This is a genomic window from Paenibacillus donghaensis (genome assembly GCF_002192415.1).
Taxonomy (GTDB): domain Bacteria; phylum Bacillota; class Bacilli; order Paenibacillales; family Paenibacillaceae; genus Paenibacillus_AQ; species Paenibacillus_AQ donghaensis.
Genome location: NZ_CP021780.1, coordinates 2,766,271 through 2,996,956, shown reverse-complemented (window position 1 = coordinate 2,996,956; position 230,686 = coordinate 2,766,271). Strand labels below are relative to the sequence as shown.

Genomic DNA, 230,686 nt, shown 5'->3' with positions numbered 1-230,686 from the left:
GGATACCGTCCCGCCGCAGGTCATCGGCGAGCTGCAGGTAATCCCCGGCAGCGACCGGGTTCAACTCCACCAGATCCGGTGATAGCCGCCGGTACTGCGCGGCAGGTTGCACCTCGATGCAGTGGTCTCCCCTTGTAATAAGCTGATCCCTGCATCGTCCAGCTGCCTGGGATTCTTCGCACAGAATGAGCCAGGTTAAGGGCTGTAAGTCTGCCACACTTGGTGTATCCGTCAGCGGTTCTTGCTTCCACGCGGGCAGATAGAGGAGCGGAAGGTCCGGCTCTATGGGTGCCGCCCGCAGGGGTCCAGGAAGCGATGGTCCCGGCAGATAGGTCTGCCGGTCGAAGCTGTACATCGGCAGGGGCAGCCGCTGGCGGGACTGCGGCGGATAGAGTGCCTCCCATTGAACGGGAACCCCTGCGAGCCAGAGCTGTGACAAGGTCTCCAGGAACACGTGCGGTTCATTTGCTGTGCCCGCAGCCCCCAGGCTGGACAGCACCAGCCGGTCCACCCCGGCCTGGGCCTTGGCTAGCCGGCATAAGGTCTGGCCCGGGCCAATCTCTAAGAAGACATGCTCCTCATTGGCCAGACAGCCGCTGATCATCGCCGAGAAATTCACCGTCCCGCGCAGCTGCGCGGCCCAATATTCGGGGTTTACTGCCATCTCGCCCGTGATTGGTTCCCCTGTCAGACAGGAATAGAAAGGCAGCTCAGGTGCGTTCAGGTTCTTGCTGCGCAGCACTTCACGGAACGGCTCCAGAATGGCATCCATCTGTGCGGAGTGGAACGCATGGGAGGTGTTCAGCCTTGCGGTGAAGATCCCCGCTTGGCTCCACTCTTCCTGCCGTTGCCGCAGCTCTTCTTCGTCGCCTGAGAATACACATAATTCCGGCTGGTTAATGGCGGCCAGCGTTACGCCGGCACTGACATACCTGCTTGCTTCCGATGCAGGAATAGCTGCGGCCAGCATCATTCCCCCTGAAGGAGCTGCCTGCATCAGCCGCCCGCGGGCCACCACAATATCGAGAGCATCCTCTAGAGTGAAAACACCGGCCAGTGCCGCCGCAACGTATTCTCCGATGCTATGTCCCACCATGTTCGAGGGGTGAATACCAAGCTTCATCCAGGCCTTAGCCAGCGCATATTCCATAACGAACAAAGCGGGTTGCGCGAGCCAGGTCTGATGCAGCTCGGCTTGACCGTCCATCCCCTCGGGAGCCGAATTGCCCCCTTCCCAGGCGCCAATGTAATGGCGGATATCCAGGCCAAGCTTGGGCATCAGCAGCTCCGACAGCCGGTCCACCTCCTGCCGATAGACCAGATGATGCTTATACAGCTCCGCGCCCATCCCGATGGATTGTGACCCTTGGCCCGTGAACATGAACACGACCGGGCGGTTGATACGCTCTTGAGCAGAACGGATAACCCCTGTTTCGCCAGTTCCGCTTAGAAGGCGGACCGCCTCGTCTGTCCCCGCTGCTACACAAGCCAGGCGGTATTTGAATTGCCCCCGTCCCATTTGCAGCGTGAAGGCCACATCGGCCAGCGGAGCGCCGGCTGGCATGTTCTTTAAATGATCAGCAAGTTCCTGCTGCATCCGTTCCAGGGCGGCGGGACTTTTGGCTGAGAGCAGCAGTGCGGCAGGAAGCCCGGACGGCTCAGTGGCTGCGCGGATTGGCGGCTCCTCCAGAATCAGATGGACATTGGTTCCGCCAACGCCAAACGAACTGATTCCTGCCCGGCGGGGAAGCTTCCCGCGAGGCCAAGCCAACGGCTCCCGGCTAAGGTAGAAGGCTGACTTCTCCATCTCCAGCAGCGGATTGGGCTCAGAATAATTAGCTGTAGGAGGAATCATCTCCCGTTCCAGAGACAATGCGGTCTTTATCAAGCCCGCAATCCCAGCGGCGGCATGGAGATGTCCGATGTTACCTTTGACCGAGCCAATCGGCCGATGCTTGCTGTCCTGTCCGAATACTTGCTGCAAGGCAGTGAATTCAATCGGGTCCCCAACTTTGGTGCCGGTGCCGTGGGTTTCGATGTATCCGATGGTTTCCGGGTCAATATCTGCCAGACTCCAGGCTGAGCGGATAACCTCTTTTTGGCCCTCCAGGCTGGGGGCAGCAAAGCCAACCTTTCGACGCCCATCATTATTACTAGACGAGCCTTTAATCACGGCGTAGATGTGATCGCCGTCATCTATTGCTTCCGGGAGGCGCTTGAGCACCACAGCTCCTGCGCCTTCTCCGAAGATCGTTCCGTCGGCCCGGCAGTCGAACGGGCGGCAGACCCCGCTTTTGGAATAAATCGTACCCTCCTGGTAGAGATAACCGGACTTGCCCGGCTGCTCCAGCGTAACGCCTCCGGCAACAGCCAGGTTGCAATCTCCAAGCAGCAGACCCTGACAAGCCAGATGGACTGCCGCCAATGAAGTTGAACAGGCCGTGTACAGGGTGTAGCTGGGTCCCGTCAGATTCAGCTTGTAGGAGATCAGCTGGCTCAGGAAATCCTTGCTGGACACGATGCCTGATTCCAGCACATCCTCTCCCTCTCCATGACGGGACAGATGGTCGCTCGTCCACTTCAGGTCAAGCGGGGCACCGGCGTACATGCCGATTTGGCCGTCATAGCGGTCAGGGTGATAGCCCGAATTCTCTAAAGCATGATAGACAATTTCGTGGAACAGCCGGATCTGGGGGTCCATGTTCTCGGCTTCCCAGGGAGCATATCCGAACAATGAGGCATCAAAATCATACACGTTGCCCAGGTAAGGCTTCGCTTTGACGTAATCGGGATGGTTCAGACGTTCGAGAGCAATTCCTTCGCTGCGCAACTCTTCAAAGCTGAATTGGGATACCGCGGATTTGCTCTGCATCAGCAGTTCCCAGTACTGCTCTATATTCTCAGCGCCCGGAAATCTGCCGCTTATGCCAATCACGGCAATCTCAAGCCCGGTTAGTGCGGTCTCTTCACTCATGACTTCACCTTCTTCCCTTGATGGACTCCAATGTTTTCAGGCGGCTTGCTTTTCTTTTGCGGTCTTCAGTATCTTTGAGCACGACGCTGTTGTCTGTTTGATCAACCGGGTCCGCAAACAAATAGGCATCCAGCAGATTAATCGTCGGGTAGGAGTACATTTTGACAATCGACGTGTCTTTGGCGGACAGAGCATTGACTTTGGCATTGATCTGAATCAGGTCAAGAGAGCTTGCTCCCGCTTCAAAAAAGTTGTCATGCAGCCCGATGGCTGTAAGCTCCAGATAGTCCATGAACAGTTCGGCCAGCTGTTTCTGCGTCTCTGTAAGCGGCGGCGCATATTCGGTGCTTCCGGCCATCCGCTTCCGCCTGCGTCCGGCATGCACCGCTGTATCCGCAGGGACAATCCCCTGTGGCGCATTAGCCTCAAGCAACGCTTGCCGGGTGTCCAAATCGGTCGTGGACAACAGCCACTGGGCCGGGTATAACTCTGTGCGCATCACTTTCGATAAAATATGCTCCAGCATTTCCATTCCTTCGGCATTGGTCATCCCTTCCCGGAGGCGTACGCTTTGCTTTTGCTGTGCTGATGCGTGTTCCTGGGTGATGACGATTTTGCCGATATGTTTAGCCGATGCCATATACCGGAAAGCCTCTTTCGTGTCGGAGAGCCGGTACGGGATTATAGGCAGAGGTGTAAAGGTGCCTTCTTCCACATGCCGGGCAATCTCACGGAACAGGTTCGTATAGCCCGGAAGGCCACTGTCGATGCTGATGGCCGACAAAGAAATGCCGTTGCCGAACATCCGCATACTTAAATTGCTGTTCTCCATAATGTCCTTGATGCCCATCTCCAGAAATCTGCCGTGCGGGGCCAATATAGATAGCCCTTTCTCTACGGCCTCTCCGGTCAGGGAATTCAGCACTACGTCCACCGTTCCCGCATACTTGCGGATTTGGTCAGCAAAATCAAGATCCCGGGAAGAGTACACATGGGAGATTCCCAGTGAACGCAGGTAGTCCCGCTTCTCTTCGGTGCCGGCCGTAGCATAAATCTCTGCTCCGATCCATTGGGCGATTTGCACCGCTGCCAAGCCCACGCCGCCCGTAGCTGTATGAATCAGCACTTTGTCACCCAAGGAGAGCTGTCCACGGACAATCAGCGCGTAGTAAGCCGTCATAAAGGCAATCGGAATGGTTGCTGCTTCGGCAAAAGAGATCCGGGATGGCTTGCGGACTACTGAGCTTACCGGCACTCTCGCGTATTTGCCCAAGCTTGCTCCGGCTATTGCCATCACTTCGTCTCCGGTCTGCCAATCGGTTACCTCTGATCCTACCCGGGTCACCGTTCCGGCGCATTCCAGGCCGAAACTGAATCCGTAGGAATCCGGCAGCTGGAGAACACCAAGTGCATACAGCACTTCCTTAAAGTTCAGACCGCTGGCCGCCACTTTAATCTCTACCTCGTCAGGTGCCGGGGGCAACCGGTATTCATGCTGGAGGTGCAGGCTGTTGAGCTCACCCGGAACAGCTATTCCCACCCGGTAATTGCCGACCTCAGGCCACTTCTCTTCATCTTCCAGCGGCAACGTGTCTGCGAGCGACGGGTCAGGGACCTTTCTCATGACATACTCTCCGATATCCATGAGTACACAACCTTCTGGATCGGTAATGCGGCAGACATACGTCCGAGCTTCCTCCCTATGTTCTCCTTCTTGCAGGATGGTGTGAATTATAGGCGGAAACGGCCGGTATATCCGGATATGCTTATACGCAAACGGCAAGTAAGCAGCACTGTCTTCCGCTTGTCCGTTCAACAGACTTGTGGCCTGGTCCATCAGCGCAGGATGGACTCCATACTCAGCCGAGTCCTGCGCCTGCTCGTCTGGGAGGGATAATTCGGCGACGGCCTCACTCTCCCCCGAAAGACCCGGCGCACATTGCTCCAATGAGGGCCGTATTGCAGGCGTACCTTCTGGCCTTCCCGGAACTGTTCGGACATGGCCGGAACCGTTGCTGCTTGCAGGCGCTGCTGAAGTTCCTCCAGCTCCGCCTCGCTGAGCATCCGGCTTGCCTGCCCTTCCATACGCTCCGCGTGTCCTGTGGCATGTTGTATCCATTCGCCCCCTGCTCCCAAGGACAACATGGAGAATTCCCAGCCGCCGTCACTAGGGGACCACACGGTTCTTAGCTCACAAGTCTCATCAACCACAAGCGGCTTCACAAAAAATAACTCTGCGATGTTCAGCCCCGGTTCTCCGGTCAAATCTTCAAATGATGCTCTGAGTATCTCCACATATCCCGTACCGGGAAAAATAGAAGTGCCCAGCATCCGGTGCTCGTCCAGCACCCAATGATGCTCTGCCGACAATCTCGAAACATAGACAGTTTGCCTGTTCCCGGCCGCCATGCTTCTGGAGGTCAGCAGCGGGTGGGCGGTGCTCAGCGGAAGGTCTGCAGGCACCTCTTTGAAGGCATCTGTATCATGTTTGGCTTCGGAACCGTTATAACGGTTCACAGCTTCAACAGCCATCCCGGTCTCGCTCCAAGCATCCCAATCCATACTGACTACCCGCATCGGGGACGAGTTCCCGGCATGCGCGCGGGCGAAGCTGTCCAGGAAGGCATTCGCCGCAGCATATCCGCTCTGGCCGAAGGCGCCGAACGAGCCGCTGATCGATGAGAACAGCAGTAGGAATGCAGGCGGCTGCTTCATTGCTGACAGTACCTCGTATAACGCCAGGGTACCTGCGATTTTGGGCCGCAGCACCGCTGAGATTTGTTCTCTAGTCGCAATATGGATCATGTTACCATCTGCCACGCCTGCGGCATGAAAGACACCGTCCAGCTGGCCAAATCGATCCATTAGTGCGAGCATGACTCGTTCCATAGATGCCTGGTCGGCGACATCGGCATATTCCACATGCACCTGCGCGCCGGCATCACGCAGCTGCTCCAGCCGATGCTGAATGGGACGCGGGTTGCGTCCCACAAGTACAAGCTTGGCCTGGTATTGAATTGCCAGATAGGTGGCGAGGGCCAGGCCAATTCCACTGAGTCCGCCGGTGATGAGGTATGCCCCACCCTTGTGCAAGGCGCGGGACGGAAGACTTCTCTTGGGCAGAGGCAACCGCTTGAAGCCGTGTTCATAGCGGCGGGAGCCCCGCAGTGCTTGCCGGATGGGAAGCAGAGAGAACTTCCGGTTCTCCCCTTCGTAAGAGGGTGCCAGCAGCAGTCCGGGACACACATCCGTGGACTCTGGATCGAGATCCAGTGTATGCACCCGGATATGCGGATACTCCAGTGGGATGACACTGGCTATTCCCAGCAGGGTAGCTTTTAGCGGGTCCACCTTGTCACCCGGCCGAACCCGTTCCATTTGGTTGGTGACCAGCGTTAGATCCAGCGGACTCCCTTGCGCGGCTATGCCTGCCGCGCGGACCAGTTCCAGCACACTGCACAGGCAGCGGTTCAGCACCTGCAGACCGCCAAGATCCTCTCCGTTCCGGCAGGCGGCAACTTGAGTCTGGGCCAGGGATACAGCTTGGTGATCCCCCAGACTCCACAGATGAATCATCCGTTCGGGCTGCTGCGTGCCCGCTTCGGCAAGCCTCTCGAACAAATGGGTGTAATGGGCCGGGTTCCCGGGATCAAGGGTGTAAGCGGCGGCAGACTCACACTGGAAGGTTTCTTCCGGATACACCATGATACATTGGTCGCCCTGCTCTTCCAGGCGGTCTGCCAGCTGTCCGGCGAGAGCACTTCGTTCCGAGAACAATAGCACCGTCTGGCCGTTGCGGACAGTACGCTTGTCTAGGCTATTGCTGTCTGCACTGCCTGCTATCTCATTCCAGTCGGGGACATAGGCCCATTCGGAAACCGGACGCTTGCGGTTATGCAGGGCATCCGCGTGGACAATGTCCGCCGCCAGTTGCTGGTATTTCCAGTAATATTGTTTCTCGAACGGATACCCAGGCAGCGATACGCGTCGTCCCTTGCGGTTCTCATATACCTTCTCCCAGTTGATTGCCACTCCGCTCATCCATAGGCCGCCTAAGGCCTGAAGCAGATGAACATCAGCGGATTGCACCTCAGAGGCTCTGGGCATCAGACCAAGAACGGGGCAATTCATTGCGACCTCTGGATGGCGACGGATCAGCTGACCTAGCGTTCGGCCCGGGCCTACTTCCAGAAATACTGGCTCCAGCTGCTTCGCCAACGTTGACACACCTTCCATGAACTTGACGGTCTGCCGGACATGGTTCACATAGTATTCAGGGTCCACCGCTTGTTCCGAAGTGATAAATTCACCCGTAACATTGGAGATATACGGAATTGCTGGAGCCATCAGGTTGATTTCTTGGAATACTGTGCTGTAGGAGCTTAACATTGGCTCCATCATGGCAGAATGAAAGGCATGCGAAACCTGCAGTCGAACAGGCTCATGGCCGGTTCGTTGCAGCTCCGCCGACAGCGTGCGAATGGATGTTGCTGGACCTGAGATCACGGTGAGTTCCGGACTGTTGGTCGCAGCCACAGACAGATCCTGCTGTTCGTTCAGCAGCGGCAACAATGTCTCTTGCCCCAGGGCAACGCTAATCATCTCGCCGCGATCCATCTGCTGCATCAAGGAGGATCGGCGGATAACCAGCCGGATGGCCTCCTCCAGTGTCAACACGCCTGCGATGCAGGCAGCTGTGTATTCACCCAAACTATGTCCGATCATAGCCGCTTGATGAATACCCCAATGTTGCAAGAGCCGAGTAAGAGCATACTCCACCATGAACAGCAGCGGCTGGGCAATTTCGGTCTGATCGATTGCATTCAGCTTAGTTCCCGGCAGTGCGGACTCCCCTGAGTTCAGCCCTTGCCGCGTCAACCAGGTAGAGCGCAGATCGGTCTTCATAAGCGGTGAGGCCAGCTCCAGGCAACGATCCATTTCCTGCCGGAACACCAGCTGCGTGTCGTATAGGTTGCGCGCCATTCCAACATACTGGGTACCTTGGCCCGGAAATGCGAACACTACATGCACAGCATCCTTGATCCGAGCAGTGTTACCTGCTCCATGCTGCCAGTCATGCAGACCGGCAGCTAGCTCGGCAGAGTCTGCGGCAACCACTGCTACCCGGAAGCCTAACTCTTGACGGCCTGTGTTCAGCGTATAGGCGATATCTGCCAGTTGTTGGTCTTGGCCCTCTGCCGATTCGAGATAACCGAGCAAGTCTTCTGTTTTTTGCAGTAAGGCTTCTTCTGTAGCAGCAGATAACAGGAACAATTCCGGTGATCCCTCACTCCGTTTCTGCATGTTCGCAAGATCTGCAGCGGCAGCGATTGGAGCCTGCTCCAGGACGATATGCGCATTGGTTCCACCGATTCCGAAGGAACTTACACCAGCACGGAGCGGATACCCTTCCGGCGGCAGCCATGCCTGTAGCGAAGTGTTGACATACAATGAACTCCTGTCGAAGCTGATTGCAGGATTAGCCTGCTTGTAATGTAAGCTGGGAGGCAGCTGCTTATGATGCAGTGCCAGCACGGTCTTGATGAATCCCGCAATTCCCGCAGCGGCATCGAGATGTCCGATGTTGGTCTTGACCGACCCGATGGCTGTTCTGGTTCCTAGGCTTGCGGGGAACAGCCCGGACAAGGCTTCAATCTCAATGGGATCTCCCAGCGGCGTACCCGTTCCATGTGTTTCAATGTAACTGATAGAATCTGCAGAGACGGACGCGGCTTCCAGTGCAGCTGTCACCACATCTTGTTGTCCATTTACGCTGGGAGCCGTGAAACCAGCCTTGCGCGTTCCGTCGTTGTTAATTGCAGAGCCTTTGATAACAGCGTAGATCTGGTCGCCATCCCGGACAGCCTGATCCAGCCTTTTCAACACAACAAGGCCTGCACCGTCTCCACTGACTGTCCCCTTGGCATCCGCATCGAAAGCCTTGCAGTGCCCATCCGGCGATCTGATCATGCCCTCCTGGTAGGTGTAGCCCGATTTCTTGGGTACTGTAACAGACACCCCGCCTGCCAGGGCCAGATCAGATTCTCCACGCATCAGGGAACTGCAGGCCAGATGTACAGCTACCAGAGACGAAGAACAGGCAGTTTCCACGGTTATGGAAGGTCCTTTCAGGTTCAGCTTATAAGAGATAGGAGTGCTCAAAGAATGTACATTCAGATTAGCCGCCCGCCAGCGTTCCGTATCGTCCTCCAACGAATCGAACAAGCGGTTCACCCAGTTCAAATGCACTGTTGCGCCCACGAACAAACCAATTGCACCTGGATACTTCATCGGGTCGTATGCCGCATCCTCCAGGGATGCCCAAGCAAGCTCGTGCAGGATGCGCAGCTGCGGGTCCATAAGCTCGGCCTCTTGCGGACTGTAATTAAATAACCCCGCATCGAAGTATTCGATGTCCTCAAGCACTCCCTTTGCCTTTACATACCTGGAGTCCCGCAGCAGCGTCTCGGTTACTCCCGCAGCCCGTAATTCTTCATCTGAAAAAAACGAAATACTCTCCTTACCATCCCGCAGATTGTGCCAGTAACTCACAGGATCGGCAGCTCCGGGGAACCTTGAAGCAAGGCCGATGACGGCAATATCACTAGTCGTTGCAGGAGCAGCTTCCTGTGGCTGATGTACGGCTTGGGGCGTGACATCCGCGTGGTCTGTGCCGTTCGGTGCGTCGTCTGCGGTATGCTTCGCAGAAATGTATGCCGCGAGTTCTCTGACTGTTGGATAGCGGAATATATCGGTTACCGACACCTCCTTACCGGTGGAGGCCCGCAGCTTTTCGCTGATCCGGATCGTCAGGAGCGAGTTGCCGCCAATATCAAAAAAGGGGTCATCCAGGCCGATCCGCTCTACCCCGAGCGCTTCCTTCCAGGCTTCAAGCACAGTGATTTCCATGAAAGCCAATGATCGTACAGGTGTACTTCCGATGTCGGAGGAAGGAAACGGCAGGTTCCGCAGTGCCTTTTTGTCAACCTTGCCGTTGATCGTCAGCGGCAGTGCAGACAGCTGCATATACCGTGTAGGAACTGCGTAAGCAGGCAGCCGTTCAAGCAGTGCTTTTCGGACAGAACCCGCTTCTAGATGGTCATTGGCTACAAAATATGCGGCCAGCTCCTTCTCTCGGTCCGATGTCTGAATCACAATAACCGTACAGGCATCAATTCCCGCCATTCGGCTTAGTTCATGTTCAATCTCTTGCAGTTCTATCCGGTATCCGCGTACCTTCACCTGATTGTCGACCCTGCCGAGAAAATCAATCGTTCCATCGGGAAGCCAACGGGCCAAATCCCCCGTTCTGTACATCTTATATTCCGGATAAAGCGGGTCGGGAATAAATTTGGCCTCTGTCAGTTCTGGGTTGTTCAGATAACCCCGAGCGACTCCTTCGAGCCCGACGCATAATTCGCCTATCGCTCCCACAGGCAAAAACTGCTGGTCACGGTCCATGATATACGCACTAGAGCTTGTGACCGGCTTGCCAATGGGGATTCGAGCCTCATAGTCCCGTTCAATCTCAAAAGTGGTTGACAGCACCGAATTCTCGGAAGGACCGTATCCGTTGATGAGTCTCAAGGCAGGGGAGGCTTGTCTAACCTTACTGATCTGCGGCGGGGATAACGTATCTCCACCAACAATCAGACAACGCAGGGACCCGAACAACGAAGCATCCACACTGGCCATTTGATTGAACAGTGCTGTAGTCATCCACATCAGGCTTACTTTTTGCTGGAGCAGCGTTTCTTTTAGCAACCGTGGCATTAGTAGCTTATCCTGGACCATCAGGTACAAAGAGGCTCCATTCAGCAGCGCTCCCCAGATCTCAAAGTTAGAGGCATCGAATTCAAACGGACTGGTTGGCAAAATCACATCCTGGGGCCCGATTTGAACAAACTCTGTATGTTTGACCAGCCGTACGATCCCCCGGTGTTCGATCATTACGCCTTTGGGCTGTCCGGTAGAGCCGGATGTGTAGATAACACAGGCCAGCCGGTGTCCGTCGGCATGCTGAGAATGGATGCTGTCCAGCGTTACCTGGTCTTCATTCGCAAGGATATCCTGGTAGCATAGTGTCTCTACACCCATTGATTTCAGAAAAGAGGTTCTGTTAAGCGTATCAGACAGCATCAGGCGCATTCCTGAATCTTGGATCATGAATCGGATGCGTTCCTCGGGATAATCCGGATGCAATGCGACATAAGCCGCTCCCGATTTCAGAATGGCAAGCAGACCCATTATCGTTTCCGGGCACCGCGGGGACTGGATACCAATGCATTGCTCAGGTCCAGCTCCACGGCGAATCAGTGCGGCTGCCACTCGGTCGGACATCTGATCCAGCTCAGCGTAAGTCCACTGCACTTCCTCATGAGTGATGGCAATCTGCTGTGGATGGCTGCGCGCCATTATACCAAACCACTGAGGAATCGACTGTTCCCGGAACAGCTCTTGTGGTCTGGTTGGAGACAGCAGGCCATTGAGTTTCAAGGCGTCAGGCTCCGCCATCCTGATGTTTGCCAGCTTCGCCTCCGGCTGCGCGGCAAGATTCTGCAGCAGCTGCACAAAGCACTGCGACATTTGATTCACTACAAAATACTCATAGATTTCCTGGTCATAGATGAATTCCAGTTCAAATCCGCCGCTCTCTCGAATAAGCAGAGTAAGCGGATAATGAGTGTGCTCATTCATTTCAAAAGAACTGAACGACAAGGGAGTCTTATCGGGTAATCCGTTCGTCGTCAACTCTGCGGAGGGCCGTTCCAGCAGCACCTTATCCAGCGGATAGTTCTCCATGACTACAAGGGTATCAAACAACTCCTCCGTACCTTGAATCCCTGCGTAGCCCCGGATTTCGGTCAGACCGGCCATTTCATGCGGACGTCTGGCTGCGATTGAAGCTTGGACATTGGCGAAATACTCCTGCACACTCACACTTGTGCCGCTGGAAACGCGGAATGGCACCGTGTTGATCAGCAGTCCGACTAGACTCTCAATGCCGGTAAGATTAACGCCCCTGCCAGATACCGTAGTTCCAAATACAATATCATCGACGTGTTTGAACCGCTGGAGCAATAAACCCCAAGCACCGTTCATCAAGGTGGCTACCGACATGCCACTGTTTTGGCAAAATTGCCGCAGCAGCAACGCTGCGGTCTTCGGTATGTTCAGAGATATCCGCTTGAAGCCCAATCGCCGTGGTTTATAGAAAGGCTGTATGGTTTGCTTAATCTCGTAATCGCGCAGGTAATCAGCCCAATACTCTGCTTCGCGCTCTGGTACGCGAGAGCTTTTGACTGCAGCCAAGTAGACTTTCATTCCCGGCTTGGCTGGATGGGCCGGTGTATGCCCTTCGGCGAGCGCCCGGTAGGCATGTAGCCATTCTTCCAGCATAATTCCCAGACTCCACCCATCCAGCAAAATGTGATGGTATGTCAGGAACAATCTACATTCTCCGTCGAACTTGCATAATACGATTCTAAGAGTCTCCCGAGTGAGGTCGAAACGCATTGCCCGATCCCGTTTACCAATGATCTCCGCAGTTCGCTCCATCAATTCTTCCGCGTTTGCCTTCTGCTGCAGAATCTGTGGATAAGCGCTGGTCATAGCGGATCTTAATTCTTCAGGGATAACTCCGCCTGTGAAATCGTATATTGTCGGCAGCGGTTCACTGTTCCGCAGCACCACTTGTACAGGTGTGCGCAGACCTTCCCATTTGAATACGGACCTTAGAGCGTCATTTGTACGGAAGACAGCCAGCCAGGCTTCATTGAACAGCCGGTTGTCCACCTGCCCTTGCAGGGTAAGGACAAGTTGCTCCAGATATTCACCTTTGTGTTCACCCTGCAAATAATGAAACAGCATCCCTTGCTGTATCGGACGCAGCGGCCAAATATCTTGAACATTGTTTTTCTCAAATTTCATCTCGGGCCTCCTCACTTATGCACTACAAGCGTATCCTGAATAGTGGCGATCACATCCTCCTGCTGGTCATGAAGGAAAAAGTGCCCGCCGGGCAGCTTATGAATCTGCATGCTCCCGCTGATATGCCGCGCCCATTCTGGCCCGTTCTCTGCAGGCATTAATGGATCGTCTATGCCGAGCATAACCGTGCAGTCCACCGGCAGCTTCACACACTGGTCGTTGCCCGCATACAGTTCGTAAATTCGGTAATCCGATTTGATAATCGGGAGAAAAATTCTCATCAACTCCGCATTGTTAACCAGTTCCTGAGCGGTACCTCCCAGCTTGATGATTTCTTGAAGGAACTGGTCGTCTGGAAGTTTATGCAGCTGCTCCTCCCCGTAGCGCAGATGCGGAGGATTACAGCCGGAAAGGAAGAGATGCACGGGAAGCGCCTGTCCACTCTCCATCAGCCGTACACTCAGCTCATAAGCGGCCAGCCCTCCCAGGCTGTGACCGAACAGTGCATAAGGACTACCTTCGAGCTGGCTGCCAATGTGCAGAGCAAGATCGTCGATCAATTCCTTCATATTGTCACAAAGCTTGGACCCGAATCGTTTGCCCCTGCCTGGGAATTCAAGTGGGAGCACTTCAATATCTTTCGGCAGGAGAGTTCGCCATTTCAGATAGATAGCCGCTGAGCTGCCGGAATACGGAATTGTAAAAAGCTTGATGGTCATAATGAAACCTCCTCCTGAATCACACGTGGCTGCTTCTGTTGATCTGTCTGCCCCTCAAGACTCAGCGGATACCACAATTTCAACAGCCTTAGAGCGGGGAACAGCACTCCTGTGATTGCAATCAAAATCATGGCCGGGGCGATCGTAAACGGTGCCCAGACGGCAATAAATCTCCACGGATAACCCCAAAATAGCAGCTTGGGCAAATACCACGCCATGCCTGCGATTAATGCGGCAAGTATTATCAAACAGGCTGACTTGACATAGAGAGTCGAATAAGCTCTTCTGAGCATCCGAACGCGGTTACGGATCAAGCGCAGATCTTTGATCCATACGTAGATCATCCAGAGACACAGCACCGAACAAACGGCGAGAATGACCCGCCCCGTAAGATTCACCGTATCGATAGTATCCAGGGGTGCAGCCGTAGGCGTGAGACCCTGCTGTAAGGCATACAGTCCCTGACAGATAGCGTAAGTCGCCGTTGTATTCCGGTTTCCCAGCACAGCGACTCCGACTTGTTGTTCAGGATTAAACAAGACGTAAGAAGAGTAATTGGGATTGTTACCCCCATGTGAGAAGTGCTTATGATCGCCATTGGTGAAAATTAGCCATCCTCCCCCATACTGGAAAGGGACCGTGTAAGGTGGGCTCACGGTTGCCTTTACCGTTTCATCGGGAATCTGTGCAAGGGCAATGGCCGATCTAAGCTCTGGAGGTGCTGCTGACGGATTCATCTGAAGACTTAACCAGCGGGCCATGTCATTTGCGCTTGACAAAATATAACCTGCAGGTGTATTTCCGCGGTAGATAGGTGCGTTATAGTTACGGTTACCGATAAGTCCAGGCTTGTAGCCTTGAGAGATCGCTTTGCCCTCAGGCAAAGCCTTTCTCCCGGCGAAAGTCTGATTTAAACCTAAGGGCTGTAGAACTTCAGCGGACATAAAAGACTCATAAGACATTCCGCTAACGGTTTCGATAATTGCGCCTAACACATCATAATTCCCGGTGGAATAGAGAAATTGCGTTCCCGGTTGATACCAGAGCGGGTTCTCGCTTAGCCTATGAACGGTGTCTTGGAGTGCATTATCTCGGATCGACGGATTAATCAGCGTGACAGAATCACTGCCCAGTCCACTGGTCTGATGCAGGAAATGGCTGACCGTTGGTTCAGCAGTCCCTCCTTCCCATTGCAGTTCTAACCGGGGAAGGTATTGTTTAATTGGCGCTTCTAGGTCCACAAGCCCTCGTTCAACTAATAGCAGCAGACCGACGGCGGTGAATGCCTTGCTGTTAGAGCCAATTTCGAACAAGGTGTCCGGAGTTACGGGTATCTTCCGGCCAGTGTCCGCCTCTCCATATCCCTTAGTGTAAGTCTCGTCGCCCTTAAGCAGAACTATGGAGGCACCGGGTAGATCAACCGAATCCATCAGCTGAAGTACATATTTGTCCACGGCTTCTTTTGAAATTCCACTCCCAGCGGCATTAGCCGAATCTGACGGCAATATGGCCGTGCCAAGCAGCATGCAGATACAGAATATTTTGATCAGCAAGCGGTTCATTCCATCCCCCCTGTTACTTGAATAACGAATCCAGTTCAGCCTGGGTTATGTCCACAGCATCGAAATCGGCGGGTGTCCATACAGGCTCCTTCTGAATGAGCGGTTGACTCAGCAGATCCGTAAGGAGTTCTTTATACCGCTGTTTCCACTGCTCCATACTCCTGTCCGGCATACTGGAGGGATACCGCAAATTCAGGTACAACCGGCGTTTTAGAATATAAGCGTTGATCTCCAGTGCAAAGGGTGTTGTATTGTCTTCGGCTATATCGGGCCCTGTGGGTTCATTCAGAACATGCAGCAGCCCGTTCTCATAATTCTCCTGAAACTCCCCCATATAATTGAACAAAATCCGGGGGACTGCCGGTGTAATCAGTCTTAAGCCATAAGCCAGAATGCCATATCCCAGACCTTTTCGGGGCACAGCCCTAAACTGTTGTAGGATATGATCCCGCTTCTCGATAAGACTGGTTCCCGCATTTATCGAAATTCTGACGGGATAGAGACTGGTGAACCACCCAGTGGTGCGCGAAAGGTCGATATCCGGAAACAATGGCTCTCGTCCATGCCCTTCCAGCCACATGACCTGCGACTGCCAGCCCCAAGTATCATGAAGTGTCAACGCAAGCGCAGTCTGCAGTAGTTCATGAGGCTGCAGACCCTTGTTCTCCCTGCACTGTGCAAGAAGCAGCTCAGTGTCAGTTATTCCGAATGCTAGAGTATGAAAGGCTGTGTTCTTATGGCTACCCGGTTGCCATAATAACAGCTTCTCATCCCTGGGGAGATTGTAATTCTGGCTCCAATATTCCAGCTCTGGACGGATCAGCGGTTCAGTGCGTTCGCTTAGCGCCAGTGACCAGCGCATGAACGATGATGTCTTGGGCGGCAGTTGCTTATCTCCTCCAAGCAAGCGTCCCAAATCCTCCAGCAGAATCCGCCACGAGACAGCGTCGATGCAGATATGGTGAGCTGCCAGCAGCAGATAACAAGCCCTTCCCGGGTTCACAATTAGGGAAGCACGGAAGGGAAATTCATCCTTCGCAGTAAGACATATGCCTGCCTTAAATGCGGTGGTATATGACTGTAGTTCCTGTTCCCGCTGTTCAATGGCAAAGTCCGTCAAATCGAGTATATGCAGCTGGAATTCGTCTACAGAAAGAGTGTTGTTATACACCAGCTGCTGCCGGGTTGGATCAAAATACAAGCGCAGCGAGTCATGCTGCCGGAGTACTTCCCGCAAACAATTTGTAAGGGTTTGCATTGTTACATCTTCCCTGATCTCCAACAGCATCGATTGCAAGTAATGGTCTTGATTCTTAAGTTTCCGGGAGAAAAACCACGATAATATCGGTGTCAAAGGCACATTCCCCTCTGTGGGGCCTTGGGGCTCTGTACTTCTATCGTCCGTAACCAGCAGCAGCATCTCACTAATAAGGGGATGATCCAGAATATCTGCTGCACTGAGTTGAAGCCCTTGTTTTTTGAGCAGGCTTGAGATCTGAATCGCTTTAATGGAATCTCCGCCGAGATTAAAGAAGCGGTCCTCCCGGCTAATTTCACTACGCCCCAGAACAGTCCGGAATGCAGATAAAAGATGTTCAATATGGTTCCTATGGTTCACTGCTCCGTACTCCTGAACAACGGTTACAGCTTCATTAATATCTTGTTCAAGCTGCTTCCGATCAGTTTTCCCGTTGGCAGTGACCGGAATTTCATTCCTGAAGATGATGCGTTCAGGAACCATGTATGCAGGCAAGCGCTTAGCCAGACAGCTGCGGATTTCTATGGCCGTAAGGGATTCTCCGACAATGAAGGCAACCAGTTCCATACTGGAACCGTTACCCGTAGTCATGACAACTGTATTGTGAATCCCCTCCATCTCAAGCAGGCAATGTTCAATCTCCTCTGTTTCGATTCGGTAGCCTCTAATCTTGAGCTGGGTATCTATGCGGCCCATATATTCCATCACTCCGTCTTCACCCAGCCTAACAAGATCACCGGTGCGGTACATCCTGCTGCCCTTATTCAGCAGATCAGGCACAAATCGTTCCTCAGTGAGCCCGGGCTGATTGACGTAGCCAGCGGCCACACCGGGTCCGGAGATATAAAGTTCTCCCCTCGCTCCCGGAGGCAGCGGTCTCCATTGGCTGTCCAGAATGTAGAGCTTGGCATTTGCGGCAGGCACCCCGATCGGCACTGCAACTCCTTGGTCGGCAATAGGATCAAAGCGGTGTATCATGCAACCAACAGTTGCTTCGGTTGGCCCGTATTCATTATAAATAGCTAGCTTGGGCCCGTAAGTTCGCTGAATGGCGTTCGCAAGGCTCGTCTTTAGACTCTCTCCTCCAACAATCAGTGTCCGCAGGACACTGTCCGCCCTGCGTTCTTTATTCACAAGTGCAAGATGGGATGGAGTTAGCTTGATTATCGTTGCTCTGTTCTCGTTAAGAACCCGGTTTAAGGTATAGTCTTCGCTGCTGGAAGGGTATATTCTCAGTTCCGTTCCGCTGACCAGCGGTACGAACAAGGAGGTTAACGTCAGATCAAAGGCAATAGAGGAATAAAAGGCGAACACGTCCTCCTTCGAAGTCAAGTACGTTGCGGCTGCCCAACTGATATAGTTGGCCAGATTGGAATGGAGAACTTTCACCCCTTTTGGTGTTCCGGTTGAGCCTGAAGTATATAGGACATAAGCCAGGCTGTCCGGCCCCGGCTCCTGCTGATCGCCCGTGAAGCACAGCTCCTGCCGGATCAGTTCTTTAGGATTGTGCGAAGGAAGGTGCCAGCCGGAAGCCGGCTCCTCTTCCAGGTCGGTCAGCAGACAGACCGCCTCCGAGTCCCGAAGCATAAATTCCGCTCTGGCAGCTGGGATACTGGTATCCAGTGGGAGGAACGCTGCACCGGACTGCAGAATCGCAAGAATAGCGATGACCAGTTCGGGAGAATGATGCATCCGCACACCTATGACGCTGGATACTTGCGGGAATCCGGTGGACAGGGCTGCGGCAAGATTGTTGACCCGCTCTGCCAATTCCGCATAAGTCAGCTGTTCGTCTGCACAACTCAGGGCAATTCGCTCCGGATGAAGCCTAACTTGCTCCGCGTATAGACTCATGACTGTCTGTTCATAGGGATATTCATGTATGGAACGCCGGTTATAAGGCAGCATAACTACTTCCCACTGCTGCTTAGTAGATAGAGTTAGCTCCTTCAATGTTATGTCGGGAGTATCTACTATTTGGTTCAACACAGACAAGAAGCATTCCATCAGCGTCGCAGCTTCTTGTCTGCCAATCATCCCGGTCTGATAATCCAGAGTGAACAATAACGTTCCATCCTCGGACCAGTCTTTGATCATCAATTGCACCGGATAAGCCTGTTCACCGGAATAGAATTCCTCATTACTGATGGCCATACCGTCCAAGGTGGTCAGCAGATGGGTGTTATAGTAATTGACTGCGGCCTGGTATAAGCTGTCATAACCGTTCTTTCGCAGTTGAAGATGTTGGGCAAGCAGATCAAACGGATACTTGTGATTGGCGAGATTACGCGAATATTCGCGGCGTATACGCTGCAAGAATGCTCGAATGGACAAGTTCTCCTTAATGTGCAACGAGAGTGGGAGATTGCCTGTGAACATACCAACTGTTGTCTTGGTATTTGCATTACGGTTGGATACGGGTAAGGAGAGAATCAAATTATCACGCTGGTAATATCTGCTCAGCACCAAGCCGAATGCTGCAGCCAGAAATAACGGTAAGGACACATTAAGTTCCGGCAGAATACGTGTGATTCGCTCTGTAGCCTGCTTGTCCAGCAAGCGGGAATAGCGGCGGCCAGCCGGATTAGCAGCCGTCTTGTCAAACAGCGGCTCGGGTAGGACATCAAATTTGTTCTCCCAGAATTGTCTGTTGTTCTGACAACGCGGGGAATGCAGATATTGCGACTCAAGGTCAAGGTAAGCTAAATAGGAAGGTTCAGAGACAGTATGGGCAGAGAGTTCTCCTCTGCAGAGAGATGTATACGTCCAGAGAATTTGTCTGGTCAGCAGATCCATGGACCAGCCGTCGCAGATGATGTGGTGGGCTTTCAACAGGAAACCGTTATCCTGCTCCCCCACCTTGAAGATAGCGATGTGGTATAGAGGGGAATCGAAGAGAACAAATCGTTTGGCTGCCTCCGCCTCTACCCATCCCTCATAATCCGCCTGTGGATTGGAAGAAGTACTGAAGTCGAAACGGGGCAACGGTTTGAGCGGAGCATCGGCAACATATTGTTGCGGTTCGTCGTCTTGTTTCCGCAACTGCAGACGCAAGCCTTCATGAGCCTGAATCACCCTATGGATGGATGTTTCGAGGCGGTTGAAGTCAACCGTTCCGCGAATACGGACACAGCCGCCAATATGATGAACAGCTGTCTTGGGATGCAGGCATTCGGTATACCAAATTCGCTTTTGGGGATGACTTAAACGATGCAATGTCTTATTTACAACATCCATCTTAATGTCCGCCTTTCACAGGTGTGGAATCAAATCTCCAGGATTCAATGGATTCGGCTAATCGGGCTACGGTCTGCTGCTCCAAAAAAACTTCAAGTCCAAGAGTTACGCCAAACCGTTCACAGATATGTGCATTCAAGGAAGCTGCCAGCAGCGAGTTGCCACCCAGTTCGTAATAGTTGTCATCGATGCCGATGGGAGTAACTCCAAGATACAGCTCCCAAGCTGCAACCAGCTCCCGTTGAGTTTCTGTACGTGGTGCAATATACCCGATCAATTGCTCTGGACGTAAGTTGACGGATTCCGAGATGGGCAGAAACGGTAGGTCTGCCGCAATGTCAGAATCTTCACACTCCACCCAGCAACGCGTTTTATTGAATGGATACGCAGGTAGTGCAATGCGATGGCGCCGCTCCCCTTGGTAATAGGTCTTCCAATTCACAGGATAGCCGTCCATCCATACTTGGCCGAGAAGACGATATACATTCCTCCAGACTGTGGCTCCATCCCCTTCTACCAGTAGATCGGAGGATTCATGGAGATTCATTTCCAGCACGAGCTGATCTCTGAGGTTATTAACACTGCTTTGCAATGAAGCCTTGTCTTCCAGAGCATCATTCAGATACTTTATCCAAAAATCGCTGCTGCTCCAATCCTCATAGGACTGTGGTTGCCTTCCCTGCGGGACAGCAAGCGGAATCTTCATGGGTTCTGTTTTCATTCTGCATACCCGTTGTTGGTAGTTAAGAACCCATATACTTCGCTCCTGACCTGTAGTAGCGAGTGCGGCTGTGAAGCAGTTGCCGAGATACATGGCATCTGCCACTGTAAGCAGGCCGCAGGCAGAGGCGGCGGCAAATAGTCCGACGCCTGTACCTTGGCAGCCGGAAGGTTGAATTCCCCAGCTGTCCCAGAGTCCAAACAAGGAAACCTGTACAGCGATAGCGTAAGTAGCGCGATCCTGTAATGCTGAATCTCCTCTGCCTGACTTTTGCGGAGCGTGCTTCATACACTGTATGAAGCTTGTGTGAAAGGCCGGTTCCTCAGAGATCCAATCCCCCGGGTCAAGTGCGGTGAAACCGGATAAATCCGGGAAATGGAACAAGGGCTGCATAGCAAGATTAGAGTGAGCCTTCCTGCCCATCTCCCGATCCATCCATTCCGGTTCCATCCCACGCCTGTACAACCATACTGCCCGGTGCTCGAACAGCCTGCGTCCGGTTTGAAGTGTATAGGCAGCATCCGCGAGCTGTTCTCCGGAAGCAGATTTTAGAAACTGCTGTAAGGACTGCTTTTGCATGTAGAGTGACTCTGCACTTTTGGCTGAGAGGACAAACAATTTAATACGCTTGGAGGAAGGCGCTGGCGGCTGTACCGGTGCTTCTTGAAGGATGACATGGACATTTGTACCTCCCAGTCCAAAGGAGCTGACTCCTGCAAGCCTTCGCTGATTCGGGCTGCTCCAGTCTAGCTGTATCGGATTCAGATAAAATGGGCTGAGGCCTGTCATTAATCTGTCATGTGGTGTGTCTGTGTGAATAGAGGGGGGTAGCGTCTTCTCTCGCAAGGCTATAACGGTTTTGATCAACCCCACAATACCTGCGGCCGGCCCCGTATGGCCAACGTTTGATTTGACCGAACCTAAGGCGCAGAAGGCACTTTTTCCAGTATGTGGGGCAAATACCTCATGCAGTGCCTCTAACTCAATCGCATCACCAAGGGGAGTGCCGGTACCATGAGCTTCTATGTAACTAATGTCCTCAGCATTAACACCTGCGGCCATCTGTGCACGTTCAATTACTTGAATCTGTCCTTTGACTGCAGGCGCTGTATACCCTGCTCTCAAGGCTCCATCATTATTGAGCGCCGAACCTTTGATTACGGCATGAATGGTATCGCCATCCTTAAGGGCGTCGTTAAAGCGCTTCAGCACCACGCACCCGGCACCGTCACTGTACAGGGTTCCGGTGGCCTTAGCATCAAATGCCCTAAGATGCCCGTCAGTGGACAACAATCCATTATCTTGGTAGTAATATCCATGGGTTTGCGGAATCCCAAGTGTTGCTCCACCACATACCATCATGTCGCTGGAGTATGTGAGCAGACTCTCACAGGCCAGATGTACTGCGGCCAGCGAACTGGAGCAGGCGGATTGAACATTAAGCACAGGCCCGGTAAGACCTAACTTGTAGGCAGCCATCGTCGCTGCATGATCTTTCTCACTTGCAATCTGCATTTGGAGTTCGGAGGCTGCCCCATTGCCCTTTATACAGGGCAACAGGTTAAACATTTGATAATAATTTGCGTACACGCCTGCATACATGCCGATAAGACCGTCATAGCTCTCCGGATTATATCCTGCGGCCTCCAGTGCTTCCCAAGCCGTCTCCAGAAGCAGACGGTGTTGGGGATCCATCATGGATGCCTCTCTTGTACTGAAATTAAAAAAAGCGGCATCAAAATTCTCGATTTCCCCAATATTGTTGTTCGTTCGAATAAAGTCAGACCTTGCTTCCATCGCATTTTCCTTTACTTCTTGTGAGGATAGGTCGGCTACTACCTCTTCTCCATTCAAGATCGTTTCCCAGAACTTTGAAACCGTATCAATACCCGGTAGGCGGATTGAAAGGGCAATAATTGCAATATCCGCCTTATTATCTTCATATTCATTCTCGAATGACATAATATCACTCCTGATATATTGCTTTTATTCAATATATTTGTATTATCTATAGTTATTATGCGAGTATTTGTGACTCAACTATACTATGTGAATATCTAAAAAAATACCAATCATTAGGACTATATATCAATAAAAATAATAATTTAAAAATTAAGTTATTTATGAAAAAAATGTAGATAAACACGGCATCCGACATACTAATATGTCGTAATGTGACAGTGCGCAAACAATATGCAAATTCAATGATGAACTATTAGAACTATTTTCATATGAAGTGAGACTAAAATTATATGGGCAAAGCGTATAGGTATCCTATTCTAGATAACCATCTTAATATTTCATAACCTTCACAATGACGAAAGTGTAATAAGCCTGAAGGCGATGTTTATCACAGTAATAGAAAATGTCCCATTCCGATTGGAATGGGACATCTCTTGAAATGGCTGAACCCAGACTGAAGCAGGGAGTTAAGTCCACCGCGTGGGGAGCTTGAACTGCTTACTTTTTGTGAGCGATTACGGTGCTAACTTAATATTGGGTTTGGAAGGTTTGGATACCTTTTAACTGAGGTATGACCAATCCGATATAACTCTGGCGACATTTAAAGTTGGGTTGTTGGTAAAAATCGCAGACAGCTATAACAAGCTGATTTATGCTTTCTTGGTCGTATTTATAGACTCCTGATGTACATTTTTCTATAGCCGCGGTAGCTGAATCTCCCATGATGTAATCCAATAAGTCATACTTGTCATTGAAATGAATGGATTTATGATATTAAAACAACACGTGTTGATATATATATCATAGATAAGGAGTAAATAAAAGATGAAAACAATTGTAATTATTGGTGCAGGTCCCGGATTAGGGTTGTCTCTTGCTAAAAAATTTGGGGGAAATGGATTTAATGTTGCAGCGATTTCGCGGAACAGTACGAAACTCGAAATAATTGTCTCTGAACTTCAAAAATTAAAGATTGAAGCGAAATCATATGCAACGAACCTGCATAGTGAACTGAAAGAGAAAGGGATATATGTTGGTCATCTGTCCATAGGTAATTTAATACAAGCTGGTACAGATGGTGATCCTGACCTTATCGCCAAAGCATGGTGCGATCTTTATGAGAAGAAAGATCGGTTTGAAGAGACATTTCCTATGGGATGATTTCATAGATAAGATGCTTGGCCGACTAATTACCAAGGCTATTTGCATACAAGCGAATCGGAGCCGGTTAATGACTCCTCCTCGGCTGATTGTTCCCGACAGGGTCCAGAATACTTGCCGAGCTGCTATTGTCAGCGGTGTTGGCTCTACCTGAGATTTTTCTCGAAGTACTTAAATATTTGCAGACCTTTATAGTTTGATAAATTCTTATGTTGATTTCTATGATTACAATTCCAATAACTTATCATTCTAGCTTTTGTCTTCTGATAATATGCTGGGTTCGCCGTTATGAAGTTTAAATAATTGTCTATGTTTAGATAGTTTAAATGTTCATAGATTATTTCTACAATCTCATAGACATATTCACCTGCTAATTGAATAACAAATGGTATGACAGTAGGTTTATCTACTAAAATGATTTCTTTAAGATTCCTTTCTCTGATATAGCCATTGTGATGTCGAGTGAATAAACAATTCAATATGACTACTTGCTCAGAACTCAACTGACTCATTTGTTTGGTAGTAGGCTCCTTAAAATAAATTCTGTACGGTATGCTTAACAATTCATTATTCAAAGTAACCTCAAAGCAATCTGAATGAGGTAATGAACCTTGAAATTCTATATTATTAATAATTGTAGAAATATTACTTTCTTGATAAGACGGAAAGGAAGCATGTGCCACCTGAAACAGAAGCTTCTCTCTTTCATCCGCGTTATGACTCAATGCCAATCATCTCCTTACCTTACATCTAAGTCTTGCTGATCGATTCCACCGCAGCCTGCAGATCCTCCACGCCCGGCGTGGTGAAGATCAAAGGCAATTCATTTTCGGCTCATCCTTTAGGGGCTCGCCCAGCACGCTTCAGCGCACCTTTGTTCAGCCGAAGGATTTTTCTTCGTCAGTGGTTCTACCGGATAATTTAATCTCCGATTCTCTGTCTGTGCCGGTATACCGTCGGAGAGATCCCGTTAAGCAGTTTAAAAATTTTGCTGAAATGATATTCTTCATAGTACCCGCATAACATAGCGATTTCCTTAACGGGGTAATCGGTAAATACGAGATAACGGCAGGCCTGCTGGTTCTGTATGTGCATATGGTATTCCTTCGGCCCCATGCCTGTATATTTCAGGAACAGCTTACGCAAGTAAGAAGCCGAAATGCCGTGTTTCTCAGCCAGCTTTCCGATCCGGTGATGATCCTTATAGTCGTTCTCAAGCGTATTCTTGATCTGTTCGAAGGCGGCGAAAGCTCCAGACTCCATCAGATTCCAGTCCGATTGCACGGTCAGGTGCAGCCTATGCAGCAGAATCTGCGATTTAGCCTGGGAAACGGCTGTTCCGGCGTTCAGTCCGGGTAGCCATTCCTGGTGAATTCCCCAGAATAACCGGCCAATTTCCTCAGCTTGCTGGTTGCAGTACTGGCTTAAGAAAGGAAGCCTCAGTGTTCCGATTGGCTTGACGTCCTGCCAACCTGCATCATAGCCGAGCTCTGTACAATCAAAGAGCAGCATCGTCATGCGAAGCGGGGCATCCATCTGCGAACGCATGGACATCTTAAGACCTGGTTTTAAATAGATCAGCATGCCAGCCTGTACTTTGTGCTCGACATTGGTCAGAAAAATCCCCTCTCCCTCATGAATCCAGTACAAGCTATGCACATTGACCATGTTGCGGATATCTTCCCAGCCTGGATACGTAACTTTGTCGAGTACAAAATGGATATGCACTATGAGGTCATTCAGGTTATAGCCGGTTGCTGCTTCCAATCAATATCTCCCCCTGCTGCTAAAAGAGCGATTTATACAATATTCTAACGTTTTTTTCTATTCAATGCTTAAACTCCAGATGCTACTATCTATATTATCAAGATGTCTGAAATTTGCAATGTATTACATAATAATAAGGAGGAACACACTTGTTAAGGACTTTTCCCGAGCATCAAATTCGGAGAAATCAGCTGTTGGACGGGCCATGGGACTTCATGAAAGATCCGTTAAATATGGGTGTTCAAGAAAAATGGTTTGAGCGTTTTCCACATTCTCCACTATCTCTTTATGTACCGTCGTGCTGGAATAATGAACTGGGCATGTACGAATATGAAGGAGTCGGCTGGTATCGTAAAAAAATACGGATTGAGAATCCTCAGCATGTCAGACTCATCTTTCATGCCGTGATGGGACATGCCGAGGTTTATTTGGACGGCCAGCACCTGGGCTATCACTATGGCGGATTTACACCCTTTGAATTCATTGTCCCTTCCTTGGCGGCCGGAGAACATGAGATTGTCGTCCGGACGGACAGCACCCTGGACCGTCTTACGATTCCGACTGAACAAGTGGACTGGTTCCATTACGGCGGCATTATCCGCTCGGTCGAGCTGCAATATTTGCCTGATCTGTATATCGAACGGGTGAAGATTGATTATGAGCTGCAGGGCGCAGACGCGGATGTATCTGTTCAGGTACAGATCCGTTCCTTCCTGCAATCCGTGCAGACGACTAGACTGGCACTCAGCGAAGGCGGACATGAATTGCATTCGGAAGAAGTGCAGATTGAGGCTGGCCAGACCTTCAGCCATACGTTCAAGAAGCTCCTGCCTGAGGTGCGACTGTGGAACGTCGGCAGCCCTGAGCTGTATACCTTTCGTGTACGGACGGCGGAAGACGACAAGTTTGAACGGATCGGCTTCCGCCGCATTGAGACCAAAGACCATCGCATTCTGATTAACGGTTCCCCTATTTATCTGAAGGGTGTGAACCGTCATGAAGAGCATCCCGAGTGGGGGTTTGCCTTCCCTCCGAAACTGATGCATAAAGAGCTCGATATTATTCTGGAGCTTGGCTGTAATTCCGTCCGGGGCTCGCATTATCCCCAGAGCCCGTATTGGCTGGATCTGCTTGATGAGCACGGCATGGTGTACTGGAGCGAAATTCCGATCTGGGGAGCCTTTCTGCCGAATGAAACGGTAAGTGAGCCGCTCTTCCAGGAGCGCGCGCTCACCATGATTGAAGAAATGATCGGCTTGCATATTCATCACCCGAGCGTAATCTTCTGGTCTGTTCATAATGAGATTGATACCCGCACGCAGGAAGCCTTCGCGTTCACACAGGCTCTAATCGGGTTGGTGAAGAAGCTTGACACCTCCAGGCTGGTTACCTACGCCACAATGCATCCGCTTGAAGATATTCTGCTTCCGCTGTTCGATGTCATCGGCATTAACAAATACTTTGGCTGGTATGAAGGCGACGTAAGCGGCTTCAAAGACATGCTGGAACAGTTCCATAAGCGGGCGGAGCAGTTGGGAGCCGGAAACAAGGTGGTGCTGATGACTGAGTTCGGCGGCGCAGGGCTGTTCGGGGATGTAGGCTGGGAGCCAAGATTGTTCAGCGAGGATTACCAGGCCCACATCGTTACCGAGGCACTGGCGATCTTCAAAAATGATCCTAAGATCGGCGGAACCTTCATCTGGCAGTTTGCAGACATCCGGGGCGATCTGAAGAGCAGCAGCAAGAACTTCCGCGACCGTGCCCGCGGGTTCAACAACAAGGGTCTGGTTAATGAATACCGCAAGCCCAAGCAGTCGTTCCGCGAGGTACGCCGGATCTACCGTTCCTGGACGGAATAATCATTCAAGCCCATACCGGTGGTATGGGCTTTTTAGCGTCCGCATGCCAATCTAATCACTGCCCCATACAGCCTGATGTCTGGCTGTTGCTTAAACCTTTAACACCCCTCCTTAATTTTGAGGAGGGGTGGCTGCATTTTTGTTCAATCCACTCTTCAGCGCACGCTGAAATGCTCAATCTGCAGACGGTCAATATTTACAAATTCCGTGCTCTTGTTGACGGTTGCCAGCACATCGAAATTCTTCAGGACAATGTTTTCAACGTCACTGCAGATCATGGCGTTGTCCGCACTAAGACTTATATTTTCAAGGCTGATATTTTTTAAGCGGTGCTCCGGCAGCCCCTTGATTTCCACGGCGATTCCGGCGCCCTCTCCGGTAATATCCTTCATATAAATATTGCTGAAATCGGAAGGTATACTGGTTTTGGGAACCACGGTACTGTACCCGTAGTACATATTGATTTGTACAGCCTCTTCTCTGACATTATTGATCTTGATATGCTCAAACCGGATATTCTCCACGAAGCCACCTCTGCCACGCATGGATTTCAGCCGAATTCCACGGTCTCCCCCGGTAATGGTGCAGTCATGGGCGTAGACATTCCTTACTCCGCCCGACATCCCACTACCAATGACGAGTCCCCCGTGCCCCTCCTTCATTACACAATTTCTAATGACAATGTTCTCGCAAGGCTTATTGACCCGCCAGCCATCCTCATTCATGCCGGAATTGATGGCAATGCAGTCATCCCCGGTCTCGAAGCTGCAATCCTCAATCAGTACATTTCTGCAGGAGTCGGGGTTCAGCCCATCGGTATTGGGGCCGCAGCTGATGATATCAATCCTGCGGATAATTACATTCTCACAATATACAGGATGTACGGTCCACTGGGGACCATTATGGATGGAAAGCCCTTCAATCAGCACATTCCGGCAGTTCATAGGTTGAATGAAAGAGGGTCTTAAGGCAGCCTCCTCCGTACCGAAAACTCTCTCCTGTACAGGGATTCTGTCCCTTTCGGCATAACATAGCTTATCGGCCGCTGTCTGCTGAAGCTGCTTCCAATGCCACCATGCTTCTCCGTTTCCGTTCAGTGTGCCTTCACCTGTAACAGCTATGTTCTCACAGTCTCTGGCGTAGATCAGCGGAGAATAATTATAGCATTCCATCCCCTCCCATCTCGTAAACACCGGGGGAAGATAATGAGCGAAGGTATCGCTGAAATGAATGACAGCTCCCTTCTTAACTGACAGATGGATATTGCTTCTTAAATGGATGGGTCCTGAGCTCCACTCCCCCCGGGACACAATCACGGTACCGCCTCCTTGAGCAGAGCAGGCATCAACCGCTCTTTGAATGACTTGATAATCAACAGCCTGGTCCAAATCAAGCATCCTATAATCCTCAGCATAGAAATATTGTCCCTGAAAAGGTGGTTCTAGTATTTCATCCATCTCAAAAGAGGTTCCATAGAAATTTGTGTTCAACATTAATTTAGTATTCTCCCTTCTAATTTCGCCAGCTTCATCATTCGTACTAACGCAGTTACGCAATCCGCCCGATTGACCTTCTTACCGCGTCCGTAGCCCTCCCATAACAGTCCCAGGCTCTGCGCCTGCCGCTCACAGGCTGCCAGGCTGTAATTCCGGCCACTTGCTTCATAAAGGTGAAGGATGATAACGCTTATGCATTCTCCTCCGGTCAGTGCATCGTCAGGTCTGAACCTTTCATCCGGAGTAGTGGACTGATCAATGAGTCCTCCGTCAATCATGGCCTGGATGTTCGCGGCATCAAATTCGTATTTATACACATCACAATACCGGCCCTGATAAGGCCGCTTAGGGTAAGGCGCCGCTTTAAGAAACACAAAGGCGAATTGTCCCCGTGGCATCTCGGCATATGGATGAAAGTATTTCAACGTTGGATCAAGCAAACCGTCGACCATTGCTTCCTTTAACCCATCCAGCTCCTTGATGCCTACACAGTCAGCATAAGGCAACTCCGGCAAGTCCATAGGAAGAATAGGTACTTCGGGCAGATCAAGCGGCGATAGCTGTGCAGGAGGTCTCAATGACTCATCGGGTACCCAAGGCGCCGGGCCAAGCTCATTCATAAGCCGGCAAAGTGGTTCAATGCTCTGGCGCTTGATCTCTGAGGCAATGAATTCCGCCATCAGCACGGCACCATAATCATTCGTATGGGCTTCATCTTTAAAGTAACCCTTAAGTGAATCCCTCCCCATCTGACAGAACAGCTGGAAGCTGTACTCATGCAGATCAATAACCGGAACCTGCCACTCCCGTCCGACTCTACGGCAGGCTTCTGCATGATCCTCAAGCAGATCATACCAGCCTTGTTCATCTTTGCCTGGAATCCGACTAAGAGACGTAACGATAACGGGGATTGCCCCCTTGCTTCTTACTTGATGGACATACCAGCGCAAATTCGCAGAATATCCCGTGAAGGCGGCGAGGCTTCTTCGCTTCTGATCATTGTGGCCGAACTGGAACATGAAGACATCACCTGGCCTGATCCGCCGGTTGATAATCTCCCAATGTCCGTCTTCCCGGAAGCAGTTCGTCGTCATCCCGCCATGCGCCTGATTGTCGACTGCAGTGCCATTGAAGTATTGGAGCAAGTGTTGCCCCCATGATCCTCCTGAAATCAGTGGATTATACGGGTACTGGACAGCGTAATCCGCGACTATGGAATCTCCTCCCAGAAATAAAGTCGGAGCCTCAGACTGTTCGATGCTTACTTCACTTAACCGTGCTAAAGTTCCTGAAACTGTGATATAGACAGACAGGTCACTTCGCGGCGGCTGTCCGACAACCGGTATATAATCGCATATATGCACCTTGTATTGATAAGTAAACACTTCTCCCGGAGCAATACAGATATCCCGCCTTGCCAGATTGCGGCGGCCAGAGTACAGATTCAGCCGCGATATTCCCTCTTCTCCCCCAGCAATTTGGATTTTCACTGCATATACGCCCGGCTCCGGAACAACCGCTCTGAAACGCAGAGGCCAGCCCTCCTCATGCAGTTCTACTCCATATTCTGTATGAAGCAGTTCAATTCTTTCCCTCGCTTGTTCTGCTTTCGGGTAAGGGTACCAGCCTGCATAATCCTTAAATCTGTCCATCCCTTTACCAAACGGCTCGGTGTAGGGGATGAACCCGCCACCTGCTTCTTCCTGAAACATATATTCAGCTGGTAAATGAATCACTTTATCGCTGAGATGTCCAGAGAATGTATACGTCCTTGAATACATGTTCCTGCCTCCTCATAAATCTTTTGCGCTAACTGTTATAAATGACGCCTGCTTCCTTTAAGAGAGCGGCATCATCTATAACAGACTAATCATATGTTCGGTGATTTCATTGTTATTGTTATCTACCTTTTCAGGTTAGTATTTTCAATGACAGCGGATAGCAAGGCAAGCGCCAGCCCCTGCCCCCATCCCTGAGCCCACTTCCTGTCGATACCCAAATAGCCTGCAAGATTGTTCATAACAGCGGTGCCGCCCGATACATTCAGCACACGCCCGTTATCGGAAATATTATTCAGTAATCCTTGCAGCGCCTGCTTGACATATTGGTTATGCAGCGGATTTCCCTGCATGACCATGGCAGCGGCAATTCCCGCCGTGGCCGACACTTCACCGTAAGCTTCCGGATGGTCGAGCACTGTGCCCCACAGGCCGTCCGGCTTCTGCAGCTTTTTAATGGCTGCGAGCTGGTCCCGTAGTGAACTGGAAATATGCATGTAAGGCGGATACAGGTAGGATTCCGGCAGAACCTTCCCTACTCTGGACATGGTATAAGCCGCCCAGGCATTGGCGCGCGCCCAGTAAATGCCTGACATATGATTCTGGTGAATGTGATTGTATCCGTGATACCACAGGCTGGTGCTTTCATTCTGCAAATAATTAATATGCCAGAAAAATTGATGAAGCGCGTCCTCAACCAGCGGTTTCTCACCAAGCAGTACTCCTGCACGCAATTGAAAGTAGCCTGCCATGAAAAGGGTGTCCGCCCAAGCCTGCTCCGGAAAATCATTCTTATCCGATACGGTATGCTGAAGCACATGGTCTCCGAAACGAAAGGCTCTGTTCTCCAAAAAATCCAGCTTGCTTACGATAAGATCAAGATATTTCTGTTCCTTGGTCTGCTCATACAGAGTTAGCAGCATGTGGCCCATGGCACAGGTGTTGACCGTCCACTCCGCCGGAAGTCCCGCCTCAATGTATTCCTCGCACCAGTCAGCCATCCGTTCAAGATAGCTTTGCTCTCCCGTCACTTCGTATGCCCGGCTGACTCCGTAATAGGCGACACCGCAAGGCCAGTTCCAGGTCATATCCATGCCAAGCGTGTAATCAACCACGCTGTCTACAACCTTCTTAAGATCCACATTTTCAATTTCCAGTTTCAAAACTGTAAAGCCTCCTCTGGCAAAACCCCACCTGAAAGGTGAGGTTTTGCCGGTCCTCATTGTAGTTAAAATCTAATTGAATTGCCCTGCATCGATCGCTTTTTGCTTCTCATCCAGAATTTCCTGATATCCGGCATCGAGATACGCCTTCTTGGCAGCCTCGTAGGTGGCATCGAACTGATCTGACGGAGCAAGCGCGCATTTGATATACAGCTCCTGAAAGAGTACGTTCAGGTCTGTCTTGTACTCATTCACTTTCTCCAGCACTACACTGAACAGTGCATCCGGTGTGCGGTATTCGGCATTCTTCTCATAATTCTCGAGCATATCTTCAGCCAGATACTCGTAGCCTGCAGGTGCCCACAGACGGATATAGGCTTTGCGCGTCGTTTCAGGATCGTCATACTGAACCATCTCGGTAATAAGGGACCAGTAGTCTTTATTGTTATTTTGAGACAGTACGGAATCTCCCTTGAATTCCGTATTGATGACAGGAATCCCGTCGTCATCCAGCGTATAATTCTGACCTTCAACGCCGTTCTGCAGTAAGAACAGGTTCTCCGGCTGGCTCAGCCAGTCCAGATACATCCATACTGCAATACGCTCCAGATCAGTGGAATCATAATTAATTCCCATGATTAAGCCGAACGGCCAATACGCCCGTTCCTGCGCTTTGAATCCTTCCGGGGTCACAGCTGAGCGGGGCAGTACAGCAAACTCTGCGCTTGGATTGTTTTTTAATGTTGCATCCATTACATCTGTATTGTTGGTCAGATATTGACCAAAGGTGCCGGTTTTTCCCGCTACAAACTGAGCCTTAATCTTATTCTCATCATCGCGCAGATAGAACTCTCTATCGATCAATCCGTTATTATACTGGTAGTTCAGATTCCGCAGATATCCTTCTGTTGCAGAGGTCGTCAAATCTGCCACTCCAAGATCGGAGTATAGTGCGCGCTCTTCCTTATTAACAGGCCATTGCCGGAAGTTATAGTTGAAGTTGTAATTGTTTTTCTTCAAACTCTCAGCGCCTATGCCGATACCAGCATCCTTCCATTTCTTCAGCAATTCGTTGTATTTCTCCATGGAGGTGATATCCTCCACTTTCATCCCGACCTTCTCCACCCAGTCTTTTCGGATCAGCTGCACAGAGTTATCTGCAGCCGGACGAGCTGCGAAGAAGAACGTATTTTTGTCGTCCACTTTACTGTATTGATTCATTGTATCCTGCATATTGTTCCAATAAGTCGGTGCATAGTAAGCGATTTCATTAAGGTCCAGCTCTTGCATCACTTCTTCACTGTAATAAGCCAAGGCTTGCGGCATGTCATAATGAAAAATGATATCCGGGGCATTATGGGAAGCCAGCAGCTGCTCGTAATCCGTTACTTCACCTTTACGTGTAATCGGAACGAATTTTACATCGATGTTATATTTATCGCCAAACTCTTTTTGAATCCAGCGTGTGTAGTAGTTATCCGACACATTCCAGCCCTCGAATGCCCGCTCATAAACAGGAAGTTCAAGGGTAACCCTCTTGTCAAAACCTTTGGAATAATCGGTATATTCCCCTTCTGTGGTATTATTTGTTTTGCTTTCTGTATTTGCAGGGGCCGATTCTTTAATGCTTGAGTTGCTGCCTCCTGAGCTATTGTTTGAACAGGCCGTAAGAAGACTGCTTACGATCATTAATGCACTTACCACAAGAGATGCTTTTTGTAGCTTCATTTAATTTCCCCCATTTGAATAGTCTGCTTTTATTATTCTTTAATCGCACCGAGCATGACACCTTGTACAAAATATTTTTGAATAAACGGATATATTAACAAGATAGGCACCGTGGCGAACACCACGCATGAAGCCTTCAGGATTTCGGGGTTGCTCAGCGACACTTGTGTAGCCTCCAATTGAAAGCTCTCGCTGCCCTGGATAATCAGGTAATACAGCTTAAGCTGCAGGGGCCGCAAATCCGTATTCTGCTTAATATAAAACAAAGCGTCTTGATACGAATTCCACCGACCTACCGCATAAAAAAGGGATAGCGTCGCAATAATCGGTTTGGACAACGGGAGCACAATGCTCCACAGAATCCGGAAGTGTCCGGCACCGTCGATTCGGGCTGACTCCTCCAGGCTGACAGGAATGCTGCTGCTGAGCGCGCTCTTCATTACAATCAGATTGAATGAGCTGAAAGCCAGTGGTAGAATCAGCGACCATATCGTATCCAGCATCCCCAGATTATTAATCATCATATATTCGGGGATAATCCCGCCGTGGAAAAATAACGGAAAGGTAAAGATCATAGTAAGCGCGGTGCGCCATCTAAGCTGCTGGCGGGACAAGGCATAGGCAGCCAAAATTGTAATGACCATCCCAATAAAGGTAAACAGTACGGTTACGATGACCGAGATATAGAAGGATCTTAGAATGCTTTGGTCAGCAAAAATTTTCTTATATGCCTCTACACTGAAGCCCTTTGGCCACAGGAACACCTTATTGGCGATAACAAAGGCATCTTCACTGAACGACTTTGCAACTACATGTACAAACGGCAGCAAACAGACTAGAGAGATAATAATCAATACGAGTCCAATCAGCAACCCCCATATATCAACCCGCTTTTTTGGTTGTACGGCCAATGTGCCGTCAAATGATTTCATGTTGCCCCCCTAAAATATTCCGTCTTCACCGAGCTTTTTGGCAACACGATCAGCCAGTAGTACCATTGTCAGCCCAATGATTGCCTGAAATAATCCCAGTGCCGTTGCACGGCTGAAATTACCGCTTTCAATCCCCCAACGGTATACCAGTACCGGTATCGTTGTGGTAAACTCTGTCGTCGCTTTATTCTGCAGGGCAAAGATGCGCTCGAACGAGCCCTCCATTACTTTACCAAGGTTCATAATAAGCAGCGTTATAATAGTAAACCGGATCGAAGGGAGCGTTATATTCCATATTTTCCGCCAGCGTCCTGCCCCGTCGACAATTGCCGCTTCGTACATCTCCGGGTTGATCCCGCTGATTGCGGCAAGATAAAGGATAGTCCCCCACCCCATACTCTGCCAGACACCTATAAACAGATAGCTGATCAGCCAATGAGTATCCTCCTGCAGAAACGGCACTCGATTGCCGCCTAAGCTTGCAATCGCATTATTAATTGCACCGCTGCCCTCACCCAGAAGCTGGTAGGCTATGGCGCCGATAATAATCCAAGAGAGAAAGTGCGGCAGATACAGCAACGTCTGGTTCATACGTTTAAATTTGACACTCTTGATCTCGTTTAGAAGCAGTGCAAGAACAATAGGCATCGTAAAACTGAAAACGAGATCAAGCAGATTAAGCATTACCGTATTGCGGAGGGCAAGGGCAAAATCAGGCTTCGAGAAAATTTCTCGGAAAACATCAAAGCCGACCCATTCGCTGCCCCAGAAGCCTTTGGCGATCTTATAATCCTTAAAGGCAAGCACCAGACCCGTCATTGGAGCATATTTAAAAAGAATAACAAAGCACAATGGAATTACCAGGATCAGATATAGCTGCCAATCCTGCCGCAAACTATTAGAAATAGAAATGGTGTGTTGCTGTTTTAATGCCGGGCCTTTCCCTTTTGTAGCGCTTTCAACTTTCACCTTTTTGCCTCCTTAACTTTAGACGCTCAGTTTGCCCCGCCGTCTTTGATACGTCCTCACCTCCTGTTGATGGCACTTTAGTCTCTTTACTACCAGCCACCCAGCCGCTGTTCCAGATTCGGCCAATGGCTTGTTGCAAATATCATATCCCTGCCTTTTCCCGCCCGTAAATCCTGAGTATTCGTTTAGACGTTCATTTTTGAGCATTTTGAAGGTTCTAACCACTTAACAAATAGAAGAGAAGCAATTCTGAGCTAAAAAATCAAAAGTGAATGTGCTCATTCCTCCTTCTCTTGGCTCAGATCTGTACTTTTCGCATGCTTGAACGCTTTATAGCTGCCTGGAGACATTCCCTCATATTTGCGGAAAAAGCGGTTTAGGCTCTGCACATTATAGTAGCCTACCTGCTCTGCAACCTGGGTCATGGTGAGATTGGGCTCCTCCCCCAGAATCTTCTTGGCCTTTTCGATTCGCAGATGATTGGTGTAGTCAATCAGCGTTTTACCTGTAAGTTCATATACAATTTTGCGCATGTAGGAGTAACTGATTCCAATCTCCCTGGCTAAATCCTGAAACGCAATGTCTTCACAGAAATGCTCTTGAAGATAACCGATAATCCTTTCACCATAGCTGTCTTGCACACAAAAATGCGATAGATGACGGCCGATATCTGTAAAGAAACCGTTCAGATAGTCCTCCATCTCGTCAAGGGTATCAATGGAAGCTATGGCACTGTATATATCCCTCCGCCCCGTAAATATACGTGCCGTATTGATATTGTTTTCTCTGAGATATTTGATCGTTAATCCTATTAACTGGTTATAGATGAATAAAATATTGTCGTAGGAAATATACTCTGCGGATTGAATCTCCTGCCTGATTACCTGCAGCTCATTCAAAATACTTGGAATATCCCCCGTTGTGAGATAATTTACGATTCGTCTTTCGCTGTTGGTGGGATACATGTATTTAATATCCTCATCAGCTTCCTTTTCCCAGAAAAAGATGCAACCGCTGCCTTCAGTCATCCGCTTTTTAATGATTTCCATCGCTTCAGCGACCTGGTTGGAGACCTCGGAACCAGATTCTCCACGACTGCTGACCCCAAGGGTCACTGTATGTCCAAAAAACTCCAAGGCACTGTTTTGGATTGCGGTGAGGGAGGCTTTGAACATCCCCAGCCAGCTGTTGATATCATCACTGCTATCATTCATTACAATGGCAAAGCAGCCTTCGCCTTGATACACTGTCCGTGCATGCACTGTATCCGGGAACAGGGTGTCACACTTTGAAATGAAAATGTAGCGATGGTAGTTCCTTGCCTCCAGATTCGTGAAATTGACGTACTCTCTGTAACGGTCAATAGAGACAATAGCGACACTGTAACAGGCCAGCGGAAACAGCTCGTGAACCTGTTTGTTCACTTCTCCACGCAACAAATTGTGGACCGCAAGACTGCGAGCATCAAGCTCCCGCTCCTTCAGCAGGTTAAAGAGTTCCTCCTCTTCCTTTTGCATTCTTTTAAAAGCCGCATCCAGAAAGACCAGCTCATTTCTATTCGACACTCCGAGATCACTGCGGGTACGTACTGTTCGGGCCAGTTCACGAACCGGTCTCGAGAACCAATTTGCGATCAAGAAAGTTAACACGGCACCTATAAAAATAATCATTATAGTAAGTACAATAATATTTCGCTGCAGCGTGTGCGCCTTGGTCATCAATTCATCCATTGAATATACATTTACATTCCACCAACCCAACTGCTCGGATCGGGACCACGTGTAAATTAAACGTTCATTCCCGGCATTATGAAAGGCATAGCCCTCCTTTGAGCCGTTCTGCACAATTCCCCCTATAAATGGCAACTGGCCCCCGTCAGTCAGCAGCAGGCTTTTATCATTGTGGGAAATGATTGTACCGTCAGCTTCCATCAAAAAATACCCCTGCTTATCTCCCCCTGAAGAACGGAAGTAATCCGCAATACGGGATTCTTGCAAGTTAAGCACAATTATTCCACGTGTGGGTGTTGAAAGCCGGTTAAGCGGAAGCACATATGAGACTACGTTGATTCCGGAGTTCAATTTCCGTGGATACCATACTCCCCCAATACCCGTTCTTTTGGAGAGAGCCTCCTTCATCCAGCCGATGGACTCATAGTGGTCAAGCGTCGTGATACCCTGGTCTGTAGAAATAACATAATCTGAATCACTAAGATAGAAGTAAGAAGAATACACTCCAGCCATTTTTTGTTTCAAGTTCACAAGCTCATGCTGCACAACAAGTGCATTGCTTACGTTGTCGTAATTGGCATTCAGCTCATCATAGGTTTCGAAATAACGGATCAGATCAAATACTTTGGTTACTTTAAGACCCGCTACAGCTTGAGAGATATTTTTCAGTGCATTCTCATTCAGCCTCCGGTTTGCATTTAGTTCGGCGAGCGAAGATTCCGCAATTACGTTCTCTGAATTGTGCAGAATCTCTTTATCGCTATACCATGTAAGTATGGTGATTGGGATTGCCATCACACAGAACAAAATCAGGGACATCTGAAGGATGATTGGCACTCGTTTCATTTGATACACTCCATTCTTTTAAGATTAGCAGTGAAGGCTGTTTCTTCGGATTACTATATCAAAAAAAACGCTTACAAAATATATTCAATAGTATTAAGGAAAATAGTAACATTTTAATTTTCGGCTCGGAATGGAGAAAAAAGAGGATCACTTGTAAGATTCGAGCTTATATACCACCGGATTCCCATAAAAAAACAGCCTGTCAAAGACAAGCTGCCTGATTGATGTTCACTGCTTCACAACTGCAAAACCAACGAAAGACCCAAGATATAAATTTCATTCCAATTTCCCGGAAGATGGAAAACCACCAATAACACTATTTGCAGACATACTCAAACCTTTTGTTGTAGTTGCCTTGATTGCTACGTTTTACACCTGATTTCCTAGCCTTTTAGTTCGGTAACCGCTAACACATGACCACCGTTATCATATCCCTCGTCCGTAGTGAAATCGACATCCAGCGATCGGGACTCTTCTAGGAGTATTCTCAACTTCTCCGGTGGGATGGTAGAGGTTGGATTGAACGCATTGGACTCCATATAGTTCAGCATTTTGTAGTACAGGTACCGCGCTGCGCAATCGGCTTCATCAAAACGAAGTGTGCATACTAGAAGTCGTCCTTCTCCCACACGCAATTCGAATAAGCTCGACTGTTTACGGATCATCTTATAACTGCTTACGACTTCCACGATTGGGTCAAAAGGAATTTCCAGGTCATTAAACACAACCGTCTCGGCACCCTCTAACATCGAATAGAACTGCCAATCACAGAAGCCCTCATGAGGGAATTCCATCATTAACGGGTGCTCGCGAACGACAGTAGCATTATTCCCTTGCACACGACCGCCTGACATGATTTGAAACGTGGTCGGCAGTGTCGGAAATGGTTTTTCCCCCAACAACAATGCTTTGCCTCCGTTTGCGATGTATGAAATACTTTCAGCATCCAATGACGACAACACTCGCGTCGCGGGCTGCTTTTCAGCAGGGAGCTGTTCGATCGTCGGAAACACCCAGTAATCCCAACTGTTTTTTACTTGATACTCTCCTCCGTTCAGGTATACTTCCAGCAGCATTTTACGCGGAAGAGGCAAATCAGGAATGGTTAGTTGAATTTCGCCTAAAGCCTCAACTTTGCCCAATGCAATATTCGGAATAGTTTGCTCACCTCTTACGTATACAGTCCTTTCTTCATCGAGCAGAGTCCACCACATTTTCCCATGTTCCAGTGGAGTTTGACCAAATAAAGATGCCCAAATTGAAAGATTCAATTGTTGTCCACTCGTAAGGTTCCGATGCTTTCCGCAGTCAGCCAGTAGAACACTTTCCCCATTGTATTGTCGCACCGACTCTACTGAAACTCCGGCTTTTAATTCGTAAAATTCATTTAATAAACCAACGGCATAACCAGTACGATGCCAATGGCAATCAATTGCACCTAAAAAATCGTAGCCTGATACATACTGGCTTCTCCTGATATTCTCGATGCTATATTTCACGATTTGCAGCATCCATTTACAAGAATTTTGGTAGTATAATGGCGCGTTTTGAATAAGGCCCATCTTCTCTACATAAGTACGGGCCGCGGCATACATTTCTGTTCCAATGCGAGTCCCTTTGTATCGATGCTCCAAGTCCAGATTCAAGTAACTATCATTGATACCGGCCTCATGAATGAGGCAAGGACGTTTATACATTTGGAGCCGTTGCTCCATTTTAAAGTCATCGGTGTCTAAGGAATGATAACTGAATAATACACCATGTGGTGCGAAAACATCGGAATAGGACCTCAATTCCGCCATTCGTTTGGCGTTGTGCGGATATGGCTCGGACACGTACCCCTCATCTTCTTCATTGACTAAATACTCAACTGAATGCAATCCTTCCATCGGATTAAAAAGCGCATCGGGAGCTAGCGCCTGCATGTGCAGCGCCATCTGCTTTACATAAGCAATCATCTCTTCGTTCAGCGGCACTTCATTACCACAGCAATAGATGATAACCGAAGGGTGCCTCCGGCAGGTATATAAAATGTCTAGCCAATCGCTTTCTGCAAATCCATTCGGCGACTCCACTTGCAGCATCATCCCTAATTCATCGGCAGCTTGCAAACACTCTACCGGTGGTGTCCACGTATGAAAACGAACCCAGTTAAATCCAAGCTGGCGAAGTTTCTTTAAGGTCATCCGATAATATTCCAGATCACTTGGAGGCGTACATGTTTCCGGAAAATAGGCATGGTCGGTCAACCCTCTAAGTATGACCGGAATACCGTTCAATTGAAGACTAATGCCTTTTGCTTCAATCGTTCTCAGTCCGAACATCTGTTCACTACAATCGGAAACGGTCTGTCCATCACGCAAGCAAAGTCGAATCCGATACAAATTCGGATGATGGTCGGACCACGTTTTCATACCGAAAGTACTCGAGGTCCATTTGACAACACCTAAATCGACCGACTGCGAACCAGAAGCCAGAATGTGTTCAGAATTGGGATCTTGGATTTCCCAATCCAACGTTTGTGCTCTTTCCGATTGCTTGCCTTCTATGGTGATCTCCCACATCAGCTGTTTCAAGTTACGATCGGCGTGAATATAACAATCTTTAATACGCTTATGGCCTGCGACTTTTAATTCTACCGAGCGATAAATTCCTGCGCTCTTCCCTGTGAATCCACGGATACTGCAGCCGATCCGATCTGTCCTCGTATTTGCCACGGCTATGATTAACTGATTGCTTTTCCCCGGCTTTATATACTCCTCTAGATTCATCTCGAATGGGGTTAAATGACCGACATGGTGGCCAATGAAATGTCCATTTAACCAAACCCATGCTTCCAAAGTAACGCCACCAACGCATAACGTAACCGTCCCGTTCGTCCAATCTGCTCCAGCAACGAATGACTTTTTGTACCACCCTGTCCCGAGAAGAAACGGGAGTGACGCATCGGCTGGTTTCCCAGCGCCCATAGGAAATGAAATGCGTCTGTACTCCGGATTAAAGCGAGACACTCTGGACCAGAAATCGGTATATTGTAGTCGCTCTGTATAATCGTCCCAATATCCAGGAACAGGAATCATCGCTTCAAACGCTTCCGAAGCAGGGGGATCTTGGTTACTCACTTTCGGCTCCGACCGTGTATAGGCGAATTGCCAATCTCCATCTAGCGAAATAATCTCAGGATAACTAGTCATTTCATTCTCTCCTTTGTGTCGGCTCTCTACAGCCGTTTTCTGACGAACTGAACGAGGAATTCTCGAACAGTTATAAACTATTATAGATAAACCATTCGGCAGCTGAATATGAGATGGTTTGAAAATGATGTCAAATAGTACGATTATTATATATCGATAAACTCAATGTTATAATGGGTTTAAATATAGTCATATCAAATAGTAAAGGAGATCTTCACGAATGAAAACAGATATGGATATTTTCAACGAATTATCCGAACAGATCGAGATTCGAATGAATTCATGCAATCAGCTAACACACGTTGGAGATTGGAGCGAGCACAAAACTCACTCTGATTATGATCTCTGGCTTTTACTAGACGGAAGTCTTACCATCCATATCAAAGGAATCAAACATTCGGCAAAACCTGGTGATGTTATCTTCTTTTATCCGGACGTTCCCTATCATGCAACTTCTGCCGATTGGGGTTGCCGATTTATTTATGTTCATTTTGATTTTGCATTAGGCAATCAGCAACGTATACTCAGTGATTTCCAACTTTCGGGCATCATTGACCGGGAGCTTATTCATGAGGAAGTTGAGCGGTTCAGCAAAACCTATTCACAATCGAAACAGCAGAGCATTATACCAGGAATCCGTCTGGGTATGAAGGCTAATCTAACGGCCATTGTAGCTAAAATCATGGAGCTCCACGGTACCGGTCAGTACACTGGCAGATTCCTGAATGGTTCGATGACAAATAAATTAGGAAGAGGTCTAAACCTATTGCGGCCGGTTTTCAAGTATATAGATGATCATCTGAACCAATCCATAAAAATGAAAGAGCTCGCAGCACTTGTGGGTATCTCCGAAAAATACTTTATTTCGTATTTCAAGAATGCACTGGGGGTCACACCTGGACAATATATCTATCAGGTGAAAATGAACCGGGCGAGAGAATATCTCTACGAAAAAAAGTATTCCGTTCAACAGATCGCTAACTTTCTCGGCTACCCGGATCCGTTCACATTCTCGAAGGCGTTCAAGAAATACTACAACATCTCTCCATCGAAATTCGTATGATACGTAGCAATTCATTCCCATAAAATAGGGTGCATAAAAGAAGCGAATGACTGAAATGATCCATAAATCCAATCAGTGGGTCAAGCGATTTAGGAATAGAAAATTCGGAGCTTTGCATCCGTCATAAATTCCGGTACGGGTATAGAAAAATCACATTACTTCTTGGACAACGCATGAATCACAAACGAGTCCAGCGGAATATGCAGCGTAAGGAGCTCCAGTACCGCGTGTGGATGAAAAAACGAAAGGGCACAGGGCAACAACCTATGCACCAAAGAGAAAATCTGCTCAAGTGACAATTCCATGTAGAAGTCCTCAGCAAAAGCTCGTCAAGTTTGGATACGTTAAACCAACTTCCAGAGCAGGAGGAATTGTTACTACATAGCGACCAGTGCAGTGTATACAGGTCCTTGGCATACCAGGAAGCTGTAAAAGGAAAAAGCATTACCATGAGCAAGTCCCGTAAAAGAACGCCCGCTGATAATGCCCCCATTGAATCGTTTCATTCCAATTCTAAAACGTCCTACCTCGAAGATCTTAGGTGTACAACGACTGCAATCGATGAACAGATTATTCGAGACTACCTCTGATACTATAACTCAATTCGAATTCATGCGAAATTAAATACGCAGTCCCCGGTAGATTTCTAATAACTAGCTGCTTAAACTTGCAAGGTGTTTCGATCCCTGTCTCAAAAACGGGGGGGCAGTCCTGCCGATACCTGAGGTCTTTTCTATTCATATTTCTACTTGTTTTCTGCGCTAAATCGTATTATGTTATTTTACTGTTACGTTCATTACAGCACTTTCAGTTGTACCTGCACTGTTCACCAGTTCCACCCGGTATTCATATATGCCGGCTGTCCGGTTCGTAATTACGGTTACGGCTGACAGCGCGTTGGGCGAATTAGCGGTTAACGTCTGTGTATCGATCAACACGCTATTTTCATACAGCCGGTAGGTTGTGCCATTCGTCCCCCACCACATATTCATCGTTACCTTATAATTCCCGTCGCCGTCCCAATTGTCATTCGATAAGACCGGCTTGGCGGGAGACGCATCCTTGACCGTCACTACAAGCGGACGGGAGACTGTCGTACCAAAAGAATTGCTCAACTCAGCTGTATAGGTATATGTGCCATTAGCTTTTCCTGCAACGTTGGTCAGCAGTGTCTGTGCCGCTGGTGAATCATCTGTGATAGCGCTGCTGTCGATAAGCTTGCCGTTCTCGTACAGCTTATAGCTGGTACCGTTGTTGCCCCACCACATATTCATTGTAATCTGATAGTCGCCGTCCAGCAGTCCGGTAACATGTCCATTGTTGCTGGACAGAACCGGCTGTCCGGGTGCCCCCGTCGCTTTCGACACGCCGCCAACAATCTGAATAGCCGGTGCTTGAGGCGTTTCCATTCCGGTACCCAGATAGAAGCTAGGGTGCGGCGGCTGATTGTAGCCTACGTTCTGCCAGGCTACGCCCAGGCGGTAGACCGGATCATGCATGAGTGTGCGGATACGGACATCCGTCAGGTCCGTTGTGGTATAAATCCGCAGCTCGCTGCTGTCAGTGGAGCGCCACATAATTTCCTCGCGCCAGTCTCCAAACAAATCGGCCTGCAGACTCGGATTGGCTTTAGTCGAGTTGTTTGAAGCTGCCCCTGCTGTTGTCAACAGATTGACGGTAGTCTGGTTTGCATAGTCCCACTTGTCGACCCGGTTATCATCCATAAGCTCCCGCAACAGGTCGCCATCCCACCAAACGCCAAAATTCGTTGAGGACGGGAGCTTTGTTGTGATTAGCTCTCCCTTGGCACTGTAAATGCCGGTAACCGGGATCTGCTGGGCGTTTGTGATAGTTGCCGCCCAAGCCTCTTCACCTAGATAATTCGGATCAATGTCAGCCGACATTCCACGTCCGGTATCAATACCTGTAAAGATTCCCCAAATTGCCTCACCAGTCTCAGCATCCCGCATTTCTAGCCCGTATTTGGAGTTCGTATGCTCATGCACATCCACTACTTCCAGCCCTGGTCTGGATGGATCCAGATCGCCGAAATGGATGGCATCGCCATGTCCGAGTCCTGTATTGTATAGCGGTAGTCCGTCATCATCAATCGCCATCGCCCCGAAGGTTATTTCGTCCTTTCCATCCCGGTCGACATCTCCCACAGAGAGGTTATGATTGCCTTGGCCGCCATAATCCTCGTATCCCTCTTCACTGGAATCAAATCGCCATACCTTGCTTAATTTTCCGTCCTTGTAATCGTAAGCTACCAGCACCGTCCGTCTATAATAGCCGCGGCTGAAGATTGCGCTCGGATGTTCGCCGTCCAGGTAAGCCACAGCTGCCAGAAAGCGGTCGACACGGTTTCCATAGGTATCTCCCCACGATCCTACATCTCCGCGTGGAGGATCATAATCGAGAGTATCTATGGCCTTGCCTGTCAGCCCATCAAATACAGTCAAGTGCTCATCTCCCAGTAGTACATAACCTGAGCTGTTACGGTGATCCGCCTTAGCATCGCCAATTACGTTGCCTTGGCCGTCAATTGTTCCATCCGCTGTTTTTAACATGATTTCCGCTCGTCCGTCACTGTCAAAGTCATAGACCAGGAACGGTGAGTAGTGGGCACCTGCGCGGATATTCGGTCCGAGTATAATCCGCCAGAGGCGCGTTCCATCCAGCTTATAAGCATCCATATAAACAATGCCGGTATATCCGGAATGTGAGTTGTCTTTGCTGTTTGAAGGCGACCACAGCATCACTATCTCATATTTCCCGTCACCGTCCAGATCACCTACACTGGCATCTCCCGCATTATACGTGTAAGGCTGACCATCTTTAGTATAGCTGTCTGCAGGCTTCTGCAGCGGAACAGACAGGTATTGCTGCTGCCATATGCCGAATGCTTCCGATGCAAGCTGTTCTGTACCATTTAGTATAGTCTTGATTGTATATTTGGAGCTATCGGTTCCTTTAGCATCCAACAGATTAGTGCTGCCAGTCAGCGGTGACGCATTAAGCTTTATCCCGTCACGATATACATTAAATGCAATGGAATCAGGATCAAGTCCTAGCACCCGCCAGCTGATATAATTACCTGCACTTGTTTTGACAGCTACCGGCGCTCGGTCAAGATTCTCCATATTACGGAATAATGATGTAACAATAGGAGTATCCAGTATCGAGGAGAAATCGGAAATCCCACCCGCATTGACTGAAGCTACTTTGTAGAAATAAGGAATCGTACTCAGAATTGTACTGTCTGTGTAGGATGATTCTTTTGTTTTTCCAATCAGAGCGTAATTGCCGTCCGCCGATTTAGAGCGGTAAATATTAGACATTTTGGCTGAAGAATCTTTATTCCAGCTGAAGCTGACATCATTTTTATGAATGGAATCCAGCTTTAATCCACTTGGAACTGCAGCTTTGGCTACTGAAGGATCGATCATGGATACTATCAGCAGATTAGATGAAACTGACTCCAGTCCTGTACTATCCACCGCTGTTACCCAGTACTGGTAATCAATCCCGATAGCTGCCGTTAAATCCGTGTAATTTGTTGCATTTATTTCACCCAGCATTTCAGTCTTGTCGGCTACAGTAGCCTGACGGTATACCTTGTATTTTGCCGCTCCCTCAAATCCATTCCACGATAAGGAAGCGGTTACAGGTTCACTGTTCAAGTCGAGCTGATCCAGCTTCAGATTAGACGGTGCCAGCATCAGTGGTGTAATCTCTATCCCGTTCAGATGGGCGGTTGTACCGCTGAACACCATATTCACCTGTCCGTCTTTGACAGAGATCTGGCTGTATTCCTTCTCGGCAATGCTGCCCTTGCCGGAGGAGATGGTCCCGTACTCCTTACCTTCAATCGCGACATTCGTTTTGATAGCTCCCAGCCAATCTCCTGCATAGACCTTAACCGAGTAATAACCGTTCGGCAAATCCACCTTGAATTCATACGATCCGCCGAAATACATGACAAAGTCCCGGCGTAGTGCATCTGTTCCACCCCCGCGGTCACGGTCATTCATTCCCGCACTGGATACAAGCCCGAAACCTAACTCCGGTGTATAAATCACATTGCGCGTTACTTCTGTATAACCTTCGGCGACCGGAGCGCCTACAGGACCAAAGTCAAAACGGTATTGAGATTGCTTCGTTGTAATCGTTACCGGATCAGACGGCTGCGATTCTCCGCGTCCGTTAACGGCAGTTACCCGTACTGTATAACTGTTGCCTTCAGACATTCCGCTTATCGCAATTGTGGGAGTTGTTGAGGATCCAATCATGACATAGGCGGATTCATCAGCCGAATCCAGCTTGCGGTAAATTTTATAAATATCTGCTCCTTCCACTGCATCCCATTTTAGCAAAGAGCCTGAATTGCTAATGCTGCCTGCTGCAAGACCGGTTGGTTTTGTAGGAACCGCTGCAGGTGGTTCAATTTCTGTAACCTCATCAGAAAGCGGAAGATCTAATTCAGCGATGCCCCCGGCAAGCAAACGAGCCATCTGAATGGCCCCATATTCCTGGAAATGGGTGTTGTCGCTAGACCCCGTAGGAAAAGCTGCATACACTCCCGGTTCTGTATACAAGAACACCGCACGTGTAGCCTCGAAGCCAATGGAATTATAATAGGCAATACTTTTTGCGCTAAGATCGACCAGCTTCACATCCAGTTCACTGGCTACCTCTTTCATCGCCTGCACATATTCAGCAAAACTTACGTTGAAAGAATTTGTTTCCGTTTTAAAGTCCCGCCGTCCCATAGGCGTAACCAGAATCGGTGTAGCTCCTCGTTGTCTTGTGCCTAAGACATAGCTTTTCAGATAATTTTTGTAATCGGCAGGCGAAGCATAACGGGCGGGTACGCTGACTGTCGCATCGTTATGTCCAAATTGTACTAGAAAATAATCCCCAGGGTTTATTTCCCTGAGTATTTTATCCAATCTGCCTTCTACAATAAAGGATTTCGAACTACGGCCGCCGATAGCCTGATTATCGATGTGAACTGCTGAACTGAAAAATTTGTCAAGCATCTGTCCCCAGCCCGCTTGAGGCTTCCAGTACGAGTTGTAGGTCTGGACGGTTGAGTCTCCGGCAATGTAGATTGTCGGCTTGTCTCCAGCAATGCGTTCAGCCTGTTTTTTAATAACAAGTGAATTCAAGACAGGCCGTGTTCCACTGAACACAAAGTTCATTTGTCCGTCTACAAGCGCGATATCGAAATCCATTTCCAAATACTGTCCCGCAGTTTTGGATGTCTGTTGCACTTTCTGTATACTTTCCGCATGAATTGCGATATTCGTTTCGCCACTGCTGTCCCCGGCTATCAAGGATACAGTGTAGTCCCCGTTAGGCAAATCAATATTGAATCCTGTATCCGCAGGAATGACAAAATCCGATCTCAGAGCATCACCTGTCCCCCTGTCCATTCCGCTTACTGTAGCTGTATCTGTAAAGCCGTATTTGCCCTCTGCCGAATAGAGTGTTCCGGCTTCGACCTTCAGATAACCCTCAGCCGCTTCTCCTGGTCCAAAATCAAGTGCATATAAATCTCCTTCTGGCAGAGGCGCCGGCGGGGTGCTGTCTTTGACCTCTACAACCACGGGATTGCTTAAATTGGATTCTGTCTCTTCTTCGTTGATAGCGGTTACATGATAGGAATAATTAATATTTTTGGTCACTTGATTATCCGTATAATACGTAGCGGCTGTTACTCCAAGTAATAAAGTATCTTCAACTTGAGCGCTGCGATACACCTTATAGTAGACTGCATCAGTCACCGTACTCCATTTAAGCGATACGCTATTATCTTTCACGGCAGTAACAGCAATTCCTTCAGGTGCTGCCGGAGGTGCTGCTAATACCCGTTGAATAACTAATGCATTTAAAAATCCACTGGAACTTGTTCCAGAAATACCTACTGTAAGTTGACCATCACTCACCTTAGTATGGTAGGTAGCCTGATTGACCTGTTGTTTGCTGGTAATCGTTCCGGCTGCTATGCCCTCAAGTGAAACATTTGTTTTGGTTGCACTCGTTCCCGCAAGTATGTCCCCTGAATAGACAGTAATGTCATACTCTCCATTCGGCATATCTACCAGAAACTTATAGGATGAGCCCAGCACAAAATCATTAGTGAGCTCATCCCCTCCGGAACGTTTTCTGGACCCTATTGTCTGGTCTAAACCATACCCAAGCTCACTCGTATAAAGTAAGGATTCATGCACACCTGTATACCCATCCATAACGGCACTCGTAGCTGTTCCGAAATCATATTTTAGCACTAGTAGTGAAGACTGTGCCGATGTGGTTTCCACCTGCTCTGCTCCATATGCAAATGCAGGAAATAAAGTTGAAACAATGATCATCCACGACAGTATAACCATGGTGATTGGTTTGCTTGCCTTTGTAAAAATCATTTTTTGCGCTTCACCTGCTTTCATTTAGTAAAAACCTCTTGAAAATAGCCTTATCAGTAAACGCTTACAATAATATACTTACAAGATTTTTTAAATCTTCTTTTATTCCTCACCTCCTTACACAATTACTTTTAATCAGTAAGTTAGCATGGATTTAAATCCCTATTCCAAAGTCAACTCTGATAATGGAGATAGTAACACGTCGGGCATTGGTTTAAAATGGAAAAAACCGAGAGGTGCTTGTAAGTTTCGACTCTTTTTAAATATTCAATTGCTAAAATTGCTGCCTAAAAGTGATAAAAAGAGCCTGTACTTTGTGCTCAAGATTGATCAGAAAAATCCCCTCTCTCTCATGAATCCAGTGCAATATGTGTATATTTACCATGTTGTGGATATCCTCCCAGACCGGATGCGTAACTTTGTCGAGTACAAAATGAATTCCGTACTCACCAAATAGTCGGTCTCGGCAACGGGAACGACTTTTGGTATGATATGGTCATGAGAAATAATAATATAGTCAACAAAATAACAATAATTCTACTCTTTATCACCGTTCTATCCGGCCTTCGCTGGACTTGGCAAAACATATTTACCGTAGAAAGCCCTATCCCTGCGGTTAACGGTGTAATGGATTTGCGCGGCCGCAATCTGGAGGATTCAGGATTATTCAGAGTAGACGGCGAATGGAGCTTCTATCCTTCTCGATTCGTCTCGTACAAGGATCTGTCATCCTTACCGAGCGCCTCCTTGCCGCTTAAGGTGCCCGGCGATTGGAAGCGTGCGATGGGAAATGATCAGACTTCTTCGTATGGCTATGGAACGTACCGGCTGCGAATATTGGTGGACCCGCTCCAGCAGCCTGTCTCCCTATGGATCAAACAGATCCACTCTGCTTCTAGCGTAGAGATCAACGGCGAACTCCTGGGCGCTAAGGGTAGAGTTGCACTTGATGCGAAGACGTATAAGCCAAAAACGACTTCGTATTTATCTCCCTATTTTTCAGATGAGACGACAGTAATTGAGGTGCTGATTCAAGCAGCCAACTTTGATCATCCTTACAAGGGGGGTATTGGAGGTTCTGTATTTTTTGGTTCCCAGCAAGAGGTCAACCGCATATACTTTTATGCAGTCGGCTTTCAAATGCTTACAGTGGTTATCCTGCTGCTGCATGGACTGTATGCCTGTATCCTCTACTTATTTAATTCCAAAGAGCGTGCTTTGTTCCTGGTAGGGTTAATGACCTTATCCGTCGCCATAATCCTTATGGCTCGCAATGACAACTTAATTCTTACGTTTCTTGCGATTAATTACACCTGGTCTATGAAGATTCGGCTTACTGCTTTCTTGTGGCAAAACCTTTTGATTCTGCTTGTTTTCAGGAGGTTCACCTCGGGCGCCGGAATCAACAAATGGTTACGCGCATACATACAGATTCTTTGTCTTTATTCCGCCTTTATACTAATCGTTCCCGCTTCTCTGATCAGTACATCCATTCACTGGGGAATCGTTCAAGTGTTTCAGTACGTCCCCTTCATCTGGCTGATATATAGCCTGGGGCGCTTATTGTTCAAAAAACAGGCCGATAAAGATGTTGTATATTTGCTGTTATCAGGGGCGGCAATCATTTCTAATCTGCTGTGGAGTTTATGGGATTATAACGGACAGTTTTCGATCGTCTATTATCCCTTGGATATTATAGCCGCCATCGTGGGCTTCTCCGCGTATTGGTTCAAACAGTATTTTCACAATGCCAAAGAGAACATGGAGCTAAACGAGCAGCTGAAAAAAGCAGACAAACTCAAGGATCAGTTTCTCGCCAATACCTCTCACGAGCTGCGGACGCCGCTTCACGGGATCATGCATATCGCGGAGAATATAGTGACGAAGGAAAAAGGCAGACTGTACGAGAGCAGCCGCAAAGATATGGAACTGCTGATTACCATCAGCCGCCGTATGTCACATATGCTTGGCGATCTACTGGATGTGGTCCGCCTTCAGGAGCATCGCATTATTTTGAAACAGGAGCCAGTTCCTATTCAATCGGTTGTTCCCGGAATAATCAGCATGCTTCAACATATGATTGAAGGCAAGCCGGTAACGTTATCTATGGATATCCCGGAATCAATGCCGCTTGTTCTCGCGGACGAGCAAAGGCTAGTGCAGATTGTGTTCAACCTGGTTCACAACGCGCTCAAATACACTGAAGAAGGACGGGTATGTGTCTCGGCTGAGGAGCGGAATGGACATGCCCTTATCCATGTGACAGATACCGGAGTAGGCATGACCCAAGAGACCATAGCCCGGGTGTTTCTTCCATATGAGCAAGGCCCGCATGGGATTCGTGACGGGCGTGGGATCGGACTGGGATTAAGCATATGCCGGCAGTTGGTAGAACTGCATGGAGGCAGCCTAAGCATTCAATCCGAGCCCGGCAAAGGCTCCGTCTTCAGCTGTGATCTTCCGCTGGCCGACTCATTCAGCCAACAGATGGTATTAAGTCAGACTTCCGCTACTGTGGAGAATGCGGACGCAATTCATAAGCAGTTGGCAGAGTGGCGCCTTTCCGAAGATCAACCAAGCAGCCCTGCGATACCTGAACCGATTCCACCGCTCTTTACAGACAGCAAGGTGAACATTCTGGCAGTGGATGATGATCCCGTCAATCTAAGCGTGTTGAAGGGCATGCTAGCGAGCGAGCCTTACGTCATTACTGCCGTGAACTCCGCCCAAAAAGCGCTGGATTTGCTGAATAACCAGAAGTGGGACCTGCTTATTGGCGATGTTATGATGCCGCAGATGTCGGGCTACGAATTAACGCAGAAGGTCCGGATGCGTTACTCCTTATATGAACTTCCAGTGCTGTTACTAACCGCACGCAGTCAGCCCGCGGATATCTATACTGGATTTTTGGCTGGCGCCAACGATTATGTCACCAAGCCGGTGGACGCAATGGAGCTCAAATACCGCATCCGGGCTTTAACAACGATGAAGCTCGCCTTTAATGAACGGGTGCGTATAGAAGCGGCTTATCTACAGGCGCAGATTCAACCGCATTTTCTGTTCAACACCCTGAATTCCATTTCGGCACTCAGTGATCTGGACACGAAAAAGATGCAGGAGCTCATCGCTGCATTCACTTCCTACTTGCGGATCAGCTTTGACTTTCTGAATACAGGAGAACTTGTGAGCCTCTCGCATGAACTGGAACTGGTAGAATCCTATTTATATATTGAACAGACACGATTCGCAGAACGAATATCTGTGGTCTGGAAGGTAGAGCCGGACATTGACATCCTCTTGCCCCCCCTATCCATCCAGCCGCTGGTTGAGAACGCAGTCAAGCACGGCTTGCTCAGCCGCCAACAGGGCGGCACCGTTCAAATCCGGATTACCCGTCTGCACAAATCCGTACAGATTGAAGTGCAGGATAATGGACAAGGTATGGATCATGAAACGCTCTCTTCACTGCTGAAGCCGACTATGGAAGGCAAAGGTGGCATCGGGCTGGCCAACACCAATCGGAGGCTTTGCCAATTGTATGGTCAAGGTCTGTCGATTCACAGTAAGCATGCTGAAGGCACTACAGTGTCTTTTGTTATCCCGGACCAAGAGACACTTCTGCATGAGTTACCCTAATCATTTAATCCCTTTCCACTTCAGGAATTATGACAGTATTCTTTAAAACTTCCTAATAAAACCATAATGAAAACAGATGGTTAACCGGTCTATAGATCAGCATAATCAGAAGCAGCGGGCTCGGCACTTGAATTCTATACAAGGAGCAAACGACCACACCCATGCCTGCGGTCCAGAACATGACCCAGACCAGAAGGTCGCGGCGTCTGCTTCTTCGTTGTAGCAAAGGCAAATCGATGGCCACACCGACCGCCGCAATAGCGAGAAAAAAAAGCAACATCATTTCGCTCACTCCTTGATATCGTCAATAAAAGATTTGTCCGTAACACCGATCCGGTTAATCGACACGCTGGCTTTATAATGGATGGGCAGCGACTTCAGATAATTGTCTCCTTTTTTCTGCTGCAGCCTGGCCCAAGTTTTCGGACTGGCACGGTATATCGACTGTCCAAATCCCATAATATCCACATTGTATTGCTCGTTAATCTGCTCGACGGCAGTTTTCATCCGCAAGACAATCCGCTCCTCCGATTTCCTTTCCAGCTGTGTAATCACGCGTTCGGCCTCCAAATTATCTTTGCTCTGCACCTCTTCCACATTGCACACGGCCTTTACATGAATGTAAATATGCGGTTCGCCGTCAATGATCTTCACTTTACGTTTTGTCGATGTCTGAAGCACTTCAATGACAATGGGCCGGCCGTCGTCTCCTTCTACTGGACCCGAGGTTTTGACAACCTTATTGGTGACATAATTGTAGCCGATCGTCTCGTTTTTATTTAACCACCCGACCATCCTGTCTTTCTTGAATACGGCGACGTTACTGAAATGTATTATGGCTTTGGGAGTGCTCACTTCAACATTACTCTTCTTCTCGCCTTCACTGGCACTGCCGGACAACTCCACTCCGGTCAACACCGGATTTATCCCTTCGTAGAGCAAATCATCAACAAAACTGTTTAGAGAGACAGCGACCGTTTTGGCCGTAATCTTGTAGGATTGGTCCAGGGATTCAAACAATTTATTTGCCGGCAATTTGTTCAGCGGGGTAAGAACCTTCAGGACATCTTCGGCGGTGCTGTCTTTGGCGACCATAGCATAGTAATCATTACGCGGTTCCCGGCTCCGCTTCAGTACATCAAGTGTCTCGCTTAGCCCGGACCGGGCAAGTTCTTCCCCGATAACCAGTATGCGGATATGCCCGTAATAGCATTGTCTCGAATTGACGAGATTGTAGCTGCGCTGGGCTTCATAAATTGTAGGTACATTGAAGGCAGTTACAACCACCGGTACTCCGCCCCCAGTTCCTCCAACTGTCTGAGAGGAAATTGAGGAGGGAATAACCACCTGCAGCGAAACTCTGTAACCGGACTCCGTCTTATCCAGCCCCATTCCCAGCACAAAGGCCAATTCATTTAGCTCCCGTCTTTCCCAGCATCCGCTGAGCAGCATGGGTACGGTGAGGGCAAGCAGCAGCCGGAATAAGACTTTAATGTTTTTTGGGCTCATAGGTCGATTCCTCACGCTTGGATGTGTCTTGACGTTTAAGGTCTTGAATGTTATTGTTCGCCGGCCTTGTTTTTAAGAGCGGCCAGGGAAAGCGGAAGATGGAATCCTTCAGATCATTTGAATGGTATGGAGCGATCGGACTCATATAGGGCATCCCGAAAGAGCGCAGGCTTGCCAAATGCACCACGATCAAAAAGACACCGAACAATATCCCATACAATCCGATAAAACCAGCCAGGCCAATTAGTACAAAACGAATCATTCTTGCAGCTATCGCCATTCCACTCTCCGGTATGACGAAACTGGAAATGGCCGTAATGGATACAATGATGACCATCGCCGATGAAATAAAACCCGCTGCAACCGCCGCCTGGCCGATCACCAACGTACCGACGATGGATATCGCTTGCCCTACATTCCTCGGGATCCTCACGCCCGCTTCCCGCAAAATCTCATAGGTCAATTCCATAATCAGCGCCTCAACAAAAGCCGGAAAAGGAACGCTCTCCCTCTGTGCTGCAAGGCTGATAACCAGACTGGTGGGTATCATCTCCTGGTGATAAGTGGTAACCGCCACATAAAAAGAGGGCGCAAACAACGTAATGAAAAAGGAAAGAAAACGGACAAAACGCAGCAAGGTGGCAATATCGGCCCGCTGATAATAATCTTCGGCAGACTGAAAAAAAGCAACAAAAAAGGTAGGAACCAACAGGACAAATGGCGTTCCGTCTACAAGAATCGCCACTTTACCTTCGAGGACTCCAGCTGCGATAGTGTCCGGCCGGTCGCTGTTATAAACCGTCGGGAAAGGCGTAGCAGTTGTATCCTGAATAAATTCCTCGATATATCCGCTCTCGAGAATACTGTCCGTATCTATTTTGGCCAGCCGGCGCTTTACCTCCTGCACCAGGTCAGGGCTTGCGATGTTGGTAAGATACATGATGGACACACTGGTCTGGGTCACCTTGCCGATCTGGAAGGTTTCAAGCCATAACTGGCTGTCTTTGATTTTTCTTCGAATCAGTGCCGTGTTCGTCCGCATATTCTCCGTGAACCCTTCCATCGGCCCCCGGACCACCGCTTGTGAGCTTGGTTCACTTACATTGCGGTCCTCCCACCCAGGCAGTCCAATCCGCAGGGCGCTTGATGTTCCGTCTACCAGCACCATTACATTGCCGGACAACAGCTGATGAACAAATTGCCCCAGGTCATTGATGACGGACATATCTCCCGCGATCAATATGCGTTTTCGCAGAAGCTCAAGCTTCTGCCCGGCATCAAGATCCCTCAGCAGCTCCGTGGTACATCTGTCCTGAAGCGAAAATAATATGGAGTTATGCAGCACTTGAGTATCGATAAGACCGTCAATGTAAATCAAAGCAATTTGCGTAAACTGATCCAGCTGCAGTTCTTTGATCACCAGATCGGTACTTTTCCCCAGCAGTTGAACCAACTGCATCTGATTCTCCTCCAGCCGGTGTGACAATGTGCCCATAATTGTATCGTTCATCTCGAACCTCCGATTCGTGAACATGCATACATAGTATGATGCTGAATTTGATAATTATCCTTATTATTTCCTTCTTTAGTTTTTAGTGCATAATTCAGGATAGGTAGTTACATGTTATCGGATTGAAGTGTCGCATCTGATTGCAAAAGATATTATCTTCTACATCAAGGAAGTCCCAGCCTACTGGGTAGACTGGGACTTCACCTATGCCTTCGTTTTCCCGTTATTGCTGCTCATTGTTTATCATAACGGCTTGAATTACGTCAGTCCCTTGTGCACGAATGCGTCCGATATCCTCAGTATCTGCTTCCCAATCCGTTATGACGCAATCGAAGGATTCGATTGGAGCGACAAAAGCTTTATGAATCTTGCCGAATTTACTGTGATCAGTCACTAAAATACGCTTGGTAGAGTATGTAAGCATCTTATTCTTGATACTTGCTGCTGATAAAAAGGGATCGGTAATTCCTTGCTTCATGTCAAGCCCGGAGGTACCCAGAATACACAAGCTTGCCCGGAACTGCATAATCAATTGCTCTGCCAGAGGGCCGACAATGCCCGCTTCCGCCCTAACCTCTTCAGCCGTACCTCCGCACACAAACACCTGTAAGCCGGGTCTGCGCATACATTTATAAGCGATATCGATGCTGTTGGTCACAATCGTAATATCTTTCAGCTCCGTAAGAAAATCCGCAAGGTAGCTGTTAGTCGAACCGGAATCAATGAACAGGGTATCACCCGGTTGAATCCATTTGATGGCTTCGGCGGCGATCGCCTTCTTGTGCGCTTCGAACGGATCACTCCCCAGAGCTTTCTCCGATGAATCGTCTCTTTTGCTGATTAGAAAAGCTCCCCCGTTCACCCGCCGAATATAGCCGTCTGTTTCCATCTCCTGAAGGTCTCTGCGGACAGTAGGAAGAGAAATCTCCAGCAGCTCAGCCAGTTTGTTCACACTTAAAAACGTATGCTGTTCTAAAAAGGAGATCATCAATCGTTGTCTGGGTTTCATATCTATTTCTCTTCCCTTCTCTACCAATTAATCATTGTAATTCTACTTTACTATAAATGTTGGAAGATTAGAACCCAAATATGAGAGAAAAAGAAAAAAATGATCGTTATCGATCAATATAAAAATAGTTATTGATCGATTTTTACATATATCCCTCTCCTTTTTGACATATTGTTGATAAATCAGCTTTACAATGAGAGAGGAGTTGATCGAAATCAATCATATGAACGAAAGGGTGTTGAACAATGGAAGCAAAGACAAAGGTAACGTTCTTCGGAACGGAAGCGGCTATTCCGGAATTGGGAGGTGAGACAGCCAGTTTTCTTATCAATGATCAGGTTATGGTAGACACAGGATGGAATATTGTAGAGAACCTTCGCCGCCAGGGAATCGAGCCCGGCAATATTCGCTATCTCTTGTTTACGCATATGCATCATGACCATTATATCTCGCTCCCCTCATTTCTCTATTACTTTCTGATCACTAACAAGGATTTGGCAAGCCTCAAAATACTGGGTCCCGAGGAAGATTTACAGCCCATTATGCATCATGCTCTTGAATTCCTGTTCTTGAACCGCAAGTTTTACCCTACCCGCAGCTACCCCACGATCGTGCCGCTGAGTCCGGGTGATCATTACGATGACGAGCTTTTCCACCTGGAAACCACCTCTTCACTGCATCCGGTCCAGGCGCTCTGTTACAAATATACCGACAAGGAGACCGGAAAGTCGGTCACTTTTACCGGAGATACCGCTTATCATGAGCCTATTATCGATCTGGCCCGCGGCACCTCACTGCTCATCCATGAAGCCACTTATGGAGCTACGCCTGCAAATCCGCTGAAGAACGGCGGACTGCATTCCAGTGCGATGGATGCCGCAGAAATCGCCAAAGCAGCGGAAGTGGAGCAGCTCGCCCTGATTCATGGCCTCCGGCACAATAATGAAGCCAGTGTAAATGCAGCGGCAGCCATTTATTCCGGTCCGGTGATGTGGCCGGAGAAAGATCAAACAATTTATCTCTAGGTTCATATCCTAAGAAAAGTGGTGAGCAAACAATGAATCAAACCGCTCGTGTGATGTTTCTTCCGGCTTTAACTGCCTTTGCCATCTTGGTGTCCGGCTGCACCCCATCGAATAATACAGCTTCCCCGGAAAGCTCCGCAGCTGCTGAGAGCGCTAAGCCGACTGAAGCGGCGGGAACGGAGAAAGTGAAGCTCAGAATGACAACCTGGTCAACCGCCGACAGCTATGAGATGCAAAAATCCGTACTGGACAGTTACATGAAAGAGCATCCCAGTGTGGAAATCACCTTCGAATCCGTGCCGGATAATTACGATCAGAAACTGCTTGCCCAGTTTGCAATCAGCGATGCGCCTGACATTATCATGGTAGGAGACACCCATATCCCCGTCTTTAGCGAGAATGGTGGACTTGCGGACTTATCCAGTCTGGTGGATGGAGCCAACGGGGTTGATCCCGGTGATTTCTATGAGGATATTGTAAATTACGGGAAGTACAAAGATAAACTGTACGCCATGCCTAAGGATTGGAGCAATATGGCGATCCTATACAACAAAAAACTGTTTGACGAGGCAAAAATCCCTTATCCCCAAGCTGGATGGACATGGGACGAACTGTACGAAACAGCCAAAAAACTGACTAAACGAGAAGGCGGAAAAACCACTCAATGGGGTTTTAAACTGCCGGCTACTGATCAGCGCCGGGTACAACCGCTGGTGCTTGCTTACAGCGATGGCATTGTAAGTCCCGATGGAACTACTTATAACGGATACATGAACAGCCCTGGTGTGGTTACGGCCTTGCAATGGTTAAGCGACGCCTATCATAAGGATGAAATCATGCCAAGCAGCACGGATACCGACTCATTCAAAGGGATCGATATGTTTGGTGCCGGGAAAGTGGCCATGGATTTTAATGGACGCTGGCCCATTGAAGACTATGTGAAAGATCCAAATATGGAATTCGGCACAGTATCGCTCCCTGTAGGGCCAAATGGAGCAAACAACTTCGTATTTTACGGCGGCTGGTCCATTTATGAAAAATCGGAGCATAAAGAGGCAGCCTGGGATGTCATCAAATACATGACCACCCGTGGCGGAGCAGAAGTATTCGGTGATTTCGGATTTGTGGCATACAAACCGGTAGCCGATGAAAAAGGCCAGGCAACCGACATTAATTACAAATCGTTTACGGATGACATTCCCAATACGAAAATCATGCCGGATATGATTGATGTCGACTATCCAAAAAGCGGAAAGCCTGCATTCACAGAAGCACTGGAAAAAATATTACTCTCCGAGACCGATGTGAAGCAAGTGCTGGATGAAGCTGCAGCAGCGGCGGATAAAGCAAAGAAATAGTAAAATCTTGGCATAGGCAGGCTGGACAGCCTGCCTGCCAATCTATGGAGGGCACTGCTAATGGGAATATCCACTGCTCGCAAGGCGGCAAAACCTGCGGTGCACAAATCGGTATTGAATCGAAAGGAAGCACTTATCTTTTATTTGCTGATTTCCCCGTGGTTGATTCATTTTATCTTTCTGGAGGCGGGCCCGATGCTTGCCTCCCTGTACTTCAGCTTTACAGAATGGAATATGCTGTCGTCACCGGAGTGGATCGGCCTGAGCAATTATGTTTTTGCCCTGACAGAAGATCCCTTGTTTTGGAAGTCATTGTTCATAACATTTGGGTTTGCAATCATTTCGGTGCCACTGAACCTGATCGTCGGCCTGATGCTGGCCCTGCTCCTCAATATCTCGCTTCCGGGCAACAAGCTGTTCCGTACAATCTATTATTTGCCTTCGCAGATTAGCGGCGTTGCGGTGATGGTGATGTGGATATTCGTCTTCAACCCAGAGCTTGGACTGCTTAATTCGTTCCTTGGTCTATTCGGCATAGAAGGTCCAGGCTGGATTTTTGACCCGGACTGGGCGCTTCCTTCTCTGGTCTTTATGAGCTTGTGGTCCGTTGGCGGCGGAACGATCATCTGGCTGGCCGGACTGAAGGGGATTCCGGAATCGTATTATGAATCGGCTACCCTGGACGGCGCAAACGCCTGGAAACGGTTGATTTATATCACTCTGCCTCTGCTTACGCCGACCATTTTTTTCAATCTGATCACCGGCATTATTGGAGCTCTGCAAAAGTTCGGCGAGGCTTATGTGATGACCAAAGGGGGGCCCCTAAATTCCACACGGTTTTTTAACTATCATCTATATGACTATGCCTTCGGTAAATTTGAAATGGGCTTAGCCTCTGCCCTTGCCTGGCTTCTGTTTCTCATCATTCTCGCCTTAACGCTGCTCGTATTCTCCAGTTCCGGGAAATGGGTTTATTATGGAGGGGAGAAGAAATGATGATTAGAAGAAAACCGATTCTCAGCACGCTGCTCTATATTCTGCTCTCCACTGGTTCTATCGCCATGCTGTTTCCGTTCGTATGGATGCTTTCCACCTCGTTAAAGAGTGATGTACAGTTATACGCATGGCCGCCTGTATGGCTTCCCTTTCCTTTGCAATGGGATAACTATGTCAAAGCGTTTACCCAGCTTCCGTTCGGCCTGTGGTTTGGCAATACGGCGGTGATTACAATGATCAGCGTGTTCGGTGCGGTGCTGTCTAGCCCGATCGTCGCCTACGGGTTCGCCCGCTATCGTGCACGAGGACGCAAACTGCTGTTTATGATTATGATCTCCACCATGATGATTCCATGGACCGTGGTTATGATTCCTAAGTTTTTTCTGTTTTCGAACATACACTGGGTCAATACCTTTTTGCCGTTGACGGTACCCAGTTTTTTCGGGAATGCTTTCTATATTTTTTTACTCCGGCAATTTTTCCAGACGATCCCTCCCGATACGGAAGAAGCGGCCAAAATCGACGGCGCCGGTGTGTTCGGCATTCTGTGGCATGTTCTGCTGCCGGTGACGGTACCGGTATTGGTTACCGTAGCGATTTTCCAATTTGATTCGTCCTGGAATGACTTCCTCCAGCCCCTACTTTATTTGAACAAACAGAGCCTGTTTACAGTTTCGCTGGGGATGAACTTCTTTAACGGACAATTTGATGTGCAGTGGAATTATTTAATGGCTGTCGCTTGCGTGGCTATGCTGCCCACCATCGTTCTATTCTTTATTGGACAAAAATATTTCGTACAAGGAATTGCCTTGACCGGTATGAAAGGCTGATTCATTTGTAACATGGGTTTAGGGAGGTTTCTTGCATTGAGAATTGTTGTATTGGGTGATTTTCATATCGATCAGCAACACCCGGAATTTACAGAGCAGGCGATGAAGGATGCTGCCCAGGTCTTCCCCGATCTGGTCATTCCGCTTGGCGACTTTGGCAGAAATGGACTCATTGGCAAACCAGAGGGAATTGAGGAGGCCAAGGGATATCTCGACCAAATTGGAGCACCCTTGCGGCCGATTATGGGAAATCACGATCTGGAGCGGGAATCCGGCGGCAAACAGCCGAAAGGGACGATGGAGGAGGCATATTCGCGCCTGTTCGGGCAGTCTGAGCCTTTTGGTGTACTGGAATTTGCGGAATGGAGGTTGTTCTTTGCTTCTACCGAACCCCAGCCGGAAGACTCCTGCTACGATGTGCAGGAATGCTACGTAACAGATGCTCAGTTTGAAGCGCTTGTAGTCAAAATAAAAGAGCGCCCGGGGGTCCCGGTGCTCTTCTTTACACACGCGCCCCCGATCGGAAGCGGCCTGCGGACGGTCCCCCGCGTACACGTCCGCTCTACCAATGCTTACCTCGATCAGAACCATGATCCTTACCGCTGGCTGGAGCTTGTTCGTACGTCTCCGGAAATTGTAATGTGGTTCTCCGCTCATTACCATCTCAGCCATGGGTATAGAAACTCTCATACCTTGGTACACGGAACCCACTTCTTCATGACAGGGGTCCATAGTTCTTGCACACGCGATGGCAAACGCCAATCCCGAATTCTTGAACTTGATTCCGCAGGCGTGAGCGTCCGTACTTTGGACCATTCATCCCGGCAGATTACGCAAGAGGGCGCTTTCGTATGGGAAGGAAAGCCGGCAGCGATGATGGAGATACCCGCGGAGAATTCCACCTTGCTCCATGTTGCCCCTGATGGGTTTCGGGCAGAGTCTGGGGTCCGCCTCATCAGGGAGAGTCCGGTCGGCGAAGCTCCATCCGTCCCTTATGGGGTTGTCTCGTTGCCGCGTAACCGCTATCTGGTGGCAACGGGCGATGGCTTCTCTTGGGAAGCGGAGCCGGAGATTAACGCCGTGTTAGGCACATTGCACCTGGGCCCCCCTCTTCGCAGTATCACGGCAACTGCCGGTATCTGCTGGTTTGCCTGGGACCGCAGCCTCGGTTATTCCAACTTGTCCAGTCCCTGGCGCTTCGTGCGCCTGGAGAAAGGAGCCTGGCCAGAGGCGTTTCATTCTTTCGCACAACCAGTGGAAGCCCTTGCCCCAAAGGGCGATGGCACCATTCTTGCAGCCGCTGAAGGTTGGCTGTGGGAAGCATCGCCCTCGGCGAACGGGCTGAAGATCGAGCCGGTTATACCCTTGCCTGAATCCTGCAAGCAACTGATAGCCGATGGCGGGCAAGCCTGGGTGGTCGGACAATCAGGTACGCTATATCACTGGACAGCCTCTGTCGGCAAGTTCATTGCCATCAGAGACCGGGTTACAGCCTGGGATGTATGGGAAGGAGAAACGGCCACTTTAATCGCAGCAGTGGATCATTATGAAGTAGAGATAAGCGGCGAAAGGGTCCGGAAATACCCGATGCCGGGAGTTCCCGATCAAGCAGATTCGGCTCAGATCATTGGTCTTGGACAAGGAGCCTTCGTGGTTGTCTTGAATGGCAAGGCTTATGCGAGTGGCGGCCAAATCCTTACCCCCATTCAGCTGAACGGAGATTCGGCTGGGGTTCATGCCGTTTCCCGCTGTTCTGAGGATGCCCGGCAATTTGCCGTATCCACTGTTCGGGAAGATGAGGGAATCGGGCTGCTGCAAATATGGCAGATTCAAGGTCTATGATTTGGGAGATGCCTTCTTTGTGGGCATTCTCAAGCATGCGGATAGATCCCGGATTCCGGGGAGAGGCTTCCCCTATGATTCGGTGAAGGGGTTGCTTGGCGATGTGTCGCATATTATGGCTTCTGTTTAACACCTTACATATTTGCGTTTGAAACCAAGTTTCCCTTTATATACTACTTTATGGATATTTATGGAATCGAGTAAAAACTTGCTTTTTTTCTTATCCAGATTGACTTCTACTGGGCCTGTCTCAGCTCTTCGCCGCTTGCGATCCATTTATCGGCAACTTCTTGCGCAATATCTGTTTCTGCCAAGGTTACTGCCACTACATAATCGGAAAGCATATAAAAATAAGCCGAATCTATCCAACGGTTAAAATCCGCTTCAGTCATTGCTTTTGGGTCTGCAATTACGCCGGCAAAGTACATTGCGTTGTAATTCCCCGTGGTGTAAAGCTAATCAGCCAAAGGTTGATTATTTTTGATTTTCCTGGCGATGTGCTTCATCTCGCCTGTAGCCACACCAAAAACCGGTTCGTGTGCGCCATTGGATACGTATATTTTCTTGGTTCGTTCCTTGAAATTCATTGTTTAACACATCCTTATTTTTGAAGGTTTCATCAAGTTTATTATAATTCTCCTTTATACTCTTCACTGTTACTGAGTTTAATTATTTATGTTCTGTAGAGTTTTTTCAGTTTCGCTAAGATAGTATGGCTTTTCGTTACTACTTAGGACCCTGCGAGGATATAGAAGGTTTACTGGCGAAGGTTAGGGGATCGCACTACCGTAATCCAAACCCTCTCCTACCCGAACTACAGGTAACCTACGTCCTAACGGACCGTATAGCCTCTATTTCCTCATTTCTGCGCTGGTTTGGAATGTAACGGACCACCATAGCCTCTATATCAGAAAAACAGGCCTTACCTAGTGGGTTTCGGCTTGAATAGGGGCTCCTGAGTCCGTTAGAGCTGCAAAACAGCCTTTGTACAGCAAATAGGGGCTCCTGAGTCCGTTAATAGTCTGAAAGTTAATCGCTGGTTACCGGCGACAGCCTTCCTTGTTATGCTTAGCCTCCTTGTCGCGCGGTGTGGTAGGACAGGCTCGGGCGAGTAACACAAGGGGGTTCTAAGTAGTAACGGCTTTTCTTATAAATAAGAGGGAGACCCAGCAGCCATTTCATAGCTGTTGAGACTCCCTTATTTTTTACTTTTTCACCAGTGATTTGCGCAAAAGAAACAGAAAGAACGGTGCACCAAGCAACGTGGTTACTGCCCCGACCGGGAGACTTGTCAGATGATTCTCCATACCTGGAAATGGAAGCCTGAGGGTGATGCTCTGTCCTAACCAGTCTGACGCCAGCAGCAAAAAGGCTGAGAACAATGCACTGACCGGAAACAACAATAGGGGTTTTCTTCCCACGAGCAACGAGGCAATGTGCGGCCCGATAAGTCCGATAAAACCAATTGCTCCTACTACCGAGACAGAAGCTGCCGTTAAGCCCGAGGCAATGATAAGCAGCATGAACCGTGAACGGTTGACGGCAAGGCCTAATCCGGTGGCGGTAGTATCTCCCAGCTGAAGCAGTTCAGCCTGGTACGCATAGACCATAGACAGAAACAGGCCCAGCACAGCCCACGGCCAGAGCATAGCCCAACTGCTCCAGCCCCGCCCATTTAGGGAACCGAAGGTCCACAAAAAGATGGTGGACAACCCCTGCTGTCCCTGAAGAAGGAATAGGGAGACCGCCGACTGCAAAATCGCCGTCACGATGATACCAATTAAAGCCAGCCGCGTTCCGTTGCCGGGGTGTCTGGCATTCAGTGCAATCACCAGCAGCACTGCACCAAGCCCGCCGATCAAAGCGACAAAAGTCAGCGGTACAGCCTGGACTAGAGTGTCTGACGCGAAGCTAATCCAGAGCACGGCTGCCAGTACAGCTCCGGAAGATGCCCCCACAAGTCCGGGCTCTACAAGCGGATTACGCATGACCACCTGCAGAATGGCGCCGGCTGTACCCAGCATCAGGCCAGCAGCGATGGCAACCAAGGCTCGCGGCAGCCGCAAATTCCAGACGATATGACGAAAGCCCTCCTCACCGCCATGATTGAACAATGCCCGCAGGACTTCTTCGGGCGTCAATACCGTTTTCCCAAGTCCAATATGCAAGACGAATAACAACATAATGCCCAGCAGAAGGAGAAAAAACGTCCCTGTCAATCTTTTGCCTCGAGTAGCTGCCATACTCCCCCACTTACTCATTGTTTCCGCCTCTTTGCCGCTTCACCAACAGCATCAGAAACAATCCGCCGCCCAGCAGCGTGGTCCACACCCCGACGGGAATTTCCAAGGGATAGAACAGCAAACGGGCTACCGTATCTGCCGCCACCAGCAGTACACCCCCGGCTAACACGGCTAACGGCAGGACCTGGCGTGTATCCAGTGTTCCCAGCATGGAGCGGATGAAATGGGGCGCAATTAAGGCGATATAGCCAATAGGACCGCATTGGGCAACCGTTATGGCTACCAGTCCCGTACACACGGCAAGTATAAGAATACGTGCCCGTAGCACTTTTACTCCCAGCCCCGAGGCTGTTTCATCGCCAAGCTGCAGCAAATTAAGCGTACGGGTGAACAAGAAGGCGATAGGCAGCACGACAAGGGTCCATGGCAGCATACGAATGACATGCTCCCAGCTGCGGTTGGCCAGCGAGCCGAGCAAGTAGGTGTAGAGAAGATTAACGTCATTGCTTGTCGCCAGTGCAATCAGAACAATGAGCAGTCCGTTTAGAATAGCGGATACAGACATGCCGATCAGAAGCATGCCTGCTGTACCGCGGCTGCCCCTTGCCGACAGCACGACACAAAGACCGCCGGCAAGACCGCCGAACAAGGCTATTACCGGATGTATAATGACTGCAACCGGCAAATGCAGCACGGTGACTGCAGCCATTGCAAGTGAAGCTCCCGAGGATACACCCAGCAGCTCGGGTCCTGCCAGCTTGTTGTTCATTGCAGCCTGCATAAGTGTGCCTGCAGCCCCAAGCATCATACCGACAAGCAGTCCTAGTATGATGCGGGGAATTCTCATATCCCAGATCACTGTAAGCTGCAGTTCACTGCCTGTCCGGAAAAGAATTATGCCCGCCAGTTCCTGCAAGGATATTTCCGGCGCACCTGAGCTTACATTAATTATTGCTGCCACTGCCAGCAGCGAACCGAATATAAAAATCGGAAGAAGAAAACTTCTTCTTCCGACCATAGACAACTGTTGTTCTGCTCGCATAGGGTTCACTGCCTCCTAGAACAGATCCGGGTATAAGGCTGCCAGCGATTCGTCCAAGAGAATACCGAGCGAACGGGTACCGCGACCGTCTCCCCAGATGGGAGAACGAACTTCGATCACTTGTTGTTCCTTAACGGCCGTAAGCTTGCTCCATAACGGCAACTCCCCCATTTGCTCGGATAAGGTCTTTGTGCCCGGGCTGTAGGAATAGCTTTCTACAAAAATTACATCAGGGTCCTCTTCCAACAGTTTCTCCAATGAATACTGAACACTGCCTTCCCCATAGGGATCTTCGGACGGATCATTAACCTTAAAGGGGTAATCGCTTACTTCCTTCAGTATTGAGCCGCCAAGACCGCTATCGGTTACAATAGAAAAATTGACATCAGAGCCATACATTATAAGTGCCTTTTTGTCCTTGGGCGCTTTCTGTTTCGCCTCATCAAGCTTGTCCAGAAACTTCTCTGCCGCCGCCTTAGCTTCGGCGGTTCTTCCTGTAAGCTTCCCAATCGTCTCTAGAATCGCAAGGGAATCTGTATACGTCTTGGGCCCAGCCAAATAAACGGGCGCTACACCTGTTAGTCCTTCACGCAAGGCATCGTGTACTCCAAGCAGACCAATGACGAGATCAGGCTTCACTGTTACGATGTCCTCCAGATTAGGTTCAAAAAAGCTGCCGCCAATCGATGCGAAAGCTTTACCATGCTCCCCGTAGAACTCGTCCTCAGTGGCAATGGTGCGCACACCGCTCTCTGCAATCGCAATCGGCTCAAGTCCAAGTTCCGCCAATATATCAACGCAAAGGGAGACCACGCAGGCTACCTTCTCTACTTTCTTACTGAATTCAAGCTCCTCTCCCGACGCATCAACAATTTGATGCGGTTCGAACGAATCTGCTGGTGCTTCCGCAGCCAATTGGGTTGCCGCCGGCTCCGGCTGCTGCGTAGCTGCCGTCTCTTCGTCTGCCTCATTGCTACATGCAGTTATTAACATGGAAACAGTTAACAGTATGCTGATAACAAGCCTTCTCGTACTCTTCATTGTGTTAAGTCTCCTTGTCTGCAACTTAATAGTAATCATTACGTTTAGAGTATATCAGAAACATTACGATTTGAATACTATTGCTAACAAAGTCTCCTATCCGCACGCACTTGAGGGATTTAAATGTGCATTTCATCCAAAAGTGATTTATTCAAGACCAAAATTACTTTCAAGCGCTTGATAAAAAGTTTATGGTCATCAAGTCGGCCTATGAAGAAGTTGTTCTGAAGCATGATGACATCATTGCGATCGAAGCTGCTAAAAGCTTAACCATAAAAAGCAAGCTGAATTTTATCACCCTCAATCAAATCTATGAAAGCAAAGGCATCCTTGCCGATTATGCGCTGGCACTCAAAGACAACAACTTCCTGCAAATCCACCGTTCCGTCATTATCAATCTGCTTCATGTGCGGAAGTTCGCCAGCGGAGTTGTGCTTATGTCGGGTGGGATTGAGCTGCCGATCGGCCGCTCTAAAATGAAAGAGGTTAAAGATTGTTACACCAAATTTATGATTATGAAGGTCCATTGATATGATCACGAACTACTGGATGATTGTGCTGTGTGTTGAGGTTGTGATGTGCCTTCAGATCATTTATTTCTTTAACTCGGTGTTCGGCAAATCTGCCCAAAAGCATAAGAAGTGGATGTACTTTATGGTTTTCGGAGTACTTGGTTACATTTATTTATCCGTTCCGGATTCTTTTGTGATCTCTTCGTTCCTGGCTTTAGTGGTCATTTTCAGTTTGGCATTAGTCTATAACGTGGAAATCAAAACAAAGATTATTTTCACCGTGCTTTATGGGGTGTTAATGTCTATCGTTAATATGATTTCGGTCTATTGTTTTTATCTGTTGGATATGGTTGACCTTAGCAGTCTTGATTCTATAGATGAACAGAACCAGTTCCTGTTACTCAAGGTAATCCTGCTCAGCTTCACGATTATGTTTGCCGTTATCCTGATTATTCGGCTGATCGCCAAACGCAGAAGCTTCTCCTTGCATTATCGTTACTATATATTATTAATACTTATCCCTATCATCAGCATCTACCAGCTTAATGTACTCACGTATTACAATGAGATGAACATCCATTATTTTATTTCCGCTATTGGGTTTCTTTTTACAAACGTGATGATCATCTACATTTTTGATACGATTATTGATAAATTTCAATTCAAGCATGAAAATGCCCGTCTGGAGCAGCAAATGAACTATCAGGATGCAAATTACGAAAAAACTGTGCACAGCTTTAAATCGGTCAAAAGAATAATCCACGACACGAACCAGCAGTTACTCTATATCGAAGAGTGCATCAAGCGAAATGAGCTGGCAGCAGCACTAGAGCATATCCGAACGACGTTAAACAAAGTTGAAGGCGCCTACCAACGGGTAAATACAGGCCATTTAGTGATAGATGCCCTCGTTACAAACACGCTTAATATCGGACAAGCGAATGGCATACGCATTGAAACGAAGCTGAACTTGTATTCTCCTGAGATCTCGATAGATCGTTATGACTTATGTGTCGTACTCGGAAATATGCTGGATAATGCGATAGAAGCCTCCAAACAGGTGAAAATCGCAGAGGACCGGTACGTGGAGATCACTATATTTTCCAATGACACTGCCCTGTTCATACACATTGTTAATTATATGGAACATGATGTCGCCCTTTTACGCAGCCAAAAGCCAAACCCGGAGAACCATGGTATCGGTCTCACGAATATCACCAGAATATGCGATAAATACGGCGGCCATATGACTATTGAAACCAAGCAAAAAACCTTTCACAATATGGTCATGCTGCCTTTTTGAACGAGCAATCCCTAAACATGCTGTTGTTTAGGGATTGTTTTTTGACGTTTCGGGGTGTTTTTGCATATACCTGCCTCCTCTCTTGTATGCTGAATACAGCCCATTAAATCCGGTAAATTCCGGTAAAGGATCCTAAGGAGGAAGTTAACATGAAAAAAATCATTGCTGTAGTAATGACTGCCATGCTTGTGGTCGTACCCATGAGTTCGGCTGCAGCACAAATCAGTAAGGAAACCGTACAGCAGAAGGCTCAAAAACTGGCTGCAAAAATCGTGTCCGACTATGGGGTGAGCGGCTTGCAGTACGCCATTATGGACAAGGGAGCGATTGTATTATCCGACGGCACAGGTGTCCGCGATAAAGCCACCCACGCTCCAATTACAAAGGATACGATGTTCGGCATCGGATCGGTCAGCAAAATGTATGTAACGGCTGCAGCGATGATGCTGGCTGATGCCAACAAAATTGATATCGATCAACCGCTTGTCACCTATATCAAGGATTTCAGCATGGCGGATGAAAGATATAAGGAAATTACGCCGCGGATGCTCATGAATCATTCCTCAGGTCTTTACGGCAGTCATTATGCCAATAGCATGTTGTTCGATGACAATGACACCCGGAACCGTGATGAATTATTATTGAGGCTGCAATCAGAGCACCTAAAGTCCAAACCGGGTGAATATTCAGTGTATTGCAACGATGGATTCCAGCTATTGGAGATCCTGGTTGAACGAGTAAGCGGCTTAAGCTACACGGATTTTCTGGATCAGAAGATTAACCAGCCGCTGAAATTCATCTCCACCCAAACGCCGCTTAGCGCTTTTGACAGAGAAAAACTGGCGAAAACCTATTACCCTACGATGGAACAGGCTTTGCCCGTTGAGAATGCCAACGTCATTGGTGCAGGCGGGATCTACTCCACTGCTGAAGAACTAGCCGTTTTCGGAGATTTATTGATCGGAAATCGAACAAATATTTTATCTGAGAAATCGGCTGCCGCCATGCAAAGCGCAGAATATAGAAAAGGCATTTGGGTACCAGAGGAAACAAACAGCTTTAACTATGGTCTTGGCTGGGATGCCGTCAGCTTGGCCCCGTTTGATGATTACGATATCAAAGCATTATCCAAAGGCGGGGATACCGTAATGTATCACGCTACTTTGACTACATTGCCTGAACATAATATTTCGATCGCTGTCCTGTCATCGGGCGGGAACTCGCTGTATAACAGTGTTTTTGCTTCTAACGTTCTATTGGAATATTTGCAGGACAAAGGCAAGATCCAAAAGATTTTGCCGGATCGAACCTTTGAACCTTCCGTCAAGGTCAACATGCCGGCGGAGCAGCTCGCTTATTCTGGATTATACGGCACAGTTGGCACAACGATAGATGTGGAGATTAAGAACGGAGAGATGAAGCTGCCCGCTCTAGTCGGGGGGATTATCCCGCCACAAACCTATGTGTATACGGGCAAAGGACAATTCAAAAACAACGATGGAAATGTGACGATAAGCTTTGACAAACAATCGAATGGAAAAACTTATTTCAAGCTTAACACCTATGTGGAAATTCCCGGAATTGGGCAAACGCTTATGGTCGCCTATGAATATCAGAAGCTGGATGCCAATCCTCTTCAGCCGGCAACGAAAGCTGCATGGGAAAAAAGAAACGGTAAAAATTACTATGAGTTGGGAGAAAAGATCAATTCTTTATTCTATCTCTCCCCTACCTTCTTAGTCAGGAATATAGCTGTGGATAGTGAAAACGGCTATGCATCAGGCACTAAAATTGTTGATGAGCATAGAGCCGTAAATGCCGTAGAAATTCCGGTTATGAACGGTAGAGATGCCTTCGATTTGAACTTCCATACTGTGAACAACAAAGAGTATTTGACGATAGATGGGCAATCTTACCTTAGTGAAGATGCCGTTAACCCGATCTACGGCGGAAAAACATCGATCAGCACGATTGAGAAAAGCGGTCACGCTGTATGGTTCAAGATCGATGCCAAATCGGCTACTAAAGCCATGAGCGTTGATGCTCCGGCAAGCGGAGGATTCGCCGTTTACGATGAGAATGGGATGCTTGTGTACTCCTCTATCGTCAATAAAGCTAAGTCGGTAGTCCTCCCAGAAGGCGGGATGATTGTTTTAGGCGGCGAGGCGGGGGATGTTTTTCAGATTAGTATGAAGACACGGCCCTTATTATAAAGCAATCTTTCCCACGTAGGACTTGTTTTAATTGCTTGTTACTACTTAGGACCCTGCGAGGATATAGAAGGTTACTCGAGAAGGTTAGCCTCCTTGTCGCGCGGTGTGGTAGGAGAGGATCGGACGAGTAACACATGAAAAAAAAGGGGCTCTAAGTAGTAACAATTGCTTTATCTAACAGTTCTATCGGCTGTTGGTATATGCTTTTTGGTATAGTCCATTGCATATAGCACCAATACCCATTAGGAATGTGAAGTTAATGGGAGCAAGAAATGTCTTGTCCCATCTACAAATAACGGACGAACAAACAATGTATCGTCACTCTCTGTTATGAACGCTGTATAAAGGTTCTCATTCTCGTAATCTGTTGTGAAATAAAAATGAATGATCTCTGTATCAGCAGAAACAATGCTATTTATAATAAAATCGTAATCAACTTTTTGTTTGCTGATAATATCAAAAATATGAAGATTCTTATCCTCTTGCTGAAAAATAACAATGGCATCAATAGCTTCGATGTAATAAATAGCATCATTAAATGCTAAGATAAAGTAAAACATCAATAGATGTTCATTATTCTTCACTCCCATTATTGGAGATACAGGTATTCTTTCCGCAGCAAACTGCTCCATCATTTGAAAATCGTCTGGGTTATCCGTATCTAACCTACGTATAGAATGTGTTGTTGCTGTTTGTGTTTTCAGATCTGACACGTTCAGCGAGAAACTACTTTCTTGCACTTTTCCAAACCCAAATCTAGGATAAAAGTCTAGAACCGATTCATTGGCAAATAAGTAAATAAAGTCGTATTCTTGTTCATATTTCTCAATAATATGGTTCATCAGTTTTCCCGATAATCCTTGATTACGGTAGTCGGGATGCGTCATAACTGTGCCCACTTGGATGGCATTGTACTCTTTACCACTAGATACTAATGTCATTTTGTTTATGGAAGCATTTGCTATTACTTTATCTCCATCAATGTATGAATAACATATATATTTGTCGTTCCAGTACCCCTTTTCATACCATTTTTTGAAATCAAGCCCAAATACCATTTTAGCCAATTCATTAAAGCTTTCCTTATATGTTTTAATGTCCTTGTAGTCACTTACTAATTGATAATAAGTCATATAAACCTCTCTTTTTTTCTTTGGTTTTTTGTTTAATTAAAGAATGATATTGCGATATTATCTCTTTTGTGCAGTATGTGCGTTATCCGGCGCTTTTTGGTTCATGATCGGCAGCATGACCAGTGCGCCAAGAAGAAATAATAATCCTGCTCCGCTATAGATCGTACCCAGCGAAAATGCATCCTTTAACGCGCCAGCGAAAGACATGGAAACGACCATCATGCCAACGAACATCGGATTCAGCACCCCATTCACCCGGCCGACAATGGAAGCATGTGACCATTTCAGAATCATTGTGCTGATCCCGATATGAATGCAAGGGAAAGCAAGACCATTCAGAAATTGAACCGGTCAGCGTGACCGGAACGCTCGTCGAATACCCGACAATGGCTGTGCAGACCGCGCCTGCCAGCATGCCTATCGCAAGAAGAAGCTGCGGCGGAACCCGCTTCGCGAAGACGGCTACGATCCCGCCCCCGATCAGCATGGCTGCGCCATTCACCATCAGCAGATATTGCAGGAACTCCTCACTCCTGCCCAGCCGCTCCGTTACGATAAACAGGTTGAGCGCTTGGGCTACGCCAACAGCGAGTCCCGCGAGAATAAACGCGAGTCCGAGCATACGCAGCACTTGGCTTTGCCAGACATAGCGGAAGCCCTCAATGAAATCTTTACGGAACTGCCCTTTTACAGCGACCGTCTGTGGTTCCATATTATCCTCAGGCAGGCGAATAAGGACGAGTGCAGAAAGCAGAAAAACCACGCCCATTACAGCGATCGATGTTTCAAGGCCAAAGGTGCTGTAAATGAAGGTGCCAAGCATAGGGCCAAGCACCATGAAGATGGCCATCAGCGATTGGAATAGAGCCATCCCTTGCTGCAGCTGTTCTTCTGGAACATGATGCTTAAACAATCGCATGCTAGAAGGCTGCTTCTTTTCAACCCCCAATTTGTCTATAAAAATGCCCAACTGGATTTATGTTACGACTCTCCTTTCAATTCCTAATTATACATACCTCATCATCGTTGACCTACTACTAAAGACTGAAATTACAATAGGAATCAGCAATTATCTTAGTGGATAAATCTACCAATAAAAAAAGTCCGCCATTTACGCGGACTTTCATCTGTTCGAATAACTTTCATGCCGATATTATCAAGAAATGTTTTGAGATGAGCAGCTGTTTCAGGTCCCGTCTCAACTGCAAAACAACCTTGAACCTCCGAAGCGTATTCGCAAAGCTTTATTTGGTTTTGCTACTATTATCCAGCTTGCTCTTCTGGCCCCTCAGCCCCTTTGTTGCATTAGCTGCTGCTGTAATTAGTTTGATTTGGTTGATTATTAGTTTATCAAGCTTTAGCATCTTACATATTTGCGTTTGAAACCAAGCCGTTCTTTATCTACAGCCTTCTGAATATTTTCGGAAGCGAGTAACAACTTGCTTTTTTTCTTGTCCTGCTTAACTTCTACTGGTCCTACTGCTTTTGCAGTGTCTACCGCCTTGTCATGGAGAGGCAAATAGGATATCCCCACGGTGTAAATGAAGCTATTCATAGCGTATTTGGTTCGTTCGGGAGCATCGTGAATCGTATGTTGCACAAGTTCAAGCATATTGGCCAGTTTGCTTTCGGAGAATTCATTGTCCGGCCGATTACCCAAAAGCCAGCAGTAGCAACTCCAGCCCGCTGACTGCCTCAGCTCTTCGCTGCTTGCAATCCATTGATCGGCAACATCTTGCGCAATATCTGATTCTGCCAAGGTTACTGCCACTACAAAATCAGACAGCATATAGAAATAAGCCGAATCTATCCAACGGTTAAAATCCGCTTCAGTCATTGCTGTGGGGTCTGCAATTACGCCGGCAAAGTACATTGCGTCGTAATTTCCTGTGGAGTATAGCTGATCAGCCAAAGCTTGATTTTTTTTGATTTTTCTGGCGATGGGCTTCATCTCGCCTGTAGCCACACCAAAAACCGGTTCGTGTGCGCCATTGGATACGTATATTTTCTTGGTTCGTTCCTTGCCGAGAGCTTCAAGCTCCTGCATAACCATTTCGAAATTCATTGTTTAACACATCCTTATTTTTAAAGGTTTCATCAAGTTTATCACAACTCTCCCTTTAGGCTAAATCTGAACAGTTTGTATTTTGCAAAAGAGAGGTGATATTATGGCTCTGATACCTCAAGGAGTGGAGTGAAACCATGATCAATATTCTGGTCGTAGAAGATGATAAACATGTACGAAGACTTCTTGAAGCTGTTCTGAAACGGGAAGGATATTCTGTTGTTACTGCCGAAGACGGAGTTAAGGCTCTGGAGGTCCTTGATGCGCAGCATATTGATCTAATCATTCTGGATATCATGATGCCTAATATGGATGGTTATGAATTTGCGAAGGAAGTTAGAGAGGCCAATAGCTTGATCCCCATTCTTATGGCCACAGCAAAACAGCTTCCTGAAGATAAGAAAAAGGGATTCCGGCTTGGAACCGATGATTATATGACCAAGCCCCTGGATACCGAAGAAATGCTTCTCAGAATCCATGCCCTGCTTCGCCGTTCACAAATTGCAAGTGCCCGTAAACTAACAGTGGGTAAAGTCATACTTGATTATGACACCTTGACCGTAATCCGGGAGGACGAGAAGCAGACCCTTCCTCAAAAGGAATTCTATCTGCTATATAAGCTATTATCCTACCCGGAGCGGATATTCACGCGCATCCAGCTTATGGATGAAATCTGGGGGTTGGGAAGCGAGAGTACAGACACTACTGTGAATGTACATATCAATCGATTGCGGAAACGGTTCGAAGCTTATCCGGAGTTTGAGCTAGTTTCCGTGTATGGTCTGGGCTATAAGGCGGTGAGAATGAGTTGAGTAAATTAAGCACCAGGCTATTCAACAGAATCAGTCTCCCCTTCTATTTCTCCATTTCCATATTCTTCATCTTTCTCATTACTGTAGTTATTACTGGGCTACTGTTCTATCTTGCACAGGTTTTTGGCCTTCTGAATGAAGAAATAGCCCAGGATGGAATCGTACTTCCCGTAGTGATATTAATGGCTTGCACCATTATAGGTACCACGATCTCGGCCATCACAAGCAAAAAAATGCTAAAGTCCATTCGGATGTTTATTGAAGCTACGGACCGGCTTGCCGGCGGTGACTTCTCCATGCGCCTTCTGCTTAAAAGTCCTCCGGAATTTAAAATCCTCTCAGAGAACTTTAACCGGATGGCCGAAGAGCTCGGGGGAATCGAGATTCTGCGGTCCGATTTCGTTAACAATTTCTCACATGAATTCAAAACACCCATTGTCTCGATCAAAGGTTTTGCTGAGATTCTAAAACATGATGATCTTCCCAAAGAAGAACGGGATGAGTATCTTGATATTATCATTGAGGAATCGGCCAGACTCGCTTCCCTTGCCTCGAATGTCCTGGAGCTGTCGAAGATTGAGACGCAAATGATTCTGACGAACAAACAGCGGTTTAATGTCGGGGAGCAGCTTCGCCAATGTGTACTACTGCTTGCTGCCAAATTGGAGAAGAAGAATCTGTCGATAAAGGTTAACGTTCAGGATGATCATATCTCCGGAAACAAAGAGCTGATAAATCAAGTCTGGTTGAACTTGTTGGATAACGCGATCAAGTTCACTCCGGAGAATGGCATAATTGAAGTTGGAATGAAGCGAAATGAAGATACCATTGATATTCTGTTCCGTGACAACGGAAGCGGTATTAGTGCAGAAGCTCTTCCAAGGATATTCGATAAATTCTATCAGCAGGACACTTCCCACTCGACTGCGGGCAATGGTCTAGGATTAGCGATCGTGAGCAAGATCATTCATCTGCATGCCGGAACAATTGTTTGCGATAGTAAGCCTCTCCAAGGTACCTCGTTTATTATTTCAATACCAATTGGACTATAGTTTAAGCCCTGAAAGAACTGAATGGTTCTTTCAGGGCTTTTTATTTTTTTCTGAAAAGTTAATTTTTTGTTTATCTTATTTCGTTATCCTATAAGCAACACTACATAAAGGAGTCAGATATATGGTCACTATACTCAAGTACTTGAAACCGAAGGAATGGGCCTTATTCGGTATCAGCCTGCTCTTCATTGTTACACAGGTGTGGCTGGATCTGGAATTGCCCGATTACATGAGCGACATTACCCGTCTTATCCAGACGCCGGGAAGTGAAATGAACGAAATCCTAGCAGCCGGAGGCTGGATGTTGCTCTGTGCTTTGGGCAGCTTAGCCACCTCAATTATCGTTGCGGGGATTGCTGCCAGAATTGCGGCTGATTTTTCCTCAAGATTACGCTCTAAATTGTTTGACAAGGTACAGTCCTTCTCCATGGAAGAAATCAACAACTTCTCTACGGCCAGTCTAATCACTCGTTCGACGAATGACATTACGCAAGTGCAAATGCTGATTGTCATTGGATTGCAGCTGCTTGTGAAAGCCCCTATCCTTGCGGTGTGGGCGCTACTAAAGATCACGGGCAAGAGCTGGCAGTGGTCGCTTGCTACCGGCGCCGCTGTTGGTGTGTTAATTCTTGTTGTCGGCATTTGTATCGTGCTCGTGCTTCCGAAATTCCAAAGATTGCAGCAACTGACAGACAACCTTAATCGGGTTGCAAGAGAGAACCTCACCGGACTTCGTGTCATTCGCGCGTATAATGCGGAAAGCTATCAGGAAGATAAATTTAGCGTAGCCAACAATGAGCTTACCCGAACTAATTTATTCGCCAACAATGTAATGACCATGATGATGCCAAGTATTTCTCTCATAATGAGCGGTTTAAGTCTCGCTATCTACTGGATAGGTGCTGTAATGATTCAAAATGCTGCTGGTACCGCCAAGATGGGCTTGTTTTCAGATATGATTGTGTTCTCATCCTATGCGATGCAGGTAGTAATGGCATTCATGATGTTGATCATGATCTTTATTCTAATGCCCCGTGCCCACGTATCTGCCAAAAGAATCAACGAAGTGCTGGATACTAAGGCAAGCTTAGAGGACGGATTACTTACCTCCTCCCCGATGGATCGGGTTGGCGAAGTGGAATTCAGAAACGTCAGCTTTAAATATCCGGATGCAGAGGAATGCGTCATTGAGGACATCAGCTTTACGGTGAACCAAGGAGAAACTGTGGCATTCATTGGTTCAACCGGATGCGGAAAAAGTACCCTTGTGAACCTGATCCCCCGCTTTTATGATGCTACAGCAGGTGAGGTGTTGGTTGACGGGATCAATGTTAGCCAATATGAGCAAAGTGCGCTGCGCAATAAAATGGGGTATGTCTCCCAGAAAGCGATTTTGTTTGGCGGTACGGTGAGCTCCAATGTTGCTTTTGGCGATAATGGCAGTGACCTGACATCTGATGTTGTTGATGCCGTTTATACCTCTCAAGCTTCGGATTTCGTTGAAAAGATGGAAGGAAGCTACGAGGCCCAAGTCGCCCAAGGCGGTTCGAACCTGTCCGGCGGACAAAAACAACGTCTTTCGATTGCCCGGGCCATTGCGCGCCGTCCTGAAATATTGATCTTCGATGATTCCTTCTCTGCACTTGATTATAAGACAGACCGCAAACTGCGTAGTGAGCTGAAGAAAGAATCCCGCGGTACAACGATCCTGATTGTGGCCCAACGGATCGGTACAATCAAAGACGCGGACAGAATTATTGTACTGGAAGCCGGGCGTATGGCAGGCATGGGAACACATGATGAATTAATGCAGTCCTGCAGCATTTACCAAGAGATTGCTTACTCACAACTTTCTAAGGAGGAGCTGGCCTAATGAACAAGAGCAAAGCGCAACTGAGCACCTGGAGCAAACTTCTCCGTTATTGCAGAAAGTATATTCCTGTAGTTCTTATAGCAATTATCAGTGCGGCCATCGGTACGGTACTGACTTTGCTCGGGCCGGATAAGCTTTCGGAGATGACAGATTTGATCACCGCAGGCCTTGTCACCGGTATTGATATGGAAGCCATAACTTCCATCGGCCTCTTCCTTGTATTTATCTACATCCTTAGCGCTGTATTGTCATTGGCACAAGGATTAATAATGTCCATAGTTACGCAAAAAGTCTCCAAAAGCTTACGAACGGATCTCTCCAGTAAAATGAACAGACTTCCGATCTCTTATTATAATAAGTCAACAACCGGTGACATCCTGTCCCGGGTAACAAACGATGTGGATACGATCGGGCAAGCCTTAAATCAAAGCGTTGGTTCACTGGTCACCGCCCTCGCCCTGTTTGTCGGGTCCATTATCATGATGTTCAAAACGAATGTGCTCATGACCCTTACAGCGATTGTTGCAACAGTCATTGGCTTCGGCCTCATGGCGGCCATTATGAAGAAATCTCAAAAGTACTTTCAAAGTCAGCAAGAATACTTAGGTAAAATCAATGGCCATGTGGAGGAAGTATATTCAGGACATACTGTAGTGAAAGCCTACAATGGCGAATCGCAAATGCGCAATACCTTTGAATCCCTGAATACTAATCTGAAAGATAGTGCATTTAAAGCACAGTTCCTCTCCGGTCTCATGATGCCGATTATGATGTTCATAGGAAATCTGGGGTTTGTGTCCGTCTGTGTCGTAGGTGCTGTCCTTGCTATGAATGGAACGATATCCTTCGGGGTTATTGTAGCCTTCATCCTGTATGTCCGTTACTTCACACAACCCCTGTCACAGATTGCGCAAGCCGCACAAAGTTTGCAATCGGCGTCCGCGGCAAGCAAACGAGTCTTTGAATTCATGGATGCTGATGAAATGGACAATGAGAGTCATAAGGACAGCCATCTTGAAACTGCTGTGGGCCATGTGAAATTTGAACATGTGCAATTTGCTTATGAGAATTCAGACAAGCTTATTATTAAAGATTTCTCTACAGAAGTTAAGCCTGGGCAAAAAATCGCTATAGTCGGTCCTACCGGCGCAGGTAAAACAACGCTTGTGAACCTGCTAATACGGTTTAATGAACTAAAAGGCGGGGGAATTTATATTGACGGTACCCCGATCAGCAGTTTAACCCGAGAGAATATCCATGATTTATTCTGTATAGTTCTGCAAGATACCTGGCTTTTTGAAGGCACCATCAGGGAGAATTTAGTGTATAACAAACCGGGCGTAACCGACAAAGAAATTGAAGAGGCTTGTAAGTCGGTGGGCTTGCACCATTTCATCCAAACCTTAAGTGCCGGTTACAATACCGTATTGAATGACAAGGTCAATCTATCCACCGGACAGAAGCAACAGCTAACAATCGCCCGCGCGATGCTCAAGAATGCGCCAATGCTTATCCTCGATGAAGCTACAAGCTCAGTCGATACAAGAACAGAGCTCTTGATTCAACAGGCGATGGATAAGCTTATGGAAGGAAGAACCTCCTTCGTTATTGCACATAGGCTCTCAACGATTAAGAATGCCGATGTGATTCTGGTTCTGAAAGATGGCGATATCTTGGAAAGCGGAAGCCATAATGAACTGCTTGCCAAGAATGGCTTCTATGCGGAGCTGTACAATAGCCAATTCGAACAAGCCTCTTAAGCTAATTATTTCATCATATTTCATCATTTGTAGTTCAGCGCCGTTGACGCGGTAAAGGCTGCAGCAATAGGGCCGATTTCTTGTTGTTATTCAGAACAAGAAATCGGCTCTTTAAATTAAGCTGAGCGAGATCTTGTCATTCCTCTGAAATTGCAACGGCGAAACCACCTCCCATTGCTGGGTACCGCTGAGGACATTGTAGTGAAATACATTCCCCTGAAACTGCACGTTAACAATCTCTCCAGGTATTCCTGCTCCCGGCTCTCTAGATATAGAGAACTGGTCCGGACGAACCGGATACTGGCCGCTATTCTTAAAATGTGTTCCAACCGGCAGCCCGTCCCACGCCTCATGGTCACTCCCCTTTGGAACAAAACGATTGTTGACCCATCTTCCTTCTACGAGATTGGATTTGGAGACAAATCTGGCAACAAATTCGGTCTGTGGCCGCAGATAAATATCCTGAGGCGTTCCGACCTGTTCAATCTGACCGTCTTTCATAACTACGATTCGGTCCGCCATGGCCAAGGCTTCTCCCTGATCATGTGTTACGTAAACAATGGCAGAGCGGGTACGGCGATGAACATCCTGAATTTCCCGGCGCATATCCATCCGAAGCATGGCATCCAGGCTGCTTAACGGCTCATCCATTAACAATAGCGAAGGTTCAGGTGCAATGGCCCTGGCGATGGCTACCCGCTGCTTCTGGCCGCCGGAGAGCTCATGAGGCATACGGGAGGCCAGCTTGGTAAGTCCGGTAAGCTCAAGCACCTGGTTCACCCTCTCCTGCTCATTCTGCTTGATTCGTGCGGGCGTTTCCTTGTGTGTACGAATCGGAAACCGGATGTGCTCCGTCACATTCATATGGGGCCACAAGGCGAAGGATTGGAATACCATCCCGATTCTTCGTTTCTCCGGCGGCAGAACCAAGCCATCTCCGGCTACCAGCTTGCCATTTAAGCTGATCTGCCCTGTAGTTGGCTGCTCGAAGCCGGCAAGGATTCGCAGCAGCGTTGTTTTCCCACAGCCTGAAGGTCCCAGGATAGCGACAAACTCTCCTTCTTCTATGGTTAGATCAATATAATGCAAGGCCTGGGCACTCCCAAATACTTTGCTGATTCGTTTCATTTCAATACTCATGGCCGCACTCCCTTCCGCGTTGCCCACTTCTGAACGAGCAGCACGAGGGCTCCTCCTGCCGCAATCAACACGACGATCAGGCTTGATAAGGCTGTAGAATAAAGGGTTTCCCCTGCTTGCTCAAAGCTGAATATAGTCACACCTATCGTCTGGGAACCCGAGGAATAGAGCAAGGCTGACACTGTCAGTTCAGTCAGCGCTGTCAGAAAGACCAGCAAGCCGCCAGTCAAAATACCTGGCAGGGTAAGCGGCAGCAAGACTGAGCGCCATCGTTGCCAGGGACCCGCACCCGAGATGCGAGCGGCTTCCTCCATAGAGATGTCGACCTGCATAAAGGCCGTCACACCGGAACGAATCTGCAGGATCATAAACCGGCAGATGTAAGCAATGAACAGGATGGCCATTGTTCCATATATCCCGGGATTCCATCCGGGAATAGGTTCCATCCAGACTAGAATCATCGACAAGGCGAACACGATACCGGGCAATGTATAAGGAACAGCCGTGGCCAGTTCTGCCAGCCGATTCAGCCGTGAAGGCTTGCGAACCCGAATATAAGCGAAGCAAGAGCCAATCAGAAGGCATACCAGCATGGTAATACCGGATAACACAAGACTATTCTGTATCGCTTGCCATACCCGCGGATTCTCGAACAGGATGTAACGATAATTATTAAACGTCATATTGGACGCAGTCAGGCCAAGCCCGTAGGCTTTTTTCAAGGACATCGATACCATCGAGAATAACGGAACCACCGTAACCAACAGCAGAAATGCCCATAATAGCGCAGATACCCATTTTCTTGATTTGCCCAGTGTATACCTGGGTGAATAATCCGGTTGAATCGTATCGGAGGCGTGGCTCTTGCGCAGAAGCAGCCATTGCAGCAGACTCCCCATAATCGCAGCTAAGCCAAGCAATACGGATAACGAAGCGCCACGGGCAAAAGCAGACGGGCCAAACCCGATAATTTCTTCATAAATAAGGGTACTTAGCACCGAGATGTTCACAGGCGTGCCCAGAAAGGCCGGGATACCGAAGTTATCCAGCGATGCCAGGAATACGAGCAGTCCTCCAGCCGTAAGGCCGGGCAGAGCCAGGGGCAGCGTAATCCGCCAGAACGTTTCCAATTTGCCTGCTCCTCCTGCCCGGGATGCCCATTCCAGATCGCGTGGGATTTTGCGGAAGACCTCCAACGTAAACATATACACCAGCGGGAAATGATGGATTCCCATCACGAAGATGATTCCTCCCATGCTGTACATACTCCACGGCATAAGCCCTGGACTCAACCATCCCAGCAGCTTGGCTACAATGCCCTGCGTGCCCATAAAGGAAGACCAGGACAGCGTCAATACATAAGAAGGCAGTATAAAGCACAGCAGGATCGCTATATGCAGCATCCGCTTCCGGGGAATATCCGTGTATGCAATCAGCCAAGCGGCTGCAGTTCCAAGGAATAAGGAAAGAACGGTTGAACCCCCAACAATAATGGCTGTGCTGCGCAGGGTATTCCAGAACCGGCTCTGCTGCATAAGCTCACTGTAGTTCGTTAACACAAGCCCTTGCTCCCCACGGAAACTAAGCAAAACAAGCTTAAGAACAGGCAATACAAACAACAAAAGAACGATTATAGCGCCTAGCCAGGTAACAATCTGCTTCTTCCCGAACCTTTGTTTAATAGCAGAAAAGGGCATACGCCCTTTTCCTTGGACCGCTCGTGATGGAGCGTATGGTTTTGTTTTTGGCATATCAATCGGCTCCATCCATTATTCGCCGAACACTTTGATGAATTGCTGCTTGTCCGTTTCACGATCCGCAGTCAGCTGATCAAGATCCGCCGAGAGGATCTTCATTTCCGAGATGCTTTTTAAGCCTACAGGTGCTGCTATCCCTTCACGGATAGGCGTGTAGCCTATTTCCGCAGACAGCTTCTGGCCTTCTTCGGAGAGAACAAAATCCACAAAAGCTTTAGAGGCGTCAGTATTCTGTGCCTCTTTCATAATTCCAATCGGCTCGGTGATGATCGGCACCCCTTCTTCCGGATAGTAGAGCTCTACCGGCGATCCTTTGGCTTTCTCACGGGCAACCAGGTAGTCCACAATCATTCCGTAAGACTTCTCACCGCTGGCCACCGCTTTCATGGCGGCTCCATTTCCTTTAATGACAGCTATCCCATTATCCTTGACCGTTTGCAGGAATTCCCATCCGTAGCCTCCGGTACGGCTGAATACGCCGATATTATAGGCTGCTGCTCCAGAGTATAAAGGACTTGGCATGATGCTGGCATTTTTACTCTCCGCGGAGCTCAATACGTTCCAGGAAGTAGGGGGTACTGTTACTTTCTGCGTATTCACAGCCAGTACAGTAGCCATAACCTTCGTGCCGGTGTACATTCCTTCCGAATCTTTCAGCTCAGCAGGGAACTTCTCCGCTTCAGGAGATTGATAAGCCTGCAATAGATCCTGCTGCTTGAGGCTCTCAAACGTTACAGCATCCGCCAGTAGCAGTACATCCGCCTGGGTCTTGCCCGCTTGTTGCTCTGCCTGGATCTTAGCAGTTACTTCTTCGGTTCCCGAGCGGAAGATGTTAACCTGGACATCTGGATATTTAGCATTAAAAGCAGCAGTCAGTTTGGTGGCATCCTCTTCCGGTTGTGAAGTGTAGAATGAGAGTGCCCCTGAGATTCCCGCCGCTTCCGCACTGCCTGGCGTTTTCCCTTCTGCAGCATTTTCTCCCTGTGCCGCACAGCCGCTGAATAAGAGCATTGCCGTTAATGCCGGTAGTACCAAGCTTTTTTTAATGGTTTTCATCTATAATCTCTCCCTTATTGGTATTTATAGAGTGAAGAGCAAATGACGCTGAATAGCCTGGGCAAGCCCATCTTCCGAGTTACTGCCTGTTACCACCTTAGCGGCCGCCTGAACATGAGTCTTGGCGTTGCCCATTGCAATGCCAAGACCAGCCCAGCGCAACATGGCGAGATCATTGTCATAATCCCCGGCTGCGGCCACTTCGGAGGAATCAATTCCATGTTCCGAGCACAGCTGCACCAGTGCACTTTGTTTGTTGACTCCAGAGGCATTCACATCAAATCTGTGACTTCCGGTCCGGGTAAGCTCGAAGGTTCCCCAGTTCTGTAGAATAAGCAGCAACTGGTCAAGCACGAGCGTATCGGTGCAGATCACCGCAGCCTTGTATACAGGCACTTCTGAATTCTGAACGAAATCAATCATCTCGCCATTAACTGCTTCAACCCGGATCATCTCCGTCTGCAGCCTGTAATTCTCTTCAGTAAGCTCTTTATCCGGGTGAACGACCACGTTGGCGAGCGGCCAGCGCTTATTCATCTCATTAAGTTCTGGGACATAAAGCGTGTTAAAGCCATAAAAATGCACATAGGCCCCACAAGCCTGTACTATGGACACCAAGCGTGCCGCATCTGCTGCGGAGAGTGGAAATCCGGAAAGAAGGCTGCCAGTTGTTGTATCCAGGGTGACGGCTCCATTTAGCGCAACGAGCGGGAAGTTCATCCCGGCCTCTCTGGCATGCAGCCATACAGAGGCAGGAAATCTCCCTGATGCGATGGTTACTGCAGTACCTGCCAATATTAACTTCTGTATAGAATGAATTGTGCCTGCCGTCATGATCTTGTCGGGGTTCAAGAGCGTCCCGTCCATATCCAGGGCCAGCAATTTATACATATTGCCGTTTCGCCACCTTCCTAATCAGACTACATACAGCCGTGAGGGCTCCGGCAAGTCTACAGGTCCGCCAAAGGCTTGGCTGGCTTCCCTGCGCATCTGCTCCAGATTGCCGTCGCCTGGCAAGTGCACCAGTACCAGTTTTTTCACACCGGCCATACCGGCGATCTTACCAGCTTCACTGGCATCCATATGCCCTTGTCCCGTGGTATGCAGGCTCCCTCTGCAAATCGTTGCCTCGCACAAAAAAATATCGGCATCCTTGGCCAGCTCAATCAGTGCCTCGCAGTAGGAGGTATCCCCGGAGTAGACGAGCACTTTGCCACGATAAGTGACCTTAATGGCATAGCAGGGAATGGTGTGCTGCACAGACATGAACTCAATTAAGGCTCCGGCCAGCCACACCTTGCAAGCAGGATCAATGACATGAATATCGGTATGTGCATCCATCAGCGGTTTGAGCTTGTCAGCCGGTTCAGCCGGTGTATAGACGGTCAGCTTATGCGGCATCCTTCCATTACGAATCGCTCCTGCCGCTGCATATTGAAGAATTCCCAGATCTGCGATGTGGTCATGATGCAGATGTGACAGAATGACACCTGAGATAGCTTCGACACTGGTTTCATAAGGAAACCGGCTCATGACCCCACTTCCGCAATCCAGCAGGATTTGACCTTCTTCAGTGGTAACCAGATAACCCGCAGTTGCACCTCCAGCTGTTGGATATCCCCCCCAGTAGCCTAATATTGTTACATTCATGTATGCCTCCCTACCCTATGCTGTTGTTTTAAAATGGCATGTTCGTTTACATATGTTCCGGACAATTACAATTGTAATAATGGTTTGTGATGCCAGTGTCATCGAAGTGTCAAATCTGGATCAAGGAAATATTCCCCATATTTTGGCAGGCTTGACGGTTGGTCAACCCCCCCTCTATAGTGTGTATGTGAGGCACTACTAGGATAAAGGCGGACTATATGTGAACATAGAAGAACGCAAAATCATTGTGAAGGTCTGCAAAATGTATTATTACGAGTCTTGGACACAGGAGAAAATCGCAGAGAAGATCGGGGTATCCCGGCCTGTCATCTCCAAGATGCTTCAACGCGCACGTGACGAAGGCATCATTGAAATTGTCATAAATGACGATGACCAGGAGATATCCATCCTTGAGAAAGAAATTGAACAGGTCTTCAAGCTGAAGCAAGTCCTGGTCGTTCCGACCAAAGACTTGAATAAGGAGCTATTGTCCCGGGCGGTTGGGAAGGCCGCTGCCCAATTTGTGCTCAAGCTGATTAAGAATGGTGACCGCATCGGTGTGTCATGGGGAAATACGCTGTATCATATGGTACGGGAATTCCCGCTTGAGAAAAAAGAAAATGTCAAAATCATTCCACTCGTCGGCGGCACCGGAAATCACAGAAATGAGATGCACTCCAACCAAATTGCCTATGAATTGTCCAAAAAACTGGGCGGAACCTGTGATACCCTCTATGCCCCCGCTGTCGTTGAAACGGCAGAGCTGAAGGACCAGATCTGCCTGCTGCCGAATATTGCCCAGGTTCTGCGGGAAGGCGAGCAGATTGATCTGGCGCTTGTCGGCATCGGCAATCCGTTCTCCTTGTCAACTATGGAAAGATCCGGGTATCTGAATGAACAACTCATGACCGAATTGAAAGAACTGGATATCGTGGCTGACATTAATTCCAGATTCATTAAGCAGGATGGAAGCGTAAGCAGGCATCCCATTAACCATAGAGTTATTGGGCTAAGCCTGGATCATTTACAGCAGATCAACACAGTAGTAGGCATGGCGTTTGGCCTGCACAAAATTGATTGCATTATGGCAGCGCTAAGCGGGCAGTTCATTAATATGCTCATCACCGATGAAGCCACCGCCAGAACGATCATCGAGTATCACAAGAAAAAGCCTTTCGGCACAGACTGATTCATGAAATCAAAAAACGGCAGCCCTCAGGCTGCCGTCTCTTCGTGTTCATTTACCTCATCATATCCCTTATTGTTGAACTGAACACTAAGCCGTCGGGGGTATCATTGGTATGTGGTCTGCTCAACAACCAGGCTGTCGCCGGCTTCAAGATCAAGCACATAGGTACCGTCCGCAGCAGACGAAGCCAAGATCCTGTGATTGCTGATATACAGCTTACTTGAGGTGGTCCATTCCGGCAGTTGAAGCCTCGTGGTGATCCGGCGGATGGCGGTCAGCTCTGCCCGAAATGTTCCTGTTGTCCGATCCCATGCGAGGGACAGGCTGCCTCCCGGTATGCACCAGCCGTGAATAGAGCCCCTGGTCCACCGCGCCGGCAGTGCCGGCAGCAGTTTGATCCATTGCGGCGATACAAAGAGCAGCATCTCCTGTACCGCATTGACCCAGCCCAGATTGGCATCCAGCTGCACGGGAGCTGCCGGCATGGACATACATACTCCCATATTGCGCCAGTCGTTATGCAGGGTGAAGCCATTATTAAGCAGACAGGAGCGTGCAAGAATATCCAGACTTTCCAAGGCCCGCTCCCCGTCGCCAAGCCGTGCATATATGGATGACATATGGGCAAGAGACCAGCCGCTCTGGGCTCCAAGCTGGCGCTGATGCACCGTTGTCTCGAAGGCCCGGAATAGTTCCGGCTGTTCCTCCCTGGTAACTTCCTGTCCAGGAAAAACAGGATACAGATGTGAAAGATGACGATGATCACACCGGTCTTCAAAAGCGGGATGCAGCCATTCTTTCACAGCCCCCTCCTCACCCAGGATATAGGAGGGCAAACGTTCCAGCATGGATTCCCAGCGCGGGATCTCGCCGGAGTGGATACCGGCGATACGGCTGGCTTCAATGACATGCTGCAGCAATTCCTTAATGATGGCAATGTCCATGGTGGCATTGATGGCTGTGGGCATAGGATGGGCCAGCTGCTGCCCATCCCTTGGCATGAAGTTCTCCGGCGTGTTCTCCGGGGAGACGGACGGGTATATGATATATTGCCCGTCTGCATCCAGCACCAGAAAATCTTCATAGAACCGCAACGCCTCCATCATAAAGGGCACAGCCTCCTTAAGCAGAAACTGCCTATCGCCCGTGTACTGGTAATGCTCATAATAATGCCTGGCCAGCCAGCCGGCTGCTCCGGTCCAGTTCATGATGACCGGGACAATCTGATTCGGGACACCCATGCCGGGTGTTGTTCCAGCTGGGATATAGATGCCGCCGCAGCCATAGAGCTTGCGTGCGTTGTCCCGGAAGTCCTCCATCAATCCGTTGTAATAACGGAACAAGGACAGGTTCAGGCGGGACAACCCTCCGACAGCGGCATGCCAATACATCATCTGCACATTCTCATTGGCCATGTTATGGCCCCAGATCAGCCGGTAATCGCCCCCCCATAAGCCGTATAGTCCAAAAGGCAAACTGCTGTGTTCAGAGGTTCCGCTGATGAACAGATAGCGGCCGTAGGCCCAGAGCTTGCGAACAAGTCCGGTGGGAGCTTCGCCTTCATAGGCTACTAGCAGCAGCTCTTCATTACAGCAGCCGTCATCAGCCGCATCATCCAAATCAAGCTCTGCGGAGCGGAACAGCGGCTGGTGCAACTCGGTATGCCTCGCCAGCAGCGTACCGTAATCGGTACCAAGCGCCGCCAGCTCTTGCTTCAGCCGCGACCATTCCTGCTTCCGCTCGCCTGCGGCAAACATTTTGACAAGGATAAGCAGCTTGCCTGACGTTTGGAAATGGAGTTTCCCGCTAAGCTCCGGTTCATGCCGTTCACTTCGCCGGGCATCACCTGAATCCATTTGGCTTCCTAAGTGGCTCAAGGTTTTGCCATCCGTAGCATCTTCCAGACCAGGCTCTTCTTCCACCCGTATCAGGCGTAGCACCGCACCAAAGTCCTGTCCGTCGTCATTTCGGCCGCCATATAATAGGTAATCGCCATCTGCTCTGACTGTTACTGACAACTTCAGCGCCGTGAACTCCTCATCTTCCCGTACGCGGTCGCCCGGGGGAAACCGGAGACCTACTGTCCCCGTAAGCAACGGCTTGCCTGCTGCTCCTGTTTCCTGCACCGTGCCTATCTCCTCCAGTTCCCGGCCCTCCAGCTCATAGACGACACAATCATCCGCACGAGAGACGAATAGGCTTCTAGAATAACTCCGTTTCCCTTCCTGCCAGCGGACCTGGACCTCGCCCGTGTCCATATCCAGTTCCCGGCGGTATTTGCGAAAAGCGCTGTCACAGGTCATTGAAACCGTCAATGCCGCCAGCGGAAAGCGGGAGGACAGCCTGGAAGCATATCCCTGTGCCTGCAGGGTTCGGGTCAGATGCCAGCTTGCCTCCAGGTATTGTTCCTCGTCCATCAGCCGCCGGGTTTCCGGCAAGGTATGACTAACATCGGGCAGCTCATCCTTCCAGCCCCAATGCCATAATTCACTGTGCAGGAGCAGCACCGTCTCCTCTTGTATGCCGCCTTGGACAGAGGCGCCAAGCTTGCCGTTGCCGGAAGGAAGCGCCTCGCGCCACATCCCCTGCCACCAGGAAGCCGGATACCTCAGCCGCAGCTTGTTCCTGTCGGGTCTTGTGTCCGTTTGCCCGCTCTTCTTTTTCACTCTTCTCCTGCTCCCAGCTTCTCCATTTCAATGCTAGCCAGCAGGAACGGGGCTACTCCCATCTGGACATCGCTGACGATCTGTTCGCTGATATAATAGCCATAGGAACCGTCGCGGTATTTCTTGCCGCCAAGTCCGGCACCGTGACAAATACGGTGCAGGTGCACTCCCTGTTCATCCTCGGTGACCAGCTGCTTCAGGATACCCGCATACGCATGTTCGACGACTTTGTGGTCCAGCTCGGCCAAATAATGCAGCCGTTGGCCTTTGGCAAGCGCGTAGGTCAGCATACAGGAAGCGGAGGCCTCCAGGTAGTTGCCTTCCCTGCCGTTGTGGTCCATCACTTGATACCACAACCCGCTGTCCTGGTCCTGTGCATGGGCGATCGCATAGGCCATCCGCTCAAAGATCCCCATGATCTGTCCACGCTGCGGATGATCGAGCGGAAAATGCTCCAGCGCATCCACCACTGCCATCGCATACCAGCCCATGGCCCGGCCCCAGACATGAAAGGATTGGCCGGTGTCCTTATCGCACCAGCGCTGTTCCCTGCTCTCATCCCAGGCGTGATGCAGCAGGCCGGTCCGGGGATTGCGGGTCTTCCGCTCGATCAGCAGAATCTGCCGCGCCGCTTCATCGAAGCTGGCTTGATGATCGAAGAGGCTGGCGTATTCCGCCAGAAACGGCGAGGACATATAAATACCGTCCAGCCACATCTGGAACGGATATATTTTCTTATGCCAGAACCCGCCTTCACTTGTGCGCGGCTGTCCTTTCAGCTGGGCAACCAGCTGCAGAATCGCTTTATAATATTTGTCTTCGCCAGTGCGTTTCCACTGGGCAAAGAGATTCTTGCCTTCATTGATCATATCCAGATTGTAATCCTCCAGCCGGTACGTCCGGATGGTACCGGCTTGTTCTATCAGTTCATCCATATGATGGTGAACAAGCTCGGCGTATTTCGGCTCCTTGTTCCATACGGCTGCGCGCTCCAGGGCCATCAGCGTCATCCCGCCCACATACCCCCATTTGCCCGCAAGCTTCGGGTGATTGCCGTCCTTGCATTCGGAGAGCAGGGTATCTGCAATTTTGACGGACATTCTGCGCTCCTGTGTAGTAGTCTCTGCCGAAGTTTCGGCCATATCGTAATCCCTCCTTTTGATTAGCCACGCCGCCTATTTACAGATTGCTTCAGCTTTCAAGCAACGGCAGCGTGGATGTATCCTGTGGAAGATCAATGAGATAGACATTGGCGTACCCCGTTCGGTCACTTGTAAAAACAATCCGCTCCCCCTGTCCGGTGAACCGTGGGTGGGCATGCACCTTCTGCGAATGAAAGCTGCAGCGCAGCTCGCACAGGACCCGGGGTACATCAAAGTTCCCCTCCCCCGTTCTGCGCCAGAGGGTCAGGGTCTTCACTTTCCCCTTGCCGTCAGCCACTGCCTGGGATAATCCGTCTGCATGGGCGTGCCAGGTATCAAAGTGAAACTCCGTCTCTTCCAGATCTGAATTATCGTAATGGATGGCTCCGAAGAAATTGGTGCCGTCAGGGCGAAAGCCATGATAGCCGATCCGCTCCCCATCCGGGAAAAAGAATTCATGTCCCACCTTCTCACCGGGAGCCAGCCGTTCACGGATTCTCCAGACCTTACCCGTCTTAAGGTTCAGGCCCCAGATGCGGTGATCCACGAGATGCCAGGGACCTTCATGACAGAAGGTCATTAACCATGGCCTGGTGGGTGATGCATTCACATGGGTAATGAAGCAATCAGACTGATATACCTCTTTAGCCTGGCCCGAGGCAAGGTCGATGGATAATATGCTGCTGGAAGGCGCAGCTTCCATCAGCTCTCGATGGCCGACATATCCGTTGCCAAGACCAAATCCAGCCTGCCGGACAGGTCTTCCTGGATACAGGTCAGAACGGATAAGCCTTCGGCTGTGCAGCTGAGATTGCCGATGTTATATCCGGCAGGGCATTCATACAGCAGTTGCTCCCGGAGTGAGCTCAGGTCAAGAGAGAGAACAGCCCTCCCCTGCCTAAGATATGCATAAGTGCCCTCTGGATGGAGACAGACCTCCAACTGGTCATTGTTCTTGTAATCGGTAAGCTGCGTGATTTCACCGTTGTCTAAATGAATCGAGAACAGATTGGTCGAATTGCCCCGGTCCGAGACGAATAGCAGCCGTCTCCAATCGTCATACCAGCCGTTTTCGGTAAAATACAAATGATGGCTGTGCGCCATGTAATCCGTCAATTGCCGGACGGGCAGTCCGGTTATCCGGTCATGATACATTTTCCATTCTGCAGGGGTTACCGTCCCTTTCGTCATGTGGCTTGCTCCTCCCTTTCCAAATTGAGTGGCATGCTGATCAGAGCAGGGGTTTAAGCCCTTCCCACTCCACCGACCAGCTTCCGTCTTGCGGAAATCCCGGATTTTGCCGTTCCTCTCCGCCGGCCCAGCCCGCAGCCATCATGGCGACAGCTGTCAGCAGACCGCCGTTCCCCGGCAAATACGCCCATAGGCCTGGTCTTTGATAGTTGTGTCCATTCGGCAAATACGTGTTCTTCGTAGCATCCATCAGTAGAAAGTCCACCGCCAGCTCCGGTTCTCCCAGCCTGGCCGCTGTCATGGCGCACATGGGGAAATCCCAGCCCCAAGCGGATTCCCAGTCCCAGCATTCTTTGACCTTGAGCAGTGTATTCCGCATAATCTCTTGATCGATCAGCGATCCGGGCAGCAGTCCAAGCGCTCCGAGCATCGAGGGATGGTCATGGTTCTTGTCGGTAAATGTGCCAAGGCAATTCTCGTGAGCGAGATAGACCCCGTTCTCCTGCCGGGGCCTCGCCATTTGCGAAGCCACCTTGACCCAGGCCGGATTAACCGGCTGATCCAGCCGCTCTGCCCACCGGACGGCAATCTCCAGCCCGAATTTCCAGTATTCCAGCTCATACGGCGGATTCAGACTGTCGTTCATGGCATGATTCTCCTGTGCGGGGATCAGCGGCGGACCCAGCACATAAGCTTCCCTCTCCCCATCCCAATGGGCATAGGAAACCATAAAGTCAGCCGCTTCAAATACAATGTCCCTATAGTGTTCCAGTACGGACCGCTCAGGCCGGGCCGAATAACACATCTCGGCTAGTGCCATCGGATGCGGCTGCTGCCAGATCAAGCCCGGAGCCACCGGTGACGGGGTCTGCCGCCCGTTATAGCCGACCATTTTGGGCCAGCGTGCCCCGGCATAACCTTGGGAACGGGCCAGCTCACGAGCTTCGGGCAAGATGGTCAGGTACCAATCCATACTCCTGCGCAGCAAGTCGGCACGGTCCCACAGCGGGAAATGGGCGGCATGCCACCAGTGCATCTCCAGATGTATTTTGCCGAACCAGCTGTTGTACATATAGCCGGTCTCCTGCGGCGGCATGGACCCTCCGCTGTGCACGGCGCACAGGAACTGGGACAGCACCACCCTGCGCTCCAGCTCGGCAGCACGGGGGTCTGCACTGCCGGCCAGGTCTATTGCGGCTCCGCTGTTCCAGAATTCCTCCCAGTGGACCGAGCTTGCGCGCAGAACAGCTTCTGCTGGCTGCGGCTCCGGCTCCCGGGCAGCAAAAGCCACACTGCAGGACCAGCTTTCGGAGTCTTCGACAGCCTCGGGAAGCAGCGTGAATTCATGGGGGCCGGTCTGCTCCAGACGGCCTGCGTCCCAGAGCCATTTCACGGCATATTTATCTTCATCCAGCACGCGTCTCAGCGAAGCGGAAGCCATACTGACCTCCGTTAGCTCGGTACAGTGTCTGCTGTCCTGCTCCCAATCGGGAAATACAGATTTGGACCAGCTCCGGTGGGTCATATCGGGTGAGGGGAACACAACGAACAGCTGCAGACGCCCCTCACGGATTAATCTTGAATGGACACGAATGGCTATGCAGTCCTGCTGCGGGTCACAAGCTGTCTCCACCCGCACCTGCGCTCCCTGCACAGTGAACTCGCTGTGCAGGACACCAGTCCAGAGGTTCAATTCCTGACGTACCGGAACCGTACCGGCAGCACCTGCTTCCTGCCCGTCTTCCCGCAGCAGCCGGAATGATATCCGCCCAAGCTGAAGCCGGTGCGGATTCTGGCGCAGCCAGTGGTAGGCCTCTTCCTTGTCTTCCGGTTTCATGGGGTACAGCACCTTGCGCCCGTAGGTTTCAAATGCCTGATAGACGATATCCTGTTCTCCGAAGACCTGATGGCCGCCGGTATAATGCCAACCCCAATTGGACTGTGTGCCGAGGGGGATTTCGTAGGCATCCGGAAAGGTCTGAAGGCCGGTAAAATCAGCGCTGAATGCAAATTCTCCATTGCCAACGGATAAAGGCGACCTGGGCTCAAGCTGTGTCAAAACCGGATGGTTCCTGTTGACGACCGATTTACGATCCATGAATGGCTCTGCCTCCTTCTCATCAAGCGGGTTTAGACAGGGGATGTTAGGAACCCAGCAGAGAATCTCTGCGGCTGCGCATCATCTCCCTGTATTTGCCCGGTGTAATGTCCTTGTATTTACGGTACACGCGAATAAAGCTGTTCTCATGCTGGTAGCCAACCATGTAAGCGATCTCTGAAATCCTGTAATCCGTATCCAGCAGCAGCTCGCAGGCACGTTCCATCCGCAGTTTCGTGAAATATCCGTGAAGGGTATCGTTCATTTCCTGCTTGAACAGCTGGCTGGCCAGACTGGTGCCGATGCCGGCGTGCCCGGCAATCTCTTGAATGCCTACAGGGTCCTGCAGATGGCTGCTCATAAATGTAATCATCTGTTGGCACAGAATGAAGTCCTTGCTGAGCAGCAGGCTGCCGAACCATTCAGCCAAGGCTTCTGCCTGCCTCCGCAGCAGAGTCCAGGCAGCTTCCAGATGCATCGTCCGCAAGCCGGACATTTCGATTCCGCAGCCTTCTGTCTCGCGGTTCAGACGGATGCGCTCCAGCGTATCTGCAACAGCCTCCAGAAAGTTCAGCGCAGAGGAAGGGTGCCACTGCTCAGTCTTAATGCGGTTGAGCATTTTATCCAGCACCTTCCGTGTCTCTTCCCCGCTGCCGGCTTCGATGGCTTCAGTCAGCTTAGCCATGACTTCATGTTCTTCGGAAGGGCTCTCCGGCAGCTGATGACCGGAAATCTCTTCGAACGGAATCACGTATTCATATCCGCGGTACAATCTGTACTCGAGTGCTTGCTCTGCTTCCTGCATCGCTTGCTGAAGCCGCATGAACCCTTCTTGATATCCACTCACACCGGCGGAGACCTGGAACTTAAGCAGCCGCGGGATCATCGCAAGTGCTTCCTGGATGGTTGCCGCTGCCCTGATGTCCCTGCCTGGCTCAAGCGGCTGCAGCATAACCAGCATCCGGTCTCTGCCCAGATCGGCCGACAGCACACGCCACTGTCCGGACAGCAGCTCGGCAATGATATTGGCAATGGCAAATTTCAGCAGGGAATGATCCGACTTCTTGAAGCGTTCGCACCAGGCGTCATAATCGTCGATGGACAGCATGGCGACTGCCAGCGGCTCATCACTCCAATCCTTGAAGTAACGACTCCACTTCTCGCCGATTTCCCGATTTCCTGTCATATTACCGGTATAAATATCTGTCAGAAATTTGGAGGAGGCTTCCGGAAGGGTCTGCCGGAGATTAATGGCCTGCTGGGCATGATCCGTAAGCAGCTGGCCCGTTATTTTCTCCAGATCGATCAGTTCCGGGCTGATCCGTTCCCGGTCATAGCCGCTGAGCAGCTGCCTCATCCGCCTCACGGGCCTGAAGGCGGCCGCATTATAGAAAGTGATCGAGGCCGCCCCTGCCACAAGAGCCAGCAGAGATACCACGAAGACGATATCGCGGATCTTCCGGGCATTGGCCAGCAGACTGTCCTGCGATATCACCGACAGGTAGCGCCATCCGGTGTAAGGCGAAATAATCTGTGAAGCCAGCAGGAGCTTGCCTTCATGCTTGAACTCACCAAGCTGTTCCCCTTCCAGCTGTGTAAGTACCTGACCTACTGCCTCCTCTCCGACGGCATAATTGCCGAGATCATACAGCGGCTGGTTGTCGGTATCAAGAATGAAGCGGTGGCTGTCAAGGTGGGAGACGGAAGAGAGCAGCATATGCTCGAACATTTGCTCCGTCTTGAAATTCACCGCGATAATCCCCTTCAGCTGCTTGGACAGCATAATCTTCCGGTAGAGTGTGATCTGTGGCACGGATTTCCCTGAACCTGCCGGGATCTCCCGCTGCTTGACCAGCATGGGCCGGTCCTTAAGCTCAGCAGCCACCCCGACCCAATCCGAATCAGGGAAATTGGCTTTGTTGGAGCTATAGCCTTGAGGAAAAGCAACCATGCTCTCTCGCTCCATATCATAAATGTAAGCGCTCTTAATAAAAGGTGTACTGCTGATTAGAGTTTCCAGAAACTGCAGTAATTCCGTGATATTGCGGTATGAGCCTTGTATTTCATTCGTGAGAAATTTATACACGTTGCCGTTCAGTGCGATTTTTACCGCGATCTGGTCGCTTTCCCGGATCGCCTCATCAATGTCATTCATGCTGATGCGCAGCATCTGGTGCTGCGGTTCACTAAGCTCCTGCTGCAATACCGACTTGGAGGAATAATACGTAGTCATCCCGACGGCGATAATAATCATAAAGACGGCAATGGTCAGGATCAGCAGCAGCCGGGTCTGGGTATTGGTGAAATTGAATTTCAGCCACTTTAAAAAGGATAGGGTCACAGTTATCTCCCGCCTTATATGCAATATACCGCCATTATACAGTGCCCGCTTGCCCAATACGACCCGGCCGTAATGCCTATTCTATCTCCTTATGGGTGTCCCGTTCCCAGGGTTGCCAACAGTTTCGACAGTTTCGACAGTTTCCGCAGACGAAGCGTGCTCCTGCCATTCCTGCATGGACATGGCTTCCAGCCCGGCCAGGAGCACAATACCGATCCCATGGATATCATTCAGGTTCCAGCTCAGCTCATGCTTGTAGTATTGATTGGAGAAAGAATAGCTTGAGCCCCTGCATACCCCGTACACATTCCCCTGTTTGTCGATCGACCGCCGGGTAAGTCCCCTCCATCCCCGCAGCACAGCTTGTGTATAGGGTTCCGGCTCCACATGCCAGCCAAGCTGTACCCCACGGGCGAACGAATAGATGAACATTGAGGTACAGGAAGTTTCTTCATAAGACTCGAGGTCCGTCAGCACCTGATGCCATAATCCATCCCTGCCCTGTAGTCCCAAATATCCTGCACACAATTCCCTATAGAACTGAAGGAGAGCCGTGGAGGAAGGATGCTCTGGAGGCAGCGCCGTCAGCAGCTCAGACAAGGAGAACAGCACCCAGCCGTTGCCTCTGCCCCATGGGGTAAGTGTGGGCTGACCCCGTTCCACATCGAACACGTGAGACATGATTTGCCGCTGCGGGATATAGAGGTATTTTTTATACAAAAGTACCTGTCTTGCCGCTTCATCCAGCGCCTTCCCGTCACTCGACCAGTGTGCATATCTGCATAGGAACGGGATGCTCATGTACAGATCATCACACCACAGGGTATTATCCATCGTTCTTGAGACACCAACCTTGCGGTATAAGGTTCCATCTTCCAGACGGTCCTGCCGATGCAAAATATAGTCCGCGATATGAGCTGCGGTCTGCGCGGCCCCTTCCAGCTTGCGTTCCTGATCGGCCAGCAGCAGGGTAGCTCCGAAAGATCCGCAGTCATCCAGGCTGTCGATATGCGACAGCTGGTTATTAAGTCCAGCGGCCCCATAACGTGCTCTGTCCCACAGGGAATAACTGAAACGGGAAGAGGCAAATTCGATGTGGTTCAGCACGTAGTCGCGGATATCCGGCCGGTCCCCCGCTTTGCCGAGCTGAAGCAGACCATACAAGGTGACTCCAAGCGGATAGTTCGCTCGGCCGAACCATTCATTCTCCAAGAATGGACGCACCTCTCCGCCCTGCAGTTCCGTCCGCCAGTATACGTCTTCTCCTGTCCCGCTGCGGACCGTTTGCTTCATGGTCTGACAGGCAGTCAGGTCTATCTCCTGCCCGGCCTGAAAGGGTCCCAGGTACAGCCATTTGCCATTGTATCCTTTTACATCCTGCGCAGGAGTTAATAGCGCAAGTGAAGCCGGATCCAGCCGGAAGCCCCAATCCTGCTGTCCGCAGAGACAGTTCGCAGTCAGGTGATGACTGGCAGGGGACAACTGCAGCTCGAAGCGGAAGGCTCCCGCCCGTTCCTGCCGGAAGACCTCCTTCCCGTCAACCGAGAATTCCACCGGACTGAAGGCTTCACCGGAGAACACCACAGGCTCATGCCCGCAGTACGAGCCGTTGATCTTCGTCCACGCATAGGCAGACATTCCGCTTGATCGGCCATACATCCGTACCAGCTGTCCGAATGGAGCTGCACCTTCAGGCTCTTCCTGCCGCGGCAGCCAACTCACCCCGGTAGCTTCCTCCCTCAGGGGACCTGCTGGAATCTCCTGCAGGGGAGCATCAAGCGGCTCGGTATAGAGCCAGCCTTCCTCTCCCTCCCGCTCCAGGGAAGACACAATGAAGTGAAGAGGTTTGTTCTTCCTGGAGCCGGTGCCGAACAGGCCGCCGCTTCCCTGCTGTCCACGGCTGAATTCAAGCACGAAATCATTCCAGCCTTGTACCAGCCGGAGTTTCAGCTTCAGCAGGGGGAGCGCAGGATATTCTTCATCTGAGGCGGAGCCGTAGACGGCCTTTCCCTGATGGTATACTCTGAGCGGGCCGAAGCAGGTCACATGAAAGATGAACTCCTGTTCATTGTCGCTCCAGAGCTTGGCCCAGGCGTACACCTTCTGCCCCTGCCGCATGCCGGGGAACAATTCTCCCAGCGGGAAGCTGTAGCGGTGGTCCTCACTCTTTCGCACCGGTCCTGGTCTGGTGACCCTGTAGACCGGAGGGTGCGGCGGATTGGCCCCGATGTATCTTGCCGCAATGGTCATCAGCGTGTGCATAACGTCCTCACCGCCCTGATAGGCAATGCTCTCTTCCGGCGCGAAATAACCTTGTCTGCTCATGTTCTCTGCTCTCTCACTTTCTGCCCCGGCACTGTACTTCCCCAACCGCCAAGCACTTCGTCTATGGCAACGGGCCGGTGTTCTTCCGCAGAACGCCATACCGCCTCCCCGGCGGCAACTGAATAAGCACCGTCTGCGGCACCCGACAGAATCCGGTACGGCCGGTTCCGGTCTTCGCCCAGAAAAATATCCTCTAGCAGCAGCGGGTCTCCCCCGCCATGACCTCCTTCCCGGTGTACGACATGAATCGTCTCCTTCGACCCAAACAGGGGAAAGTAGTCGATAGTCTGGACCGGTGTGGGGAAAGGCGTGCGTGCGGGCATATGGTATTCCAGTGTCTCCAGCCTGCCCCGTGTGCCGTTCACCGCCAGCCGGTAGCCTTCGTAAGGAAGCGAGAAATTGACCGAATAGCTCATCAGCGCTCCTCCGTTATATTTCACTGCTGCCGTATACGTATCTTCTATTGCGATTGTGGAATCAAAGATGCATTGGTCCGGACGGTAGGACGTGTATGGGAAATCCTTAGAATCTGCACCGAGCAGATTCAGGTGGTCATCCGGCACCCGGATCTGGCGGCTGCGCGGTGTCCAGCGGGAATAATAGGCACAGTCTTCGGAGACTCTGCACGTCCGGCAGTGTCTTCCATCCTCCCGCGCCGGGTTCCACTCGCCTTCAGCACCGTAATAGTTCAGTGCTCCATAGGCGAAGACCTCCACCGGCTTCTGGTTGATCCACCACTGGACCAGGTCGAAATGATGGGTGCTTTTATGGACAGACAAGCCGCCTGAGAAGGCCCGTTCACGGTTCCAGCGTTTGAAGTAGCTGGAGCCGTGATGGGTATCGATATACCAGTTAAGGTCTATGGAGGTGACACGGCCAACCTTTCCCTCCTGAATCATCTCCTTGATCCGCATGTGAATTGGCATATAGCGGTAATTGAAGGTTACGGTCACCTTGCCCCGGCTTACGGCTTCCGCTTCCAGAACGCGTCTGGCGTCAGCCCCCGTAGTGACCATAGGTTTCTCGGTGATCACATCCAGATCACGCTCCAGCGCTGCTGTGATATAGCGTACATGGGTATCATCCCTGCCAGCGACAATGATACAGTCGGGCTTCGTCTCCTCCACCATAGTCCCGAAATCAGAAGCTGCATAAACGGCAACTTCTGTGTGATCCGGGAAGCGGGAGCGATAAGCTTCAAATCGTGCAGGGTCCGTATCCAGCAGTGCCACGACCTCCGAATTATGGGAGAACAGCTCATGAATCGGTTTGGCGAATTGTCCCAAAGCTCTGCCGCTGACACCGCATATGGCATATCTTTTTCTCATTTTTTCACCTTCTCATACCATTCCTGCACGCGATGGGTCACTTCTTCGCCCCCGGAGGCATTCCATTTCTTCACGTATTCATCATAAGCCTCCAGCGGCTGCTCGCCGATGACAATCTTGGTCAATACCTCCTGGAACAGCTTGTGGGACTGGATATCGGGATAACCTTCATATACAGAAGCCGGAAGACCGTCACCGGCAATTTGCCGGGCATCGGCGGTGCTGACTGTGAACATGTCTTTGACCATTTGCTGCTGGTTCTCCGGATAAGTCTCTTCAATCCGCTTGTTCATGTCGTCTGTGGTGGTCAAATTCTTCATGCCAAGTGCAAGCGGTTTGTTGTCGGCAGGCGGGATAATTACCTTGCGCCCGTCCTTGACTTCATGCTGCTCCCCTTCAAGCCCAAAGCGGACAAATTCATCATTCTCGGGATTATAGAAGAAATCCAGCAGCTTCAGGGCATTAGAAGCATTATCTTGCTTGGCCGCAGGAATCATCCATTCCGGTTCACCCATGCTCTTCTGGGTTACGAAGGCGTCAAAGCCCTCGGCTTTGGGCAGCGGCATCGCCGCAATGTAAGCATCCGGTGCCTGGGTCAGCATGGCATTGTACCGATCACGTACATTCGCCGGCAAATGGTACCAGCTGCCCACGAGGTTATTGTTTATTTTGGCCTGCCAGACTTCCCCTTTGTTCAGGAATGTTTCGTTGTCCAGCAGTTTTTCTTCATACAGCATGCGGATGAACTTGATGGCCTCCCGCATATTGGCGGTGGTCCCTGCATACTGGATTTTTCCATCGTATTCATCCCATTCAGGATACCCTTCCCACATCGCTACCCCGTAAATAGCGAACAGATGGTCCATCCATCTGCCGAATTCCCTTCCGCTTGTAGGCAGCTCATCCGCCTTGCCGTTGCCGTTCGGGTCCTTGTCACGGAAGGCTTTGAGCAGCTCGACATATTCATCCTTGGTCTTTGGCATCTCCATACCCACCTTATCCAGCCAATCCTTGCGGATCAGGGGTGCACGTTCCGGCACCAGGAACACTTTGGGCACATAATAGATTTTGCCGTCAGGGGAAGCGGAGCGGACGATATCCCAGGCTTCCTGGGGAATACTCTCCCAGACATGCGGGGCATATTCAGGCAGCAGTTCATCCAGGGGCAGCGCTCCGCCCTGCTGGATCAGCGTCTGCTCGACGCCTCCGATCGGCCGCAGGATATCCGGCAGGTCATCCGAGGCGATCATCAGGTTCAGATATTCGGATGGCTCCGAGCCGGGAGGGGTTGTAATCAGCTCATACTGAACCCCTGTTTGGTCAGCGATGTATTTCACATGCGGATCATCGGCAGCCGGCATGCTGCCGATGCCCATATGGCTTTTGAATACTTCGACTTTTACTGCCCCGGTCCCCGAGTTCCCTTCACCCGCTGCACCTTCACTGCCTTCCGCGTTCGGGGTATTGCTGCCGCAGCCAGCCACCAGCAGCATGGACAGACTGAGCATTAGCGGTACAATCTTGTGGGTAAGTTGTGTTCTCATTGAATCATCCCCTTGGTAAAGTATTATTCTTTCAGCGATCCCAGCAGCGAACCCTTCACAAAATATTTCTGTAAATAAGGATACACCATAATGATGGGAACGCTTGCAAAAAGAATCGTCGCCGCCTTTAACGTGGTTGTGTTGAAGTTGTAGTCGCCCAGAAACATGTTCACCTGAGCCAGTTCCTCCGGGCTGGTCAAATAGGCGCGCAGCTTCATCTGCAGCGGCCACAGTCCGGGATCACGCAGGAAGAGTACCGCCCGCTGGAACGTGTTCCAGTAGCCTACGGCATAGAACAGGCTGACCGTGGCCAGCACCGGCTTGGATAGCGGCAGATAAATCTGGAACAGAATCCGGAAATCATGACAGCCGTCAATCCGGGCGGTGTCATCCAGCTCCTTCGGCAAGCTCATAAAGAAGGTGCGCAGAATAACCATATTGAAGGTGCCGATGACACCCGGAATGAGCAAGGACCATAGTGAATTCATCATGCCCAGCTCCCTTACCGTCAGGAAGAACGGGATCATCGGCGCATTGAAAATCATCGTGATGACGATGCCCAGCATCACTTGCTTGCGGAGCAGGAACTCCCGGCGTGACAGTGGAAAAGCGGTCAGCACAGAAAAGAGCATGCTCAGCGCCGTACCCGCCACCGTGATGAACACGGTTACACCAAAGGATTGCCATAAGCCGGAGCTCTGCAAGATGTGCTTCCAGGATGCCAACGTAAAGCCGACCGGCCACAGGAAGACTTCCTTGGAGTCTGCCGCAACCGGAGAACTCAGGGAAACCGCGAACAGGTGCAGCAGCGGCAGGATCATGGTAAAAGCAGCAGCCGTCAGGAAGACGTAGTTGGCTACTTGGAAACCTTTTTCTCCTAAGTTCTGCTTCACTACCACAACCCCTCTCCGGTTTTTTTGGCCAGCCGATTGAAGATCCAGAGCAGAATAAAGCCGATAATGGACTGGAACAGGCCAATGGCCGTCGTTACACTGTATTGCCCTTGCAGCACACCTGAGCGGTATACATAGGTCTCTATAATATCCCCTACCGAATAGGTCATCGGTGTCAGCAGGTTATAGACCTGATCGAAGCCCAGCTCCAGGAAGTTGCCGATATTCAGCAGGAACAGGATAAGGATGGTCGGGAACAATGCGGGCAGTGTAATATAAATCGTCTGTTTCCACCGGCCGGCCCCGTCCATAACAGCCGCTTCATATTGAGTAGGGTCAATACCGCTGATCGCAGCGAGGTAGATAATGGTTCCCCATCCGACCTCTTTCCATATGGAGGAGAGCACGATAATGGGCCGGAAAAACCGCTCCTGCTGCATATACAGTATCGGCTCGAAGCCAAGCCAACCACGGAATGCGTTTACAAATCCGCCTGAGGCTAGCACTTCAAAGACGATCCCTCCGACGACGACCCAGGAGAGGAAATGAGGCAAATAGAACAGACTCTGCAAAAAGCGTTTAGCCAGCATTTTTCTCACTTCATTAAACATCAGCGCCAGCAGAATTGGAGCAGGGAATCCGATCACCAGCTTATACAAGGCAATCAGAGCCGTGTTGCGAAGAACATGATAGAAATCCTGGTACGTAAAAATAAACTTGAAATTATCCAGGCCCACCCAAGGGCTGTTCCAAATTCCTTTCATAATTTGAAAGTTCTGAAAAGCGATCACGCTTCCTCCCAGTGGAATGTACTTGAAAATAATATAGAACAAAATACCGGGCAGGATCATGACATAAAGCATCCAGTGTTTCCTGATGTTGCGCAAATACCTGTGTTTGACGGGTTTATTGACTGTAACTCCGGGGTGTAGCATAGATGTTTCCGACAGCTCAGCCATGCGATCTTGGGCCCCCTTTAGCAAATGATAGTGTAATGAGCCGCAGGCTCCTCTGTTCACATGTTAAAGGGATGAGGGCGTAAACAACAAGCGTGCAATCAGCCAAACAATGAACCAATCGCTTGTGCAGCAAGGGGTTGCAGGATCGGTTCATTCGCTGGCGAATCGGTTGGTACTAAAGATAGAAGGGAGTTTGCAGGCTGCAGGCTCTTCCAGAAGAAACTAAACGACCGATTCCCGATAGAATACCGGGAATCGGCCGCAGCTTTAAGGCATAAGCCTTATTCTTCAATTTCAACAATGATGTTAATGATAGAAGCATCGTGGTTTTTAATGCGAAGTGGTGCTGAGAAGGCAGAAATGAGCTTTTTACCGACCAATGGGGCTGGATTAATATCTTCATAAATGAGCATTGTCGGCTCTTCATATTTTTCATGGTCTAAAAAGGCATGGTGGACAAAATAGCCGTTTCCTTTGGCTTCTGCCAAATTTTCAATGCTCAAGGTATCTATGGCCACTGCTTTGCAGTTTGGCAGCTTCGTCCGGATGTATACTGCGGCTTCCGGAGAGACAGCCGGGAAATGATTGGCGTATTTCACGAAATCTGTATCCCGGTGTTTCCAATGGCTGGTGTTGAAGATTAGAATATCCGCTTTATTCAGTTCTTCGTATTCCTCAAGCATTTCGATGGTGATGAAGCCGTCAGGGCCAACCGGGCAATCGATTAACAGCGGTTTTCTGTAGATGAAGTCTTCAATTGGAATAGCATCTATTCCCCTGCCGTTATTCAAATGATGCCACGGTGCATCGACATGTGTACCGGCATGAAGATAAATACTTAACACGCTTCCGTTCCAATCATCCCCTTTGTCTAAGCGCTCTCTAGGCTCTAATTTCACTTCCGGCAATCCTGGATAAACAGGCATTCCTTCATATATGGGGTAACCAATTTCGACGTATTTTGACATTAGTAACACGCTCCTGTAGATAATAGGTCAGCTTGGTAACCTTGACAATGATCCTCAATGTATATGTGACATATATTCAAATGCTGTGATTCCATAGACGTGTTTAAATTGTTTATTTAAATGGGTTAAATCAACAAATCCACAGGCAGCTACTGCTATATAGATGTCTCCATGTTTTTCTATTAAATGCTTAGCATGTTCTATCTTGCAGTTAAGAAAGTATTGGTAGGGTGAAATTCCGGTATGTGCCTTGAAAAATCGGATTAACTGAAATTTCGATAGATGAAGTTCCTTGCATAGATCATCCAGTTTAAGTACATGTTCTAATTTTGTATGATGAATGATATCTTTGGCTTTCTTAATCAGCGCGGTATCTCTCTTATAGTCTGTAGAAAGTTCAGTCTGCATAAGGTTTTCTGTTAGGGATATGAATAAATCACAGCACAAAGCCTCATCTTGTTCACTTAATATCGCATGAGAAAGACTAATGATTTTTCGTTCAAGCCCATAATCATACACAATAGGAGTTGAAAAACGGACCCTGTTCTTTGCCTCAATGACCTCTAACAGCAGCTGAGGCTCAATATATAGCATCGTATAATCAAGGCCTGCTTCATCATGCGCCATTCCGTCATGTGCCTGTTCCGGATTAAAGAGCATAACCCCATTCGGATAAGATAATTGCAGACTTCCATCCAGGTTATAATGTTGAATCCCACGCAAGGTTACACCTATGGCATACTCTTTGTGAGAGTGCTTTTTATACATAAAATCAGTCATACTTGCTGACAATGCAGTAATTCCTGCCGATTTTTTATAGATAAATTTGTTCATTCCATTCACCTCTGAATAAGCTTGCCTACATCCATATCATGACTGCAGCATAAGCTAAGGATAAGGCCATCATTACATTAACCGTTTTTGTATGCCTCTGTAAAAACTCCTTGAAGATTGCTCCGAAAAGCACCCACGTAATAAATGCTAAGAATCCAATAAGAGTTATAACTATAATACATATCATTAACGGAGTCATTCCCATATAATGGGGCATAACAAATCCAGGAATTACTGTCATTGTGAACAGGACAACCTTTGGATTTAAAAACTGCATAAGAAAGCCCGACATAAAGCTCGCGGTTTGGTTTCCCTTTGGATTTGAAGTATCCATTCTGTAAATTAGAACAGCGAGATACAACATGTAACAGCTTCCGATGATTTGCATAACAATCATTATTTTTGGAATTACCGTTATGAGTATAGTATTCAATATAGCAGAAATAACAAGTAATAAACCAAAACCAACAGTTGCTCCATACGTGTATTTTATCGCCTTTTTGGTCCCGAAATTATGCGTGGTGGATAAAATAACGATATTAGTAGGTCCTGGTGTAAAGGTAACAATGAAACAGTACAGCAAAAATGATGCGATATTCATAAGAAAGCTCCCCTCATGGTATTCTTATGAATATTACATCTTAAGAGTAAACGGTATGTAGTATGTTATTGCAGGAATTATAACAATAAGAGGGGCGGCCCCGAAAGCCATGAACCTGGCGGGACGCCCCTCTTACCATTTATTATGTTTTATGAATCTCCCTGAACGGTAGATAAGGAAGCGAGAACCGGAGTGGCGAAATCGGAAGCTTCTTCTCCTTTTGGATTATGAAGCCGGAACAGATAAGCGTCACCCTCTTCTGATTTCCAAACGATATAGTCGCTTACTCCATTTCCACCTGACGTTTGAAGGTAGATCTCCACGAAACCCAGAGGGTGCTCCACCAGCTCACCGCTGAATTCGGACACCGTATTGATTTTCCCCAATTCTTCTCTGCCCGCAGTCTCAAGCTCCGCCGGATCATAATCAGCAGGTAGTGGTTCAATATCCACATAATAATCCGGGTTGCTGCTCAGGGACAAGCGGCCTGTGGCAGCATCAAAAAAAAATTTCTCAAACACGTACAAGGAAAATCCTTCTCCCTGATGCAAGGTAGCCGTTAACGGCTGGTCCGCATCCCCTGCCATCAGATCAAAGGTTTCAGTTTGCGGGCGAGCCGTTTCCGATACTTGCTCGTTATCATCAGAAGGTGCTGGCTCCTTCACCTCAGGTGTTTGCTCGGCCTGAGGTGAAGGCGTTGCAACCGGTTCACTCGCTGGTGCAGATGCTACCGGGCTTGCCGCAGGCGCATTTCCTCCAGAGCAAGCGGTAAGTGCGAGAACCATGGCGAGAACCGGGATTTTGATAAAAACGGAACTCAGTTGATTCACTTTCAGCACTCCTTCCAGCTATTCAATGGGTTTCGGATCATCCGATAATATGTTATTACCCGTAGCAGAGGCTGGAAAACCATAACTAATCTGTGAATAAGTTGTTCGAAGCCTCATGAAATTAATCGAACCGGTAGGTCCAGAACTGTTCTGTACCGAACCGGTTCCGTATTTCTTCATCAGTCAGTTCGCGATTCCCAACGAGCTCAGCCGCTTGGAATTGCGAACGGTGCGACCGAATAGACGCCATTTTCTTCGCAAGGAATGATGTCACGTCTACGGTCACGTCTGCTTTTCCAATCACCTTCTCATGATTGCTGGCGAATGCAATGCAGTGCACAAGTGGCCGCTCTGCCACGGTGAGCTGACCAATCGTTCGTGCGACGGCCACTCCGGTGGCGTCGTGATCGGGATGCACGCTGTACCTTGGATAGAAGGTGATGACCAGCGACGGGGTCAATTCCTTGAGCAGCCCCAGGATCATAGAGTCTAGCCGTTGCTGGTCTTCGAATTCAATCATTTTATCATGGAAGCCGAGCATCCTTAAGTCCTGGATGCCAATTGCAAGGCAGGACGCTGCCAGCTCCTCCTTGCGGATCGCCGGCAAGGAGACACGGTTGGCGAACGGAGGGATGCCCATATTGCGCCCCATCTCTCCTAGCGTCAGACAAGCATAGGTGACTTGCGCACCACCTTCTATGTACATAGCCAACGTCCCTGCTGCAACGAACGCTTCGTCGTCAGGATGGGGAAACACAACTAAGATACGTTCATGTTGGGTTTGTTTACTATTCATGGCGACTTGATCCTCTGCTCTCATCAGAACTTCTCCCGGCTCAGTTGCAAGGCCACGATTAGCTTCCCTTGACTGTCGTGTCCAGCCATGATTAGCCGTTCGGTTTCCTTCTCATCCACGTGTGTAAGACCTTCGGCATAAACCCAGCCGTCTGCTGTCTTAAGGCCGACCCGGTATGGAGCCGTGCCGGAGATGGAGCCGTGCGTATAGTGGACGATCGCATTGGAAATGAACGCCGACCCTGAGGGTCGGGTGCTGTCCAAGTGGGTAGCGTAGGCACCTGTCGTGAGTTCAAGGTGTAGATAAAGGTCCTGACCGGCGAGGCGATCGAGCCGGAATTGGATATCTTGCGGGTGTAACGGCAGCATAGCGGCCTCCTTAAATAAAATATTGGCTGTGTCTACCCTTCAACCACATCAGCTCGCAGCTCTGTTGCAATTTCAATCATTTGGGGAACAATTGCTTCGTTTGAGACGGCTACATATAAATCTCCCATATAAAGCCGGAAAGGAATATCTGCGTCCCCATGCTTCCACATAAAAAAATCTCCATCGATGGACATGGTGCTGTCTGCTCCTTTAACAATAAGAACCGGTGAGTACGTAAAGTCGGCTTTGGCTGCAAAGTAATGTTTGCATTCTTCCACAGTGATGGATTGCTCCGCATTGTTTTCTTGCATCGATCGTGTGATTCGAAAACGCTGATTCATGTATTGGCCTCCATAATTTTGGGGATACGCTGTATCTGAACTCTGACAAATAATCATGCAACGCTCTCTCTACTACAAAATAATATTCTCTCATCTCCTGAGTCCACTGTCAAAACGGTAAGGTCCTCTATTCTATTTAACTTAGCCCATGCGACACCCTCTCCCTATTCGATCATCCGGCGCTCTTCAAGACGGTGGATAAGTCCGCCTCTCAGCAGACGGCGCAGGACCAGCCAACTGCCCAGCGGTGATGCACCCAACAGCAGCATCAGCAGCGTGATGACCTGCGGTGAATCGTTCACAGACAGCAGTGCGATGAACACGAGCAGCCCGAGCAGCCGCCCGCACAACCTCCATTCATTCCTTCGAGTCTATGAAATCATAACATGAAAGGTGTTGGAATAAATAATCGATTCCATGTACGATGACATCAATCAAAACACAGGTCTGGTTACCCTGCTCATTGGATTACTGTCAGCCAAATCCTCCGGGCATGTCTCCTTTGGGCCTATTATTCTTGGGCTGACAGGTCTCGTGTTACTTGCGGTTTTTGTACGACATGAGTTAAAAGTGACGTCACCCTTCATTCCTTTGCGCACATTCGCCAAATATCCTGCGATGACTTGGGTCAATCTCGAATTCATGCTTGTTAACGTACTTTTTTACTCGCTCTTTTTCGGTCTTCCTTCTTACTTACAAATGGTACGTAATGTCAGTGAGTTCCATACAGGGATTCTGATGTTAAGCCTAGGCTTATGCTCGCTCGTTGCGTCTCCAATAGCAGGAAGATGGTCGATAAATCAGGGCCCCGGCCAGCATTGACAGTTTCCGCATTACTGATGACATTTGGATCGCTGTGGCTCGTGACGTTGAATTCAAATTCACCGGTTATCAGTGTATGTCTGGCATTAGCAGCGTTTGGTATCAGCAACGGGTTGAACAATGTCGGCATGCAAGCTGCCTTGTTCATAAGCTCTCCAAAAGAAATAATTGGTGTAGCCTCCGGAATATTCAATACATCCAGATACCTGGGAACCATTCTCTCTTCATTATTGATAGGCATCGTAATGGGAGATAAGTTTAGTGCCGGGGGGATGCGAGTGCTTGGTATTATCCTCACGGTAATAGCATTGTCTTTGGTATTCCTGAGCCGGCGGCGCCGGGGCTGAGTTTCAGGATTCCTTTTTGGCCGGCCGCTGCTGTGTGACGTTACTGCGCGGAAATCTCGAACTTCGTGCCGGCATCTCCGGCGAAAACAATCGATCCTCCCGCGGGCAGTTCAACCTTATCCTTGCCTCCGATGACACTGAAGTAGATGCATGTTCCCTTCGCATTATAAACGGCGAAGGAGGCGTTCGAGGACATTCTCACCTTAACGGTCTTGCCCCCGTCTTTGTCGCTTATCGTATACCACCGGGCGTATCCGCTCGACGGAATCGTAACGATTGACTTCTTAGCGACGTAGATTGGCTTCACGGCGTCCTCGTTCACTAAGATGCTTCCACCAATATCCAGGTACTCAATTCCGTCCTGTGTAAAGAACGTATAACCTGACAGATCCCGCCCGCTCCTTCCCGGAATTTGCAATTCGGAGACGGCCGTATCCGGGTCGGTTATCCGCTTATCCAACACGTACCCCGGCAATTGTTTCGACACATTTAATTGGACGGGCGGCAACAGCAAATATACGAGCGACGTATACTTCTCATTCAGCAGATAATACTTCTTGCCGTCTCGCTGAATCCATGCTTCTGTGGTCTCTGCCGAAAGATCTTGGGGCTGGAGCTTCTCGGCATTGTACTCTGATATAGCCTTCTGCCCAAAACCAGGCAACGAAGCGTATTGACGAATCCATAAGTAAGTGCGACCGTTCTCCTCCTTCACGAAGCTAATCACCGTATTCCCATACGCACTCCGGAACGTGCCGTCCGCCGAATACCCGAAGATCTGGGCTGGATTACCAGGCGACTGCTCCGAAGTGATGGACATGAGGCCGGCTTTGGTAATATCGATTTTTATCGTTGCACTCGTCGCACCATAGACTCCCGAATACTGCAGCATGGACTCCGGCATATCGGCCTTTACCGGTACACCGTACGACTTTTCAGGCTTGAATTCAGCAATTGTCCCCTTCTCCTTCAGCGCCTGAAGCAGAATTTCATTCGCCAGAAGCTCGTTATACACACTGCTCCCGCCAGAAGATACGACAGCTGCCGCCATGCCTTGCCCAGGAAGGACAACGAGCGATGAGTGATAGAGAAGCGTGTCACCGCCTTTGGTTAGCGCCTTCATCCCATATTCGCTGAAGGGATACAGATTGACACTGTCCCAGCCGAGACCGTATTCCATTGAACTGTCCGCATCGTCAGGCCACAAAGGTGTCTTGTATTCGTCTTGCGCCATGGCTGAAACCGATTTACCGGATAAGACTTCTTCCGCTTCCCCCGTGAAAATTTGCGAGAATCGGACCAAATCCTCCGCCGTGGAATAAATGCCTCCCGCTCCGATCAAGTTGAATGTCTCGTTGGGAAGTTGTCCTGTGTAGGCAGGATAATAGAGTCCCGCCATCTTCGCTGTGTCTGGAGAATCGAGCGGTGTCTTCGTATTGGCCATATCCATAGGTCCTGTAATATACCGGTGGATATACGAGGTGAAATCCATGCCGCTGACCCGCTCGACCAGAATCTCGGCCAGCGTAAATCCGTCATTGCAGTAAACCGAATAAGCACCCGGGTCCGCCTTTAAGGTCTGGGCGGCGAGTTGCTTAAGCAGTGTGTCGTAGGCGTAAGTATCATTATCTTCAAATAAAACGGCGTTCGTTATCGACGATCCGTTCAGACCGGAAGAATGATTCAGCAGCATGCGCGGCGTAATCTGCTTGTAGCGTTCATCCTTCATCTTAAACTCGGGGATATACTGGACGACAGGCGTATCGAGACTGATTTTCCCTTGGTCGCCCAACTGCATGACGGCAACCGTGATAAACATTTTACTCGTCGAGCCGATCCCGTACATCGTGTCTTTCGTGAGCGGCTTCTGTCCCTGCTCATCATTCTTGCCGGATTGGCCGGCTACGACGATGTTGCCATGATCGATAATGGCGTATTGCACGCTGTTCGTGCCGTAAGTATTTGTGAGGAGATCAGCCTTCTCCTTTGCAGCTTTCCGGGTTCCTTCGTAGGTTATCTCAGCCTCGTTCGAAGGCATGTCCGTTGCTGCCGCTAGCATGGTTAACTGTATAGCGCTTGACTCGATCACCTTAGATGTATTCAGTGCCGCTTCTATCTTCTGCATCTCTGCCAGTGCTGTGTTGTCGTCCCAGGAGCTTAGCAGCAGACACATAGCTACCAGAGCTACCATTATCCATCGGCTTTTCATCATTTGAACTCTCCTTCCAGGATTGCTTTATTTATCGAAAATTGAAAATGACGACGAGTATGGCGATTACCGGAACGGCTATCGCCGCAGCTGCTATGATCTTACCGAGCGGATTAGCCATATTAATCGTCCATAAGAATCCGTATCGATCCAGAACGAACAAGGCCGGGTCTTCGGGGTTCGCGTAAATGCTGCCGAGCCACTTCCAGTGCCGCTCCTCCTGCGACGGAATGTCCCTTTGCTGATCAAGACCTCTGAACCGCAGGTACAGCAAGACGCCGAACAGCGTCAAAAAGAACACCGCCGTGAACGTGATGTTGCAGCGGATGAGCAGATTGAGCTTCCAGCCGTACAGCATGACGGCCTGCAACAGCCCCAAGTTTGCAATCCCCAGCAGCGAAATGCCCCAAGCCGCAACTGAATGGATTTTCTTGAGCTTCAGCTGTTTCCGTAACGAGCCTTCCCGGTCCTGGGAATCCAGCGATGTCCTGGCACGGCTGATCATCAGATTATAGCCGGCGAATAACGCAATCATCAGCGCTTGCACGATGTTCATCATGAACACTGTCCCTGCGGATTTGTAAATGTGATGATCCGCAACGCCGTTCGGTCCCATATGCACTGCGATCCACTGCGGAATCGCGTTCCATCTTGCAGCGGCAAAGAAGATACATAGCGCCATCACGGTGACATGCGTCGAATACCACCAAGAGCCCAGCACCGAATTATGTGTCCGGCCGACGGCGAGGCTTGCAGCGCGCTTCGTCTGCACGGTAACCTGCCAGCCTCTGGCCGCCTTCAAGCGTTGCGCGGACATCCTGCTGATCTGGATGGCGAAGACTGACACAACCATTAGAAGCAAGATGGCCGCCGCCCAATACAGGATACTCTGACCCGTCGTTTGATGACGCGTCACTATAAAGCAAGCAGCTCCGATGACGACCGCAACACCGCCGGTGAGCAAAACGTAATTCCGGCGAATGCCCCGGACGGCCGTATCCTGCAGAGCCTCCGCTGGCAGCGTGATGCCGAACAGCAGGGTCCGCAAGCCGATACAGGCCTGTATGCTGATCATCAAAGCGATAAACAAATAGAAGCTGGATATGAAGATCGTCTCCAGTACAGTCAATGCTGTTCACCTCCGCGATTTGTAATGGTATTCCGGTACACCGACCTGCTCTCCTGCGCGAATGTCTCCTCCGACATGCCTCGTACCGCAGCTGCTGCCGCAAGAGACCGCAGCTGCCGCCGGAGCATCTCCTCGAAGGCCTCAGTCACGCCGGGCATCCCGTCAGGCTGAACGATAACGCCCTTTTTCCGGTGTACTTGAAGAAAGCCCTCTTGCTTGAGCAAATTGTAGGACTTGTTGACGGTATGGAGATTGATCCCCAAGTCCTCCGCCAAGCGTCGGACTGAAGGAAGCGGGTCCCCCGGCTGCAAGGCACCGGAGGCGATCCCTTCGACGATTTGGTCAACCAGTTGTGCGTAAATCGGGGTTTCCGATTGCAGATCGAGCTCTATGAACATGAATATCTCTCCTTATGGCAGCTACGCGTCTTCGGGAAGCGAGAAAGCTGATTATGCCATGCACAAGCAAGTCGGTCGCCATATACGCGACGATCACGCATTCTAAGCCTTTGTACCTGACATGTCGAAGCTATTCCATATCGCACCATCTCCTTATCTGTTATATTACATATATAACAGATATAATAATAACACGCAAGATTCAGTTGAAAATTCTTCCATCTTGCTTTGTATGGTTAGTAATGTTCTTAAAGGTTTGATCTACTAAAGTGAGCATAAGCCTTTTTCATTTCTCTGCGGCTTGAGGCGTTCAACTTCTTGGGTAACTTCAGCTCGCGCTTCAGGATGCTGTAGTCTCGGTGAATATAGCCTCTTTTTTTGTGAACACCAATATGTCTATTACTCTTCAATTTAATTTGCATATAATACCATGTGCTTGTATTCTAAAGAATGGAGTGATATAAATGGGTTTTTATGTTCAGAACAATACACCTAACGTCATATGGGTTGCTGTTGGTCACTATGATCCTGATTGTAGCCCTACCACTTATGTTAAAGAGGGTTGGTACAGAATAGTTCCAGGCAGGCGTTCCCTTATTGTCACTGGAACAGCAGCCAATCAAAGATTTTATATCTATGGGTATGACAATTTCAATAATATATGGGGTGGAAATTTCAACACCTATGTTCCTAGTACAGTCTTCACAATGTGTTGGGTAGAACGATGCCAAGGCGCAGGCTGTAGAAGAGTTGGTTTCAATGAGGTTATTGTTGGGAATTCTCAGAATTATACATTAACTCTTACGAATAGAGCCCAAGGTACAGCGAAGTCAAGAAATACTATGGTATCGAGAAAAGGAGCTGCAAAATTTAAATTAGGTAGACTCAGCATTAAAAAGTCACCCGGTAAGTTAGGTAAGTTAGGTAGAGTTATTAGACCATTACGTAGCAAATAGTGACAATGATATAATCTTTTAACAACTGCTGGCGAATCATTAAAAAATCAGAAGCGACCCACAGGAAAAGCATCTGCGGGTCGCTTCTGATTTATTATTGTGAGATAAGTTGATAGCTACGGGGCTGAACCGTAGGCCGCCAATATATCCGGCTTCGATGTAATAAGACAGGCACTAATAGCTTAAATCTGTACCGCCCGAAGCAATGACCTTCTGGTACCAGTAGAAGCTGTTCTTGCGGATACGCTGAAGGGTTCCATTGCCCCCGTCATCCTGATCGACATAGATGTAGCCGTATCGTTTGCGCATCTCCGAAGTGGAGGCAGAGATCAGATCGATGCAGCCCCAGCTGGCGTAACCCATCAGCTCCACGCCGTCGGCAATGGCTTCAGCCATCTGCTCGATATGCTGCGCCAGGTACTCTATCCGGTATTGATCCCGGATGGTGCCATCCGGTTCGAGCACATCCGCAGCACCCAGCCCATTCTCCACCACAAACAGGGGAATCTGGTAGCGGTCATGCATCTCCTTCAGCACGACCCGCAGTCCGGTTGGATCGATCTGCCAGCCCCAGTCCGAAGTCTTCAGGAAGGGATTCTTCAGTCCCGAGGACAGATTGCCTTCCGTCTTGGCCGTGATGCTCTCATCTACACTGACTACCGAGGACATGTAGTAACTGAAGGAGAGGAAGTCTACGCGGTTATCCCGCAGCACAGCTTCGTCCCCTTGCTGCATCTCAATGGTCACCCTGTGCTGCTCCAAATGCCGGCGGATATAGGAAGGATAATAACCCCTCACCTGGACATCGGAACAGAACTGGGCCATTTGGTTCTCCGCCTGCGCTTTCAGTACATCGCCCGGATGGGACGAGTACGGATACAGCAGCTTGCGGGCCAGCATGCAGCCGATTTGGAATTGCGGATTAATCTCCCGCCCCCGCTTAACTGCGAGCGCGCTGGCAACAAACTGGTGGTGAAGGGCTTGAAATGCTACCTGCTTCTCATTGGGCTTGCCGTCCAGAATAATCCCTGCGCCCAGAAAGGGTGCCTTGAGCGTACAATTAATTTCGTTAAAGGTCAGCCAATATTTCACCTTGTCCCGGTAACGGGTGAATACGGTATCCGCATAACGGACAAACAGCTCCACCAGCTCCCTTGATTCCCAGCCGTTGTATTGGGTCACCAGATGCACAGGCATTTCATAATGGGATATCGTAACGAGCGGCTCAATATTATATTTGCGCAGCTCATCGAACACATCATCGTAGAAGCGCAGTCCTGCCTCGTTGGGCACCGTCTCATCGCCGTTCGGATAAATACGCGGCCACGAGATGGATAGACGGAATACCTTGAAGCCCATCTCGGCGAACAGGGCGATATCTTCCTTGTAGCGGTGATAGAAATCAATGCCCCTGCGTTTGGGGTATTTCCCCTGATCCCCGTCCTGTATGGCCTCCTCCAGCTGCTGGCCAGACATGGACAAGAGCTGCTCCAGGCTCTGCCGTTCTTCGGGTGGGCAATATTTAACCACATCGGCAGTGGACAAGCCCTTGCCGTCTTGGTTATATGCACCTTCGACCTGATTGGCGGCTACCGCGCCGCCCCACAGGAAGTTTTCCGGAAATCGATGAGTCATAGGTTAAACCTCCTTCATCTGGTTGTAAGCTCGCTTAGTTGGCCGCAGCGGTTGCAGCCGCTTTGATTTCAGCCTGCTGCTCCTGCTCCAGCGCTTCGGCATCGGCTTTCTTGAAGAACGGATAGTAGATCAGGAAGCTTGCACCAATCATGACCAATTGGAACGCGCTTACGCGCCAGCCGCCATTCATCCAGCCATTGACCAGCACCGGAATGCCCAGCGGTACCTGAATCCCGTGCAGCACGGGGAGGATGCCCAGTGTCGTCAGGAGAATGGCCAGACCGCTGCTGACCAGCGGCGTTACGATGAAAGGAATCATAAACCGCACATTCAGCACCAGCGGCATTCCGAAGATCACCGGCTCATTGACGCCGATCAGGCTGGGGACAATCGCCAGCTTGCCGAGCGTCTTATATCGGGTGGATTTGGCGAACAGCATCGCGATAATCAGACCCAGCGTTGCGCCTGCACCGCCGATCAGCACATAGACCGGGAAGAACGGCGAGCCGATGATATGCGTGCCTTCCACGCCTCTTTGGTAGGCGTCCAGATTCTCAAGCCCTAGAGCAACCCAGATGGGGCCAACCACGGAGTACACCACCAGGGTGCCGTGAACCCCGAAGAACCACAGCAGGTGAATCACGAAGATACAGATCAGCATGGCCCACCAGGTACCGCCCAGACTGGTCAGTGGCAGCTGGATAATCGAGAAGACGAACTCGTGCATATTTCCATATTTTGTAGCACCGAAGATCGCCGTAAGCACCAGCACCAGAACGGCTATGATGAAGCCTGGCGTAAGGGCGGCAAAAGATTTCTCCACCGTCGGCGGAACACCCTTCGGCATTTTAATATAGAACTTCTTTTCCAGGACGAAGGTATAGATCTTACCTACAATCAAGGCCAGGATAATTGCGACGAACAATCCCTTGGCTCCGAGCCAGGAGTATCCGAACGCTTTGGTCACGCCGTCTTCGAGCAGCCCCTTCGGGGTGACCAGCAGGAAGCTCATCAGAGCCAGGATCCCTGCTGAGAAGCCTTGCTGCTTATGCTGGGTAGCGAAATTGTATGCGATGGAGAACACCGCGTAGAGTGCAATTAAATCGGTGGTTATGGTTGCTGGAATTGAAGTATAAGTTTTGAGTCCCGTGCTTTCCAGGAAATTCTGGTAAGGCTCCAGCTTGAGTGCATTGATCAGGGAAAAAATAGCGCCTAGAATCAAAATGGGCATCAAAGCCATTAAACCATTGGAAATAGCGCTGATATACGTATTTTTCTGAATTTTTGTGCTGACTTTCTGGATCTTGGCTCTCCATTCTACGCCGCCTGCTGCCATGACCTAAGCCCCCTTCTCCATTAGTTCAAGCGCTGTACTCAGCACCTTGGCCCCATCCATCATGCCGTAGTCCAGCATGTCAATCGTAGTTACCGGAATGTTCGCATATTCTGCGGCTAGATCGCCTTCAGCGTGCCCCATTTGCGGTCCAAGCATAATAATGTCAAAAGGCGTCTGATCGGCAATATCACTCTCCGCCACCGCATCGATAACAACCTCAATCCCTTGCGTCCGTGCCGCTTCCTTCATCCGTTCCACCAACATGCTTGTTGAGAATCCGCCTGCACAGGCGAGCAGTATTTTTTTCATCTTAGTTCACCGTTCCTTTCAATTGTTGTTCGAGTGCTAGGCGTTCCTTGATTTCCTCGATCAGTTCCACAGCCAGCTCTCTGACCGTCAGGGCATTCATTAAATGGTCCTGCGCGTGAATCATCAGCAGCGTAATTTCCGTCTTCTCGCCCCGTCCTTCGGCCTGGATCAGTCCGGTTTGCACTTTATGCGCTTTGGTCAGGCTGACCTTGGCGTTCTTGATCAACTCGCCTGCTTCTTCCAGGTTTCCGGTGCGCGCGGTCCGTATCGCTTTTAGGCTGAGGCTTCTAGCCTCTCCACTGCTGGCAATAATTTGCATAATCGTTTGTTCATAATCCATGGTTTCTCCACTCCGTATCGTCATTTTTTATAGTAGGTTCTCTATCTCATTCATAAATTGTTCATAGCTGTTCACGTTCAGCAGCCGGCTGCGGCTGTCTTCCTTCTCCATCAGGACCAACAGCAGCTTGCTGATCTCCTTGTGCAGGAATAGTTGCCCCGGCCCCAGATTGATCAGGAAAATCAGCTGCACGGGCTTGCCCTCATAGATCAGTGGTTTCTTCAACACTGTAACGCTGATGCAATCGCGGATCGCACTCATTCGCATCGGATGGGGACCTGCTACGCCATTTTTGTAAATAGTGGTGAATTTATGTTCCCTTAGCAGTACCTGCTTGGGGAAATCCTCGGCCGCATAATGATTGTCCACGATTTCCCGGCAGCGTTGATTCAGGAGTTCTGTGTAGTCATTGGGACCGGACAGATGAAACAGCTCTCTGCGGAACAGATCCTTGAAATCCATTAGCTTGTAGGACGGCTGCGTGCGATTGATCTGCAGCGATAGAATTTCTTTGATCCGCTGGATCTCCTGATCATCCAGCAGCTGTTTGATGTGGATGACCGGTTTTTCCTTAATCTCCGTGGCCAGCGGCACGGTGGAGAGAATCAGATCCACAGGCTTGCTGCTGATCTCCTCCACCTCCGTGATAGAAGCCGTAATCACCGACGCTTTGGGAAACACAGCCTCCAGCTTCAATCGGATTAACTGTGCACTGCCCGCTCCCGTCGAGCAGATTACGGCAATCCGCTTGAACTTCTCCAGATTGCGCTGCTGCATCCGTTCCAGATGGGTGGCAAAATGCAGAGCGACATACCCCGCCTCATCCCGTGACATCCGGAAACCATACTGCTCTTCAATAATCTCCGCGAAGCGGAACGAGATCACGAACACATTGGCATATTGGCTGTACACATCCTCCACTAAGGGATTGCCCAGCTGGAGGTTGTAATACAGCCGGTTCAGCAGCGGGAACATGTGCAGCAAAAGCGCTTCGCGCAGCGCATCATCGTCGGTAAAGCCCGTCAGGAACTCGCGGTCCAGCTGCTTCAGAATAGAGGTGATCCCATCCCGCAGATGTGATTTGGTCTCGTCCGACATACGCTCCATAATGGTCTTTCCGGAAATGTGCAGCGCCAGATAATCGATCTCATCTGCAGGCAGCTTGATCTGATAGTGGGAGGCTATATAATCCGCAATTCTCCCGGCGATATCCTGGTACAGTGGCTCAGGCTTAGCCTGCATGGCTTGTCCAGACACAATGAAGTTGTGCTTGGAGACGCGATACAGGAGAATGAACAGATGGGTCAAGATATTATCCAGGAACACATCGGAAATTTTTAATTCTTTTTCCTTGAGAATTTGCAGCAAGAACCTCTTAAGCTGCTCCCCCTCAAACACCTCCCCAAAAGCATGGAAATCCTCCGTGTGCTGCAGCGTATGGCCGGATTGGAGAATAAAGTAGGAGAATGCCTTGCGGAAATCCTGTTCATCCCCCTCGATCATAATTCCATAATGGGCGCGGCGGGAGAGGGTGAGCTTGAAAGCGGCCAGCCGCTGCTCCACTTCCTTCAGATCGGAGATCATAGTGGAGCGGCTGATGCCGATCTCTTCCGACATGTTATCCATGGACTGATAGCCGTCGTTCTGCAGCAGATAGAACAGCAAATACTGCTGCCGCGACTGCTTGTTGTCGAGATCCACCTGATCCAGCTGAAGTAGCCCCTTCTCCAGGTATTTGCTGAACCGGGTCTCGTCGCTGATCTCCAGCAGATAACCCTGTCCGCGGATCATACGTACCTCGAAGCCATTCGCTTCTCCTGTCTTGTCGAGCGAACGTATCACGTCGCGGATAGTCCTCTCGGACATTCCTACTTCGGTTACGAGCTCGTTCATACGTACAGAAACTTTACGGTTATATAGAATATTTACTATGGTAAACTCTCTCACATTAAATTCCCTCATTTGTGATACTAGTATCGGGTGAAGCACTCAGCTGGTTATGGACTAATCATACCTGGAAGCGTTATCTTCTGAACAGTTTGTATTCTGCAGTTTGTAACGGCAAAACCTGAAGGATGCCCGGCGTGAGTACCCACACATCTTATTATTATCTGCTCGCTGCCGGATAGATATGTGGGTTACGAAGTCTGCGGATTCGATGCGTTGGTCTATTAATAGTAAATAAAATAAACACGGCAGCCCTTAAGGAATTGCTCCCCGGGAATGCCGTGTTCTTTAAGCCTTGGCTAAATCATGGCTAATCTACATCTTATAAATGTAATTTACCTTATTATTGATGAAGTATAAGTACACGTTGCCGTAAACGACATATGCCAAATCGTTGTTAAAGCTGTCGGGCTCTCCCCAGGAAAGCAAGACCTCCTCTGGCTTCATGCCGACTATAACTTGCTCTTCCCGGATAGCCGCCCATACTTTATCACTGATGGTAGAGATATTGCGCGGATTATCGAAATAAAAAAGTCCGGTGATGTATTCAGCTGGGTTATCGCTCGGCGCTATATTTATATTGACATCCTGGCCGTTCGCTCGGCGAATAATGATCTCTAAATTTCCGTTGTTGGGATTGGACCGGAAGTCTTTGACCGAAGCTTTCTCCATATTCTTAAAAGGGCTATTAGCAATTTCCGAGTTTATGGCCCATACAGGATGCCCGTTAAAGATATCTTTCAGTGCTTGGAGATTTTGCGCGGGATACAGGGTATGGTTCTCATAGCTAGCCAAATCCAGTGTCCATACGATTCCTGCTTCGTTCTGCATGATTAAGGTCAGGGTGGCATCATCTATATACTGGACATCCGTCACCCAATGGCTTCCTGGGTGTCCGTACATGTAGGCCTTTTTGCCGACGGCCAGACCCATTGTTCCGGGCAGCTTACTGATTGCGTAAAGCATGCTATTGCTCTTTGTCTTGCCTTCCTCCGTGCTCCAGATGAACAACGAGACCGCGCTGGAGGCGTATTTACCATCAATGGCTCCAAGCTTAAGCAGCGTTTTGAAGGCGACATAGTTGGAGTTGTTGTACAGGACTGAGTTGTCCTTGTTCAGCTTGGCGCTTCCTTTGGTCCCTGTTATGGTTACACCGGAGGCTGCAGAGGCAATGGTAATGTCCGGAATCTGATTCAAAAGCTTCACCGGCACATAAGAAGAACCGTTGACGAGCACTGACTTGGAAGACGAGATGATGAGCTTGCCGTTTACAAACGTTGAGATTTCCTTATAAGATGGTGCAGCGGCTGCGGCCGCTTGTTCGGTGCCCGCAGGATAGCCCAGTCCGATCACGAGTAGCAGGGCGGTGAGCAGTATTACAATTCTTTTCATAGGTATTCTAATTCCTTCCCCCATTGTATGTATGCTGTCCGGCTGAACGCCGGAACAGCTCAATAGTGATTTCGACGGAAGACCAATAATTCCCTCCTAAGGCAGGACTGTATGAAGCTATTTTTAAATAAAATTAGTGGTAAATCCCAGGTTCCTCCTGCTGTTCATTAAAATATGGCTGAATCGGCTGGGCTGCATGATTTTCTCTGAACTTAGGCTTGTACGCTTCAAAATTCCAGGTCTCCAGAAATTTCTCTGCTGCAGCATGGCCCGAAGACAGTAAGGTATGCTTATCCTCCTCCGTCAAATCGAACTTCGTCGTCGTTACTTTTCCTGTGGGAATAAAGACGGTTCGTTCTTCCGCATGCTCATCCACATGTCTTTGATCGTGAGCCTGCAGCATAGTTTTGAATATTCCTTTGATTAATTATGTGATTTATAAACTAAATTATACATTTCAAGGTTTTTTGGGACTGTATAATATCCTAAACAAAAAAACTCTACAACCACAAGGGTTGGAGAGCTGGAAATCATAGCCGTTGTGAATCCCAATGAGCCATATCTCGGAGATTAATCGAACCGGTAGGTCCAGAACTGTTCTGTTCCGAACCGGTTCCGGATTTCTTCATCAGTCAGATCCCGATTCCCCACGAGCTCCGCCGCTTGGAATTGCGAACGGTGTGCCCGAATCGACGCCATTTTCTTCGCAAGGAATGCGGTCACATCAACGGTCACGTCTGCTTTCCCAATCACCTGCTCATGATTGCTGGCGAATGCGATGCAGTGCACAAGTGGCCGCTCTGCTGCGGGGAGCCGGCCAACCGTTCGTGTGACGGCGGCTCCGGTGACATCGTGATCGGGATGCACACTGTACCCTGGATAGAAGGTGATGACCAGCGACGGGGTCACTTCCTTGAGCAGCGTCATGATTAGAGTGTCCAGCAGTTGCTGGTCTTCGAATTCAATCATTTTATCATGGAAACCGAGCATCCTTAAGTCTTGAATGCCAATCGCAAGGCAAGACGCTGCCAGTTCCTCCTTGCGGATCGCTGGCAAGGTGACCCGGTTGGCGAATGGCGGGATGCCCATGTTGCGGCCCATTTCCCCTAATGTCAGACAAGCATAGGTGACTTGAGCACCGCCTTCTATGTACATTGCCAACGTCCCTGCTGCAGCGAACGCTTCGTCGTCGGGATGGGGAAACACAACTAAGATGCGTTCATGTACGACTTGTTTAGTATTCATGGCTATTCGATCCTCCGCTTTCATCAGAACTGTTCCCGACTTAGTTGCAATGCCACAATTAGCTTTCCTTGATTGTCGTGCCCAGCCATGATTAGGCGTTCCGTTTCCTTCTCATCAACGTGTGTAAGGCCCTCGGCCTAAACCCAGCCGTGTGCTGTCTTTAGGCCGACTCGGTATGGACCCGTGCCGGAGATAGAGCCGTGCGTATATTGGACTACCGCATTGGTAATGAACGCCGACCCCGAGGGTCGGGTGCTGTCCAAGTGGGTGGCGTAGGCACCTGTCGTGAGTTCAAGGTGTAGGTAAAGGTCCTGACCAGCGAGGCAATCGATCCGGAATTGGATGTCTTGAGGGTGTATCGGCAGCATAGTGGCCTCCTTGGTTGATTGAGTTGTCAGAAAGCCGGGTGCATAGGGCTTTTTGACAGATTCCTAATATAACATTCTTAAGTTCACGTTCTATAGGCCATTTTAGCATATGTCCTGCAAGAATAAATATTTAGTGCCTCAGCGCAATGTTCTTTAATGAACAGAGATACTTCGCGTGGTATACGATTATTGTTATAAAAAAATCCCCATCGATGGACATGATGCTATTTGGTCCTTTAACGGTAAAAACCTGTGAGAACGTAAAGTCGGGTTTGGATGCAAAGTAATGTTTGCATTCTTCCAAAGAGATGGATTGCTCCGCATTTTGTTACTACTTAGGGTCCCTTTTTTTTCCATGTGTTACTCATCCGAGCCTGTCATACCATACCGCGCGACAAGGAGGCTAAGAATAACAAAGGAAGGCCGTCGACAGTAACCAACGCTTAACTTTCAGACTATTAACGGACTCAGGAGCCCCTATGTGCTGTAAAAAGGCTGTTTTGCAGGTTTAACGGACTCAGGAGCCCCTATTCAAGCCAAAACCCACTAGTTAGGGTCTGTTTTGCCGACATAGCGGCTATGCGGTCCGTTAGACTCCAAACCAGCACAGGAATGAGGAAATAGGAGCTATACGGTCCGCTAGGAGGTGGGTTACCTGAAGTTTGGGTGCAAGGAGTGTTTGGGTTAAGCGGGTTGTAGTCCCGTCCATTTATAATATCATTCCCCGAAATCCCCGCCCTCACCCGTTCCTGTGGACGTTGCCTGCCGCGTGGCTGGCATCCCCAATGGAAGCAGCAAGAATTGGATCCTTAAAGCCTTTGGCTTATCTGAAAGAACGTCTAACCTGCCGCCGCACGAAGGTTTCCTCCGAACGAAGTATGTATGGAATATTATTTGTAGAATTCGTAGTTCTAAGATATATAACAAAAACAGACTCTATCCTCAGACAGAGTCTCAACACCATTTACCGTTTATAGATTAGCTTTTGCTGCAGCAGCCAGCCAATCGGCTAAATCATTGATTTGATTAAGCATTGCAATGGGATCACGGTACCAGGAGCTCGATTCATTCCACAAATACACGCGTCCTTCCTTGATCGGGGGAAGAATTCCCCAGATTGGATCAGCCTGCAGCTGCTCCAATGAGGATTCGGAGGTTAGCACAAGATAATCGCCGGTATACTCCGGCAATAGCTCCAACGAAAATTCAGCAAAGGATTCCTGAAGCAGTTCTTCGGGTACTACAGCAGGAGGATTCATCCCCAACTGCTCGTACATAATCCGTCCGCCTCTGCCGGACTTACTGCCAAACAAATATACAAGACCATCAAACTCTTGCATAACGGATATGGTTTCATTCTCTGAGACAGCTTCCTGTACCTGTTGCTTCGCGCTAGCTACCTGCTTTCCGAATTGCTCCTTCCATATCCGGCTTTCTTCCTCCTTGCCAAGCACCGTTCCGAAATAGTCCATTTCAGCTTCAACGGATTCAAATGCATTGTACGGCATCACAACAGTAGGAGCAATCTGTTTATACTTATCGTAGGTTTCTTGATCCGTTATATGAGTAATAATCAGATCAGGCTCCAGCTCAAACAGCTTTTCCAGCGAGTTGCCCACTTCCACCACACCGTCAAGCATTCCTTCAAGGTAAGGGCTTGACATTAAAAACTCCTCTGCGGCAATGGGCTTGACATCAAGTGCGAGCACAGTGCCCAAATAGGAAATAGCAGCAACCCGTTGCGGCTGAGCGGGAATCTCCACTTCACCAAATGTCGTATCGACAATTTTGGTTTGCTGCGGCAATCCGTCATTCGGCTGAATGGACGGAGGCGATACCGCATTATTCTGTTGTACATTTGGCGCCTGGCTGCTCCCCGCAGCTTGTGATCCGCCTTGAGATGTTCCGCATGCGACAAGCAGCAGCATGACACATAAGCTAAGCATTGTTGTCATGTTCTTGTAATGATTACGCATATCATACTCTCCATCCTCCGTATATTGATAATGATTTTCATTATCATCAATATGATAACGTTGGATAAGTTTCATAACAAGAGACGGATTTAACCTCTTTATAGCATGATCCGAAACATCTTTTTGCCCGGCTTCTGATTGTGCCCTAAACATTCCAGGCGCAACACCCATGCTTTTTTTAAATATACGGTTGAAATATACAACGTCACTATAGCCAACATAAGCAGCGATTTCCTGCAAAGAAGCATTGGTAGCAAGCAGCAACTCCTGTGCTCTATGCATGCGCAGTTTGATGACATAGTCAAGTGGGCTGTAGCAGGTCAGCTCTTTGAATTTCCGTGAAATATATTGGGGACTGTAATTAAGCTGCTGCGCCAGGCGCTCAATGGATACCGGACCGCGATAATGCTGTGACAAATACCGCACAACCTGCTCCGCTACTGAGGGCTTGACTGCTTTCCAGTGCTGCTTGTCCTTTAAAGCGTGATGGAGGAATTGCATAAATATTCCCTTCACCTACAGTTTACCTATCGGGCTTTTGTTGGTATGCCAGCCCTCCAGCATCTGCTGGGCAAGACTGAGTAGTTCCAGCGGCTCTGCTGGAGAAATCCCCCACATTTGATCGAAGGGGCTGTCCGTTTGCATCAGTATATGAAATTCACGTAAGGAGTTTTGCGGCAAAACAGCTTTATAGAAAATGAAATACAGTTCCATACCCTTCTCCGTATTTACTTTAAGCTTCCTGCCTTTGCCTGAGTGCAGCAGATAAAAGCTGTCAGCCAGCCAGATCTCTTCATCCAGCCAAAGCTCGCCACTGCCGTGCGCACAAAATATAAAAGAGCTTGTAGGCAGGACATAAGGCAGAAGAAACTCACCTGCTTCAACCCGCCGCAGCCGTATATCCAGCACCCTCAGAAGCACCTGATCCCAAAGCTGCAGATGATGATCGCTGTTCATAGTCATTGTTATTGTTCCCCTTTATCATTCTGGGCTGGCCAGCACAGCCTTTGTCTTAAACTCTGCAGCATTTCGATTCGTACTGTCCGTGACTTCATTATAACTTATTGATCAGGATGATAATTGCCGCTTCTCAGCAGACGGCGTAGGACCAGCCAGCTGCCCAGCGGAGATGCACCCAGCAGCAGCATCAGCAGCGTGATGACCTGCGGCGAGTCGTTCACAGACAGCACGGCAATGAACATGAACATCCCGAGCAGCCGCCCGCTCATCAGGCTCAGCTCCCTCAGCACGACAAGCTCCACCCGTTTGCCGGCAGCTTCCGCAGAGAGACCCATCAAGTCAAAGCTGGTCGAGACCATGGGCAGCATGTACAGCGGAATACACAGTGAGGTCCCGATGCCCATGATCAGCAGCGTCCCGTAACTGACTTTCCAAAGGAGCGGCGTAATCACAGCCACCAGCAGCAGGCTGCCTGCCAGCATGCCCGCTGAGCGGAATTTGGGCTTGAACCACTTGCCGGCGGCAAAGTAGCTGATCAGAGATACGGCCGAGGTAAGGAGAGCAAACTGTCCCAGCTTACTCTCCTCCCGGGCCGCTATGTACACTAATAAGCCGATCAGAAAAGAAAAGACGCCCTCGCGCAGACCCTGAAACAGCAGGGCAGCCGCTGCCGGTCTCCATGGGCTCCCTGCACGCCGCAGCTCTCTCCATGGCTCCAGCCACAGGTACGTACCTTCGCTCTTACGCTTCTTCAGCAGAAAGCTGAGGACGGCTGTAATGCCATATATACAGAGTGAGATTATAAATACCACGCGGTACCCGCGTTCCCCGTGCAACAGGGAGATCAGCCATCCGGAGATCCATGGGCCGACGATGCCGGTAAGTGAACCAAGCAGCCCCATCCAGCCATTGAAGAAATCGCGGTTCTCTGCTTCGGTAATCTCGAAAAACACAATATTGAACGCCAGCCAGTAGAAGCCAATCGAAAGCCCCAGAATCAGCCCAAGCGGCCAGATATAATGCACAGCTTGTCCGCCCAGCCACAGCACCAGCAAATAAAAAAAGCCCGCAACGGCGATTCCCAGCCGTAGGGCGTTCATCTTGTTATGTTCCTTCACCCATTTGCCGCCCAGCCAGAAGCTGAGGCCAACGGCCAGCTGCTGAGCGACCGTAAACCAGCCGATCATGGCGAAATCTTGGTGGCTTTTCCACAGATAGACGTTCAGAAAAGTGCCTGCCAGCACATTCGCCAGCATAAACAACCCGCCCACGGCAAGCAGCAGAGCCGCTTGATTGCGCAATAAGCTTTTCATGATTAACCCCCTGCCTTCTAGACATTCCTTGCTTTAACATGTCCAGAAAGCAGGGAAAACATGAAGCATACATAGAGATTAAGCGCAAACGGCGCTTTCAGTTAATACCGCTGAATTCCAAAGCGGCTGCACCTTCAAGCAGCATTAAGGATCAGTTGGGATTAATTTGTCTGTTTGGATCTCACCGCAAAATATTCTACAACGACCTCACGAAATTCGAGAGCAGCCCGCGAAATGTACCGACTCCTATGCCATAATAAAGCGATCTCCCGAACCAATTCGTGATTCTCTACTTGGAGATATTTGATATGTTCCCGTGAATCCCTTGCCGTGCTAGGTATGAAGGCTATGCCAATTTCGGCTTCTACAAGAGAGCTTAGCCTTGCGGGTTCATCCCCCTCATACACATATTTAGGTACAAATCCAACCGATTTGCATACAGAGTCCGCTAGATCGCGGGTACCGTAGCCTCTCTTTACACCGACAAACCATTCATCTCTTAATTCTGTCAAGGATACGCTGCTTCGGTCTGCCAGCCGATGTCCTTTAGGAACAGCTACAAGTATTGGGTCAACGAATACAATTTGACATTCAATATCCTCCTCTTCTATAGCAGGTGAGGACAAGCAGTAATCGACTTCTCCTCTGTGAAGAAGTTTAACCATTTCCTGCGTGGTCAGCATTTGCACATGAAATTGGACATTGGGCCGCTTTTTCCGAAACTCCCGAAGGATATTTGGCAACGTGCTTGCAGCAGTCACCGCCAATTCGAGTGTGCCTTGTTCCGGGGAGGATAGATCACTTAGCTCCTGCTTTCCCTGTTCCAGTTCAAACAAAGCCCTTTCTGCCCTATGGAGGAATCTGCTTCCGAACTCATTCAACCGTAGTTTCCTCCCTATCCGATCGAATAGAGGGACTCCTAGATCCTCTTCCAGGCGTTGAATCGTTTTGCTTAGTGATGATTGGGTAACGTGCAGAATTCGTGCTGCTTCGGTCACATGCTCCAATCGAGCTACTACGAGAAAATATTGCAGTTGAAGAAGTTCCAATTTCACACCCTCCGTTCATTCCTTCAAGTCTATGAAATCATAACATAAAAGGCGTTGGAATAAATAATCAATTTCAAGTACGATGACATCATACAATTTGGAGGGATGGGATCTAATATGAATGCTCGCAGTAGGTGGTTGTTGATTTCTGTTGGACTAGGGGTACTACTAAACCCATTAAATTCTTCAATGATTTCTGTTGCAATTGCAAGGCTGCAACATGTGTATCAGCTTGACTATACAGATGTTTCCTGGGTTATTTTTTCTTTCTACATAGCGAGTGCTGTGGCTCAACCTGTCATGGGAAAGGCCAGTGATTTATTCGGTCGTAGAAAGATATTTCTTATCGGGCTTGTTGTAGCCTTCGTTACATCATTACTAGCTCCACTATCACCAAGCTTTGGGTGGCTCATCGTGTACCGTGTTGTGCAATCCATCGGAACAAGCATGATGGTTGCGGTTGGAATGGCCATTGTTCGAATTCATATTACGGAGAAACAAGCGACTGCGCTGTCAGTTATGTCCATATTCCTGTCAGGAGCGGCAGCAATCGGACCCTTTATTGGCGGGGTCTTAATTCACTGGTGGGATTGGCAAGCTATCTTTTTGGTCAATATTCCGTTTGTGGTGGCGAGCTTTCTACTTGCTTGGAGGACTATACCTAAGGACAACCCGCCAACATCCGTTGCACGGGACATGTCCATTCGTAAATGGTTTGATTTGATTGATGCCTCAGGGATCCTGCTCTTCACCGTGGGTCTGGTTGCCCTACTCATTGGATTACTGTCAGCCAAATCCTCCGGGCATGTCTCATTTGGGCATATCTTTCTAGGGATGATAGGCCTCGTGCTACTTGCGGCATTCGTACGACATGAGTTAAAAACGACGTCACCCTTCATTCCTTTGCGCACATTCGCCAAATATCCTGCGATGACTTGGGTCAATGTCGAATTCATGCTCGTTAACGTACTTTTTTACTCGCTCTTTTTCGGTCTGCCGTCCTACTTGCAAATGGTACGTAATGTCAGTGAGTTCCATACAGGGATTCTGATGCTAAGCTTAGGCTTGTGCTCGCTCGTTGCTTCTCCAATAGCAGGACGATGGATCGATAAATCAGGACCTCGACCAGCATTGATCACATCCGCAATACTGATGACATTTGGGTCCGTGTGGCTCGTGACATTGAATCAGAATTCGCCAGTTATCAGTGTGTGTTTGGCATTAGCTGCATTCGGTATTAGCAACGGGTTGAACAATGTCGGTATGCAAGCGGCCTTGTTCATAAGTTCTCCAAAAGAAATAATTGGTGTAGCATCCGGAATATTTAATACATCAAGATACCTGGGAACCATTCTCTCTTCATTGTTGATAAGCATCGTAATGGGAGATAAGTTCAGTGCCGAGGGGTTGCGAGTGCTTGGGATTATTCTCACGGTAATAGCATTGTCCTTGGTATTCATGAGTCGACGGCGCCGGGAGTGAGGGCAATTCAGGGAGTCTTGGTCCCTTGAAATAGAAAAACCGCGCGGGGCGCGGTTTCTAAAAGGACTATATTCACGTCAGCTCCTCATGAGGATAAGCTTATCTGCGGGGCATGGTGACGCCCGTTTTGCTTCTATACTTCTCCGTAGCTTCCTTGATGACATCTTTGCCGCCCTTGGAAAGCCACTCTTCCACTGCCTTCGGCCAGTCGCTGATGGACTCCTTGCCATATACCATCTTCACAATGTGCGTCAACAGCACCGGAGGAGCCGTGTCCGAGTTGGGAGCGATGTCCGGATTCTTAACTAGGGCGTCAAGACGCGGGTCGAACTGAATCCCGTCACGGCCTTCCTTAGCCAGAATCGTATCATATACTTTGACCAGGTCCCTGCCTTCTTCCGTCATGTTAAGGACCCCCTTGTTGTAAGTGGTGTCCTGCACCAGCCACAGGAACGACTGACGGTAGCGCTCCTCATCAATGGCAGCGGAATCCTTGGGAGACGTGTATACGATTTTGCCGTTCTCTTCCTTATAGGTTTCGTCTTTGATCCCGAAGGTAAAGAAGCTCTCCGCCTCATCGCTCAGCATCCAGTCAAAGAATTTCACGATATCCGCAGCATTCTTCGTACCTTCCTTGATAAAATAGGTGCGCGTAACGGTGCCGTACAAGTAGGAGCCGCCTTTTCCGTCAGGGCCAACCGGCGACGGAATAATCTCCAGCTTGGCGGATGGCGTTGTGGACTTCAATTGTTGCTCCCATTGCAGAAACTCGTTGGCATTCATCGTCCACATGCCCGCTTTGCCTGCAAGAATCGCATTCTTGTAGTTGGTCGGGTTGATGGTTGCGAATTCCTTGTTGATTAAACCTTCTTCATACATGGTTTTGTAGGTCTGCAACGCTTTCATCATATTTTCGTTATCCATAAACTTCGGCTGAACCTGGCCGTTGACTTCCTCGAACATGGTCAGGTACGGAAAAACATCATAAGCGCCAAAGAAAGCGTCGGCATACTTGAAATCCTGACGGCCCATATACGGGTTCTCAACGCCCAGCTTTTTGAAGGCCCGCAGCACATTCATGTACTGATCGACCGTTTTTGGAACCTGCAATCCGGTTTGATCCAGCAGGTCCTTGCGAATCCAAGTCGCGCGACGGGACGGATTGGACAGAAACTCCGGTATTGCGTAGATTTTCCCTTGATAGGTGACGTTTTCCCAGGCCTCCTTCGGGATTTTTTTCAACAGGTTCTGACCGTATTGCTGCAGCAGGTCATCCAAGGGCATGAACACTCCTGCTTCAACGGAACCGGCCATTTCCTTGCCGTTTACGCCGCCCGAGCCTTGAACGACATCGGGAATATCGTTAGTGGCGAACATCTGGACCATTTTCTGTTCGAACTCCTTATGGGGAACCAGAACAATGTTCAGATCGGTATTCGTCATCTCCTCCAGCTTTTTCACCCATTTATCCTTATTCAGACTGGGCGATTTCTCAACATAGTTAAAAGCCAGCGTCCGCATCGAGATGGAGAATTTAGTTTTCTGCGGTGTATTTGACGCTTCCCCGGCAGTACCTTCTTTGTCCTTGTCTGAGCAACCTGCAACGGCTGCAGCGGCCATCAAGGCAGCCAGACAGACGCCAATCCATTTTTTCATTAATATCCCTCTCCTTGTACAATGGGGTGTCATACGCAAATGAAAACGTTTTCACAGACTAGTACGCTTTGGGAATCTCAACCCGGCGGGTAACACCCTGATTGGTAAAGTAAACATGAACTCCATGGTCCTGATCGTCCATAAAGTACGATACGTAATCCCGGCTTCCTGATTCCTGTGGAAGAAGAAGAGTAACGATCCGATGGCTTAGGGCCTCTTGGGTTGAGGCGGTCAGGTGCCAGTGCTCGGGCAGCCCCTCCCATTCCTTCGGATATACATCGGTAAATTGATTGTTTTGGCTAAGGGTCATCTCTCCGGAGGAGCTGTAGACAAACCTTCCCTCCATTTGAGCTTTTTTGCCATTCACTTTGAAGGTTTGGTCCTTCAACGTCATGGGATAGAGTGTATGGAACAGCCAATCCAGTCTTCCGGGACGTTCCAGATCCACATGATCCGTGATGACAAAATAAGCGCTGTCAAAGAAGTATATTTCCCGCACATACCGCTTGATATAGGGCACATTCTCTCGGTAGGCTTCCGTTGCATCCATTTGCGTGTAGCTGATCCCGGGCGTACTATGCGCCTTCAGCACCTTGCCGTAGGCCGCCATGTTCTTCGACTTGTCCGTGCCGGCATATTGGCCCTTTCCGTCAATAAGAATCACGTTCTTGGAGCGGGTTTGCCTGCGCCACTGCCTATGCATCGTGCTGTTGAATGCGACGTAATGGCCGCTTTCGATAGCCAGAGGTTCGCCGAACGCATGCAGCAGGAAGGCGTTCTGATCCCCGTGGCTATGGCTCACGGAGCCGTAACGACTGCTCTTGGCGAGCATCATGATATGCTCCTGCGGTTCTTCCATCCGATGATGCATGGCGACCCAGCCAACCTCCTGAAACCACTTCAGAGGCTCCGCAGCCATCGGTGGCTCTGAAGCGACCTGCGGATAATCGGTGCGGTAAACCATCTCATCGAACCGGAAATCCCACCAGCCGTAATTATAGAAGATCATCTGGGTATCGGGATTCAGTTCCTTGGTTCGTTCATAATACCACTGGTACTGTCCATTTCCGATTAAACCGGCGAATTGGCGGATATTGAAGCCCGTCTTGAGACTGACCGGATCTCCCAGCGACGATTGATCCCCGAAGCTGGCTCTCAGGGTATCGGGGCTGAAGCAATAGAGCGGAAAGTCGCCGGTTTTGCGGAAGAAGGGACGCTCATAGAAGTTGATTCCCATGTATTTGCGAACCAGATTGAGCGCCTCTATAACGAAAGCCATCTGAGTGGTCCAATACATAGGGCCTTCGGCCCAGCCGCCATCCTTGCCGCCCCAGGGGGTATACATGGCGGAGAAGTACTCCAGCGTATAATCAAACCATTCCTGAACTTCCTCCTCCTCGCCCAACATGGAAATGCAGCAGGGAACGAGCACGGAGGATAATGAACGGATCGCATGGCTGTCATAAGGTACTTGATGAATTCGGGAGCGTTCGATGACGTGGAAGGCTATCTGTCCGGTTCTCCGCAGCAGAGCCTGCCGTACCTTCAGCCGCTCCTCTTCCGTCAGAGAGGCGTGTAGCCAATCATAGCCCCATGCCAACGTTCCGGCTATACGAAAGGCGCATTCGTCATTGTAATCTCGGCTGGTGGTACCCTCCGTGTTCCAGCTTGCAGCATGAAGCAGCCATTCTCTGGCTTTGGCGATGAGCGCCTCGTCCTCCAGCACAACCCCCGCTATGGCAAGATGCCGAACGGCGTAGAAAACTTCCTGGCAGTCCATATACATCTGCCGCCATAGCTTGGCGACACGCTTATTATCCGGATACGGCGCAGGCTCGGGAATAAGCGCACGCTCTGTCCAGGGAAGTACGGAATGCTTCAGGAAATCATCCCAGCCAGTTGAGGCAGGGTCTTGGCGGACGGCTTCCCGGTAGGAATGAAGTTGTTCCGCCTGGAGCCAAAGCCGCGGATGGCTGGTGGAAGCGGCTGAATACCGTTCCGCTCGGGATGGCAGGGGCGTTAACGGCAGCTTATCCGCAACCACGAAAGCTCTTACTTTGCTCCACTCGGAACGGATATCGTTCTCCCCTATTAAAGTGTAGCGCCAATAATACGTGCCGGGTTCCAGTGGCTTATCCGGAGTAAACAGATTATAGGGAATTCGACTGTAGGTCAGTGTGCATTCAGGCTCAAATTCGGTGGTTGAGGAGATCTGCAGCTCATACATTCCGTCTTCCAGACAAGCAGGCATCCATGTAAAACGCGGCGGGTTCTCTCTAATATCCGTATGTTCATCAGGCCCATAAGACACGTCGAGAACGCCGCAAGCGGGTTGAAATAAAGCTTCTGACATCATTACTCCTCCATATTCCGGAACTCTTCCTGAATCAGTCCCGTTTCGGGGTTCAGGCAATAGACCACCCGTTGCCCTGTTGTTTCTATCTGGATTCGGGCCGGTTCGCCCGCTTCACTAACAAGCTTCAGTACAGCCGGTTCATGACCGGCCCGATATACCGTAATAAAATCAACCGACGGGCCTCTATGCCGAAGCATAATGCCTCTAATGCGTCTGCTAGGGTCTTCTGCAATACCTGGTGTGCGGATTTCATGCAGAATGGAGCCGGGCGGCAGCAGAGTATTTACGGATACTTCATATTCCGGGTCATGGCCCCCTCCACCATAAAGGGTGCTCCACCCTGCTCTTAACGCATAGTCCGTCTCATTCTGCAGTAGGGACAATACCTCTACTGAGCCGTAACCTGCTTCCTGACCCAGGACTGCCGGAGAGTCCATCCGGATGGGGCGAGGCTCGACCGGGAACAGCAAATGTCCCGTTGGATGAAACCATAAGTCTACTTCCTGATCCTGCTTCTGGCCCGTCACCTGCTCAACATGAAACCAGTCCAGCAGCCAACCGTCGGTCAACCAAAGATGCCGGTCGAGAACAGCCCCTTCATATGCGCCGTCCGAGCGAATCCATAAGTACGTATCTTCGCTTTCCTGCCGGAATTGCCTGCAGCTGCCTGTATGGGGAGCTTGGGAGCGTCCTCCGATGCTGATCGTGTTATGGCTCGCAGTTTCGGCATACCATTCCTTTCGCAAAATAGAGCCGTAAGGAACCATTCCCAGCTCGGGAGCAACCTCTCCCAACCGATGCATAATCGTGATATGAAGCTTGTCATAATGCCCGTGAGAGCCGCCGTGCTCGCCGAAGTCTGCCAGAACGGACAGTGGGTTGCCTAGGTGTCGGAGGACGGCGAAGCCGGAATCCGGCAGCAGGACAGAGGCCCTCGTCCAGCAGGCGGAGTGAAACTCCTTACTCTCTCGTTGTCCGTACAGCAGCGCCTCCAGACCGGGCCGCTCTTCCTGCCCGTATAAATACCGATAAGCCTTCGCCAGTATAGGCTGGTAGGTGGGGTCTTTGTAAACCAAACATCCTATTTCGAATACTTCAGTGATTTCCCGGGCGAACGGAACACGTGCATAAGGACCATCATGCAGGGCTGGAAGCTCCCCGTTGTCCCCACTAAGCTCCACCAGCAACTGAAACATGCCACGGATGGATTGTCCTTGATCTCCCCTGGCGTCATAGAGGTCAACTCCGAAGCGCCCGGCCATCTCGGCCGTGATGAGATAAGCCCGCAGCACAAAAATATGATAGTACGTGCTGCCTTCAAATTCAAAGCCGTCCGGCTTGACGCCAATGGACAGATGATGATAGAATCCGCCTTCCCCCTTCAGCAGGGAAGCGAGCTTTTCCCTGCTACCCTTGGCGGCATATACGCAAGCCAGGCTGGCGTTCAGCCATGCAGTATAATTGCTCTCTGCATTCTGCTTCTCGTGAATCAGGATGTGGCGGTACTGCTCCATGCTCTCCTCCAGCATCAGGAAGAACACCTGCAGTTTCTTCTCTTCCTCCTCCGTGAATGTCACTCCATTGTCCACTAGAAGCAGATAGGCCCGAATAAGCGTGGTGGACCAGATAGCCTCCGTCAGCGCCTGATGAAAGGCACGGCCCCTAAGCATCCAAGGTTGACCATCAGGATGAACCGGATACAGCGGGAACTGTTCCGCATAACCGACAAGAATCGTCTGGGCCAGGCCGCTATAGAAGTCTTCCCCGTCTGCGGCGTATACCGCGGCAGCCTGCAGCGCGTACCGCGCCATCGCCTGATGCCGGTATACCAGCCATGCTCCCCGGTAGGGTTCACCTTCCAGCTTGCAGCCCTTCGGACAAGAAAAGACAAACGCATCCTGCTCCGCAGCATCGAAGATTAGCTCGGTATGATGCCGGGGACACACATATTGGTGCCACCAGCCGCCGGGTTCTGCCGGAAGCAGAATCTCTTCTTCCCGGAAAGGGTCCAGCTCCGTCTTCAATTTATCCACCACAGGGCCAACCCAGGAAAAAGTGTCTGCTTTCTCCTTAAGGTTCATCATCGCATGAACAAGCCTCCGTTAATTTCAATGATTTCGCCTGTCAGATAATCCGACAGCTCCGAAGCGAGGAATAGTGTTACGTTGCCCACATCCTGCGGAGCGCCTTCCCGGCCCATCGGAATCTTCGCAATCGTCGCCTGTCTTGCCGCATCCGCTGTAAAGGTGGCATGGAAAGCGGTCTGACCAATGAACCCGGGAGAGATAGCGTTTACATTAATCCCGTGAGGACTCAATTCCTTGGCAAGTCCCTTGGTATAAGCCCATACCGCCGCTTTGCCCGCAGCATAGATGGAAGCGCCCGGTCCGCCGCCGTCATGAGCCGCGAGGGAAGACACATTGATGATTTTACCGCTTTTCTTGGCAATCATTCCTGGTGCTACGGCTTTGCAGGCAAACACGCATGATTTAAAATTGACGTCCATCACCTTGTTGTAATGTTCTTCGTCCATTTCGGTATTGGGGACCCGCTTGACCATGCCGCCCGCATTGTTGACGAGAATATCGATGGTTCCACCGAAATGCTCCTCTATTTCCTTCACCATGTTGTCCAGTTGGGCAGGACTTGTTGCATCTGCCTGAAAAGCATAAGCTTCTCCTCCGGCCTGACGGACGGCTTCGACCGTCTCCTCTGAAGAACCGAACAAATAGTTTACGGCCACTTTGGCGCCGGAAGCAGCCAAAGTCTCCAGAATTTGTCGGCCTATCCCTGCATTGGACCCTGTAACAAGCGCGATTTTACCAGTCAAATCAATTTTCATTGCAAATTTCCTCCTATAGAACGTGAACTTAAGAATGTTACATCCAAGCTGCCAGAATGCTCTATGCAATAGTCTTTCTGGCAACTCCACTACTCCATTCTTAAGTTCATCTTATATAATCGTAGTTTTTTCTTAAAACATCTATTTCCTCACTCTGCAGGCATGGACAAGATCAGCCGTGTTCCCTCATTCTCCACGCTTTCGATGCTTAACCCGTATTGTTCACCGAACACCATTTGAATTCTGCGGTGCACGTTCATGAGGCCGATCCCACCTCTATGATAGAGAGAGTCTCCTTCCGTATCCGCCAGCTGGTTCAGATTCAGCTTCTCGCGAAGCTTGTCGAGCCGTTCCCGGGACATCCCTGAGCCGTTATCCTCTACTTGAACGAGAAACCGGTCTCCCTCTACCCTGGCGTCGATTCGAATATAGTGCCTGTCTTCAATCCCATCGGGAAACGCATGTTGAAAAATATTTTCGATCAAGGGCTGCAGCGTCAGCCTGACCGTCTTGGCCAGAAGCAGCGCCGGTGGAATCACTACGTCGATTTCGAACTCCCTGCCGATCCGGTGCTTGAGAATCGTCATGTAGCTCAGTACATGGTGAAGCTCATTGGCAATCGTAATCTCCTCCAGGTTGGTTTGGATGGAGTAGCGAAGCATGAACGCCATCGCCTCCACTATTTCCGATATCTCGTCCGAATCCTGCACAACCGCGTAGCATTTAATGGTCTCTAACGTGTTATACAGATAGTGCGGATTAATCTGCAGCTGAAGTGCCTGGAATTCAGCCTGATGACGCTCCAGAGCCTCCTTCTGGGTCGTAAGCTCCGCTTCATATACCCGCTCGATCATTTCGGACAGCCGGGTCACCATAAGATTGTAGCTGCGCATCAATCCCCCCAGTTCATCCTGACGGCCGTCCATCTCAAGCCTGCGCCAATTTCCTTTTTCCGTCTGCCTCATGCCTTCCTTGAGAATCAGGACCGGTTTCGTGATGGATCGTCCGAACCAGGTGGCAAGCAACAGTGTACCGATAAGCGTGAGAACTCCCACAACTAGCGTGGTCGTACGAATGGTAGAAATGGGCTTGCGCAGCTCGCCAACCGGTATGGATACCACAAGTTGCCATTTGGAATAATCGGATTTTCTTGACACGAACATATACTCTTTCCCATCTACCTTCTCCACGACAGAATCGTTCGGGTGTTGAAATACGTTTCGGATGTGATCAGCAGATAACCCTGGATGGTTCTTGTTCCCTTCGGGCCGGTATAGGAGTTTGCCGAATTCGTCCATGATAAAGTAGGACCCGCCCTGTCCCAGATCAAGAGGTTCCCATATGCGGGCAAGATCCTCTGCCTTGAATTCGATGGCCACAATGCCTTTGGGACGATAGGAAGAGACACCTCTGATTCGGCGGACCATCGTAATAATGTTCTGATCCCCTTCATTCATCACATTCGTGTTGAGAATGGTGATGCGTCCGCTCTCCGGCGTATGCTCGCTTAAGAAACGGTAGCGTTCCTGGGGATGAAACTGCAGGCTGTGCGCCTGATTCAAGTTATCGTCGCTGATGGCCCTACCGTGTTCGCCGATGACGTACATCAGGTTAATCTGAGGATAAAGAATGAACAGAGAGCGAAACAAATACTTCTGTATGTCATTCGTATATTGATAGTAAGAGTAGCTGTCCTCCGGGTCCATATCAAGGAACTGTTTGACTTGATTGTAGGACAGAATGGAATCGCTGGCCTTTTCATAATTTTGCAAATACAGGTCCGTTTGATAGGACGCGCTTCTGATGACTTGGGCAATGGACTTCTCCGAAGACTTATCCAGCGCTACCGAAGCCTTAAAATAAGTGATAAACCCTACCATGGACAAGGATAGAACGATGACGGTCAGAAAGGAGGCAAACAGCTTGTTCGACAGACTTTTTCTCATCAATCAATTCCCAGCCGGTTGCGGTACTCGGAGGGAGCCAGCCCCGTGAACTTCTTGAACGTCTTCGTAAAATGGGGGTGGTCCGCATACCCGACCTCATAGGAAATATCGGTTATCCGATAGCTTGAATCGGCAAGCAGCCTCTTAGCCTTCTCCATCCTGCGTTTAATGCGGTAGTGTACGAAGGTCTCTCCCGTTGAGTGCTTAAACAACTGACTGAAGTAAGAGGCATTCAGACCGAGCACCTCAGCCACCTCCTCCAGCGAAACTTCCTGGTGGAGATGCTTTTCGATGAAGGCTTTAGCTTCCTCTATCGGGTCCTTCGCCTTGCCCTTGCGCTTTCTCCGAAGTTCTTCCAGTATAGCTTCCGACGCCTCTGCGAAGCGGTGGAACAACTGTTCAGCTCCGGTTGCTGCGGACAGGTCAAGCACACTTTTACCGGGTGTGACTGAATTGAGATGGAGCTTCTTCACGAGCAAGGTGTAACCCTCTTCCAGAAGCTCTTTTTGCTGGCTTCGGCTCATCCTGCGCTGCAGAAAGTCAGTTTCCCATTCCTTCAGCACAAGGGATAGCTTCTCTTTATCCAAGGTCCAGATGGCATCATCCATCCGCACGACCCATTCATCGAGCTTGGCGACAGAGACAAAGCTCCCAAGCTTCTCTCTATTCGCCTCCAACTTGGCGATCACATTTTGAAGGTTCCCTTTGCTTACGGGCTTCAGGAGATATTCTTTCACTCCATAGGACAAGCATTGGCGGGCGTATTCAAAATCTCCATAGCCCGAGATGACAACGGTCTGAATATCCGTCTCCATCTCCGACAGCCGCCGGCACAGCTCCAGTCCGTCTACCCTGGGCATACGGATATCTGTAAAAAGAAAATCCGGCTGTTCCTCCATAATAAGCTGAATCGCCTCTTCCCCATTCTGGGCCAGCTTGATGTTATACGGATGCCCGCCGCATTGACGGATCATGATAGAGAGACCCTTCCGAATCATGGGCTCGTCGTCTACGATCAATACACACCTCATCCATGGATCCCACCTTCCGATTCGTCTCGCTTTACGCGTTTCCTATTCTATCATATTATGATAGATCAGGATTTCACGGAGCCGACCATCATTCCTTTAACGAAATGGCGTTGAAGAAACGGATAAATCATGATAATCGGAATAGTAGCGACAATGATAACGGCCATTTTGATGCCCTCAGGTGATGTGTGCGCCAGAGAGCTATAGACCGAGGAAGCCGGGTCGACGCTGATATCGTCCGTCTCGAAGAGCTTCTTCAGCATCACCTGCAGAGGCCATAAGGACGGTTTGTTGATGTAATACAGAGCGCTCATGTACGTGTTCCAGTGCCCGACGGCGTAGAAAATCCCCAATGAGGCCATTACCGGTTTGGACAGCGGCAGCACCATACTGACGATGATCCGCAGCTCGCCGCACCCGTCGATCCGGGAGGAGTCAATCAGCTCCTGGGGCAGCTGCATGAAGAAGCTTCTCATCACGAAGAAGTTAAAAGCGCTGATGGCGCCCGGCAGCATGAGCGACCAAAGGGAGTTCATAAGCCCCAAGTTCTTGATCAGGATAAAGTTCGGAATAAGGGGGGCGCTGAATACCATGGTGAACAGTACCATCATGACGATGTATTTGCGGCCTACGAATTCCTGACGCGACACCGGATAAGCGAGAGACGAGGTCGCAATCAGATTGATTGCGGTGCCCAGCACCGTAATATAGACAGAGACGCCGAACGCCCGCCAAATGGACCGATCGCTGAAAACGTACTGATAATTGATCGCCGTAAAGTCTTTTGGCAGCAAGCCTACCTTGCCATTAATAATGGCATCAGAGCTGCTGAAGGATTGGGCAATCACGTTCAGGAATGGCAGAAACATAGCCAAAGCAAGGGCGGTCAGAAAGAAAAGATTAAAGACATTAAATAGATTCTGACCGCGAGTATAGCGTCCTCTCATCATCCCTACCTCCATAAAGAGCGTTTAATACAGCGATTCACCGGTTGTTTTCTTGCTCAAAATGTTGCCGATGAGCACCAGAATGAGTCCCACTACCGACTTGAATAGCCCCACTGCTGTTGTATAGCTGTATTGCTGAGACAACAGCCCCGCCTTATAGATATAAGTGTCCAGAATCTCCCCGTTCCCGGTATTGAGCGCGTTCAGGAATACCCATACCCGCTCGAAGCCAAGATCAAGAAATCTCCCGATATGGAGAAGGAACAAAATCATAATCGTCGGTATAAGAGACGGGAGCGTAATGGCCATGGTTTGTTTCCAGCGCCCGGCTCCGTCCACTTCTGAAGCCTCATACAGGTCCGGGTTGATTCCTGCCAACGCGGCCAGGTAAATGATCGTACCGTACCCGGAATCCCGCCAAATGCCGGAACTGATCAGAATCGTGCGAATGTAGGAATTTTCACCAAGAAAATAAATCGGCTCAAACCCGAAGGCCTGTAAAACCTGGTTCACTATCCCTGTTCCTGGGGAGAGGATGCCCAAGGCGATTCCGCTGACAATTACCCAGGACAGGAAGTGGGGCATATAAACCACCGTTTGCAAAAACCGTTTGTAAAACACAAGACGAATTTCATTCAGCAGGAGCGCAAGCACTATCGGAGCAGGGAAAGCAAATATGAGATCATACAGGCCCAGCAGAATCGTATTGCTTAAGATTCGTCCGAAATCCTGGTATTGAAACATGGTCCTAAAGTGCTCAAATCCCACCCATTCGCTGCCCGTAAAGCCTTTGAAAATGTTGTAGTTCTGAAACGCAATAACTGAACCGGCCAACGGCACGTACTTGAAAATGATAAAGTACAAGATCCCGGGAAGCGCGATTACATAAAGCGCCCTGAATTTCCACATGTTTGTAAGAAGGGACTTTTTCGTATTGGGCTTGTAGCTTATAAGGTCTACCCCGGTTATCTTAGCTTTCATAACCGTTTCCTCCAGATCCTGCTTTCAACAGGTTTGCCGGAGCATTCTCATCTAGGGGAATTTCTTGAAATTCGACGGTAATAAACCGTTCCTCCCGTTCAATAATCCGGGATAGCTCCCGCGTGAATACAGAGACAATCTCCTCCTTCTGCTCACGCGTTCGGCCTTCGTACATTCTAATGTCAATATGTGGCATCGTCTTTCCTCCATTTCCTCAAATAGTGATTGGATCTATCCTTATTCTACCTAGAATAAAGCGCTTGCAATATGGAGTTTCTATGAGTGCACTTGTGTTTTCTTTAGCATTCGGCCCATGTAAGGATTCTCCACATCCATCTTCTTGAAGGCCCGCAAGTCGAACAAAGCAAAAAACACAGGTTCAGAACTGAACCTGTGCAGGAATTTCGAATGGAAATGCAACCCTTTCTGCCTCGAACGTCGTGCCGCTCTGCAGCAGGAACAATGGCCACCGGTTACGAGAAGGCAAATAGAAATAAAAACCGTACCAGTCATGACCTTCAGCCACCTTCCGTCCGTTAGAGAACAAATTGAAATCCTTTCGGAACGACAAGTCTCGGAGTATGAGGGGTTGTTGAATTAGAAGGTGAGAATTCCCGAGGTATGGAGCAACACCAGGAACACCAGAATCGGCGCGACATACCGGAGCATGAACAACCAGATACGGAACCAGCGCTTCTGCAGCCCAGCCGCTTCTGCAGCCCCTTTCCAGAAATATCCGGCAAAAATGGTAACCAGCAGACCGCCAAGCGGCAGCATAATGTTGGAGGTGATGAAATCGATCCAGTCGAACAGAGCTTTACCGCCAAACGTAAGCTCAGGGAACATTCCCAGCGACATTGCTGAAGGAATACCGAGCAGGAAACAGACCAGAGACAAGATCCAGACCGAACGTTGACGGCTCCAGTTCCAGCGCTCCATCGCGAAGGATACTGGCACTTCAAGCAGGGATACGGCCGAAGTCAAAGCGGCAATCGCCAACAGGATGAAGAACAGACCGCCGAAGAACGCACCGAAAGGCATAGCCGAGAAAGCTGCCGGTAGAGCGATAAAAATCAGCGAAGGTCCTTGATCGGGGGCAATGCCAAACGAGAACGTCGTCGGGAAAATAATCAGTCCGGCGATAAATGCATATAGCAAATCCCCAGCGCCAATCGCTAATGCAGCGGTACCGAGCGACTGATTTTTATCCACATAAGAACCGTAAGTCAATAGAATCCCCATCCCGAGCGACAAGGAGAAGAAGGCATGTCCCAAGGCGACCAGCGCGGATTCCGCCGTCAGCACCGAGAAGTCCGGTTTGAGGAAGAAGGATACACCTGCGCCTGCGCCCGGCAAGGTTACCGCGCGAATCATCAACACAATGAGGAGAACGACCAGGCCGGGAATCAATACTTTGTTGAATTTCTCAATCCCGCCCGATACCCCAAGGATGACTACGCCCGCCGTAATCAGGATGGCTACTCCCTGCCAGACAATCGGCATATACCCTGAGATAAAGGAGCCAAATTCACCTGCGTAATCACTTGTGCTGAACAGTTGTCCATTGAAGGCAATCATCGCGTAGTTCAGCGTCCAGCCTGCAACAATAATATAAAAGGAGAGGATTAGAAACGGCGCCACCACTTGCAGAATTCCGGCGGCCTTCCACCCTTTCCCGCCTCCGGCACGTATGAACGAAGTCGCCGCGCTTCCGCGTCCGCTGCGTCCGATGGCCAGTTCGGCCAGCAGCACCGGCAAGCCGATCAGCACCAGACAGACGATGAAGAGAAGGAAGAAAGCCGCACCGCCATTTTCCCCTGTAATATAAGGGAACTTCCACATATTCCCCAGACCCACTGAGCTGCCGATGGCTGCGAAAATAAAGCCGCTGGAAGAAAAACGCTCCTTCTTCTCCGTGAGCAGGCTCTTTTCACCTTTAAATTGATTCATTTACTAACTCCCCATTTTCTTTTTTAGAACTCATTATAGCTTAAGTAACCACGAGAGTGATATGACAGTTTTCTGAATACTCTTATCATTATTCCTTTTCTCTGTATAAAAAAACCGACGGGAATGATCCCGCCGGTACCGCTTCGTGGTTGTCAGTTGATTTCTAAATAATCAATGTAAGCATCCCATGTTCCATCATCGGCGGTTACAACGAGCTCAATCTCTTGATTTCCCGTTCCATGGCTGACATTGTTTAGGGTATAGACGGCAGGACTGCTCCCGCCGAAGTAGAAGGTACCCTTCGTCTGTCCAGCGATTTTTAAGTCAACTCTGGCCATGTTGGAGTTATTAGAAGCACCACGAAGTGAGAAATTATGGGTGCCGCTCTCAAAATACTGCGTATATTTCACCGAATCATTGTTGGCGTATAGAGCGACGCCGGAAAACGGCGAGCTGATATTCGAGGTGTACTGACCGCTTTTGGTCATACTCTCGCTTTCCTTTTTCGTACCTGTGCTTGGAGAAGGAGTTGGAGTTGGACCACCGCCTCCGCCGATAGTAATAGTATTACTAGTCACAGTGGCACTTCCACTACTTTGATATCCCTCTACCGTAAGCGAAGCTTCATACATCTTCCCCATTGGCATTCCTCTGCTCTCCCACGCTTTAAAGTGTTCGCTAACCGATATGGTTCCGCTCGTGCGTTTCGACGTTCGGACACTCCAATACTGCTGAAAAGTTGCAGTGCCTTTAATGGAAGGTTGATTGACTCTGGTGGTCTCATATATGTCATATGTCCCCCCATCAACGGTTATGGTGCCCTTTGACGTTCCTCCTGGCGGACGCCAGCTGCCCCAGCTATCGACGATGTAATATTCTATGAGCGGGTCAACCGTCCACCCATAGACACATAAATAGGAGTTGCCGTTTGGCTGGTAGTTGGCACTGTAGTTTACTGATATGTTTCCAATCTGCTGGTGTGTTTGGGTCTCGTTAAATTTCTTGCCTTTACGGAATAACGCATTTCCGATATTGCTCCACTGGGCACTGAACGTGCCACCACTATCGAGAGTCATACTTGTGGTGCCGGAATCCTTCCACAGCTCATAGTAGTAACCATCTTGGGTTCCGCTCTGATTTGAGGTGATCGTTGTTGCCGCCTGTACACTTACTGCAGGCAATGCAAGCACAATACAAATAAAAATCGCTAATAATAATCGCATTCTTTTTTGTTTCATTTGGCATTCCTCCTTTGGGTTAAATTGCATCTAGTCTTACTATGATGCTGTGCACCCCGTAGCGGGACAATTCCCACATCCTCCCATAAATATAATTGTAAGCGGTAACAAAAATTATTTTATCATAGTCTTTTTTAAAATTTCATATACAAAATTAAAGCTTATACCCTAAAAAGTATAGTTCTTTTTACGGTAGGCTTTTCTTTTTAAAAGTTATATAAGCTTTAATAATTAGATGTTATAGTTAATATATAATGCATTTTTATATTGAAAGGAATCTTTCAAATATGACAAAAGAAGTGAAACGGCAGTTCAATGATGGTTCTAAAATTCGAAGAGAACAAGAACTTGTTTCTAAAATGATTTATATATATTGTAAGAAAAAACATCATCAAAAAGTGTTCTGCGTGGAATGTCAGGACTTAAATGATTATGCTAGGAAAAAGTTATCCCTCTGCCAATTCGGTGAAGAGAAAACGGCTTGCTCAAAGTGTCCTATCCATTGTTACAAACAGGATTACCGTCAAAGAATTAAGGATATTATGCGTTTCTCAGGTCCATGGATGCTACTATATCATCCGATTGAGTCTATTAGACATATTCCAATACCAGGTCAGTTAAGAAAATAACCTTGCCGCCAGCATCTATCAAGATATGCTGAAATCCAAAAACCTAAATCCCCTGCCTCGTTATAACTTGGCCGGGAGTTTAGGTTTTTTGGAATCCACAAAATCTTAAGCACTTCTGCATGCCCAAATGACTGACCATGCTTACTCCCCTTTCATTTATATCTGTTTGGCAAGTTTTTTATATGTGACATATATTCACATAGATAAATAAGGCTGCTGATGATCGGCAGCCTTATTTATTGATCTATACTTTCCCGTTAGCTGGATATAAATTGTTTCAAAGTGCACTACTGCTTAACCAGAACGGATAAATCACCTTCAAAAACTCTCTCATCTTTGTCATTGAAAGTAGACAACAATACAGTAACGAGTCCCGTTTCATTCTTCTTCTCTTGTACTGCAATGACTTCAACTATTGTATGCAATTCATCATCTGGATACACCGGCTTTATAAATTTAAGATTATTCATTGCGGTTCCAGCAATAACATCATCCCCATAGCTACCCGTTTCAACCCAAAGTTTAAATGAAACAGCAATGGTTTGTATTCCGGAAGCGATTATTCCATTGAATACTCCCTGCTTTGCTTTATCTTCATCCAAATGCATATATTGCGGGTCAAATTCAGCTGCAAAGCTTGTAATACTCTCTTTAGTAATTCTTATAGACTTGGTTTTGAACACTTGTCCGACAAAAAATTCATTAAACCTCATTAATACACCTCTTAGTTGAAATTGTATATGTATTTATATTAGAGCGTGCTATATAACTAATCAAGCTAAATTGCCTGTGAGTCAAATCACTCCGGTAATTCTGATGAGCTTTTACGATCTCAACGGACTTCCGAATGTGAGCTGACGGATGTAATCGAACGTGAGCAGTTTAGTGGCATTACTAATAAAAAGCGGCATTTCCCCATTTCATTATAAAACTTGTGAACCTATTGGGCGCATTGACCATAATATGTGTAGATGATAATACATTCAAGGGAGGACTAACATATGTATCCTTACTTGGGGGTTCAGATATACCACACAAGGTATACCTTATAACATTCCAAATCAAATGCCTGTCCTGTTGACAACTCAAGTTGGATGCGTAAGTAAGGCACAAGTTGATTTGAAAAGTTATATGCGGTTACTTTGGGAGCAACATGTTGCATGGACCAGAATGGCTATTCATTCAAGTGTATGACAAAATTGAATTGGAAGCTTTAGAAATGGCGGATGCCATTACTGCTGCATTGATCAGACAATTTCCGCAAATGTTTTGAGCTTCTTGATATAAGTGTATTAATAAGCGGTAATAACAATGGATTTAAAGGAAGTTTCGTATTTTCGTATTTTTTAAAGTCGCTGTGAATGTTGTATTTAGTCATGAGTTCTCCTAGTTTCATAAGTTCCTTCCCAGTTCCCCAGTTTCCAAGACCCAAGCTTGCGTACAATGGGTCAGAATGCTCACCCGGAGATGAATTCCTGTAAAAATACAGGAATTTCCTCTCCTCTTCTCTTTATTCGCTGAATTCCTGCAAAAGTGCAGGTTTTCCGGCAGTTGGTTCTGCGAACCAGCGCTGGAGGCGTAAATTCCTGCACTTTTGCAGGCATTGGGTCCCGAAGACCATTATTGCACGAAAAAAACTGTAGTATTGCAGGAATTTTGGACAGGAGATGACTGTACTGGTTGTAGAGGATGACCTAAAGCTAAATCAAATTATTTGTACCTATCTTAGCAATAGCGGGTATGATGCCAAAGGGTGCTTGAACCCACGCGAGGCCTATGATTTAATGTATAACAGTCTGTACGACCTTATCATTTCAGACGTCATGATGCCGGAGATTGACGGTTTTGAATTTGCGGAAACGGTGAGGGCTATTAACAAGACTATCCCTATACTTTTTGTTACCGCTCGTGACGATATTTCCTCTAAACAAAAAGGGTTTCGTGCAGGGATTGACGACTATATGGTCAAACCAGTCAATATGGACGAGCTGGTCATGCGTGTGGGTGCTCTACTTCGACGGGCAAATATTGCCCACGAAAAGAAACTAATGGTAGGAAGTCTTATGATGGATGCTGATGATATGACCGCGACGCTGAACGGTAAGGAAATTCCTGTGACGGTAAGGGAATTCAACATACTCTACAAAATGCTTTCTTATCCCAAACATCCCTTTTCCCGTGCCCAGCTAATGGACGAGTTCTGGGGAGTTGGCAGCGAAACCAGTCTGCGTGCTGTGGATGTATATATTGTCAAACTTCGGGACAAATTCTCCTGCTGTGAGGATTTCAAGATCATGACGGTACATGGGCTTGGCTACAAGGCAGTGCTGCAATGAGAAAGAAAGTGAAGCGGAATGTCCGAATCAAGTCACAGCATTTCTCATGGAAAGAGTTTATGTGGACCTTTATTGTGCTGTCTACGCTAACCGCAGGGCAAGCACTGATCTACGATGCCTATATTTCGGTAGAACACGTTCCCCTGCAATACATCTTCGGGATCATGGGCTATTGGATTATCGTTGCCCTTATTTTTTGCCTTGTCACCGCACGGCAGAAGTACAAGACCTTTGATAGACCTATGCGAAAACTCGGCGAGGCAGCTAAACAGGTAGCAGAAGGCGATTTTTCTGTCTATCTGGAACCCCTCCATAGAGCAGACAAGACGGATTATGTAGACGTGATGTTCGAGGATTTTAACAAGATGGTTGAGGAACTGGGCAGCATTGAAACGCTCAAAAACGATTTTATATCCAATGTCTCTCATGAAATTAAAACACCTCTCTCCGTTATTCATAGTTACGCTATGGCGTTGCAAAACATTGATCTGTCGCCGAAACATCGGAAGGAATATACGGAAACCATTATTTCGGCCTCGCAAAAATTAACGACGTTAGTAATTAATATCCTGAAGCTAAACAAATTGGATAATCAGGAGATTAATCACGTTGCCGAGTCCTATGATCTGTGCAGACAGCTATGCGATTGTGCTCTTAGTTATGAGAATTCCTGGGAAGAAAAGAATATTGAATTTGTGGCGGATATTGAGGATCGTGCCATCATTCAGGTTGACGAAAGTATGCTGGAGATCGTATGGCTCAATCTCCTCTCCAATGCTCTGAAATTCACTGCTCCCGGCGGAACCATCACCTTAACGCAGACTTCAGATGAAGATACGATTACAGTCATGATATCCGACACGGGCTGCGGCATGGACGAGGAAACGATGAAGCATATTTTCGACAAGTTCTATCAGGGAGATACTTCCACTCCGGGGAGGGTAACGGCCTTGGCCTTGCCCTATCGCTGCGGGTCATTGAACTGGTGGGCGGTGTCATATCGGTTGAGAGTGAGCCGCATAAGGGTACCACATTCACTGTTGAATTGAGAGTGGAGCAGTAAGCACTTCCCTATACATCAGAAAAGGCATCCTGAATTCGTTGTTACGAATTCAGGATGCCTTTTCTATCGAACAGAAGGTATCACGAATCTCCAATTAATATTTCATAAACATTTTGCAAGCAATTCATAAATATCTCGACAGTACAATGATCATATCAGATGAAACACAAAAGGAGAGATTATCATGAGTGAGATCACGAGAAACGAATCTAATTTTGTCGGCTATGAATACAAGGATATTACAGTAAAGCGCAAAATGGAGTCGGTGTATGTCGACGGGTATAATAATTTCGGCTGGACGCTGGAAGGTACTTCGACCTCTGTTCAGAATGTTGGTTCCGTAACCATGAAGTTCAAGCGTGACCGCAAGATCCGTAATAAAGTTGAACTGACCCGTCTGCAACGCCAGTTTGACGCCGCCGTTGCGGAAATCGAAACGCTGGAAAGATCTAAGATCATCGGTGCTTCTGTCGTTGCCTATGTTATTGGTGTTATTGGAACAGCGTTTATGGCTGGCTCCGTGTTTGCTAATCAAGATGACAGACTGACTCTTTCTATCATTCTGGCAATCCCCGGTTTCGTAGGCTGGATCATCCCGTATCTTCTCTACTGCAGTATCAGCAAGAAAAAAACCAACAAGGTAGCGCCTCTGATCGATCAGAAGTATGACGAGATTTACGAGGTGTGCGAAAAGGCCAATGCCCTGCTGGCGAAGTAACTCATTGAATCAGAATCAAAAGGCTATCCTAACAGGAAAGGAGGAGATATATATTAAGGAATTACTTGACCGTTACTTGGTAGATTATCAAGACCGAACTGCTATTACAAACCTTGCATCACTTATCATCAATGCTTTGATCGGCATCGGCAAGTTGATCCTCGGTGTGTATCTCCTTTCCGGTTGGTTCATAATTAACGCGTATGGAATTTGCTGTTATCAACGAAGCGGTACGTTCCTTTGCCTTCTAGGAATCTCCTATCTGTTGGTCAGTCTGAGGATGTACTTTGTCGGAGATGCCATCATATTCAGAGGTTACATTGCTTATCTGGTAGCAGCGGTTGCCTTCACCAAACTTGGTTTTGCCATTTGCGGTACCTTGAATAACCGCCATCTGAAGGGCCCTATTGTTTCTACGTGCTTATCTAATTGCAGTTCTATTATCCTGTAGAGTTGTTAAATAAATGGTTAAACAGCAGCAGCTAGGCTCTACTATTTATTATTTTTTGTGTACAGCAGATATCACAGACCAGTCCTTTTCTCTAACTCTTCCGGGTATCGGTCTCCAATCAAAGAAACCTTTGAAGTTGCTGAATCAATAGCCCGTAACTCTTCAGGTGTCAGTTCAACAGTAGCCGCTTTCAAGTTTTCTTCTAGACGATTTAATTTCCGCGTACCCGGGATTGGGACAATCCATGGTTTTTGAGCAAGCAGCCAGGCAAGAGCAACCTGAGCAAGCGTTGTATTTTTTTGTTTGGATAAATCCTGGAGTAAATCAATCAACACTTGGTTTGCTTCAAGCGCTTCTTGTGTAAATCGAGGAAGAATATTACGGAAGTCACTTTTCTCAAATTTTGTTTCTGCATTAATTTTTCCTGTCAGGTATCCTTTTCCCAATGGACTGAAAGGCACAAAGCCTATCCCCAGTTCCTCCAAAGCAGGTACTAATTCCTCTTCCGGGCGTCTCCACCATAAGGAGTATTCACTTTGAACTGCGGCCAGCGGATGCACTCCGTGTGCACGACGAATCGTTGTAACTCCTGCTTCAGAGAGCCCCCAGTGTTTCACCTTACCTTCCTGAATCAGATCTTTCACTACCCCCGCAACTTCTTCAATTGGGATCTCAGGATCTACACGATGTTGATAGTATAGGTCAATGGCTTCAACTCGAAGTCGTTTGAGCGAGCCTTCTACGGATTGCCTAATTTGTTGCGGTCTACTATCCTGTACCTGTTTGCCATCCACCATTTTAATTCCAAACTTGGTAGCCAAGACTACCTTCTCCTTGAAGGGGGCAAGTGCTTCACCTACTAACTCCTCATTTACAAAGGGACCATAAATTTCAGCCGTGTCGAAAAAAGTAACACCGCGATCTATCGCGGCATGGATTAACGAGATCATCTCTTTTTTGTCGGATGCGAGGCCATAACCATGGCTCATTCCCATACAACCGAGTCCAAGAGCCGAAACCTCCAAGCCATTTTCCCCCAATACACGTTTTTGCATAGTTCAACTTCCCTTCCTTTTTTATACAGATTCTTATGCATCTATGTTCTTGTCCTCTGACATAGGGTTAGATTTACCTTACGACCATTTGCCCGTTAATACCTCTCCCCGATCCGTTGCCGGCGCAGGTGTCCTAGACAAACTGGAAATTTCAGCGTACATTTCGGGTGTCATTTCAAAATCGATAGCTGCTAACGAATCCTCTAATTGGTTTAGATTGCGCGCTCCAATGATTGGCGCAGTAACAGCAGGATTAGCCATTACCCAAGCAACCGCTAACGTTGCGGGTTTCATATCATGCGCTTGCGCATATTCAGTGAATGCTTCTGCGACAACAAAGTTTTCATTGGCACCGTAACGATCACCGTAGCGGGCATCCTCTACAAGACGGCCCTGTTCAGGCCGTTTGTCCACCCCATACTTACCAGTCAATAAACCAGCGCCAAGCGGACTGTACGTAATAACCCCGATTTGCTCAGATTCCGCCATGGGCAAAATTTCCACTTCAGCTTGACGTTTCACCAGGCTATACATCGGTTGGATTAATTCAAAACGTGCCAGTTGTTCTTTTGCAGAAATGCCTGAAGCTTTGCCGATTTGCCATGCCGCCCAATTGCTTACCGCCGGATAGAGAATCTTGCCTTGCCGTTGCAAATCGTCCAGGGCTCGCAGCGTTTCTTCCACTGGCGTACTTGCGTCAAAGTCATGCACAAAATAAAAATCTATATAGTCTGTTTTTAAGCGCCGTAAGCTGTCTTCAACACCCTGCATAATGTGACGTCTGGACAAGCCTTTGGCATTAACATCCGAGCTTGTCGGCCAAAAAACCTTTGTCGTTAAGATAATGTTATCTCGCTCCTGCGCAATACATCTGCCCAGAATTTCTTCAGAGCCTCCCCGACTGTAAACATCGGCTGTATCGAAGAAGTTGATGCCAACTTCCCGGCAACGGTTATACATGACTTTGGAAGTTTTTTCATCCGCTGTTGCACCAAAAGACATCGTACCCAAACATAAACTTGAGACTTTAATGCCTGTTTTCCCTACCGTACGGTATTCCATATGCTACCTCCCCTTCTGATAAATTCAACTTGTTCTATCATCCACCTAACGGGGCAGTTTAAATCTTAACCTACTTGAACTGTCGGACGAATAATCATTTCATTAATAGCTACATCTGATGGCTGCTCCACTGCAAATGTGATGGCACGAGCAATGCTGTCTGCATCAATTGCTATTTTGTAAAAATCATCTAAGCCAGTTTTGGTCTCTGCATCTGTGGTTGTCTCTAACAATTCGCTGCTGACAGCCCCTGGAGAAACATTGGTAACTCGGATATTTGTACCACTGATGGCTTCTTCTTGACGCAAACCTTCAGAAATGGCTTTAACTGCATATTTGGTCCCACAATATACCGTGCCGCCTGGGTAAATGTTATGACCCGCTACCGACGAGAGATTAATAATATGACCTGATTTACGTTCTCTCATAGAGGGAAGTACAGCAGCAATAGCATATAAGACCCCTTTGATATTGACGTCAATCATCTTGTCCCATTCATCCACTTTCTTCTTGAAAAGAAAAGCTTGTGGCATGATTCCGGCATTATTAACTAATACATCAATTTTCCCAAACTCTTTGAGCGCATAAGCAGCCAGTTCTTCCATTTGTTCATGGGAAGTAACATCTGTCACTTTATAGATAGCTTGTCCGCCATCATTCTGAATCTCTTTTTGTAGTTGTTCAAGCCGTTCTTCGCGACGTGCTGCAAGGACCAGCTTGGCTCCTTTAGCTGCAAGTTCTTTTGCAGCAGCAGCTCCAATTCCACTTGAGGCCCCCGTAATGATTACAACTTTATCTTGAATATTAGACATACTAAATAACATCCTCTCTTAATAAACGGTAATTAAACTGCGGTCACGAGGAGAAAGCTCCTTTTGGGAGCAAAATCTCCGATCATTTTTTGGGCAGGAGTAAGTCCTTTTGAATTTGACATGGATATCTCTCCAGGCTGCTCTATTGCGAGTTTTCATTTGATTCATAATGATTATCGATTCATTAATGAACTAATGTATATAATTATATATAGATACATAAAACCTGCAATTGTTAATTGAACGTGATTTGTTAAGTAACGAACATATTCTTGATATTTGTTAATTAATTATTGATATTCAGCTTATGTCAGGAAATAAATATTGATATATTAATGAACATCTGTTAATAATTAAAATGCATTTGTCAATTAACTCAGAAAGTTTGGTGACGATCACGTGACTAAAGTGGATAGAAGAATCAGAAAATCTCAAGAAGCCATAAAAACAGCTGTCATTGAACTGATGACTGAAAAAAATTTCGATGATATCACTCTACAGGATATTTCCGACAGGGCAGATGTAAGCAGAGGAACGATTTATCTTCATTACGTGGATAAGTATGATCTATTAAATAAACTGATTGATGGGCATATGAATGAATTACAGGAAATTTGCAAATCGGTTGCGGATCTGGAATGGAAGGACTCTATTATTCCTTGGTTTAAATATTTGGAAAGAAATTATTTGTTTTTCTCGACGATGTTAGCCAGTAAGGGAGCTGCACAATTCCGCAACCGGTTAGTTGAATATCTCACTGAGGATTTCAAAGAGGAAGTTCAATTGTCCAAAGTCAGAAATTCCATAAATGAAGATATAATTCTTCAGTATGTTGTTATGTCTTATGTAGGGGTAGTTGAGTGGTGGATCAAGAATGGGATGCCTCACCCACCAGAGGTTATGTCAGAACAACTAGGATTTTTGATTGAAATGAACCTGGGATAACGCTGTGATTGTTCAGACGAGGATTTTCACAGACTTCCCCCTCCCTAATCATATTTATCGGCTCCGCCCCTCTCACTATACATTTCATCTCTCCATCCATCTAAATTCTATTACGTTGAGTTAATTTAACATCTCTTTAACAAGAGAATAACAATTCCCCAACATCTCATGGGCACAATAAAGAGGCTGCAAGGGAAGTTAATTTCTGATGCAAGAGATACTAAATTAACGTATTTTGAAAGGATGGAGTGGAGTGGGTAAAGAGATAGGAGTAAACATCAGTTCCCTAAAAAGAGGGCCCATTATGTTCATTATGATTTTGGGCGCTTTTCTTGCGACGCTGAATCAGACGATAATGAGTGTTGCTGTGCCGGAACTAATGAGCGATTTCAGTATATCGGCCTCAACCGCCCAGTGGCTGACAACGGGCTATATGCTGGTTAACGGTGTGCTGATTCCAATTACGGCTTACTTAATGCAACGATTTACTACGCGTGAGCTGTTCCAAAGCTCTATGCTTATCTTTCTGGTGGGTACGATTCTATCAGCCTTAGCGGGAAACTTCCCTGTTCTGCTGACCGGACGTTTGATTCAGGCAGTTGGTGCAGCATAGTTGGCTTACTGCTCTCCTTGTTCATCAAACAAGTTGGACAAGCAATCGAGAACCAGCCCGAAACGAAGCTGAGAAAGATTCCTGTGAAAGGAGTCTGAGCTGTAAATGGACAAAAAAGCCAAGCAGGCCATTGAAAGACTAATGGCTGCTTGGCTTTTTGCAACAACGGGAATCAAAATCATGTCGGTTTATTGAATGAGCTGAAGAAGCTCTGCTCTGCTTGCTTCAACCTGCGGCTTGAATTCCTTGGATGTCATATAACCGGCCAGGCTTGACAGGAACTGCTTGCCTTCAGGCGTTTCGCCTGCTTTACCGGCATCCAGGGCGCAGACCAGCAGCTTGCCAGCGCCTACGCGGCACTCAAACAGGAAGCCCAGCTTATGATTGCGTTCAAAGTTGTCGATCGTCTGCACAATTGGACTCCATTCCCGGCTGGTTCCGTCCAGGATGATCGATTTCGAGTTCTGAATAATACTCCACCAAGGGTAAGTGGAATGTTGCTCGCACGGGAAGTCACGGAACACAGGATGGCTGTTGTCGATCAGAAGCCCCATGGTGCCGACAGGCACCGGCTTGTTCATGCTCTCGGAGATAGACCGGAACATCGGGTAACACCAGAAATCCGTACTATAAAAGCCTTCCACAGCGTTGTGCAGCGACTCCGGTTTCGGCATGAGCAGTACATTCTCACCTTGCTCCAGCAGCACAAACGCCTCATCGGACAGCTCTTCGAAGACGCGGATGCCCCCAAGCCCGGCGCCGCTCTTCTCCGGATAAATCCACAGGTCGTAGCTCTTGCGGATATCTGTACCTGCGATCTTCAGGTTAAGTGCGGCTTGGGTCATGCTCCCAACAGCAGGAAGATCGATAGCAAGTTGACAGATATCGATGTAATTAGTCCCTGCTGGCACATCCGCTTCGGCTGTGCCTTCCGCCAGTATTCCGCCGGGTGCTGTCAATTCCCAGTGAAGCTCTAGAGTACCCGGAGTCCCGCTCCGGAACCAGCTCAGTTCGACACTGGCGCTGAAGCGTTCTCCAGCGACATAGTTATATTTCGGGAATCTTGCCATCAGGACGGCATCGCTGCAGAAGGTGCGCCATTCCTCCGGTGTGATCATTCCCTTGGAATCCATGAAGGCATCCAGGATGCCAACCAAGGCTGTTCCCTGCCCGCTGAAATCCTGCAGATCCAGCAACTGGAAGCCGGCAAGTCTACGGGAGCGGAAGGCTGCTTCCAGCTCCTCTTTGTAACAGGCTACCGCCAGCTGTCCCGAGCTTTCGAAATATTGGGCCGCGAGGTGGCCCAGTCCGTTGCTTTCCAGACGTTCACGGAAGATTTTGAAATTCTCGGCTTGGAGCGGACCGTTGTATTTGCCAATCTCCTCATAATTCGGATAGGTTGCGTACTGTCCAATCTCATGAGAGATTACAGGGATCTTCGGAATCCATTCCCCGGACGTACCCCCCAGCTGCACCGTCTTGGCTTCGGTGCCGTACTGGATTTGGATGGTGCCCCCAGCCTCTGCGTCTACGGAATTCTCGTTCTGTAGCTCCGGAGGAACGATCTGATCGTCATAATCCTTCATCGTACCCGGCAGATCCGTCTGGACATGACCCAACGGTGCGTCACACATAGCATAAGAGCCTCTGAATAACCGTTCTCTGGAAAAACGCACTCCGCAGAAGAAGTCTTCATGCTCCAGAACTTCCGGTACCCATTGGTGGTTATTGGAGCCCTGTGTATACAGATGCCTGTCGTCAAATGCTTTATAGTCTCTCAGAATGGAATCGATCTTGGTTCTGCTGCCCCACAGCTCGTTGCCGAGCGACATCATCACGAATGACGGGTGATTGCCGAACGCCTGCAGAATGGCATATCCTTCGCTGACCAGATAGTCTTGCTCCGCCTGGTTATGACCCTCGTCGGTTGGTTCCGTAATCGTTCCCCAGAACGGAAGCTCCGGCTCCATGTAGATGCCGAGCATGTCCGCAGCGGTAAAGGCTGCTTCCGGCGGGCAGCAGGTGTGGAAACGGTAATGATTGATGCCATAGGACTTGGAGATCCCTAGTATTCTCAGCCATTCTTCTACGTCAGTGGGAGCATACCCGGTTAAAGGGAAGATCAGGCCATCATGTTTGCCGCGCAGAAAGGTCTTCTCCCCGTTGATCGTAAACTTGTCGCCGTCCGTTTTAAATTCACTTAAGCCGAAGACCTGCTCATTTCGGTCTACTGTTTCACCTTCTCTATCTTTCAGGACAAGGCTAATGTTATAGAGATTGGGTGCGGTTTCACTCCAGAGCAGCGCATCCATATCCAATTGATAGTCGATGGTGAACTCTCCGGGGGAGATTGTGAACTCCCGCTCGGGTACGGAATGTGGGGTCAGGCTGTTGAAGCTTGAGGCCGACACAGCGAAAGTGCCATCAGCCGTTCCTTCCAGAGTTGCAGTGATTCGGACCGATCGGGCAGACAGATCAGGCTCAAGCCAGATTCCGCTCAAATACGACTCGCTGTAGAATTGAAGTTCGATGCGCCCGGTGATTCCATTCCAGTTGGTCTGGGTATCCGGCGAAGTTAGATGTCCGCCTTTGGTTGGATAGTCGGTATTGTCGACGCGGATGGTGAGTGTCTGAGTGCCTGCCCGGAGCTTGCCGGTCAATTCGTAAATATGGGCTGTGTTCAGGCTGTTACGGCTGCCAACCTCTTGGCCATCCAGCCAGAGCGTCGTAAGCCGTGTTCGTTCCAGATATAGATAACATGTCGTCCCGGCAAGCTCCTCCGGAATAACGATCTCCTTCGAATACCAGGCATGCCCTTCAAACCGGTATTCATCTGTCAATGCGCTTACCAAGACCTCTTCATTCATCGGTCCCTTGCGGGCGTGTGATGTCGTGCCCGGTAAAGTAATGACATCTGAATAAGGCAGCAGCAGCCCCTGCTTCCCCATATCCAATTGCAACTTCCATTCGCCTTCAAGGCTGATCATTGTCTGCAACACTATCGCTCCTCTGATGTTAATCTCTATGTTTTCTGAATCAGTCTGTGAATCTCCCCCTAATTACCTTCTCTTTGAACATATCCTTTTCCTGCTCCAGCCCATTTTTCTTCTCGGCGGTCTTCCAAACAACATAAATGAAGACAATAAATGCATATTTAATAATATTTAATGGGATTGAGTTTAGTTGTATACTTTCGTGTAAGCGTTATCAATTCTATCGACGGAGGTGGTCACATTCGTGTATTCCCGCATTATCACCTTAATGAATAATCTGAGGCTTAGGACCAAGCTCTTCCTGTCATTCGGCTGTGTCGCCCTGATTCCGGTGTTGATTGCAGGGGTGTTTCTGACTAGTGAACTGCGGAATATAGCGATGGGCAATGCGTTGGAGCAGATTACAGCCAATGTGGACCGGGTCAAAAAAAGGACCGGCGAGATGCTGGGCGTCCCGCTCGACATCGCTTACCGGCTGTCCAATGACAGCCGTCTGGAGGAGGCCGCCAATTACCGCTATATGTCAGTATATGATGTTGTGGAAGCTTATTGGAACTACCCTGATTTCCGTGAATTTGTCCGGCTGTACAACGAAATCTCCAGCATCCGCCTCTATATAGACAACCCGACGGTTCTGGACAACTGGGAGTTTCTGCAGACGGATGAGCAGGTCACACAGGAGCAGTGGTACCGAACAGCAATCGCCCAGAGGAGTCTGGTCTGCTGGAATTATATCCGGGATAACCGCAATGGGCAGTATTATCTCAGCCTGATCCGCAAAGTGGATTTCCTGAATCAGCGTACCACCGGTGTGCTGGTGGTGAATGTGAATACGGATAAACTCAATGATATCCTGAACCAGGAGACCTTTGAAACCCTGATTGTGGATGAGAACGACAATATTGTGGCTTCAAACCGAGAAGACCATTTGGGCAAAACGCTGGGCGATATTAACTTCAGGCCTGTAACCTCCGCCGCCGGGCAAGGTCCCTACGATGTAACGATTGACGGCAAAGCCTTCAAAACACTGATTGATGACTGGCATCCCGGGGGAAGCCTGAACAGTCTGCGCATCATCTCCATCTTCTCAGTGGAAAGTATCGTGGAGGAGCCCAACCGGATCATCTCACTGGCTTCTTTGGTGATTATTTCCGCATTAATTATGGCTATTCTGCTTATCTACTATTTCTCACGGCTGCTCACCGGACGGATGCTGCACTTAAGCAAACATATCTCCAAGGTCGGTTCCGGGAATTTGGGGGCTATGCTCGTTATTGACGGTACAGATGAGATCGGCCAGCTCGCGAGACAGTTCAATCATATGGTACGGAACATTAACGACCTGATGAGCGAGGTGCAGGAAACCAACCGCCAAAAAAATGCCATCGAGCTGAAGCAGAATGAGATTAAATTCAAAATGATGGCCAGCCAGATCAACCCCCATTTTCTCTTCAATGCGCTGGAGTCCATTCGGATGAAGGCTCATGTCAGGGGCCAGGCCGATATTTCCCAAGTTGTGCGGCTGCTGGGTAAAATGATGCGTAAAAACCTGGAGGTTGGCAATGGGATGATTAGCCTGCAAAGTGAGCTGGAGACCGTAAACTGCTACCTGGTCATCCAGAAATTCCGCTATGATGACAGGCTTTCCTATGAGCTTCATGTGGACCCTAAGGCCAATCCCGTTCAGATTCCACCCCTGATTATTCAGCCGCTGGTGGAGAATTGTGTCATCCATGGGCTGGAGAACCGGATAGACGGCGGCATGGTCCGGGTGGATATCCGCCTTGAAGAGGAACAGCTCAAAGTCCAGGTCTCCGATAATGGAACAGGCATGACGAAAGCGCGGACCCAAGAAATCCGGGAGATGCTGGAGAACAAGGATGACTATGAAACCAACAATATCGGGATGCGCAATGTTCATTTGCGGCTCAAGCTGACCTACGGTCCGCAGTGCGGCCTCACCCTGGCAAGTCAAAGCGGATTCGGAACGCAGATCAGCTTCGCGATCCCCCTGAGGAGAGATTCTTATGTATAGTGTGTTGATTGTGGATGATGAACAAGCAATCCGCGAGGGACTCGCGGCGCTTCTGGACTGGGAGAGTCTTGGATATCAGGTCGTTGACACCGCGGCCAATGCCATTGAAGCCAGGCATAAATATGAGCTCTATTCGCCCGATCTGATGATTATAGATATCCGCATGCCCGGCAGAGATGGTCTGGAGCTTATTCAAGAGCTGCGGGAAGACGATCCGGATATGCACATTATTATCCTCAGCGGATACGCTGATTTCAGCTATGCCAAGCGTGCGATGGCTTACGGCATAGACAACTATTTGCTGAAACCGGTGGATGAAGAAGAATTGCAGCAATATTTATCCAGTCTGTACGCAGAGCTGAATACGAGAATCGCCCATCGCAGGAAACATGCTGCCGTCAAGGTCTGGAGCCGGGAAATGCTGGTACAATCCCTGCTGATGGAGAGTAACCCCGAGGCTCCGCCCGTGATGGAAGTAACCGTACTTGAAGCAGGACTGCTCTGGGATTCCTATCAGGTGGTTTTGGTCCGGCTGCTGCTCCAGGACAATGCAGACAACGGACCTTCAACCGCCGTGAAAGCGAGGCTTTCGGCACGCTTTGAGGAGCATGACTGGGGAATTGTTTTCTCGCTGGACTCTTATTTGGGTGTGCTGCTGCAGCCCTCTTTTCAGAAGGAGCTTGTCGGTAAATTATTGGTTCAGGCGATCCAGGAAGCCGTAACTGTCCAAGGGCTTGAATGCATTATTACCGCGGGCGATATGGTAGATTCCCTGGAGGCTCTCTCTGTCTCCTACCAATCAGCGCTGGCACGCATGAAGGACCATTTCTTCTACGATGAGCCAGGGATGATTGGACCCGATTCCCTGAAGCTAAAGGAAGAGCTCCCGGTCCGACCGGAGGAAGTGGAGCACAGGCTTGAGTCTGTAGTGGACCGCCTGTATTTTGCCATGGATATCGGCAGCAGCGGGGTGATACTTTCCCTGATCCATGAAACCGGAGAACTGATGATCGCAGCCCATTATTCTGAAATGGCTGTGAAATCGCGATATGTACGTTTGGTCACTTACCTGATCAACAAGCTCTCGCTTCAATACAGGGAGCTAAGTCTTCAGCACAACCGAACAGATGAGCAGATCGAGCAGATCTATAAACAACCCTCACTGCCTGGGCTGCAGCGCTATATCACCACTCTGCTGGAGCAATATGCAGGCGGCATAACCCGTGACGATATGGAGGTCTTAATGAAACGTATGCTGGACCTCATCCACCGCCATTATGATCAGAACCTGAAACTCGATACACTTGCGGACGTGTTCACATACAGCAGCGCCTATCTTGGCAAGCTTTTCAAGAACAGCACGGGTTACTCCTTCAACAGCTATCTGGACAAAGTCCGCATTGAGAAAGCCAAGGAACTGCTGGATCAGGGCTGCAAAATCCATCAGGCAGCAAGCGGAGTCGGCTTCAGTGATGTGGATTATTTTCGTGAAAAGTTCAAGAAAGTTGAAGGCATCGCTCCTTCCGTCTACCGCAGAAAAGACTCAATATAAATGCATCTATTTTCAGAAAGCGCTTACGAAAAGAGCTGATTCCCCCCTGTTTTTTATAGAAAATGTTCGGGTGTTTCCCTGATTCTCTGTAGTTTATGATTGTGCCATATCGAAGGAGGGACATAAATGAAAGCGATTACCACCAAAGTCCAACCGGAGCCTAAGAAATCTCCCTTACGTATTTGGCCAACCTTCTTGCAGCAGAAATATCTCTATATGATGGCCATTCCGTTTGTGCTCTGGGCATTTGTATTCAACTATCTGCCTTTATGGGGATGGACGATGGCCTTTCAGAAATACAAGCCCGGCAAAGCCTTTTTCGAGCAGAAATGGGTCGGCCTGCAGTACTTCAGGGAGCTGTTCCAGGATGAGCAATTCTTCAATGCGCTGCGCAACACGCTAGCGATGAGCCTTATGGGCCTGCTGGCCGGATTCATCATTCCCATTATATTCGCAATCCTGCTGAACGAGGTGCGCCTGCAGGTTCTGAAGCGTTTTGTACAGACGGTCTCTTATCTGCCCCACTTTGTGTCCTGGGTGGTTGCCGCCGGAATTATCAGCAAGATGCTATCTACGGATAACGGGGCGGTGAACGATCTGCTGCTAGGCCTCCATCTGATCAGTGAACCCATTCAATTCATGGCCAAAGGCCATTTATTCTGGGGGATTGTCACGGCTTCGGATGTCTGGAAGGAAACGGGCTGGAACACGATTATCTATCTCGCAGCCATTTCGGGTATTGGCCCGGAGCTGTATGAAGCAGCTAGGGTAGATGGCGCGAGCCGGCTGCAGCAGGTAAGACACATAACCATGCCGGGAATCCGGACAACGATTATTATCCTGCTCATCATGTCGATTGGGCATTTAATCAGTATCGGCTTCGAGAAGCAGTTCCTGCTCGGCAATAACCTGGTGCGCGATTACTCGCAGACGCTGGATCTGTACGCACTGAACTACGGGCTGGGGATGGGACGCTTCTCCTTCGGTACAGCCATTAACATCTTCAACTCTGTGGTGAGTGTGATTCTGCTGTTTGTCGCCAACGGGATTTTCAAAAAAATAACGAAGGAAAGTATCATTTAGGAGGCCCTTATGCTGAGTAAAAAACTGGCCGCCGCGCCTTGGTCGGACCGCATCTTCGATTTGGTTGTCTATGTTGCGATTACCGTGGTGACCATTGCCACGTTATATCCTTTTTTGAATGTACTGGCGATTTCCTTCAACGACTCTATGGATAGCATCAAGGGTGGGATAACGATCTTCCCTCGCGTGTTCACCTTTAAGAATTATGAGACCATCTTTGCCTACTCCGGATTAATGACCGGACTCAAGATCTCTATTCTGCGCACAATCATCGGTACGATACTCGGTCTGATCAGCGCCTCCATGCTGGCCTTCACCCTGAGCCGGGTGGACTTTCAGGCCCGCAAGTTCGTCTCCACGTTCCTGGCGCTCACGATGTACGTATCGGGCGGACTGATTCCTATCTATATCCTGATCAAGAATCTGCATATGATGGGGACCTTCGGTGTGTATGTCCTCCCCACTCTTGTCAGCGCATTCAATGTATTCGTCATCCGTTCCTTCATCGACGGCCTGCCTTATGCCCTGCAGGAATCCGCCAAGCTGGACGGGGCCAATGACTTCACCATTTACTGGCGGATCATTCTCCCGCTGACCAAACCGGCGCTGGCAACCATTGCCCTGTTCCTGGCCGTCGGCCAGTGGAATTCCTGGTTCGACACCTATCTCTACAACGGTTCCAAGGATGAGCTGACCACCCTGCAGTTTGAGCTGATGAAAGTTATCCAGAGCACGACGACCAACGCGGATAACTTCCGCGGCCGGAATATGACCGAGGTGATGGCGCAAATCTCCCCGGAATCAGTCAAAATGGCGATCACCATCGTCGTCACGGTGCCCATTCTGGTTGTTTATCCGTTTTTGCAGCGTTACTTTGTTAAAGGCATGACTCTGGGTTCCGTCAAAAGCTAAGCTAGTCCGCGTTCTGGTATCAGCAGGCACTGCCTGTGTATACAATACATTTCAAAAAAGATAAAGGGAGGGTTTCTATTCATGACAAGAAAGACAGCGAAACCGTACGTGGTGCTAATGGTCTTGACCTTGCTTCTCAGTGTGCTGGCAGGCTGCAGCGGTTCAAGCAATAATAAGAATACGGCTGATAATCCGGCCGCCACTGAGGCGGCTAATGAAGGCAGTGCGACTGCAGAGGCTACGGCGGAAGCCGAAGATTTAAGTCCGCTGACACTGTCCTTCTTCGCGGAAGATCCTAATCCGAACTGGAACAATATGAAAGACGATGTCAGTAAAATGCTGACCGAGAAAACAGGCGTCACTCTCGATGCGGAATTTGCCGTCGGCGACCCGCAGCAAAAAATTGCCCTGATCGCAGCCGGTGGTGATTATCCCGATATTATCTCCGCCAAAGCGGATATCGGCAAGCTGGTGGATGCCGGAGCGGTCATCGATCTGACCGAATTGATCGACAAACATGCGCCTAATATCAAACGTGTACTCGGCGACAACCTCGCCCGGGCGAAATATAACAATGATGACCAGTCCATCTATGCCATTCCCACCTGGGCAGCTGTAGATGAGAAGAAATTCGTGGCTGGCGGCGGGTTTGAGCTGCAGCACCGCGTGGTGAAGGAAGCCGGATATCCGGAGATTCGGACGGTTAAAGATTATGAGAATGTGATCAAAGCCTATCTGGAGAAGCATCCTACCGATGAGAACGGCAACAAGAACATCGGGGTATCCCTTAATGCGGATGATTGGCATATGTACATTTCGGTCACCAACCCTGCCGTTGCTACCACTGGCGGCTCGGATGACGGGGAATATTACATCGATCAGGAGACCCATGAGGCCATTTATCACTTCCGCCGACCGGAGGAGAAAGAATATTTCCGCTGGCTGAACCATATGAATGACATCGGCCTGCTTGACAAGGAGAGCTTCGTTCAGAAGTATGACCAATACAAAGCTAAAGTCGCTACCGGACGGGTACTTGGCTTGATTGACCAGGACTGGGACTATAATGACGCCCAGCAGTCATTGAAGACGGCAGGCAAATTCGATCAGACCTATGGCCACTATCCGGTAACTCTGACGGAAGAATATAAGGAAACCAGCTTCTGGCCTACCGGCTTCATGGGCGGGTATGGCATCTCGATCTCCACCACGAACCCGGACCCGGTCCGCACGATTAAGTTCCTGGATTATCTCGCTTCCGACGAAGGGCAAATCCTCAACAACTGGGGAATTGAAGGCAAGCATTATGTCGTGGAGAATGGCAAGCGTGTAGTTCCAGCAGAAGTTCAGGACCGTATCAACAACGACAATATGGCCTTCACCAAGGAATCCGGCATCAGCTTCTACTGGAATATGATGGTCCATTACGGCGACGGTGCCAAGGACTCTACCGGCAACTACTATACGAAGAACTTCCCGGAACAGCTGCTGCTTGGTTACAGCGATGTGGAGAAAGAGACCCTGACTGCCTATAACGCAACGACATGGAAGGATCTCTTCCCGAAAGAAGAAGAATTCAAGGAAAAAGCCTATGGAGCGGCCTGGAACATCGCTCTTCCGGGCGAGGATGAAGTCACTATTCTAGGCAACAAAATGAGAGATATTACCTGGAAACGCATTCCTCAGGCCATCCTGGCGAAACCAGCGGATTTCGATAAAGTCTGGGATGACTATATGGCTGACCTGGATAAAGCCGGGGTTGAGAAAATGGAAAAAGGTTATACCCAATATGTTCAGGACCGTGTAGAGTTATGGAGTGCTGAATAAGAGCTAACTATAAATAAGAGGCGTCCTCCTCTGGAGAGACGCCTCTTATTTATAATACTCTTTTAGGCTCAAAACCGAAATCAGTGCTTGACGAAAGAAACGTAGACCAAAGTTTTATTGCCGCCAAAAAGTTGAACAGTCTGCTTTATCCAAAATATATGAAATGCTCGACTTACCAGAGGCCAAATTAAGCAGGTTAGGTTCTCTTGTTCGAAGATATCGAGGTGTGCCTGGAAGAGAACGCATCCCGGTTGTACATCTCCTGAACTCTTCTATAAACTCAACCTCTGCAGGAGTAATACTGCCAGTTCTTCAGCTGTATCCCAAACCATGGGACGGATCTCTTTTAGGTGGACCCAAAGTTTATCGGCATCGCTGCTGTTCACAGTCCAGATCACCGGGATGTTCAAACCGAGGGCATATCCCGCCGCAAAATACACCTCAGGGGATTGACCGGTTACATCCGCGATTATCAGTTTACTGTCCGCGATAGGCTCCAAAGAATACTTTTCGCTCGTATGTGCAAGCAAGCGCGGCAGATAACCATATTGTTCGATTTTAGGCAACAGCTTTTCCAGCCATTCCGTACGCAATTCCTCCTCATCCGGGAGGAGAACGACGCATGGCTTTAATTTTTTGCCTCCGGCTGTTGCAGCGGCTTCGCTCCATCCTTGTTCCGTAAGCTTAAAGGTCATCCCTTCCCTGATGAGCAACTGCTCGGTTCTCAGCTTATCGATGATATAGACCAGCTCTTGCAGATTGGGAGAGTACGTCAGGTTATAGCTGCTGGAGAGTGGATGAATGACCACCGGCTCCCCCGGGCCTTCGGAATGTCTGTACAAATATTGCAGCAGACGGTTTCCTTTATCTTCAATAGTCACAGGAATAGTCGGAGAATTCACAATGGAATCCAAATCGCTGACGGATAGAATGACCTTCTCATCACCATCTGTCTGCTCCCGGATATAAGCCGATACCACATGGAGCATGTCGCGTTTCTGTTGGTGGGAGAACGAAAGTATGGGTTCGTAGCTGTCTCTCAGCAGGCTATAGAACGCACCGGGTGAACAGGAGCAGCCCATATATCTATCGTAATCGCCTTCCGGTGTAATCGGGACAATCTGATCGCAGAACAAACAGTGTTTCTTTATCATGATATCTCATCACCTCATATGTATAGCTATCCCCCTACCATACCAAGTTTATTGTGAAAAGTAGACAAGAAGATATTTCCTTCAGCAAATATTATTCAGCCTCCCGGGCACTCTTCGCGGCCCTGGTGCCGCTAGCTTGCAGAACAGTCAACAGCAAATAAGCAAGCAGGATAATGCCGACAGCGATATACGCGCTTTGTATTCCAAAATAGTCGGTCAGTAAACCGGCCATTAACGGCCCGACCATCATGCCTGCCGAATAAGCGGTGTTGTATACGGAGAAGACAACACCGTAAGATCGCACGCCGCTTTGCTCGGCGGCTAACGCAAGCTCGGGCAGCGACGGGGACAGGATCGTGCCCATGCCGATGCCGAGCATCGCCAAAGTGAGAGCCTGCAGCCACAAGCTGGCCCCGAGGGCATTAAGCGGCAGGGCCACCGCGGTAATGGCCAAACCTACGCGGATCAGCGGGAAATTTCCGATTTTGCCTGACAGTGATCCGGCAAAGGGGGCGATAAGTCCGTACGCGGCAGTCGGAATCATGAACAGCAGGCCAATCCCCCCGGGGGAGAGTCCGAACACCTCTTTCAGCCGCAGCGGCAGTGTGGGCTCCAGCACCGCCGGAATGGACGAACCGAGAATAACTACCCCGAAGACAAGCAGCAGGGAACGGCTGCGCAGAATGCCCCCCAGCCGGTGCGGCTCGGTTTGCACTACATCGGGCACCTTGCGCAGCAGCACGATCCGCAGCACGGCGTCCGCCAGGGTAAGCCCGGCCACAAAGATGAAGGGTGCGGCATAACCGCCCCACTGGTATAGCCAGCCTCCGGCGGCAGGTCCAAGCAAGGTCCCGGCGGCCTGGCCGGATAACGCCAGCCCCATGGCTTTGCCCCGCTCAGCTGCAGGGTACAGGTCGGCGATCAAGGCCAGCCCTGCGGTCCAGGTGGCCGCTGCGGAAACACCTTGCAGCGCCCTTGCCGCCACCAGCGGCCAGAAGGAATCGGCCAGCAGAAACAGCAAGGTGGTTGCCGCCAGGCCGAGCAGTCCCCATAGCAGCGGGCCTTTGCGGCCGATCCGGTCGGACAGCATTCCGAACAGCGGGGAAGCCAGCAAGAGCGCAAGGCCGTAGCTACCAAACAAGAGGCCGATCTGCGTGGGATTGGCCCCCAGGGAGGCGCTGTACTGGGGCAGGATCGGGACGACAATACCATAGATCATCATGTCGGTAAAAACGGCAAGTGCTACAACCAGCAGCGCAGCCTTCCGCTGCTTTGGCAATATTTCCTGCATGCTCAAGCTTGCCCCTCCTCCCTCTCGGCCTCAAGATCACGGATCAAATTCCGGACAAACTCAAGCTGCAGCTCCACCTGCGCATAAATGTTGCTGAATACGGCGGCCGCCTGAACTGTCATGGCCCCGGCCTCGGCTTTCATTTCCTCTCCATGCTTCATCGCAGCCATTACTGCTGCCATCTCCTGCTCCTGCGCCTTAAGGGCAACCACAGTCACCGCAGCCGGCAGTTCATCCATAAAAGTCAACGCCGTGTACAGTTTGGCCGGAAAGACTACAGAGGATTTGGCCAAAGCCTGCTCCACTAGCTGTTGAAGCTCGATTACACCATCCTCCGCGATTTTGTATATTGCCTTGGCACGAAAGCCGGTATGCTCCACCGTCTCCAGGATAATCTTGCCTTCCTGCTGCAGTTTGCGCAGTGCGTGATAGATGGATGCGGGTTGAACATAAGCCCACATCTCCGTCTGGGAAGATTGCAGCATCTGCTGAATTTCATAACCGGACATGGAGCCAAATTTATTGAGCAGCCCCAGAATCATCATTCTCGTCATCCTTATTCCTCCAATAGTATACGTTTAGTATTAAAATTATAATACTAAACAAACACTAAAATCAACCCTTTATTTCCCATACTTTTTTTCAAAATCAGAACACAAAATAAGAAAGAATAACCCATATCACCTTTCCGCCATATTCTAATGAAAACGACAAAAAGGTGGATAACGATGACGGAAATACAAATAGCTGCTGTGGGAGACCTTATGGTCAAACGTTATATTATTTCGGATGCTAAACAGCCTGACGGAAGCTATTCGTTCGACACCCTGTTCGCAAGAGTGGCTCCTTATCTGAAGCAGGCCGATTTGACGATCGGGAATCTCGAAACTACCTTTGCCGGCAGCGACCGGGAATCCCGGAAAAGTCTGCGATCTGGCGGTCCGATATTCAAGTGCCCGGACGAACTGGCACCGGCGCTTAAGAAAGCCGGATTCGACGTATTAGTAACGGCGAACAATCACTGCATGGATTATGGTGCTTCGGGTCTGATGCGGACGTTACGCGTGCTGGACCGTAATGGAATCGGCCATACCGGTACAGCTAAGTCATTCCAGGAATCCAAGAAAGCTCTTATCCAAAACGTAAAAGGGATTACGATCGGAATCCTCTCCTACACGTCAGGAACTAACCGGATACCCGTACCGGCGAGTCAGCCATGGCTGGTCAATCGGATAGAAACCGATAAAATCATTCGAGAGATTCGAGATTTAAAAAAGAAGGTCGATCTGGTCTTGCTTTATATGCATTTCGGAAACGAATATCGGTACACTCCAAATAAAAGGCAAAAGCAGCTGGTAAACCTCTTCTTTAAAAATGGCGCCAACATCATACTGGGATCTCACCCGCATGTTCTTCAACCGTTAGCGGTTCGGGGAAAGACACAATTCGTTATTTATTCGTTGGGTAACTTTGTATCGACTAAACTAAAGAATAATCCTTATACACAAAGCGGAATCATCCTTACACTTAAAATCAAAAAGGATCAAAAAGGAAACACGAGTATAACTAATATCGATTACATCCCGACTTGCGTAGATCGAAGAATGACAAGCGGTAGCAGAATTACAGAGGTCATCCCTATCCGGGATGAGTTAAAGACGGGCGTCGTTGATTTAAAAACGGGGCGGCGAAATCTCATGAATCGAATGTTGAAGCATACGACGGCAATCTTAAAGAGGGAATAGAGCCGTCATTATAATAGACATGAATTAAGTTTTAAGTTGTTTGAGGAGGCGTGACCTTATTTTGCTGCTGCAGAATAGCACGCAAGTCATCTTTGTTGATTAATAAATCCTGCAGCGTGTATTCGTTTAGCACCTGCAGATAGGCTTGTAGTGCTCTGCCAAGCGCTCCTTTAAGTCCACATACCGGGGAGATCGGACAGCTGCCGCCTGAAGGATTGAAACATTCGACAAGATAGAAGTCGTCTTCCATGCGGCGTACGACCTCCCCGATGTTAATCTCTTCAGGAGCCAGAGCAAGCCGTATCCCTCCCCCCTTCCTCTTACAGTTTCAATGTATCCCGCCTTTCCTAATTCGTGCGAGACCTTCATCAAATGATTTTTGGAGATATGATAAGCGTTCGAAATGTCTTGTATGGTTGACAGCTCACTTCGCTGTTTTGTTCCAAGATAGAGGAGGATTCGCAAAGAAAAATCTGTGTACAACGTAAGCCTCATAATTTCCCTCCGATTTGCAGGTATAGTAAGTGATCTTTATTGCAAATAATATCATATATATTGTCCGTTTTGTTAAAGTGGTATTTTAAATATATCTTTTAATTTAAAAAGAGTATATATTAAATTTGTAATAATTGAGAGGAGTGGATCGTTATTTTATCACAGCAAACTCGGGACATTGTCAAATCCACAGCACCAGTCTTAGCAGAACACGGCACAGCCATCACATCGGTGTTTTACCGGAATTTGTTCAACGCCCACCCAGAACTTCTAAATGTATTCAACCATGCCAACCAAGCGCAAGGCCGCCAGCAGGCTGCACTCGCCAATGCGGTGTACGCGGCGGCAGTCCACATTGACAACCTTGAGAATATTCTGCCTGCGGTTGTACAAATTGCACACAAGCATGTCAGTCTCGGCATTAAACCTGAGCAGTACCCGATTGTCGGCGAATTTTTGCTGAAAGCAATCAAGGAAGTGCTGGGTGATGCCGCAACGGATGACATTCTTAAGGCTTGGGAAGAAGCATACGGTGTTATCGCAGATGCCTTTATCGGTGTTGAAGACAGCATGTATAAGGAAGCTCGGGAACAGGAAAATGGTTGGAACTTCTTCAAACCGTTCACTGTTGCGCGCAAAGTACAAGAGAGCGACAACATTACATCGTTCTATCTAAAACCGGCTGACGGTTCAAATGTACCCCATTACAAACCAGGTCAGTATATCTCTGTGCGTGTCTTGATACCGGGCGAGAAGTATACGATGATCCGCCAGTACAGCCTTTCGCAGGCGCCAAAAGCGGATGAATTCCGCATTTCCGTGAAACGCGAAGCAGATAATGATCCGAATGGCGTCGTCTCCATTTATCTTCACAAGCAGGTTGATGAAGGAGCTACCATTGAAGTTAGCGCCCCAGCCGGTGAATTTTTGCTTGATGCTACCAAAGATACGCCAGTGGCCTTTATCTCTGGTGGTGTAGGCATAACGCCGATGATGAGCATGTTCGAAACCGTTGCGGCAACAACACCGGACCGGCCGACTGTATTCCTGCATTCTGCGCGGAATGAAGCACTAGCCGCTTTCCGTGATGCTGTCGAGAAGCATGCAGCTGCTATGAGCAATGTTAAAACCAAAACCTTCTATTCAGGCGGCCCGGATGGCGTGATTACAGGTGAAGTACTAAAGGCGTATGTAGACATTACCGGTGATGCTTATGTTTGCGGCCCGGTACCTTTTATGGAAGCCATGATTCGTGAATTACGCGCGCTCGGAATGAAAGAAGAACAAATTCATTATGAGTTTTTTGGCCCGGCCTTGCAATTGGACAACAACTAGAGCCGTGAGTTAAATCACTCCGGCTCCTACTTTGTTATAGTATTAAAAAGCGGCATTTCCCCATGATAACCTGATGGTAGAAATGCCGCTTAATTATTATCTAAAACCCCATATACTTCTCCACACCGGCCGGATCAATAAGAACCATCTGCTTGTTTCCGATCAGCTCGATTAGTCCCGAATCCTCAAACCTTGAAAATTTTCTGCTAATAGTTTCCCGGGTGACCCCAACATAATTGGCCAGTTCTTCCCGAGACAGGGGAAGGTCAATATGAATACGACCGCCGCGCAGCTTGCCGTATTTGTCGCTGAGTTCCATGATCATATAAGCAATCCGTATTTCGGGATCTTTAGTCGCCAGGCTTTGCGCCAGATTTTCCGTGTGGGCCAGTCTTTTGGTCACACTCTTCAGCAGCCTGAGCGAAATATCAGGATTATCCGTCATCAACTGCTCCATATCGGTTCGGGTCAGCATGCAAATGTTAGTTTCTTTCAGAGCATAAGCACTGAAGTTGCTAAGCTCGTCGCTGTTAAAAATGCTCAGTTCCCCGAAAAAATCCCCGTTCGTCAAGATGTGCAAAATTTGTTCTTTACCTTCGGGAGTCATTTTGGATAATTTAACATGTCCCCGCTGAATGATGTACAGCGTATCCGACGGTGCCCCTTCCAGAATTAACGGCTGACCTTTGGTAAGCTTACGGTGCTTGATCATGACGCTGATCCGGGAGAGATCGTCATCGCTCAACGTAGCGAAAATCGGCACCTTGCGGGTACAAGGTTCTGCGGCGTTTTGGCAGGAATACTCATTCATATCTGTCCCCCCCTGATGTTCGTTTTTTTGTATAACTCCTGCTTGCCTTTAGGATACAGTAGATTTTTTGTCCTCAACCGGCACGAAGTGGCTTGTATCCTCACCACAGACCGGACATACCCAATCTTCAGGCAAGTCTGCAAATGCCGTGCCTGCAGCCACATCCTCATCGGGATCGCCTACTGCCGGATCATAGATATAGCCGCATGGTTGACAGATGTATTTGTTCATAAGTATCATCTCCTAAAACGTTGGTGGTTTAGTTCAATCTGGATTGTACTTCAGTCATGATTTCCCCGATACTGTTCCCGGCCAGATTAATCCCTGCAAGGGCGTTTCCTTGCTCGATAGCGGCTTTATACACCAGGGAGGCAGCTGCTCCTTGCCAGGATATCGCACCGACCATTGTGTTATCTTTCACATAGATGCGCGTATACCCTCCATTCTCTTCTCCGCACACCGTCTGGTCGCAATGCCGTTCATCAACGTTGCCTATCGAAAATAAAGGGATGCCAAAGGCGTTAAACAAGGTAACCGGAACGGCTCTACGGTAAACAGTCAGATGGGCAGCCATATTGCTGCCGGCAATCCGGCCCTGCTCGATCGCTCCGCCCCACAGTCCTTCTACATGCCCGTTAATTTCAGCCACATCACCGGCTGCGAACACATTCGGGTCACTTGTTTGCATTTGTTCATTTACGATAATGCCCTTTCGGACTTGAATAGTCGAGCCATTTACGAGCACCGTATTCGGCACGATACCGATTGAGTAGACTACATGGTCACAGGGATAGTGAGACTGATCGTCCAGCGTAATTCCGCTAACAGTCTCTGTCCCTGTAATAGAAGCCACTCCTGCTTGAAGAATAACCTTCACACCCGATCGATCAAGGGTTTCCTTAAGCAGATGTGAGGATTTCTCATCGAGCTGTCTGCCCATCAGGCTGAGAGATGCTTCGATCACCGTAACCTGGTATCCTGCTTCATGCAGCGCCCAAGCCGTTTCGAGCCCCTGCACTCCCCCGCCGATTACGGCTACACGGCTGCCATCCTGCAGGCTTTCTTTCAGCCTGTCCGCGTCCTTCATATCCCGGAGGGTATGAACATTGTTCAGGCCTGCACCCTCAATGGAAAGCGCACGGTTCCTCGCTCCCATACACAACAGGAGCTTATGATACGATACACTGTGCCCATCGTCTGTCTCCACCAGCTGTCGGTCCGGGTGAACAGATACTATTCGGGTCGAGGTCTTTACGGATATACGGTTATCACGGTACCATTTTTCCTTCTTGATCAGCACCTTCTCATTGTGCAGGTCGGTAAACAGGCCTTTGGTCAGCTTAATCCGGTTGTAGGGAAGTTGGTCTTCCTCCCCGAGGATCGATATTTCCGATTCTGCGTCCTGATCGCGAATCGCTTTGGCGGCATGGACGGCGGCTACTCCGCCGCCGACAATAACGTAATGTTTCGTCATTAGGTGTTCCTCCTCCCTAAAATGAACTCAGCAGCAAATCCGATACAAATTCAGCCGCGTTTTTAATTTTTTGAACTTTCTCAGGCTCTTTAGGTGAAAATCTGATTCTTACAGGGAACTCCACATGTGTCATACCCGTGGTTTTAATAACCTCAGAAGTGCTTTGCACCGTCATGTTTGTTCCGTTCAGATAGTCCTGAATAACTTCAATGGCTTCTCCACTCCAGCCGTACGAGCCAAAGGCTGCAGCAAGCTTGCCTTCCAGGTTCAAGTTTTGCAATTCTTTCAGAATGTTCTCCAGGTTCCCAATCATGTCCGCGTATTTAGTGGAGCTGCCGATGAAGACCGCGTCGGCTGACGTAATGCTGTTCAGAATATCGGCGGCGCTGCTTTTATCCGCATCCCAGATCTCCGTCTCAATATTATTTTCCTGCAAGCAATCCTGTATAATTTTTGCCATCTTCTTGGTACTGTTTTTGATTGTGGTATACACAATGGCTGCCTTTTTTCCTTGAGTCGTTTCGCGGCTCAACGTGGCGTACAATTCGATATATTTACGGATGTCCTCCCGGATAACAAATCCGTGGGAAGGAGCGATCATTCGAATATCAAGATCGTTAACAGCCTCTAGCAGGGTTCTTACATATCTTCTGTGAGGATGAATAATAGCGGCATAATAGCCCTTGTAATCTTCCGTGATATCAAATCCGGCTTCATCGCTGAATAGATTGTCCACCGCAACATGCGTGCTGAATATATCGCAGGGAAACAAGATTTGATCTTCGATACAATAGGTTATCATCGTTTCAGCGGTATGAAGGTACGGCGTTTCTTTGAACAGAAGTGTTTTTCCTCCGATATCCAGCTTATCTCCGTCTTTCACCACCAGGAAGTTCCGGCTATGAAGCTTGTACATTTCCTGTAATTCCGGTACGGCGATCTCAGTGCATACGATTGTGGCATTTGCAGCCTTGGCAGCCAGAGCCGCCAGTCCACCGGAGTGATCGGGCTCCGTATGGTTAATCACAATGTAATGAATATCCAGAAGATCAATCATTTCGCCCAAACACTCGGTATATTCACGTCCGAATTCCATATCTACGGTATCAATCACGGTCGGCTTGCCCGTTTTTAACAGGTAAGAGTTATAGGTAGTTCCTTTTGACAGAACCAGGCGGTGGAAGGGAACCTGGCGGTTATCTATTTTGCCTATCCAGTAAGTATCCTCGGCGATTTTTTTGAACTGTGTACTCATATCGTTAACCTCCAATGTTTGATTGATAATGTTTATCAATAACCATATTCTATTATGGCCGCCAAACAAAAAGGAGGATTTGAATCAAATTATGAAAGTTTAAGAAGAGGCGGTATCCGTTTCTGCGAGAAATAGAAGGATAATGGATCGCGTGAAGCATATAAATTCTTATATTTTGAGAAAATTTTCGTATACCTTAAATGTAGACGATTGAAATGAAGTCATTATGCGTGTGGTCACATTTAAAAAAAATGATCATACTAAAAAAGCCGCTGATGGTCAGCGGCTTCTTCCAGCCTATTGGCTGTGCAATTAATGGCGGTCACCTAGACTCCATGATCTGTCACTCCTTCTTGGCAATAATCATGAACCGGTGTACATTCTGGTAACCGTATTTCATATAATTCAATGGCATCGTGCGGGCAGGAATAAAGTTCCGTTGAACCTCTAAGCTGTGGAATCCGGCGTGGATCAGCGCTTTCTCGTCAGCCTCTGGCCGCAGTACATTAACAAACGGCAACTCGCTCAGTAAGCTTTTATCCTTGCCGCTGCGTTGCCGGATTCTTTTTTCCGTGAGCAGAATCAACGTCCAGGATAAGGCATACCAAAGTCTGCGAAAGATAGTCCGGCTCTCCTTATACATATAGTTCCCGTCAAAAATAATAAGGGTCCCGCCCGGCTTCAGGACACGGTACCACTCCGCATAAGCTTGCTGCGGATCAGGCAGCGTCCATACCACATCCCGGCAGACCACAACATCAAAGCTGCTGTCTGACTCCGCACTTAAATCTGCCGCATCGCCTACATAAGCCCGGACCTTGTATCCATAACGGTCAAAATTTCGCGAGGCCCTTTCGATCATTCCCTGAGAAGCATCTACTGCTGTAGGCAGATGCCCCATTTGCGAAAGGAGGATGGAGAAGAAGCCAGGGCCGGTCCCCACATCCAGTACCTTTTGCCGGGGCTTGACTCCCATACCTTTAATGAGCAGCTGCTTCCATAGGTTTACGGTTTTCTTGCTGCGAAATTGAGTTCGTATGACTTTGTCATAACCCTCTGAGCTGGAGGTCCAGTATTTAGAAATTTCTTTCAACATCATTCTTCACCTATGTCTAGCTGATTCCAGAAGATTGGAGTAAAGGTGGTGTACCCGGGTTTGAACCCTGTCACTCTCGTATTTACTGCCATAATATCATCAGGGAAGTATATGGCCGCAAACATGGCCTGCTGATACAGCTTGGCGAAGATAGAGTCATATGAGGTCTGCCGTTCCTGCAGATCGGTTGTACCTACTGCTGTGTCAATCAATGATTCCAAACTGGCATCCGACCACACCACAGCTGGCGCTTCCGCTGTTTTATGGAATAGAGACTGTAGGAACGAATGCGGATTATACGCATCATCGTACGTTCTGTACATGATCATGTCGTACGCTTTGGTTGTCCATAAGGCATCGTAATAAGCGTTAGGCTCAAGAACCTGAAGATTCACTTGAATGCCAATCTCCTTCAGTTCGGACTGAAGGAGCTCACTGATTGATTTCCATTCCGGAAATTCAGCCTGCTGCAGCACAAAATCCAGCTCAAGCGGCGCTCCATTCTTCTCGACAATTCCATCTCCGTTCGAATCACTGTAACCCGCATCCGCGAGCAGCTGTTTCGCTTCCTCCGGTTCGAAGCCGTACCAGGTATTATTGGTATCCGTAACATAGGGAACAGTCAGCGGGAACAAGCCTTTGGCTTCACTGCCAATGCCGTTCATCAGATCTTGGACAATGCTTTTTTTGTTAATGGCCAGATTTATGGCTTTCCGTACGTTCAAATCCTGCAGAGCGGGAGTGTTGTAATTGAAAATCATGAAAATTGAATTCGTTCCCGATGCTTTTTCCAGGTTTAGCGAGGAGTCGCTTACGATGACCGGCACACTTTCAACCGGAATCTTGCCAAACTGACCTCCTGCAATATCTACATTACCGCTCTGCAGCGCCAGTACTCTGGATTGCGGATCGGGAATTACCTTCAGAATAATTTTGGACAGCTTGGGTTGTTCGCCCCAGTAATAGGGATTTCTGACGAGCACGGCTTCCTGATCCGTCTTATAGCTCTCGGCCATCCATGCCCCGGTTCCTATAGCTTTGATGAATTTCCCTGTAACATCCCCTGCAGGCTCCACGGCGGAAGGACTAATCATCCGTACCGGTCTTGCAAAGGAAAGCTCTGTCAGGAAGGGGTAATAGGCTTTGTTGAACGTCATGGTGATCGTATGCTCGTCCACAACATCTAGAGACTGCATAGCCGTAGCCACATTTATAGAATTGGCTGGATCTTTGATCCAGCGTTCAAACGAGAATTTAACGGCCGCAGCATTAAAATCCGTGCCATCTGAGAATTTGACGCCTTGTTGAAGATGGAAGGTGTATGTTTTGCCATCTGCGGAAATGTCCCAGGATTCCGCCAGAGCCGGCATGAGCTCGCCTTTTTCTCCATACTCCACTAATCCGTCATATATCATCGCATGCACATTCATCGAGCCTTTATAGGCACCGGCATCCAGCTGGTCAATACCTGCATCTGCCGATAGGGCTACAGTAATTACCTTGTCCGGGGCGTCGGTGGACTGTACGGCTTCATTATTGGCAGCGTTAGTATTCGGGCTGACGGCTGAAGTGCTGCTATTATTGCTGCTGTTGCTGCAACCGGATATTACCATAAATACAGTTAGAAGCATCAAGAATAATGATTTTGTTAATAGTCTGCTTGTCTTTGAGTTCCTTCTCATTCCAGTACGCCCCTTCTCTATTTCAAAAGTTTTTTCTTAACCTGGGATCCTGCACAGGTACTGAAGCCAGCAAAGTACGGGTGTAGGGGTGGTCGGCTTGCTGCATAATATTCGCACCCGATTGCTTCTCCACAATCTCCCCATGATACATAACGGCTACACTGTCGCAAAAACGGCTTACGACGGATAAATCATGTGTAATGAAAACATAGGACAGTCCCAGTTCAAGCTTCAATTCCTGCAGCAGATCCATCATTTGCTTCCGCAGGGTAACATCAAGGCTGGAGAATGGCTCATCACAAACAATCAACTCCGGTCTCAGCGCGATTGCCCTGGCAATCCCTACTCTTTGCTGCTGGCCGCCGCTAAGCTCATGCGGATAGCGGTGGATATGCCGCCCCTCAAGACCCACAAGCTCAAGTGTTTCTGCGACCTTTGCCCTGCGGATTTCTGCATTCCTCACTCCATAATTTCGAAGTGGCTCACCGATAATCTGCTCTACCGTGAACCTTGGATTGAAGGAAGCGAGGCTGTTCTGAAAGACCATCTGCATCTTGCTACGGATCATCCGCATCTCGCTAAGGCTCCAATCCGTGAAATCCGTGCTTCGGTACAAAACCCTGCCGGAGGATGGCTTCGCAAGTCCTAGCAAGAGCCTGGCCAAGGTGCTTTTACCACACCCGCTTTCACCCACAAGTCCCAGGTTTTCGCCTTCCTCAAGGGTGAGTGACAGATTGTTCACTGCTTGAACTCTCTTGGCATTCCGCGTGAACCACCCCATTTCCCAGCCATACGTTTGGCTTAGGCCTACAGCTTCCAGCAGTTTCATGGATCGTCCTCCTTCCTTAAGATTTGTAATATTATGGTTGTTATCTGCAGTCTAGCAGATGTTTAGTATATGGATGCTCCGGTTCGGAGAATAGCTTGAACACATTGCTGGATTCCACGATCTTTCCGGATTTCATCACATAGACGTAGTCCGCAATTTCGGCTACAACCCCGAGATCATGTGTGATTAACAGGATACCGACATTTCGTTCTTTTCTAATTCTGTCCAGCTCCTTCAGAATCTGGGCTTGAATGGTCACATCCAGTGCTGTTGTCGGCTCATCGGCTATCAGCAGTCTTGCACCAGAAACTAGGGCAATGCAGATCATAACCCGCTGACACATGCCTCCGCTGATCTGAAACGGATATGTATTCAAAAGCTGCTCTGGATCGGACAGACCAGCCTGCTGCATCTGCCGTAAGGCCAGCACCTTCGCTTCTTTTTTCGATACTCTCTTATGCAGCATAATCGTTTCCATGATCTGCCTGCCGATAGTGAGCACCGGATTTAGCGCGTTCATGGGGTCCTGAAAGATAACAGCCATTTCTTTTCCACGGAGCTTCCTCAGCTGCCTTCTGGAATACCCTAGGAGATTGTTTGCGCCTAGCCAGATTTCTCCGTTCTCCACGATGCCAGGAGGATCTACTAATCCCAGAATGGACATCGCCGTAACACTTTTTCCGCTGCCGCTCTCACCGACCAGCGCGACAATCTGCCGGGGTTTCACTTCGATACTGACATCGTCAACAGCTGTAACCATATGATTCTGTGTATGGAAGCTGGTACGCAGATGACTGACTCTCAGCAGCGCAGGCTCTCTTATCATTGTCTAGCTCTCCCCTTTCCGTCCGGTATTTAAATCATGTTCCGATCCGCGCAGACTCTCTCCAAGCAGGTTGAAGCCCAGAACGACAAGCATGATCGTTAGTCCCGGAAAAAGCAGCAGCCGCGGCTCTGTCTGAATATAAGGACGGCTGTCGTTCAGCATGATTCCCCATTCCGGTGTTGGCGGCTGGGCTCCCAAACCCAGAAAGGATAAGCCTGCGATCGAGAGCATAATCGTACCGATTTCCATAGAAGCAAGAACTAAGATGGGACGGGCCGCGTTTAGCAGAATATGTCTCAACACAATTTGTACATGCGATGTGCCAGCTGCCTTGGCTGCCATGATATAATCACTTTCCTTGATTTGCAGTACCATACTGCGGATAACTCTTGCGTAGCCCGTCCACCACACTGCGGCAAAAGAGATGAACAGGTTCTTCATACTGGGTCCCAGCATTGCTGTGATTGCAAGGGAAAGGATGAGGCTGGGAAAGGCCAGCAGGATGTCAATTGCCCGCATGATCAAGTGGTCGATCTTTCCTCCAGCGTAGCCAGCAAGAAGTCCCACAGGGATACTGATGGCAAAAACAACAACCAACACCATGAACGAATAATACAGAGTTGTTCTTGTCCCATAGATTAAGCGGGATAACACGCAGCGTCCCAAATGATCGGTACCCAGCGGGTAGTCCCAGGATGGCATACCCAATTTGTGTTCCAGGTGAATCTGCAGCGGATCGGATGGCGCAAGCCAAGGTGCGAAGAGTCCTACAAGAATGAACAAGAGCACAATACCCGCGCCAAGCCTGGCTCCGCTATTCTTAAACAATCGACAACGAAACATGACAAGCGGCTCCTTCTACAGCTTCACCGCAGCCTGATTCGCGGATCCAGCAGCAGATGCAGCAGATCCACAGCCAAGTTAATCAGCACAACGATGACAGCCATCAATAATACGTAACCTTGAATGACAATATAATCTTTCGCAAAAATGGCCTCAACTGCATATTTGCCAATGCCCGGCCAAGAAAATATAGTTTCAACAATGACAGAACCACCCAGCAGCCCAGCTATGTTAATACCAAGGAGGGTAAGACTCGGAAGAAGTGCATTTCGGAGCGCATGCGTACCGATAGTCCTCCATTCCTGCAGCCCCTTGGCTCTCGCTGCTGTGATGTACAGCTTGCCAAGAACCTCCAGAAGGCTGGAACGAATGAACCGGATATAGATTCCTGCCATTCCAAAGCCGAGTGTAAATGCAGGCAGAATCACGCTGGCTCCTCCCTCCATTCCCATAACCGGGAACAGCTTAAGCTTCACTGCACCATAATAAATCAGAAGAAGGCTAAGCCAATAACCGGGCATAGAAACACTGAGCAGTGCGCATGCCCTACCCAGACGATCCAGCAGACTCCCCGGATAAAGTGCAGAGCCCACTCCAAGTGGCAGAGCAATTAGAATAGCGGCCAATACGGAACAGGCACTGAGCAATGCAGTGGCCGGAAAACGATTCATAAGCTCCGTGAGCACTGGACGGCTGCTGCTGAATGATAATCCTAAATCCAGATGGAGCACACGATACAGCCAGTGTAAATATTGCATATGTACAGGCCCATCCAGACCAAGTGCATGTCTGGTCGCCTCTATCGCTTCATGCGTAGGCTTGATGCCGTCAGCTCGCAGAATAATTTCAGCGGGATCTCCCGGCGTTAAATGCATCAGCGCAAAGGTGATGCAAGAGATGCCCAGCAGCACGGGAATCATCTGCAATAAGCGCAGCAACAGATAACGTTTAATAGCATTCTCCTCCCAATCATTAATCGTAACAATTACGATTATAGCATAAACTTTTTAAATTAATAGTCTAAAATGATTTATTTCAAATCAGCGAGGATAATATCCCTTCCACATACTTTCCACATATTTTTCTCCTATAATAACTTTTATAGATATTATTTAAATGGAGGAAACAAATCATGAACATGACACACTACATGTCCCTTCTTGCGGACAATCAGCCATGGAATCTGATCATTTTTATGGCAATTCCCGTAATTTTTGCTGAAACGATCACGATAACGGAGTTTTTTATTCTTTTCAACAAAAACGTCCAAGGTGGATTAAGAGCTTTTAACAGGATCTGCAGTATTTTGGCCGGTCTCTATTTCACAGGAGTTTTCCTTTATCTCTTCCCTACAGCCTTTGTTCCTCTAACCGTAAATGGAGAGTGGCATTCTTGGGTAGATGTAGTAGCCGTTGGATTTTATTTGAGCGGTGTATTATTCCTGTTGCCTCTTGCTCTTCTTGATCTTGGACTCATCGGCCGTAAACGTTCGGAAGAAGGAAAGGTAAAGCTTCACTTTATACTGGTCAGCGGATTTCTCGTTGTTGCACACGTCGCCATGATCTTCGGAATGGTGAATCCCGAGATTGTAAGCGGAATGGCTGGCATGAATCATTAATTAAAGAAAGATATAGAACGTGAACTTAAGAATATTACACACGAAGCGGCAAGAAAGCCCTATGCATCAGGCTTTCTTGCCACTACACTATTCCATTCTTAAGTTCATCTTATAAAGTCTCATATGTCCAGTCCAAAGAATTAGTTGCGAAACTGGTTACTACTTAGGACCCTGCCAGGATATAGAAGGTTAGGGGATCGCCTACCGTAATCCAAACCCTCCCCACCCGAACTTCAGGTAACCCACGTCCTAACGGACTGTATAGCTCCTGTTTCCTCATTTCTGCGCTGGTTTGGAGTCTAACGGACCGCATAGCCTCTATATCGGAAAAACAGGCCTTAACTAGTGGGTTTCGGCTTGAATAGGGGCTCCTGGGTCCGTTAGAGCTGCAAAACAGCCTTTTTACAGCAAATAGGGGCTCCTGAGTCCGTTAATAGTCTGAAAGTTAATCTCTGGTTACCGGCGACAGCCTTCCTTTGTTTTGTTTTGCCTCCTTGTCGCGCGGTGTGATATGACAGGCTCGGACGAGTAACACAAGGAACACAAGGGGGCTCTAAGTAGTAACCGAAACTGCATCTATTTAGCCATTTTTTTCTGTGTTGGAGGAAATAAGTGCGAAAACGCACCTAATTTAGAATTTTGAGCGTAATAAGCTTGCTTTATTCAAATTTAGTTGCATATATGCACTTATTATCCTGATAATGGGTGTTTCGGCGGAGATTAGTTGCAGTTTCGCATCTAATTACTCCGAAGGTTCCAGGGCAACACTCTAAATCCTGGCTGAATCCTAAGCAGTAACGAAATGTGAGAATAAGCCTCTCTTCCTATAGCGGAAGAAAGGCTTATTTGATGAGGTATAGGTTACTACGTAAGGCCCCTTGCCTTCTGATAGAGGTTTTAGCTTTCTAAGGAGTAACGCGTAGGTGGCTATGGGGAAAAACTATTGTCCGGTAGCAGAGTGAAATGAACTTCAAACCGGGTGCCTTCTCCTAGCTTACTGGTAACTTTGATATCCCCGTCCTGTATTTCGATCAGCTTTTTAACTATGGATAGACCCAATCCAGTCCCCCCAAATTGACGGGAGCGAGACTTCTCTACTCTATAAAACCTTTCAAAAATATAAGGCAGGTCTTCTTCAGGAATACCTATCCCTGTATCCTCAACAATTAAGATCACAGATGTAGTGGTATATTGCAAGTCTACATTAATGCTTCCCCGCTCTGTATAACGAATGGCATTCTCCAGCAGATTCAAGACGATTTGCTCCATCCGTGTACTATCTGCAAGAATCAATAAACCGGTGCCAGAAGGATGGTACGATAGGCTAATTCTTTTTTCTCTTGCTTTCAACTCAACTTTTTTAACAGCCTGTTCCACTAAGTCAGACATATCGATCTGTTGTAGTAACAGGGATAGCTTTCCTTCCTCCATTTTTGCTAAATCGAATACATCATCGACTAAATGCTGCAACCGGACCGCCTCTTGATAGATAATATCCAGGTAATGTTCCTTCTCCTCTTCGGTCTCGTACAGCTGATCTCTAACCACTTTAGAGTAACCTTCCAAATAGGTAATGGGTGTCCGCAGATCATGAGAAATGTTAGAGAACAACTCTTGACGGGTATCCCGGTAACGCTGAAGATCGATCGCTAAATCATTGATGGCCTCAGCCAAACTTCCAATTTCATCTTTACTTTTGATCTCAAGCCGGGTCTCCAGTTTACCCATTGCAATTTTACGGGTCGCTTTTTGCATTTGTAAAAGCGGACGGGACAAGACTTGCGCAATAATCCACGTAATTCCCAAGGCTAACAAAAAGGCTCCCATCCCGGAGAGGATTAGTAAATTCCGTACTCCTGACAGGGATTTCTCCATTTGTTCCGTAGAGGACATTACATAAAGAGCCGAGGTAATGACACCCTCGCTAGATATCGGTTGACCTGAAACAAAATAACGATGCCCCTCAGGGTCCTCATACAGCAAGCTAACCTTGTTCCCGGCAAAAATCTTGTTAAGGTCTGAATTTCGAATGAACAATCGGTCGGCTGAATCATGGACACCTGAGTGTAGGATTACTTTGCCATTATCCAGAATATTAAAGATGCTAACATTGGAAAACTCTGCAAAGGTCATCATAGTTTGCTCTGAAGTAGTATCGCTGGCATTCGCCATAACCGTAAAGTGGGAGGCAATCTCCTCATTTTCTTTTCGCATCTCGGCAGAATAGAAATTTGTAAACATTTTGTCTATGACAATACCGAGAAATAATAGGACAATCAGGAATACAGTGATGATCACAAGACCGAGTTTGAACCCAATACGGTTATTTCTCATTTTGATTGTCCAATTGCTTGAAATTTATATCCTATTCCCCATACGGTTTGGATCGGATTATAACTCATTCCCGCCCTATGCAATTTCTCACGAATATTCTTAATATGAGTATCCACCACCCGAATTTCTCCCTCGTAATCATGTCCCCAGACCCGTTCAACCAGTTCTTCCCTGGTAAAAGCACGCTGTTTGCTCTGGGCTAACATCACGAGAAGATCAAATTCCTTTTGGGTAAAATCTGCACAGACCTCCTGAATCCGAACCTCACGAGCATCCAGAAATATGTTCAGCTGCGGAAATTCCAACACCCTTTGTGGGGGTTGCAAGACTTTAGTAAGGCTAGACCTCCGGATTAACGAATAGATTCTGGCTAATAACTCTTCTGGTTCAAAGGGTTTCGTTAAATAATCATCTGCACCTACCCCGAGGCCATGGATCTTGTCCTTGGTTTCAGTGCGTGCCGTAAGCATTAAAATAGGTACGGTTTCCGTTTCTCTAACTATTTTGCATACTTGCCAGCCATCCATATCAGGCATCATTACATCCAGCAATACGATATCAAAGGAGTATTTCTTTATCATGGACAGTGCTTCTTGACCCGTTGCAGCTTCCTGAATTCGAAATCCTTCTTTCATTAGATAAATACGAAGTAAGTTCCTCATATTCCACTCATCATCTACGATTAATACCTGTAGCTTCGACATAATGCCCACCTTCTTCGTTTACGATCTAAGGAAATGTATCCACCATTAATTGCCGGAATGGGGTTTCCGCCAGGTGCAGGGTGAATTTGAATCTTAGGTTGAACATTCATCAGACCAGAACGGAACTCGATTTTATTAACTATACACTACCTAATAAATGTGTGGGAATTATGAAGTTCGCAAATCAAACCGATGTCTCTGCTTTTAATTTCTGATTTTCCAGTAATATATCTATAAAATGGTCGATAATGAAATACCATAATTGCAAGTTTATTGTGAATGGAATATAATTCTATTCATATATTCATAAAGAGGAGAATTTCCATCTATGCCAAAAAAATTCAGTGAAGCAGAAAAAAATCGGATTCAGCAAAAATTATTGGAATCGGGACGAAGCCTTGTTTCCCGTTACGGGTTTAAAAAAACCAGTGTGGATGAGCTGACTAAAGGTGCAGGTATTGCAGCCGGAACATTCTATGGCTTTTATCAATCGAAGGAGGAACTATTCTTTGAGCTCGTGGAAGTTGAAGAAAATCGGATAAGAACTACCCTGTTAGAGCACGCGGCTAATAGACCTGTAGATAAAGAGTCCTTCAAGTTATTTTTACTGGAGTCTTTCCAGCTCATGTCCAATAATCCAATCATTCAACAAATTTTATTGACTGAATCATTCGAAGCGATCCTTCGCAAGTTACCTCCAGAACGATTGGAACGCAATTACAATGAGGATCAAGATATCCTGCTCCCTTTTATACAGAAATGGCAAACCGCAGGCGTGCTAACGAAGAAAAGTTCTCCTGAGCTCATTGTAAGTATGATTCGTTCTCTGTTCTTGCTCTCTCTTCATAAGCGGGAAATTGGAGAAGCGGTATATGACGATACGCTGAAACTGCTTATTACTACTATGGCGAACGGCCTGTTCGCTAGAGACTAGGGGGAGAATTATGATTCATGTCCAAGAGTTAAGCTACACCTACCCGGGTCAAGGCTCTCCCGTTCTAAAGGGCTTGGATTTCAACATTAAGAAAGGGGAAATATTCGGATTTCTGGGGCCTTCAGGTGCGGGGAAAAGTACCACACAAAATATTCTGATTGGTAAACTCAAACAATATAATGGCAGCGCAGTAGTGTTAGGCCAAGAGGTTAAATCAGTGGGTTCGGATTACTATGAAAGAGTCGGTGTGGCTTTTGAATTCCCTAACTTTTATAACCGCTTTACCGCTTTGGAGAATCTAAGACATTTTGGGTCACTGTACCGTAAGCGTAGTTCAGAACCTGTGGATCTACTCAAGCAGGTAGGTTTGTCTGAAGCCGCTAATATGAAAGTCGGCAATTTCTCCAAAGGGATGAAGATGCGGCTGAATTATTGCCGTGCCGTATTGAATAACCCAGATGTATTATTTCTGGATGAACCTACCTCCGGACTGGACCCCGTCAATGCCGACATGCTGAAACGATTGATCCAGCAACGCAGAGATGCCGGAGCAACAATCATTCTTACCACTCATAACATGCAGGCTGCCGAGCAATTATGCGACAGGGTCGCTTTTGTCGTGAACGGTGAGATCAAGTTAATTGATTCCCCCAAGAATCTGATGTTGCGGAGCGGCGAACGCAAACTCAGAATTGAATATGAACAACATGGTGTGCAGATAATGGCAGATTTCCCTTTAGCTGATATTGGGGATAACCCTGAATTTCTGTCCATCATTCGATCCCATCGTATTGTTACTATGCACACCTTAGAAGCCACATTGGATCAAATTTTCATGGATGTCACGGGGGAAAGTCTGATATGAGAATTTGGAGATTATTCCTCTTTGACTTGCGGTTTCAATGGAAGCATGGCTTGTATTTGGTCTATCTGCTAGTCTGTATGGTTTATATAGGGGGACTTGCCATGATTCCAGAAGCGTATTTGGAAAAAACACTGGTGCTGCTTACATTCTCGGACCCCAGTGCGCTTGGCTTGATTCTGGCAGGAGGAATCCTGCTGCTCGAGAGAGACCAGGGGATTTTTGAGAACCTGTTTGTTACCCCGGTAAGGACACTGGAATATATTCTTGCCAAATGTTTGTCGCTGAGCTGCCTATCCCTTGCCGCTGCCTCTGTTATACACCTGTCTACTGCAGGCTGGCCCGTGTCTCCTGTGCAATTTGTGCTTGGCATTGTTCTGACCTCTGCATTTTTCAGCTTGCTTGGAATGGCTGCAGCGGTAACATGCCGTTCGATCAACGGGTTTATTGTATTATCCCAGGCGTATTCTCTCGTGTTCATCCTTCCTGTATTAGGTTATTTGAATGCATTTACAACACCTCTGTATGCTGTCCTTCCTGTGCAAGGCACGTTAATGTTGCTGCAAGGAGCGTTCCACCCTCTGAATATCGCGGAATTCTTATATGCAGTCTTCATACTATTGCTTTGGATAGGGGCAGCCGCTTGGTGGGTGTATTCCCTGATGCAAAGAACCGTGAGAACACAGGACGGAGTGAACACACATGTATAAGTATCGAACCATGCTGCGGCAAGACCTACAGAATGCGGTGAAAGATCCAATGCTCCTGCTGATCACTCTCGGCCCGCTTATGCTCACGCTCATTGTCAGATACGGCTTCCCTCCCTTATCGGAGTGGTTAGCTTCCGTCTCTTCCTTCCACCTTCTTGCCTACTCTGATTTTATTACCGTGTTCCTTATGTTGCTTGTTCCTCAACTAGCTGGAATTGCAGCGGGTTTATTGATCCTGGATGAGCGAGATGAACGACTAATTGGAATTTATGCAGTAACACCCTTGATGCGAAATGGATATCTCGCTTATCGGTTAATTCTTCCTACTCTTATCAGCCTGGTGATGTCTGTCCTCTTCCTGGTATTCAGCGGCGTTTCACAACCTCAACAAGAGAATATCGCTGTGCTCCTATTGCTCGTATTGGAGACACCTGTTCTCGCTATGTTATTAGCAACGTTTGCAGCCAATAAAGTAGAAGGTCTTGCCTTATCCAAAATCATTGGGCTAACTCTCCTGGGAGCTGTTTTCGCGTATTTTGTTCCAGAACCTTGGCAGCTTCTAGCCGGAGTATTTCCAACCTATTGGCCAGCCAAATTATATCTTGAAGGCGTGGCGGCTGATCGTTCTTTCTATAGAATAGCCTTCTTTTTTATCATAGGCCTCCTCTTTCATATACTACTCATGCAGCAGATGTTCAGACGTTTCTGGAAGAGAATCGAATAACGCGGCTAATCAGCAGCATACTCAAAATAATCAGAATTCCTCCTATCCACTGGACATACCCGACGATTTCATTCAGAAGAAACACGGACAGAATCATTGAAGTCAGCGGAATCATTCCGGAGAACGCGGCAGTCGTATAAGCATCACATCGTTTTAACCCCGCATAGAAGAGCACGAAGGCCAAGGCAGTCACAATGAGGCCATACCAGACCAATGCTGACCATTCTTTCCATCCGATTGCTTGTAGTGACGCAAGGGGGTGTTCAAAAAAAGCCGGAAGCAGAGATAAAATAAATGCGATAGCAGATACCAGCAGCGTTTGCACCAGGGGATGTATGGGTAGCTGGGAAGATTGTGCTCTGTGCTTTCTCGATAGGATGTTGAAGACAGATTCGCTTGCTGCAGCGCAAAGGATGAACACATTTCCCCATAAGTGATGAATGGAGAAATCGATTGTATTCAAATTGACTCCCTGTAACAGAACAATGCCTGTAACGGTACAACCAATGCCCAGCACAGTATTCCTTGAAAGGGGCTCCTTCAAAAATAAAAAGGCAAGCAAAGAAGTAATTGCAGGTGTAGCTCCGGTCAATATTCCTGCTTCCACGGTACTTGTTAAATTCACTCCAAAAAGCAGGAAGATACGGAACAGGAAGATTCCAAAAACCGCTTGCAACACAAGCATTTTCCAGTCTCCGGTTTTGAGCAGCCGTATGGTCTCCACTGTTGTGCCCATATAAAAAGGCGACAGGCATAGAAGAACTATACCTAAACTGACAGCGGTTATTGTAAAGCTGCTTAATTTCTCAGAGAGAATGTATCCTGTAACTACAGATGTTCCGGCCAGCGCAAAAGCAAACAGTAAATATATTTTTCCTTTGATATTTTCCATATTACAATTATATCGTTAAGACTGGTATGCTTTAAGTTCCAGTTGATCCTTATTTTAATAGAGCCAGTTCAAGGAGGTAGTAGGTAGTATGTGGGGAATCGAGTTACGGTTTAAAGATGAAATCAGCCTGTCTCGTCAAATTTTTCTTACATTAAAAGAGCGTATAGTAACAGGCCAAATTTCACAGCGAGAGGCATTGCCGTCTACGCGTGAGCTTGCCAAAGGGTTGGGGATTTCCCGAAATACAGTTTGCGAAGCGTATGATATGCTCTTAACCGAAGGTTTCATTATCAGCCGTCAAGGCGCGCCATCTCGCGTGGCGGAGGGTCTTCATATTCACACCTATAAAAAAGCGGATATGCCTGCCGAAACGAGAAGCGATAGTCCACCCATCTTATGGGATTTTAAAACTGGCCAGCCGGATTTATCCCTTTTCCCATGGTCTCTTTGGAGCCAAATGATAAGAGATGCAGCAATCTGTCTACCTGTTCAAGAATTGGAATATAACGGCCCTAAAGGGTATCAGCCTTTGTGTGAGGAAATTTCCCAGTGGTTATTTCGCAGCAGGGGTATGGAAGTCCATCCAGAAGATATATTTATCACGTCAGGGGCCATGCAGGCGCTTCATTTGCTTGTGGATCTACTCTATAAAGAGGGACAAGTCTTTGCTATAGAAGATCCCTCTCATCCGGGAATCCGTACAGTCATTGCCGACAAAGGATATCCCCTACATACTATGCAGGTAGATGAGCAAGGGGCGGATATTTCTTCACTTGAAGGCAAAGCTGTTTCAGCGGTTTATGTCACACCCTCCCATCAATTCCCATTAGGCGGTATTCTTCCGGCTGGCCGCCGTGCTGCGCTTATACGTCTTGCAATAGAACATGATTTTTATATTATTGAGGATGATTATGACAGCGAATTCCGTTATATCGGTCCTCCTGTAAGTCCGATTTATTCAATGGACTCCTCTCATGTGATCTATGTAGGTACTTTCAGCAAAACAGTATTCCCTGCCCTTCGGCTGGGCTTTGCAGTTTTACCCAAACCACTGCAGGCCAGATGGAAACATTATCGAAACTTTATGGATGTTCAAAATCCTGTTCTGGAACAAGCTGCACTGGCTGAATTTCTGCGTAAGCGGAAGATGGATAAGCATGTTCAGCATATGCGTCAAGTATATAGTGACAAAAGAAAAATACTATTAAGTTCGATCGAGAATGCTTTTGGGAATTCTGTACGTCCTTGGGGGGATGCGTCCGGCCTGCACGTGGCGCTTCAATTTCCGGGAATGGAATTCGAGAAACAGTTCGTGCGAGACAGCACTGAGGCGGGCATACGAGTATACCCGTTAACACAGTTTTGTCCCGCACAAGATAACCATAAAGATAAACTTCTTATAGGGTATGGACATCTAAGCCAAACACAGATTCAAGAGGGGGTCCGGGCGCTGCACCAGTTTTTAAAAAAGAATGATCTAGCTGCAGGGGAAGCTAAACTTCTATAAGGTTTTCTCGAAAATAAACTGGCCATCAGCCACCTTGGTTTGGGTGTAGCCGCATTTTTTATAGAAGTGGTGATTTCTCACACTCCAAGCGGGGGTGTCCAGCCACCAATGCCGGGAATCCGGGAATTGCTGCTCAATCGCTCTCATCGCCCGGGTTCCATAGCCCTGATTATGAACACCCGGATCCAGATAGATCCGTCCTACATTATGAACCTTGTGCTGATCAACGAAAATAATAGCGCCGCCAGCAATGAGATCGTCCAGGATGATTTTGAAATAATGCCCATGCTGCATCATGTCGATCTGCCAAGCTTCTGAATCATATCCCGGCTGCCTAACAGGACTTGTCTTGCTGTTTTATGAAATGAATCCCATTACCTCTGTCCAAGCAACATATATTTGTAAAATTATCTCAGTCCGCATTCTATCATACATCTGTCTGGACAACGGATACAATAAAAGCCTGCGGGTTACACAGACTTTTGTGTCTCTTTTTTACATCTCTGAAGTTCAATCTTAACTCGTTAACGCTTAGGCCAATTTTTGACGATATCTGATTCCTCAATTTCTGTAAAAACAGTTTGGTACGAGCTATCCAGCTTGTTATTTAGGTCCATCTGTACACCGGTATATGTAGTCATCAAATTGGCAACGCCCGATTCATCGATTCTAGCATGGATCGCTTCTTGTTTCTGCCGCTCATCCCAGAGTACGGTGAAGTCATAACTTTTAATCTCAGGGAAGAAGTTGTTCACATTCCAGGCATAGCTGGCAAGCGAGCGATAAACTTCTTCTTTGGTAGCTCTGGATGCGATCTCCGGTATCAAACTGACTTCTATGCTGTACTTATCATCTTGTTCCGTAAGTGTGTACTTCTCAACGAATCTAAAGCATTGATGTGTGTAGCTGTCTATTCTTTCATCGATAAACTCAGTTTGAGCTTGCCTTTTGGGGTCTGGGGCTGGGGACTCTTTATCAATAGAATTTGAAGAACAAGCGGACAGAAGGAGTAGTCCCAACAAGAGGAAAAGTACAGCAACAATGTATAGTTTAGTCTTTTTCATTGCAACCTCCTTGGCTGGATTTGCCTCATTATTGATTATATTCCCATATATCCAAGTGACTTATCTCACTAAATTCGGACTTTTAATCAACAAAAGAGTTACTACTTAGGTTCCAGCGAGTTAAGAAGGTTATCTTGGAACCTTCGGAGTAATTAGATGCGAAACTGGTTACTACTTAGGACCCTGCGAGGATATAGAAGTTTACTTGCGAAGGTTAGGGGATTGCACTACCGTAATCCAAACCCTCTCCACCCGAACTTCAGGTAACCCACGTCCTAACGGACCGTATAGCCTCTATTTCCTCATTTCTGCGCTGGTTTGGAATGTAACGGACCGCATAGCCTCTATATCGGAAAAACAGGCCTTACCTAGTGGGTTTCGGCTTGAATAGGGGCTCCTGAGTCCGTTAGAGCTGCAAAACAGCCTTTTTACAGCAAATAGGGGCTCCTGAGTCCGTTAATAGTCTGAAAGTTAATCACGGGTTACTGGCGACGGCCTACAGTTGTTATTCTTAGCCTCCTTGTCGCGCGGTGTTGTATGAGAGGATCGGACGAGTAATACATGGAACACAACGGTGCTCTAAGTAGTAACCGAAACTGCAACTAAATTCAGCTGAAGCTCCTGTCACAAGGCGAATAAGTGCTATGGAAAAAATCCACCAATTAGATGCATCTTCGCAACTAAATCGGTGGATCCTCTTTAACATCCTAATTATGAAACTTTCATAGAGTTGATCATATGGTTGCCTAGGTAGTAAAATTAGCTCTTAGCTCCCGAAGATCAACAGAATAACCGTCCCTTCTCCTAGCACGGTTTCCACCGCAATCCGCCCCCCCATGGCTTCGATCAGCCCCTTGGCAATCGCCATCCCCAGCCCCGATCCTTGGGACGGAGAAGCTGTGTCGGTGCCGCGGTAATAGCGTTCAAACAGCCGCTCCAAGGTTGCTTCATCCATGCCATCGCCATTGTCTGCGAAGCGGATCGTATAACCGCTTCCGGCTTCAGCAGCCAGCAGCGAAACGGTCAGCACGGTGTCCGGGGGATTATGCAGCAGCGCATTAGCGGCCACATTGTTGACCACCCGCTCCAGCCAAGGAGTGTATATCTTAGCCCAGACCTCCTGAGGTGCTGCATAGTAAATGATCCGCTGCTGCTCGCCATAGGCCGGATCGGCAGCAGCTTGATCAAGTGCCCGCCGCAGCCAGGCGTTCAATTCAATGTCCAGCGTTGCCGGAGGAAGAATCCCCGACTTCAGGCGATAGGTCATGGCAAGGTCGTTGATCAGCAGGTCCATATGGGCCGATTTGTCCAGCATAGTCCCCGAGAATCTGCGGACCTCCTCCAGAGACCATTCATAGGAAGGCTCCGCCAACAGATGGGCATAACCCGTGATGGAGGATAACGGGGTTTTGAGATCATGGGTGATGCCTGCGATCCATTCTTCCCGCAGGTTCTCAGTCTGCTTGCGCATCGCCTGCTCTCGCTGGAGGGCGGAAGAAAGCTTCTCAATGGAGACCATCACGTCAGAGAATACACGGTATCTCCGTCTCCATTTACCTGTCGGAGTACGGCTGCGATGGTATCCTCTCCGGTCTACAGGCTCCTGGTAAATGGAATTGCCGATGGCATCCAGCCATAGGAGCATGTGGAGCATCGGTGCCCCGAAGCGGTGGGCTTGCCACAGGGAGAGCAGCACGAACAGGATCAGCAGAGCGGCGAGCATGGCGGTCGCGCCGATAATGACGACCTGAGTCTCCTCAGGAATCAGGGCTGCTGTACCCGCCCCGCTTTTCTTGGCAAGCGGTTCACCAACCAGCCATGTCTGCCCGGTCTCTGTATTATATGATGAGATCATATGATAATTGTAACGGTCACTGTAAGTGGTACGGAGCACAAGCTCTTGAATCGAATATTGCGCGGGTATAACATCCGGTTTGTTGTAAGAGAGCAATTCCATGCCTTCCGAATCAATCAGCTGGACAAATACCTCCTTTCTCTGCAGTTCCAGCCTTATAGATTCCGGTAGTTCAGGCATGCCTTCTGTAGCTGAAATGCTTAGTCCGCTGACCTGCTCCAGCAGAGGACTCATGACATTGGGGGCCCCATACACCAGAGTGAACTGCCGTCCTCCCTTCACTTCAGTCCATAACGCAAGGCGGTAAGGAAACGGCTTGGTCCCGGTCCAATAGGCAACCAGCTCACCCGGTCCATACTGCGTAGGCACATCTTTAGAAGTATTATAGGCACTTTCAACCTGCCCGTGCTCGTCCAGGCTCTGCAACCACCCGTTATTCTTCTTCACCTGCTCCAGCAGCTCCGGTGCAAACCGGATGCCTTCCTTGCTCAGCTCTGAGGATTCAGCCAGCCGTTCCAGTCCAACACTGGCGAAATCTCGCGTAATGCTGATCTCGCTAAACCGCTGCAGCATCCACACCACCGTCAGTGCGGCAATCAGCAGCACAATCAGGCCTGCAATAGCCAGCTGCAGAATGAACCGCATCGTCAGTCTGCGTTTGAAATTCATGGCGTGGACAGCCCCTGCGGCTCTGCCCGGACCAGTTTATAGCCCATCCCTCTAACGTTAACGATAAATTTCGGATTGGACGGATCGGCTTCAATCCGCTCCCTGATCCGGTGAATATGGACCATCACCGTGTTATCGTCGCTGAAGGTCTCCACTCCCCATACCTTCTCATACAGCTCGCTTTTGCTGAAGATCTGATTAGGGTGCCTGCAGAGGAACAGCAGCAGCTGGAACACCAGCGCCGGACAAGAAACCGCTTGTCCTTCAACCAGCAGTTCACCTGCTGACTCATCCAACCGAAAGCGTCCATAATCGAAGATACTTGCAGCTTTATTAGGGCCTCCCGCCTCGGTCTGCCGCTTGTTGTCTGGCTGGCTGGCCGAAGCCAGGCGGCGGCGCAGCTGCGCTTTGATTCGGGCAACCACCTCCAGCGGATTAAACGGTTTGGTAATATAATCATCTCCGCCAATGGCAAACCCGGTAAGCTTGTCGAAGTCGGAGGTACGGGCGCTCAGAAACAGGATCGGCGCGTCTGTCGTCTGCCGCAGAAAAGGGCAGATCTCAATGCCGCTGCGCCCCGGCAGCATTACATCCAGTACAATCAGATCATATCTTTTGGCATTGCAGGCGATTATCGCCTCTTCGCCCGTAGTTGCGGTATCTATATTCGTATAACCTTCCTTGCGCAGCACCGTCTCCAACAGTTCCAGCAGGGACTGCTCATCATCTACAAGCAAAATGGACACGTCATTCATTCAGGCAAGCTCCTTCCGCTGTTTGCAACTGGTTTTATCATATCATGTTTCCCCGTCACCCTGAATCCCGCCAATCTTAACGGAAGCTTAATTCGTGTTCCCGGCAGACCAGCACAATTAAGACAATGGTAAGACAGGGTTTCAACTGAGATAAGACTGTGCTGTTACGATAAGGTTATTGAAGGGGGCGAAACAGGAATGAGAACATCGACAACCATGAACAGCAGAGCAGGAAGATCCGCAAGAACAGCCTTGGCAGTGGGGGCCATTGCCGTATTACTGACCGCTTGTGGAGGAGGAGATGAGAAAATGAAACCTGATACGGAGGCTGCACAGACCGCTGTTCCGTCCATGGAGGCGAGTCAGAACACCCTGACTCCCGAAGAGCTGCCTACAGCACTACTGGAAGGCCAACACAAGGAGATCTATGCCCGCTTCAGCCTGACCCTGAAAGAGGCAATCAGTGAAGAGGATTTGACCGCGACAGCAGAAGGGTTCATTGAGGGAATAGAATCCTTGGCTTTATCTACTACTCTATTCCATAATGGGACTGAACAGCGTACATGGCTGAGTAACACTGGAAATAAAGGGATGATGGCCATCTTTGATCCTGAGGGGGTTATTCTCGGCATCCAGGTTCTGGAGTTGGCCTCATCGCCGGAAACCGACGCCAAGCTGACCAAGGTCGAATATGCCCTGCCTTTTGAAGGCGACTGGTTAGTCTACTGGGGAGGCACCAATGTGTTTGAGAATTATCATTACGAATATGAGAGCCAGCGCTACGCTTATGATTTCATTCAGGCGAAGGACAATTACTCTTACACAGGCGATCCTCTTAAGAATGAGAGCTATTATGCTTTTGGGAAGAAAATCTTTGCTCCAGCCGACGGAACGGTAGTATCAGTGGTGAATGAGATTGCCGATAATGAGCCGGTGGGTGTAATGAATCCGAAGCAACCTGCCGGGAATGTGGTGGTCATTGACCATGGTGGGGAATACAGTTACCTGGCGCACCTGAAACAAGGCTCGGCTGCTGTGAAAGCGGGTGATCAGGTGAAGCAAGGGGATTTCATCGGCTTGACCGGAAATTCAGGGAACAGCAGCGAACCCCATCTGCACTTCCAGGTCTCGGACGGAGCTGATTTATTCGCGGCAAAAGCGATTAATATACTGTGGGAGGGCAAACTAAAGCCTGTTCAGGGTGAGACTGTGACTCCTATTGCACCTTAGAATGTTCAGAATCTGGAGGGTATATGATGATTGAATGGCTTCAGCAAGCGGATGGGATCTGGCAGTATTTCGTATTATTCCTCTTGGCGGCTGCACCTTGGCTCGATGTGTTCCTGGTTGTGCCGCTTGGGATTGTGGCCGGATTGTCTCCTGTGGCTGTGGCGATTACCGGTTTCGCAGGCAACCTGCTCATGACTGTGTTGATCGGCCTCTTCTTCAAGCAGCTGTCGGACTGGAGAGCGAAACGCAGGGAGAAGAAAGGCATTATCGCACCATCGAGAAAAGAAACAAGGGCCAAGGCGGTCTGGGAGCGTTATGGTCTTCCCGGTCTTGCCCTGCTGGCCCCGCTGATTCTCGGCACGGATCTGGCTACTATATTGGCCTTGTCATTTGGTTCATCCAGAGTACGGGTCATCCAGTGGATGACGGTCAGTCTGACGGTATGGACCCTTGCCATGACCCTCGGTTCTGTATATGGATTTGGTTACATGAAATGGATCTAAGGCCTCGGCCTTAGATCCATTGTGCTGATTCTGGATTAATCTGTACCCTGCGGCTCGTAATCGGCGACAATCAGCATATCCATATGACGGGCGTGGCGCAGCAAATAATGCACGAAGCTTTCTTGGAATAAGCTGCGCCACAAGGGTCTCCGGGACTGTCCGATGATCAGCTGTGTCGTCTTCAGCTCGTTCATCCGCTGTAGCAAGTGGTCATGTTTATGGGCACGTGTGCTGGTAGCGCCCACTTCCATGTTCCCGCCCAACCGCTCTGTCAGCTGTCGCAGCTGATCCAGCCGCTTCTGCTGCTCAGGTGTCTGGGTCCCGCCGCAATGCACATAATGCACATACCACTCCGCCTTCAGGCGGTGTGCAATCCGGAATCCGCGGCGAATCAACCGCTCTGCCCTCGCATCCATATTTACACAGACGAAGATGATTTCGCGTCTGCTCCAGGCCCCACGCAGTGAGGTGTCGCGGTCCCAAGCCTCCAGGCGTTCATCTACATCATCGGCAATTTCGCGCAGGGCCAACTCACGCAGCGCGATCAGATTGCCAATTCTGAAGAAAGACTCCAGTGCCTGATTCACCTTCTCGGAGGCATAAATTCTACCTGAACGCATCCGCTCCTGCAGCATTTGCGGGGTGACGTCGATCAGCTCCACTTCGCTCGCCATCTTTAGAATCGCATCTGGCACCGTTTCCCGGACACGGACACCGGTCAATTGAGCTACCGCATCGTTCAAGCTCTCCAGATGCTGCACGTTGACAGTGGTGATCACCGAGATGCCTTGTTCCAGCAGGCGGATCACATCCTCATAGCGTTTACGGTTGACACTGCCCGGCATATTGGTATGTGCCAGTTCATCCACCAGCACCACCTCTGGGTGGCGGGATATAATTGCGTCCGTATCCATTTCCTCTAGCTGTGTTCCCTGATAGGGTATGATTGCCCTTGGGATCGTCAAGAGTCCGCCGATTTGCTCCAACGTTTCCCGCCTGCCATGGGTTTCGAGCAGACCGATCACCACATCGATGCCCCGCTTCAGCAGAAGATTGCCTTCCTGCAGCATTTTGTAGGTTTTGCCCACGCCCGGTGCCGCTCCGATATATACCTTGAAGGTGCCACGGCGGATCGTTTCGATCTTCTTCTCCAGCTCCTCCGTGGTCAGCCGGTGAAAAGGCTCACTGCTCCCCTCCGGTTTCGCTTTAATCGGCAGAATCCGTTCTCCCTCCTGCTCAGCCCGGTCAGCCATCAGAAACACATCGATATGCCGGGTGGCACGCAGGACGCGGTTGGCTATGGAGCCTTGCCATTTCTCCTGCCAGCGGCTTCTCCGGGAATGGCCCATGACGATCCTGGTTACGTTGTTCCGCAGCGCGTACCGAACGAGCAGAGCCGGCAGTTGGCGCATATGTATCAGAGGAAGCTCCTCGAATCCGGCGTTCACCCGCTCCACCAGCTTAACGATAGAACGCTTAAATGATTGCTGCTCCGGGGTCAGCGCCCGCTTGGGCAGAGTGAATGTCACCACCATCAGCTCTCCACCAAGCCGCCGCGCAATCTGTTGGCCTCTTCTTACATATAAGGAACCGTTCCAGTGGTACTGAGCAGACACAAGAATCCGTTCCGCCGCGCCGGAAGGTCCGATCAGCCCTTGCTCCTCCCGGTGTTTCTCCAGTGAATCGTTGACGCCTTCCGCCACCAGACGCAGAGACAGCTCGCGCAGTACCCCGAGATTGCCCCGGCGGGACATCGCCGGATGAGGTTCACCACCCAGAATGCCCTCATCGATCCGCTTCAGAATGGTTTCCGGGGAGACATCAATTAGGCGAACCTCATCCGCGAGTTCCAGCGTATTCTGCGGTACTGTGTCCTCTGCCATAATTCCCGTCAGCTGATAGACTAGCTCTTCCGTTCCAGCCAGCTCATATACATTAATCGTCGTAATCACACTGATGCCATGATCCATCAGATAGCGGATATCCTCCAGCCTTGTGGCAAAGCGGGCCGACTCCCGGTTGCGGTGGGCCAGACCATCTACCAGCAGCACCTCGGGATTGCGTTCCAGCAGCGCCTCCAGTGGAAGATCCTTCTGCTCCTTGCCCTCCCGCAGCCAATGGATGCTGGGCACCCGCTCCAGATCCAGCAGTTGTTCAATGGTTTCAGAGCGCTGCATGGTGGATACGGCGCTGATCACTACATCGATACCTTGCTCTTTCAGTAGTCTGCCTTCCTGGAGCATGTGATAGGTTTTGCCTGATCCACTGACCGACCCAATGATGATCTTCAGCCTGCCCTGATGCAGCCGGTAGATGGAATACAGAATTTCTTCTGCGGATTTGCGTTTATAAGGCCCCATGCAGTTCAGATAAAGCAATGTTCAGCTTCAGCACATTGACCCGTTTCTCGCCGAACAAGCCCAAGTCGCGGCCTTCGGTGTAACGGTCCACCAATTCTTCCAGCTGTGCGGCCGGAATTCCAGTCACTTGGCTGACCCGAGGAATCTGCACGATTGCCGATTGCGGCGTAATATGCGGGTCCAGACCCGAACCCGAATTGGTTGCAAGGTCTACAGGCAGCTTGGCAATCGGGACATCCGGGTTGTCCTGCTGCCACTGGGCAATGAAATCCTGAGTACGCTTCAGCATGTCCGGGTTAGACGGACCATAGTTATTGGAACCAGAAGCGCCCGCCTGATATTCGATGCTTGATACCCGTCCATGAAACCGCCCTGGATCAGTGAAATTCTGCCCGATCAATTCTGAGCCGACTACTGCTCCGGCTGTATTCTTCAGCAGGCTGCCGTTGGCCTGTGAAGGCATCAGCACCTGGGCGATGGCTGTAGCCGTCAACGGGTACACGATCCCACAGAGAAGGATGAATAACACGCTAAGCCTTACGATGATCAAGAAATAGGAGCCTGATGACGCAGATTGTTGCTCTTTGGCACCTTCTGTGGATTCTTCCATAACGTTGTCACCCTTTCAGTAAATAGTATAGTCACTGCTAAATCCAGATGCTTACCAGCAGATCGATCAGCTTGATGCCGGCAAACGGAACAAGCACACCGCCAAGCCCGTAGATCAGAATATTCCGTCCCAGCAGCTTCGTGGAACTCATGGGTTTGTACGACACGCCTCTCATCGCCAGCGGAATTAGCAGCGGGATGATGATCGCGTTGAAGATCAGCGCCGATATAATCGCTGAGCTTGGAGAGCCGAGCCCCATCACATTCAAGACTTCCATCTCCGGAATCGCCAGCGTGAACATGGCTGGAATGATAGCGAAATATTTAGCGATGTCGTTCGCGATACTGAACGTCGTCAGGGCGCCCCGCGTCATCAGCAGCTGCTTGCCGATCGCTACCACCTCAATAATCTTCGAGGGGTCAGAGTCCAGATCAACCATGTTGGCCGCTTCCTTGGCTGCGGTAGTCCCGCTGTTCATCGCCAACCCCACATCGGCCTGGGCCAGCGCGGGCGCATCATTGGTGCCGTCTCCGGTCATGGCGACCAGCTTGCCTTCGTTCTGCTCACGGCGAATGACGGCGATCTTGTCCTCCGGCGTGCTCTCGGCGATGAAATCGTCCACTCCGGCCTCACGGGCAATGGTGGCGGCGGTCAGCGGATTATCGCCTGTACACATGATTGTCTTGATGCCCATGCTCCGCAGCTCATCGAAGCGTTCCTTCATGCCGGGCTTGACGGTATCCTTCAGATAGATCAGACCGTAGATGCGGTGATCTACCGCCACCGCAAGCGGCGTGCCGCCCTGCCGGGCAATAACATCCGAGCCGCTGTCCAGATCTGCCGGGACGGTTCCGCCTTTTGCAAGCACCCATGTCTTGACGGAATCCACCGCACCTTTGCGCACCGAACGTCCATCAGCCAGATCGATCCCGCTCATCCGCGTCTCCGCTCTGAACTCAACGAAGACCCCGCCTGCTGCCAGAGCGCTGTCATAGCTGAGTCCCAGCTTCCTGGCCAGCTCCAGCACAGAACGTCCTTCCGGGGTCTCATCCTTCAAGGAGCTGACCGCGGCCCAGGCGGCTAGCTCGCTGTCCGATTCATTGCCCATGGCAACGAATTCGCTCGCCATCCGGTTGCCGAAGGTAATCGTTCCGGTCTTGTCGAGAATCATCGTGTTGATGTCCCCTGCCGCTTCCACTGCTTTGCCGGACATCGCCAGCACGTTGAACTGGGTAACCCGGTCCATCCCGGCAATGCCGATGGCAGAGAGCAGTCCGCCGATTGTTGTAGGAATCAGGCAGACCAGCAAGGCAATCATCACCGGAATTTCCAGCGTAATGCCGAGATAACCGGCAATCGGCTTAAGGGTAACGACAACGATCAGGAAGATAATCGTCAAGCTGATCAGCAGCGTGTTGAGCGCAATTTCATTTGGCGTCTTCTGGCGTTTGGCCCCTTCCACCAGCGAAATCATCCGGTCCAGGAAGGATTCGCCGGGATCACTGGTGATGCGTACCTTGATCCTATCGCTGACAACCCGTGTTCCGCCGGTGACCGAACCAAAGTCGCCTCCGGCTTCCTTGATTACCGGCGCAGATTCGCCGGTAATCGCTGACTCATCTACGGAAGCAAGCCCTTCGATCACCTCGCCGTCGCCGGGGATCATCTCCCCTTGGCTGACAACGACGACATCTCCTTTTCGCAGCTCGGAGGCCGGAACCTGCTTGAGAGCGGCTCCGGTCATTTTATTGGCTGTAATATCCTGCTTGGTTTGTTTGAGCGAATCGGCCTGCGCCTTGCCGCGCCCTTCTGCCAGCGCTTCTGCGAAGTTGGCGAACAGCACGGTAAACAGCAGGATACACAATACAGATAGATTGAAGCCAACCGAATGCTCAGCGTGGAAATAACCCGGCATAAGCACCATTAACAGGACGATCAATGTGCCAATCTCGACTACAAACATGACCGGATTCTTCATCAAGGTCATGGGATTCAGCTTCACGAAGCTATCTTTTACCGCGCTGAGTAGGATGGGGCCGGTCAGCAGTTTTTTTCTTGGTACGGTACTCATCTTGATCTCCCTCTTCCTACTGTAAAGTTAAATATTCTGCAATCGGACCAAGTACAAGCACCGGGAGAAAGGTCAGTGCCCCGATGATCAGCACGGTACCGATCAGAATGCCGGTGAACAGGCCATTGTCCGTGCGGAAGGTGCCGATCGTCTCAGGAACCGGTCTTTTGCGCAGCAAGGAACCCGCTACGGCCAGCATCGCGATAATCGATACATAACGGCCGAGCAGCATCACTACCCCAGTGGTAAGATTCCAGAAGGAGGTGTTGTCTGCCAGCCCTTCGAAGCCTGAACCGTTATTGGCAGCAGAAGAGACATATTCATATAGCACCTGGGTCAGCCCGTGATAGCCTGGATTAGAAATGCTGCCTGTACCCAGCTCGGTCAGGAAGGCTCCTGCCGTAGGCAGCAGAATTATCAGCGGATGGACGAGGATCGCGATCGCAATCAGCTTCATCTCCCTCGCTTCGATCTTCCTCCCCAGGAATTCCGGTGTTCTGCCAACCATCAGCCCGCAGAGGAAGACGCCGAGCATGGCGTACATCAGCATATTGACCAACCCGACCCCTTTGCCTCCAAATACATTGTTCAGCATCATCAGCGTAAGTGGCGTGATGCTGCCCAGTGGGGTTAACGTATCATGCATATTATTCACACTGCCAGTGGTGGCAGCCGTAGTTACGGTAGTGAACAGTGCCGATTGGGCGATTCCGAAACGGACCTCCTTGCCTTCTATATTGCCCTGAGAGGCATCGATGCCCGTCGCCTGAATAGCCGGGTTGCCCTGGGTTTCAGCGTAATAGTTCAGTCCCAGCAGCAGCACGAACAAGGTCATCATGGCACTGAACAGCATCCAGCCCTGCCGTTTGTTCTTCGCAAACAATCCATACATGTAAGGCAGTGATGCCGGCAGCAGCCACATGGAGAGGATCTCCAGTACATTAGTCAGCGGGCTGGGATTCTCGAACGGATGTGCCGAGTTGGCCCCGAAGAAGCCGCCGCCGTTCGTGCCCAGATGTTTGATCGATTCCAGTGAGGCAATCGGCCCGATGGCAATCTGCTGTGTTTGGCCTTCCAGAGTAGTTAACTCAAGTGTCGGCTTCAGTGTCTGCGGTACCTGCAGTCCGACCATAATTAGGGTCATCAGCAGCGCCAGCGGCAGAAAGACCCGCACATGAGCTTTGACGAAATCCTCGAAGAAGTTCCCGACCGACGAGCGTCCGGTAATGCCTCTGACAAAAGCCAGCGCCACGCTGAACCCGCTGGCTGCCGAGGTGAACATCAGCATCGTCATGACCGCCATCTGCGAGAAATAGGAGACGCCTGTTTCCCCGCTGTAGTGCTGCAGATTGGTATTGGTCATGAAGCTGATCACCGTGTTGAAGCTGAGTGTCTGTTCCATGCTGCCGATGCCGCTGGGATTCAACGGAAGGCCCTTCTGCAGCCGCAGGATGAGATAGCCGAAGGCGACCAGCACGATGTTGGTTACCAAGAAGCTGATTGCATATTTCTTCCAGGACATGCCGCCTCGCCGCTTCAGCCCGATCAGGCGGTAGATCACCTTTTCCGGCCCGGCGAATAGTCTGTCCGTTCGGTTCGGTTCATTGGAGAAGACATAATATAGATAAGTTCCTGCCGGCTTCACCAGCAGCAGCAGAATAAGAATAACTACGATCAATTGCACAATTCCCACGAATGCCCCTCCTTTTTAAAAATAGAAGAAAGTATATGTTTTCCGCTATCCTTCATCCTTCTATTTCTCGCTGAAACTCCCCGTCCTTTAAATGGACGGCGAAGCCGTTTGCACTTGTAGCAAGCTGTCTTGTTGATGTTCAGAATTTCTCGGGATGGATCAAGGCGTACACCAGATAGAGAAACAACAGCAGGGTTGCTATCATCACTACAGTCACTGTCCATTCCCCCCTGCATCGTCGACCACATGCCCACACCACTGGATAAAAGCATAGAATAATCCAAAGATCCCGGCCATGGCCGCCACCATATACAGATCCATCATCATTTCACGGTTCCTCTCCCTCTGTTCTCTTTTTCTCGATATAGGTTTTTGACTTCCGGTTTAGCGTATCATGTCTCCCATTAGTTCAGGATTAGGGTTTGGTTGAGAGAATTAAGATCGCATTAAGATTGGCCCTTAACGTCGTCGTCCTCCTCTTCTGCCCTGCCTGCTCTCTGCAAATCAATGTGCTCGAATACCTTTTTCAATACATAGAGCACCACAATCATGAAGGAGATTAGCCCGACATTGTTCCATACATCTGCCATTACAAGGACCTCTTTTCTTGTGCTGTTATAGAACTCCATTCTTAAGTTCATCTTATATAGCCGTTATCTGGCTATGAATCAGCTTAGCACTCCAGCCATTAGTTCTGGATTAGGGTTTACGGCGGCGGATTAAGATTACATTTAAATTTGGCGGGGAGGTGCTACGGGCTGCTTGAAAAAGAGGGAAACCACAAATAGCCATGCTCAGATTGAGCATGGCTGTTATATTAAAAATATAAGAATTTATATGCTTCACACCATAAATTATCCTTCTATTTCTCGCTGAAACGTCCCCGTCCTTATAAAAGGACTGCTAAGCTGTTTCTACTTGTATGACTGTCTATATAATCGGTCAGATCCCCTTGCTGTCCTCGCCCACCTGGAGCATCCGGTACCCAACACCAATATGCGTCTGAATATACTTCGGCTGCGAGGGAGCGGCTTCGATTTTTTTGCGCAGGGTTGCCATGAAGACACGCAAGGCCGGAACATCGTAGGTATGACTGCCCCAGATCTCATGCAGGATATAATTATGAGTTAGTACCTTGCCTACATTTCTGGCCAGCAGGCATAGCAGCTTGTATTCAATCGGTGTCAGATGGATTTCCTCCTCGTCCAGCCACGTGCAGCCTGCCGCATAATCAATCTTCAAGCTTCCATTGGTAAAAATCGACGCGTCCTTTAGCAGCTTCTCGCTGTCATAACGGATTCGCCGCAGGCTCACCCGCAACCTGGCCAACAGCTCCTCCACGCTGAAGGGTTTGGTCAGATAATCATCGGCTCCGGCGTCCAGCGCATCGATTTTGTCGCGGTCTTCGCTGCGTGCGCTGACCACGATGATGGGAATATTGGACCATTCCCGCACTTTTCTAATAATTTCCACGCCGTCCATGTCAGGAAGTCCCAGGTCGAGAATCATAATATCCGGCTGGCTGGACACGGCCTCCAGAATGGAAGCTTCACCGGTTTCCGCCGTGTGATATTTATAGCCCTGTGTCTCCAGGGTTGTGGTAATCAGCTTCCGGATAGGCCTGTCATCCTCCACGACAAGAATCAAGGGTTTATTCATGAACCGTCACCTCCTCAGCCTGCAGGGTGAAGCGAAACACTGTCCCCTGCGGATCATTATTCTGCACTTCAAGCTCACCACCATGCGCATGCACAATCGACTTGCAGAGCGACAGCCCTAGACCTAAACCACGCCTGCCATCCCCTCGAAGATTGTTGGCCGTATAGAACATATCAAACAGCTTCGACTTGGCCTCCTCGGAGATACCTGGGCCATCGTCGGAGATTTCTACAACCACCATCTGCTGGTCGCGTCTTGCCGCGATCGTAATATGCGAACCGGTCTGTGTATATTTAATCGCGTTGTCCACGATGTTGATCAGAACCTGCACCATCAGGCGGGAATCCATGCGGGCCATGAGCAACTCCTCTTCCACTACCGTTATAATCGTATGATCCTTGCTGTTTCGATTCACGTGCAGCAGTGCCTCGGCAATGACCTCCTCCAGCAGCTCTCCCTGCAGCTGCAGCTGCACTGCCCCATTGTCCATCCGGGTAATGGACAGCAGATTCTCTACCAGATTGATCAGCCACATCGAGTCGTCATAAATATCGGTGTATAACTCCTGCTTCTGCTGCTCACCCAGTACCTTGGAGTTCCCGATCAGAATGCCTGCATGGCCGGAAATACTGGTAAGGGGGGTGCGCAGGTCGTGGGAGATTGCCCGCAGCAGATTGGTGCGCAGCTGCTCCTGCTGGATCTGCAGAGAGATTTCCTTCTGTTTCGCGTTCAGCAGCTCTTTCTCCAGCGCCAGCGCACATTCCCCCAGCATGGCAATCATCAGACTCTGCTCAAAGGCGTCCAGCGGGTTACCCTGCTCCATAACAATGGCCGCAACGGCAAATACCGTGTCCCTCCCACGAACAGCATGGTACAGGCCGCTGGCCCCTGAGAAAGTGTCTGTAGTAGCTCCGGCACGTTTGTTGTTCTTATAGACCCAGTCCGCAACCTCACGTTCGTACCCGGCGGTATAGGCCTGCGGTTCAACAACTGCCCCCTGCCTGGAGAAGATCAGCGGTGCTGACAACGAGGATTGCTGTGCGGCATAGAAAATAACTGTCCGGTCCAGCAGCTTGACCATTTGCTGTGCCGTTTCATTGATGATCGCGGGGATATCCTGGGCCTGCTGCAATTTACGGCTCGTTTCCAGCAGCACCTCTGTACGGTAGGCTTTTTGCGCGGATTGGCGAGCCTGCTCCTTCACCCGCATCGTAAGTGTGCTGGTAATGAAAGAAGCCGTCAGCATAACCAGAAAAGTCACCGGGTAACCCGATCCATAGGCTTGCAGAGAGAAATAAGGCTCCGTGAAGAAATAATTGAACACAAGCACACTTAATAAGGACGTGACGGCACTGTACAGCCTGCCCTTGGTGAGCATCGCGTTCAACAGAACGCCCAAAATATACACCGTGATAATATTCGCTTCCCTAAAGCCAAGAAAATAAAACCAAAGTCCGATCAAAGTACAACCCGTCAAGATCCCTAAGGTAATCGCTGTGTCGGCCAGCGAGAGCTTCTGGGGATTCGTATACGCGGGAGTCCTCTTGAAGCGGGAAGATCCGGTGTCGGGAATGATATAAATATCCATATTTGGCGCGGAAGCGGTCAGCTTATCGACCAGATTGGTTGGGCTTAGCCACCTCCTCTTGTGATGGGAACGTCCCATGACAATCTTGGATACCCGGCTGGTTGCAGCGTATTCGGCAATCTGGGCCGGAATATCCTCGCCATATACGGTGGCCAGCTGTGCGCCGAGCTGCTCTGCCAGTTTCAGGTTGTCCCTCAGCACCGATTTATCCGCAGGGGTTAACCGTGCTGTTTGCGGAGTTTCCACAAATAGTGCTGTAAACGTGCCGTGGAAGGCCTCGGCCATCCTTGCCGCAGCACGAATTACCTGTTGGTTGGAGGGGGCGGAGGACAAGCAGACCAGGATATGGTCTTTCGTATAGAAGCTTGTATCCATCACTTGCCCGCTGATGTGGGCCGCAATCCGCTTCAGCTGATCTGCTGTATAACGCAGCGCGATTTCACGCAAGGCTATGAGGGTGGGGCGGTCTTTCGGGTCAGGGGAATCAACGTCGACTAATTCCACCTGATCCGCACGCTCGAATACGCTGTCAGGAATCCGTTCCTGCACAGGAATGCCCGTAATCGAAGCAATCTTATCTGCAAGGCTCTCAATATGGGCAATATGAACGGTGGTATATACGTGGATGCCTGCCCGGAGCAGCTCTTCGATATCCTTATATCTTGTTCTGTGACGGCTTCCGGCAACATTGGTATGGGCTAACCCATCCAGCAGGATCAGGTCCGGCTTGCTGCGGATGGCCTGGTCCAGGTCGAATATCAGGCTATCGAAATCCTTGGGAGAGAGCAGCTGCGGCGCTAAATATTCCATCCGTTCCAGCATCGCTCTAATCTTAGGGTGCTCTGAATGTTCAATTGTTCCGGCAAGGATAGCAACCCCGCTTCTATGCTCCTCTTGGGCAGCCTTCAGCATCGCCAGGGTTCTGCCCACCCCTTCCGTATAGCCGAGGAAAATCCTAAGCTTGCCCCTTTTCTTATCTGCCATCCGAATCCTGCTTTCTGTGTAAACATCTTAATTCGCTTGTAGCGTCAGTATAGCATGAGCAAAATCAGCATAGCATTACAACTTTGACCGCAGCATTAAGATCGCATTAAGATTACCGCTGTCCGGGCATAATAAGAAGAAACGGCTTCGCCGTCCTCTGCAAGAGACGGCATCCGTTTCTGCGAAAAATAGAAGGATAAATAATAGTGTAGAACATATAATTTCTTATATTTCAAGAATAAACGCTCCAGTCTAAGACTGGAGCGTTAAGGTGAGAAATAGGGTGCGTTCCCCATGCCCTAGATAATTCTCTCGGCTTGCTTACGTTCATGGGCTGCGGTCTGCGAAGAGTACGGTTTGTATAGGTTTAACAGATCATCTAATTTCTTGGATTGCTCGACCACTTTGGGGTGGGTCAGAAATCCATATTTTTGCTGGACCTGGTATAGTCTCTTTCTGGCAGTTTCGACACGATCCAAAGTTACACCTTGATTGATTGGCATGGTACAACCTCCTTGTGTCATATTTTAGTATAAAAGGACAAAAAATAGCTTCTGGCAAGATTGCGGGTATGCTATTTTTTTCACAGAAAAACGCCCCCGGATTTGGGGGCGTTTGGTTTAGAGTGAAGATAGATGGCTAGAACTCAGCCTTCGCCATGGTGTCCAAGAGCTTGATAAACAATATCTGAAGGTGGCACTTGTATTTCATTTTGATCTGGACCGATCAGTGGTGTGCCAATGACTACTACCAGCAAAAAACTAGTGACCCACAATAGAGCGAGTTTCTTCTTCATAAGTTACCCTCTCTTCTAGTAAATTGTGATATTGCACTTCGGTAAGATTGAATATTCGAGTTGTTCAAAGAGTTTATATTAATGTAAAGAGGTATGGTTCAACTCAACCTCCGCCATGGTGCCCCATAGGTTGATAAACTGAACCTGAAGGTGGCACTTGTATTTCATTTTGATCTGGACCGATCAGTGGTGTGCCAATGACTACTACCAGCAAAAAACTAGTGACCCACAATAGAGCGAGTTTCTTCTTCATAAGTTCCCCTCTCTTCTACTAAATTGTGATACTGTGACTTGAATTCATCTGGAGCAACTTTACGATAACATTCGAATAATTTCATATTTCTTAGTAAAATGCTTTCATTATTAATTATAGTACATTTTTCCATTCCGTCCATTAGAAATTCAAAACCTCTTGTATAGTTTTTCTTGGATAAATAATAGTGAGCTAATTCAAATAGCAAACCAACGATTTGATCGGATGTGTCTTGTTGATTATAAACTTCGTTTCCATCCTGCTTATGAATATGTAATATTTCATTATTAAAAGTATCAATAATTGAATCGACATTCACATCATATTGATTGGCAACAATCATGATATTCCACAGTGCTGGAAAGATTTCTGTATTCTTCGTTCGAATAAAGTTAATATAATCGGGTAGCAATTCAATTTCGCCTGCCATCAGCTTGGTGAGATAGTTATTAGCTTCCGCCCATTCCTTAAACAGACTCTTCCAATGCAACGTATCTGTATCAGTTTCGTTTACCCAGTCTAAACAAGCATAATCTTTGATGTGCTGAAGTGACAAATTATAGTTTCTTCGTTCATAATGAACACTGGCAATCAACAAGCTACTATATGCAACATAAAAAAATAGCGGTCTTAATGGCTTATTAAGGTTAGCTTGATCTGCACGACTGACCATAGAATACTGAATTCTGGCCAGATTACCCATCTCTTCGGCAACCTTCATTACTTGATCCCAGCGCCGCAAAGCTCGATAAGCATTGGCGAGGTCCTTCAGCCCATCCAATTGTTCGATATCATCGAGCCGTCTGACAAATGGTTCAAATTGAATCGCAGCCTGTAAATTCTGCTCCTGATTCTCCCCAAGCTTAAGCTTAAACAACCGGTATTGGCAGAGCGCCAGCCGTTCCGAATGCTGGAACCGTTCCCCTTCTGCTACACTCTCATAGAGCAGCATTGCAGCATCTTGATGGCCCCGGGATAACAATTCCTCTGCCACATTAAACAACATGGGAGCATACATCAATTTCTCCATAATATGCTGCACCACACGGCCGATTTGCTGCAGCTTGTCCATCTCAGCACAGCGATAGAGCAGTGGTTCGATTCTCCGCCAATCCGGCGCGCGATCAATGATGAAATTGTCTATGTATAGATCGTAGAAAAAGCCTTCCCGAAGTCCCATTCCCCGAGTGATCTGATCGAGCTGCTGCACCGCAATCGGTCGATATCTGTTCCGTAAATTGCTGAGTGTTCGAGGATGGACACCCGACCGCTCCGCGAATAATGCCAACGTTAAATTCTCATTCTTCAAGTAATCTTCCAATTCAGCTAGAATCGTAGGTGTATGCTTCAAGTCATTACCACCTCTCACTCTAAAATTCCAAAATAAGTATTCTATGATTGTATTATCTACTAATATATACCAATGGTCAATAACCTATAGCAAGATTGCACAATTATTCACGAACGCCCCTTCTTCCCTGCAGCCCCATCTCCAGTGCCGCAAGTACCAATCCAATCAGCCAGGGAATGATATAGTAGAACAATCTGTAAATTACAAGCACTGCCATCGCTTTATCGGTGCTGATGCCCAGCTGTGTAAGGCCCAACAAGGCAATCAGGTCGAACGCACCGATGCCGCCGGGGGCCATGCTCAGAATGCCGGCAATCGCGGCAATGGTAAAGATGCTGAAGATCGCCACAAAGTGTACACCATCCAGCAGATGGCTGGCGATGATCCAGAATGTGATCCCGGCAAAAGCCCATTCCAGCAAGGATGTGCTAAGCGAAGCTGCAACGGTTCCCCACGGGGTTCTGCCCCGGCCGCTGTTCATCCATCTGGCGTATAAGGCCGAACGCTGCACGAGGATGAAGAACGGCAGATAAATGGCTGTTCCCCATACCGCAAACACCAGCCAGTGATGCTCCTGCAGCAGTTCTTTTGCCGGCAAAAGCCCGCAAATATTGGCCCAGGACAAGATAGACAGACCTGTAATCATCAACGGGGAGAGAAACACAATCGCCGGCGTCAGGACCGAGATCGGCACTCCGCTTTTTCTGTAGAGCATGGTACGCAGGCCTACACCGGCCAACCCGGCGAAGCCGATCAGATTATTGAACGTATTGGCAATCCAGGCGTAACGGAACGTACTCCATAGACTTATTTTTAGGCGAAAATGGGCCCGGATCAGATAATCATAGGTACTCATCACAGCCACCGCCAGAAGCGCCATCCCCAGCATTTGCATCACGGCAGAACCCGGCACCTGCTGCAGTTCATGCACAATCGTTCCCAAATGGATCTGGCTCAGCTCATGTTGCCCTTCCCAGCACACTAATGCTATGACAGCCAGCGGAACCAGCAGTTTAACAGCCCGGACCCGGGATAAGGATAAGATCATTCTTACAATTCTGAATCGTTTCAAGGTTTGTATCTTTCGATCCATGATGTCCACCTGCCTTCAGCTAAGTTAGACTGCCGGACAAGTGGAAATCCCTGCAAAAGTGGCAAAAAAATATCGAACAAGCAAAAAAGAGGACATCCCCGTGGCAAGGAGCTTCCTCTTTTGTACTTGATTCTTTATCCTTCTATTTCTCGCAGAAACGGATGCCTGAAAGCGATACGTAGTATCGCTGCTTCGGAAGCATACGCTTTTGCAGAGGACGGCGAAGCCGTTTCTACTTGTTATACGCGAATATCGAATCTACCCTGGCTGTCCGTTGTGGCCGTTGCGATTTCTTGCGGGCTTGCTGCTGCCATCGTGTCGGTGCTCACGGGTTTGGCGGGCGCTTGAGCGGCTGATGCTGAGGCGCTGCTCTGTGAATTCCGGGAGAGCTGTGCTTCAATTTGTTTAATCTGCAGCTCTATATTCCTGGTCTTAGTTTCCTTGGTCTTCTCATCGGCTGAGCTGGAGCTAATCGACTGCAATTCTGCTTCAAGCTTCGTTTTTTGCTTCTCCAGCAGGCTGGTATCGGACGCGCTGCTTGTTGCAGAGGATACACTGGAAACCGAATTGGAGCTGCTTAGTGCGGATACGTTCATGGTTGTCCCTCCTTTCTGTATCATCAATTATAATCGTGTTGCAGGTTCAGAACGTTAAGCCCCGCTGAAAGTTTGCTGAAAGTTAATAGGATTAATAGTTAACTATGTATTTGTGGGTAGAGCAACATTCTAAAAGTCACGTTTTGTAATCGGAATAACCGCTTCCTGTATTGGTTACACTGGCGGCATGAACAACTCTATCATTCAGGATATCACCCGCAGTCCGCTGCGCCGCTCGCTGTTTCATTTCACCCGCACTCGCAATCTCCAGGCCATCTGCGCTCTGGATGCGTTGTATGCGGCGGATGTTATTGCCCCACAGTATGCCGGGGGGATACACCGGGAGGAACTGCAATTAGCTGAATATGAAGGTAAGAAGATCCTGCTCAATGCCCATCTCCGAATCAAGCCTGAACTTATGGACCCGGATACCTCAGTTCAGGAGTTCCACGCTTGTCTGGACCGGCATGTCTTCCTATGGCTGACAGAACGTGATTGCCTGACTATGGCGGCTATGTACGCCCGGCGCGAGCCGGAGGAGACTTTTGCCATCCTCCAATTCGCTGCCTATGAGCTGATGCAGGAGCATTATGAAGCGGTTCGGCTGTCCAAATACGATTCAGGCAGCTCGCCGCGTTATCCCCACCGTGTCGCCTACCACAAATCCTGCCGGATGCTACTTCCGCTCAGCCAGTTCAAGCACAGACTAGAGAGCCTTGTCCCTGTTAAAGCTTCGGAGATCAAGGAGGTGCTTATTGAGCATAGACTGGCTCCCATCAGTAGGTATCTGCAGACGTTATACTGCTCTGACCCGGAGCGGGTTCCTGAAGCGTGGAGGACTATAGCCCGCCCTATGACGGAGCTTCGGCGTTACCGTGATAAATTAGTTGCGATACTGCATCTAATTGGCGATTTTTATCTGTTTTGGAGGAAATAAGTGCGAAAACGCACCTAATTTCGGATTTTGAGCGTAATAAGCTTGCTCAACTTGAATTTAGTTGCAGATTTGCACTTATTCTCCTGATAATGGGTGTTTCGGGTGAAATTAGTTGCAGTTTCGCATCTATTTGCTCCAAACGATCCCATACAACTTTCCTACTCCTCACCCAGACTTACAAACTAACCGAGAGTTCAGCTAATACACCCAGAACGCCGAGGCACGAAGAACAATGGTACCTCAACCCAAACAACCGCATGATCCCTCAGGACCATGTGGTTGTTTTTAGGATAAAGTATAAGAACAGCTTACTTCCCTTGCTCCAGTGTAACACCCGATAATTCTTCAGCCAGCTCTACAACCGTACGTTCAGCGGACTGCTTCAGGGTCTGGTCAAAAAAAGCCAGGCTGAGCCGGTTTATCTCCTCCTGAATCCGCTCCGCTGCTGCCCCTTTAGGTGGAAGCAGTGGTGAGAACAGGTAGAAGTCCGTGAAGCTCATGTGATCAGTGTTCGCCAGTACCAGCGAATAGCCGCCTCCGGCGATGGCATGCTCGCGGCGCTGTGCTGACTCCTGCCAGAATTGCTCAAACGAGTCACGGGTTCTGCCCGAGACGCGGACCGCCTCATCCAGCGTGGTGTCAAAAGCAGCCTTGTCAATGCTCTGCTCCCCGTTCATCTGCAGATAAGGCTTGCCAAGCCCCTGCTCGGGAATGTCTGGCCCGTACAGGGTGCCATCCATGTTCAGCGCAGCCTTGATGCGGCTGTCCTGCATCAGCATCTGCGCAGCGGTCGCGCCGCCGAAGGAATGACCGTACATGCCTATCTGCTCCAGATCCAGCCTGGAGGCCACATCCTCGGCCGGTTTGCCAGACGCAGCCAGACGCTCCAGCTTATCGAGCACAAATGAGGCATCCTCTACCCAGATCTTCATCGTTGCTTCATACGCGGCGAACCCGGAATCTTCCGGTAGCTGCAGCTTGGCCGTCTCGCCACCAGGGTACACTACTGCGGCTGCGCCGTATGCATGGTCGATCCCGGCAACGATATAACCCTGGCTGGCCAGCTCCTCGGCCTGGAAGGTGTTCTGGTTGCGGAAGCCCGTTAATCCATGCGAGAACAGCAGCACCGGATACTTCTTCTCGGCTGAGGACACCTTGGCGTCCCGGTAAGCATGGGTTTCAATCTCGCTCAGCTGGCTGAACATCACCCGCGGCATGTTCAGCGAATCCTGCAGACCCTGGGCAATTTCCTCCAAGTGTTCAATGTAAGGAGCAGACTTGTCCCTGCCATCTCCTTCAAGCTCTGCCGGATACCAGAGCTGCACCATCAGCTGACGGTTGTCAGCGGGATCCGCAGTATAGGTCTCTGACCGGTTCTCATCCACCCAGTAATACGTACTGGTTCCTACCGCATAAGGCCCGGAAGGTGCAGCGAACGAGAACACAGGCAGTAGTATTGGCAATGCAGTTGCAACACCAAGATAGAACATGAACAGCACCATATTCATTATTATTCTTAGACGCGATCGGTGCTGCCCTATGTATCGCTCAGAACCCCTGCTCTTCATTACAATTACACGGACAATCAGCAGCAGGGCTACTGCATAAGCAGGAATCATCTGCCATCTGTACCCTTCCATCCACACTTGAATTACCGACATGATGACCGCGATCAAAGCGGCAATCAGGCTCAATCTTACCTGCATTCGGCTGCGCAGCGGAAGAATCAGCAGTCCCCCCAGCATGGCAAAGCTCAGCACCAGCAGTACCCATTCCATAACTCTCATTTGTCCTATCGACCTGCCCTTTCTGGATGTGAATACGAAAGATCATCAATATTCACTCTAGCAGGAAGTGCTGCAAGGATCAAACTTATGACACTCATCGGCTACTGGTGGGCCATGCGTACAGGCTATCCGTAAGGGCAATTCCATGTAACTATCAACTCGTTAAAGAAGCCTGGTCTGTCTATAAACATTCCAGCTAACCGTCCAGTGGCCAATGGCAAGCAGTACCGTGGATACGCCCAGCCAGATGCAGTTGCCCCAGAGTGCTGCACAACCAAACGCCAGAACAGGGAACACGGCCAGAGGGATCGGAATGAATCCAACAGGCTTCCACAGTGAGGCGAATTCCCGGCCAGCCCTCAGATACCTGAGCCACAATCCGTAATAACATAGGATGCAGACGATCATCAAGATCATATATAGATTCACCTGCTGTATATCAAAGAAATCCTTCGAGATCATCATGAACAGGAGACAGGTCATCTGGCCGATTTTCTCCAGAACACGGTAAACAGGCGCGGTCTCCCGGATAGCTTGCGGCACGTTCACAGGCGGGAATTTCAGAAAAAAAACAAGACTGGGGAGAAGGATCAACAATGCGATAATTGTTCCCGTAATAGAGAATCCCATGATTGGCTTTGGCCTCCAGATGTGCATTAGTAATTAAATCACGGCATCCAATTCCTCTTCGCCTGTCACCTGTGGCTTCAGGACTTCTACCATGACCCGCGTTGGCAGGCAGATAATCTGCTGGTAGGGCTTCGAAATGAAGCCCATATCTAGCGCGATACTTTGCGGGGCATCTGAATAGATCATTTGGATGCCATAGTCATAGACCTTCAGAATGTTATGTCCGTATTCGGTCTGGATGTCTATCATCCGCTCTTTCTTGGTCAATTGTACGGTTTCATACTCTTTGCCGTTTACGGTAATGATGGCAGTCAGCTGTCCTTGCTCGTAGACTGCGTTTCCGCCGCGAATCCACTTCAGGCTGTGAATTCCTCCTGCAAGCAGCAGCACAAACACAATAATAAGAAGATCGCCCTTCTTCAGCTTGCCCATCGCTTATTCCCCTTGCGCCATGAGCGCGGGAACTGAAGGGTTATACTCTTGCATAGAGCTGCTGAGGTGATTGCGATCCAGAGCGGCTTGCCCGATAATGGCTTTGCGTTTGGCCTTCAGGACAATTTGTTCGATATCCGCGAAGCTGCAGCCGTCCAATATACTGCTGGCCTCTTCGGCAATACCTTGCTGATGCTCGAAATCACCAATAAGCATCCCAATGTAATTGTAACGTTCCGCGCAGTCCGGTAGGCGATACGTCATCTTGGTGTCAAATCTGCGCCAGATCGCCTGATCCAGCTCATCCTGCAGATTGGTGGCGGCCATAAATACGCTGCTGTCTCCGAATTCATCCAGGCACTGCAGCAGTGTATTCACTGCCCGGGCCATTTCCTTTACTTCATCCCCGCTTTCGCGGGTCCGCGCAATGGCATCGAATTCATCCAGGAACAACACGCAGGGTGACGCCTTGGCATAGTCGAATATTTTGCGCAGATTACTGCCGGTTTCTCCCAGATGACTATGGATGATGGCATCCAGCCGGACAAGCACAAGCGGCAGCTCCAGGCGTTTCGCCATATAATAGGCCGTAAGTGTCTTTCCTGTGCCCGGAGGACCATACATTACTATTTTGTTGGGGATAGGAACCCCTTTCTGCTCAAAGGTCTCCCGCATGCCCAGAATGGTAATGAATTCTTCAACAATCTGTCGGTTGTCCTGAGGCAGTAACATATGTTTGACTTTGCTGCTGCATTCCTTAGCGGAATAGAATGTAGCCATATCGATCCCTTTTGCTCGCGGGAGGCGTTGGCTGGAACTAGGTTTACTCATCTGAAAAAGCTCCTCTAATCGTAATATTTACGATTATACACCGAATTCACAATGAGTCAAACCCTAAGCCGGTTTATCCTTCCAGAACCTCAATCATCAGACTCTTGTACAGCTCCTGCTGCTCTGCTGTGGTATGGTCACGCATGGATTCAAATAAAGCGGTGGATTGCCGGAATCCAATATCATCTCTTACCTTCACACTAAATACCAGACCTTGCAGCAGAACATTCACTGCAGTCAGATGATCTCCTTGAACCGCATAATATTTGGATAACAAATGGATGTATTTTATGTAGTAGCGAATATTTCGTTGGGTTGTGTAGGTTTCGGATCGGGTGGATACAAGTTCTTCAAACTCTGCCAGTATCCAGTCTGCGGAATAATGATGGTTCATTGAGGATTGGAGAATATGAAGCAGTCCAGGGAGCAGCTCATTGGGATTATCCCGCAAGAAGCTGACGTATTTCTCAAGCACCTCTACTTTACCTTCAATAATATCTATTACGTAGGCATTGACTACTGACAAGCGGCGATATAATTCAATGTCTTTCCAGCTCTCCTCATCCAGCCCTTCCAGACCGCTTAGATCGGCATATTTCTGTATGCAGGCCCTGGATTCACTGAACTCCCCTTTCCGCTGATGTGCGATTCCTTTGAGACACATGCTGTAGCCAAAATAATAAACTACACTCCTCTCCAGGCCGTAAGTACGTACTTGTATCCCAGCAGCGCGGTCCTCCTGGTTGGCCGTATAAATACGGTTGATGCTCTGGTGTAGTTTATCTGCAATCTGCAAGATAGTGTCCCAGCTTTCTGATGCAAAAGATAGTTTTAGCATCTCAACCAGCGTATCCGGCTGGATGCCCTTCAAGTTAAGCTCCACTATCATCTTCCTCCCCAATCCATAATATCCCAACTGTAATCTTTTTTATAATATTGGTCAATTAAGATTTCTAGATTGGGTATTGGCCGGTGCATGCGGCTCTAGAACCGTGATATAGAACAGCGATTCTCCCGCCGTGGGAAGAACCGCTGATTGTTCATTTACAGCATGGAGCGAAGCCGGACAAATTCCTTCCTCACCATTAAGATGGTCCACACCGTAATGACCAGATCAATACCAAGCGATCCCCAGTACACACCGGATACGCCTATTAGGCCAGGCAGGATCAGCATAACCGGTACATAAAAGACTAGCTGCCTGGCGATTCCAATCAGGGCTGCCGGTTTGCCTTTGTTAATGGAAGGGAAGAACGTCATGGCCATAAAGATCAGCGACAGCAAAGGCAGCAAGGCCATATTGATTCTGAAATACAGCGATTCAGTTCCCGACAGAGCCTGATCTGGCAGCATGAAACCAAGAATCAGCTGCGGATCGATCATCGCGAACAGCCAGAATGGCAGCGTTAGCAGCATGGACGCCACCGAGAAAATGTAATAACTGCGAATGACACGTCTGTATTGCCCAGCTCCAAAATTGATGCCGATTACTGGTTGCAGCGCACGCATCAAGCCAAAGATCGGTGTCAGCAGGAAGGTGAAGATTCGAAACACTACTCCGTAAAAAGCGATGTCGGATAAGGTTCCATACTTGGACAAGGTGTTGAACACGACTACGGCTTGAACCAAATTCATAAAGTTCATGATGAAGGAGGAGAAGCCCAGACCAAGGATTGATTTGAGCGTCGCTGCATCCCGGTAGAGAGCGAACGTTGTGGTTCTGAACGAAGAGAAGCCTTTGCCGAAGTAAATCCAGCCCAGCAGCGTATATACAAACATGCCGATATTGGTTGCCCAGGCAGCTCCCTCTACGCCATAGTCCAATACAGCGACAAGCAGATAGTTGGCTGCAATATCCGCCGCGAGTCCGATGCCCATTACTACAGCGGCCGATTTCATTTTACCTTCAGCCCGGACAATCATGTTGGCTGCCAGTCCATATATCCAGAAGAATGCTCCCCAGACTGTAATTCGGAAATAGCTGTTGCCGAGGGTCAGGGTCTCCGCTTCACCGCCCATAATCTCAATCCACTGTCTGGAGAATAACAATCCCAAGAGCATGTACACCGCAGTTATCAGTATTGTTAAAAAATTGACATTGCCCATCAGCCGTTTCTGGGTAACTTCATCCCGGCGTCCGATCGCAATACTTAGAGCGGCACCGGCACCGACTCCGATCAATGAGCCCAGACCCAGACTGATCTGTGTCAGTGGGTAGGCTATGGAAACCCCGGCCAAGGCTGTTTCCCCGACATAACGTCCTACAAAAACAGCAGCGATGACGGCATTTAATCCATATAAAACCATAGCAATAATTGCCGGCCATGACAGCTGGAACATCACCTTCCATAGATTCTCGTTCAGAATGAGAACTTTTTGTTTGTCCTTGCCGTTAGCATTGGGTTGAGCTGTTGTCATAATAAGCCCTCACTTTCCTGTAATTGAATGGATTACAAGTTACAGTCTAAGAGAAATGAAGGGCTCGCTCTACCACTAAGCGGATCATTTAAACCGAAAAAAGGATTGTCCGGTCCCATCCGAGGATGAGGCTGGGCAATCCTTATACTAAAAGTATTAACGAAGCCAACTCTCCAGTAAGGCAAGGTCCGTGACCTCGCCCAGAACGGCTTGGGTGATCTTCCCGCTCCCGTCAATGATAAACGTGGCGGGCAATGCGGTAACACGGTATAGCCCGGCTATTCTGCCTGTGACATCAATAGTGACCGGGAAGGAGAACTCATGGGCCTTCATATAGTCAGAGACGGTGCCTTTGGACTCGCCTACATTGATGAACAAGGTCTCCACAGAAGACGCGGATGATGTCCCTACCCCGGCTAGCAGAGGCATCTCCCGCACACAGGGCTTGCACCAGGAAGCCCAGAAGTTAATCAATACCGTTCTGCCGCGATAATCCTCCAGGCGAACCTTTTCCCCGGTTATGGTGGTGGCTTCAAAAAGCGGGGCGGCCGCCCCCGGTTCTATGCTGCCCGCCGGTGACTCGTCTTCCCGCTGCACGGTCTGGATGACAACCCAGATGACCGCACCAACAATGGCGACCATAATCAGCAGGTTCAGCCTGCGGCGGTACTGCTTCATTTCAGCCCCAGACTGTGGTTGAAGGCGGCGTACAGGGAGCCATGCTCCTTGCGGATAGCAGCCGTTGAGCCTGCGCCGACATTGCGTCCATGGCTTAAGAATACAATTTGGTCTGCGGTATTCTCAGCAACCTCAAGTTGATGGGTGGAGAAGACCACGGTCTGTCCGGCGGCCTTGATCTGCTGTAGCTGCTTCACGAACTCATTCATCCAGAAGGGGTCCAGTCCATTGGTTGGCTCGTCCATAATCAGCAGCGGCGGTTCCGCCAGCAGGGCTTGGGCCAAAAGCAGCCGCTGGCGCATGCCTTTGGAGAAGGTATTCACAATCACCTTCCGTTTGTCTTCCAGACCGACTTGTGTCAGCACCTCTTCTACCCGGTTCTTGCGCCCAGGGACCTTGCGCAGCGCCGCCCAGAAGGTCAACGCCTCTTCCGCTGTCAGTCCCTGGCTGAACTGATAATCATCCGGCATATAGCCTAGCTGCTTGGAGTAAGCCTTACGGTCCTTGCTCCAGCGAAGCTGATTGACTGTTATCTCCCCTATGGTGGGCTGCAGGATGCCGGCAAGCATCCGCAGCACGGTGCTTTTACCGGCTCCGTTCCCCCCGCAGAGGGCAAGCACATGACCAGGGGCAACCTCGAAGCTGATTCCCTCCACCAGACTTTGCTTCTTGATAACTTTCGAAACTTCATGTACTCGTACAAACGGACTATCCACGGGAACGCCCCCTTTCCCAGATCCCATACACGGCAACAATCGACAGGCTGATCCAGAGCAGGCAGATCCCTATAAACAGAACGCTGCCTTGGGGCCGGCTGATCCATGTGACCCATTCATAATATTCCGGACCCAGCACAGAACCGCCGCCAAGCTTCACCACGACGAACAGCCGCACCAGCTCGGCAGGATTAAGTATCGTTAATACGGTCAGAGCAGGTTTGATCCACAGATAGGGCAGCCAGCCCAGCATGGCGATCAGAAAGGTTGGCCAGCCAATGACCGTGAAGAACCACACCGCTACAGATACCGTCAGCGCTTGCCAGCGGTTGCGGGATAAGGAGCCGATGAACAAGGCAATCGTCAGGAATAACAGCACCAGCCCGGCTGAGAATGCCAGAAAAAGAAAATAAGTATCTGCGTCAAAGCTCATTCCGGTGAAGCCGCTGATAAAGCCCATCAGGCCGTAGCCGAAGGCTACGATGACCAGTAGAACGGCGGCAAGACCGGCATATTTGCCAAGGATAAAGGACATCGTTCCAATTGGATAGGTAGACAAGAGCTGCCAGCTGCCCTCCTCCTTCTCTGAAGTTAAAGAAAAGGAGCCGAGGAAGAGCGTCATTAGCGGCAGCAGATAGAGGATCAGGTTTAGCATGGATGCAGTCACCGCAGAGTAGCCCTGAACCATATTCTGTGAATTAATCAGCAGCAGGCTTAAGCTAAAGGTACAGAACAGAGCCAGAAAGGAATAGGACCAGGGATTGCGGAAGCCCATCTTCAATTCTCTTCGTGCAACTTGTATTAAATCGGTCATAGTGATGTCTCCAGCTCTTTAGAATGGCAGCGCCCTAGTGCCCTGCTTCTCCGTTCTCCTCCTCATGGCTATGGCTATGACCTTCGCCGTCCATCTCCATGTTCATCATGTCCGTGTTCTGCTTCCAATCATGGGAGGACAAATCTCCGGCGGTCAGCACCTCTCCAACGCCTTGCTCTGCCACAAAGGCTTCGGCAGAAGCCGTATCCTTGAAGCTGATCACGCCATAAGCCATCGGTGTACGCAGGGTTTCGGCATAGACATAGCTGGCCTTGCTGAATTCGATCCATGCCTTGTCATTGTAATCACGGACATAATCCATGCCGATATTGTCGCTCCCGTTCTGTTGCTTCCATTCATTCATACAGCCAATATCGTCAAATTTATAGTTTTTGCCTTCCTTAGTTGTCAGTTGGGTGGCAAAAGCATCATCCTTGACCTGCATGTTACAGATCACGCAGATATCGACGTCTTCATTAATAGCCAGCGCTTCATATTTCTTCTCTCCACAGGCGCTCAGGACAAACAGTCCCATGATCAGGATCAGCACAGCACTCCATTTTCTCATAATCGCAATACCCCCATATATAGAATTGTAATAACAGACAGAAACAATAACACCCAGCCCGCTACCATCACGGGGCCTTGGCCGCCGGTTGGCGCTTCCGCCCCTTCTGCTACTCCGATCTGCATCAGCGGCGCTTGATCACTTGTCCACTGCTGCTTGTCATTAGCAACCATCCCGCTCAGAAAGTTCATCCCCGGCGATTGAAAAAACAGCTGGTAAGCACCATTTCGCTTAATAAGCTGCTGATAGAACGGATTCACCGCATAAGGAAGATCACTTACTCCGTCACCAGTGATATCCAGTCCCTGAAAGGAATCCCAGTAGTTTCCGTTCATGAGATTGTCCTTGCTGCTGACAGCTTCGGCTTCAATCACATTGGCAATAAACCCATTGCGCTGAAACTCATTGCCTTCTGCCCCTTCAAACTGGATGCCGATGAAATTCCGCAGCACTACATTGTCCAGCAGGATATTATCTGAGGACCGCTGCATATAGATGCCAACCCGGTTGCCCTCCACCACGTTGCTCTTGATAGTTGAGGTGCGGACATCATAGAGTAAGATGCCCTGGGAATGCACATTCTGACTCTGCTTGCGAAAGGAATTGCCGGACACGAGCACATCGGTCACTCCCATCACCATGGCTCCGGTCACATTGTATTCGCCGGTATTATTGGTAACCTCAGAGCCGTTGATATACATGCAGTGTACCCCGTAGCGCAAATTGTAGAGCCGATTCTGGTCTACCTTCGTATTGCGGCTGTTCTCCAGGTAGATGCCATCCCGCAGATAGGAGATTTCATTCTCCCTGATCTCAATTCCGTGAGCGTTATACAGATCAATACCGTTGCCTCTTGTTCCCGGCGGCTGGCCTTCAGGTATAAACCAGCGGATTCGATTACGGGCAATAAGACCGCCACTTGCTTCACGTAGCACAATGCCGTAACCGCCGGTATGGATCGCGAGGTCTGTCAACGTGACCTGATCGGCTTCGACGCGAACCGCTGCCGCTTCGCCGTCGTTGTCCTGCCGGATGTTGAGGCCTTGCAACTGAACGCCATCTGCAGTAATCAGCACGGCAACATCGGCTTCCGGTGAAGAATTCCGCAGCGTGGCTTGCCCATCACCGTGGATTGTCAGCCTCTTGTCTATACGTACTGGCCCCGTGTAGGTACCGGGCGCCAACCGGATAACCTCTCCGCTCCGGGCAGCATCGATGATCGGCTGAAGCGGCGTAGCGGTAGGAGCGGTTTCAGCTGTAGCTATACCGGGACCGTTACAAAGTATCCATAACAGGGCCAACAGGAAGAACAGCTTCCGGCAGGCCGGTCGACAGGTAATCGCAGAGCTCCTGTATGGGTTGGACATCGTTCACCTCCTGAGCGTGGGTGGCTGCCGTAATGACACACTTGTTCAGTGTAAAGGGAGTCCGCGTTGCTGCCTATAGCTCGATGTGGCTATGCTTCTGGCTTTAATGTGTCAGATTTGTGAGATATGTCACTACAAGTATAGCCATCGAAGAGTGTTCTATTTAAATGTAAGAAAAAAGAACCTATCCCGGACGATTGTAATCGTCTGAGATAAGTCCTTGCTCCAATGCATATCTTGTAAGCTGTACCCGATTCTGAAGCTGCAGCTTCTGCAGAATGTTTTTGAGATGATTCTTGACCGTGTGCTCGGAAATGCCGTGTTTGACGGCAATTTCCTTGTTCGTCCAGCCAGCGGCAACCCCGTTCAGGATATCCTGTTCTCGTGCGGTGATTTGTACCTGTGGGCTGTTTTTTTGTGATAAGGAGACATCCTTCAGAATCTGGTAGGCAACCTCCCGGCTTAGCGGTGCCTCTTCATTGACAATCGAATGCAGATATTGCAGCCAGGTTGAAGGGGCCAGGTTCTTCAGCAGGTAACCCTGTGCACCACGCTTCAGTGCTTCGAGCAGGTGAATCATATCATCAGAGACAGTAATCATCACGATCTTAACGTAAGGACAGCTGAGCTTGATACGTTGAGTGGCTTCCAATCCGTCCATCCCTGGCATCTGGATATCCATCAGGATCAGGTCCGGCAACCATTGCTCAGTGTATTCAATCGCTTCGTGTCCATTGCTGACTACCCCAACCACCTGGAAGCTGGGGTCCATCGACAGAATCTCGCAGATCGCCTCTCTGGCATGTGCATGGTCATCCACGACCAACACGCGTGTAAGAGTCATTTTTTCTCACCTTCCTTGCTGATTGCTACTACGGTATGGTCGTGGTCCCGGCACAACTTCAGCTTCCACTGCATCGCCTTGGCACGTTCCTTCATAATGTTCAAGCCATAGCGGTCGGGATGGGCAAAAGGGTTGCCTTCGAACCCTCTTCCATTGTCTTTCACAGTCACGGTCCAGCCTTCCCGACTGCCTTCGCCGCTGATCAATCCTGTGGTGGCACCCGAATGTTTCTCAATGTTGACTACGGCTTCGCGGATACAGGCCAACAGCTCGATGGTTTCCTTAGGCGAAAGCTCCTCATCTGTCAGTCTCCAATCGATATCGAGCTGCATCGGCGCATTCTGTGCCAGCTTGTGAAGCTTATACTCCAGAGTTTCGTGACTGCCTTCTGACTGCTGCACCTCCGGTTCAACCTTCAGATCGGTGATAGCCTGACGGACATAACGGTTCACCTCATGAACGGTTTTGCGGATCTGGTAGATATCCTGCTGATGCTGCTGCGGGTCTTTCTCACCTTCCAGACGGTCTACCTTAACAGAGAGCAGAAACAGGGATTGCGCAATACCGTCATGAAGCTCGTTGGCCAGCTGCTCCCTTGCTTTCCAGGCAATCGTGGCCGAGCGTTCTTGCTCCAGCTCCCGCTGCATCCGTTCGAGAATACGAAACAACTGGCTCAGCAGCGTTACACTCACCAAATACACGATCAGCGGCGTGAGCCAGTTGCCCAGATCCATAGTAATATACGACAACAGAAATTGATGCCGCACATATTCCCAGATGCCCACCGTTAGGGTAGGAATGAGAAGAATCATCCATTTAATATATTTGGTTTTCATAATTAACGGCATAACCCTCTTTCCATGGTCCATTTCACACTATTGTGATTGTAACATGCCCCGGGGAACTGCAGCTTGTTCAGCAAGCAGACCATTTGTTGATCCAGATAAGTTTCTCAAGATCACCTTCACCAGCGGTACAGACATGCTATAATTGAGAATAGTTATCACTTACAGGAAAGCGAGAATTCAGTATATGTCTACATCATTAATGCTCCATATTCCAGAGCTTGCCCATCCGCTATGTGTCCCCATATCCGTCAGCAATCTGAGTGAGCATGCTGTACAAGGTTATGAATCTCCCACTCCAGCGGTTTCGGTGCTGATCGTCGTGACGGGCGGCGGAGGTTATGCGGGAATACGTGGCCAGCTTCATTCTTTGACTGCGGGAAGTATATTGGCTTGTGCAGAAGTTCCGCAGCTGGAGCCGGATGGTGCGAACAGACTTCAAGGAATATGGATTGATTATATCAGTCTCAGTCCGCACACCCCCAGCTTCTCACGTCTAACCGGTGCAGTTCCGCTTCATCAAGTCTCTTCGGGAACGGTTGCCCGGGCGGCGGCGCTGCATCACGCCTGGAATGAACCCCAGGAGGGTCAACCATTCGCAGTGCAGCAGCTGTTTGCTGAACTACTGACAGAAATCTACAGCGGCTTAGCCGCTAAGTTGAACGCTTCGGGCGGCTGGTTCGGGCCAGTGCTGAAGTATATCGAAGCCCACTATAATGAAGATTTGACCCGTGAGCAGATGGCGGTGCTGGCCGGTGTTAGCCCGGAGCATTTCTCACGCACCTTCCGCCGGATGGCGGGACAGACCTTCAGCACCTATCTCAATCTGCTTCGCATCCGCAGGGCACAGCTGAGGTTACTGACCGGCAAACCGAGCTTAACGGCGCTGGCTCAGGAGGTTGGTTATGGCGAAGGAACTTATCTGAGCCGTAAATTCAAACAGATTGTAGGCGTATCACCGACAGTCTACCACCAACGCACCAACAAAAAAGTGGCAGCTCTCAACTACAATCATACGGCCAGCCTGCGTGCGCTCCAGATCACCCCCTGCTTAGGGGCGTATTCGGCCTGGCATGAGCGCCTGGAGTCTGTACCTGCTGCGCAGAAGCTGCACCTGAATACAGCCGACGACACCCTGCTGTATGACTCGGTGGCTGCGGCTGAACCTGATGTCATAATCAGCTACAGTCTGCCCAGAGAGAACCGCAGCCTTGTGCCGCTTGCCCCGGTGCTTGAGCTGCCCTACATGCAGATGAGCTGGCGCCAGCAGTTCCGCAGGATTGCCGATGTCGTCGACCGGCGGCAGCAGGCCGAAGAATGGCTGCTGTCCTATTCGCAGCTCTGCAGCGAAGCGAATCTGCAGCTGGACCGGTCCATCGGTGCTGTAAGAGGCTCCGCGATCGTATGGGAGATCAGTACCCGCAGTGCCTATTGCTTCGCCGGGAGTTACGGCCGCGGCTGTCATGTTCTGTATGGGGATCTTGGATTCTATCCTCCTTCTCTGCTTATAGACAACAATATAATGGGCAGCGGGTACTTGGAGGCCCCCATCGAGCAGATTCCCGGCTACCCGGCAGACTATATTTTTATCACCGGACTGCCTACAGATGCTGAAGGTAGCAAGCGTGTCGGGCAGTTGTTCCTCTCTTCGGCATGGTGCCAGCTGGAGGCCGTACGTAACCGACAGGTCTATATACTTGATGAAGCCGACATGTTCTATGGCTTTGATCCGCTCTCGTCACTAGCTCAGCTGCAAGTGCTGCTCCAGGCTTTAACATCATAAAATTGCATATGCCGGCATCATTTCTGTCCATGGTATTTTGACGGAGAAGCTTGTACAGTTGTAAATGAGAATGATAATCGTTATACATAAGGAGGAGTTACCCGTTGTTCACTACACACACAGCCAGTAAGTCCAAGAAATCATGGCTGCTGATCCCTCTGCTGCTGACATTGATCCTGCTGCTCTCAGCTTGCGGGGATTCCAATGCCGCCAATTCTGCCAAGTCAGAGACTGGCAATAGTCCTGCAGCCACAGTTCAGCCTTCTGCCGAAGCGTCTCCACCGGCGGATACAGCAGAAACTGGATTTAAGACCGTTACTACGGTAAATGGAGAGATTGAAATCCCAACTCAGCCGAAGCGGATTGTAGCCGAGGAGTATCTGGGCAGCCTGATTGCGCTTGATACCATTCCCGTAGGCGCTCCCGGGTTGACGCTGAAGAATATGTATTATCAGGAAGCGCTTCAGGGTGTCGAGGATACCGGCGAATATGGCAAAATGTCAGCGGAGAAGATCCTTGCACTGGCACCCGACCTGATCATTTCAGGGCAGGCGGAAAGCTATGAAGCCTTAAGCAAAATCGCCCCAACTGTTATTGTTCCTTATGGTGATCTGAAGGATGCCCATGAGGAGCTGACGTATTTCGGCAAGCTGCTGGGCAAGGAAGCTGCTGCGGAGGAATGGCTGTCCGAGTATGACCGGCGGATTGCGGAGGCCAAAGCCAAAGTGGACAAGGCGATCCCTGCCGAGGCTACCTTCACCATCATGGAGGACGGCGGGAAATCGATCTGGGTATACGGGGACAATTTCGGACGTGGAGGACAGCCGATCTATCAGGCGCTTGGACGCAAGCCTCCCGCAGCCATAGCGGATGAAATTATGGAGAAGCAATGGGCGGAAATCTCTGCGGAGACGCTTAGCACCTACGCAGGTGACTATATCATCATGACCTCCAATTCGCGGACAGTGGAAGATTACAAGGCTGACAGTATTTGGAGCAGTCTTCCGGCTGTAAAAAGTAACCATCTCTACGTATGGAAAGAAGAACGCTCCTGGTATTATGATCCAATCGCCGTCCTCTCTCAAACCGAAGAGCTGGCCGAATGGCTAAGCCAATAGGCGAATAGCTGTATAGCTGTATACGCACAAAAAACACTCTTATATTTGCACAAAGACCGCGGGAGCAATAATTGCTCACCGCGGTCTTTGTTTCTAGATATAGAACGTGAACTTAAGAATGTTACATACGGAGCTGCCAGGAAGCCCTATGGTTCAGGATTTCTGGCAACTCCACTACTCCATTCTTAAGTTCATCTTATATGGCTACTCTCTTAGTGTGATGACTGTGGCTGCTTCTGTTGGAGCACGGATGGTTAGGGTTTGAGCATCTATGCGTTCAGTTCGAGCACGAATACGTTCTCGCGAGTCACAGCGGACCGTATGGCCCTTTTTATCTGTTTTTAGGCTCATTTGATTTGCTGCTGACGGTCAGTATGTAGCACAGCAGCAAGCTGATGATAACATAGCCGGCTATCATGCCTACCACGCCATGCCAGCCGAGGCTGCTGAATAACATGCCGCCACCGGTACCGCTGACACTGGACCCTATATAATAGAAGAATAAATAAAGCGCATTGGCCTGCGAGAGATGAGTGTCAGCGGCCAGACCGACCCAACTGCTGGCAATGGAATGGCTCCCGAAGAAACCAAAGGCAAACACGGCCAGTCCGATGATAGTGACCCATAGGCTGTCGTTAAGCGTAAGCAAAGCTCCGAGCAGAAGCAGCGCCAGTCCCAGCACCAATACGCGGCTGCGGCCGTAGCGGTCTGCAAGTCTGCCCATCCAAGTAGAGCTGAACGTTCCCATCAGGTAGACTACGAAGATGCTGCCAACCAGTGACTGGCTTAAATTATAGGGAGCGGCGGTCAGCTTGAAGCCAATATAATTAAACAAGGTCACGAAGCTGCCCATCAGCAGGAATCCGAGTCCATACAGGCAGAGCAGCCGTGGGTTACGGAGCTGGGACCACAATAGGGGCACGACTCCACTAAGTCGCGATGTCCGGCTGACGAAATGCCTGGATGACGGAATCACCATCCAGAAGATCAGCGCGGAGGCTACACCGAGCAGCCCAATGGTGCTGACGGCATAACGCCAGCCCCATATATCGGTCAGCAGACCGCTGATCATCCTCCCTGCCATCCCGCCAATGGAATTGCCGCTGATATACAATCCCATCGCATACCCCAGACTGGCGGGTTCAATCTCCTCCACCAGATAGGTCATGGCAATGGCGGGCAAGCCGGCTAATGCCACACCCTGCAGCACCCGCAGGATCAGCAGCAAGACAAACGATGGCATGACAGCAGTCAGAATCGCGATTACGGATGCCGTTACCAGAGAGGCGGTCATGATCGATTTGCGCCCCCAGGCATCTGACAATGAGCCGATAAGCAGCATGGTCAGCGCCATGGAAATGGTGGTTACGGATAAAGACAAGCTGGCCTGAGTTGGAGTGATCGCGAAGGTCTCCGATAGTTCAGGCATTAAAGGCTGAAGGCTGTATAACAGAGCAAAGGTGCTGAACCCGCCTGCGAACAAGGCGAGGCTGGTGTTGCGGAACATTCGGGTGCCTTGCTGAATTTTCATGTCATCACCTTCTATACGGGTCGTCCCGGACGGCAGTAAGGACCGGTTGACCGGAACCCCCTGCTGTTATTTAAGGAACAGCTTGCGTTCCATATGTGTCAGGAATTCGTAACCGTCCTCAGTGACCACAACTGTATCTTCAATTTGAAAACCGCCTGCTCCCAGCTCATAATAGGGCACCTCTACGCAGAAGACCATTCCAGGCTGTAGTTCCCGGTGATCATTTGGCGCAAGGATGATGTCATCGTACAGCTCCAATCCGATAGCATGGCCTACATGCTGGCGTCTATAGTGGGGGATGCCTTCCTTCTGTACCCGTCCTACCGCCGCAGCAAATACCTCCGAGGCTTTTACTCCGGGACGAACCGTGTCCAGCGCCTGCTCCCAGCCATGCCGCACAGCCTGGAAATGCCGCTGCTGCCAGGCTGTCGGTTCACCCAATACTGCTGTACGTCCGGTATCTCCCCAGTATCCGTCCAGCGTAAGGCACAGATCAAAGCGCACCTGGTCTCCCGGTTCAATGACCCGGAAATAATTCTCGATCAGCGGCAGCGCGCTGCGCGGACCGGCTCCCACCGCAGTCATCGCGGGCGTCGCCCCGCCCTTCATCACTGTCAGCCGGTAGTGCTCAGCCAGCTCCGCTTCATGCACACCTGCGGCGATCAGGCCGATCAGCTCCAGCTCCGCCTGCTCGTTCAGAGCCGCTGCCCGGCGCAGGCGCTCCACCTCAAGCGGTGTTTTGATCTGACGGATCTCGCGGAACAGCTTATAGGCGGGAATCGCTCTCCCGCCGGGAAGACCTTCAGCCAGCCGCTGAAGATGTTCAGGCGCAATCCGCATCTCATCGACACCGATAGGCTGGCCTGTAATGCCAAGATCTGCAAGCGCGGCTTCCAGCGCTTCCACGGGTCCGGCATAGCTGCGGGTAGACTGCATTAACTGGTAGAACCGGTCGATGTCCGGTGTGGAAGGTTTGCCTTCAATAGACCCCTCCACGAAAAAATCACTGTACAGATACAGGTCCACTCCTTCGATCCCCGTCTGCGCGACCACACCAAGCCGGTTGGTTGGAATAATTACACAAGATCGTACGGATGGTTCTTTCGGCATTACTGCATAGATCTGCATGGTCCAGTTACTCGCCCGCAGCGGCGAGCCCAAGGTGTAGGTGACGTTCTCCGGAGTAGTTGCAATAAGAGCAGCCAGCCCATGGTTGTCCATAATTTGTGAAGCCCGTTCCCGGTTCGCTGCCGGTGCAAGGCCATTAAGCTGATTCATTGGGAGGTCCTCCTTTTATTTTGTCGCAGCAATAGAGCCTGCTCTTACATTGGACGGCGAAGCCGTTTCTTCTTAGGACGCTCACCCAGCAGCGTAGCCACTCCCGGAGCCGACCGGACGACCAGCTTGATCACAAAGAACAGAGCCAGCGCGAAAGCAATCAGCACAACAGAAACGACGGCAATGGTAGGGTCCTGCCATTTCTCCATATAGAGGAACAGCTGAATAGGCAAGGTGTAGCTTCCCTGCCGCAGGATAAGCAGCGCAGTCTCCACCTGGTCAAAGGTAAAGACGAACGAAATCGAGCCTGCGAGCAGCAGTGACAGACGAAGCTGGGGCAAGGTGACGGTGAAGAAGATCCGCACCGGACTTGCACCCAGATCAGCTGCCGCTTCCCGGTGAACCGGGCTTAAATTTGCCAATGCTCCGCCAATAATGGAGAGCACAAAGGGAAAGACGATAACAGCCTCGCCCAGGATCAGCGCGAACAGGCCGCCGGCAATATGCATTCTGGAGAAAAGAATCAAATAGGCGATACCCAGTGTGATCTTCGGAACCACCATAGGTGACATAAACAAAGCACGCAGCAGCCCTCTCCCCGGAAAAGGATATTGCACAATCGCCAAGGCAGCCAAGGTGCCGCAGAACAGGGCCAATAGTGTAGCTCCGGAGGAGGCAATCATGCTGTTGCGGAAAGCCTCCAGAAATTGCGTCTGCTCGCTCAGCTTCTGGTACCACTCCAGTGACAGCCCTGCAGGCGGAAACTTGCTGGAGCTGCCTGTACTGATAGAGGTCACGGCAATCATCAGCAGCGGGGACAGCAGATACAGGCAGATCAGCCCTGCTGCTGCATAGAGCAGCCATTTAAAGCTCCATCCGGCTTTCATTCTCATCAGCGGGAACCCCCTTCTGCCACGGTCCGCCGATACATCAGCCATTCTGCTGTTCGGTTAACCAGCAGCGAGACAGCTATCGAAGCGGCGAACAAGAACAGGCTGGCTACCGCAGCCATCGGCCAATTGGTGTCCAGTGTCCGCTGGTAAATAAAGACCGGCAAGGTCATCACCCGTCCCCCGCCGATCAGCTGGGGGGTAGTGAAGGCGGTGAGGCATAACGTAAATACAATCTGTACACCACTGGCGATTCCCCGTGCGGATAAGGGCAAGGTAATGGTGAGAAACGTTCGCCATTTCCCTGCGCCCAGATCATGAGCTGCGGCCTTCAGATAAGGATCACTCTGCGACAACACATTCAGCAGCGGAAAAATCATAAACGGCAGAAAGATATGAACCAGTGCAACTACAACACCTGTCTCGTTGTACATCATTTCAAACCCGCTGTCGGTGAAGCCAAGCCGGATAAACAGCCAGTTCATAAAGCCCTGGCGGGAGAGCAGCAGCAGCCAGCCGTAGGAGCGGACCACCGCACTGACCAGGAGTGGCAGAAAGGTAATCAGCAGCAGCGTCTGTCTCCAGCCGGGACTGCGCAGCCCGGCGATGCAGTAGGCCAGCGGATAACCGAGCAGCAGACTCCAGCAGGTTACTTTCAGCGCAATCCGGAAGGTAGTACCGATGAGTGTCCAATAATAAGGGTCAGTAAGAAATGCTCGGTAGGCATGGCTGCTCCAGGCGCGGGCCAGTGTGCCGTTCTCGTACAGATCGAAGCTGTACCTTCCAAAGATCAGCAGACCGCCGAGATAAACGATGCCCATCAGCAGCAGTGAGGGCAACAGGAGCAGCAGTTGGGTGACCCAGGAGTGATTTCGGGAGGACAACAGCTCAATAAAACGGCTGGATTTCGCACTCATCCCGGTTCCTCCCCGTGCCCCGACAGGGCATCCTCCAGGAACAGAACATCCTCGGCGTTAAATCCCAGCTGCACCTGCTCTCCGGGCTGATACCGGATATCTCCCGGCTGGTACAGCACATTCGCCTGCAGCTTGAGCTGCGGTCCAGCCTCCAGTGAATATTGAATATTCGCTCCGCCGTAAGTACTGTCAGTTACGGTGCCCATCCAGCGGTTCACACAGTGTTCAGCGGCAGGACCGATTCTGACATATTCATACCTAATGGACAACATGCCGTGAACTCCGGCCTGTGCAGCCAACTTGAGCTTGGAACGGCCAGCAACCACCTTTTCACCGCAGCTCTCCACAAGCAGATTTGTATGATCCCTACTCTTCACCTGAGCGGGCAGCAGGTTCGTATCCCCGATGAACTTGGCTACAAAGCTGTCTGCTGGACGTTCATAGATCTCGGAGGGTGTGCCATATTGCAGTAGTCTGCCGGCCTTCATGACTCCGATCCGGTCTGACATATTCATCGCTTCATGCTGGTCATGGGTTACAAATATAA

174 protein-coding genes and 11 pseudogenes (2 of these 185 running past the window's edge) are annotated in these 230,686 nt (G+C 49.3%); 48 read left to right on the top strand and 137 right to left on the bottom strand.

Features of this window, described 5'->3' with window-relative positions:
• The 7 genes in view from B9T62_RS12940 to B9T62_RS12910 are tightly spaced (at most 13 nt apart) and all read right to left on the bottom strand, a layout consistent with a single transcriptional unit that may run on beyond the window.
• On the bottom strand, nt 1-2,974 hold the 5' portion of the coding sequence (locus B9T62_RS12940; RefSeq protein ID WP_087915625.1) for a type I polyketide synthase. The gene continues 1,406 nt to the left of window position 1, outside the view; only the first 2,974 of its 4,380 coding nucleotides appear in the window; the start codon lies at nt 2,972-2,974; its stop codon lies beyond the left edge, outside the window.
• Between the two features lie 4 nt (nt 2,975-2,978).
• Nucleotides 2,979-4,922, bottom strand: coding sequence for a zinc-binding dehydrogenase (locus tag B9T62_RS41475; RefSeq protein ID WP_157685590.1), 1,944 nt, complete (start codon nt 4,920-4,922; stop codon nt 2,979-2,981).
• Nucleotides 4,811-12,904, bottom strand: a complete 8,094-nt coding sequence (locus tag B9T62_RS12930) for a hybrid non-ribosomal peptide synthetase/type I polyketide synthase (protein ID WP_087915623.1) — start codon at nt 12,902-12,904, stop codon at nt 4,811-4,813. The genes B9T62_RS41475 and B9T62_RS12930 overlap by 112 nt, the downstream gene beginning before the upstream one ends.
• Before the next feature lie 11 nt (nt 12,905-12,915).
• Nucleotides 12,916-13,623: a thioesterase II family protein gene (locus tag B9T62_RS12925; protein WP_087915622.1), complete on the bottom strand. Its 708-nt coding sequence runs from the start codon at nt 13,621-13,623 to the stop codon at nt 12,916-12,918.
• Nucleotides 13,620-15,185: a serine hydrolase domain-containing protein gene (locus B9T62_RS12920; protein WP_087915621.1), complete on the bottom strand. Its 1,566-nt coding sequence runs from the start codon at nt 15,183-15,185 to the stop codon at nt 13,620-13,622. The genes B9T62_RS12925 and B9T62_RS12920 overlap by 4 nt, the downstream gene beginning before the upstream one ends.
• Nucleotides 15,186-15,198: 13 nt before the next feature.
• A complete protein-coding gene (locus B9T62_RS12915) occupies nt 15,199-19,680 on the bottom strand; it encodes a non-ribosomal peptide synthetase (protein WP_087915620.1) in 4,482 nt (1,493 codons plus the stop codon).
• Nucleotide 19,681: 1 nt separating this feature from the next.
• Nucleotides 19,682-22,363 carry a type I polyketide synthase gene (locus tag B9T62_RS12910; protein ID WP_087915619.1) on the bottom strand — a complete coding sequence of 894 codons (2,682 nt, stop codon included), beginning with the start codon at nt 22,361-22,363 and terminating at the stop codon, nt 19,682-19,684.
• Between the two features lie 825 nt (nt 22,364-23,188).
• Here B9T62_RS12910 and B9T62_RS12900 point away from each other — a divergent pair.
• Nucleotides 23,189-23,524, top strand: coding sequence for an SDR family NAD(P)-dependent oxidoreductase (locus B9T62_RS12900; protein ID WP_087915618.1), 336 nt, complete (start codon nt 23,189-23,191; stop codon nt 23,522-23,524).
• 146 nt (nt 23,525-23,670) lie between these two features.
• Here the strand turns inward: B9T62_RS12900 and B9T62_RS12895 are convergent, their stop codons facing one another.
• Both B9T62_RS12895 and B9T62_RS40685 read right to left on the bottom strand, forming a co-directional pair.
• On the bottom strand, nt 23,671-24,249 hold the full coding sequence (locus tag B9T62_RS12895) for a hypothetical protein (RefSeq protein ID WP_087915617.1): 579 nt from the start codon (nt 24,247-24,249) through the stop codon (nt 23,671-23,673).
• A 196-nt stretch (nt 24,250-24,445) separates the two neighbouring features.
• Complete coding sequence (locus B9T62_RS40685; protein WP_087915616.1) at nt 24,446-25,291, bottom strand: helix-turn-helix transcriptional regulator; 846 nt, start codon at nt 25,289-25,291, stop codon at nt 24,446-24,448.
• Nucleotides 25,292-25,440: 149 nt separating this feature from the next.
• On the opposite strand from B9T62_RS40685, the gene B9T62_RS12885 reads away from it, so the two are divergent.
• Complete coding sequence (locus tag B9T62_RS12885) at nt 25,441-27,150, top strand: glycoside hydrolase family 2 TIM barrel-domain containing protein (protein ID WP_087915615.1); 1,710 nt, start codon at nt 25,441-25,443, stop codon at nt 27,148-27,150.
• A gap of 155 nt (nt 27,151-27,305) precedes the next feature.
• Here B9T62_RS12885 and B9T62_RS12880 read toward each other — a convergent pair whose 3' ends face one another.
• From B9T62_RS12880 to B9T62_RS12845, 8 genes are all read right to left on the bottom strand, one after another.
• Entirely contained in the window at nt 27,306-28,643 is a 1,338-nt protein-coding gene (locus tag B9T62_RS12880; RefSeq protein WP_087915614.1) for a glycoside hydrolase family 28 protein, read from the bottom strand.
• Complete coding sequence (locus tag B9T62_RS12875; RefSeq protein ID WP_087915613.1) at nt 28,643-30,427, bottom strand: rhamnogalacturonan acetylesterase; 1,785 nt, start codon at nt 30,425-30,427, stop codon at nt 28,643-28,645. Before B9T62_RS12875 ends, B9T62_RS12880 begins: the two co-directional genes overlap by 1 nt.
• A gap of 122 nt (nt 30,428-30,549) precedes the next feature.
• A complete protein-coding gene (locus tag B9T62_RS12870) occupies nt 30,550-31,647 on the bottom strand; it encodes a glycoside hydrolase family 88/105 protein (RefSeq protein WP_087915612.1) in 1,098 nt (365 codons plus the stop codon).
• Between the two features lie 12 nt (nt 31,648-31,659).
• Nucleotides 31,660-33,315 carry a type 2 periplasmic-binding domain-containing protein gene (locus B9T62_RS12865; protein ID WP_087915611.1) on the bottom strand — a complete coding sequence of 552 codons (1,656 nt, stop codon included), beginning with the start codon at nt 33,313-33,315 and terminating at the stop codon, nt 31,660-31,662.
• Nucleotides 33,316-33,347: 32 nt separating this feature from the next.
• Nucleotides 33,348-34,247 (bottom strand): carbohydrate ABC transporter permease, encoded by a 900-nt coding sequence (locus tag B9T62_RS12860; protein ID WP_087915610.1) that lies wholly within the window; start codon nt 34,245-34,247, stop codon nt 33,348-33,350.
• 9 nt (nt 34,248-34,256) lie between these two features.
• Nucleotides 34,257-35,159, bottom strand: coding sequence for an ABC transporter permease (locus B9T62_RS12855; RefSeq protein ID WP_245864588.1), 903 nt, complete (start codon nt 35,157-35,159; stop codon nt 34,257-34,259).
• Nucleotides 35,160-35,494: 335 nt separating this feature from the next.
• Complete coding sequence (locus B9T62_RS12850; RefSeq protein ID WP_087915608.1) at nt 35,495-37,792, bottom strand: AraC family transcriptional regulator; 2,298 nt, start codon at nt 37,790-37,792, stop codon at nt 35,495-35,497.
• A gap of 383 nt (nt 37,793-38,175) precedes the next feature.
• Nucleotides 38,176-40,986, bottom strand: coding sequence for a glycoside hydrolase family 2 protein (locus tag B9T62_RS12845; RefSeq protein WP_087915607.1), 2,811 nt, complete (start codon nt 40,984-40,986; stop codon nt 38,176-38,178).
• A 220-nt stretch (nt 40,987-41,206) separates the two neighbouring features.
• On the opposite strand from B9T62_RS12845, the gene B9T62_RS12840 reads away from it, so the two are divergent.
• Together B9T62_RS12840 and B9T62_RS41775 are read left to right on the top strand one after the other, a co-directional pair.
• The gene (locus B9T62_RS12840) at nt 41,207-42,049 is read left to right on the top strand and encodes an AraC family transcriptional regulator (RefSeq protein ID WP_087915606.1); all 843 of its coding nucleotides are present in this window, start codon (nt 41,207-41,209) and stop codon (nt 42,047-42,049) included.
• Between the two features lie 122 nt (nt 42,050-42,171).
• Nucleotides 42,172-42,300 (top strand): annotated as a pseudogene (locus B9T62_RS41775) (IS3 family transposase); the annotation flags it as partial.
• A gap of 525 nt (nt 42,301-42,825) precedes the next feature.
• Here B9T62_RS41775 and B9T62_RS41255 read toward each other — a convergent pair.
• Nucleotides 42,826-48,501 (bottom strand): rhamnogalacturonan lyase family protein, encoded by a 5,676-nt coding sequence (locus tag B9T62_RS41255; RefSeq protein ID WP_281257726.1) that lies wholly within the window; start codon nt 48,499-48,501, stop codon nt 42,826-42,828.
• A 603-nt stretch (nt 48,502-49,104) separates the two neighbouring features.
• Between B9T62_RS41255 and B9T62_RS12825 the strand changes: the two genes are divergently transcribed.
• A complete protein-coding gene (locus B9T62_RS12825) occupies nt 49,105-52,113 on the top strand; it encodes a hybrid sensor histidine kinase/response regulator (protein WP_245864443.1) in 3,009 nt (1,002 codons plus the stop codon).
• 52 nt (nt 52,114-52,165) lie between these two features.
• Here B9T62_RS12825 and B9T62_RS12820 read toward each other — a convergent pair whose 3' ends face one another.
• The 4 genes from B9T62_RS12820 to B9T62_RS12805 all read right to left on the bottom strand — a co-directional run bounded on the left by B9T62_RS12820 (nt 52,166) and on the right by B9T62_RS12805 (nt 56,141).
• Nucleotides 52,166-52,396 carry a hypothetical protein gene (locus tag B9T62_RS12820; protein ID WP_087915604.1) on the bottom strand — a complete coding sequence of 77 codons (231 nt, stop codon included), beginning with the start codon at nt 52,394-52,396 and terminating at the stop codon, nt 52,166-52,168.
• Nucleotides 52,397-52,401: 5 nt separating this feature from the next.
• On the bottom strand, nt 52,402-53,622 hold the full coding sequence (locus B9T62_RS12815; protein ID WP_087915603.1) for a Ger(x)C family spore germination protein: 1,221 nt from the start codon (nt 53,620-53,622) through the stop codon (nt 52,402-52,404).
• On the bottom strand, nt 53,603-55,132 hold the full coding sequence (locus B9T62_RS12810) for a spore germination protein (protein WP_087915602.1): 1,530 nt from the start codon (nt 55,130-55,132) through the stop codon (nt 53,603-53,605). The genes B9T62_RS12815 and B9T62_RS12810 overlap by 20 nt, the downstream gene beginning before the upstream one ends.
• A gap of 223 nt (nt 55,133-55,355) precedes the next feature.
• Nucleotides 55,356-56,141 (bottom strand): DeoR/GlpR family DNA-binding transcription regulator, encoded by a 786-nt coding sequence (locus tag B9T62_RS12805; protein WP_087915601.1) that lies wholly within the window; start codon nt 56,139-56,141, stop codon nt 55,356-55,358.
• Between the two features lie 245 nt (nt 56,142-56,386).
• Between B9T62_RS12805 and B9T62_RS12800 the strand changes: the two genes are divergently transcribed.
• Genes B9T62_RS12800 through B9T62_RS12780 form a run of 5 tightly spaced genes read left to right on the top strand, consistent with a single transcriptional unit; the run spans nt 56,387 to nt 62,192 of the window.
• Nucleotides 56,387-57,166, top strand: coding sequence for an MBL fold metallo-hydrolase (locus B9T62_RS12800; protein WP_087915600.1), 780 nt, complete (start codon nt 56,387-56,389; stop codon nt 57,164-57,166).
• 32 nt (nt 57,167-57,198) lie between these two features.
• Nucleotides 57,199-58,524: an ABC transporter substrate-binding protein gene (locus tag B9T62_RS12795; RefSeq protein WP_087915599.1), complete on the top strand. Its 1,326-nt coding sequence runs from the start codon at nt 57,199-57,201 to the stop codon at nt 58,522-58,524.
• 60 nt (nt 58,525-58,584) lie between these two features.
• Nucleotides 58,585-59,520, top strand: coding sequence for a carbohydrate ABC transporter permease (locus tag B9T62_RS12790; protein WP_087915598.1), 936 nt, complete (start codon nt 58,585-58,587; stop codon nt 59,518-59,520).
• Nucleotides 59,517-60,350 carry a carbohydrate ABC transporter permease gene (locus B9T62_RS12785; protein WP_157685588.1) on the top strand — a complete coding sequence of 278 codons (834 nt, stop codon included), beginning with the start codon at nt 59,517-59,519 and terminating at the stop codon, nt 60,348-60,350. The genes B9T62_RS12790 and B9T62_RS12785 overlap by 4 nt, the downstream gene beginning before the upstream one ends.
• Before the next feature lie 36 nt (nt 60,351-60,386).
• A complete protein-coding gene (locus B9T62_RS12780; protein WP_157685587.1) occupies nt 60,387-62,192 on the top strand; it encodes a metallophosphoesterase family protein in 1,806 nt (601 codons plus the stop codon).
• Nucleotides 62,193-62,434: 242 nt separating this feature from the next.
• Here the strand turns inward: B9T62_RS12780 and B9T62_RS12775 are convergent.
• From B9T62_RS12775 to B9T62_RS12760, 4 genes and pseudogenes are all read right to left on the bottom strand, one after another.
• Nucleotides 62,435-62,779, bottom strand: a pseudogene (locus B9T62_RS12775) (DNA alkylation repair protein); the annotation flags it as partial.
• Nucleotides 62,780-63,397: 618 nt separating this feature from the next.
• A complete protein-coding gene (locus B9T62_RS12770; protein ID WP_087915595.1) occupies nt 63,398-64,453 on the bottom strand; it encodes a FecCD family ABC transporter permease in 1,056 nt (351 codons plus the stop codon).
• Entirely contained in the window at nt 64,446-65,477 is a 1,032-nt protein-coding gene (locus B9T62_RS12765) for a FecCD family ABC transporter permease (RefSeq protein WP_245864442.1), read from the bottom strand. The genes B9T62_RS12770 and B9T62_RS12765 overlap by 8 nt, the downstream gene beginning before the upstream one ends.
• 15 nt (nt 65,478-65,492) lie before the next feature.
• The gene (locus B9T62_RS12760) at nt 65,493-66,518 is read right to left on the bottom strand and encodes an ABC transporter substrate-binding protein (RefSeq protein WP_087915594.1); all 1,026 of its coding nucleotides are present in this window, start codon (nt 66,516-66,518) and stop codon (nt 65,493-65,495) included.
• Between the two features lie 164 nt (nt 66,519-66,682).
• On the opposite strand from B9T62_RS12760, the pseudogene B9T62_RS12755 reads away from it, so the two are divergent.
• The 3 genes and pseudogenes from B9T62_RS12755 to B9T62_RS12745 all read left to right on the top strand — a co-directional run.
• Nucleotides 66,683-67,048: pseudogene (locus B9T62_RS12755) on the top strand (LytR/AlgR family response regulator transcription factor); the annotation flags it as partial.
• A gap of 1 nt (nt 67,049) precedes the next feature.
• Nucleotides 67,050-68,333 carry an ATP-binding protein gene (locus B9T62_RS12750; protein WP_087915593.1) on the top strand — a complete coding sequence of 428 codons (1,284 nt, stop codon included), beginning with the start codon at nt 67,050-67,052 and terminating at the stop codon, nt 68,331-68,333.
• A 149-nt stretch (nt 68,334-68,482) separates the two neighbouring features.
• Nucleotides 68,483-70,546: a serine hydrolase domain-containing protein gene (locus B9T62_RS12745; RefSeq protein ID WP_087915592.1), complete on the top strand. Its 2,064-nt coding sequence runs from the start codon at nt 68,483-68,485 to the stop codon at nt 70,544-70,546.
• Nucleotides 70,547-70,788: 242 nt separating this feature from the next.
• On the opposite strand, the gene B9T62_RS12740 is transcribed toward B9T62_RS12745, so the two are convergent.
• The 3 genes and pseudogenes from B9T62_RS12740 to B9T62_RS12730 all read right to left on the bottom strand — a co-directional run bounded on the left by B9T62_RS12740 (nt 70,789) and on the right by B9T62_RS12730 (nt 73,744).
• Nucleotides 70,789-71,679: a GNAT family N-acetyltransferase gene (locus tag B9T62_RS12740; RefSeq protein WP_087915591.1), complete on the bottom strand. Its 891-nt coding sequence runs from the start codon at nt 71,677-71,679 to the stop codon at nt 70,789-70,791.
• A 57-nt stretch (nt 71,680-71,736) separates the two neighbouring features.
• Nucleotides 71,737-72,613: pseudogene (locus tag B9T62_RS12735) on the bottom strand (MFS transporter); the annotation flags it as partial.
• A 423-nt stretch (nt 72,614-73,036) separates the two neighbouring features.
• A complete protein-coding gene (locus tag B9T62_RS12730; RefSeq protein ID WP_087915590.1) occupies nt 73,037-73,744 on the bottom strand; it encodes a DNA alkylation repair protein in 708 nt (235 codons plus the stop codon).
• A 137-nt stretch (nt 73,745-73,881) separates the two neighbouring features.
• On the opposite strand from B9T62_RS12730, the gene B9T62_RS12725 reads away from it, so the two are divergent.
• From B9T62_RS12725 to B9T62_RS12710, 4 genes are all read left to right on the top strand, one after another.
• On the top strand, nt 73,882-74,556 hold the full coding sequence (locus tag B9T62_RS12725) for a response regulator transcription factor (protein WP_087915589.1): 675 nt from the start codon (nt 73,882-73,884) through the stop codon (nt 74,554-74,556).
• A complete protein-coding gene (locus tag B9T62_RS12720) occupies nt 74,553-75,608 on the top strand; it encodes a HAMP domain-containing sensor histidine kinase (protein ID WP_087915588.1) in 1,056 nt (351 codons plus the stop codon). The genes B9T62_RS12725 and B9T62_RS12720 overlap by 4 nt, the downstream gene beginning before the upstream one ends.
• A 121-nt stretch (nt 75,609-75,729) precedes the next feature.
• Nucleotides 75,730-77,481 carry an ABC transporter ATP-binding protein gene (locus B9T62_RS12715; protein ID WP_087915587.1) on the top strand — a complete coding sequence of 584 codons (1,752 nt, stop codon included), beginning with the start codon at nt 75,730-75,732 and terminating at the stop codon, nt 77,479-77,481.
• Nucleotides 77,481-79,241 carry an ABC transporter ATP-binding protein gene (locus B9T62_RS12710; protein ID WP_087915586.1) on the top strand — a complete coding sequence of 587 codons (1,761 nt, stop codon included), beginning with the start codon at nt 77,481-77,483 and terminating at the stop codon, nt 79,239-79,241. The genes B9T62_RS12715 and B9T62_RS12710 overlap by 1 nt, the downstream gene beginning before the upstream one ends.
• A gap of 111 nt (nt 79,242-79,352) precedes the next feature.
• On the opposite strand, the gene B9T62_RS12705 is transcribed toward B9T62_RS12710, so the two are convergent.
• From B9T62_RS12705 to B9T62_RS12685, 5 genes are all read right to left on the bottom strand, one after another.
• Nucleotides 79,353-80,381: an ABC transporter ATP-binding protein gene (locus B9T62_RS12705; RefSeq protein WP_087915585.1), complete on the bottom strand. Its 1,029-nt coding sequence runs from the start codon at nt 80,379-80,381 to the stop codon at nt 79,353-79,355.
• On the bottom strand, nt 80,378-82,078 hold the full coding sequence (locus B9T62_RS12700; protein ID WP_425436647.1) for an ABC transporter permease: 1,701 nt from the start codon (nt 82,076-82,078) through the stop codon (nt 80,378-80,380). Before B9T62_RS12700 ends, B9T62_RS12705 begins: the two co-directional genes overlap by 4 nt.
• A 72-nt stretch (nt 82,079-82,150) precedes the next feature.
• Nucleotides 82,151-83,194 carry an ABC transporter substrate-binding protein gene (locus tag B9T62_RS12695; protein ID WP_087915583.1) on the bottom strand — a complete coding sequence of 348 codons (1,044 nt, stop codon included), beginning with the start codon at nt 83,192-83,194 and terminating at the stop codon, nt 82,151-82,153.
• A 24-nt stretch (nt 83,195-83,218) separates the two neighbouring features.
• On the bottom strand, nt 83,219-84,085 hold the full coding sequence (locus B9T62_RS12690) for a Cof-type HAD-IIB family hydrolase (protein WP_087915582.1): 867 nt from the start codon (nt 84,083-84,085) through the stop codon (nt 83,219-83,221).
• Nucleotides 84,086-84,109: 24 nt separating this feature from the next.
• A complete protein-coding gene (locus B9T62_RS12685; RefSeq protein ID WP_087915581.1) occupies nt 84,110-84,844 on the bottom strand; it encodes an MBL fold metallo-hydrolase in 735 nt (244 codons plus the stop codon).
• A gap of 220 nt (nt 84,845-85,064) precedes the next feature.
• Between B9T62_RS12685 and B9T62_RS12680 the strand changes: the two genes are divergently transcribed.
• Nucleotides 85,065-86,033, top strand: coding sequence for a sugar-binding transcriptional regulator (locus B9T62_RS12680; RefSeq protein ID WP_245864439.1), 969 nt, complete (start codon nt 85,065-85,067; stop codon nt 86,031-86,033).
• Nucleotides 86,034-86,137: 104 nt separating this feature from the next.
• Here B9T62_RS12680 and B9T62_RS12675 read toward each other — a convergent pair whose 3' ends face one another.
• The 19 genes from B9T62_RS12675 to B9T62_RS12590 form a co-directional block, all read right to left on the bottom strand.
• Complete coding sequence (locus tag B9T62_RS12675; protein ID WP_281257723.1) at nt 86,138-88,699, bottom strand: glycosyl hydrolase family 95 catalytic domain-containing protein; 2,562 nt, start codon at nt 88,697-88,699, stop codon at nt 86,138-86,140.
• Complete coding sequence (locus B9T62_RS12670; protein ID WP_087915580.1) at nt 88,696-89,841, bottom strand: glycoside hydrolase family 88/105 protein; 1,146 nt, start codon at nt 89,839-89,841, stop codon at nt 88,696-88,698. The genes B9T62_RS12675 and B9T62_RS12670 overlap by 4 nt, the downstream gene beginning before the upstream one ends.
• Nucleotides 89,842-89,890: 49 nt before the next feature.
• Nucleotides 89,891-90,544 carry an oligogalacturonate lyase family protein gene (locus B9T62_RS41250; protein ID WP_281257722.1) on the bottom strand — a complete coding sequence of 218 codons (654 nt, stop codon included), beginning with the start codon at nt 90,542-90,544 and terminating at the stop codon, nt 89,891-89,893.
• Nucleotides 90,544-91,032: an oligogalacturonate lyase family protein gene (locus tag B9T62_RS41245; RefSeq protein ID WP_281257721.1), complete on the bottom strand. Its 489-nt coding sequence runs from the start codon at nt 91,030-91,032 to the stop codon at nt 90,544-90,546. Before B9T62_RS41245 ends, B9T62_RS41250 begins: the two co-directional genes overlap by 1 nt.
• Before the next feature lie 40 nt (nt 91,033-91,072).
• The gene (locus B9T62_RS12660) at nt 91,073-93,130 is read right to left on the bottom strand and encodes a glycoside hydrolase family 65 (protein ID WP_087915579.1); all 2,058 of its coding nucleotides are present in this window, start codon (nt 93,128-93,130) and stop codon (nt 91,073-91,075) included.
• Nucleotides 93,131-93,176: 46 nt separating this feature from the next.
• The gene (locus B9T62_RS12655; protein ID WP_087920256.1) at nt 93,177-95,471 is read right to left on the bottom strand and encodes a helix-turn-helix domain-containing protein; all 2,295 of its coding nucleotides are present in this window, start codon (nt 95,469-95,471) and stop codon (nt 93,177-93,179) included.
• A gap of 81 nt (nt 95,472-95,552) precedes the next feature.
• Entirely contained in the window at nt 95,553-97,796 is a 2,244-nt protein-coding gene (locus B9T62_RS12650) for a glycoside hydrolase family 88/105 protein (protein ID WP_087915578.1), read from the bottom strand.
• A complete protein-coding gene (locus tag B9T62_RS12645) occupies nt 97,793-99,124 on the bottom strand; it encodes a Gfo/Idh/MocA family oxidoreductase (RefSeq protein WP_087915577.1) in 1,332 nt (443 codons plus the stop codon). Before B9T62_RS12645 ends, B9T62_RS12650 begins: the two co-directional genes overlap by 4 nt.
• On the bottom strand, nt 99,121-100,668 hold the full coding sequence (locus B9T62_RS12640; protein WP_087915576.1) for an extracellular solute-binding protein: 1,548 nt from the start codon (nt 100,666-100,668) through the stop codon (nt 99,121-99,123). Before B9T62_RS12640 ends, B9T62_RS12645 begins: the two co-directional genes overlap by 4 nt.
• A 23-nt stretch (nt 100,669-100,691) precedes the next feature.
• Nucleotides 100,692-101,561: a carbohydrate ABC transporter permease gene (locus tag B9T62_RS12635; protein WP_087915575.1), complete on the bottom strand. Its 870-nt coding sequence runs from the start codon at nt 101,559-101,561 to the stop codon at nt 100,692-100,694.
• Nucleotides 101,561-102,496, bottom strand: a complete 936-nt coding sequence (locus tag B9T62_RS12630) for an ABC transporter permease (RefSeq protein WP_169834515.1) — start codon at nt 102,494-102,496, stop codon at nt 101,561-101,563. The genes B9T62_RS12635 and B9T62_RS12630 overlap by 1 nt, the downstream gene beginning before the upstream one ends.
• Nucleotides 102,497-102,801: 305 nt before the next feature.
• A complete protein-coding gene (locus tag B9T62_RS12625; RefSeq protein ID WP_087915573.1) occupies nt 102,802-103,488 on the bottom strand; it encodes a cyclase family protein in 687 nt (228 codons plus the stop codon).
• Nucleotides 103,489-103,542: 54 nt separating this feature from the next.
• The gene (locus tag B9T62_RS12620) at nt 103,543-104,322 is read right to left on the bottom strand and encodes a helix-turn-helix transcriptional regulator (protein WP_087915572.1); all 780 of its coding nucleotides are present in this window, start codon (nt 104,320-104,322) and stop codon (nt 103,543-103,545) included.
• A 25-nt stretch (nt 104,323-104,347) separates the two neighbouring features.
• Nucleotides 104,348-104,923 (bottom strand): LysE family translocator, encoded by a 576-nt coding sequence (locus B9T62_RS12615; RefSeq protein ID WP_087915571.1) that lies wholly within the window; start codon nt 104,921-104,923, stop codon nt 104,348-104,350.
• Nucleotides 104,924-105,072: 149 nt separating this feature from the next.
• On the bottom strand, nt 105,073-105,753 hold the full coding sequence (locus B9T62_RS12610; RefSeq protein ID WP_245864438.1) for a hypothetical protein: 681 nt from the start codon (nt 105,751-105,753) through the stop codon (nt 105,073-105,075).
• Between the two features lie 121 nt (nt 105,754-105,874).
• Complete coding sequence (bshB2, locus tag B9T62_RS12605; RefSeq protein WP_245864437.1) at nt 105,875-106,573, bottom strand: bacillithiol biosynthesis deacetylase BshB2; 699 nt, start codon at nt 106,571-106,573, stop codon at nt 105,875-105,877.
• The gene (locus B9T62_RS12600) at nt 106,573-106,917 is read right to left on the bottom strand and encodes a YojF family protein (RefSeq protein ID WP_087915570.1); all 345 of its coding nucleotides are present in this window, start codon (nt 106,915-106,917) and stop codon (nt 106,573-106,575) included. Before B9T62_RS12600 ends, bshB2 (B9T62_RS12605) begins: the two co-directional genes overlap by 1 nt.
• Before the next feature lie 32 nt (nt 106,918-106,949).
• Entirely contained in the window at nt 106,950-107,258 is a 309-nt protein-coding gene (locus B9T62_RS12595) for a hypothetical protein (protein ID WP_087915569.1), read from the bottom strand.
• A gap of 164 nt (nt 107,259-107,422) precedes the next feature.
• The gene (locus B9T62_RS12590; RefSeq protein WP_087915568.1) at nt 107,423-107,608 is read right to left on the bottom strand and encodes a hypothetical protein; all 186 of its coding nucleotides are present in this window, start codon (nt 107,606-107,608) and stop codon (nt 107,423-107,425) included.
• A gap of 94 nt (nt 107,609-107,702) precedes the next feature.
• Between B9T62_RS12590 and B9T62_RS12585 the strand changes: the two are divergent.
• Nucleotides 107,703-108,427 (top strand): annotated as a pseudogene (locus B9T62_RS12585) (MFS transporter); the annotation flags it as partial.
• Nucleotides 108,428-108,467: 40 nt separating this feature from the next.
• On the opposite strand, the gene B9T62_RS12580 reads toward B9T62_RS12585, so the two are convergent.
• Genes B9T62_RS12580 through B9T62_RS12570 form a run of 3 tightly spaced genes read right to left on the bottom strand, consistent with a single transcriptional unit; the run spans nt 108,468 to nt 112,163 of the window.
• Nucleotides 108,468-110,639, bottom strand: a complete 2,172-nt coding sequence (locus tag B9T62_RS12580; protein ID WP_245864436.1) for a serine hydrolase — start codon at nt 110,637-110,639, stop codon at nt 108,468-108,470.
• A 28-nt stretch (nt 110,640-110,667) separates the two neighbouring features.
• Nucleotides 110,668-111,765: a hypothetical protein gene (locus B9T62_RS12575; RefSeq protein WP_087915567.1), complete on the bottom strand. Its 1,098-nt coding sequence runs from the start codon at nt 111,763-111,765 to the stop codon at nt 110,668-110,670.
• Nucleotides 111,762-112,163: a GntR family transcriptional regulator gene (locus B9T62_RS12570; protein ID WP_087915566.1), complete on the bottom strand. Its 402-nt coding sequence runs from the start codon at nt 112,161-112,163 to the stop codon at nt 111,762-111,764. Before B9T62_RS12570 ends, B9T62_RS12575 begins: the two co-directional genes overlap by 4 nt.
• Before the next feature lie 464 nt (nt 112,164-112,627).
• Between B9T62_RS12570 and B9T62_RS12565 the strand changes: the two genes are divergently transcribed.
• Nucleotides 112,628-113,119, top strand: coding sequence for a DUF1036 domain-containing protein (locus tag B9T62_RS12565; RefSeq protein WP_087915565.1), 492 nt, complete (start codon nt 112,628-112,630; stop codon nt 113,117-113,119).
• 174 nt (nt 113,120-113,293) lie between these two features.
• On the opposite strand, the gene B9T62_RS12560 is transcribed toward B9T62_RS12565, so the two are convergent.
• From B9T62_RS12560 to B9T62_RS12505, 13 genes and pseudogenes are all read right to left on the bottom strand, one after another.
• Entirely contained in the window at nt 113,294-114,754 is a 1,461-nt protein-coding gene (locus tag B9T62_RS12560) for a glycoside hydrolase family 1 protein (protein WP_087915564.1), read from the bottom strand.
• 34 nt (nt 114,755-114,788) lie between these two features.
• The gene (locus B9T62_RS12555; protein WP_087915563.1) at nt 114,789-116,090 is read right to left on the bottom strand and encodes a PTS sugar transporter subunit IIC; all 1,302 of its coding nucleotides are present in this window, start codon (nt 116,088-116,090) and stop codon (nt 114,789-114,791) included.
• 3 nt (nt 116,091-116,093) lie between these two features.
• Nucleotides 116,094-116,399, bottom strand: a complete 306-nt coding sequence (locus B9T62_RS12550) for a PTS sugar transporter subunit IIB (RefSeq protein WP_087915562.1) — start codon at nt 116,397-116,399, stop codon at nt 116,094-116,096.
• A gap of 1 nt (nt 116,400) precedes the next feature.
• Nucleotides 116,401-116,739: a PTS lactose/cellobiose transporter subunit IIA gene (locus tag B9T62_RS12545; RefSeq protein ID WP_087915561.1), complete on the bottom strand. Its 339-nt coding sequence runs from the start codon at nt 116,737-116,739 to the stop codon at nt 116,401-116,403.
• A 27-nt stretch (nt 116,740-116,766) separates the two neighbouring features.
• On the bottom strand, nt 116,767-118,686 hold the full coding sequence (locus tag B9T62_RS12540; RefSeq protein ID WP_087915560.1) for a BglG family transcription antiterminator: 1,920 nt from the start codon (nt 118,684-118,686) through the stop codon (nt 116,767-116,769).
• Between the two features lie 315 nt (nt 118,687-119,001).
• The gene (locus B9T62_RS12535; RefSeq protein WP_087915559.1) at nt 119,002-120,078 is read right to left on the bottom strand and encodes a hypothetical protein; all 1,077 of its coding nucleotides are present in this window, start codon (nt 120,076-120,078) and stop codon (nt 119,002-119,004) included.
• Between the two features lie 133 nt (nt 120,079-120,211).
• Nucleotides 120,212-120,481 carry a hypothetical protein gene (locus B9T62_RS12530; protein ID WP_169834375.1) on the bottom strand — a complete coding sequence of 90 codons (270 nt, stop codon included), beginning with the start codon at nt 120,479-120,481 and terminating at the stop codon, nt 120,212-120,214.
• Between the two features lie 167 nt (nt 120,482-120,648).
• Nucleotides 120,649-121,323, bottom strand: a complete 675-nt coding sequence (gene bshB2, locus B9T62_RS12525; RefSeq protein WP_087915558.1) for a bacillithiol biosynthesis deacetylase BshB2 — start codon at nt 121,321-121,323, stop codon at nt 120,649-120,651.
• A 23-nt stretch (nt 121,324-121,346) separates the two neighbouring features.
• Nucleotides 121,347-121,691: pseudogene (locus tag B9T62_RS12520) on the bottom strand (YojF family protein).
• 971 nt (nt 121,692-122,662) lie between these two features.
• Entirely contained in the window at nt 122,663-124,168 is a 1,506-nt protein-coding gene (locus B9T62_RS12515) for an AraC family transcriptional regulator (protein WP_245864435.1), read from the bottom strand.
• A 15-nt stretch (nt 124,169-124,183) separates the two neighbouring features.
• A complete protein-coding gene (locus tag B9T62_RS40665) occupies nt 124,184-124,630 on the bottom strand; it encodes a hypothetical protein (protein WP_245864434.1) in 447 nt (148 codons plus the stop codon).
• Nucleotides 124,631-124,728: 98 nt separating this feature from the next.
• Complete coding sequence (locus tag B9T62_RS12510; RefSeq protein ID WP_087915557.1) at nt 124,729-125,940, bottom strand: MFS transporter; 1,212 nt, start codon at nt 125,938-125,940, stop codon at nt 124,729-124,731.
• 161 nt (nt 125,941-126,101) lie between these two features.
• Nucleotides 126,102-126,989, bottom strand: coding sequence for a LysR family transcriptional regulator (locus tag B9T62_RS12505; RefSeq protein ID WP_087915556.1), 888 nt, complete (start codon nt 126,987-126,989; stop codon nt 126,102-126,104).
• A gap of 117 nt (nt 126,990-127,106) precedes the next feature.
• Here B9T62_RS12505 and B9T62_RS12500 point away from each other — a divergent pair, with 117 nt between their 5' ends.
• Nucleotides 127,107-128,471 (top strand): MFS transporter, encoded by a 1,365-nt coding sequence (locus B9T62_RS12500; protein WP_087915555.1) that lies wholly within the window; start codon nt 127,107-127,109, stop codon nt 128,469-128,471.
• Nucleotides 128,472-128,570: 99 nt separating this feature from the next.
• On the opposite strand, the gene B9T62_RS12495 is transcribed toward B9T62_RS12500, so the two are convergent.
• From B9T62_RS12495 to B9T62_RS12445, 11 genes are all read right to left on the bottom strand, one after another.
• Nucleotides 128,571-130,127 carry an extracellular solute-binding protein gene (locus B9T62_RS12495; protein WP_087915554.1) on the bottom strand — a complete coding sequence of 519 codons (1,557 nt, stop codon included), beginning with the start codon at nt 130,125-130,127 and terminating at the stop codon, nt 128,571-128,573.
• Between the two features lie 58 nt (nt 130,128-130,185).
• Nucleotides 130,186-132,480, bottom strand: coding sequence for a DUF4962 domain-containing protein (locus B9T62_RS12490; RefSeq protein ID WP_087915553.1), 2,295 nt, complete (start codon nt 132,478-132,480; stop codon nt 130,186-130,188).
• A gap of 2 nt (nt 132,481-132,482) precedes the next feature.
• Nucleotides 132,483-134,567: a heparinase II/III domain-containing protein gene (locus tag B9T62_RS12485; RefSeq protein ID WP_087915552.1), complete on the bottom strand. Its 2,085-nt coding sequence runs from the start codon at nt 134,565-134,567 to the stop codon at nt 132,483-132,485.
• Nucleotides 134,564-135,325, bottom strand: coding sequence for an SDR family NAD(P)-dependent oxidoreductase (locus tag B9T62_RS12480; RefSeq protein ID WP_087915551.1), 762 nt, complete (start codon nt 135,323-135,325; stop codon nt 134,564-134,566). Before B9T62_RS12480 ends, B9T62_RS12485 begins: the two co-directional genes overlap by 4 nt.
• Nucleotides 135,326-135,474: 149 nt before the next feature.
• Nucleotides 135,475-137,271 (bottom strand): cache domain-containing sensor histidine kinase, encoded by a 1,797-nt coding sequence (locus B9T62_RS12475; RefSeq protein ID WP_211296456.1) that lies wholly within the window; start codon nt 137,269-137,271, stop codon nt 135,475-135,477.
• Nucleotides 137,271-138,302, bottom strand: a complete 1,032-nt coding sequence (locus B9T62_RS12470; protein WP_087915549.1) for a response regulator transcription factor — start codon at nt 138,300-138,302, stop codon at nt 137,271-137,273. The genes B9T62_RS12475 and B9T62_RS12470 overlap by 1 nt, the downstream gene beginning before the upstream one ends.
• A 65-nt stretch (nt 138,303-138,367) precedes the next feature.
• Nucleotides 138,368-139,249 carry a carbohydrate ABC transporter permease gene (locus B9T62_RS12465; protein ID WP_087915548.1) on the bottom strand — a complete coding sequence of 294 codons (882 nt, stop codon included), beginning with the start codon at nt 139,247-139,249 and terminating at the stop codon, nt 138,368-138,370.
• A 24-nt stretch (nt 139,250-139,273) separates the two neighbouring features.
• Nucleotides 139,274-140,230: an ABC transporter permease gene (locus B9T62_RS12460; RefSeq protein WP_087915547.1), complete on the bottom strand. Its 957-nt coding sequence runs from the start codon at nt 140,228-140,230 to the stop codon at nt 139,274-139,276.
• Complete coding sequence (locus B9T62_RS12455) at nt 140,220-140,426, bottom strand: tautomerase family protein (RefSeq protein ID WP_087915546.1); 207 nt, start codon at nt 140,424-140,426, stop codon at nt 140,220-140,222. The genes B9T62_RS12460 and B9T62_RS12455 overlap by 11 nt, the downstream gene beginning before the upstream one ends.
• Before the next feature lie 401 nt (nt 140,427-140,827).
• On the bottom strand, nt 140,828-142,180 hold the full coding sequence (locus tag B9T62_RS12450; RefSeq protein ID WP_087915545.1) for a sodium-dependent transporter: 1,353 nt from the start codon (nt 142,178-142,180) through the stop codon (nt 140,828-140,830).
• 152 nt (nt 142,181-142,332) lie between these two features.
• Nucleotides 142,333-143,418 (bottom strand): glycoside hydrolase family 11 protein, encoded by a 1,086-nt coding sequence (locus B9T62_RS12445; protein ID WP_087915544.1) that lies wholly within the window; start codon nt 143,416-143,418, stop codon nt 142,333-142,335.
• A gap of 287 nt (nt 143,419-143,705) precedes the next feature.
• Here B9T62_RS12445 and B9T62_RS12440 point away from each other — a divergent pair, with 287 nt between their 5' ends.
• The gene (locus tag B9T62_RS12440) at nt 143,706-144,047 is read left to right on the top strand and encodes a nitrous oxide-stimulated promoter family protein (protein ID WP_087915543.1); all 342 of its coding nucleotides are present in this window, start codon (nt 143,706-143,708) and stop codon (nt 144,045-144,047) included.
• A gap of 287 nt (nt 144,048-144,334) precedes the next feature.
• Here B9T62_RS12440 and B9T62_RS12435 read toward each other — a convergent pair whose 3' ends face one another.
• Entirely contained in the window at nt 144,335-144,760 is a 426-nt protein-coding gene (locus tag B9T62_RS12435) for a MaoC family dehydratase (RefSeq protein WP_087915542.1), read from the bottom strand.
• Between the two features lie 467 nt (nt 144,761-145,227).
• On the opposite strand from B9T62_RS12435, the pseudogene B9T62_RS40660 reads away from it, so the two are divergent.
• From B9T62_RS40660 to B9T62_RS40240, 6 genes and pseudogenes are all read left to right on the top strand, one after another.
• Nucleotides 145,228-145,320 (top strand): annotated as a pseudogene (locus tag B9T62_RS40660) (acetylglutamate kinase); the annotation flags it as partial.
• Nucleotides 145,321-145,714: 394 nt separating this feature from the next.
• Complete coding sequence (locus B9T62_RS12425; RefSeq protein ID WP_087915540.1) at nt 145,715-146,383, top strand: response regulator transcription factor; 669 nt, start codon at nt 145,715-145,717, stop codon at nt 146,381-146,383.
• Nucleotides 146,380-147,276: pseudogene (locus B9T62_RS41470) on the top strand (HAMP domain-containing sensor histidine kinase); the annotation flags it as partial. The gene B9T62_RS12425 and the pseudogene B9T62_RS41470, both read left to right, overlap by 4 nt.
• A 92-nt stretch (nt 147,277-147,368) precedes the next feature.
• Entirely contained in the window at nt 147,369-147,446 is a 78-nt protein-coding gene (locus B9T62_RS41770; RefSeq protein WP_425436685.1) for an ATP-binding protein, read from the top strand.
• A gap of 184 nt (nt 147,447-147,630) precedes the next feature.
• Nucleotides 147,631-148,164 (top strand): hypothetical protein, encoded by a 534-nt coding sequence (locus B9T62_RS12415; RefSeq protein ID WP_087915539.1) that lies wholly within the window; start codon nt 147,631-147,633, stop codon nt 148,162-148,164.
• A gap of 4 nt (nt 148,165-148,168) precedes the next feature.
• On the top strand, nt 148,169-148,615 hold the full coding sequence (locus B9T62_RS40240; protein WP_211296455.1) for a hypothetical protein: 447 nt from the start codon (nt 148,169-148,171) through the stop codon (nt 148,613-148,615).
• A 71-nt stretch (nt 148,616-148,686) separates the two neighbouring features.
• Here the strand turns inward: B9T62_RS40240 and B9T62_RS12405 are convergent, their stop codons facing one another.
• From B9T62_RS12405 to B9T62_RS12395, 3 genes are all read right to left on the bottom strand, one after another.
• Nucleotides 148,687-149,670, bottom strand: coding sequence for an aldo/keto reductase (locus B9T62_RS12405; protein ID WP_087915538.1), 984 nt, complete (start codon nt 149,668-149,670; stop codon nt 148,687-148,689).
• 78 nt (nt 149,671-149,748) lie between these two features.
• Complete coding sequence (locus tag B9T62_RS12400) at nt 149,749-150,732, bottom strand: aldo/keto reductase (protein WP_087915537.1); 984 nt, start codon at nt 150,730-150,732, stop codon at nt 149,749-149,751.
• 65 nt (nt 150,733-150,797) lie between these two features.
• A complete protein-coding gene (locus B9T62_RS12395) occupies nt 150,798-151,544 on the bottom strand; it encodes an SDR family oxidoreductase (RefSeq protein WP_087915536.1) in 747 nt (248 codons plus the stop codon).
• Between the two features lie 399 nt (nt 151,545-151,943).
• Here B9T62_RS12395 and B9T62_RS12390 point away from each other — a divergent pair, with 399 nt between their 5' ends.
• Together B9T62_RS12390 and B9T62_RS12385 are read left to right on the top strand one after the other, a co-directional pair.
• Nucleotides 151,944-152,489 carry a TetR/AcrR family transcriptional regulator gene (locus tag B9T62_RS12390; protein ID WP_087915535.1) on the top strand — a complete coding sequence of 182 codons (546 nt, stop codon included), beginning with the start codon at nt 151,944-151,946 and terminating at the stop codon, nt 152,487-152,489.
• Between the two features lie 304 nt (nt 152,490-152,793).
• A pseudogene (locus B9T62_RS12385) lies at nt 152,794-153,096 on the top strand (MFS transporter); the annotation flags it as partial.
• Nucleotides 153,097-153,290: 194 nt separating this feature from the next.
• On the opposite strand, the gene B9T62_RS12380 reads toward B9T62_RS12385, so the two are convergent.
• Complete coding sequence (locus B9T62_RS12380) at nt 153,291-156,089, bottom strand: glycoside hydrolase family 2 TIM barrel-domain containing protein (protein ID WP_087920252.1); 2,799 nt, start codon at nt 156,087-156,089, stop codon at nt 153,291-153,293.
• Between the two features lie 250 nt (nt 156,090-156,339).
• Here B9T62_RS12380 and B9T62_RS12375 point away from each other — a divergent pair, with 250 nt between their 5' ends.
• From B9T62_RS12375 to B9T62_RS12355, 5 genes are all read left to right on the top strand, one after another.
• On the top strand, nt 156,340-158,130 hold the full coding sequence (locus B9T62_RS12375; RefSeq protein WP_087915533.1) for a cache domain-containing sensor histidine kinase: 1,791 nt from the start codon (nt 156,340-156,342) through the stop codon (nt 158,128-158,130).
• Complete coding sequence (locus tag B9T62_RS12370) at nt 158,123-159,682, top strand: response regulator transcription factor (RefSeq protein ID WP_087915532.1); 1,560 nt, start codon at nt 158,123-158,125, stop codon at nt 159,680-159,682. Before B9T62_RS12375 ends, B9T62_RS12370 begins: the two co-directional genes overlap by 8 nt.
• A 126-nt stretch (nt 159,683-159,808) precedes the next feature.
• On the top strand, nt 159,809-160,765 hold the full coding sequence (locus tag B9T62_RS12365) for an ABC transporter permease (RefSeq protein ID WP_087915531.1): 957 nt from the start codon (nt 159,809-159,811) through the stop codon (nt 160,763-160,765).
• A gap of 9 nt (nt 160,766-160,774) precedes the next feature.
• Nucleotides 160,775-161,677, top strand: a complete 903-nt coding sequence (locus B9T62_RS12360) for a carbohydrate ABC transporter permease (RefSeq protein ID WP_087915530.1) — start codon at nt 160,775-160,777, stop codon at nt 161,675-161,677.
• A gap of 81 nt (nt 161,678-161,758) precedes the next feature.
• Complete coding sequence (locus B9T62_RS12355) at nt 161,759-163,504, top strand: ABC transporter substrate-binding protein (protein WP_087915529.1); 1,746 nt, start codon at nt 161,759-161,761, stop codon at nt 163,502-163,504.
• A 272-nt stretch (nt 163,505-163,776) separates the two neighbouring features.
• Here the strand turns inward: B9T62_RS12355 and B9T62_RS39945 are convergent, their stop codons facing one another.
• The 3 genes from B9T62_RS39945 to B9T62_RS12340 form a co-directional block, all read right to left on the bottom strand.
• Nucleotides 163,777-164,658 (bottom strand): hypothetical protein, encoded by an 882-nt coding sequence (locus tag B9T62_RS39945; protein WP_087915528.1) that lies wholly within the window; start codon nt 164,656-164,658, stop codon nt 163,777-163,779.
• A gap of 91 nt (nt 164,659-164,749) precedes the next feature.
• Nucleotides 164,750-165,949 carry an MFS transporter gene (locus B9T62_RS12345; protein WP_087920251.1) on the bottom strand — a complete coding sequence of 400 codons (1,200 nt, stop codon included), beginning with the start codon at nt 165,947-165,949 and terminating at the stop codon, nt 164,750-164,752.
• A gap of 2 nt (nt 165,950-165,951) precedes the next feature.
• Nucleotides 165,952-166,503, bottom strand: coding sequence for a PadR family transcriptional regulator (locus B9T62_RS12340; RefSeq protein ID WP_245864433.1), 552 nt, complete (start codon nt 166,501-166,503; stop codon nt 165,952-165,954).
• 174 nt (nt 166,504-166,677) lie between these two features.
• Between B9T62_RS12340 and B9T62_RS12335 the strand changes: the two genes are divergently transcribed.
• Entirely contained in the window at nt 166,678-167,694 is a 1,017-nt protein-coding gene (locus B9T62_RS12335; protein ID WP_087915526.1) for a CapA family protein, read from the top strand.
• A gap of 31 nt (nt 167,695-167,725) precedes the next feature.
• On the opposite strand, the pseudogene B9T62_RS12330 reads toward B9T62_RS12335, so the two are convergent.
• Nucleotides 167,726-168,189: pseudogene (locus B9T62_RS12330) on the bottom strand (RrF2 family transcriptional regulator).
• Between the two features lie 153 nt (nt 168,190-168,342).
• Between B9T62_RS12330 and hmpA the strand changes: the two are divergent.
• On the top strand, nt 168,343-169,524 hold the full coding sequence (gene hmpA / locus B9T62_RS12325) for an NO-inducible flavohemoprotein (RefSeq protein WP_087915525.1): 1,182 nt from the start codon (nt 168,343-168,345) through the stop codon (nt 169,522-169,524).
• Nucleotides 169,525-169,624: 100 nt separating this feature from the next.
• Here the strand turns inward: hmpA and B9T62_RS12320 are convergent, their stop codons facing one another.
• From B9T62_RS12320 to nikB, 10 genes are all read right to left on the bottom strand, one after another.
• Complete coding sequence (locus B9T62_RS12320) at nt 169,625-170,335, bottom strand: Crp/Fnr family transcriptional regulator (RefSeq protein ID WP_087915524.1); 711 nt, start codon at nt 170,333-170,335, stop codon at nt 169,625-169,627.
• Nucleotides 170,336-170,383: 48 nt separating this feature from the next.
• Nucleotides 170,384-170,566 (bottom strand): rubredoxin, encoded by a 183-nt coding sequence (gene rd, locus B9T62_RS12315; RefSeq protein WP_087915523.1) that lies wholly within the window; start codon nt 170,564-170,566, stop codon nt 170,384-170,386.
• Nucleotides 170,567-170,594: 28 nt separating this feature from the next.
• On the bottom strand, nt 170,595-171,809 hold the full coding sequence (locus B9T62_RS12310) for an NAD(P)/FAD-dependent oxidoreductase (RefSeq protein WP_087915522.1): 1,215 nt from the start codon (nt 171,807-171,809) through the stop codon (nt 170,595-170,597).
• A 16-nt stretch (nt 171,810-171,825) separates the two neighbouring features.
• Nucleotides 171,826-173,064, bottom strand: a complete 1,239-nt coding sequence (locus B9T62_RS12305) for an FprA family A-type flavoprotein (RefSeq protein ID WP_087915521.1) — start codon at nt 173,062-173,064, stop codon at nt 171,826-171,828.
• A gap of 343 nt (nt 173,065-173,407) precedes the next feature.
• Complete coding sequence (locus B9T62_RS12300) at nt 173,408-174,163, bottom strand: class I SAM-dependent methyltransferase (RefSeq protein WP_245864432.1); 756 nt, start codon at nt 174,161-174,163, stop codon at nt 173,408-173,410.
• Complete coding sequence (locus B9T62_RS12295) at nt 174,160-175,842, bottom strand: nickel ABC transporter substrate-binding protein (protein ID WP_245864431.1); 1,683 nt, start codon at nt 175,840-175,842, stop codon at nt 174,160-174,162. Before B9T62_RS12295 ends, B9T62_RS12300 begins: the two co-directional genes overlap by 4 nt.
• Before the next feature lie 22 nt (nt 175,843-175,864).
• Complete coding sequence (locus tag B9T62_RS12290; RefSeq protein ID WP_087915519.1) at nt 175,865-176,671, bottom strand: ATP-binding cassette domain-containing protein; 807 nt, start codon at nt 176,669-176,671, stop codon at nt 175,865-175,867.
• A gap of 40 nt (nt 176,672-176,711) precedes the next feature.
• A complete protein-coding gene (locus B9T62_RS12285) occupies nt 176,712-177,497 on the bottom strand; it encodes an ABC transporter ATP-binding protein (RefSeq protein ID WP_087915518.1) in 786 nt (261 codons plus the stop codon).
• Between the two features lie 3 nt (nt 177,498-177,500).
• A complete protein-coding gene (nikC, locus tag B9T62_RS12280; RefSeq protein ID WP_087915517.1) occupies nt 177,501-178,340 on the bottom strand; it encodes a nickel transporter permease in 840 nt (279 codons plus the stop codon).
• A 23-nt stretch (nt 178,341-178,363) separates the two neighbouring features.
• The gene (gene nikB / locus B9T62_RS12275) at nt 178,364-179,278 is read right to left on the bottom strand and encodes a nickel ABC transporter permease (RefSeq protein ID WP_245864430.1); all 915 of its coding nucleotides are present in this window, start codon (nt 179,276-179,278) and stop codon (nt 178,364-178,366) included.
• A gap of 194 nt (nt 179,279-179,472) precedes the next feature.
• Between nikB and B9T62_RS12270 the strand changes: the two genes are divergently transcribed.
• Nucleotides 179,473-179,958, top strand: a complete 486-nt coding sequence (locus B9T62_RS12270) for a DUF6803 family protein (protein WP_087915516.1) — start codon at nt 179,473-179,475, stop codon at nt 179,956-179,958.
• Between the two features lie 927 nt (nt 179,959-180,885).
• On the opposite strand, the gene B9T62_RS12265 is transcribed toward B9T62_RS12270, so the two are convergent.
• Together B9T62_RS12265 and B9T62_RS12260 are read right to left on the bottom strand one after the other, a co-directional pair.
• Nucleotides 180,886-182,292, bottom strand: a complete 1,407-nt coding sequence (locus B9T62_RS12265) for a sensor histidine kinase (RefSeq protein ID WP_087915515.1) — start codon at nt 182,290-182,292, stop codon at nt 180,886-180,888.
• The gene (locus B9T62_RS12260) at nt 182,289-182,996 is read right to left on the bottom strand and encodes a response regulator transcription factor (protein WP_087915514.1); all 708 of its coding nucleotides are present in this window, start codon (nt 182,994-182,996) and stop codon (nt 182,289-182,291) included. Before B9T62_RS12260 ends, B9T62_RS12265 begins: the two co-directional genes overlap by 4 nt.
• Nucleotides 182,997-183,324: 328 nt before the next feature.
• On the opposite strand from B9T62_RS12260, the gene B9T62_RS12255 reads away from it, so the two are divergent.
• The 4 genes from B9T62_RS12255 to B9T62_RS12240 are packed head-to-tail and all read left to right on the top strand — an operon-like array spanning nt 183,325 to nt 186,226.
• Nucleotides 183,325-183,930 carry a TetR/AcrR family transcriptional regulator gene (locus B9T62_RS12255; protein WP_087915513.1) on the top strand — a complete coding sequence of 202 codons (606 nt, stop codon included), beginning with the start codon at nt 183,325-183,327 and terminating at the stop codon, nt 183,928-183,930.
• Nucleotides 183,931-183,940: 10 nt separating this feature from the next.
• Nucleotides 183,941-184,795: an ABC transporter ATP-binding protein gene (locus B9T62_RS12250; protein ID WP_087915512.1), complete on the top strand. Its 855-nt coding sequence runs from the start codon at nt 183,941-183,943 to the stop codon at nt 184,793-184,795.
• Nucleotides 184,792-185,502, top strand: a complete 711-nt coding sequence (locus B9T62_RS12245; protein ID WP_087915511.1) for a fluoroquinolone export ABC transporter permease subunit — start codon at nt 184,792-184,794, stop codon at nt 185,500-185,502. The genes B9T62_RS12250 and B9T62_RS12245 overlap by 4 nt, the downstream gene beginning before the upstream one ends.
• Nucleotides 185,495-186,226: a hypothetical protein gene (locus tag B9T62_RS12240; protein ID WP_087915510.1), complete on the top strand. Its 732-nt coding sequence runs from the start codon at nt 185,495-185,497 to the stop codon at nt 186,224-186,226. Before B9T62_RS12245 ends, B9T62_RS12240 begins: the two co-directional genes overlap by 8 nt.
• Here the strand turns inward: B9T62_RS12240 and B9T62_RS12235 are convergent.
• Nucleotides 186,198-187,118: a DMT family transporter gene (locus tag B9T62_RS12235; RefSeq protein ID WP_087915509.1), complete on the bottom strand. Its 921-nt coding sequence runs from the start codon at nt 187,116-187,118 to the stop codon at nt 186,198-186,200. The genes B9T62_RS12240 and B9T62_RS12235 overlap by 29 nt on opposite strands.
• Before the next feature lie 88 nt (nt 187,119-187,206).
• Here B9T62_RS12235 and pdxR point away from each other — a divergent pair, with 88 nt between their 5' ends.
• Nucleotides 187,207-188,625, top strand: a complete 1,419-nt coding sequence (gene pdxR / locus B9T62_RS12230; RefSeq protein WP_087915508.1) for a MocR-like pyridoxine biosynthesis transcription factor PdxR — start codon at nt 187,207-187,209, stop codon at nt 188,623-188,625.
• On the opposite strand, the pseudogene B9T62_RS12225 reads toward pdxR, so the two are convergent.
• The 4 genes and pseudogenes from B9T62_RS12225 to B9T62_RS12210 all read right to left on the bottom strand — a co-directional run.
• Nucleotides 188,620-188,931 (bottom strand): annotated as a pseudogene (locus B9T62_RS12225) (GNAT family N-acetyltransferase); the annotation flags it as partial. The gene pdxR and the pseudogene B9T62_RS12225 overlap by 6 nt on opposite strands.
• Before the next feature lie 218 nt (nt 188,932-189,149).
• The gene (locus B9T62_RS12220) at nt 189,150-189,689 is read right to left on the bottom strand and encodes a hypothetical protein (RefSeq protein ID WP_087915506.1); all 540 of its coding nucleotides are present in this window, start codon (nt 189,687-189,689) and stop codon (nt 189,150-189,152) included.
• A gap of 766 nt (nt 189,690-190,455) precedes the next feature.
• Nucleotides 190,456-192,213 (bottom strand): sensor histidine kinase, encoded by a 1,758-nt coding sequence (locus tag B9T62_RS12215; protein WP_087915505.1) that lies wholly within the window; start codon nt 192,211-192,213, stop codon nt 190,456-190,458.
• Nucleotides 192,210-192,968: a response regulator transcription factor gene (locus B9T62_RS12210; RefSeq protein ID WP_087915504.1), complete on the bottom strand. Its 759-nt coding sequence runs from the start codon at nt 192,966-192,968 to the stop codon at nt 192,210-192,212. Before B9T62_RS12210 ends, B9T62_RS12215 begins: the two co-directional genes overlap by 4 nt.
• A gap of 198 nt (nt 192,969-193,166) precedes the next feature.
• Between B9T62_RS12210 and B9T62_RS12205 the strand changes: the two genes are divergently transcribed.
• The gene (locus B9T62_RS12205) at nt 193,167-194,198 is read left to right on the top strand and encodes a M23 family metallopeptidase (protein ID WP_245864428.1); all 1,032 of its coding nucleotides are present in this window, start codon (nt 193,167-193,169) and stop codon (nt 194,196-194,198) included.
• A gap of 26 nt (nt 194,199-194,224) precedes the next feature.
• On the top strand, nt 194,225-194,701 hold the full coding sequence (locus B9T62_RS12200) for a small multi-drug export protein (RefSeq protein ID WP_087915503.1): 477 nt from the start codon (nt 194,225-194,227) through the stop codon (nt 194,699-194,701).
• 35 nt (nt 194,702-194,736) lie between these two features.
• On the opposite strand, the gene B9T62_RS12195 is transcribed toward B9T62_RS12200, so the two are convergent.
• The 13 genes from B9T62_RS12195 to B9T62_RS12145 form a co-directional block, all read right to left on the bottom strand.
• The gene (locus B9T62_RS12195) at nt 194,737-197,061 is read right to left on the bottom strand and encodes a histidine kinase (protein ID WP_087915502.1); all 2,325 of its coding nucleotides are present in this window, start codon (nt 197,059-197,061) and stop codon (nt 194,737-194,739) included.
• The gene (gene kdpC, locus B9T62_RS12190) at nt 197,048-197,671 is read right to left on the bottom strand and encodes a potassium-transporting ATPase subunit KdpC (RefSeq protein ID WP_087915501.1); all 624 of its coding nucleotides are present in this window, start codon (nt 197,669-197,671) and stop codon (nt 197,048-197,050) included. The genes B9T62_RS12195 and kdpC overlap by 14 nt, the downstream gene beginning before the upstream one ends.
• Before the next feature lie 37 nt (nt 197,672-197,708).
• On the bottom strand, nt 197,709-199,742 hold the full coding sequence (gene kdpB, locus B9T62_RS12185) for a potassium-transporting ATPase subunit KdpB (RefSeq protein ID WP_087915500.1): 2,034 nt from the start codon (nt 199,740-199,742) through the stop codon (nt 197,709-197,711).
• A gap of 16 nt (nt 199,743-199,758) precedes the next feature.
• Nucleotides 199,759-201,435, bottom strand: coding sequence for a potassium-transporting ATPase subunit KdpA (gene kdpA / locus B9T62_RS12180; protein ID WP_087915499.1), 1,677 nt, complete (start codon nt 201,433-201,435; stop codon nt 199,759-199,761).
• Between the two features lie 139 nt (nt 201,436-201,574).
• Complete coding sequence (gene kdpF, locus B9T62_RS41765) at nt 201,575-201,640, bottom strand: K(+)-transporting ATPase subunit F (RefSeq protein WP_157794196.1); 66 nt, start codon at nt 201,638-201,640, stop codon at nt 201,575-201,577.
• Nucleotides 201,641-201,881: 241 nt separating this feature from the next.
• Nucleotides 201,882-202,025 (bottom strand): hypothetical protein, encoded by a 144-nt coding sequence (locus tag B9T62_RS38990; protein ID WP_169834374.1) that lies wholly within the window; start codon nt 202,023-202,025, stop codon nt 201,882-201,884.
• A gap of 352 nt (nt 202,026-202,377) precedes the next feature.
• Complete coding sequence (locus B9T62_RS12170) at nt 202,378-203,094, bottom strand: response regulator (protein WP_087915497.1); 717 nt, start codon at nt 203,092-203,094, stop codon at nt 202,378-202,380.
• Entirely contained in the window at nt 203,087-205,666 is a 2,580-nt protein-coding gene (locus B9T62_RS12165; RefSeq protein WP_087915496.1) for a sensor histidine kinase, read from the bottom strand. Before B9T62_RS12165 ends, B9T62_RS12170 begins: the two co-directional genes overlap by 8 nt.
• A gap of 299 nt (nt 205,667-205,965) precedes the next feature.
• On the bottom strand, nt 205,966-206,169 hold the full coding sequence (locus tag B9T62_RS12160; protein ID WP_087915495.1) for an aspartyl-phosphate phosphatase Spo0E family protein: 204 nt from the start codon (nt 206,167-206,169) through the stop codon (nt 205,966-205,968).
• Between the two features lie 143 nt (nt 206,170-206,312).
• Entirely contained in the window at nt 206,313-206,462 is a 150-nt protein-coding gene (locus tag B9T62_RS38985) for a hypothetical protein (RefSeq protein ID WP_157685584.1), read from the bottom strand.
• A gap of 218 nt (nt 206,463-206,680) precedes the next feature.
• Complete coding sequence (locus B9T62_RS12155; RefSeq protein WP_087915494.1) at nt 206,681-208,066, bottom strand: helix-turn-helix domain-containing protein; 1,386 nt, start codon at nt 208,064-208,066, stop codon at nt 206,681-206,683.
• A gap of 103 nt (nt 208,067-208,169) precedes the next feature.
• Nucleotides 208,170-209,159, bottom strand: a complete 990-nt coding sequence (locus tag B9T62_RS12150; protein WP_087915493.1) for a flippase-like domain-containing protein — start codon at nt 209,157-209,159, stop codon at nt 208,170-208,172.
• A 239-nt stretch (nt 209,160-209,398) separates the two neighbouring features.
• Nucleotides 209,399-209,755 carry a FlxA-like family protein gene (locus B9T62_RS12145; RefSeq protein WP_087915492.1) on the bottom strand — a complete coding sequence of 119 codons (357 nt, stop codon included), beginning with the start codon at nt 209,753-209,755 and terminating at the stop codon, nt 209,399-209,401.
• A gap of 187 nt (nt 209,756-209,942) precedes the next feature.
• Here B9T62_RS12145 and B9T62_RS12140 point away from each other — a divergent pair, with 187 nt between their 5' ends.
• On the top strand, nt 209,943-210,692 hold the full coding sequence (locus B9T62_RS12140; protein ID WP_087915491.1) for a DUF7002 family protein: 750 nt from the start codon (nt 209,943-209,945) through the stop codon (nt 210,690-210,692).
• Between the two features lie 308 nt (nt 210,693-211,000).
• Here the strand turns inward: B9T62_RS12140 and B9T62_RS12135 are convergent, their stop codons facing one another.
• The 13 genes from B9T62_RS12135 to B9T62_RS12075 form a co-directional block, all read right to left on the bottom strand.
• A complete protein-coding gene (locus tag B9T62_RS12135) occupies nt 211,001-212,479 on the bottom strand; it encodes an alpha/beta hydrolase family protein (protein ID WP_087915490.1) in 1,479 nt (492 codons plus the stop codon).
• 162 nt (nt 212,480-212,641) lie between these two features.
• Nucleotides 212,642-213,109, bottom strand: coding sequence for a hypothetical protein (locus B9T62_RS12130; protein ID WP_087915489.1), 468 nt, complete (start codon nt 213,107-213,109; stop codon nt 212,642-212,644).
• Between the two features lie 33 nt (nt 213,110-213,142).
• Nucleotides 213,143-213,541 (bottom strand): NusG domain II-containing protein, encoded by a 399-nt coding sequence (locus tag B9T62_RS12125; protein WP_087915488.1) that lies wholly within the window; start codon nt 213,539-213,541, stop codon nt 213,143-213,145.
• A 3-nt stretch (nt 213,542-213,544) separates the two neighbouring features.
• Complete coding sequence (locus tag B9T62_RS12120; protein WP_087915487.1) at nt 213,545-214,372, bottom strand: AAA family ATPase; 828 nt, start codon at nt 214,370-214,372, stop codon at nt 213,545-213,547.
• A 73-nt stretch (nt 214,373-214,445) separates the two neighbouring features.
• Entirely contained in the window at nt 214,446-215,255 is an 810-nt protein-coding gene (locus tag B9T62_RS12115; protein WP_087915486.1) for a PI-PLC domain-containing protein, read from the bottom strand.
• 161 nt (nt 215,256-215,416) lie between these two features.
• On the bottom strand, nt 215,417-216,790 hold the full coding sequence (locus B9T62_RS12110; RefSeq protein WP_087915485.1) for an MATE family efflux transporter: 1,374 nt from the start codon (nt 216,788-216,790) through the stop codon (nt 215,417-215,419).
• A 156-nt stretch (nt 216,791-216,946) separates the two neighbouring features.
• Nucleotides 216,947-217,468 (bottom strand): redoxin domain-containing protein, encoded by a 522-nt coding sequence (locus tag B9T62_RS12105; RefSeq protein ID WP_087915484.1) that lies wholly within the window; start codon nt 217,466-217,468, stop codon nt 216,947-216,949.
• Nucleotides 217,465-218,184, bottom strand: a complete 720-nt coding sequence (gene ccmA, locus B9T62_RS12100) for a heme ABC exporter ATP-binding protein CcmA (RefSeq protein WP_245864427.1) — start codon at nt 218,182-218,184, stop codon at nt 217,465-217,467. Before ccmA ends, B9T62_RS12105 begins: the two co-directional genes overlap by 4 nt.
• A complete protein-coding gene (locus B9T62_RS12095) occupies nt 218,177-218,998 on the bottom strand; it encodes an ABC transporter permease (protein ID WP_087915482.1) in 822 nt (273 codons plus the stop codon). The genes ccmA and B9T62_RS12095 overlap by 8 nt, the downstream gene beginning before the upstream one ends.
• A 34-nt stretch (nt 218,999-219,032) precedes the next feature.
• Nucleotides 219,033-219,566 (bottom strand): nitrous oxide reductase accessory protein NosL, encoded by a 534-nt coding sequence (locus tag B9T62_RS12090; protein ID WP_087915481.1) that lies wholly within the window; start codon nt 219,564-219,566, stop codon nt 219,033-219,035.
• Nucleotides 219,563-220,933 (bottom strand): right-handed parallel beta-helix repeat-containing protein, encoded by a 1,371-nt coding sequence (locus tag B9T62_RS12085; protein WP_087915480.1) that lies wholly within the window; start codon nt 220,931-220,933, stop codon nt 219,563-219,565. Before B9T62_RS12085 ends, B9T62_RS12090 begins: the two co-directional genes overlap by 4 nt.
• Nucleotides 220,934-221,117: 184 nt before the next feature.
• Nucleotides 221,118-221,777, bottom strand: coding sequence for a response regulator (locus tag B9T62_RS12080; RefSeq protein WP_087915479.1), 660 nt, complete (start codon nt 221,775-221,777; stop codon nt 221,118-221,120).
• On the bottom strand, nt 221,774-222,613 hold the full coding sequence (locus tag B9T62_RS12075; RefSeq protein WP_087920247.1) for a sensor histidine kinase: 840 nt from the start codon (nt 222,611-222,613) through the stop codon (nt 221,774-221,776). The genes B9T62_RS12080 and B9T62_RS12075 overlap by 4 nt, the downstream gene beginning before the upstream one ends.
• A 196-nt stretch (nt 222,614-222,809) precedes the next feature.
• Here B9T62_RS12075 and B9T62_RS12070 point away from each other — a divergent pair, with 196 nt between their 5' ends.
• Together B9T62_RS12070 and B9T62_RS12065 are read left to right on the top strand one after the other, a co-directional pair.
• On the top strand, nt 222,810-224,405 hold the full coding sequence (locus B9T62_RS12070; protein ID WP_087915478.1) for an AraC family transcriptional regulator: 1,596 nt from the start codon (nt 222,810-222,812) through the stop codon (nt 224,403-224,405).
• Between the two features lie 104 nt (nt 224,406-224,509).
• Nucleotides 224,510-225,523 (top strand): ABC transporter substrate-binding protein, encoded by a 1,014-nt coding sequence (locus B9T62_RS12065; protein ID WP_087915477.1) that lies wholly within the window; start codon nt 224,510-224,512, stop codon nt 225,521-225,523.
• A gap of 331 nt (nt 225,524-225,854) precedes the next feature.
• Here the strand turns inward: B9T62_RS12065 and B9T62_RS12060 are convergent, their stop codons facing one another.
• The 5 genes from B9T62_RS12060 to B9T62_RS12040 all read right to left on the bottom strand — a co-directional run.
• Nucleotides 225,855-227,054 carry an MFS transporter gene (locus B9T62_RS12060; RefSeq protein ID WP_087915476.1) on the bottom strand — a complete coding sequence of 400 codons (1,200 nt, stop codon included), beginning with the start codon at nt 227,052-227,054 and terminating at the stop codon, nt 225,855-225,857.
• Nucleotides 227,055-227,120: 66 nt separating this feature from the next.
• A complete protein-coding gene (locus B9T62_RS12055) occupies nt 227,121-228,332 on the bottom strand; it encodes a M24 family metallopeptidase (RefSeq protein ID WP_087915475.1) in 1,212 nt (403 codons plus the stop codon).
• A gap of 44 nt (nt 228,333-228,376) precedes the next feature.
• Nucleotides 228,377-229,225 carry an ABC transporter permease gene (locus B9T62_RS12050; protein WP_087915474.1) on the bottom strand — a complete coding sequence of 283 codons (849 nt, stop codon included), beginning with the start codon at nt 229,223-229,225 and terminating at the stop codon, nt 228,377-228,379.
• Entirely contained in the window at nt 229,225-230,139 is a 915-nt protein-coding gene (locus B9T62_RS12045) for an ABC transporter permease (RefSeq protein WP_087915473.1), read from the bottom strand. Before B9T62_RS12045 ends, B9T62_RS12050 begins: the two co-directional genes overlap by 1 nt.
• Nucleotides 230,136-230,686: the 3' portion of an ABC transporter ATP-binding protein gene (locus B9T62_RS12040; RefSeq protein WP_087915472.1), read on the bottom strand. Its footprint extends 577 nt past the window's final position; only the last 551 of its 1,128 coding nucleotides appear in the window; the start codon falls outside the window, past its right edge; its stop codon occupies nt 230,136-230,138. Before B9T62_RS12040 ends, B9T62_RS12045 begins: the two co-directional genes overlap by 4 nt.

Coding starts and splice junctions, on each gene's coding strand:
- B9T62_RS12085 (WP_087915480.1), bottom strand. CDS start 220,933: ATGTCCAACCCATACAGGAGCTCTGCGATTACCTGTCGACCGGCCTGC.
- B9T62_RS12250 (WP_087915512.1), top strand. CDS start 183,941: ATGATTCATGTCCAAGAGTTAAGCTACACCTACCCGGGTCAAGGCTCT.
- B9T62_RS12690 (WP_087915582.1), bottom strand. CDS start 84,085: ATGTATAAATTGCTGGCCCTGGATATGGACGGGACGCTCTTGAACCCC.
- B9T62_RS12130 (WP_087915489.1), bottom strand. CDS start 213,109: ATGGGATTCTCTATTACGGGAACAATTATCGCATTGTTGATCCTTCTC.
- B9T62_RS12515 (WP_245864435.1), bottom strand. CDS start 124,168: ATGCAATTCCTCCATCACGCTTTAAAGGACAAGCAGCACTGGAAAGCA.
- B9T62_RS12500 (WP_087915555.1), top strand. CDS start 127,107: ATGAATGCTCGCAGTAGGTGGTTGTTGATTTCTGTTGGACTAGGGGTA.
- B9T62_RS41255 (WP_281257726.1), bottom strand. CDS start 48,501: ATGAAAGCAGGTGAAGCGCAAAAAATGATTTTTACAAAGGCAAGCAAA.
- B9T62_RS38990 (WP_169834374.1), bottom strand. CDS start 202,025: ATGGCAGATGTATGGAACAATGTCGGGCTAATCTCCTTCATGATTGTG.
- B9T62_RS12395 (WP_087915536.1), bottom strand. CDS start 151,544: ATGTCTAATATTCAAGATAAAGTTGTAATCATTACGGGGGCCTCAAGT.
- B9T62_RS12620 (WP_087915572.1), bottom strand. CDS start 104,322: ATGAACAAATTTATCTATAAAAAATCGGCAGGAATTACTGCATTGTCA.
- B9T62_RS12910 (WP_087915619.1), bottom strand. CDS start 22,363: ATGTCATTCGAGAATGAATATGAAGATAATAAGGCGGATATTGCAATT.
- B9T62_RS12205 (WP_245864428.1), top strand. CDS start 193,167: ATGAGAACATCGACAACCATGAACAGCAGAGCAGGAAGATCCGCAAGA.
- B9T62_RS12915 (WP_087915620.1), bottom strand. CDS start 19,680: ATGGATGTTGTAAATAAGACATTGCATCGTTTAAGTCATCCCCAAAAG.
- B9T62_RS12095 (WP_087915482.1), bottom strand. CDS start 218,998: ATGACCGATTTAATACAAGTTGCACGAAGAGAATTGAAGATGGGCTTC.
- B9T62_RS12165 (WP_087915496.1), bottom strand. CDS start 205,666: ATGGCAGATAAGAAAAGGGGCAAGCTTAGGATTTTCCTCGGCTATACG.
- B9T62_RS12550 (WP_087915562.1), bottom strand. CDS start 116,399: ATGAAAAAAATACTGCTCGCCTGTGCAGGCGGATTCTCAACAAGCATG.
- B9T62_RS39945 (WP_087915528.1), bottom strand. CDS start 164,658: ATGATAAAGAAACACTGTTTGTTCTGCGATCAGATTGTCCCGATTACA.
- B9T62_RS12925 (WP_087915622.1), bottom strand. CDS start 13,623: ATGACCATCAAGCTTTTTACAATTCCGTATTCCGGCAGCTCAGCGGCT.
- B9T62_RS12645 (WP_087915577.1), bottom strand. CDS start 99,124: ATGAGAAAAAGATATGCCATATGCGGTGTCAGCGGCAGAGCTTTGGGA.
- B9T62_RS12875 (WP_087915613.1), bottom strand. CDS start 30,427: ATGTATTCAAGGACGTATACATTCTCTGGACATCTCAGCGATAAAGTG.
- B9T62_RS12290 (WP_087915519.1), bottom strand. CDS start 176,671: ATGAAACTGCTGGAAGCTGTAGGCCTAAGCCAAACGTATGGCTGGGAA.
- B9T62_RS12865 (WP_087915611.1), bottom strand. CDS start 33,315: ATGAAGCTACAAAAAGCATCTCTTGTGGTAAGTGCATTAATGATCGTA.
- B9T62_RS12580 (WP_245864436.1), bottom strand. CDS start 110,639: ATGATGAAAAGCCGATGGATAATGGTAGCTCTGGTAGCTATGTGTCTG.
- B9T62_RS12260 (WP_087915514.1), bottom strand. CDS start 182,996: ATGTCGAAGCTACAGGTATTAATCGTAGATGATGAGTGGAATATGAGG.
- B9T62_RS12600 (WP_087915570.1), bottom strand. CDS start 106,917: ATGCTGCCGTTACACCCGCAAGATATCCAATTCCGGCTCGATCGCCTC.
- B9T62_RS12745 (WP_087915592.1), top strand. CDS start 68,483: ATGAAAAAAATCATTGCTGTAGTAATGACTGCCATGCTTGTGGTCGTA.
- B9T62_RS12820 (WP_087915604.1), bottom strand. CDS start 52,396: ATGATGTTGCTTTTTTTTCTCGCTATTGCGGCGGTCGGTGTGGCCATC.
- B9T62_RS12765 (WP_245864442.1), bottom strand. CDS start 65,477: ATGCGAGCAGAACAACAGTTGTCTATGGTCGGAAGAAGAAGTTTTCTT.
- B9T62_RS12080 (WP_087915479.1), bottom strand. CDS start 221,777: ATGACTCTTACACGCGTGTTGGTCGTGGATGACCATGCACATGCCAGA.
- B9T62_RS12555 (WP_087915563.1), bottom strand. CDS start 116,090: ATGGCAGCAGGCGGCGTAGAATGGAGAGCCAAGATCCAGAAAGTCAGC.
- B9T62_RS12860 (WP_087915610.1), bottom strand. CDS start 34,247: ATGAAATCATTTGACGGCACATTGGCCGTACAACCAAAAAAGCGGGTT.
- B9T62_RS12240 (WP_087915510.1), top strand. CDS start 185,495: ATGTATAAGTATCGAACCATGCTGCGGCAAGACCTACAGAATGCGGTG.
- B9T62_RS12455 (WP_087915546.1), bottom strand. CDS start 140,426: ATGCCACATATTGACATTAGAATGTACGAAGGCCGAACGCGTGAGCAG.
- B9T62_RS12740 (WP_087915591.1), bottom strand. CDS start 71,679: ATGACTTATTATCAATTAGTAAGTGACTACAAGGACATTAAAACATAT.
- B9T62_RS12670 (WP_087915580.1), bottom strand. CDS start 89,841: ATGGCCGAAACTTCGGCAGAGACTACTACACAGGAGCGCAGAATGTCC.
- B9T62_RS12055 (WP_087915475.1), bottom strand. CDS start 228,332: ATGAATCAGCTTAATGGCCTTGCACCGGCAGCGAACCGGGAACGGGCT.
- B9T62_RS12415 (WP_087915539.1), top strand. CDS start 147,631: ATGAGTGAGATCACGAGAAACGAATCTAATTTTGTCGGCTATGAATAC.
- B9T62_RS12305 (WP_087915521.1), bottom strand. CDS start 173,064: ATGAGTACACAGTTCAAAAAAATCGCCGAGGATACTTACTGGATAGGC.
- B9T62_RS12360 (WP_087915530.1), top strand. CDS start 160,775: ATGCTGAGTAAAAAACTGGCCGCCGCGCCTTGGTCGGACCGCATCTTC.
- B9T62_RS12110 (WP_087915485.1), bottom strand. CDS start 216,790: ATGACAACAGCTCAACCCAATGCTAACGGCAAGGACAAACAAAAAGTT.
- B9T62_RS12930 (WP_087915623.1), bottom strand. CDS start 12,904: ATGAAATTTGAGAAAAACAATGTTCAAGATATTTGGCCGCTGCGTCCG.
- B9T62_RS12170 (WP_087915497.1), bottom strand. CDS start 203,094: ATGAATAAACCCTTGATTCTTGTCGTGGAGGATGACAGGCCTATCCGG.
- B9T62_RS12370 (WP_087915532.1), top strand. CDS start 158,123: ATGTATAGTGTGTTGATTGTGGATGATGAACAAGCAATCCGCGAGGGA.
- B9T62_RS12465 (WP_087915548.1), bottom strand. CDS start 139,249: ATGAGAGGACGCTATACTCGCGGTCAGAATCTATTTAATGTCTTTAAT.
- B9T62_RS12440 (WP_087915543.1), top strand. CDS start 143,706: ATGACAAAAGAAGTGAAACGGCAGTTCAATGATGGTTCTAAAATTCGA.
- B9T62_RS12365 (WP_087915531.1), top strand. CDS start 159,809: ATGAAAGCGATTACCACCAAAGTCCAACCGGAGCCTAAGAAATCTCCC.
- B9T62_RS12710 (WP_087915586.1), top strand. CDS start 77,481: ATGAACAAGAGCAAAGCGCAACTGAGCACCTGGAGCAAACTTCTCCGT.
- B9T62_RS12045 (WP_087915473.1), bottom strand. CDS start 230,139: ATGAGTGCGAAATCCAGCCGTTTTATTGAGCTGTTGTCCTCCCGAAAT.
- B9T62_RS12770 (WP_087915595.1), bottom strand. CDS start 64,453: ATGAGTAAGTGGGGGAGTATGGCAGCTACTCGAGGCAAAAGATTGACA.
- B9T62_RS38985 (WP_157685584.1), bottom strand. CDS start 206,462: ATGAAGAAGAAACTCGCTCTATTGTGGGTCACTAGTTTTTTGCTGGTA.
- B9T62_RS12120 (WP_087915487.1), bottom strand. CDS start 214,372: ATGAGTAAACCTAGTTCCAGCCAACGCCTCCCGCGAGCAAAAGGGATC.
- B9T62_RS41245 (WP_281257721.1), bottom strand. CDS start 91,032: ATGACGAAAGGGACGGTAACCCCTGCAGAATGGAAAATGTATCATGAC.
- B9T62_RS12800 (WP_087915600.1), top strand. CDS start 56,387: ATGGAAGCAAAGACAAAGGTAACGTTCTTCGGAACGGAAGCGGCTATT.
- B9T62_RS12070 (WP_087915478.1), top strand. CDS start 222,810: ATGTCTACATCATTAATGCTCCATATTCCAGAGCTTGCCCATCCGCTA.
- B9T62_RS12265 (WP_087915515.1), bottom strand. CDS start 182,292: ATGAGAAATAACCGTATTGGGTTCAAACTCGGTCTTGTGATCATCACT.
- rd (WP_087915523.1), bottom strand. CDS start 170,566: ATGAACAAATACATCTGTCAACCATGCGGCTATATCTATGATCCGGCA.
- B9T62_RS12355 (WP_087915529.1), top strand. CDS start 161,759: ATGACAAGAAAGACAGCGAAACCGTACGTGGTGCTAATGGTCTTGACC.
- B9T62_RS12215 (WP_087915505.1), bottom strand. CDS start 192,213: ATGAATTTCAAACGCAGACTGACGATGCGGTTCATTCTGCAGCTGGCT.
- B9T62_RS12140 (WP_087915491.1), top strand. CDS start 209,943: ATGAACAACTCTATCATTCAGGATATCACCCGCAGTCCGCTGCGCCGC.
- B9T62_RS12715 (WP_087915587.1), top strand. CDS start 75,730: ATGGTCACTATACTCAAGTACTTGAAACCGAAGGAATGGGCCTTATTC.
- B9T62_RS12640 (WP_087915576.1), bottom strand. CDS start 100,668: ATGAGAACACAACTTACCCACAAGATTGTACCGCTAATGCTCAGTCTG.
- B9T62_RS12270 (WP_087915516.1), top strand. CDS start 179,473: ATGAACATGACACACTACATGTCCCTTCTTGCGGACAATCAGCCATGG.
- B9T62_RS12810 (WP_087915602.1), bottom strand. CDS start 55,132: ATGAACGATACAATTATGGGCACATTGTCACACCGGCTGGAGGAGAAT.
- B9T62_RS12785 (WP_157685588.1), top strand. CDS start 59,517: ATGATGATTAGAAGAAAACCGATTCTCAGCACGCTGCTCTATATTCTG.
- B9T62_RS12235 (WP_087915509.1), bottom strand. CDS start 187,118: ATGGAAAATATCAAAGGAAAAATATATTTACTGTTTGCTTTTGCGCTG.
- B9T62_RS12790 (WP_087915598.1), top strand. CDS start 58,585: ATGGGAATATCCACTGCTCGCAAGGCGGCAAAACCTGCGGTGCACAAA.
- B9T62_RS12650 (WP_087915578.1), bottom strand. CDS start 97,796: ATGAGCAGACAAGGTTATTTCGCGCCGGAAGAGAGCATTGCCTATCAG.
- B9T62_RS12705 (WP_087915585.1), bottom strand. CDS start 80,381: ATGAGTATTGAAATGAAACGAATCAGCAAAGTATTTGGGAGTGCCCAG.
- B9T62_RS12815 (WP_087915603.1), bottom strand. CDS start 53,622: ATGAGCCCAAAAAACATTAAAGTCTTATTCCGGCTGCTGCTTGCCCTC.
- B9T62_RS12840 (WP_087915606.1), top strand. CDS start 41,207: ATGAAAACAGATATGGATATTTTCAACGAATTATCCGAACAGATCGAG.
- B9T62_RS12510 (WP_087915557.1), bottom strand. CDS start 125,940: ATGAAAAGCTTATTGCGCAATCAAGCGGCTCTGCTGCTTGCCGTGGGC.
- B9T62_RS12380 (WP_087920252.1), bottom strand. CDS start 156,089: ATGATCAGCCTTGAAGGCGAATGGAAGTTGCAATTGGATATGGGGAAG.
- B9T62_RS12310 (WP_087915522.1), bottom strand. CDS start 171,809: ATGACGAAACATTACGTTATTGTCGGCGGCGGAGTAGCCGCCGTCCAT.
- B9T62_RS12255 (WP_087915513.1), top strand. CDS start 183,325: ATGCCAAAAAAATTCAGTGAAGCAGAAAAAAATCGGATTCAGCAAAAA.
- B9T62_RS12245 (WP_087915511.1), top strand. CDS start 184,792: ATGAGAATTTGGAGATTATTCCTCTTTGACTTGCGGTTTCAATGGAAG.
- B9T62_RS12560 (WP_087915564.1), bottom strand. CDS start 114,754: ATGACTCATCGATTTCCGGAAAACTTCCTGTGGGGCGGCGCGGTAGCC.
- B9T62_RS12760 (WP_087915594.1), bottom strand. CDS start 66,518: ATGAAGAGTACGAGAAGGCTTGTTATCAGCATACTGTTAACTGTTTCC.
- B9T62_RS12535 (WP_087915559.1), bottom strand. CDS start 120,078: ATGAAAAGAATTGTAATACTGCTCACCGCCCTGCTACTCGTGATCGGA.
- B9T62_RS12900 (WP_087915618.1), top strand. CDS start 23,189: ATGAAAACAATTGTAATTATTGGTGCAGGTCCCGGATTAGGGTTGTCT.
- B9T62_RS12495 (WP_087915554.1), bottom strand. CDS start 130,127: ATGAAAAAATGGATTGGCGTCTGTCTGGCTGCCTTGATGGCCGCTGCA.
- B9T62_RS12625 (WP_087915573.1), bottom strand. CDS start 103,488: ATGTCAAAATACGTCGAAATTGGTTACCCCATATATGAAGGAATGCCT.
- B9T62_RS12435 (WP_087915542.1), bottom strand. CDS start 144,760: ATGAGGTTTAATGAATTTTTTGTCGGACAAGTGTTCAAAACCAAGTCT.
- B9T62_RS12340 (WP_245864433.1), bottom strand. CDS start 166,503: ATGACGAGAATGATGATTCTGGGGCTGCTCAATAAATTTGGCTCCATG.
- bshB2 (WP_087915558.1), bottom strand. CDS start 121,323: ATGAATACTAAACAAGTCGTACATGAACGCATCTTAGTTGTGTTTCCC.
- B9T62_RS12685 (WP_087915581.1), bottom strand. CDS start 84,844: ATGAATGTAACAATATTAGGCTACTGGGGGGGATATCCAACAGCTGGA.
- B9T62_RS12320 (WP_087915524.1), bottom strand. CDS start 170,335: ATGAATGAGTATTCCTGCCAAAACGCCGCAGAACCTTGTACCCGCAAG.
- B9T62_RS12700 (WP_425436647.1), bottom strand. CDS start 82,078: ATGCCCTTTTCTGCTATTAAACAAAGGTTCGGGAAGAAGCAGATTGTT.
- B9T62_RS12210 (WP_087915504.1), bottom strand. CDS start 192,968: ATGAATGACGTGTCCATTTTGCTTGTAGATGATGAGCAGTCCCTGCTG.
- kdpC (WP_087915501.1), bottom strand. CDS start 197,671: ATGGAAGAATCCACAGAAGGTGCCAAAGAGCAACAATCTGCGTCATCA.
- B9T62_RS12460 (WP_087915547.1), bottom strand. CDS start 140,230: ATGAAAGCTAAGATAACCGGGGTAGACCTTATAAGCTACAAGCCCAAT.
- B9T62_RS12475 (WP_211296456.1), bottom strand. CDS start 137,271: ATGAGAAAAAGTCTGTCGAACAAGCTGTTTGCCTCCTTTCTGACCGTC.
- B9T62_RS12195 (WP_087915502.1), bottom strand. CDS start 197,061: ATGGGGCCTTATAAACGCAAATCCGCAGAAGAAATTCTGTATTCCATC.
- B9T62_RS12450 (WP_087915545.1), bottom strand. CDS start 142,180: ATGAATCAATTTAAAGGTGAAAAGAGCCTGCTCACGGAGAAGAAGGAG.
- B9T62_RS12530 (WP_169834375.1), bottom strand. CDS start 120,481: ATGCTGCAGGCTCACGATCAAAGACATGTGGATGAGCATGCGGAAGAA.
- B9T62_RS12445 (WP_087915544.1), bottom strand. CDS start 143,418: ATGAAACAAAAAAGAATGCGATTATTATTAGCGATTTTTATTTGTATT.
- pdxR (WP_087915508.1), top strand. CDS start 187,207: ATGTGGGGAATCGAGTTACGGTTTAAAGATGAAATCAGCCTGTCTCGT.
- B9T62_RS12425 (WP_087915540.1), top strand. CDS start 145,715: ATGACTGTACTGGTTGTAGAGGATGACCTAAAGCTAAATCAAATTATT.
- B9T62_RS12920 (WP_087915621.1), bottom strand. CDS start 15,185: ATGAACCGCTTGCTGATCAAAATATTCTGTATCTGCATGCTGCTTGGC.
- B9T62_RS12545 (WP_087915561.1), bottom strand. CDS start 116,739: ATGGATTATGAACAAACGATTATGCAAATTATTGCCAGCAGTGGAGAG.
- B9T62_RS12345 (WP_087920251.1), bottom strand. CDS start 165,949: ATGCAGGAAATATTGCCAAAGCAGCGGAAGGCTGCGCTGCTGGTTGTA.
- B9T62_RS12565 (WP_087915565.1), top strand. CDS start 112,628: ATGGGTTTTTATGTTCAGAACAATACACCTAACGTCATATGGGTTGCT.
- B9T62_RS12295 (WP_245864431.1), bottom strand. CDS start 175,842: ATGAGAAGGAACTCAAAGACAAGCAGACTATTAACAAAATCATTATTC.
- B9T62_RS12285 (WP_087915518.1), bottom strand. CDS start 177,497: ATGATAAGAGAGCCTGCGCTGCTGAGAGTCAGTCATCTGCGTACCAGC.
- B9T62_RS12145 (WP_087915492.1), bottom strand. CDS start 209,755: ATGAACGTATCCGCACTAAGCAGCTCCAATTCGGTTTCCAGTGTATCC.
- kdpB (WP_087915500.1), bottom strand. CDS start 199,742: ATGAGTACCGTACCAAGAAAAAAACTGCTGACCGGCCCCATCCTACTC.
- B9T62_RS12090 (WP_087915481.1), bottom strand. CDS start 219,566: ATGAGAAAATGGAGTGCTGTGCTGATCCTGATCATGGGACTGTTTGTC.
- B9T62_RS12730 (WP_087915590.1), bottom strand. CDS start 73,744: ATGAATTTCGAAATGGTTATGCAGGAGCTTGAAGCTCTCGGCAAGGAA.
- B9T62_RS12105 (WP_087915484.1), bottom strand. CDS start 217,468: ATGAAGCAGTACCGCCGCAGGCTGAACCTGCTGATTATGGTCGCCATT.
- B9T62_RS12480 (WP_087915551.1), bottom strand. CDS start 135,325: ATGAAAATTGATTTGACTGGTAAAATCGCGCTTGTTACAGGGTCCAAT.
- B9T62_RS12300 (WP_245864432.1), bottom strand. CDS start 174,163: ATGATGTTGAAAGAAATTTCTAAATACTGGACCTCCAGCTCAGAGGGT.
- B9T62_RS12595 (WP_087915569.1), bottom strand. CDS start 107,258: ATGAATCAGCGTTTTCGAATCACACGATCGATGCAAGAAAACAATGCG.
- B9T62_RS12850 (WP_087915608.1), bottom strand. CDS start 37,792: ATGAAACGAGTGCCAATCATCCTTCAGATGTCCCTGATTTTGTTCTGT.
- B9T62_RS12570 (WP_087915566.1), bottom strand. CDS start 112,163: ATGTTCATAGAGCTCGATCTGCAATCGGAAACCCCGATTTACGCACAA.
- B9T62_RS12660 (WP_087915579.1), bottom strand. CDS start 93,130: ATGGATCGTAAATCGGTCGTCAACAGGAACCATCCGGTTTTGACACAG.
- B9T62_RS12750 (WP_087915593.1), top strand. CDS start 67,050: ATGATCACGAACTACTGGATGATTGTGCTGTGTGTTGAGGTTGTGATG.
- B9T62_RS12150 (WP_087915493.1), bottom strand. CDS start 209,159: ATGGATCGAAAGATACAAACCTTGAAACGATTCAGAATTGTAAGAATG.
- B9T62_RS12880 (WP_087915614.1), bottom strand. CDS start 28,643: ATGTTGAACACAAATTTCTATGGAACCTCTTTTGAGATGGATGAAATA.
- B9T62_RS12200 (WP_087915503.1), top strand. CDS start 194,225: ATGATTGAATGGCTTCAGCAAGCGGATGGGATCTGGCAGTATTTCGTA.
- B9T62_RS12695 (WP_087915583.1), bottom strand. CDS start 83,194: ATGAAAACCATTAAAAAAAGCTTGGTACTACCGGCATTAACGGCAATG.
- B9T62_RS12825 (WP_245864443.1), top strand. CDS start 49,105: ATGGATTTGCGCGGCCGCAATCTGGAGGATTCAGGATTATTCAGAGTA.
- B9T62_RS12335 (WP_087915526.1), top strand. CDS start 166,678: ATGACGGAAATACAAATAGCTGCTGTGGGAGACCTTATGGTCAAACGT.
- B9T62_RS41250 (WP_281257722.1), bottom strand. CDS start 90,544: ATGGAAGCTGCGCCTTCCAGCAGCATATTATCCATCGACCTTGCCTCG.
- B9T62_RS40665 (WP_245864434.1), bottom strand. CDS start 124,630: ATGACTATGAACAGCGATCATCATCTGCAGCTTTGGGATCAGGTGCTT.
- B9T62_RS12725 (WP_087915589.1), top strand. CDS start 73,882: ATGATCAATATTCTGGTCGTAGAAGATGATAAACATGTACGAAGACTT.
- B9T62_RS12125 (WP_087915488.1), bottom strand. CDS start 213,541: ATGGGCAAGCTGAAGAAGGGCGATCTTCTTATTATTGTGTTTGTGCTG.
- B9T62_RS12630 (WP_169834515.1), bottom strand. CDS start 102,496: ATGCTACACCCCGGAGTTACAGTCAATAAACCCGTCAAACACAGGTAT.
- B9T62_RS12805 (WP_087915601.1), bottom strand. CDS start 56,141: ATGAAACCCAGACAACGATTGATGATCTCCTTTTTAGAACAGCATACG.
- B9T62_RS12405 (WP_087915538.1), bottom strand. CDS start 149,670: ATGCAAAAACGTGTATTGGGGGAAAATGGCTTGGAGGTTTCGGCTCTT.
- B9T62_RS12470 (WP_087915549.1), bottom strand. CDS start 138,302: ATGAGGTGTGTATTGATCGTAGACGACGAGCCCATGATTCGGAAGGGT.
- B9T62_RS12050 (WP_087915474.1), bottom strand. CDS start 229,225: ATGAGAATGAAAGCCGGATGGAGCTTTAAATGGCTGCTCTATGCAGCA.
- B9T62_RS12135 (WP_087915490.1), bottom strand. CDS start 212,479: ATGAGAGTTATGGAATGGGTACTGCTGGTGCTGAGCTTTGCCATGCTG.
- B9T62_RS12490 (WP_087915553.1), bottom strand. CDS start 132,480: ATGTCAGAAGCTTTATTTCAACCCGCTTGCGGCGTTCTCGACGTGTCT.
- B9T62_RS12615 (WP_087915571.1), bottom strand. CDS start 104,923: ATGAATATCGCATCATTTTTGCTGTACTGTTTCATTGTTACCTTTACA.
- B9T62_RS12795 (WP_087915599.1), top strand. CDS start 57,199: ATGAATCAAACCGCTCGTGTGATGTTTCTTCCGGCTTTAACTGCCTTT.
- B9T62_RS12845 (WP_087915607.1), bottom strand. CDS start 40,986: ATGACTAGTTATCCTGAGATTATTTCGCTAGATGGAGATTGGCAATTC.
- bshB2 (WP_245864437.1), bottom strand. CDS start 106,573: ATGAGAGCAGAGGATCAAGTCGCCATGAATAGTAAACAAACCCAACAT.
- B9T62_RS12870 (WP_087915612.1), bottom strand. CDS start 31,647: ATGAGGACCGGCAAAACCTCACCTTTCAGGTGGGGTTTTGCCAGAGGA.
- B9T62_RS12485 (WP_087915552.1), bottom strand. CDS start 134,567: ATGATGAACCTTAAGGAGAAAGCAGACACTTTTTCCTGGGTTGGCCCT.
- B9T62_RS12220 (WP_087915506.1), bottom strand. CDS start 189,689: ATGAAAAAGACTAAACTATACATTGTTGCTGTACTTTTCCTCTTGTTG.
- B9T62_RS12160 (WP_087915495.1), bottom strand. CDS start 206,169: ATGCCAATCAATCAAGGTGTAACTTTGGATCGTGTCGAAACTGCCAGA.
- B9T62_RS12075 (WP_087920247.1), bottom strand. CDS start 222,613: ATGAAAACCAAATATATTAAATGGATGATTCTTCTCATTCCTACCCTA.
- B9T62_RS12060 (WP_087915476.1), bottom strand. CDS start 227,054: ATGAAAATTCAGCAAGGCACCCGAATGTTCCGCAACACCAGCCTCGCC.
- B9T62_RS12400 (WP_087915537.1), bottom strand. CDS start 150,732: ATGGAATACCGTACGGTAGGGAAAACAGGCATTAAAGTCTCAAGTTTA.
- nikC (WP_087915517.1), bottom strand. CDS start 178,340: ATGTTTCGTTGTCGATTGTTTAAGAATAGCGGAGCCAGGCTTGGCGCG.